Below are 226,822 nucleotides of genomic sequence, written 5' to 3'. Positions count from 1 at the left end.
GGTAAGTTCGGGGAACCGGATGTCGTAACAGATGACGGCTGCGGCCGGAATCCCATCCAGATCGAAACTGCCTCTTTGATTGCCGGCGGCAAGGCTCAAATGCTCGTCCATCAGTTGGAACAGATGAATCTTGGAATATTCGAGGATTTCCTCCCCGTTCCGGTTAAAACCGTAGACGGTGTTTTTAACTTCCTCGCCCTTCTTCTCCGCTACGGAGCCTCCGATAATATGTACTCCATGCTCTTTGGCAAAAGAGCCGAGCATCTTCCGGGTTATACGGCCCTCCGGATCGGCAAGTTCATGAATCCGGTCCAGGGCGTAACCCGTGTTCCACATTTCGGGAAGCACGATAATATCCGGTTTTTGCGCTCCGCCGACCGCTTCCAGGAGAAGCTTCTCTACTTTTCGCCGGTTTACTTCCGGCTCCCCGATAGTAATATCCATCTGAATAAGCGCGAGACGGACTCTGTTCGGAAACGATTGCTGGTTATCCATTCGGGCACCTCCTAGTTTATTCTGCCGGGTACGTCAGTCTGCTTTTATGATAGAGGATCGCCCCCTATAGATCAATTCTTTTCTTCCTGCCCTGCTTAGGGCAAAAAGGGAACCGGACTCTCTTTCGTCAAACCAGCGGAAGGAAAATACTGGACCCGCGGCGAAGTTCATGTTCAACCATCCAATCAAGTTAGCGATAAGGAGAGATACCTATGAATTCGTCCCGACCTCTCAGCAGAAGAAAGCTGCTCGCCGCACTCGGCGCGGCTGGAGCCGTTATGGCTGCCGGTTCGCTTCCTTCCGCGGTCAAAGCGCGTGGAGCGGAAACGCTTATCCATAACGTAAAAGAATACGGCGCCCTGGGGCAGGGCTCCTATGGGGACACGGACTCCACCGGGATTCAGAGCGCCGTTCACGCGGCCGCCCAGACCGGCGGCATCGTCTACATACCCGTAGGCCGGTATATCCTGACCAAGCCCGTTCAACTGAAAAGCGGCATCCGGATTATGGGCGCGGGGATCAGTCAGACGACTCTGACAGCTGCCGCCGGCTGCGCCTTCACCTCCCTGCCGCCCGCATCGGATATTGAAATCGGCAGCCTCTCCTTCCACGGCGGCAGTGCGCCCGGAGCTGTCGCTTCACCTGTCGAAGACAGCATCATTTCTCTGCTGCAAGCGAGCCATGTCAGCATCACGGACTGCCGCTTTTTCACCTTGTCCAGTCCGATCTTGCTCCGAAACTGCCACGCGTGCCGGGTCGATCACTGCGACTTCGAGCTTATTCTGGGCAATATACCGGGTAAACCGCATTACGGCACCGGCATTTACTGCAGCGGAGGCGAAGGCCACACCTTTTTTCGCAATACCTTCAAGAGCGTAACGAACACAGCCGTGTATCTGGACGGAGGTTGTTCCCGGTCGGTGATCCAGTCCAATGACGTCACCTACATCGATCAGTACGCCTTCCTCGTCCAATCCGATCAGGCAGCCGAACCTGCCGCCCGGAATGATATTATTAACAACCGGATCACCAATCTGGATGCCGCCAAATCGGGGATAACCGCCATTCTGCTGAAACGCAATGTCTCCGGCTGTGCCGTTTCCCACAATGAGATCACCGGTCTCGACGGGGACGGCATCAGGTTAGAAGGCGATCAGGAGTCCGGCAAGCTCCAGCCCGCGGACCATACCCTCCAGGGCAATGTGCTCAAAGGAATCAAAGGAAACGGAGTCGTGATCAGCAACGCGGTTCGTACATCGGTTCACGGCGGAACGTTCCGCAACCTTGGCGCAAGCGGGATCCACATCGAATCGAGGGGAGAAACCGGTTCTCGCGAAACTGCGGCCGGCGGCAATCTGTTCAGCGGCTGCAAAACAGCCGGCATCCGGATTTCCGGCAAGAAAAGCACGGGCAGCCTGCTTTTCGGCAACGGAGGAACCGGCAACGGGCAGAACGTTCTCGACGAAGGAACGGGAACCGTTAAAGACAGCTTTTAAACGGACAATTCCGAGTGGTATACATCCTTTTGAAATCATGATAAAGTAGGGGTAAATTTAGGATCATACCGGGTCTATCCCTAACGGATCAGCATGATGGAGGCAGTAAAATCATGAACGAAAACCTACAAACCGGCCGTTCCCCGCAGCCGGATCATAGCCAGTCCCCTTTAACGAACGCGTCTGTAAGGCCTTTGCAGATCGAAGCGGCGAGCCGCATGGCAAGCCTGCCTTCGCAATTTTTTGCGGGACTTGTCAAAAAAGCGAATGCCCAAATCGCTCAGGGGCACGATGTTATCAATCTCGGTCAAGGGAATCCCGATCGCCCCACCCCTTCCCATATCGTAAAATCTCTTCAGGAATCCGCGGAGAACCCGCTGTACCACAAGTACCCGCCCTTCAGCGGATACGGCTTCCTGAAAGAAGCGATTGCCGCACGCTACCGGGAGGATTACGGCGTCACTCTGGACCCGGAGACCGAAGTCGCCATCCTCTTCGGCGGCAAAACCGGACTCGTCGAAATCAGCCAATGTCTGTTGAATCCGGGAGACGTCTGCCTCGTGCCGGACCCGGGATATCCCGATTACTGGTCGGGTGTAGCGCTTGCCGGCGCCGAAATGGCCTTCATGCCTTTGCGTGAAGACAACGCCTTCCTGCCGGATTACGGCTCGTTGTCCGAGAACGACGTACGCCGGGCCAAGCTTATGTTCATCAACTATCCGAACAATCCGACCGCTTCTACGGCTTCCGAAGCCTTCTACGACGAAACGATCGCTTTCGCCTCGAAGAACGGGATTGTCGTGGCCAGCGATTTCGCTTACGGCGCGATCGGATTCGACGGCAGCAGGCCCGTCAGTTTCCTCGAACGGCCGGGCGCCAAGGAAGTCGGCGTAGAGTTCTATACGCTTTCCAAAACCTACAACATGGCCGGGTGGAGAGTCGGGTTCGCGCTGGGCAACCCGGACATTATCCGCATCATCAATCTGATGCAGGATCATATGTATGTCTCCCTGTTTGGCGGGATACAAGCCGCTGCCGCCACTGCTTTAACCGCTCCCCAGGACTGCGTGCACGAGCTGAGAGCCGTCTACGAAAGCCGCCGCAATGCACTATTCGGCGCTCTGGACGAAATCGGCTGGGAAGCCAAGCCTTCACAGGGGTCCTTCTTCGCCTGGCTTCCCGTGCCCCGCAAATACAGTTCGGCTGAATTTGCCGATCTGCTGCTGAACGAAGCCAAAGTCGTCGTGGCGCCCGGCATCGGGTTCGGCACCCACGGAGAAGGGTACGTGCGTCTCGGACTGCTTACAGGCGAGGAACGCCTGCGAGAAGCCGTTCGGCGCATCGGCAACCTGCATCTGTTCGACAAGTAATCCGCCGAAGCGGATCGGGCTCTCCTTCCGGAGAGCCCTTCTTTACAACCGGCGGCACGCGTGCTATCCTAGTAAGAAAACATCGAACGTTGTGATGGGAATAGTAAGGATAACCCGCTTTGCTTCAGAGAAAAGCTCCCCGGCTGAAAGAGCTTTGCAGCAGTTTTCCCGAACCCGCCCCGGAACGGTCAGCGACGAGCTGAACAGACCCCTGCTGTTATCAGGGACAGAGATGGATGTGCATCTCGATTGGACCTTGTTTAGGTATGGCCCCTGTTCTCATACGGTGCCGGCAGGTCCGCTCAGACGGCGCATCAACCGAAGGTGGTACCGCGGAAGCCCAGGCTTTCGTCCTTACGAGGACGAGAGCCTTTTTTGCATTCTTCCGTCCAGCTGCTCCCTGCCATCCGGCCCGCGTTCTTTGAAGAAATTTAGGCAAGGCCAGAACCAATCGTATACTACACGGTCGTAAAGACCGTTTTCTTAAGGAAGTGAACATATGCAGCAGCGAATCGTTGTGAAAATAGGAAGCAGCTCGCTTACCTCAGATGCCGGAGGATTAAACCCGGCTCCTATCGCCTATTTTGCCGCCGAACTCGCCCGGCTTCAACAAAACGGCTTCGAAGTCGTCCTCGTGACATCGGGGGCCGTAGCGGCAGGCTTCTCTTTCCTCGGCTACAAATCGAGGCCGAAGCTGCTTCACGAGAAGCAGGCGGCCGCTTCCGTCGGTCAGGCGCTGCTCATGCGCGCTTATCAGGAAGCTTTTCACCAATACGGTATCGGCGCTGCCCAGATCCTGCTCACACGGGACGATTTCACCAGCCGCAAACGGGTTTCCAACGCGACCGCAACGATGGAAGAGCTGCTCCGCCGCGGCTTTATTCCGATTATCAACGAGAACGACACCGTGTCGGTCGATGAGATCAAATTCGGAGATAACGATACGTTGTCGGCTCTCGTAGCCAATCTGCTCAAAGCGGGTCAACTGATCATCATTACCGATACAGACGGCTTGTACACGGACGATCCCCGCAAAAACAAAGACGCGCGCCGGATCGAGCGTGTCGATGAAATCAGCGATGAGCTTTACCGGATCGCCGGCGGGTCCGGCAGCTCCGTAGGCACCGGCGGCATGCGCTCCAAAATCGAAGCGGCCCGCATCGCCATGCGCGGGGGTATTCCCGTCTTCGTCGGACGCGCCACGGAACCGCATGATCTGAGGCTGGCCGCGGAAGGGAACGGACGGGGAACGTATTTCTCCGCCGCCGACCATACGCTGTCCATCAAAAAGCAGTGGGTCGGGTTTCACTCCGTTCCCCAGGGAAAAGTAACCGTCGACCAAGGCGCGGAGAACGCTCTCCTGTCCGGCGGCAAAAGCCTTCTGCCTGCCGGCGTAACCGCCGTCGAAGGCGACTTTCACCCGGGCGACGTGATCGAGGTGTGCGGCGAAGACGGTTCCGTGATCGGACGCGGCGTTGCCAATTACGTGGCCTGGCAGCTCCAGGCCGTAATGGGACTCGGCACCGGGGAAATCCAGCGCAGAGTCGAGGTTCCCCGTATCGAGGTCATTCACAGGGACGAGTGGGTCACTCTTCAAGCTTACCGCGCTTCGCAAAATACGTGACACCTGCGGCGGCCCCGCATCTTTATCGAAGCGGCTTGGCTGCCGTAAGGCGGAAAAAATCCCGGAACGCCGGATTTCAGAATTCGGCTCCGTTATTTTTATTGAAAAATGAAATCCAATCCGATTAGCCAAGGAGTGAGCCCCATGAGTGAAGTCAGACAAAAAGCAACCATCGCGAAAGAAGCTTCTTCCCGTCTCGGCAACTTAACCACCGGTCAGAAGAATACCGCCCTCTTAAGAATGGCTGAGGCCCTGGTCGCCGAACAAGACTCCATTATCGCAGCCAACGCCGAGGATCTGAAGCGGGGCGCCGATACCGGCCTCGGCACTTCCCTGCTGGACCGGCTGGCCCTTACGCCCGAGCGGATCGAAAGCATGGCCGAAGGGCTCCGTCAGATCATCGAGCTTCCCGATCCTATCGGCGATCAGCTCGAATCGTTTGCCCGGCCCAACGGCCTGCGCGTCGAGAAAATCCGCGTGCCGCTCGGTGTAATCGGCATTATTTACGAAGCCCGTCCGAATGTGACAGTCGACGCCGCAGGGCTTTGCCTGAAAACGGGAAATGCGGTCGTTTTGCGCGGTGGCTCTTCAGCGCTGCGCTCCAATGAACGGATTGTTGAAGTGCTGCAAGCCGCACTCGCAGGCACGGACGTTCCTCCGGGCGCCCTGCAGCTTATTTCCGATCCCGACCGGGCCTCGGTTGATGAAATGCTGAAGCTGAACGGACTGCTTGACGTGCTGATTCCCCGCGGCGGAGCTTCCCTCATTCAAAACGTGGTCAAAAACGCGACGGTGCCCGTTATCGAAACCGGAGCCGGGATCTGCCACACGTTCGTCGACGAATCGGCAAAACCCGAAATGGCCGAGAAAATTGCCATCAACGCGAAAGTGCAGCGCCCCTCCGTCTGCAATTCGATGGAAACGCTGCTCGTACACCGCAGCCACGCCGAGAAACATCTGTCCGCCTTGGCCGGAAAGCTGTCCGCTCTGGGTGTCGAGCTGTACGGCTGCCCGCGGTCCCGCGAGCTTGCCCCGCAAATCAAAACGGCGGCCGACGAGGCCTGGGATACCGAATACAACGACTATGTCCTGAATGTCAAAGTCGTGGATTCCCTGGACGAGGCTCTCGCTCATATCCGTCGACACGGAACCATGCACTCCGAGTGTATCGTGACGGAGAATGAAGCTCACGCTTCCCGCTTCTTGCAGGAAGTCGATGCCGCGGCCGTTTATCACAACGCATCCACACGCTTCACGGACGGTTTCGAATTCGGCTTCGGCGCGGAAATCGGCATCAGCACACAAAAACTTCATGCGAGAGGCCCGATGGGACTTCCCGCGTTGACTTCCACCAAATACAGAATTTATGGCGACGGCCAAATCCGGGAATAATTCCTTGAATAAAGAGATCCGTTCCGTGAAGGAACGGGTCTTCCATAAACAGGAGAGTGAGACTTGTGAACAGCATAATTCATACTAAACGCATCGCATTTGTCGGCGCAGGTTCCATGGCTGAGGCTGTTCTACGCGGCCTCATCGAACGGGGAATCACGGCGCCCGGGCAAGTTTTTGCATCCAACCGGCAAAATGAAGAACGGCTGCAAGAGCTTAGAGAGCGGTACGGCGTCGAAGCCAGCTGTGACCCGGCGATCAAAAGAGAACGTATCTCGTCCGCGGACATCGTCGTGCTCTGCATGAAACCCAAAGACGTGGAAGCTTCGTTCGACGAGCTTAAACCGATGCTTAACGGCAGCCAGCTGCTCGTGTCCGTCATCGCCGGGCTGACGATACGCAAAATCGAAATTTTGCTGGATACCCAAATGCCGATCGTACGGACCATGCCTAACACTTCGTCGACCATCGGCCTTGGCGCAACCGGCATGAGCTTCTCCGAAAGTGTGTCCGAGGAGCAGCAGGCGCTCGCGACAAAAATGTTCGAAGCCGTCGGAATGGTGACGGTCGTTCCCGAAGATTACCTAGAAATCGTAACCGGACTTTCCGGAAGCGGTCCCGCTTATGTATACTATTTTATGGAGGCCTTAATTCAGGCGGGCATCGCGGGCGGACTCGAAGAGAACGAAGCGCGCCGGCTCACCATGCAGACACTGCTCGGAGCCGTTCACATGGTGGAACGTACGGGAGAAGAGCCAGCGGAGCTCAGACGCAAAGTGACTTCCCCGAACGGTTCGACCTTGGCCGCTCTGCAGACGCTGGACCGCTACAAGTTCCCGGAAGCCGTAGCCGCCGCTGTTTTCAGCTCCGCAAAACGCGCAAAGGAAATGGGCGCCGAGATTGCTCCCCATATCCGTTAAGGCGTTCTGCCTCCTATTCTTTTCTTAAGCAGGTGATATGTTGTGAGTTCCTACTGTTTGGCGACTTACCGCTGTTATGACGATACAGCCGATTTTAACAAAAAAGCGCAGGGGATCGCGGTCGGTCTGACCGTCGGAAGCTGGACCGATCTGCCGGAAGCGCGCAAAGCCCAGATGCAGCAGCATCTGGGTCATGTGGTCTCCGTCGACGTCCGCGAAGCGGGGGAAGCTTCCCCCGAATCCAGGCGTTACGCGGATATCCGGATCGCATATCCGGATGTAAATTTCAGCCGGGATCTTCCGGCTCTGCTTGTCACCGTTTTCGGCAAGCTGTCCATGGACGGGAAAATCAAATTGACCGATCTGTCCTTTTCGGAGTCTTTTCTTTCGGCTTTTGCCGGCCCCAAGTTCGGTCTTCAAGGCGTAAGGGATCTGCTTGGCGTACATGACCGGCCGCTTCTGATGAGCATTTTTAAATCCGTCATCGGCCAGGATCTGGAGGGGCTCGGGGAACAGTTCTACGCGCAGGCGGCAGGCGGTGTCGATCTCATTAAAGACGACGAGATCTTGTTCGAGAACCCGCTTACCCCTATCGAGAAAAGGGTAGCCGTCTGCATGGAAGCGTCGCGCCGCGCATACGACGTGACGGGACAGAAGCTGCTCTACGCGACGAATCTGACCGGCCCGACGTCCAAGCTGGCCAATCAGGCGAAGAAAGCGATCGATGCCGGAGCGAACGCGCTTCTGTTCAATGTGCTCGCTTACGGATTCGATACGCTGTGCGAGCTCAGCGCCGACCCGGACATCTCCGTGCCGATTATGGCGCATCCCGCTATGGCCGGTGCGTTCTATCCTTCTGCGGAGTACGGCATTTCCGCCTCCCTGCTGCTCGGCAAGCTGATGCGGGTAGCCGGGGCCGATCTCGTCCTGTTCCCTTCCCCGTACGGCTCCGTCGTGATGCCGCGTGAAGAGAACCTGGCGATCAAACAGGTTCTGCTAACGGAAAACTTGGAGCAGGACTATCTTTATCGGCATTCCGCGGCGGAAGGCACTGAACATCAGTCGTCCGCTTCCGCAAACGTAAGCCCAGCGCTTAAAACAAGCTTCCCTGTTCCTTCGGCCGGAATCCATCCCGGACTTGTCCCGCTCATCCTGCGTGATTTCGGCACGGATGTCGTGGTTAACGCCGGCGGCGGGATTCATGGCCATCCCATGGGCGCCATTGCCGGCGGACAAGCTTTCAGGCAGGCGATCCAGGCAACGCTGGAACAGAAACCGCTTCAAGAAGCCGCTCAGCAGCATCCGGAATTGAAAGCCGCAATCGAAGCCTGGGGGGTTAAATCTTGAGTACCCGACAAAAGATCGTGTTCTGTGATTTCGACGGCACGATTACCGTTAGCGACAACATCGTAGCGATTATGAAACATTTCGATCCGCCCGGCTGGGAAGCGATCGTAAAGCGTCTCGTGGAAGAAAGGGCGATCTCCGTCAGACACGCGGTCGGTGAAATGTTCCGGCTGCTCCCTTCTTCCCGTCAGCATGAAGTGATCGAATTTGCCATCTCGAATGCGGTTATCCGCGAAGGATTCGCCGATTTCGTTGCCTATTGCAGACAAAACGGGATCAAACTGCTCGTGACAAGCGGCGGAATCGACTTTTTCGTCTATCCGCTCCTGGAATCTTTCGATATTCCCCGTGAGCATATTTACTGCAACGGAAGTTCATTCGAAGGCGAGACCATCGAAATCCTGTGGCCGCACGCCTGTGACGAGCACTGCGGAGCGGACTGCGGAATGTGCAAAACGTCGATTATCCGTTCCTATCCCGCAGACGACTATGAACGCATCCTGATCGGAGACAGCGTAACGGACTTTCAGGGAGCGAAGCTGGTAGAGAACGTTTATGCCCGCTCTCACCTGATCGAGCTTTGCGAGGAACTGAAGCTCCCTTATGTCCCTTTCGAAACATTCCACGATATTATCCGTGACCTGGAGGCGAAGATACAAGCATGACCGAATTGACCTTGGAGCAAAAACAGCACGCGTACGACGAGCTTCGCGAGATCAAAGCAAACCTTGCGGCCCGGGGCTGGTTTCCGGCTACCAGCGGAAATCTATCCGTGCGCGTCGGCGAATTCACCCCGGAGAACTTCACGTTTGCCGTGACATCCAGCGGGAAGGACAAGTCTCTGCAATCGCCGGAAGACTTCCTTCTCGTCAATGAAAAGGGAACACCCGTCGAAGCGACCCGTTTGAAACCTTCCGCCGAAACCCTGATCCACTGTGAAATTTACAAGTATACGGGAGCAGGCGCCATTTTACATGTGCATACCATGTTTAACAACCTGGCCTCCGAGCTGTACGGCGAGGAAGGTTTTATCCCGGTAGAGGGCATTGAAATCATCAAAGCGCTGAACATTTGGGAAGAGGATGCCGCAATCCGCATTCCCGTCCTGCCGAATTACGCCGACATTCCGAAAATCGCCGAGCTGGTGCAGGGCGCCATTGTTCCGCGCATTCCGGGAATCGTGCTGCGCAAGCACGGGATTTACGCCTGGGGCGCAAACGTGGCCGAAGCCAAGCGGCATCTGGAAGCATTCGAATTTATGTTCGAATATGTATACCGCTGGCACCTTCTAAAGAAATAAGACGTGATTTCCGGCGGACAGGCGCTTTCTCCTGATTGGCCGAACGCGTCTGCTGTTTCTTCTACAAGCGGGATGATATACTTCCCTAACAACACGCAAAAACCCCCGAAGGAATCTCTTGAGAGAATCCCATCGGGGGTTTCTTGTTAGCGGACTGCTTCAAGTGAAGCGGCTCGGACTAGCGGTTGCCTCTGAATTTTTGTGTAAATTCTTTCGCCTGCTCCACTGTCGTAATCCGGTTCCGGCTCCATTCCAGCAAAATGCGGTCCACATAGCGGAAATGGACTTTGCCCGCGAAAACGGCTTCTTTGAGAGCGGCCAGCACAAGCTCTTCCTTGTAGCCGTCACGGTCCAGCCAGCTCGTTATCGTTTCAAGCTCCATCGGAGTCAGCGGCCGGGCAAATTCCGCTTCGAAGATCGAATAGACGTCCTTTTCCCGTCCAGGCTGGGCTTCGGACCTCTGGGCCTCCGCCTGTCTGGCCGCTTTTTGAAGGAGATCCTCCGCATAGCAGCTCGCGATTTTTTCGTACATCGGCCTCAAATTGTACCGCTCGTACTGGATATCCGACACGCTGTCGATTTCCTGCTCAATCCGGAGCACACCGCTGTTCACAAGCTTTTGAATCGCTTCAATCACTTGATCCTGCGGGGTTGTCATCCGGTCTTGAATCTCATCGTGCGTCGGGAAATCTTTCTTCTCATTCTCCTGGAAAGCCAGGATATGAATAAGCAGCATGACTTCAAGTTCGGACAGCTTCATCCGGTGATAATACCTCAAAAGCAGATGCGGAACGGCCACGGTTCCTGCTGTCATTCCTGCAAGGAGAGCCCGCTCTACCCGCTTGCGATCGTTATCGTTCGGTTTCAAATCCATCCTCCTCTTTCTAGCTCGGCCGATGTGACCGGCCGCCCCGTGCGTAAAGGCTGCATGCCTTCCGTATTACGGGTACAGACGGTAAAGCAGACGCGGGAACGGAATCGTCTCACGCACATGCTCCAGACCGCAGATCCAGGCGACCGTGCGCTCCAGTCCGAGTCCGAATCCGGAATGCGGCACCGTGCCGTATTTGCGCAGATCCATATACCACTGGTACGCTTCGGAAGACAGCTCGTGTTCCTTGAAGCGCTCTTCCATCAGCTCGGGATCGTCGATCCGCTGGCTTCCCCCGATAATCTCGCCGTACCCTTCAGGCGCGATCATATCGGCGCAGAGCACGACTTCCGGACGGTTCGGGTCCGGTTTCATGTAGAAGGCTTTAATGCCTGTCGGATAGTGCGTAATGAAGACCGGCTTCTCGTACTTCTCAGCGATAGCCGTTTCATGAGGAGCGCCGAAGTCTTCTCCCCAAGGGAATTCATGGCCCGTGTCCTGCAGGAACTGAACCGCTTCATCGTACGTGATGCGAGGGAACGGAGCCTGGATTTTCTCCAGCTTGGAGATATCGCGGCCCAGCGTTTCAAGCTCGCTGCGGCAGTTTTTCAGAACGGTTTGGACCACATGGGAAACGAACTGCTCCTGCACGCGAAGGCTCTCTTCGTGATCGACAAACGCCATTTCAGGCTCGATCATCCAGAATTCGATCAGGTGACGGCGCGTTTTGGACTTCTCCGCACGGAAGGTCGGTCCGAAGGAATACACTTTCCCCAGCGCCATGGCGGCGGCTTCCATATAAAGCTGACCACTTTGGGTCAAATAAGCGTCTTCATCGAAATATTTCGTATGAAATAAATTCGTCGTCCCCTCGCAGGAGGATGGCGTCAAAATCGGCGGGTCGACAAGCTGAAAGCCCTTGTCATCGAAAAACTGCTGAATCGCACGGATAATCTCCGCGCGGATAACGAGAATGGCGCGCTGACGCGGAGCACGCAGCCACAGGTGGCGGTGATCCATCAGGAAATCGACGCCGTGTTCCTTCGGCGTAATCGGGTAATCCTGGGTAATCTGAATAATTTCCACGCCTTCAACCGTCAGTTCATACCCGCTCTTGCTGCGCGGTTCTTCGCGAACCGAGCCCGTCACATAAAGCGAGCTTTCCTGGGTTAATTTCGAAGCGGCTTCCCAGACGTCTTCGCTCACTTCGCTTTTTACGACAACCGCTTGAATAAAGCCGGTTCCGTCACGCAGCTGCAAAAATTGAATTTTGCCGCTCTTGCGCTTGTTGTGCAGCCAGCATCCGATTCTTACGGATTCGCCGACATGGTCCTTGACTTCATGAATCGTACTCACACTGCTCATCTAACGTCTTCCTCCTTGGGTTGACATGGAAAGACGGCTCTATGGCCGTCTTCTCCCATCCACCTATTGTACTATAAACCAGTGGTAAAAAAAATCATTTTACCGCTTCGCTTCATGCAGTTGGTTCACCAGTTCAAACGTATCCCGCGCGATCATCCACTCTTCGTTCGTCGGAATGACCAGCACCTCTACCTTCGAATCGTCCGTCGAGATACGCTTCTCGATTCCCCATCCGTTAATGTTGCGCTGGGAGTCGAGTTCAAGACCGAGATACGACAATCCCTCGCATACCGCTTTGCGCAAAATAACGGAGTTTTCGCCTACACCGGCGGTAAAAATCAATACATCGATGCCGTTCATCGCCGCCGCATAAGAGCCGATAAATTTACGCAGCCTGTACGTATACATATCGAAGGCCAGCTTCGCGTTTTTATCTCCGCTGTCCATCGCTTCCGTAATTTCACGCATATCGCTGCTCAGCCCGGATATGGCCTGCAGCCCGCTGTGTTTGTTCAGCATGGAGTTCACTTCATTGAGGGACAAGTCTTCTTTGCCCATCGCAAATGTGACGACTGCCGGGTCGAGATCCCCGCTCCGCGTTCCCATCATCAGGCCTTCAAGCGGGGTAAGTCCCATGCTCGTATCCACGGATTTGCCGCCTTGAATAGCCGTGCAGCTTGCGCCGTTCCCGATATGGGCCGACACGATTTTAAGTTCTTCCAGCGGACGGTCCAGGAACCGGGCGGCACGCTCGCTCACATACTGGTGAGAGGTGCCGTGGAAGCCGTAGCGCCGGACTTTATGCTTGCTATACCAGATTTTCGGGATCGCGTACATGTAGGCGTGAGACGGCATCGTCTGGTGGAAAGCCGTGTCGAAAACGACGACCTGAGGCACATCGCCCATATTCGCCTCCACCGCGTTAATTCCCAACATGTGAGCAGGGTTATGGAGGGGCGCCAAGTCGAACAAGCGCTTGATCTCCTTCTTCACTTCTTCCGTGACGACAACCGAGGAAGAAAACGCTTCCCCTCCATGTACGATGCGGTGACCCACCGCATCGATTTCATGCACCGATTGTAAAACCCCGTGCTCTTTATGAACGAGCTTATCCAGTACTTTTTTGATCGCCGTCGTATGCTCGAGAATTTCGCTGACCTCACGTACCTCGGTCTTTCCTTCCGGCTCGTGGGTAAGAATGGCCGAATCCAGCCCGATCCGCTCTACGCGGCCTTTTGCCAGTACGGTCTCATCCTTCATGTTGTATAGCTGATATTTGACCGATGAGCTTCCTGCATTAATGACGAGAATATTCACATTCTGTCACCTTCCTTATCGTACCGGAAAAATCCTTCCCCGGTTTTAACGCCCAAATGTCCGGCATGCACCATCTGCTTCAGCAGGAAGGAAGGCCGGTATTTCAATTCGCCGAATTCGCGGAACATCCGGTCCAGTGCGGCCAGCACCGAATCCAGTCCGAAGCGGTCCGCCATTTCGAGCGGCCCGTGCCGGAACTCGTAGCCTTTGCGCATCGCCAGATCGATATCTTCCGCAGAAGCCACACGCTCCGCGAGCGTATGAACCGCTTCGTTAATGAGCAGGCAGATAAGCCGGGACGTGACAAAGCCGGGCGACTCATATACCTTGATCGCCGTTTTCTGAATCACATCTTCCACGAAGCGGCGTGTCAACATGTACGTGTCTTCCGAGGTTTTCAGACCGCGGATGATTTCGACAAGGTCAATTTTAGCAACCGGATGTATAAAATGAAGACCGATCACCCGTTCCGGATGCTTAGTCGATGCGCCCAATTCCGTAAGACTGAGTGTGGAGGTATTGGAAGCCAGAATGAGATCCGGGCCGCAAATTTCGTCCAGCTTCCGGAACAAGCTCTTTTTAAGATCCAGATCCTCGGAAATCGTCTCAATCACCATATGGCAGGAAGGAAGCTCTTTCAGATCCGTCGTTTTATGAATGCGAGAAAGAATCAGCTTCTTTTCTGCGCCGGTAATAGCCCATTTCTCCAGCTGTTTATCCAAACTCAGCTCGATCATGGCCCAGGAATGTTCCATTCTTTCAATATCTTTCTCAACCAGGACAACCTCCAGGCCTTTAGCCGCCAACATCTCGGCTATCCCCTGCCCCATCGTTCCTCCACCGATAACACCTATCTTTTTATATTGCATCCCTATTCTCCTCTTCGTCCGTTAATCTAGGGGTGTCGATTTTTATATCTCTTTTCAAGTCCATCATACACCGTTTTCATGCCTTTTTCATTAGTATACACAAAACTTTCAAAAGCAACTGAGCGATTTCGACAACTTTCGCAAGTTGTGAAAAAGGACACAGACAATCACGCTCCATTATACGGTTTCTTACCCGTTTAGAAATAGTGGAAATCTGGAAACTTTCAAACATACTATAAAGGAAAGTTGCTAGTTCATGCGTACAAAGATAGTTTTAAGATAGACTATTGCCCGGGCAATGGCAGCTTCATCTTTATAAACAATCGGCATCGGACAGAGCACGCAATGCGGCACATTTCCTTTCAAATTTATTCCAGACTAAAAAACCAGCCTAGCTGTAAAAGCCTAGGCTGGTTCTCGTTTGTATGCGGTTATTCACTGGCTTAAGCCAACACCGGCTCCAAGTGTCTCTTGCTTCCTTCAAGCAGATCACGGAACTGCTGCCCGGAAATGACCTCTTCCTTAAGCAGAATATCGAGCGATTGCTCGAATACGATCCGGTGCTTCGTCAGAAGCTCTTTTGTACGGGCCATCAACTCATCAAGGATGGCATTGTTCACTTCCAGCAGCTTCTGCTGCGGAACCATTTTCAGATCGACGATGCCCAGAGACGTCAGGCCCGAAGAAATCATCGTGCGGACCATATCGATGGACTTCTCGAAGTCGTTGCTCGATCCCGTGCTCCGGCCGCCGTAAATAATCTCTTCCGCAGCCGCACCGGCCAGCGCGATCATAATCTGATCTTCGATCGCTTCCTTGGAATACAGGTACTGGTCCTGCGGCGGATTATGGCGCACATAACCGAGCGCTTTGCCGCGGGGCCGCAGAGAAACTTGAGCTACGGAATCCGGACGCACCAGCTCTGCGATAATGGCATGGCCGAGTTCGTGATAGGCAACCCGGATCTTCTCTTCCTGGGTCGCTTCACGGTCCGTCTGTTCGCCCATCATGACTTTATCAATGGCCGCAAGCAGATCTTTCTGCATAACGTTATCCTGCTGGCCGCGCAAGGCATAAATGGCCGCTTCGTTCAGCACGCTTTCAAGCTGCGCTCCGGAAAATCCGAAGGTCTGCTCCGCGATTTTCTCCAGATCCGCCGCTTCCTCCAGCGGTTTGTTCTGGGCATGAATTTTAAGAATGGACAGCCGTCCCTTCTTGTCCGGCAGCTCGACGTCGATATGACGGTCAAACCGTCCCGGACGGAGCAGAGCCGGGTCCAGCATTTCTTTGCGGTTGGTCGCCGCGATGATAAGAATGCGCGGCGTCGTATTTGTATGAATGCCGTCCATTTCGGTCAGGAGCTGGTTCAGCGTCTGGTCGTACTCGCGCTGCTGCCCGCCGTCGCGTTTGCCCCCGATCACGTCGATTTCATCGATAAAAATAACGGCGTTTTGTTTATTTTCCTTCTGGGCTTTCGTTCTGGCTTCCTGAAAAAGGGTACGGATCCGCGAAGCCCCTACACCGACATACATCTCCACGAATTCACTGCCGGAAGCGGCAATGTAGACGGAATTCGTATGGTGTGCGGCCGCTTTGGCCATCAGCGTTTTCCCCGTTCCGGGAGGACCGGTCAGCAGGATGCCTTTCAGAGGGCGGATACCGAGCTTCTTCGTTTCTTCCTGTTTCACGAGAAAATCAAGCGCTTCGACGAGTTCTTTCTTAGCGCGTTCCTGTCCTCCGATCTGATCGAAGCTAAGGTAGGAAGGCTGCCGGGATTTGCCGCGCGTACCGGCTCCCGCGCCGATTCCGATGCCGGAACCTCCGCGGCTTTTCATCATATAAAGAACGGCTGTAATGAGCGCGGCCGTAAACAGCAAAGGGATAATGTTGACTTTAATAAAGGCAAGAAAAATGAAAAGTACCGGAGCAGCGCCAATCGCTATCTCTTTTCCGTATTTGCTCATTTAAACACCCCAACTTTTTCGGCATTTCGCGGCAGCACCACGTATTTGTGCTGATCCCCTTTTTGCAGATGAACGTACACGTTCTGCTCGTCCATTTCGGTTTTCACGACCAAATTGCTGTCTTTGTCCGTTTTGTGCTTTTCCAGTGCCGTAGGTATATCGGCATAGTGACGGGTTTCCATCGCCTGGGCGACGTCGAACAAAGCTTGCGCCCACCATTTATCGAGATCCGGAGATTCTTTTGTATTGACCGACAGTTTCACGTCACGGGAGCCGATTGTCGAGGCTCCTTCTTTTGTAATGCGGCCGTACACTTCTCTTAAGCTGGTGTCAGGTTTGAGGGACAGACGGATCGAAACTTCTTTATCATTATATGTGACCTGGGATTGATCAACCCCCGGTGTTTCTTTCACGATATTGCCTAGCGGTTTTCCGATGGCGTAGGTCTGATAAGCGAACCAGCCGCCAAAAAGAAAAAAAGCGGTGATGACGACACTTAACAGGACGGGCAAGAGACGTATTTTACGCAACTTACGTCCCCCTTTCTATATCATTCGTATTTAGCAAATGCTATACGAATAGTATATCACAGTCCGTAACCGGTGGGCAAAAAAAACGATGGAGTCTTTGACAAATTAACGAAATAAGCGAAAAGCTCACCCTATTGAAGGCTGAGCTTAAACGTATCTTCCAGTGCACCCGTCTTTAAATTATAATAATCGTAGAACGCCCGGTCTTGTTCGTCTTTATAAAAGACTTCCCAGACATACTTCCCCTTGAATTCGCCGGCGTTTACACGCAGAATATCCAGCTTGGGGTTTTTCTTCGCCATAATTCCGCGTACGGCTTCTTCCGTGACGTTCTCGGCCGTCATTTCCGTATGAATCTCGTCGATGGCCAGACCCGTCCCGTCCTGCTTGAGCGGCACCCAGACGATCAGCCCGTTGCCGAGCTTGTCTTCCCCGTATACGACTTCATAGGAGCGGGCTCCATGAAAAGCTTCCACCCGGTTAGCCTTGGTCATCGTCGTTTTCTCGTAAGCCGCCTGAACGGCCTCGGAATTCGTTTCCCAGTGAGTCGCCTGCACGTTCACGTAAAAACGGTTAATGCCGAACCCAGAAGTCAGCACGACAAACAGTCCGATCCAAATGGCTTTTTTAAGCATACGTTCCCTCCTCCCTTCCGCTGAAGACTAACTGCTCGTCAAACGGGCGAAGCATGATTCAAATTCCCGTTTAATTTTCTCTTCGTCAAGCGTCAGGCATTCGCGGCCGCGTACGATCCAGCTGCCATCCACGCACACATCTACCACATCATGGGCGGATGCCGAATAGACGATGTGGGAAACATAATCCGTACGAGGCAGAAAATGAGGCTGGTCGATATCGAGCGCGATAAAATCGGCCTTCATGCCCGGCTGGAGCGTACCGATATCGTCAAGCCAGATGGAGCGCGCGCCCATCGATGTGCCCATGCTTAAAGCGGCGGCGGCCGGCACGGCGGTCGGATCGCCGGATACGCCTTTGTGGATCAGGGCGGCAAGCCGCATTTCTTCGAACATGTCGAGGTTGTTGTTGCTGGCCGCTCCGTCCGTGCCTAGAGACACGTTTATGCCGGCTTTGAGCAGCTCAGGCACGCGGGCAACACCGCTCGCAAGCTTTAGGTTGCTCCCCGGATTGTGCGAAACCCCGACGTTGTATTTGGCAAGGACGGCGATCTCTTCGTCCGTCAGATGAACGCCGTGCGCAACCAGTGTCGGCCGCGTGAAAACGCCCAGTTTTTCCAGATGCTCGACTGGCCGTGCGCCATACTGCTCCGCGTTGGCTTCCACTTCTTTTAACGTCTCGGACATATGGGTATGAATAGGCAGGTCCAAATCGTGAGCGGCCTGGACAAAACGTTCAATGTAATCCGGCGGGCACGTGTAAGGAGCGTGCGGGGCCATCATCGTCGTAATGCGGCCGTTCGCGGCACCGTTCCAGTCCTTGGCGAAAGCGATCGCTTCCCGGAGCTTGGCTTCCTGAATATCGGCCGGACACAGTCCGATGACACCGCGGGTCAGGCGTGCACGCATACCCGAGTCGGATACGGCCTGGGCCACTTCATTCATATGGTCGTACATGTCGACAAATGTCGTCGTGCCGCCCTTGATCATTTCCAGGATGGCCAGAAGCGTTCCGTAGCGCACGTCCTGCGCCGTGAATTTGCCTTCCATCGGCCACATTTTCTCCTCCAGCCATACCTGGAGGGCCAGATCGTCTCCGTAGCCGCGCAGCAAAGTCATCGCCGCATGGCCGTGCGTATTGACGAGTCCGGGCATGTAAAGCTTGCGGTCCCCGCGAATGACTTCGTCATAAGTTTCCAGCGGATGCGGCGCATCCTTTCCTATATATGTAAGCTGATTCCCTTCCATAACCATACAGCCTTCGATTACGGGTGCGGCTGCGTCCCCTGTTACGAACAAGCCGTTTATGATAATCGTTTTTTTCATCCGATAGCCCTCATTCCGTATAAAGTGCCGAAATCGGCAGTTATTCTTATCTTTTCAATGTACAACGTCACTTGTTTAAAATCAAGCCGAGCAAACAATTGAAAAAACGCTCAACCAGTGATTGCTTTCTGGGGAAATGTTATGATATTTTTAAGTTTGTGAGTTTAAGCTACAAAATTCTACATACATTAAACTTAACTTCACGGAATCTTTACAATCGAATCACTAGGAGGAACCGTAATGGCATCGCTTTTTAGCAGTAAAAGAGGAGACGTCGATTTTTTAAACCTGCTCATACGGGCGGCAGAAAACACACTCCATGCATCCCAGATGTTCAGAAACGCGATGATGGGAGATAAAATTCCGGAAAACTTTTTCCAGATGATCAAAGACATCGAGAGCAAAGGCGATCAGATCACCCACGAAATCTTTAAAGAGCTGAACAAAGTCTTTATCACTCCGCTCGACCGTGAAGATATTATGGAGCTGGCTTCCAAGCTCGACGACGTACTGGACGGCATTGAAGCGACAGCAGCACGTTTTGACTATCTCAACATCAGCCAGACGGACAAGGTTATGCAGGAATTCTCCGCCGTGATCGTGTCCAGCTGCCAACATATGCTCGATGCCTTCAAGCTTCTTTCCAAAAAGAAGTACATGCAGATTCCTCAACATACGGTTGAAATCAATGCGCTTGAAAACGAAGCCGACCGCCTGATGCGCGAAGGCATCCGTGAAATTTTTATCACCAAACGCGATCCTTACGAAGATTTCAAGCTCAAAGAACTTTATGAACGTCTCGAACAGACCACCGATGCATGTGAAGACGTTGCCAACATCTTGGAAAGCGTCGTGCTGCGCTACTCGTAGGCCCAGCAGTTTAGGAGGATTTCATGACGACAACAGTTCTTATTACCTTGATTGCGATCGTATTTCTCGCCCTTGCCTTTGACTTTATTAACGGTTTCCATGATACGGCGAACGCGGTAGCGACTTCGATCTCTACGCGTGCGATGAGTCCGAAAGTGGCCATTATATCCGCCGCCTGTCTGAATTTCGTCGGCGCCCTGTATTCTTCGGAGGTAGCCAAGACGATCGGCAGCGGGATCGCGGACCCGTCCAAGATCAACCACGGCGAATTTATCGTTATCGCGGCCCTTCTTTCCGCCATTATCTGGAATCTGGCAACCTGGTATTATGCCATTCCTTCCTCTTCCTCCCATACGCTCATCGGATCCATTGTCGGAGCCGTGCTGGCCGGGGCGGGAGCCGACTTCGTCAAATGGGGCGGTCTCGGCAAGATCGTGCTGATTCTGGTACTTTCGCCGATTGTCGCATTCGTGGCCGGTTACATCATCATGACGATCATCAAATACCTGGTCATCCTGACGGGCAACAAATCCCGTTCGAAGCTGAACCGCGTATTCAAGTTCTTCCAGATCCTGTCCGCCTGGCTGCTGTCCTTCTCCCATGGGGGAAATGACGCTCAGAAAGCGATGGGGATTATCGTATTCGGACTCGTCGCTGCCGGAGCCCAGACAACCATGGACGTGCCGTTGTGGGTGAAAATCGCGGCTGCGACCGCAATGGGCCTCGGTACTTCGATCGGGGGATGGAAAATCATTAAAACGATCTCCAAAAACTTGATCAAAATCGAGCCGATCAACGGGTTCGCCTCGGATTTGACATCTTCCATCGTCATTCAGACTTCTACGCATATGGGGATGCCACTTTCGACCACTCACGTGATTTCCTCCGCGATCATCGGTTCGGGTTCCGTACTCCGGTTTCATGAGGTGAAATGGGGTACCGTAACACGCATGATCATCACTTGGATCATTACGATTCCGATCAGCATCATTCTGTCTTATGTGCTGTACACCGTGTTGTTTAAGTTCTTCGTCTAACAGGTAAATTAAATAGCGAGTTCCATTAAAAAACCGCCATACGGCCTAAACGGCCCATATAGCGGTTTTTCTGGTTTTCAAGACCAAAACCCTCACTTGTTTATTCAGGAAGGTAATAGGCCAGGCTCTGGAGCTCTGCCGTAAAGTCCGCATGATGTACGCGGATTTCCTCGGGTACTTTCAGAATGGACGGGGCGAAGTTCAGAATCGCTTCGATACCCGCCTTTACGAATTGGTTGGCGACATTCTGCGCTTCCGGCGCCGGTACGGTTATGATGCCGATTCGAATGCTGGAATCCCGGATAACATCGGCCAGATGCTCCATGGGCAGAACGCTCATGTTATTGATGACCTGGCCGATCTTGTCCGGCGACGAATCGAAAATCGCCGTTATTTTCATCTGATCCCGCAAGTAGATGTTATAGTTGCACAGCGCCCGTCCCAGGTTACCGGCTCCCACGAGGGCAACCGGTATTTGGCGGTCAAGCTTCAGAATCTGCCGGATCTTCTCGATAAGATAGGTCACATCGTAGCCGATCCCCTTCTTTCCGAATTCACCGAAGTAAGCCAAATCTTTGCGGATTTGGGCCGGGTTAAGATTCAGCTTCTGCCCCAGATCCTGGGACGAAACCGTTAATACGTTTTTCTTCGACAGTTCATTAAGAAAACGCAGATAGATCGGCAGCCGTTTGACGACCGCCTCAGATATTTTAAGTGACTTCAAGCGAGTTCTCTCCCATCCATTCCTGAATTCTCGGTACGATGCGCTCTACAGGCATATGCTCAATCTTCGGTCCCGGCAGGGAGTAGAGGAAGTGCTTCCCGTACTGCGTCTCGATGACACGCGTATCGTAAATCAGCACAATCCCTTTGTCCGAAGCCCTGCGTACAAGCCGGCCGAAGCCCTGCTTGAATCGGATGACGGCCTGAGGCACCGACAGCTTCATGAACGGGTTCTGATTCCGTTTTTTCAGGTTTTCGCTCTTCGCTTCGACCAGCGGATGATTTGGCGGCTGGAAAGGCAGCCGTACGATGGCCAGACAGGTCAAGGCTTCTCCGGGAATGTCCACCCCTTCCCAGAATGAACTCGTGCCGAGCAGCACGCACGCTTTATGCTCTTGGAAGAGCCGGGTCAGCTTGCTGCGGTTGCCGGTGTCCACCCCTTGACCGAGCACATGGATGCCGTGCGGGCGGAGATTTTCCTTCAGAACCGCGTGGGCAAGCTTCAGCATCCGGTTCGAAGTGAACAGCACGAGCATCCTCCCTCGCGTAGCCACGGCCACTTCGGAGAGTGATTCCGTGAGCGCTTTGAGGAATTCCTCTTCGCCGCTGCGGCCCCGGATCATCGGAAAGTCCCGCGGTATGCAGACAAGAGCCTGCTGCCGGTACTGGAACGGTGACGGAAGCTGGACGGTTTTCAGCTTCGGATTCTCCTCTTCTTCGGCCGGCAGTTTCAACCCCAGCTGATCCGCCGAATACTGGAACGATTTATTGACCGACAGGGTGGCCGAAGTGAGAATGACGCTCTCTTTGTTGTCAAAGAAATGTTCGCGGATAAGCGGACTTACGTCCATCGGCACGGAGATCAGGTTGATCGAACGGCTTTTGTTGTACGTCCCCGCTTCTACCCAGTAAACGAAGTTATCGTCCGCCATCTTCATAAAGAAGCGGAGCGTCTCCTTCGCTGCCTGCAGTTCCTTCGCCACGCCGCCGAGATCGGTTACGAAGCTCTGGACATCGTATTCTTCCTGGACTTCTTTCAAATCCTGCACGAGCGAATCCACGGATTTATACACTTCCTGAATATGCTGTTCCAAAATTTCCTCGAGATCCGTGAAATCGCTCCAGTTCGGGGGCAGCGAATCTTTCTTCAGACGCATCACCAGGGAACCGGGGTCGACTTGGCCGGGTTCGGAATTCGTCTGGAGCAGCTCGTAAAACTTTTCACAGAGTAAATCCCAAGCTTCCTTGATGAGCAAGGTTTTCGGGAACAGGTTGTCGATTCCGTTCATCCATGTAGCCGCCCGGTAATCGTCGTCATACCGTTGAAGCTTCATGCGGAGCGCCGGCAGCTGCCCGTTCCGGCTGTCCTTGAACAGCCAGAGAAGCTGATTCGTCAGCCCCAAGTAGTGAAGCTCCTTGCCCAGATGCTTGCTTGCCACTTCTTCGAAATGGTGGGCCTCGTCCAGAACGAGATGCTTATAAGCCGGCAGCACCCGGTTCTCGGCCTTCATATCGGTAAACAGCAGCGAGTGGTTCGTAATGACAACGTCCGAATTGTTGGCGTCATGGCGCGCACGGTGATAAAAGCATTTTTTGAACCACGGGCAGTGCCGGTTCTGACACGACTCCGCATCGCTGGAAACGGTATGCCAGAAAGCGGCCCCCTTGTTCCCGAAATGCAGCTCCTCCTCGTCGCCGGTCTGCGTCTGGCTCAGCCAGACGACCATCTGGGCGGCCGTAATGGCGTCCTCCTTGCCCGTATCGAACTCCTGCATAGAAATGCGATTCTCGAACTTGCGGAGGCACAAGTAGTGGCTGCGGCCTTTGAGAACCGACGCTTTGAAATTCACCGGAAAAATGTCGTGAAGAAGCGGAATATCCCGTTCACGCAGCTGCTCCTGCAGATTGATCGTATGCGTGCTCACGACCACCTTCTCGTCATGCTTAATCCCGTAATAGAGGGACGGGATCAAATAGCCGAGCGATTTGCCCGTGCCCGTGCCGGCTTCGATCATGAGGTGCCGGTCGTTCTGGAAGGCTTCCTCAATTTCATGAATCATGATTTCCTGGGCTTCGCGGCTTTCGAAATGCTCGAACTTCGCTTTCAGCGCTTCTTTGACCTGATCGTAAACGTCTTCAAAAGAATCGCTCAGTTCCAGCACATCGTTCTCGTCGCGTACGGGGTCTTCTTCCCCCCAATCTTGCACGTTCAGCGCGAACTGGCGGTAATACTGGTGAATCGATTGGTCCAAGGGGGTTTGCTGTTCCTTGAACCGGGCGATTTCCGACATAAACCAGCCGAGGTCGCTCGTCTCGGCCGGCAGGATTTGAGCCAGCCGCTGAACCGTCAATAAAGGCAGGGACAGAAGCCTGTCCAGGCTCATCGTCCAGATCTCCGCCGTAACGTCCGCGTCGCTGTCGGCCTGATGGGGCCGCTCATGTTCGATGCCGAAGGCTGAAGCCACCATGCCGAGCTGGTAAGTCGGAAGAGAAGGAAACACAATTCTCAGCATGTCTATCGTGTCCAGGACGCGCCCGGTAAAATCGGGGTAGCCCGTTTTGCGCAGGGCCCGCTGTAAAAAACCGAGATCGAACGAAGCATGATGGGCCACGAGAACACAGTCAAAAAGCAGCGGATACATCTCCGCCATAATATCGTCGACCTTAGGGGCATGCTCCACCATCTCGTCTGTGATGCCCGTAAGCTCCGTAATCGAAGAAGGTATACTGATCCCCGGATTTACCAGGGAAGTATACCTGTCGGTTACTTCCATATCATCTATAATAACGAGACCGACTTGGATAATATCGTCCGCCGGGCCCGTTCCAGTCGTTTCAAAATCCAACACCGCAAATTTCATAAGTTCAAGCCTTCTTCCTTTCTCCAGCTTCTATCCTAAGCATACCACATTTAGAGGCCCAGAGGGGAAGTTAGTTTGTCAATTCCGCAAATAAGGAGATCATCCGTTCTTATTTCTTTTCATTCGTTCGATGCGGAAAAAAGCTCCAGGCAGTCCGGATCGGCATGGTAGGCTTTTTTAAAATATTCAAGCGCCTGTTCCAGATTCCGGTTCTGAAATTGAATACAGCCCATCGCGTTGTAAGAGATGGCTTTCATCTGTTTATTTTCGGTAAGTGCCAGAAGAAGGGTGAAGTGCCGGGCGGCTTCCTCGTTGTCTCCCTGGCGCAGATAACCCATGGCGAGATAAGCCCTCGCAAGTAAAAAGTCCGGCTCGCGCATGAGAAGAGCCTCGAATTCCCGGGTCGCCTGCTCGTACATAAGCAGCATATAAAACCCCTGTCCGCGGATAAACTCCACCGCTTCCTTCCCCTCGGCCGGATGAGGCTGAGCCTCTTCGGCAGACTGCGGCAAGTCCGGCTGCTGATTCGAATCGGAGGCTGAGGCTGAAGAGGACGGGACGGACGCGTTTCCGACGGACAGGGTTTTTCCAAGCTTCTCCTCAAAGAGGAGCCAGTGCTCGATACAATCGTCACTAATGGCCTTCAGGGCCCCAAGCTCGTCTTCAAGCTCCGCTTTTAAAGCACCTTTTGCATTCGGCAACTGAAGCAAAATTTCATCCAACACTTCATTCATCGTGGCGAACAAATGTTTGAACACTGTGCATCCCCCACCTTCGGCTTTGCTGTCGTACACTCATTCTGCGTTGCCGAAGGGCTTTTCATACAAGTTCTTTAAGGGTGCCAGACGTTACAGTACAGTTGCATGCATTTCCTCTTTTAGCAGTTGGGCCACTTTATTGTTTTCTCCCATGATGGCAACAGTCGGCTTATGGCGCCGCGCCTCTTCTTCCGTCATCATCGCGTAAGAAATGATGATCACGGTGTCGCCTGTCTGCACGAGCCGCGCCGCGGCACCGTTAAGGCAGATGACTCCCGTTCCGCGCGGACCCGGTATAATGTACGTTTCCAGGCGGGCCCCATTGTTGTTGTTCACGATCTGAACCTTCTCGTTCGGCAGCATATCGACCTGATCCAGCAGATCCTCGTCGATCGTAATGCTTCCGATATAATTAAGATTCGCCTCGGTCACCGTCGCACGGTGAATTTTGGCCTTCATCATTGTTCTGAACATGCGATCACTTCCCCAGGGTTAAAATAGTATTGTCGATAAGCCGTGTGGCGCCGAATTTGACCGCCAGCGCGACGATGAGCTGTACGGGTACACCGGCTTCCACCGCTTCCGGCCGCTCCAGCTTCGGGTACGTCAAAACCTCTACGTAATCGATATCGGCGAGAGGAGCTTCTTCGATGACGGCCTTTACGGCCCCGCGGAGGTCTTCCGCCCGGAAAGCAACATGCTCCCGCACCCAGGCTTCCGCAGCTTTCAGGGAACGGCTCAGAACAAGCGCCTGTCGACGTTCTTCCTCACTCAGGAATACGTTCCGTGAACTCATGGCAAGTCCGTCTTCCTCGCGTAAAATCGGGCAGGCCACAATGTCCACGTTCATATTCAGGTCCTGCACCATCTGAGAAACGACGGCAACCTGCTGCGCATCCTTAAGTCCGAAGAAAGCTTTATCGGGCTGAACGATATTGAGCAGCTTGGCAACGACCGTAGTCACCCCGTCGAAATGCACGGGACGTGAAGCGCCGCAGAGTACCGAAGTGATGCCCGATACGGAAACGGTCGTTTTGACCGGCCCCGGATACATTTCTTCGACCTGGGGCAGAAAAACGATGTCCACGCCGGCTTCTTCCGCCAGCTTCAGGTCCCGCTCCGTATCCCGCGGGTAACGGTCCAGATCTTCGGTAGGACCGAACTGAAGCGGGTTTACGAAAATACTGAGCACGACGATTTCGCTAGCTTCGCGGGCCGCTTTGATCAGACTCAAATGCCCTTCGTGAAGATACCCCATCGTAGGGACAAAACCGACCGGGGCTTTAAGGGCCGCCCCGAGCCCGGATTTTTTCTGTTCCAGTGTACTGCGCAGCAAGGCTATGCTTTGAATAACTTCCAACGTCTCTCTCTCCTTCAGGACTAAAGGTAGGATAACCGTTTATTTCACGGCTGTTCCGTACAAATACTGGAGAACTTCGTTGTCTCCTTTAAAGCTGTGCTGCTCGGCCGGGAATTTGCGGCCCTTCACTTCCGCCACATACTGCCCGATTCCATCGCGGATGGCAAGGCCGACCTGCGCGTAAGCTTTAACGAATTTTTTGGCCGGAGCGTCCGGCTCGTAGCCTAACATATCGTGAAAAACGAGAACCTGGCCGTCGCAGGAAGCTCCTGCGCCGATACCGATCGTCGGGATGGACAGTTTGCTTGTGATCCATTCCGCCAGTTCTTCCGTTACCAATTCCAGTACAATCGCGATTGCGCCCGCTTCTTCCAGCGCTTTGGCGTCCTCCATCAGTTTACGGGCCTGCTCGGAATTTTTGCCCTGTACGCGGTAACCGCCCAGCACGTGAACCGACTGGGGCGTCAATCCGAGGTGGCCTACGACGGGAACCCCCGCCTGGGTCAACGCTTTAACCGCATGGGCGATTTCCGCGCCGCCTTCCATCTTTACCCCTTTGGAAAGCCCCTCACGCATAATCCGTCCCGCGTTCTGAAGCGTCGTATCCAGGCTTCCGTGATACGTCATAAACGGCAGATCCGTTACGACAAAGGCTGATTTTACGGCACGCGTTACCGTTTTGGCGTGATAAATCATTTCGTCCAGCGTGACAGGCAGAGTGGATTCATGACCCTGAATAACATTTCCCAGGGAATCTCCCACCAGAATCATGTCCACTCCCGCTTCGTCAGCCAATTTGGCCGTCAAGTAATCGTAGGCCGTCACCATCGAAATCGGTTCCTTGCTCGCTTTCATTTTTTGCAGCTTGACAGTCGTCATCGGTTTGCGCTCTTGCGCCATGTCAATCCCACGCTTTCTTTTTTAATGTGGAAAAAATAAAACCGTGCTTCCGTCTAAGCCTTGACCGGGTTCTAAGCATCAAAAAAACCCTTCAGCAAACAGACTGAAAGGGCGCATAGTCAAAGAATCGTATGATCCTTCTGTCTCGGTCCTTCAGGCTCAGAGCAGAATCAGAAAACACACAAACGTACTTTATGCAATTGTCTAAAGCGTTAACCGTATAAGTGCGGTTCCGAAGATACCGCCTTACGGTGACAGTATATCAAAAACTCGGTCTTTTGAACAGACGGTTTAGCGTAATTCGACATCGCCGCTGTAAATTTTAACTTTGCGGCCGTCGTCCGCGATCACGGTCAGCGCCCCGCTGTCATCGAGCGAATCCGCCCGGCCTTCCACCGTTCCCTGGCTCGTTTTGACCCGGATGGGACAATTTAGCGAGACGCTCATCGCTTCCCACATGATCCGGATCGGAGCGAATCCGTTTTCCAGATACAGGTCGTATAGCTGCTCCAGCTCATTCAGAAAAGCCGCAATCATCGCTTCCCGCTTAACGGGTGAACCGGATTCAAGTGCAAGGGAAGTGGCCACCGGTTTCAGCTCTTCCGGGAAGTCGGCTCCGGTCAGGTTCGCCGTGATGCCGACACCGATTATGACGTATTTCAACCGCTCGTCTTCCCCGCTCATCTCAAGCAGAATCCCGCTTACTTTGCGGCCCTTCACAAGAAGATCGTTGGGCCATTTGATGCCGACTTCGACGCCGCATTCCTTACGGATGGCCCGGCAAAGAGCTACCGCGGTAAGCAGCGTAAGCTGGGGAACGAAGTAAACCGGCACACGCGGCTTCAAGATCAGGCTCATCCAGATGCCCTTCCCTTTCGGCGAATGCCAGTGCCTGCCCATCCGGCCGCGGCCGGAGATCTGCTCTTCGGCAAAGACCAGCGTCCCTTCCTCGGCCCCTTCCGCGACGAGCCTATGCGCTTCGTTCATAGTGGAGTCTACCGCTTCGCGGACTTCGATTTGCCTGCCCATAAAGCGCGTCCGCAAGGCTTCTTCTATATGAGCCTTCCGGAGCTTGTCAGGCTCTTCCATCAGACGGTAGCCTTTACGGGTGACGGCTTCGAACTGAAACCCGTCCTGCCGGAGGCTTTCGATGTGCTTCCAGACGGCTGTCCGGCTGCAGCCCAGCTCCCGGCTGATTTGCTCGCCGGACAAATATACGCCCGGATTGCTCCGGAACAAGTCTACAATTCGCTCGCGTACCGCCATGAGTCACTCATCTCGCATTTCTGTAGGACGGAAAGCTTCCGTCATTAAAATTTCTTTGGTGTTTTCCAGCTGCCCCAAGGCAACCCGCTCCAGAAGTAGGTTCAGCGTCTCGCCTATCCAGGGTCCCGCTTTTTGCCCGCTTTGCGCCATCAGGTCGCTCCCGCCGACGGCGAGATCTTTGACGCCATAGACCGGCATCACGTGTATCCATGGTTCACCGTTTTCCAGGTAAACGGCAGCTTCCTCCGTCATGAAGCGGAAAAGTTCTTCCAGACATGCTTCACCGGCAGCCGTATGTATTTCCTCGTCCATGGTGAGTTCCCCGGAAGCTTCGTACGGATCGTATGTACGGTGTGGCACCGCCTGACCAGGCTGCGCGGGATTCGCGGACGGCGGAGCGTCCTGCTCCGGGAGCCCGGCTCCCGCGCCGGCCTGCCGCCGCCACGCTGCGCGCAGCAGACCAGCCGCGCGCAGCCAGCCGCGCGCAGCCTCCTTGCCGTGAGCAAGCACGGCAAGCTTGAACCGCGCGGCTGCGCGCTCCTCCGCGGACGGCTGCGCCTCCGGCCGCGGACGCACCGCCGCAGCTTCAGCGTCACCGCGCTGAAGCTGCGCATGCACGGCGAGGATGCGCGTCAGACGCGCGATGTCCTCGCCGGGGAACGTCAGCGCGCGCAGCTCCGCTCTGACGGCTTCCGGCTGCTGCGAACCGATCAGCAGCAGCAGAACCGCCCATCTGTCCTCCTCCGCAGGGATAGAGGACAAATGGGCGATAACCGTCTGCGCATGGGGATGCCCCCATGCGGCGAAGGGCAGTGCGAGCGGAGTCTTGGCGTGCCGCCAAAGACCGCTCGCGAGGAGCAGAGCCGCGGCGCGGGCCGGATCCGCGCCGCCCACCATGCGCTGGAGCTCCGCGCGTACGCGCTCCATCGCGATGTGCCGCAGCAGAGGGGCCTGCCGCAGCAGAGCCAGCCACGTGGCCTCTTCGATGTCGAGGCCGTATTCGGCTGCGAAACGGATGCAGCGCAGCATCCGCAAGGCATCCTCCCCGAAACGTTCGGCCGCCTCTCCCACGCATCTCAGAACGCCTCTATCCATATCGCTTTGGCCGCCGAACGGATCAATCAGGTTTCCTTCGGCATCCATGGCCATCGCGTTCATGGTAAAGTCGCGTCGTTTCAAATCTTCTTCCAAATCCGTAATATATTCGACTTCCGCCGGCCTGCGGAACCCCTCGTATTCCGTTTCCTTCCGGAAGGTCGTGACTTCGAAACTGTAATCCCCCGTCAGAACGGTTACCGTACCGTGCTGGAGTCCCGTAGGCACCGTCTTGGAGAAGGCTTCCATCACCTCTTCGGGTTTGGCCGAAGTCGCGATGTCCACGTCCTTTACGGGCCTCTCCAGGACAAAATCCCTGACAAACCCGCCGACAAAATAAGCTTCATGCTGACGGGAGCGCAGCCTTTCGAGCACTCTGCGCCCTTCTTCAATCATGGTCCGGTTCTTCTCTTCCATCGTATGTACTCTTCCTTCCGTTACCGGATCGCGCTTACCTTTCCGCGCAAACTTGTTTATCCACCCGGTGCGACGGAGGCAGTTCTCTTCCCAGAACCCGGTAATAGATTTCCTCGTACTGCATCGTGATCCAGTCGTTGCAGAATGTCGTGCGGGCACGGTTCAGACATGCGGCCGACATTTTTTCGTATTCCTGCGGATCGCTAAGCAGCTCCACCGCGTAGTCCGCCATCTTCTCCGTGTCGCCGATTTCCGCAAGAAAGCCGGTCTCGCCGTGCGTCACCAGCTCGGGAATTCCGCCCGCTATCGAACCGACAGTCGGCACTCCGCAAGCCATCGCTTCCAGGGCGACAAGTCCGAAGCTTTCTTTTTCCGAAGGCAGAAGCATAACGTCCCCCAGAGAAATAAGCTGCGCGACATCATCCTGTTTGCCGCAAAAGTTAACCCGGTCGCTAAGACCCAGCTCTTTCACGTACGAAATCACTTTGGACAGCTCCGGACCTTCCCCCACAAAAAGAAGACGGCTCGGGATTTTTTCACTGACGCGCTTGAAAATATCGACCACGTCCGTAACCCTTTTGACCGGCCGGAAATTCGAAATATGCAGCAAAATTTTCTCGTCGTCCCGGGCGAATTCTTTGCGAAGCGACTTCACGTCCCGCGGGTAATACACCCGTTTGTCCACGAAGTTGTAGGTCAGATCAATATCACGGGAAATATCGAGCGTTTCTCTCGTTTCCGCGATCAGATCGTTGGAAACGGCCGTAACCGCATCGCTTTCGTTAATGGCGTACCGGATCAGGTCGCTGATGGACTGATCTTGGGCGAGTACCGTAATATCCGTCCCGTGAAGGGTCGTCACGACCTTCAGATCCGGCCCCACCATCTGCTTGGCCAGCAGCGCGCAAACGGCGTGGGGGATCGCATAATGCACATGCAGGAGATCCAGCTTCTGCATCTGCGCGACCTGCGCAAGCTTGCTTGCGAGGGACAAATCGTAAGGAGGGTAACGGAATACGTAATAATCGCTGACCTCTACCTCGTGATAGTAAATGTTCCGGTGAAATTTGCCCAGCCTGAACGGCATGCTGTGGGTAATAAAGTGGACCTCGTGGCCTTTTTCCGCGAGCAGCTTGCCAAGCTCCGTCGCAACCACTCCGGAACCTCCCAGGGTAGGGTAGCACGTGATTCCGATTTTGAGCTTATCCTTCATGCTCAGGTTCCTTTCTTGGACAGAAAATATTGAAGTGCAACGGGCAGCTTGGACATAAATCCTTCCGCATAAGCCATCATCCGCTTCTGTCCGAGCAGCGCGTCTCTTGCTTCCACGCGTTCCACGTAATTCTGGTTCAGGGGGGTCAGCACAATGTCCTCTCCGACCTGAGGAGGCGAGAATTGGGAACGGTAAGCTTGCAACACTTCTTTCTTGCCGGGATAGGCGTCCGAGACATCCACTACGATGTCCGGATCAATGGTATCGTTAATAAAATAAAAGAATAGGCTCTCGACTTGAAAAGCTTCCGTTTCAGGCAAATATCGTCTAAGTTTGGCATTGAAAACCGCTTCCTGCACCAGATGCGAGCATGCGATATGATCGGGATGGCGGTCTTCCCAATAAGGGGCAAAGACGATTCTCGGCTTTCTCAGCCGGATTTCCTTCGTAATCGCGTCAATCTGATCCTTGGAGCCGGCCGATAAGCCTCGGTCGGGAAGTCCGAGATTGGAGCGGAGCACAATTCCCATCGCTTCCGCCGCTTTGTTCGCTTCCTCCAGCCGGTTTTCGGGCGTTCCGTTCGATGACATTTCGGACCGGGTCAGATCGCACAAGCCCACCGTATAACCCGCTCTTGTGTGCTTCAGGATCGTACCGGCCATTCCGATCTCCGCATCATCCGCATGCGCTCCGAATACGAGAATATCTACCGTCTGCATTACGCTTCACCCGGCTTGTACTTGTGGACAAGCTCCCGCCAAGCGAAATCCCCTCTGTCCAGAGCGCGGACAAGAAGCTCCGCGGTAGCGATATTCGTTGCGACGGGGATCCCCATTACGTCGGACAAACGGAGCAGAGCAATGATATCGGGTTCATGAGGCTGAGCCATCAAAGGATCCCGCAGGAAAATAATCAGGTCCATCTCGTTTTTAGCTACCATAGCACCGATCTGCTGATCCCCGCCAAGGGGGCCTGACATAAACCGGTGGATCGTCAGACTTGTATTTTCCATAATTCTTTGTCCCGTGGTTCCGGTTGCGAAAAGCTGGTTCCCGTCGAACACCTTTTCATAGGCGGTCACGAAATTGACCATCTCGTCTTTTTTGCGGTCGTGGGCGATTAAGGCAATATTTAAGCTCACTTGTAAACTCTCCCTTCCCTGCCTTCAGGGGGTCTGCTGATATGTATGGTTCGTAGAAAAGCATGAAAAATAAATAAGAGGTAATTAGGAAGTCCGATTGAAGGAATGAAGAACAATCAGTCGATAAAATGTTCGAACCCGTAGATCATGCCTTCATAGGTCATGACTTTATGCACGGCCTTATTTACGCCTGGCATATAAGCCGCGCGCTCATAGGAATCATGCCGGATTTTGAGCGACTCTCCGTACGCCCCCATAATCACTTCCTGCTGGGCAAAAACACCCGGAAGCCGGACGCTGTGGATACGGAAGCCGTTATAATAAGCTCCGCGCGCTCCTTCAAGCTGTTCCTCTTCTTTGGGGTTTCCTTGCCGAAACTCTTCCCGGTTCTGGGAGATAAGTTCCGCTGTTTTCACGGAAGTACCCGATGGAGCATCAAGCTTCTGGTCCCCGTGGTATTCGATGATTTCCAGGTGCGGGAAATATTTGGCCGCCTGTGAAGCGAATTTCATCATCAGAATAGCGCCGATGGAGAAGTTGGGGGCGATCAGTCCGCCGATTTTTTTATCCTTGCATTGTTTGTCCAACTCTTCGATATCCTGGGTCGTAAACCCCGTCGTTCCGATTACCGGTCTAACGCCATGACGAATAGCAAGCGCCGTATTGGCGACAGCGCTCTGAGGTCCGGTGAAGTCTACCAGAACGTCCGCTTTACCTTCAACCAAAGCCAGTTCCAGATCGTTGGACATTTTAACTCCGCAATCCGGAAGACCCACCAAAGATGCGGCGTCTACCGGACCGGAGGACCGGTCAACGGCAGCCACCAGCTTCAAGGAGGAATCTCCGAGTACCATTTTTACCACTTCACGGCCCATCCGTCCGCTTGCTCCGGCAACCGCCACTTTAATTACTTCCTGAGTCATCACATATACCGCCTTTCTTATCTTGTGCAGTGTTTAAGGTTTCAAATACTGGCGCAGTTTCCTGCGGTATTCAACCAGCAGTGCCGCCGCTGCCTTATTCAGCGGTTCAAGGCGAATGGCCTCTTCGGCCGCGTGTACGGCCAGGTCAAAGTCGCTTACGCCCGCATACGCAGCGGCAAGCTTCAAGCAGGCCTCGGCACTCAGCGGATCCAGGGCAGCCGCCTGCTTCAGCAGAACGATCGCGTTTTTTAGCTGCTCCCTATCCCGGCTTTGGTCCAGACACTTGTCCGCTTCCGCAATCAGTGCTTTGGCTTTCAGCGTAGTCAGATGATACTGATAAGCTTCGCTTTCCGGTTCCAGATCATAAGCGTCGACCGCATGATCGATCGCTTTCGCGAGCTTTCCGCTCCTGGCATACGTAATCGAAAGCTTATAATGGTAAGAAGCGTTACCCGGTTCCGATAAAACCGCTTTTTCGAACCATGCGATCGCTTCTTCGAAATCATTGTTCAGAATAGCCTCGTAGGCCTTCTGAATTTCCTGTTCCCCATCCATCCGTCCATCCTCCTTCCGCCCGCAGAAGAGCCGGGGATGGTACAGCATATGAGGATTAGTCGGAATCGGTGTTTACTTTGGTCCACCTGTCCGCATCCCGGGTGTTGAATTTCTTCATCACTTTATCGTGCGCTTCCGTTAAGTCAATGCCCAGAGAATTGGCGAAGCAGATGGTGATAAATAAAATGTCGCCGAGCTCCAGCTCAATCGAGTTTTCTTCTTCGGATGCTTTTTTAGGCTTTTCCCCGAACTGGTGATTGACTTCCCTGGCCAATTCCCCGACTTCCTCGGACATTCTGGCCAGCATGGCAAGAGGACTGAAATAGCCTTCTTTAAACTGCGATATGTATGTATCCACTTCCTGCTGCAGATCCTTCATTGAACGTTCCGCCATAAAAGGGCCTCTCTTTCTTTCCAGCCTAACTTAAATCTTACCAACATCTTATTATAGACTCGTTTTTATTGCAATTTTCGATTTGCGGACAACACTTTCCTTGTATGACATTTAGGGTAGAGGGAAAACCAAAGATAAGCAGCAAACGAAGTCAACCAGGAAGGCGGGAATCAGATGAAACGACTGTACAGTTTTTCACTCTGCGTGATGATGTTTTTGGCCGTTTGCGGTACCTGCATCGCGCAATCCGCTGACCGGGGCATACATGGAGAACCCGGGACGCTCGGTTATCCCGATAATAAGCCCTCATCCTACGGTACTCAGCGGATCAAGTCCGGCATCAGCGGATCCACCGGAACGGCCGATCCGGCAGAGTATTCAAACGGCGGCGTAGGCACTAGCCTGCCCCAGCCTCCCCGAGACCCGATTCCTAAGCCGGGCGATTACCCTCCGTCCAAAAAGTACAACGTCAATCTGATGCCGTTCGATTCCAAAGTATCCGAATCCGCAAGGAGAGACGATCCGGACTGGGACTGGCTGGGCTTCATCGGCATGCTCGGTTTAGCCGGATTTATCGGCAAATACCGCAAAAAAGACTTTTATTAACGCTTTTCTTCCCAAGCAAAAAAACAGGCCAAGGAATGGAATCCGGCCTGTTTTTCCATATGATCCGGCAGGAACAATCAAGTCGCCTGTGGCGCCCGGATGACAACGGACTCGAATTTCATTACAATAGGATTGGTGATTAGTGGTAAGTCAGGGAAGGAGGAGAAACCAATGGCAATGGCTTTAAAAGAAAAGACAATGCCGTATTTGAAGCAGTTCTTGCCTATCGCATTCGGGACCGCCATCTTTTCGTTCGGGGTTCATTATTTTGTCATTCCCAATGAGCTGATGGAAGGCGGGCTCACGGGCATTTCACTGCTTCTGCACTACATTTTCCTGCTTCCGCCTTCCGCGACTACGCTCGTTCTGAATGTGCCGCTTTTTTACTTGGGATGGAGGCATTTCGGCTCTAAAGCTATGGTCTATACGATTTTCGGCTCTCTTTCGTCTTCGTTTTTCTTATGGGTGATGGAAATCATGATCGGAAAAGGATGGATAATCCCCTTTGCCACCAAGCAGGATTATTTGCTTGCCGCGTTATATGCGGGCTTTACGATAGGCTTGGGACTCGGGATCGTATTCCGTTTTGGAGGAACGACCGGAGGATCGGATATTCTTGCCCAACTGGGCAACAAGTGGAAAGGATGGAGTGTCGGGCAGGTCATCCTGTTGATCGACCTCATCGTTATCGGCACGTCTTTACTCTACATACCGAAGGAAAAAGTACTCTACTCACTGGTCAGCGTATTTATCGGCTCCAAAATGATCGATTACATCACGGAAGGCTCGCATTCCGCCAAAGCTTTTACGATCATTACCAATGAAGCGGAAAAAGTGTCTCAGGCGATTCAAAAAGAATTGGACCGGGGCGTCACTCTTTTTCCGGCCAAGGGGGCTTTCTCCCGTCAAGAGAAAGAAGTGGTCTACTGCGTGGTCTACCGTCAGGAGATGCGGCGGCTCAAGGAACTGGTCAAATCCATCGACCCCACCGCATTCATTATTATCAATGAAGTGCACGAAGTATTGGGAGAAGGCTTCAAGGTTGACTAGAAGCCTTCTCTCTTTTTATTCCGGACGGTATCGTAACCGGGCTTTAAGCGGAACATCCGCCAGCCGGCAAACAGCAGGACGCCGATAATGAACGCGCCGACACCAAGCGACCAGAATATGGGCTCCTGTGTGTCGGGCAGCGGCAGGAATGCTTCACGATCGGAGCGGCCGAATATCCCGTCGATTGTCTTGCCGAACTCTTCCGAAGCTTGAAGCAAATTCGGTTTGTCGAGAGTCGGAGCGCCCAATCCCTTTCTCATGAACACGAGCAAGGAATCCAGCTTCGCCACTTCCGCAGGAGCACGGCTGATAAGCAGCGCCGGACGAATGGTCGACATATGCCGGTACAGCTTATTGTAGTCCAGCAGAGCTTCAAGCTTTTTCCGTGCCGCTACATTCGTCTCGATCCGTTTCAAGTCATCCTTGATCAGCTTGTAGTACTGAAGCCACATGGGCTGTCCACGGTGGGTCAGCGCGTCGGCGGCCAGTCTGATTTTGGCGGCGGCAAAGCGCCCTTCATCCTGGGAAAAGGAAACAGAGGCATAGGTTTTCTTCGCCTCCGTAATCGTTTCCGTCAGTGCATGCAAACCTTCTATCGTAATCGAACCGTCATACGTCAGCTTAGTCGCAAGTTCTCCGAGCTGTTCGAGTTCGATTCTGGCTTCCGTCGTTTTCCCCTGTTCCGACAGCTTGTACAGCTGCTCCGCGGCTTCATTCAAGGATTCAGCCGTCTTCATTTGAACCGGAGTCATCGATGCCGCGGGAACTGCTTCTTTCGGGGCCGGTGCACAACCAACCGCCGCCGAAGTGAAGATTGCCCATGCTCCGAGCAATCCGATGATCCGCCTGCAAGAACTAAACAACATGTGGACATCCCTCCTACCACATCATATGGAGGGATGTCCACATTTAGACCTTGCGGTGCCGGTGTTTTTGATAAGGCAGATAGGCAAGTGCCGCAAGAATGCCCGCTGCGCTTAATCCGATGGTAAACCACTGGATCGTATCCAGATGAGGCATCAGCACCTCGGAGAGTCTGGGGAAGATTCCCTTCGTATAGTCCATCCAATCGTTCGCAAACACCCAGACAGTCACCAGGAACACGGCGGGAACCGAGTAAGTCATCACCGATGCGAATAAAAGCACCTCAATCGCCATACCCAAATGAGAAAGAGTAAGCATCCAATCCTGCCAGGCTACGGGATCTCCCAGCGCATAGCCGGACCAGATCATGGCTACGGCCCAGATGCCGTATTTAAAAGAGGTCACCAGCCCGAACGTTTCAATAAATCCGCGAAGCAGCGAACGTTTACCCAAACCGACTCCGTTCGTCCGCTCATCTCTTAACAGATACAGAAGAGTTAGCGTAAAAAACAGGCTTGCCGTCGGGCTGTCCGGAACAAAGGGCAGGTACCAGACAGGCTCGAAATCATACGTATCCATTAACTGATATTTATACCAGTAGTAGCCGTATACGGTTCCTAAAGCATTAATCCAAAACAGCAGCCATAGCATAGGCCGGCTTCTCAAGAGAGTAAGCGCCTGATGCAGGGTGGCGTTATTTCTCATCGTTCTGCTCCCCTCGGAAATCCGGCTAACGGATCTCTTGCACCCATTTGGTTTTACAAAAAAACCTGACCGTCTGCGTACGGTCAGGTTCTTAGACATGCTTATTGGGCTTTCTTTTGTTTAGCAAGCCAGTCAGCCAGTTTGTCCAAATCGGCATCGGTTAACCCTTTGGCGATGTTGTCTTTATATTGAGGCTGCATAGCCCCCTGGCCGTTCTTGATGATGTTCATAATCTGTTCCTTATCATGCTTGTCGCCCACACCGCGAAGTGCCGGGATTCCGTTGTTCGGCATCCCTTTCAGGTCGGCGACATGACAAGATACGCAAGTCGCTTTCTTGTAAATCTCAGCAGCCGGGTCGTCCGCTGCGACGACGCCTGCCGCTTTCTGCTGCTGTCCGCCACCGCCGGAAGCGGCGCCGCCAGCTGCTTTCTTCTCTTTCATTTCTTCTTCACGCTTGATGTGCTCCGGAATCGTGTTAGTCGCTTTCAATTCCAGCTGGTAATGATGCCAGGAGGTATACGTCAAGTATGCGGAAGCAATTAACGTCAGAAGCGCCAGAGAAGAAGCGATCGGGCGTCTGTAGAACCGGCGCTCTTTCCCTGTATCCAGGAACGGTGCCAGAAGAAGTCCGCCGAACATCAGTCCGGGTACGATCAGCGTACCGATAACGACGTACTGATCCGATGTATACGGATATTTCAGCAGTTGGTACATAAACAGGAAGTACCAGTCCGGAATCGGAATAAAGGATGTGTTCTTAGGATCAGCCGGGTAGCCGAGCGGCGCCGGTTCTGAAATAACCAGACACAATACACCGACCAGAAATACAACGGCAACCATCCATTCTTTCAATAGAAAGTTCGGAATGAACGCTTCGGATTTCCCCGGATAAGACGAATAGTCCGGAGGTACGGTGTTTTTTACTGTTTTCTTAACACGAGAGTCGCCTACATAGACGACTTTCTCGCCATCTTTTTGTCCGTGAGCCACTTAAGTACCCTCCTTTCATTTTATAGCGGTCCGGAAATCCCCTGCCTGCGAATCATCAAGAAGTGTCCGGCCAGTAATGCGAGGAGAGCTGCAGGTAGGAAGAACACGTGAAGTGCGAAGAATCTCGTCAGCGTCTGCGCACCTACAATATCTCCACCCTGCAGGAACGTTTGAACATATTGACCCAGGAATGGGATCGATGCCGCGATCTTGATCCCTACTTGCGTAGCATAGTAGGCTTTGTTATCCCAAGGAAGCAGGTAGCCGGTGAAACCAAGACCAAGCATAACAAAGAAGATCAGCATGCCGACGACCCAGTTCATTTCACGAGGCGCTTTGTACGAACCCGTGAAGAAAACGCGGAGCGTATGTAACAGCATCATGACAATAACAAGGGATGCTCCCCAGTGGTGCATACCGCGCACGATAACGCCGAATGCTACCTGGTGCTGCAAATAGTCAACGCTTGCATAAGCGTTGATAATGTCCGGTGTATAATACATCGTCAGGAACATACCGGACAAGATTTGAATTACAGTGACAAAGAACGTCAGACCGCCGAAACAATAAACGAAAGCGGAAAAATGGTGAGCCGGGTTGACGTGTTCGGGAACCTCGTGATCGGCTACGTCCCTCCAGATCGGCGTGATATCTAGACGTTCGTCGATCCAGTTGTACATATTTTTAAACATCTGATCGTTACGCCCTCCTTATTTCGCCCTTGTGTTAGCGTGCAGCTGTCCCAGGTAGACGAATCCTTTATCGATTTTTACGTCGTATTCGTCCAGCGGAGCTGGAGCTACCGCAAGGTTTTTGCCGTCAGCGGTGTAATGCGCGCCGTGGCATGGGCAAAAATACTGGTTTTTGTACTCCGGATTGTTGTTCCAGTTAACCGTACAACCCAAGTGCTTGCATGTCGGGTTCAAAGCGAAGATTTTGCCGTCTTGACCCTTGGTGATCCATGCTGTCAGTTCCACATCGCTCTCGTACCAGCCGTCCACCTGATGGACCTGGAACGTGAATGATGTGGGCTCATTCGTAATTTTGGCTTCCTCAACTACTTTGATCCAATCCGAAGCCTTCTTCGGCTGAAGCACCGGATCCACCGCGAATCTCAGCATTGGAGCTACCATACCGGCCGCCATGAAAGCAGTGGTACCGCCGAGCGTGTACGAAAGAAACTGGCGGCGGGACATTTGACGCCGTACTACTGGCTTCTTGCCATGGTGCTCATTCGAATTGTTGCGTTCACTCATTTCGCGTGCTACCCCCCTAAGCCATTCAATTTGTCGCATGACAAATCGAACCTATATCACGTGTCGTTCGACATTATCTTACACTTCATAGACTAGGACATTACTAATAATATCCTACGACCTTTGGGGCGTCAAGGATGTAGCCGCAAGGTCAAGGGAGTGCCTTCTCGGGTTGCGTTGTGATTTTAACAAAATTGTCACAATTTCCTCCGGGAAACACGCCATCCTTTTTATCTTTACCAAATTTTCGAATTTTAACGAATCTCTTCTGATTTTTTTGAAAACCAGAGCTGTTCGATCCGTTCCCCTATCGCTTTCTTCGCTTCCTGTCCGGGATATTGCAGCGCCTCGGGGGTAGTGTATACGATCAGATCCGCATTCTGCAGCTGCCAGGCCCCGATCTCCGGATGAGCGGTCACCACGACGATATAAGCGAAACCGACCTTCCTTAACTGCCCGCAGGTCGTTTCCACGTATTCCCGATCCGTATCTTCCGAGGTGCAGTAATGGAGGGCCGGATACGTGACGACTCTTCCTTTGTAGGGTATCTCCAGCACGTCCAGTACGTCCCTGAGGCTCTCCAAGGCGTCTCCCGCTTCCCAGGGCTGCTCCGCGCCGCCCAGCCCCGTAACGGGAAGCAGACAGGTGTCCAGATACGGCTGCAGATCCGTCCAGTCTTTTTCCGTAATTTCGCTAAACTTCATCCTTCTCTCCCTTTCCGGTCAATAGAGCTACTTTACCATATCGGGCCAAACGGTGGGTACCTTTTTATCCCATGAAAATCAAAAAACCCCCTCTTTCCGCAGCAAGGCATCCGCTTGGATGGTCCGCAAGAAAGAGAGGATAATGACGGGACATGCTCGTTTGCGGCAGTCCTGTTTTTTAATGAGTTTTGTGACGACACCGGCAGCCTAGCCGGGGGATTGGATGGATTTGAGTTCGGCGGTAAGCGCTAGAAATGTAGCTTCATCACCCTCGGCTAGAGCGCTGTCAATCTGTTGATAGAGATGATTTTCTTTATATTTCCGCATGGCGTCGTCCATTACCAATTCAGCGATCAGACCCAGCAGCGCCTCATTTGAAACATTCATTCTTCCCATAGGGATCTACCTCCAGGTATCGTCCGCACAATGCAGAGCAGCGATAGGATTGTATTACTTCCCTGGTTCCATCCGGTACTCTCTTCCCTTGCTTACATAGTTATCCGTCGTGCGTTTCATCCGTTCGAGATCCTGAGGTGTTAATTCCCGCACAACTTTTGCCGGAGTTCCCAGCGACAGCGTATAAGCCGGAAGAATCGTACCTTCAGTAACGAGAGAACCTGCCCCTACTAAAGCATATTCACCGATCTCGGCGCCGTTTAGTACGATCGCCCCCATTCCGATTAATGTGCCCCTGCCTATACGGCAGCCGTGTATGAGGGCACCATGACCGACGGAAACGTCGTCTTCTAAGATCAGCGGCTGGTCCATGTTGACATGACCGATGCATCCGTCTTGAATATTGCACCGGTTCCCGATCCGGATCGGAGCCAAATCTCCTCTCAGGACGGCATTGAACCAGATGGTGGAATCTTCACCGACAGAAACATCTCCGATAATCTGTACGCCCGGGGCGATGTAGACCGAAGACGCGATAGCGGGAAATAAGCCTTTAAAAGGATGCAGCATAGCGCCAACTCACTCCTCTGGATTTTTTTCTCATCATAGATGCCGGGAGGAGATGCCGTCAACGTGGCGGCCGATTAAGGGCAGCCGCCTATCAACAGGCGCTATTCTTTTAAATCGATTTTGTCTTCCTCGGCAATCTGGTTGCCGGCAATCGTTTTGCCGCCCAGAGAGGTGATGCGGACCACGGCTCCGGCATGCTCTTCTTCCCCGACGGCAAGCAGTCCCAGATGCATCATCATGGCGATAATCCGCTGTTCGAAAATCGATTCCGGCGAATCGTAGTAAAACGGCCGGATCAATGGACACAGCACTTCCGCCAGCGACGCGGTCGTCACCCAGTTGCCGGCCAGCCGGGCCGTCCATTGTACGATCGACTGGAGGTTGTAGACAGGGCCTTTGTAGAGCCGGAGCCAGAAGCGATACAGGTCGTCCTGGCCCGGCCTTATCCCGGCGTCCGTCATTTCCGCGCCTTTCTCCGTCAGGAGCAGCAGCCCGCCCCGTTCCTGGAGAAGCCCCTGGAAGAAGCAGTAGTCGTAGATCAGCGAGAACCGGTTCGGATATTCCTTGAATTTGCGCCCGTAACCGAATCTCCATGCCGTCTTGCCTACAAGCTCTTCCTTAACCGCCATGCCGCCCAGGATCTGGGACAGCTGCCGCTTGTACATGACGTCTTCATGGGTCAGCAGCACTTCATGGTCCCTGATATACCGCATTAGCTGAAGCACATCGTCAGCCATCAGGGTATGTTCCTCACGATAGACGGCAGGATCGTTCGTATAGGTAAGGCGGCTTTTGTAATTGCGGGTCAGCACATCGCCGAAACGCCGCTTCAAATCATGGGGCACTTGAAAAAGATACTTGGTCTGCTGGGAATAACCGTGAAACAGCCAGCCGTGCTTTTTGAATTTCGAGATCGTGTCGCGCGGGTTGGAATTTTCCTTCTCTTCCTTCAAAAACTTGGCCTGCTGCACGCGGGCAACGAGCTCTTCCAGACTGAACAGCCCCCGCTCTTCAAACAACAGAGTGTTTAAAAACCGGATATCTTCCATCGTCAGCGCGTCTACCCGCTCTTCGAAAATGTCCCTACGGCCGACCGTAGTCAATATAGACTGGATCAGCTCGTTCTTGGAATGCATGTTGCATTCGCAGGCATAAGTATCCGCAATCCGGTTTAAATCGTGGATATCCGCGTAACTGAGCATATCGGCCAGATTCAAGTCCGCCACCTCCTTTCACGATTCCTGTCCGTCTTTCATGACCGCAATCCTTCTAGTTAGCCGTATACTTGTTGGTACTACTCAGTATGGGAATAATTCCCTGAATTAAACCTTTCACGCAAAAAAAAGCACATCCGCCTTCCGGCAGACATGCTTTTCCTGTTTCCGTCGCTCACACGATTAAATGCTCCGTACAATTATACAGCGTGCATTCCCACACCGCGGTGCCCTGGCGGACAATCGTTAAGGACGCGTTCGTGAGAGGGTCGCCCGGACGCTCCAATTTCATCGTCTCTAACGCCCGTCCGATAAATGCTCCATGGCTGACGATAAGCATCCGGCCGCGGGGGTAGTTCACGCACAAATCCGCATAGAACGAAAGCCAGCGGCTGCGGACCTGCTCGTCCGTCTCCCCGCCAAGCTCCAGCCGCAGCCAGTCGGGTCCCCAGCGGTCGAGCCGTTCCTGGAGCGTCGTGCCCTCTACCAGGCCGAAGCCTTTCTCCCTGAGCCTGCTGTCCGTTCCGGCTATCGGGATGCCCGATCGTTCGCTGATCAGCTGCGCGCTTTCCTTCGCCCGTTTCAAATCACTGCTGATGATGCCGTCCCACGCTTCTCCGCGCAGCCGTGTACCCAGCCGCCTTGCCTGTTCTCTTCCCTCTTCGGTAAGTTCCGTGTCGAGTGCTCCCTGTATTTTGCCCAAAAGGTTCCATTCGGTGCTGCCATGACGGATTAACCCGATTGTGGTCAATATAATCTCCTCCATAAACAAACCAGCTCAGTAAGAGCTGGCGGGTACTTTCCTAACTTCTCTTTTATCGTTTGCCGCGTCCGATCCAGGCATGGAACAGGAAGCTCACAAACAAGCCGAGCAGCGATAACGCGATGAGATGATGAACGTAAGGCGGTAAAACAAACGTGCTCCTACTGGGCATAACCGCCGAAACATTCAGGCCCGCTACGGCATGCTTCATCGTGCGGCCGTTCATCGCCGAGGCCGAGGCCGCGTCCATTCCCGGCGATCCGGCATAGGCATGCTCATACCCCGAGCTTACCCCCTTCCCCAGGAAAGAGGGAGACGAGTTCAGTGAGAGGCACAGCAGCACGCCTACGAAAAGCAGCAGGCAGAAGGAAGCCGCCAAACGGCCCGCGCTGCGAAATTTGCGCGCGTGTCCGGAGCTTGCCGCGGCCCCCGCCTCTGCGGGATAACGCCACGGCTCGTAAGCGCCGATCCGCTGCATGACCGAATCCGCGATAGATACTCGCGGGACAGGCGTATCGGTACGCAGCGATAAGCGGATCAGGTCCCGGCACTCCTGCCACGAGTTGAACTGGTCCGAGCAGCGCTTGCAGCTGTCCGAATGTACCCGGACAGCCTGGCGCCTCAGCTCGCTAGCCGTGCCCTCTATGTATTCAAGCAGCCATTCCTGAACATCCTCACATTTCATCTCCGCGTCATCCCCTCGCATTCTTCCAGCCAATTATCGGTGTTGTAGTAGGGTTCCATCTGCAGCTTTACACTGGCTCTGGCCCGAAACAACAGAGATTTGACCGAACTGACGGTTTGTCCCAAAATGGATGCGATCTCCTGGTAATCCAGCTGATCGTATTCCCGCAGGATCAGAGCCGATCTCTGCTTCTCCGGCAGACTATTGATCGCAATCCGGACCATGGAGACTTTCTCCTTCCGTATGACGGTCTGTTCGGGAAGCGATTCAAACGAAGTTTGAGGGGTATGTCCGCAATTGTCCAACGATATTTTAACGATTTTGTGTTTGCGCATTTCACTCAGCACGGTGTTTCGTGCGATCGTATACAACCAGGTAGAGAAGGAAGCTTCCGCTTCACGGAACGAACTCAGGCTCCGGTAAGCTTTGTAAAAAGTTTCGTTGCACAAATCCTCAGCCATCAGCTCCAGCTGGGCGCTTTTGAGCATATGATAAATAAAAACGAAAATTTTGCGCTCATAGCGGTGCATCAGCTCGTTGTATTTCCCTACATTTCCATCCTTAACCTCACGAATCAACTGGGTATCCGTCATTACGTGCACCCCTCCTGCACAGTACGTTCGGGTTCCCCGCTTCCGTTTACATGCTTATACCGGGCGGGAACCAAAAAGTTGCGCGGTCTGCGGGCTAACTTCCATCAATCGAAGCACAACATGATATCACTATAACAAATATTGCATAGAGCTGTAAAATTTTCTCCGTGTCCGCCGCGATACCGAAAAAAGGCAAAAAAAAAACCACCTCTACGAGGCGGCTGCACAATGTGCGATTATCGGATAGGAGTGGAGAGAAACCATACTGTACTTTTATTATATGAATCCGTTTACAAAAAGTCAATGCTTTTTTGAAAACGTTTACGAAAAAGTTTTCGAAGGCTGTTAGTTACCATAAAAAAAAGCCTCTCCCCCGCACACGTCCGCATAAAGGCAACTATGCATATCGGGAAAGAGACTTCATTAGTTTCGCACAAGAAAACGACCTAAACGTGGATGGAAAATTGCTCGCTGAGCAGGGCCGATGCTCTGTCCGCAGTTTCCTGGTCCCGGAAAGACAGACGGAGTACGCCCGGCACGTCGAGACGGCTCTCGATGATCTGCAGGTTGCTCAGGTTGAGCCGATGCTTGCCGAGCAGCGTTGCGATCTGTCCGATCATTCCCGGATGGTCCGGAATATCCGCGTAAATATCGTACAGCGGCGTAAGCATTCCTTTCCGGCGGTCCGGTACCTGCTTGCGGAATGTCCCGGCTACCTCAAACTGCTTCTGGATGCCCTCGCCGTCTTCCTTCTCGAGAAGCTCGCGGAACACCGAGATCTGCTGATCCCAGTCGTCCAGAAGCTTGAGCAGAACGGTGCGGTTGTTGATGAGGATATCCCGCCATATAAAAGGATCGCTGGAAGCGATACGCGTAATATCGCGGAAACCTCCGGCCGCCAGGTTTTTGTAGAGCTCATTGGATTCGTTGTACGTCCGGATCTGGTTAACGAGCGCGACTGCAATCATGTGCGGCAGGTGTGAGATGGCTCCCACGATATCGTCGTGTTCGCGTGCGTCCACTCGGATAATCTGGGCTTGCGTATACGCAAGGAGTTTGGCCAAACGCTCGACTTCAGCAACCGGCGTGTCTGTACCCGGTGTCAGAACGTAGAATGCATTCTCGAACAAATGCGAAGAGGCGGCTTCCATGCCGGAACGTTCCGAACCGGCCATAGGATGACCGCCGATGAAATAAGCGTCCTTAAAGCGCAGTTTCTCCGCACACTGTACGACGGACAACTTGGTGCTGCCCACATCCGTTATAAGGCAGCCCTTTTTTAAGGAGAACTGCTTTAACCGTTCGAGATACGATTCCAGCGCCCCAACGGGCACACACAGAAAAATGATATCGGCGGCTTCGGCCGCCGCCTGCATCGAGGTCGTTCCTTCGTCCACGATGCGTCTTTTCACCATATTTTCCACCGACGTCGGGTTATTGGAGTGGCCAATGACCGTAATGTCCGGTTTGCCTTTGAAGCATAAAGCGAGCGAGCCGCCAATGAGCCCGACGCCGAAAATTGAGATTGTCGTCATGTTTGATAACCTTTTCCTATACGTATTATGATTCTTGGACAGCCCCGTGAAGCACAAGCTCAAGAGCATGAACGAACGCTTCGTTCTGCTCTCTGCTGCCCACCGTTACTCTCAGCATGGTCGGGAAATCGAGCTTTTCCCCGCTGCGGACGATGATGCCGTGACGAAGAAGCTCGTCAAATACAGGACCCGAAGGACGGCCGATATCCACCAGGATAAAATTGCCGTGGGCCGGATACGAGTAAAGGCCGAGTCTTTGGAACTCCCCGAGGAGATACGCGACCCCTTCCCGGTTGAGCCTGCGGCACTGTTCCACAAAATCCTGGTCCCGGATAGCCGCAGCCGCAGCCGCTTGAGCCAAACGGGTCGTATTAAACGGCTCCCGCACCTGATTGATTGTGCGAATCACATCCGGATGTCCGATTCCGTAACCGATCCGCAGGGAAGCAAGCCCGTAAATTTTCGAGAACGTGCGGAGGATCACGATATTGGGATATCTGTTCAGCAGATCCAGACTGTCCGGATACGCCTCATCGGTCGTATATTCGTAGTAAGCCTCGTCGAGAGCCACCATGACATCAGAAGGAACCTTGTTCATAAAAGCTTCCAGCTCCTGTCCGGTCACTATCGTTCCGGTCGGGTTGTTCGGGTTGCAGATCCAGACGATTTTCGTCCGTTCATTGACGCGGCGGAGCATTTCGTCCAGATCGTGTTTTCCTTCTTTTAAAGGAACCTCAACCGAAACCGCGCCTTCGATCTCCGCGTTATGTTTGTACTGGGGAAACGTATGGGTCGCCATGATCGTTTCATCTCCGGGTACGAGATAAGCCCTGGCGATCATCAGGATCACATCATCCGATCCCGCCCCGAAAATAAGCTGGTCCGCGTTAACGCCGTAGTGACCGGCAACGGCCCGCGTCACCTCTGCTCCCGCCCCGTCCGGATACAAGGTCAAGTTGTCCAGGTCAGCCAGAATCGCTTCTTTGGCTTTAGGCGAAAATCCGAACGGATTTTCGTTGGAAGCCAGCTTGATCACGTGAGTCAAGCCAAGCTCCCTTTTCACTTCGTCAATCGGTTTGCCCGGCTGGTAAACCGGCAGTTTCGTTACCTGTTGTTTGGGTCGCATGTCTGTCACCTCAGCCTGTCTCTCTATCTGCATTCGTCGTGCTTTACTCGTTAACTTTGCGTTTGAAAAGACGCGCCTTTCAAGTCTCTGACAAATTCACCGATTTGCTTCAGCGCATCTTGTTTCGTACTTTCGTCCTGGAGGCGGTGTTCCTGTTCGCCGATCCGGCGGACGATGGCACTGCCCACAACGACCGCGTCGCACGTTTTCTCGAAGCGCTCGACCTGCTCGCGGTTCGAAATGCCGAAGCCGATTGCGATCGGCAAATCCGTGGCCGCTTTTACCGAAGCCAGGAAATCGTCTACACCCGCATGAAACTCGGAGCGTACACCGGTCACTCCCATGGAGGACACGCAGTAGACAAAGCCCGAAGCCCGGCCGACGATTTTCTGCACACGCTCGTTGGAAGTCGGCGCAATCAGCGGAATCAGATGAATGCCGTGCCGCTCCGCGAGCTGCTTGGCTTCCGCGTCTTCCTCCATCGGCAGGTCCGGAATAATAACGCCGCTGATATCACTTTCCTTCATGAGTTCAAAAACGCGCTCCAGCCCGATGCGAAGGAGCGGATTGTAGTAAGTAAACAAGATCATGGGCAGCTCGGAGCCCTCGCTGCGCGCCTGCTTGGCGATTTCGATTACCTTCAGCACGGTAATCCCGCTTTTCAGGGCACGTCCGGAAGACTCCTGAATAACGGGGCCGTCCGCGAGCGGATCGGAGTACGGGACGCCGAGTTCCAAGAGGTCCGCGCCGGATTTCTCCAGTTCACGGATAATATCCAGGGTAACGTCCGCCGTAGGATCCCCTACCGTAATAAAAGGTATGAGTGCGTTCTTACCGGCGGATTTCAGCTCCGCAAATTTACGATCAATGCGATTCATGATCTGCACCTCCGAGATAGCCCATGATAGCTTCCACGTCTTTATCTCCGCGGCCCGACAAACAAATGACAAGAAGCTCGTCCGGGGACATAGTCGGAGCCGTTTTTATCGCCTGCGCAACCGCGTGCGCGCTTTCCAGCGCCGGAATAATACCTTCCGTCTTACAGAGCAATTGCAGAGCGTCGAGCGCCTCGGCGTCGGTGATCGGCACGTATTCTGCCCGCTTCAAGTCTTTCAGGTAAGCGTGCTCGGGTCCTACGCCGGGATAATCAAGACCGGCCGAAATGGAATGGGCAGGAATCACTTGGCCGAATTCGTCCTGGAGCACGTAACTGAGCGAACCCTGGAACACGCCGGGGCTTCCCTTCGCCATCGTCGCCGCATGCTCTTCGGTGTCCACGCCGCGTCCGGCTGCTTCCGTCGCGATCAGGCGCACGCTTTCATCGCCGACAAACGGATAAAACATCCCCATCGCGTTGCTGCCTCCGCCGACACAGGCGATAACCGTATCGGGCAGTCTTCCTTCGAGTTCCAGAATCTGCGAGCGCGTCTCGTCTCCGATTACACGCTGGAAATCGCGGACAATCATCGGATATGGATGCGGACCGGTTACGGATCCGAGGATATAATACGTATCGTGCACATTGCTGACCCAGTAGCGGAGCGTCTCGTTGCACGCGTCCTTGAGCGTACGGGTGCCGGACAACACAGGAACGACTTCCGTTCCGAGCAGACGCATCCGGAATACGTTCAACTGCTGGCGTTTCATATCTTCTTCGCCCATGAATACCTTGCATTCCAGGCCAAGCAGTGCCGCAACGGTAGCCGTAGCGACGCCATGCTGTCCCGCGCCGGTTTCGGCGATGACTTTTTTCTTGCCCATCCGCTTGGCCAGAAGCGCCTGTCCGATCGTATTGTTGATTTTGTGCGCGCCCGTGTGGTTAAGATCTTCACGCTTCAAATAGATTTTGGCTCCGCCAAGCTTCTCGGTCAGCCTTTGCGCGTGATAAAGCCGTGTCGGTCTGCCGGAATAATCATGCAGCAGCGTTTCAACCTCTTTTATAAATTCGGGATCCTGTGAATATTTACGGTAAGCTTCTTCCAGTTCGATCAGTGCGTTCATTAACGTTTCTGGTACATATTTCCCCCCGAAACGTCCGAATCTTCCATGCTCATCTGGTACTGCTGCTGCCATTATCCTGTCACCCTTTCCACAAAAGCTGCAATCTTGGCGATATCTTTAACACCGTCCGTCTCGACTCCGCTCGAAACGTCGACTCCGTCGATTTCATATTGTTCAATGAGGTCGCCGACATTGTCGGGATTTAACCCTCCCGCTACAATCAGGGGCATGCCCGCGGACAATGCCCATTTACGGGCTGCGGGTATACAATTCCAAGAGAATGTGCGCCCCGACCCTCCGCCGTAAACCGGATCGAACGTATCGATCAATACGGCATCCACTGCGTCGCGATAAGGATCAAGCCGCTGTATCCAGCCGTTCACCCCGTCCTTTATATCCGAAAAAGAGCTCTCGTTGACAGGAGGCTCTTCGTTTTTAATCGAGGATACTTTCCAAAGCTCCACACCAAATTGTTCTTTGATGCTTCTGCACGTTTCGGGCGCCTCTTCCCCGTGAAACTGGATAATATCCAGTTTGGCGACGGACAAAACATCCGCGAGCTCCTCCCGGGTGGGATTGACAAACACCCCGACCGTCTTGGGAACACGGTGGCCCTGCCGAGAACGTTCATGCAGAAACGAAATCATCTCGGAAGCTCGCTCCGGCGTGATTCGTCTTCTGCTGGGTGCAAAAACAAACCCGATCTGGCTAATCGGGAAATGTACGATTGATTTTAACACTTCAACGCTTTGAAGTCCACAAATTTTTACGTCCGGTCTTTTTGAAACCGATCCCATTTTCTTCACTCCCCGGCAGCCAAAAAGCCTATTTAGCCGCCATTACTCCACTCGCTTACGAAGGAAACTTCTTCTGCAGCCCGTTCTTTAGCATTTAAAAATTCCGGGTAATACTGCGTTCGCCCATCAAGTCATGGACGGCTTGGCCGACATCCGGCTGTCTCATAAAATGCTCCCCGATCAGCACGGCCCGTGCGCCGGCTTTACGGACGAAATCCAGATCGTCCCGGGAAGAAATTCCGCTTTCGCTGACTAGAATCCGGTCGTCCGGCACGATCGCCGCCAGTTCTTCCGTCGTCTTGATATCGGTTACGAATGTTTTCAGATTCCGGTTGTTAATGCCGACTAGAGTCGCGTCCTGCTCCAGGACCGTCTCCAGCTCCCGGCGGTCGTGAACTTCCACGAGAACGTCGAGCCCGACATCCTGCGCGAGCTGCTTGAGTTCCTTTAGCTCGGAAGGCTTGAGGATGGCCGCAATCAGCAGAACGGCATCCGCGCCGATGACTCTCGCTTCCAGAACCTGCAGCGGGTCGATGGTAAAATCTTTGCGGAGCAGCGGCACGTTTACCGCTTCGCGGACGGCGCTTAAGTAGTCGTTGGCGCCTTGGAAGTAATCTTTGTCCGTCAGCACCGAAATGCAGTCCGTCCCGGCTTCGGCATAGGCCGAAGCCAACTGGACGGGATCGAAATCGGCACGGATAAGGCCTTTGGAAGGGGAAGCCTTCTTCACTTCCGTAATGAGTCCCGTCGGCCGATTTCTTCCGTCCCGCAGGGCACGTTCGAACCCTCTGCACGCCTGCAGGCCGGAAATACGTCGCTCCAGCTCGGAAGAGCTTACCTGTCCGCGAAGTTCCTCAACTTCTCTGCGCTTGGTTGTTACGATTTTATCAAGAAACATAGCTCAGATCTCCTGTATAGTGGGCTAATTGCTGTAATTTTTCCATAGCTTTGCCGCTGTCAATGACATCGGCCGCTACCTTGACGCCTTCTTGAAGCGTGCCGGCAATTCCGGTCACGTAGAAGCAGGCGCCCGCATTGGCAAGCACGATTTCGCGGTGTGCGCCTGTGGCGCCGGTGAAAATCGTGCGGATGATTTCCGCATTCTCCGCCGCGTTCCCTCCCTGGATGTCTTGCAGGGAGTAAGTTTGAAGGCCGAGATCATCCGGTGTAACGGTGTAGGTGTTCACCGTTCCGTTTTTCAATTCCGTCACCTGCGTAGGTGCGGAAATGCTGATTTCGTCCAAACCGTCGTAGCTGGAAACCACGACCGCCCGTTTAAGGCCGAGCGCTCCCAACACTTCGGCGACCAGCTCCGTCTTGCCGCGCTCGAACACTCCGAGCACCTGGCGGTCGGCGCCGGCCGGGTTGGTCAGCGGGCCCAGCAGGTTAAACACCGTCCGGACTCCCAGCTCACGGCGCGGACCCGCAGCGTGCTTCATCGATTGGTGATACCGCTGGGCGTACATGAAGCAGATGCCGATCTGATCGAGGCACTCCGCCGCCTGACCGCCGTCGAGCTCGATGTTCACTCCGAGCGCCTCCAGCACATCCGCGCTGCCGCTGCTGCTGGACATCGCACGATTACCGTGCTTGGCGACCCGGATACCCCCGGCTGCCGCCACGATAGCGGAGGCGGTCGAGATGTTGAACGTTCCCGCTCCGTCGCCTCCGGTTCCGCAAGTATCCAGCAGATTATCCTGGATGGTCTGCACCGAGGTCGCTTTAAGCCTCATCGCTTCGGCAAAGCCCGTCACCTCTTCGATTGTTTCTCCCTTAATCCTCATCGCGGTCATCACACTGCCGATTTGGGCGGGGGTTGCTTCCCCGTCCATAACCGACAGCATGACCTCCCTCGCTTCATCACGGGATAAGTTCCCGCCTCCAATGAGTGTCGAAATCGCCCGCTGAATGGTACCATTCGCCGCCATCTGACCGTCCTCCTTCTTCGAAATGGATTTTAACCTGCCGTTCATGTACCGTTCATCTGCCGTTCGTTCCGTCGTCTAGTTCCGATCCTTTCCGGCCGATCCTTCCTGCCTAAAGGGCCGGGACGTGGACATAGTAGTCGAGGTTCGGATTATCCGCCGCCCGCTTGAACATCGCTTCCGCGGTACGGATCGCTGTCATCATCCCCCGCGCCTTGTTCACCGTCTCCTCGTACTCTTTCACCGGATCGGAATCGAAAACAACACCCGCTCCGGCCTGGATATACGCTTTGCCGTTCTTGAAAACGATAGTCCGGATCGTAATGGCCGAATCCATATTCCCCGAGAAACCAAGGTAGCCGATAGCACCGGCGTAGGTGCCTCTTCTTTCATTTTCAAATTCGGCGATTATCTCCATCGCTCTCAGCTTCGGCGCCCCGGACACCGTGCCTGCCGGCAGACAGGACAGGAAGGCATCGAAGAAGTCCTTCTCTTTGTTCATCGTCCCCGACACGTTCGACACGATGTGCATCACGTGCGAGTAGCGCTCGATCTGCATAAAGCTGTCGCAGGACACCGTACCGTATTCGGCAACCCGGCCTACATCGTTACGCACGAGATCCACCAGCATCAGATGCTCCGCACGTTCCTTCTGGTCCGCGAGCAGATCCTGCTCAAGCTCAAGATCGTGTTCGGGCGTTTTGCCTCTCGGTCGTGTGCCCGCAATGGCTCTTGTATCCACTCTCTCGTCCTCCACGCGCACCAGCATTTCGGGAGAGGTTCCCACGATGACTTCATCGTCCATTTTCAAATAGTACATGTAAGGGGAAGGATTCAATGTACGGAGTACCCGATAAACCTGCAGCGGAGAGACGTCCGTATCCGTTTCGAAACGCTGGGACAGCACCACCTGAAAGATGTCGCCGGCCTTAATATATTCCTGGGCCGCTTTCACATTGGATACATACTGTTCTTTACTCAGATTGGAACGGAAGCCGCTCAGATCCGTAGTCGTTTCCACTTCGCTATGGGTCATCATGGTCGAAGGGAGAGGCTTTTTGAGCTTTTGTATCGTCGCGTCCAGCTTCTGACAGGTTTGACGGTAAGCTTCCGCTATCGTTTCCTCGCTGGCTCCTTCAGGAATGTGCACGTTCGCGATCACATTCATCTGCTGTTTGAAGTGATCGAAGGCAATAACCTGGTCGCAAAACATGAACTGGATATCATCCATCTGAATATCGTCGACGCGGTGTTTGGGAAGGTTCTCATAATACTGGAGAAGATCGTACCCGAAAAATCCGACCGCTCCGCCTGTGAATCTAGGCAGTCCCTCAATCGAAGGGCTCCGGAATAACGCAAGCTGGCTTTTCAAAGCTTCAAGCGGCTTTTCTTCCGTCGTGATCGTTCTTCCCTGCGTCTCCAGATGAGTCTTTCCGTCGCGTGCCCTTATAATGAGAAACGGGTCTGTACCGATGAACGAATACCGGGCCCACTTAATGCCGCCCTCTACGCTTTCAAGCAGGAACGCGCGTTTCTCGTCGGCAACATGCTGAAATACTCGGATCGGTGTCTCCGTATCCGCCAGCAGGCAGCGTACAATCGGTATCAGATTGTATTCTTTTCCCAGGCGGATCACTTCTTGAAGCTCGGTATTCATTCTTGTTTTCCCCTTTCTACGGGCAGCATTTAAAAAAATAAAAAAACCTCTACGCATCCGTAGAGGTTTGGTTGAGTTCATTTGATTGGTAAGAGTGCAGGAATTCAAGGCGCACCGTCTAGAGCCGTAAAGGTTCGTTAAAAGAACCGGCTGTAAGACTACAGTTCTCCGCTCTGCAGAAAAAACTACAGAACCCCCCTTGCTATCAAAGGGACGGAACGGTTATTATCGTCCTTTCGCAACTCATGCGAAATGCTAACGATAGTTATGCGCTGTCTATGCTCAACTCTACTCTTCTCAACTGATCTCATCTAAGCTCTACTCATCTATAATGACTATACTACCCGGATTAGGGATTTGTCAATTTTACAATATCCGGACGCAGAACCTGCGCGCCTTTTAAATAAACGTGCCGCATTTCATCCTGCCGTTTCGTCGTATTGGCCAGCACCATAAGCCGGATACATTTCGGAAGACTGTTGTCTACATCGATTTCGATGGAGCACATAAGCGGTACGAGATCCCAGCCCGGCATCTGGCGGATGGCTCTCGCCGGGAACGTCGCGGTCAGTTCTTTGGTGACCGTAATAAAGACCGAGGAAATTTCATCGGGTTTCACGTCGTTCTCGCGGACAATCTTTTCCAAAAGCTCCAGCGTAGCCGCCAGAATCTGTCCTTCTTCGTTGCTTTCCACGGTTGTTGCGCCGCGGATTCCTCTAACGAACATGGTTATGCCTCCCGCTTAAGTTGTTCCACGACTTCTTCCACCCATTCGCGGCGGACATCGCTTCGGATTTCCACCTGCCCGACAGCCGTAGGTATAATGAACGTCATGGTGCCTTCCTTGAACTTCTTGTCGTGCATCAATGCGCTCATAATCCGGGCCGTGTCGTACTGCTCCGGCAGACGGACCGGCAGCCCGAAACTTTGCAGGATGCGCTTGGTCACCGTGTAGATGTCCTCGGAGTATCCGAGCTTCACGGCAAGCCGCGCCGAACCGACCATCCCGATGGAGATGGCTTCGCCGTGCAAGAGCTCGTTGTAGCCGGCGACCGCCTCTAAAGCATGGCCGATCGTGTGGCCGAGGTTCAAAATCGCCCGGAGGCCGTTCTCGCGCTCATCCTGCGATACAACCAGAGATTTAACCTTGCAGCCCTGGTAAAGCCCGTACTGCAGAGCTTCCGGGTCCAGGGAAAGCAGCTTCTCCCGGTTGTTTTCCAGCCACGTCACAAAATCGGCGTCCCAGATCAGACCGTGCTTGATCATTTCCGACAATCCCGCGGAAATGTCCCGCTTTGGCAGGGTTTGTAACGTGGTTACGTCGTACAGCACCATCTCCGGCTGGTGAAAAGCGCCGATGATGTTTTTCGCCAAAGGATGATTGACCGCAACCTTACCCCCGACACTGCTGTCATGAGCCAGAATGGTGGTAGGCATTTGTACAAAGGCGATGCCGCGCATAAAGCTTGCCGCAGCGAAACCGGCGAGGTCTCCGACGACGCCTCCGCCCAGTGCGACGATGGTGGACTTGCGGTCCAGCCCGGCTTCAAGAGCGGCTGTAACGATTTGCTCCAGCATCTGTAATGATTTCGAGCCCTCGCCCGGCGGCACGATAAAAGAAGACGCCTTGTATCCGCCGGCTGTCAGGCTGTCCATGACGGGCTGAAGATGATGGCGCGCAACCGACTCATCCGTAACGATCAGAAGCGGGGCGCGTTTGCTGATGGCATGTTTGTCGAAATACGCGGCACAGTCCTTGAGCAGCCCTTCTCCCAAGTAGATTGGATACGAGCGCTCGCCGAGATCAACTTTCAGCTCCATCATCTTAGTAGCTCTCCACTTGCTTCAAGTAATTCTCATAATTGCGGCGAATCTCTTCGAGAGAATCTCCGCCGAATTTTTCCATGAACGCCTGCGCGACTTCCCAGGCCACCACGTTCTCCATGATGACGCCGGCAGCCGGCACGGCGCAGGTATCGGAGCGTTCCACTTGAGCCGTGAATGCTTCTTTCGAATCGATATCCACGCTCTGAAGCGGTTTGTATAGAGTCGAGATCGGCTTCATGACGCCTCTTACGACAATCGGTTCGCCTGTCGTCATTCCGCCTTCGAAACCGCCTGCGCGGTTGCTCGCCCGGCGGAAGCCCTTCTCGGGATCATATTGAATCTCGTCGTGCACGCTGGAGCCGCGCAGTTTGGCCGCTTCGAATCCGATTCCGATTTCGCAGCCTTTAAACGCTTGGATGGACAGAACCGCCTGAGCGATGCGCCCGTCAAGCTTGCGGTCCCACTGCACGTGACTGCCCAGACCGACCGGCGCGCCTTCCACGATAACTTCTACGATGCCGCCAAGCGTATCTCCGTCGGCCTTCGCCGCGTCAATAGCCGCGATCATCGCCGCTTCCGCTTCGGGATCCGTCACTCTTACGGGAGACTCTTCCGTAATCGCGATGAGCTCGTCGATCGGCAGCTGCGGAGATTTCGCCTCCACTTCGCCGATGCGGACGACGTGGCTCGCCAGCTTGATGCCGAACGCTTCAAGCAGCTGTCTCGCGACGGCGCCGCAAGCTACGCGCATCGTCGTTTCCCTGGCGCTGGAGCGTTCCAGAATGTTGCGGAGGTCGCGCTGGTTGTATTTCAAACCGCCGTTGAGATCCGCGTGACCCGGACGCGGCCGGTTAACCCGCCGTTTTCCTTCGTCCGTATCCGGCTGCTCTTCTATGTTCATAATGGAAGTCCAGTGCTTCCAGTCGTTATTCTCGACGACCAGGGCAATCGGCGCACCTGTCGTTCTGCCGTGGCGCACACCGCCGACAATGCTTGCGGTATCTTTCTCGATCTGCATCCGGCGTCCGCGTCCGTGGCCTTTCTGCCTTCTATGTAATTGGAAGTTCATGGCTTCAAAATCAATCGTTACATTACTCGGAAATCCTTCAATGATCGCAGTCAGCTGCGGACCATGTGTTTCCCCCGCCGTTAAGTATCTCACTACTCTTGCTCCCTTCTAATCCGTACAACTACGGTACCGACAAACACTTTAGCGCTTTCAAGTGCCTAAGTTTTTCTATCATTATAGTATACCCCTATGCGTTTGACAACCGCACGCACAAAAAACACGCCCTGCGTGCCAGGCGGCATCAAAGCGTGTTTTATCCGGTTTCCATTAGACCTGAGCTTCCGATCGTCAGCCGCCGGCCGATTGCTTCTGCCAGGGACCGGACGGACCGGCCATCTTCGGATCGTTCATCATCCCGAGAATCTGCACGGAATCTATGCCTAGAATCTGCGCACACTCCTGCATGGTGATAAACCCCCGGTGATAGGCGGCAATAACCTTTCGTTTATCCATTTGAGTCCTCCTTGAAAGACAGTACTCCAAGTATCGGTTTCAAAAGGAAAAGTTATACATTCCTACCCCTTTTTCCGGTAAAAAAAGGTATCCGCGGGTTCGAGGTCATACTGGGCCGGAGAAAAAATCTGCTCGGTGGAACCCACGAACAGAATGCCTCCCGGTTTCAACGCTTTTGAAAATTTCTGATACAGCCGGTGCTTCGCTTCTTCCGTAAAATAAATGATGACATTGCGGCAAACAATCAGGTCGAAGCCGCTGTCGAAACGATCCTCCAGCAGGTTCTGCTTCTGGAATTTCACCGCTTTCTTGAGCTCGTCGGTGACATGGAAACCGAGCTGCTCCTGTTTGAAATACGTTTTCACGTAGTGGGTCGGAACGTCTTTGAGCGATCTTTCCACATAAATGCCGCGGCGCGCCTTTTCCAGCGCTCCTTCGTCAATGTCCGTCGCAAGGATGGAGGCGTCACGCAAAGCGCCCATGTGGGACAAGATCATAGCCAGCGTATACGGCTCCTCGCCGGTCGAGCAGGCTGCGCTCCATACTTTGAGATTCCGGCTCGCGTTTCTCAGTTCCGGCAAAAATTTCTGTTCCATCACTTCCCAGCGGTTCGGGTTGCGCCAAAATTCGGAAACATTGATGGTCATCCGGTCCAGAAATTCGTAAAAGAGTTCTTTATCTTTCGACATGGCATCGAAATAGGCCGAGAAGGTATTGTAGCCTTTTTTGATCCGCAGCGTCGTCAGACGCCTTTTCATCTGAGCTTCTTTGTATAATGCGAGATCTATCGATGTGAAGTCCTTGATTTTGCGGATAAATAACGGAAAATCGTCGTTTTCCAAGTTGTATCCCACCTCTGATGTATTTGTCCAGGTGTTGATATTCCCTATCCCGGGCGAATTCTCCTGCAAAAAAGAAAAAGATATAGGCAAAAATGCCCATATCTTTTTCCCTAGTCTGATTACAACCAGCGGGATACGTCGCGCTTGTAATCCAAAATTTCTTCCGGCTTGAAGAAATGGTTGATCTCACGCTCTGCGCTCTCGGGTGAATCCGAGCCGTGAATCAGGTTTAATCTCGTATGTAAGGCGAAGTCGCCGCGGATCGTTCCGGGAGCCGCTTCCAGTACGTTCGTTTTACCGTTCAGAATGCGGGAAAGCGCAATAACTTGCTCGCCCTGCCACACCATGGCAAATACGGGACCGGAAGTAATAAACTCTACAAGCGGCTCGAAGAAGTCTTTGCCTTTATGCTCGGCATAATGCTCTTCCGCCTGCTCTCTTGTCATCAGCATCAGTTTAGCGGCTACCAGCTGGAAGCCTTTCTGCTCCAGTCTCTTGACGATCTCTCCGATCAGTCCGCGCTGGACGCCGTCCGGTTTTACCATTAGAAAAGTTTTTTCCATGTAATCTGCCTCCAATTGGTAGAAAAGTAATCTCTCTTACTGTACCACCGTTTCAGCAGCACGTACAATGAACAATTGCACACATCCGTGAAACCGGAGCCCGCCGGGCCGATAAAATATAGGATTAGTGCGTGCGGTTGCCGATAAAATGGGCGACCTGGATGAGATCCTGCTTGGCCCGGATGTTCGGAAGCGTATCCAGAGCCGCAATGGCTTTTGCGATATAGCGGTCGGCAAGCGCACTGGATTTCTCGATCCCTCCGCTCCCGCGGATCATGTCCAGAACGCGGCTGACGTCCGTCTGCCCGTCCGCTTGCTGGATGCGTTCGATCTCACTCAGAATCGGGCCTCTGAGCTTCTCCTCCTGCAGGGCGAAAATAACGGGCAGAGTAATGTTGCCCTGTTTGATATCGCTTCCCGGAGGTTTGCCGATCTCCTTCTCGGTACCGCACAGATCAAGGATGTCGTCCCGGATCTGGAATGCGAGCCCGACGTTGTAGCCGAAAGAATACAGCCGGTTGGATACGTATTCGTCGGCTCCCGCCACCATAGCTCCGAGCTGGCAGGAAATCGCGATAAGAAGAGCCGTCTTCCGCTTGATGCGGAGAAGATAATCCCGAAGCGTCTGCTCCGTATGGAAGAAGAAACGGATCTGTTCCATTTCACCGATGGACATCTCCACCAGTGCCTTTGACAGGATCAAATGGACACGCGGATCTTCCAGTCTGGCGGCAATCTCAAGCCCCTTGGCAAAAATAAAATCCCCGGTATACATCGCAATCCGGTTGTCCCACCTGGACTTTACGGTATCCTGGCCGCGCCGGGTGTCCGCATCGTCTATCACATCGTCGTGAACGAGCGAGGCCGAATGGAAAAGCTCCAGCGGCACCGCTATCATTTTCAACCGTTCAATATCATAGGTTCCGAATTCGCCGCCCAACAGGACAAGAACAGGCCGGATTCTTTTGCCCCCGGCCTTTAGCAGATGCATGGACGTTTCCGTCAATAATGCGTGGTCGGTCTGCAGGCTCACTTCCAATTCCCGCTCGATAGCGCCCACGTCTTTTTTCTTGCGCACGTATATGTTAAGAATTTTCATTCCGTCACCCGCACCCTCGTATTATCGGACCAGATCTGGATGGAGACCTCTTCCGGTAAAAAACCAAGCTCCCAAGCATAGCGGTAATACAGCTCCAGACCGCTCCACTGCTCGGGACCGAATTCGTAGCAAAGATTTCTGAAATAATGTTCCCAGTAAGATTCCGAACCGCCGATTTTGAGGACGGCTTCATTCACAACGCCCGTAAGGTCGTCCAGCGACTTGCGTTTGCTTTCCACAAAACCGTCAAAGATTCTTTTAACCAGCTCCGGCGACCGTTCGATAGTATCTTTACGGACGGCCCACACGGCAAACGACATCCAATGCCCGGTCCATTCCTTCCATTCTTGCCCCAGGTCGGTTACCATATACCCGCTGCCCTGCCAGCTGGCTTTGATGGCATGGTCGCCGATCAGGAGCGCCGCGTCGTTGTCTTTCATCATGTCTTCCAGCACAGGCGGAGCATAACTGTAAGTCGGATTGCCGCCGTATTTTTTGTTCATGATGATTTTCAGCAGGTTTGTCGTCGTTGCGGAGGTAGTCGGAAGCGCAAATCTTCCGTTTTTCAATTGGTCCAGCGGTTTTTTATGAAAAAGCAGCAGTGAATTCACATATCCGTAAGCACTAACCGACAAATCGGGAAACAGGACGTAATCCCGGAAATTTTCTCCGTACGAAAACGAGGAGATAGCGCTCATATCGATCTCTCCCGCCGCCAGAGCCCGGTTTAAACCCGTCGGAACCTGACTTACGAACTCTACTGAATTTGCCAGCTTCTGCACCGGAAAATGGTAAAACACAGGCCAAGCATTCGTAAATTCAATTCTCCCGATGCGCAGTTTCTTCTCTGTTGTCGTCATTGCTTTCTCCCCATCTTCTGAACAATTCATGATCCAAATCCATGTTGTCTAGTACCTTCCCCACGAGAAAGGCAACGATGTCTTCCAATGTCTCAGGTCGCTGATAGAAGGCCGGCATGGCCGGAATCAGCTTCACGCCCATTTTGGCAAGGACAAGCATGTTCTCCAGATGAATGGCGTGCAGCGGCGTTTCCCGGGGAACCAGAATGAGCCTGCGCCCTTCTTTCAGCATCACGTCGGCTGCCCGCTCCAGAAGGTTGTCCGAGGCGCCTCGGGAAATTCCCGCTAAGGTGCCCATCGAACATGGCATAACCACCATGCCTTCGGTGCGGAACGAGCCGCTTGCTATGCCGGCCCCGATGTCCTGGAGCGGATAATACGTGTACGGGCCCGGAAAACCGCCGAAATGAGCTTCCAGCGTTTCTTTCCGCTTGGCGGCCACCCAATCCAGCTCTTCGTGAAGCACCCGCCAGCCGGCATCCGTAATGACCAGATGGACGGGAACACCCCTTTTCAGAAGTTCCTTGACGAGCGTCACTCCGTAAATCGCGCCGCTTGCCCCCGTAATGCCGACGACCCAGCCGCGTTTCTTCATCGGAATGTCTCCACGAGAATATCCACCAGCGTGAAGACGAAAACGACCGTGCTGAGTATCCCGTTCATGGTGAAAAACGCCGTATTCAGCTTAGATAAATCCGTCGGCGAAACCAGGCGGTGCTCGTAAAACAAAATGATGTACGCGATGATAATGCCGACGAGGTACCACCAACTGAGATTCGTCATAAAGAAAAGCGAGATCAGACCTACGGCGGTCAGCGTATGGAGAACGCGCGCCGTAATCAGCGCCGTCGGAATACCGAAGCGGCTCGGGTAGGAATGCAGGCCTTCCTCGCGGTCAAACTCCACATCCTGGCAGGCGTAGAGCAAGTCGAAGCCGGCACTCCACATCGCTACGGTAATAAATAGGACAAGTGCGGCCGGCGTGATTCCTCCGGTAATCGCCACCCATCCGCCGAGCGGGGCAAGACCCAAGGTGATGCCGAGAACAAAATGGCACGCCCACGTAAACCGTTTGGTGTACGAATAGAAGACAAGAAAAAAGGCCGCAACCGGTAGCAGGTAAACGGACAGCATGTTCAGGTGGTAGGCTGACCAGAAAAGCAGCAGGAATGAAAGGATAATAAATATCGTCACTTCCGCGACTGAAATCAGGCCCGCCGGGATCGCCCGGTTCGCCGTCCGCGGATTTTTCTTGTCGTACTTCTTGTCGATGACCCGGTTCAGGGACATCGCGGCCGTGCGGGCGCCGATCATCGCAAGCGTGATCCACATGATCTGCGTCCACGTTGGCAAGTGCCCCGTTTCCACAACGGCTCCGAGAATAGAACCCATATAGGCAAAAGGAAGGGCGAAAAGGGAATGCTCAAATTTGATCATTTCCAGGAAAATTTTTGTTTTATGAATGAGTTGTCGCATCTGTCTTACTCTCCTGACTCGAATTCCCTTTGACGCCTATATGAAGCGCCGCAATTCCGAAGGTCAGCGGGTAAGCTTCGACTTTCTGAAGCCCCGTTTGGCGAAAAATTTCGGCAAGCTCTTTATAGTCTGGGAAACTGATTAGCGATTCCGGAAGCCATCTGTACTGCTCGTAAGACTTGGCAATCAATTTGCCGAGCACCGGAAGCACTTTCTGAAAATAAAAATAATACAAAGCTTTAAAAGGCCGCCAAGTAGGCTTGGACAACTCCAGAGAAACGACAAGCCCTCCCGGTTTCACAACGCGCTGCATTTCACGCAGCACCTGCTCCACATCCGGCACGTTCCGAAGCGCGAACCCGATAGTGGCATAATCGAAAGTATTATCGTCGAAAGGAAGGCTCATGGCATTGCCGTGCACGAGACGGATCTGGTTGTCCAGCCTCTCCTCACGAATCTTGCCCGCGCCGTAATCGAGCATGTTCTGGCTGAAATCCAGCCCGACCATTTGTCCCGTGCCGCTTGCCTTCGCCATGGAGATCGTCCAGTCGCAAGTTCCGCAGCAAATATCGATCGCGGTCGATCCTGGCTTGACGTTCATTTTGGCCATCGTAAATTTCCGCCAGGCCTTGTGCCTGCGGAAGCTTAGGATACTGTTCATTTTATCGTATTTGGGCGCGATACTTTCAAACACGGAATGAACAAATTGTTCTTTCGTTTTGCCTTGCACGGCTTTCCCCACCTTTATCTCTCTTCCAGTATTCTGGTTTTGGAAATGAAACGAAAAAATGGCTCGCCAATGTGAAACAGTTCACTTGCGAGCTTGTCCGAATCAAGCTGCTTTACTTTCGCTTCCAGCTGTTGAAGCTGGGCCGCAAGCAGGTTGTACAATTGGGACGGCACGTTGTATTTGTGAATCAGCGCTTTGAGTTTAGCCGGATCCTGCTCCTCAGCTTCAAGCAGCTTCCGCTCTTCTTTGGAGCCGTTCTGGATAATGTGCCAGTAGCCCCAGCTCTCGTGGAAATCCTGAAGAGATTCCGAACGGAAAATCTCCTTGAAAATCACTTCGCAGCGGGTGAACGCTTCGAGAATTTCCGGCCAGGCGCGGCGGTTTACTTCTTCCATCAGTCCGCCGAACGACTTAAACAGATGGGACTTGATATCCACGGACTGCCGCACGTAGTCCTCTGCCGTGACTTTAAGATGCTTCATCGTCACATACAGGTTCGTTTTGAGCCGGTTCAGCTCGCAGATGGCCGTGGACAACCGTTTGATAAGTTCGATTTGACCCGCTTGCGATAGCAGGTGGTAAAATCGGGAACTGAAATAATCGCCGGCCAGCACTTTCAGCTGACGGGACCTGGCGGCTTTCTTCTCTTTCACCTCATTAGAAACCGTTACCTCGTCATGCGTATCGAGTCCCATCTGGACAAGCGAAGTGACGAGCGCAAACAATTCGGATGAAGGGTTAAGCCGGGAATCCCTGCTCAAAAAAGCATACAGAAGCTGCGCCCGGAAGTTCGGGAAATCAGGCAGATCCGTATGCTGGCGGATCATGTCATAATCCGTATATTGTTTAGCGATCTCAGGGATCCGATATGGGTTCATACAAAAGCCTCCGTACGTGTGCCAGTTTCATAGATCGTATCTAAGTAATTATAGCATAACCTTTTGAGTGACGCACAAGCAATTATTCGGGAAAGTGCCGCTGCCATTTCTTTGTAAAGGTCAGAAGAAATCTGCGCTGAAGTTCGGCAGCGACCTTATCTTCGCCGTCGGTTCCCTTCAAGGAGGACAGTGCCTTCGCCTCCGTGCGGGCCGCTTCCATCGCCATGACGAGCTCCGGACCGTTCTCGCCCGGTTTTGCGCCGTATTCCACGATCCTGACGAGCACCCGGCTAATGTTGGAGGTCCGGAGCAGGGACGATTGCGCGATCCGCAGCAGATCGCCGTAAACAACCTTCTTTTCGGCCGTACCCGGCAGCAGCAGATCGAGCGAGAGAATGGAATGTGTAAGTTCCACCTTGCGCACGCGCAGCTGAAGCGGGAGTCCGTTTACGTAATCGGGCAGATTAGCCTCCGTCAATTCCGGGCCGGAAATACTTCTCCAGGCTTCCGATCCTTGACCGCTGTTCTTTCTGTCCAGAAACGGGACGAACGCCATAGTCAGCACAACGGCCGCCGACAGGCCGCCTATCGTCAGCAGACGGGCAATTTTGTTCATCGTACAAGGGCACCTCCTGTCTATATCCCATTGTACAATGAAAAAAAGCAGGCTATGCCTGCCGACGCAAATTATTGTTCGGTTTCGATATTGCCGAACTTCGTCATGATCAGCGCCTTGCCGCGGACCTTCACCGCCGAAGTGTGCTCCGTGAACTGGGCGATCATAACCTCGCCTTTGTCCAACTTTTCGGTATGATGAAAGCGCGTGTCGTGTCCTCTTGTCAGGCCGATCACATGTACGCCGTTTTCTTTCGCCTTAATAATAAAATAATCTCCCTGTGTCTGATCCATAAATCGGTACCCCCTTCTATCCGTACTGCTTATCCGTATGTGGCTTACAATTTATCATGCTTTAAAAAGAAGCCGCCTGTCAACCCTTATTCCGCGCCGGACCGCTTCGGCTTCAGGCGGATGATTTTGTCGTCGTCTCCCGCCGGTTTACCCCGCCCGTCCCGGTTGTTCGTCAGCAGGTACAGAGAGCCGTCAGGGCCTTCCGTTACCGAGCGCAGCCGTCCGAAGATGCCTGCGAACGCGGCTTCCGCCTTGGTCAGCTTGTAAACGGGTACGGAAGCCGCTGCTCCCGGAGCTGACGTGCGGTCAGGTTCAAGCGAGAACAGCAGCAGCTTCGTCCCTCTCAGCCCGGCGACGGCTAGACGTCCCTGCCACGGCCCCTGGCGGATGAACGTCATTCCCGAAGGGGCCCATGTGTCTTTGCCGCTGTGCAGAAGCGGAGGGATAAGCGGTCCGGCCGCCTTGGGCGATCCCGTTTCGTCCCCTTCGATCAGAGGCCAGCCGTAGTTTCCCCCCGGGACGATGACGTTCAGCTCGTCGTGTGCCGACTGTCCGTGTTCGGAGCTTAGCAGCGCGCCGCTTCGCGGGTCCCACGCCAGGCCCTGTGCGTTGCGGTGACCCCAGGAGTACACGGGCGAACCTTGAAACGGATTGTCTTCCGGAATCGAACCGTCCGGCTTTATCCGCAAAATTTTGCCGCCGAGGCTGTTCTTGTCCTGAGCCAGGGGCGGATCGTATTTCTCGCCCGTTGTGACATAAAGCATGTTGTCGGGGCCGAATTTGATCCGTCCGCCGTTATGATTCTCCGCCCCCGGTATGCCATCGAGCAGCACGCGGTCTATTAGAGCCTCGTCACCTTGCAGCTTCAGCCGGAGTACCCGGTTCTTCGTCTCTCCTTCTCCGGCGTACGTATGGTAAACATACAGGTAGGAATTGGCGGCGAAGTCAGGATCGAGCGCCAAGCCGAGCAGCCCGCCCTCCCCGCTGCTGATAAAAGGGTCCTGCAGCTTCAAAAGCGGCTTCTCCTGCAGGTTGCCGTCCCGGATCATCCTCAGCTGCCCCGGCCGCTCGGTGAAAAATATGCGGCCATCCGGCGCAAAAACCAGTTCCCACGGCACATTAAGGCCGGAAGCCACGATCTCCCGCGTGTAGTCCGCCGCCTTCTGCTCTATGAGTTCGGGCACGACGGGAGCATTCCCGAAGCCGCTCCCCCGTGCCTGGCCGGCGTCGGTTGGCCCGGGCGCTTCCGTGCCTGCAGGGCCGGATCCCGTGCCGCCTGTGGAAGCAGGCTTCCCTTCACACCCCGACGTCATGACGGCTATCGCCGCCGCTGCCGTAAACAGGGCGAATTTAACACGTGTTTGACCGTTCTGCCGCATTTCCGTTCCCCTCCAGCGGATTTGTTGATTCTATCGTAACACAAACGGGCGCCGCTTCCAAAAGAGACCGCCGCCAGGCCGAAGGGAGGAAGGAGCTCTCCCGGCCGCATTAAAAAATGCTTCCGTCAGGATTTGATCCTGAGCGAAAGCATTTGGTGTATGTATGGGTTTCATGGTCGGAGTAGCGGGATTTGAACCCACGGCCTCACCCACCCCAAGGGTGCGCGCTACCAGACTGCGCCATACCCCGACGCCGTATCCCTATTATACCGGATAATCGCAAGTTGTCAATGCGAAAAAAAGGGCTGATAAAAACTAAACCGCGCGCCCGAAGGCACACGGTCTACACAAAATCCATATGTAAGAGAAGCGATTATTGAATGCCGTCTCTCAGCGCTTTGCCAGGTTTGAAAGCAGGAATTTTGCTTGCAGGGATTTCGATTTCATCGCCTGTTTGCGGGTTGCGTCCTTTACGTGCGGAGCGCTCGCGAACTTCGAAGTTGCCGAAACCAACAAGCTGAACTTTGTCGCCCTGCTGAAGAGCTTCGGAAATTGCATCGAATACAGCGTCAACCGCTTTCGTCGCATCCTTCTTGGAAAGCTCGGAGGTCTCAGATACTTTAGCAATCAGTTCGGATTTATTCATGCCTTTCACCTCCCTCCCAAAATATCTACTGTTTTACTTTCTGTTTTCACCGTTTCGTTAAAAAATATACATGAACCGGGCAAAAGCCCAAGCCCATCAACGAAAAACGAGTACCGAAGAAAACGAAACAAACTTATAGTAATATACGCTAGAGCTTATTTCAAGTCAAAGTCGCTGATTTTGTGGAAAATGCACAAAAAAACAGGGAAATTCTTGGAGAACGTGAAGTTCTCTGAAGAATTTCCCCACCGGAAACGGTAGAAAACGAAATGTCAAGCTCGTTATAAAATAATGGCGATGAGCCCCCCGGAACCTTCGTTGATAATACGTCCGAGTGTCTCCTGGAGCTTGTAGCGGGCATTGTCCGGCATCATGGCAAGCTTCCCCTGAATACCTTCCCGGACGATGGAGTGCAGAGAGCGGCCGAAAATATCGGACTCCCAAATTTTGAGCGGGTTGTCCTCGAAATCCTGCATGAGGTAACGGACCAGCTCCTCGCTCTGCTTCTCCGTTCCGATAATCGGGGAGAACTCTGACTCCACATCGACACGGATCATATGTATCGAAGGAGCCGTCGCCTTCAGCCTTACACCGAAGCGGGAGCCCTGACGGATAAGCTCCGGCTCATCCAGAGCCATTTCCGCAAGCGTAGGCGGCGCGATGCCGTAGCCGGTCGTTTTGACCATTTCCAGCGCTTCGGCGAACTGGTCGTATTCCCTTTTCGCATGGGTGAACTCCTGCATCAGTTGAAGCAGGTGATCCTTACCGCGAATCTCGACGCCGACCACTTCGACCAAAATTTTATCGTACAGTTCATCCGGTGCGTACAGGTCGATCTCGGCCACACCCTGCCCCATATTCATTCCGGCAAGAGCCGCCCGGTCGATGAACTCATATTCGGAGAATTGTCCGACAACCCGCTCCACGTCGCGCAGACGCCGGATGTCCTGAACGGTATCGCGGACGGAATTTTCAAAATGCGTACGCAGCCAGTGCTTCTCGGGCAGCACCATTACCCAGCTCGGCAGGTTTACGTTCACTTCATGCACCGGGAATTCGTACAGAACTTCACGGAGCACGCCGATCATCTCGTCTTCGCCTGCCGTCGCTACGCTCATCGTGACGACCGGAATGTCGTACTTGCTTTGCAGTTCGCTGCGCAGTTCCTGGGCCGGCTCGCTGTTCGGTTTTTGCGAGTTGATGACTACGATGAACGGCTTGCCGACTTCCTTCAGCTCCGCTATGACTCTTTCTTCCGCCAGCACATAAGACGAACGCGGAATATCTGAAATCGTTCCGTCGGTCGTCACGACGACCCCCAGCGTTGAGTGTTCCTGAATGACTTTGCGTGTGCCGATTTCGGCCGCTTCCTGGAACGGGATCGGTTCGTCGAACCACGGCGTCGAAATCATCCGGGGGCCGTTCTCGTCCTCGTAGCCTTTGGCGCCTTCCACCGCATAGCCGACGCAATCGACCAGCCGGACGTTGACGTTCAGACCTTCCGCTACGGAAATCTGCACGGCATTATTCGGCACGAACTTCGGTTCGGTCGTCATAATCGTGCGCCCTGCCGCACTCTGCGGGAGCTCATCCGTGGCTCTGATGCGATCGGTTTCACTCTGGATGTTAGGCAGTACAACTGATTCCACGAAGCGTTTGATGAAGGTCGATTTTCCCGTACGGACCGCTCCAACGACCCCCAGGTAAATATCTCCTCCCGTTCGCTCAGCAATGTCCTTAAAGATATCCACTTTCTCCAAGAGAATCCCTCCTACAGGTTGTTAAATGAAGCGAGAGCCACGATACGTTCTTCAGCCGGCCTTCCCTTTGCCATCCGTATGCGACATAACTCGTACATCATTTGGACTTGTAACAAATATATGTGCCGGTCGTCGAAATATGCCTGGCAATAATCTCTGAAAAAATATATGATTCCCGGAACCCGAATATGCGCCGAACGCGAAAAACCCCTTTTCTCCATGAGGAAGAAAAGGGGTTCGAAAGCCCGTATACGGCGGATAAAACCGCCTTGCAGACGTATATGACCGGCTATTTCATGACGGGAACAGGTTTGCTCGACGCGCTGTCCCATTTGTACTCAAACGACATGATAGGCACGAAATAGGAGTCCTCCACCAGAAGGGGAAGAAGGTTCTGACCGTCCTTCAGTGCAGCCTGAAGCTGCTTGTCCCTGATCTTTTGAGCCAGATCGGGTGCATAATCAATCGCAACTTTGCCGGAGTCATGAACAAGGAAATTAATCAGGCTCTGACGGTTGTAAACACTTTTGATTTCAGGCGTTTTCATGCCGATTTTGCCGAAATCCACATACCTGAAGCCGGGAGAATAGGTTTCTCCGCCCGGAACGGCGCCGTTGTTTTTGCTGATATAGTCGTTTATTTTCTTCTGGATGTCAGCCGTGGTCCGGTAGGCTACCAGATCGAAAAGCTTCACTTTCGCCTTCGTGTCGGGGTCGACGAGCACATAAATAAAATCTCCGCCGCTTTCGTAGGCATTGCCCGGAAGGTTGGACAAATAACCGCTGTTTTTCAGCTTTTGAAAATCAATGACGTATTTTTCATAAATCGGTGTTTCCATATCGCTGTTTTTAATGGGAAAGACGCTTTTCTTGGTATGATATTCGTCGATACTCTGCTGGACTACGGCAATAAACTCGCCCGGGTTAGTCTGGTTTTCTTTGCGCATTTCTTTGGGATACATGCAGCCGCCAAGCAAAGCCAGCGAAAATAAAGCGGCCATCAGTACCGTCAGGCGCCCGGCTAGAGCGCCCTTTACGATTGTCATCATCGGTTCTCCTTTGGTTTCGTTTCTCCGGATCGCTGAGAGGTTCTAAGGCCAGTCATCCTCTTCCCGCTGCTTGGCCAATTGGGCGCGTACAGCGGCTTTCAGCGGGTCTTCGGGGACGGTAACCGTCACATCGCCCGTAATCCGGGCCTGACAGGACAGGCGCAGCCCCTCCTGCAGCTGGCTGCCGAGCTTGAGCCGCTCGTTCTTGCCGGGCTCGGCCAGGCCGCTCTGGTCCCCGGCGTGCACTTTGCACATCAGGCAGGCGGCCTGCCCGCTGCACCGGGTGCGGATGTGCACATTGGCCCGCCGTGCCGCATCCAGCAGGGTGGTATTCAAGCGGACGGAAGCGCTGAGGTTGTCCGGCATAAAGGTCACTTTCGGGTTGGTCTGGCTCATTCTCGTCCCTCCCTCCGTCTAAGGCATTTGCTTATTTCCAGGGTGCGGCTCGTTCCCGTTGTGCTCCGGCATCCGGTCATGGAGACGGAAGCCTCCGCTGCCGCAAACCGCGGATGCTTCTATAATCCGGGAATAAGCCGTTTGACGACGGACAATGCGGGCTCTCCCCAGCTGTTTCTGGAGAGCAGGTCTGTCAGGGCGGCTTCATGCCGGGACGGACAGCCGTTTATCGTCCTTGCGATAGCCTCGTACCGGTCGGGACGTTCGCGCAGGATGTTAAAGAGCAATTCGTGCGCAAGCGGCATTAACGCCAGACTCTCGCCTTCCAATTGCCGCACTTCCGCGTGCTTCTCCCTCAAGTAGGCCGCCTCGACTATGTACTGCGATCCCGCCGCACAAACTTTAAACCCGCCTACGAGCTCCACCTGAATGCCGCCGATGGCATAATGGCTGAGCAGCGATTCGTAGATGCCCGTACGGTCCAGTTTCTGCTCATCGATGGCATATGGTTGCAGGATACGCGCCGCCGCTGACGCCTGATCCGTATCCACGTACAGATCCAGATCACGTGGCTGGGCTCCGATCTCCACGCCCTGCAGCGCCAAACCGCAGCTCCCGCCGATCAGCCAGCCGGTTCCGGTGCCGTTGAGAAGACGGGCCGCCTGACGCATGACCTCGACTAACGACTCCTCCAGTGGAAAGTCCCGACGCATTTCGAGCGCAATCCGCCGCTCCTTTGAACGTTCGCTTTTCATGCCGGTCCTCCTAGAAGTAAGGCTTGTGAGTAACGGAAACATCGCCGGTTTCCTGAATCACGGCCTGACATCCCAGACGGTAGCCCAGATCAATTTCTTCGGGTTCCAAACGGTCAAGTTCCGCTTCCGTAGGCGGTGCGAGCCGTTCCCGGCCTTCTTTGACGAAACAGCGGCAGCGCGCGCACGTACCGCGCTTGCAGGAATGTCCCCATTCGAGTTTATGTTTGAGGGCCAGTTCAAGTACGGTAAGTCCCGTCTCGCTTTCAACCGTCTTGTCCCCTTTTCTCGTGCGCAGTGTAATCATCTATGCTTCCCCCTTCGTGTAAACGATGCTGCTTCATTCCTAGGTTGATTATAGCATTTCGGCCGAAACTTTGTGAATCACGAGTAAAAGGACCGCGGGCTGCCTTTCGGCCTCCTACGGTCCCCCTGCGCTTCCGCTGGCGTTTATCGCTATTTTTTCATAATGAGATTCATCATTTGCTGCATGTTGTTGCCGTCCAGCTTGCTGCTTTTAACCGCATGAACGATATCCTTGACAGTTTCTTCCGGCACGTTAATCCCGACAAGCTGGGAAACCTGCTTAATCAGCTGCCGCAGCTGTGCTTCATCCTGAACGGTTGACGGTTTCACGCCGCTAGCCAGCTTCTGGATATCCTTCTCGGTTACGCTTTTACCCGTTTTTTTCTTAACGGCATTAAGAATGTCTTTCGGATTTTTAGGCACGCTGCCGCCTCCCAACCATATTGTCCGCTATAAGGAACTGGACTTGAATCTATGGTAGTGTATGAAGGCTCGGCAGGAATGGTGTAGGCTACAGAATCCATTTATCCGTCTGATTGGCGACCTCTTCGATCTCATGCGTTCGGCCGCGGCCCATCAGATCTTCAACCGCCGCGCGCGGCGCTTTCCCTTCGAACAGAACGTGGTGCAGCTCGTTCGTGATAGGCATTGTGACGCCGTACTCCTGTGCAAGCGCATAAGCGGACTTCGTCGTTTTGACGCCCTCGACGACCATGCCCATCTTATTGAGAACCTGGTCGAGAGGCTCTCCCTGGCCCAGCAGATAGCCCGCCTTCCAGTTGCGGCTGTGCGTACTGGTACAGGTGACCACAAGGTCGCCGATTCCCGCCAGGCCTGCGAAGGTCATCGGGTTGGCGCCCATCTCCGCCCCGAGGCGTGCGATTTCGGCGAGCCCCCGGGTTAAGAGGGCCGCCTTGGCGTTGTCGCCGAACCGGAGACCGTCGGAGAGACCCGCGCCGAGGGCGATGATATTTTTGAGCGCGCCGCCCACTTCGACTCCCGTTACGTCCGGGTTCGTGTAGACGCGGAAATACGAATTAATGAACAGATCCTGCGCCGCTTCGGCCGCTTCGACCGTCGGAGATGCCACAACGACAGTCGTCGGGCATTCCCGGATCACTTCTTCCGCATGGCTCGGTCCCGACAGAACGACGATACGTCCCGGGTCGCACTGCGGAAGCTCCTCGGCCAGCACGGTGGTCATCCTTTTCAGCGTGAGCGATTCGAAGCCTTTGGTCGCGTGAATCACGAGCGTATCCGGGCTTAAGAATTCTCTCACTTGGGACGCCACCTCGCGCATTCCTGCCGAAGGTACCACGAATACGACGGCGTCCTTGTTTTCAACCGCTTCGCGAATCGATGTAGTGGCACGGATGCGCGGGGACAGCGCGATGTCCTGCAAATAACGGCTGTTGGTATGTAAGGTATTGATCTCTTCCGCCTGTCCGGCGTTTCTCGTCCAAATCGTTACGTCCAGGTCGTTAGCGGCCAGTACGGAGGCAAGAGCCGTTCCCCAGCTTCCCGCTACCAGTACGGATACGTGTTTAGTCATGGCTGTCTCCCTTCTAAGCCGATTCATCGAGCAGGCTACGCCTTTTTGGAGCCGATCTTATTTTCTCGGCCTTGAACCAGTTTACTGATATTTGTACGGTGCCGCCAAAAAGTAAATACCCCGATTACGATAACGCCCCACAAGATTTCGACCGGTCTTCCCATGCCCCATACGAAAAAAGGTAAAAATGCGGTAAACAGCAGGGAGCCGAGTGAGACGTAACGGGTCAGAAAAATGGATGCAATGGCGATAATACCCGCGAAGAGCGCGGGAAGAAAGCATAGGGTAGCCGTTACACCGATGGCAGTAGCTACGCCTTTGCCGCCCCGGAAACCGAAAAATACCGGCCAGTTATGACCGATAATTACGGCGAGCCCGCAAGCGACATGGACCCAGATCAGATCCGGAGCCATCCACTTGCCGATCCAGACAGCCAGAATCGCTTTCACGACATCCAGCGCAAGTACCAAGACAGCCGGTCCTTTGCCAAGCACGCGCAGCGTGTTGGTGGCTCCGGCATTTCCGCTTCCGTGCGCCCGGATATCAATCCCCTTGACCATTTTCCCAATGATAAAGCTGAAGCTGAGCGAACCCAGCAAATAAGCTGCTACTGCGGGAATGATGTAGATCAAACGAACTCTCCCCTATTCGTCGTCGGATTTTCTTCGCGTGAACAAACGGATCGGGGTTCCCTCAAAACCGAAAGCTCCGCGAATTTTGTTTTCAAGATAGCGCTCATATGAGAAGTGCATCATATCCGGCTCATTCACAAAGAAAACAAAGGTCGGCGGCTTAACGGAAACTTGCGTGGCATAGTTAATACGCAGACGCTTGCCCTTGTCGGTCGGAGGAGGATTAAACATGACCGCATCGGAGACCACATCGTTGAGAACGTGAGTCTGAACGCGCATCGTATGCTGCTCCGCCACCTGGTTGACCATGGGCAGGAGTTTCTGGACACGCTGGGTCGTGCGGGCGGACACATACAGAACCGGCGCGTATGTCATAAACAGGAAGTGATCGCGGATTTTCTGCGTGAACTGGTGCATGGTCTTGTCGTCCTTCTCCACCACGTCCCATTTGTTGACGACGAATATAGCCGCTTTGCCCGCTTCGTGCGCATAGCCGGCGATATGTTTGTCCTGCTCGATAATCCCTTCTTCGCCGTTGATGACCACAAGCACGACATCTGCGCGCTCAATGGCTTTCATCGCGCGCATTACGCTGTATTTTTCCGTATTCTCGTACACTTTGCCGCGTTTGCGCATGCCGGCCGTATCGATAATGACGTATTTCTGATCGTCAAGCTCGAAAGGCGTATCAATCGCATCCCGGGTCGTGCCGGCCTGGTCGCTGACAATGACCCGGTCTTCTCCGAGGATGGCGTTTACAAGCGATGACTTGCCGACGTTCGGACGCCCGATCAGCGCGACCTTGATGACTTCCTCGCCGTATTCTTCATCCGGATGATCCGGGAAATGGGCTGCCGCGGCTTCCAGCATATCGCCGATTCCGATGCCGTGCGCGCCGGAAATCCCGATCGGGTCACCGAAACCGAGGCTGTAAAATTCATAAATTTCATCCTGCCGCTGAATGTTGTCCACCTTGTTAACGGCCAGGACAACCGGCTTGCGGGACCGGAAAAGAAGCTGGGCAACCTCCTGGTCCGCCGAGGTAACGCCCGCTTTCGCGTCTACCATGAAAATAATAACGTCCGCTTCTTCAATCGCGAGCTCGGCCTGGACGCGTACGGACTTCATGATCTGGTCTTCGCCTTCGACTTCGATACCGCCGGTGTCGATGACGCTGAACTCACGGTCCAGCCATTCGCCGATCCCGTACAATCTGTCTCGGGTCACGCCCGGTTTATCTTCAACGATGGCCAGCCGATCGCCGATTATCCGGTTAAATATCGTCGATTTACCGACGTTCGGACGCCCCACAATCGCTAGAATGGGTCTTGCCATTCGGTTCACTCCTTACTGATGGTCACTCAAGTTCTCATTATTGGAAATTTCACATTCTTCATCATAGCAAAAAAGCGCTGGATTGGCTAATGTTTTCAGTGAACGCTATCCCTTGTGATCGACAAGGATGAAGGTTCCCGGTTTTAAGACGTGAGCATTGACATCAAGAATTTTCTCCAAATTAAAAGCGAGTTGCTGGAGCTCCGCTTCATCTTTTGCATAAAAAATGGGAGCCCCGCCATCGACTTTAACGCCTTCCACAACCGCAACCGCTTTGATCGTTGCCACTCTTCACGCCTCCTTGTGAGGTCCGGCCGCCGACTCCGTCGGCATGCGGATGGCGCTTTCCAGTACCGGCACCCGTTTGAGCGCGGCAGCCGCCTTTTGTGGGTCCTTCACTTGGGGAAGGACAAAAACACCGAGCGTCCCCGAGTCCAGATGAAGCTTCGCCATCGGCATCAGAGCGGGTTCTCCGCTGTCCCTGTACACGCCGAGGACCGTGGAAATATCATGCAGAATGGCCTGCCGCTGGCCCAGATTCGCCAGTGTGACTCGGGCGTCGGGATTTTTCGGTACGGCCAGCAGGCCTACCCCCTGCCTCGCGATCAGCTCCCGGTCGCTCTCCAGCCCGACGTTCATGATGTAAATATCGCCTACATACAGATTAGGCCCGTCCAGCCGCACTTCGCTGATCCCAATATCCGCGATGTGGGTCATATTTTTTCCCGTCTTAAAATAAATCGATACCCCGACAGCAGCCAGTCCGGCAGCCGCCCCCCAATACCAGGCGAAAACCAGAGTGAACAGCGAAGCCATCATCGAGGTAAAAATCACCAGATAGTTTCGGCCTTCGAAAACCATCGCAATGCCTTCAATGTACGAAACGCCCCGCGGGACAAGCTCCATCTGATCCACCTGCATCAGGCTTTGACGCTCCATATTCCGCACATCGCGGAACTGCTGGGCCGCAACGGTCAAAAACGTGACAGCCGTGTAGTTTTTGTCGAGCAATGCAGGTACCGCCACCGCACCCAGACCGGCTGCAATCACTCCCAGCGAAACATGAATGATTTTGCCGTGGGGATAAGTCGGATATTGACGATAATCCGTTCTTAATAAGTACAGACGCGACGCGATCCCGAAAAACAATCCGACAAAAACAGCGACCGTTTCTTTTTGCGACAGCATATGCGCAATCATTTCCTCCAACCTCGCTTTCGCTGGATCCATTGCCGGGCGGTTGTCCTGCATCCCGAATAAACCGATTCAAGGAAGACGGTCAGCAACCGCGCCGTTAAAAAGGAGAGCCACCATTTGTCTAGAAACGAGGGTGTCCCGAGATGAACCGGCATCGTGCCGCCGTGCATACAGGCAAAAGAAAGGTCTCCCGCAATCATGGCTACCGTCAGCGAAACATACTGCTCGGCCGCTCCCCGGTGCATTCCCATTACCAATACCGCAAGGACAACGGCGATATCCCATTCGGGTTTCAGCACAATCATGACGGGATCCACGCTGTACAGCTCCAGCATCAGCAAATGAACGGCCCCGAGAAGCAGACCGGTCGCGAACAGATGCCCGCCTTCCCAGAGGCTCTTTTTACGGATACCGATCAGAAGAGCCGCACAGAAAGCAACCGGCACGGTGCCGTTGATTAGAGCGCCTCCCACGGAGAAGGTCAGCCAAGCGGCAGGCAGCGCGAACATAAAAAAAAGAAGTATGTCACGTCCGGATATACTTCTCATAAAAATTTCCCGCCATCCGCTGAGCAGAAATATGACAGAGATGGCGAGGAGTACGGAAGCAAGATAACCTGGATTCATAGTTTGTCACCCTAGCTCGTTTCGTTACTCCTAGTATGACAAAACATCCCGTTTTTACTCCGCTTCCGTTCTGCAGGCATATTCAGTTAAATCGATCCGGCGGGCGTTGCACCATTCCGCGGTCGATCCCGTGATAATCACGGGACGTGTCCACAGCTGTTCGATGCGCACCGTTCCTAGAGCGGTCATCATCAGAACGATCCCGTGATGCAGCTCGTCGATGTGATCGATTAAAGCTTGCGTACCTTCGCCTTGCAAAATTTTAAGCAGGGCTCCGGCCATTCCGGCCGCCGAAGCGCCGAGGGCAAGCACCTTGACGATGTCTTCGCTGGTGCGGATGCCTCCCGTGGCCATGACCCTGCCTCGTTCGTAGACTTGCAGCGCTTCGATCAGAGTCACGCTCGTTTTCATGCCCCAGTCGTTCAGCCAATCGAGGGGCAATTTTCGCCGCGCATTCTCTATCGCGGCGAAATTGGTGCCGCCGGAACCGCCGACATCCAAAATTTGTACGCCTGCCGATTTGAGCAGTCTCGCGTTTTCACGCGGGATGCCGAAACCGACTTCTTTGACGATCAGAGGCACTCCTGTGCCCGCCGCAATGCGGCTTACGCGCTCCAGCATGCCGTGGAAGCTGCGGTCGCCTTCAGGCATGATCAGCTCCTGCATGACGTTCAAATGGATTTGAAGCGCATCCGCGCGAAGCATGTCCACGGCGCGTGCCGCCTGCTCCACTGTCGCTTCGCTTCCCAAATTGGCAAAGACGAGCCCGTCCGGATTCATTTGACGGACGATGCGGTAGCTTGATTCCTGCAAAGGATCCCGCAAAGCGGACATCTGAGAGCCCACGGCCATTGCCAGTCCCCGTTCCCTGGCCGCCACTGCAAGCTCGCGGTTTATTTCTTCGGTTTCGCGTGCTCCGCCGGTCATCGCATTTACGACAATCGGCGAACTCAAATTGAGTTCGCCGATTGTCGTAAAGAGAGCGACAGACTCGGTGGAAGCGTCTGGCAGGCAGTTAGGCACCAGCTTGACATCCGTCAACCCCTGGTTGCCGGACTGACCCGTCTGGAGCGCAAACTGCACGTGATCCATTTTGCGCGATGAGCGCATTCCGCTTCCTCCTGTTCAAGTCGTCTATTATTTTTTGAATTTGGAGAGCTTGTCGCCGAAGCGCTCGCCGAGCGTCATGGACAGGCCTTGATTGCTCAGGGAAACATTCTCGTTGCCGGCCAGTTCTTTCTGGTGGTTGGAGGATCTTTCCGGTCTGGAAGAGTAGTTGGAAGGCGCGGAAGATGCGGTTTGAGCCGGAGCTTCTTCCGTTTCCTTGATGCTGAGGCTTACGCGCTTCTCAGCCGCGTTAACGTCAAGGACTTTCACCTTAACTTCTTGGCCTTCTTTCAGAACTTCCTGCGGAGTCGCGATGTGACGGTGAGCGATTTGGGAAATATGAACCAGACCTTCAACGCCCGGAGCGATTTCAACAAACGCGCCGAAACCCGCAAGACGTTTTACCGTACCGGTAATGATTTCGCCGGTTGTGAAAGTTTTCTCGGCCTTTTCCCAAGGACCTTCTTGAGTCGCTTTCAGGCTCAGGCTCACTTTATCTTTCTCCGGATCTACTTTCAGGACCTGCACGCTTACTTTGTCCCCTTCTTTGACGATTTCGGAAGGGTGCTCAACATGGTGCCAAGCCATCTCGGAGATGTGCACCAGGCCGTCGATGCCGCCGATATCCACGAACGCGCCGAATTGAGTCAGGCGCTGTACGGTACCTTCGTATACTTTGCCCACTTCGATTTTGCTGATGATGTCTTTCTTCTGAGCTTCGTATTCTTCATCCAGCACATCTTTCTGGGAAAGGATCACTTTGTTCTTCTCGCGGTCGATTTCTTTCACTCTCAAGCGCAGAGTGCGGCCCTTGTAGTCGGAGAAATCTTCGACAAAGCTGCGTTCTACCATGGATGCCGGTACGAAGCCGCGCACGCCAACGTCAACAACGAGACCGCCTTTAACCACTTCGGCCACGACAGCTTCGATGATGACTTTCTCGTCCAGTTTCTGCTGCAGGGTTTCCCATGCTTTTTCACTGTCGACAGAGCGCTTGGAAAGAACCAGCTTTTCTTTGTTGTCGTCAATCGTTACGATTTTAAGCTCAATCTCCTGGCCCTCTTGAACCGCTTGATCCGCGTTCTCGATTTGGACGGAAGACAGCTCGCGAAGCGGAATCGTGCCGTCGTATTTGTAACCGATATCTACGATTGCTTGATCCTGCTCGACTTTAATGATTTTGCCTTTGACGATGTCGCCTTTCTTTACGGCTGCGACTTGGCTCATCGCTTCTTGAGCTTCTTGGCTTTCGTTCGTTTGATTTTCGTTTTTGATTTCTTCTGACATGGGATACCCTCCTCGAAAATAAACACACCGACGGTTAATTTTGTATAGGCATCTGCACGGCGCGGATTGCGCGGCAGCATTTCCTTACAACCGGGTTCGTTTTTAGTTAAGCGACTTCTTTCCGGTGTTCCCGGATCAAAGTCTTAATTTCTTGCATGATATACTCGGTCACCTGCTCGAGATCGGCCGATCCGGCTTCGCTGAACGGGGTCAAATCAAGCGGTTTCCCGTATATGACCGTCATTCTGCCGAACACCTTGTAATCCCCGATGATTGCGGTCGGCACAACGGCCGCGCCGGATTTCAGGGCAAACATCGCTGCACCCTTCTTTCCCACACCGGGATTTTTACGGCTTCCCTCCGGAAAGATGCCAAGTACGTTTCCATCCCGAAGCAAGTTCAGCGTTCCCTTGATCGTTTCTTTGCTGACGCCTCCTCGTTTAACCGGAAAAGCGCCAATTTTACTAATTATTAGACCTAAAACCGGAATTTGAAACAGCTCCGCCTTCGCCATAAAATGAACTTTGCGTTTGAGGCGGATGCCGACAAGCGGAGGATCAAAGTTGCTGATGTGATTGGAACAGAGCAGTACACCGCCGTGCTCGGGGATGTTATCCTTGCCGATCACGCGAATCCGGAACAGCAGGGAATACACGACATTGCAGACTCCCCGCGCGAAATGGTAAAAGCTCATGCTCTTTCACCGCCTGCTCTCAACCGGCACATCTCCAGGATGCTCTCCACCACTTCGGGAATGGTCAGATCTGTACTGTCCAGCATTACAGCGTCGGCCGCTTGTACAAGGGGAGATACTTCCCTGCCTTCATCCAGCATATCGCGGCGGGCAATGTCCTTTTCCATCTCTTCGAGAGTGGTCGCCATTGCCGTACCCTGAACTTCTTGAAATCTTCTTTCGGCGCGCTTACGCACGCTCGCGGTCAGGAACACCTTCACTTCCGCATCAGGAAGCACATGCGTGCCGATATCCCGGCCGTCCATCACGATGCCTTTGGAAGCGGCCATCTGCTTCTGCTTGTCTACGAGAAGCTTCCTCACTTCCGCAATGGCGGCGATTTGTGAAACCTGGTCCGTGACGAGTTTGGTACGGATATCGGAAGATACATCCCGGCCGTCTACAAACACCAGCTGTCCGTCCGGTCCCGGTACGAGTTCGATCTTCATGCCGGCAGCGGTTCTTGCGACAGTCTCCGTGTCCAGAGGGTCAACCCCGTCCTGCAGCACCTTCCAGGTGACCGCCCGATACATCGCTCCCGTGTCCACATAGACAAAACCAAGCTCGCCTGCGACCTTGCGGGCTATGGTGCTTTTGCCTGCACCGGCTGGCCCATCTATCGCGATATTAAATTTAGTCAAAACAAAGGCTCCTCCTAACAAAACCTTACGAACAAAAAAGCAGGCGCAGCCTGCTAACGCTGTAAATTATACCATAGCCGGAAGACAGATGCAAAAGTCTGCGGCCTGCCTGAATTTTCCGGAAAGCGACTATTCCTTCCCATGCCGGACGTACGGCACTCCCTCCAAAGGATCGACCCGGGTGATTTCTTTTCGCACAGCCGGAAATTGGAGAAGGAGCTGGCTGATCAGCAAACCGGCCAACAGTACATATAAACATCTTAAGAGCAACTTCTCGACCCGCTCGGAAAATTCAACAAACAGCCGTTCGTAACGTTCGTAAGTTAATGGGCGTTGCTGCTGCCCGGACCTCCGGATTTTCACTGGCATCCTCCCGCAAACGAGCTTGGTTTGGAATGCAGTGTTTCCCGAACGGGCCGGTTTTATGTAAGTTACTTTTTGCGGAAATCGAATTGTTTCTCGAAGCAGTACTGAATCAGCTTCTGACGGTCGCGATCCGTAATTTCGCTGAACTGCAGCATGACGATTTTGCGTCCCGTTTCCAGCGTTTTAACCCGTACGACCTCCGCTTTGAAAGGCAGATGCTCCAAGGTTCCGTTCTTGTAAGTCACAAGCAGCCAGCAGTTCACCTGAGTAACGTTGTCCGGAAATTCACTGCCCTTGCAGGTGAAGGAAACCCCGCCCCCTCCGACATCCTCCGTCAACGCTACGATAGGAACGGTGTCGCCAGCCTGTACGGAAATTTCCAGCTCCGCGGGAATCCGCAAAAAGCTCCTGCGCTGGACTTTCGTAATCGAGGCTGGATCGGGCATGGCTAGCGCGACCAGCCGGATTCCTTCTTCCTTGAAGCCGATGACCGAGGTCTGGAAATAATTTTTCACGCCTCCGTCCGTCACAAAAAAGGCGCTTACTTCGTCCCCCGTGTACAGCCGTTTCAAACGGCCCGTCCGCTCGTTCATAGGGGTTTCGATCCACAGACGGTCCGGGAGCACGTCCGAAATTCTCGCTTTGTATTCTTGTTTCGCTTCTTCCTCGTCAATCGTATTGACATGAAGATGCAGCAGCTGGTTGATTTTCATAAGCTGAGCCACGGTAACCTCATCCTTTTTTCGGTTAAATCCTGCCTGTTTCTACTTGATTATAGCACGCCTCCACCATTTAGGAAGACACAAAAAAGCGGCCCCGGGATTCCCGAAGCCGCTTCTCTGAACGGATCCCGTCAAGTCCCCTGCGTGACAGGCTGCTGCTTGGCCTGCTCGGCGTCTTCCTTGCGGATCGTTTCCACTTTTTCCTCCGTACCGTCTTCGCCGTTGACATAAATCCGGTACGTTTGACCGTTCAGACTGCCGATAAATTCATGGCAGAGCACTTCCTGATTCAGATCGTTGACGATAAGCGCCTTGGTGTGCCGGGTCACTTTCAACTGAGGGCTCAGGTGGCTTCTCGCCTCTTCCTTCGAAAGCTTCGGCTCTTGGTCGATATTTTTGTGATTCCGGTTGGCGAACACGAAATCCGTGCCCTGGAGCCCAAGAATCTGACCGTCGTCCAGAGCGACGTTTACGACCAGCTTCTCCGGATAAATAACGGTATCCTTTTCCTGCTTGGCGAACGTCATATTGCAGATGTTCTGGTGACGGTCGAAGCTGACCGCAGTCATATTTTTATACCCGTGCCGCTCCAGAAACTGGGCCGCCGCTTCACGCGTGTGCTCAACCTGAAGTTTGGTCGACTTCACATCGCGGGGATTCATGAAGTAGATCAGCTGCCCGCCTTTTTTCGTAAAGTCCATCGTGATATCGGCACCATTCTTACCGGGTAGGGAGCACGTATATGATTCGTACTCGACCGCGCCGTTGCCGTTTTTGACCACATTAAAGATAGCCGGGTTGTTTACCCCAAGGAATGCCGCCGCTTTCTTACGGACCTCCTGTTCGTCGATCTCGGGACCGTCGAGCATTTGAGCCGTGTATTTCGACTGCGTTGACATGGTGAAGGGGCCTTCTTTCAAATCGTTGTAGGACCCGACTTTTTTGTCCACCGTTTTGAAACCGTCGATAATCGTATTGTCGTTCGGTTCCTTATTGGAACCGAGCGCCAAGTCCACGTCCATCCAGCGCAGGTTATTGGCGATAACCTTCTCCTGGACTCCACGCAAATCCCCCGTAATCTCCTTGGAATGCTCATACAGGGTGCTCAGCGTTTTTAATTCGCCGTCCGTCAGAGGCTTTTTCGTCAAATCCCGCGTCGAGGTCTGGTAACTGAATTTCGAGACGTTGGACAGGAACTCTTCCGTTTTGTTAAAAGGAAGCAGGCCCAGCGGCAGCTGGTTCACTTCGTTTTGCGCCTGGCTCGTCAGCCTCCAGACATTCACCAGACCTTTACGGTAGGTGTCATTCGAGGTGGAATTGATCGCCAACGTATTGCCCAGTTCCGTATGTAGCTTCTCGATATGATAGGACAAATCGTGAAAAGCACGCTGATACTGGTTTTCCGCCTTAATGGAGACTTGATTTTTCTGCTTTTGCTGAGAATACCCCCAAACCCCCGTACCGACCAATGCCGCAGCGCAGACTGGAAATAAAACCATACTCATTTTTCTGTACATGCTTGTAAGCTCCTTTCTTAGGCGATATTGCCGTTATTGTCTGCCTTCGAAACGAAGTTTATACAGCAAAAAAAGCCTGCACGCCATGCGCAGACTTTCTTGCTCTTCTTACTTGCATTCGATTGGATTAATCTTCAATCTTCGGTTTCAACCTCTAAATCATGCTCGTTGTCACAGATGCAGCGTTTAAAGCCGGTTTCGATTCTGCCTTTGTCGCGGCGTCCCTTCAGGATAAATCGTTCTCCGCACTGTCTGCAACGGATCGTAACTTTCACCCGGTTCACGGTCATGTGTTCACCTTCCGCGCCTTCGCTTGCGCACCAAATAAGTGTTTTCACAACCAGTATGGTCACCGTTATCCGATTTTAAACTCCTCTTCCCCGCGGACGATGCGGAGCGGAGACCGGTCGTTGGCACGGTCCACTTTCCAGAGCGTGCGGATCCAGAGAAGCGTCATAAAGGGCAGCATAAACCAGATCCAGTTATTCGCCGCCACCAGCAAAATGTAGTCGAACGCCCCGTGCCACAAAATAGGCAGGAACAAAGAGGCGAGCAAATACTTGCGTTCGTGGGAACGCATAAACTTGGCTTTGCCGAGATAATAGCCCATCATAACGCCGAAAAGCGCATGTCCCGAAACGGGAAGAAGGGCGCGCATGAGCAGCGAAGACATGCTGATCCCATTGGCGAACGCATAGAGGATATTTTCCAGTGTAGCGAATCCAAGGCTGACGGCCACGGCGTAAACGATCCCGTCGTAAGGCTCGTCGAACGAATCGTGACGGTATATCAAATGGTACACAACGAACCATTTCAAAAACTCTTCCAACCCGCCGGAGATAAAGAAAGCAAAGGTAAAATGATTATCCCCGCCGATCTCCTGCATAAACGAATTCTGAAGCACCATAGCCGGAATAACGAGTAAGACTCCGCACAAAAACAGCTTGCCGACCAGGTGGATCGGCTCCGTTTCATAACGGTCCTTCAAATAAAAATAAGCAAGAAGGGAGATTCCGGGAGCAACCGCCGCCATTAGAACGGAAAACACGTTCATCCCATTTCCCCCTTTCTGTTCCGGTGAACGATTCCGTCCTTCTTATACCCAACCACGGAAACGGGCGGCTTCCGCCATTTTGCGTACGCCGGTCATATAGGCCGCTAGACGCATATCGATTCCGCGTGTTTTATGAATAGTATAGACATTTTCGAAGCCTTTTTCCATCACTTCTTGAAGTTTGGAATGAACTTCTTCTTCCGTCCAGTAATATCCTTGGTTATTTTGTACCCACTCGAAATAGGACACAACAACACCGCCGGCACTAGCCAGGACGTCCGGAACGAGCAGCACGCCGCGCTCCGTCAAAATTTTGGTCGCTTCCAGCGTAGTCGGTCCGTTCGCCGCTTCGACCACGATACCTGCTTTAATGCGATGGGCATTCTCTTGCGTGATCTGGTTCTCGATTGCGGCCGGCACCAGAATGTCGCAATCCTGCTCCAGAATTTCGGTGCTCGGCATTACATTCGGGAACAAGTTCGTCACGGTACCGAAGGAATCGCGGCGGTCGAGCAAATATTCGATGTCGAGTCCGTCCGGATTGTACAAGGCCCCGTTCACATCGGCAATCCCGACCACCTTGGCCCCGGCTTCGTGCATAAACTTGGACAAGTAGCTTCCCGCGTTGCCGAATCCCTGAACGATGACACGGGCGCCTTGAAGCGGAATGCCGCGCTTCTCCAGCGCTTTGTTGATCATGATCGTGACGCCTTTGGCAGTCGCCGTCTCGCGTCCGTGGGAACCCCCCAGCACAATCGGCTTGCCCGTGATGAATCCCGGGGAATCGAACTCGCGGATGCGGCTGTACTCGTCCAACATCCAGGCCATGATCTGGGAGTTCGTCATGACGTCCGGCGCCGGAATGTCCTTGTTCGGACCTACCAGTTGGCTGATCGCCCTTACGTACCCGCGGCTGAGCACTTCCAGCTCACGGAAAGACATGCTCCGCGGGTCGCAGATGATGCCGCCCTTGCCGCCGCCGTAAGGAAGATCCACGATGCCGCACTTCAAGCTCATCCAGATGGAGAGAGCTTTCACTTCGTCTTCGGTCACGCCGGGATGAAACCGGACTCCGCCCTTCGTAGGACCGACCGCATCGTTATGCTGGGCGCGGTAGCCTGTGAATACCTTGACTTTGCCGTCGTCCATCCGGATCGGAATCCGGACCGTCAGCACGCGGAGCGGCTCCTTGAGAAGCTCGTACATTTCGTCGGAATATCCGAGTTTCTTCAGAGCATCTTCAATAATCGTTTGAGTAGATTCCAGTACGTTCAAGTTTTCGGTGTTAGCCATGTTGACCACCTCGTTTATGTATTATAACGCAATGAAAATAAAGCATCCTGCAAAAACACTTGTTTTTGGAGAATGCTTTATGAAGCAGGTGCCGCCTATATCTTGTCCGGCATGCAGCCACCCGGAGCCGTGCACATTCGGGCAAGGTCGGGAATGGTCCACGCCGGTAGTTGGAGTGTAAGGCATAATCATGCGAAATGCCGGCATAATTCCTGGACCGCATTAGCTTCAATTACAGCTTTTCCATACTCTTCGAGTACGGCCTTCGTCACGTTGGTCGCATCTCCGTACTCGGATAGAACGGCGATGAGCGTCTGGAACTTGCCTTCCGGCAGTTCGGTCGGTTCGAGCTGAAGGATCCATTTGTTTTTATACGTATAAAGCGCTCCACCATCCGTTAGCATCGGATTGACGACTTTTGAAGCACGAAGCAAATCTTCGAAATCGCGGAAGGCGTATGAAACGATGTCGCTTTGTTCAAGCGTCACTTCCATTTCGTACACTTCTTCGTCATCATGGTCATCCAGCAAATCGGCTTGCAAGGATAAGTCCATGCTGCCCCTGGTCACAATGACGACCATTCCTTGGGCAGGGAGCGCAAAAACTTCTACAGCTAAAGGTCCTGCAGGTTCGAAACCCAATTCGGAATAGGCCTGATCCATCATGTCGCTGAAAAGATCGTGAACTTTGGGGATTTCCCTCCACATGTCGTCTTTCTGGATGCCCCGTTCCGTCAAATCATCGAATGTAAGGAAAATCCGTATTTTATCCGGGCTTAAACGTTCGATTTTCATGACAGGATCCTCCTTTCCATGACACCTCTGTTTGAATGGTTATAAACAAAATATGCCGGTTTGAAAACCATGGTGTGTGCGCTTGCGGAAACAAGCACGCTTATGGGTGCCACCTAGTATTAGTATACCATGTTAAAGCCAAAATGTTAGCTATGCGGCAAAAATTTAAAGGCACCTTCTCTGCGGAATGCAGAAGAGGTGCCTTTCGGTCTTTCACGCTCCCCGCGGAGCGGTCAGCGCAGCTTTACACTCAGTGAGTCGCCTGGGATGACGCGGCGTTTTTCACCAGTATCTCGTCTACAGCCGCTTTTACCTGCGAATCTTTGGCGATCAGGTTTTCCAGCGCTTCCTTGCCGTCCGAAGAATGAGATCCGCCGGAACCGTGAGAAGAGCTGGAGCTCTGATTCGACTGCTGCTTGGAGCTTTCCTTGCGGCCGGAACCGGAAACGAAATTTTTCGTCTGGCCGATTACATCGTTTAATGAGCTGCCGATCCCGCTGCTTTCCGAACTGAACATCGCGGACCGCATGCTTTTTATCCGCTTGCCGGCATACATAGCAAGTGCAGCGCCCGCGACGCTTCCGATAAGGAAACTGCCTAATTTCATCCCGTATCCCTCCAAGTTTTTAGAATGTATGAGTCTTGATTAGGTTGCGTCTGATAGGCGGGGGCCATTCGCCCGTAAAGTGGGAATGGGAGGGATTCGGGCCCCAGGAAATAAGCCCCTGGCAGCACAACAAAAAACCCGACGAACCTTGTGACCAAACGGCTTGTATGCGCCGCGCGTCTTCCGGGTTTGTCAGGCATCTGGTTGCGGCCGGACTTGACTTGTCAAGTTCCGGATGTATATCGGATTCCCCACCAGCCGAGCCCCATGACGAGAAGAATGAACAAAAACAGAAGCAGACGGTAAAACCAGCGGGTAACTTTGGCCCGTTCGGACGGATGTACCGAGCTTCTCGGAGGGAGGTAATGGCTTTCTTCTTCATTATCATTGACTAAATCGCTTTCTGCGAGTATCGGCTGTTCGTACTCTATCCCCTGTGTCTTGTTGCCTTCCATGCCGGATTACTCCTCCTTGCCGTAACGTAAGATGCAGCCCGAAATAAAATCAATCATAAAATGGGCGAAAATAGCGGTCCACAAGGACCCGGTATGGATAAAAATCCAGCCGATCCCGTAGGATATGCAAAAAACAAGACCCGTCATCAGCCAATGCTGGAGATAACGGATATGAATGGCCGCAAAAACGATGCTTGTCCAATATGGACCCAGGTAATGCTGAAGGCCCGCGCGGAACAGGAGTTCTTCGCATATCGAAACCAGCACGCAGATGAGCGCGATATGCCACAGCGGACGCCTGCCGAAGATACGCTTGTTCACTCCCCCGTCGTCCGTAACTTCCTCGGGGACATATTTGGACACGATCAGGTCCGCGGCCAGCACGGCCAGTGCGATACCGCCTCCCCAGAGGACGATGGACCAGCCGGGCGCAAAGCTGAAAAGACTCCGCCAATCCGCCCCTTGAACGAACAGCATAATAACGCCGATCACCAGCAGAATCGCCTGGGTTCCATATAAGTTAATAAGCAGCATCCGGTCATTGAGGTCATCGACCCGGATGTCCGTCTTAATGCGGATATTTTTCAGATCTTTCCATTTCCAGTTCCATTTTCTCATGATGGTCCTTCCCAGGGACTTTCCCCTATTACGCGGTATTAGTTGTCTATGATGCCGAGTCTCGATACCATCATCTTCATCCTTATTAACATACCATGAATCTCACATAGAGGAAATCTTGTCCTTCTTAATAGAACGGATAAGTCCCGAAAAAGTTCCGCTCCGAACATAAAAAAAAGCGCCTCTCCACAGTGGATGGCGCTTAACATGGAGCCGGGTGAGGCGCTTCCGCTTCCTCCAAGACATGACTAGTCTGACGTCTCTTAATCGTAGGCAAAACCGCGCAGCATCGCCAAAGCCGCCATGCCGCCTTCGACATTGACCAGCTTGTCCGGATCGAAGCCGTTTCTCTCCAGATAACCGCACACCATCTCGCTGCGCACACCATGCGCGCACAAGACATACAGGTCGGCGTCACCGCCCAGTTCGTCCAATCGCTCCGGAATGGTATTCATGGGGATGAGCTCCGGCTCATTCAGATGGTAATGGTCCCATTCGTACGGTTCGCGGACATCGACAATTCGAATCCCCTTTAGCATCTCCGGTTTGTCCAGGAGCTCAAGAAATTTTTCGGGCGCAATATGTTTCATGCAGGCTTCTCCTTTTTTTACATGCGCTTACATGTGGAAAATTTTCGTAATAACTGAAGAATAGCGAATATTATATCCGAATACAAGAGTAATAGTACGGATTTATCACCCTATTTGGCGTTTCGTTTGTTAAAACGGCGTGAATATTCGGGTAACCCTATTGACACGTTGCCGGGGCCATGTTACATTAAGTGAAACTTAACGACATATATCACGTTAAAGCGTTGACGGAGACACGTACGCATGGACAGCCTTTCAGAGAGCCGATGGTTGGTGGAAATCGGCAGGACGCATGCATACCAAGCACTCCGGAGCATTGAACCGAAGCGAAAGCCGCAGGCTCAATCGGCAGAACCCGTTATCGTTCAGGTCCCGACACGGACCAATAAGGCCTTGCGTGAGAACGCCGGGTGAAGTAGGGTGGCACCGCGAAGATAACTTTCGTCCCTTCATACGGGTTACGTATGAGGTTCGGGAGTTTTTTTATTTCCCAAGAGGAGGCTATATACATGTTTAAAGTACTTGTATCGGATCCGATCAGCGATATGGGGATCCAAATGCTCTACGACGCAAGCGATGTTGAGGTAGACAAGAAACCGGGATTAAGCGAAGACGAGCTTGTTACGATCATCGGTGAATACGACGCCCTGCTCGTACGCAGCCAGACCAAGGTTACACCGCGCATCATGGAAGCCGCGCCTAAACTGAAAGTAATCGGCCGCGCGGGTGTCGGCGTCGACAACATCGACCTCCAAGCGGCAACCAAACACGGCATCGTGGTGATCAACGCGCCGGACGGCAACACGATCGCAACCTGCGAGCATACTTTCGCGATGATGATGTCGGTAGCCCGCTCCATCCCGCAAGCCTACAAAAAGACCGTCAGCGGTGAATGGGACCGCAAATCGTTCGTCGGCGTCGAGCTTCGAAACAAAACACTCGGCATCATCGGAATGGGACGCATCGGAAGCGAAGTCGCCAAACGCGCCAAAGTGTTCGGCATGAATGTCATCGGCTACGATCCGTTCCTGACGGAAGACAGAGCCGAGAAAATCGGCGTCAAGCTCGGAACGGTCAACGATATTGCGGCCGCAGCCGACTTCATTACCGTCCATACGCCGCTGACGAATGAAACGCGCCATATCGTAGGCCCGGCTCAATTCGCCATCATGAAAAAAGGCGTCCGGATCATCAACTGCGCACGCGGCGGAATCGTTGACGAGAACGCCCTCGTGGCCGCAATCGAAAACGGCACTGTAGCCGGAGCCGCGTTTGACGTATTCGAGCAGGAACCTCCTCAGGCGAGCCACCCGTTCCTGAACAATCCGAGCATCATCGTCACGCCGCATTTGGGCGCATCGACTATTGAAGCTCAGGAAAACGTAGCCATTGACGTCTCGGAAGAGCTTCTGCATATTCTGCGCAACGAACCGTTCAAAAATGCCGTGAATATGCCGCCTGTACCGGCTACCGTGATGAGCAAACTGCAGCCTTACTTCAACCTCGGGGAAAAGCTCGGTCTTATCGCAGGTCAGCTGACCGAAGGACCCGTCAATGAAATCGTCGTTAGTTACTCCGGCGATCTCGCCGACGTGGACACGAATCCGTTGACTCGTTATATCGTTAAAGGCGTTTTCACGCAGCATCTCGAAGGCATCAATCTCGTGAACGCCATGCATATGGCCAAATCCCGTGATATCAATATCACGACGCAGCAATCGTCCACAACCGGAACGTTCACCAATCTCGTGACGATTACCGTTAAATCCAAACAAGGCGACCGCACACTGGCGGGTACGCTGCTGGCCGGTTACGGCGAGCGCATCGTGCGCATCGATCAATACCCGGTGGACTTTGCACCGGAAGGCTCGCTTCTTCTCATCTCGCATAACGACAAACCCGGCATTATCGGCCGCGTAGGTACGCTGCTCGGAAGCAATGACGTGAACATTGCGACCATGCAGGTAGGCCGTACGGTCATCGGCGGATCGGCGATCATGGTTCTGACCATCGATAAGACCGCTCCGAAAGAAGTTATTGCCGAGCTTGAGAAACAGCCGGAAATCGTCAACGTTCGTCAACTGGGCATTTAAGCACTTCTCGGCCGATTTATACCGGACCGGCGCTTGTAACATACGTTACGGCTACGGCCTCTTCTTAACCGGCCTGCGAAATGTTTCACGAACAACAAGATTTAATTCGTTTTTTCAACAAAAAAGGCGGAAAGCGGCTGAATGACTCAGCAGGCTTTCCGCCTTTTGCATGTATTCTTGCAGAGCTCGGGCCGAAGCCGTCCGGAGCCTTTTACGGTTTGTTGGCTCCGCTCCCGATGTCGGCTCTAATATCCCCTCTTCGTCGTTAGAAACGTTACGGGGACTAAAGGGGCCGTGCGAGCCTTAGCACTCTTTGCACGGCAGGACGATGGTAAACGTCGTCCCCTGCCCCAGCTTGCTGCGCATCGTGATCGTTCCCTGATGGGCGTCCACGATGTTCTTGACGATGGCCAGTCCGAGGCCCGTGCCGCCGGTCGCTCCCCGTGTCCGGGCTTTGTCCGCTTTATAGAAGCGCTCGAACACGTAAGGGACATCTTCGGCCGGAATCCCCTGGCCTTCGTCCGTCACTTCCAGCTTGCAGCCGGGAGAAGACTTGTACGCGTAAGGCTCCGCCTTAATCGTAATCGTCTTCCCGCCCGGCGTATGCCGGAAGGCGTTGTCGAGCAGGTTGGTGAGCACCTGCTCCAGCCGGTCCTCATCCGCCGTACAAACCAGCTCCCCTTGCGGGAGCTCGAAATTCAGGCGGATGTCCTTCTCCCTCGCCAGGACCGTAAATTTGCGGTGCATCCGTTTCACGAGCCCGCCGATATCGGTCCTGTTGAAGTTCATCTCGAGATGCCCCGCTTCCATGCGGGCCAGATCGAGAAGATCCCGGACGAGGCGGCCCATCCGCAGCGCTTCGTCATAGATGACCTGAGCGAGCTCCTTGCGCTCCTCGGGGGACCCGGCGATGTCGTCCAGCAGCGCCTCGCTGTAGCCCTGCACCATCGACAACGGCGTGCGCAGTTCGTGCGAAACGTTCGCGACGAAGTCCTTGCGCAGCTTGTCGAGCCGGAACTCCTCCGTCACGTCGCGGAGCACGGCGACGGCGCCGCGTACCCCGTCGCGCGAATGCAGCGGCGTCATCGCGACGGACCAGACCTCGTTCTCGACGTGAAGCTTGTCGGTCTGCTCCCGCGCCTCCGTCACCACTTGATGGAACATGGGCTGCAGCGGAGCGGGAATATGTCGGTCAAGCGGCAGAGGAAGCGCTGCCGGAACGCCGCCGTTGACGGGCGGCCCGTCCGGGTTCCAGGAGAGTTCTTCCCACTCCTGGATGATCTTGTCCCCCTGCGGGTTCGTCACAATGACTTTGCCGCCGGCATCGAACGTCATGACCGCGTCGGTCATGCTCCGGAGAACGCTGGAGAGGTTCTCTTTTTCGTGCCGCAGGGCTTTCACGTTCTCTTGAAGCTCTTCTCCCATCACGTTGAACGATTTGGCGAGCTCCCCGATCTCGTCGGAAGAAAGAATCGGAACCTTTGTGCCGTATTCTCCCCGGGAGATTCTGCCAGCCGCATCTTTGAGCTGAAGCAGCGGCCGCGTAATCCGGTAGAACAGGAAGAACGCGAACACGGTCGTCATCAGGAAGCCGATAATCGAAACGATTACGAACAGCCGGAATACGTCCCACTGGGTAGCTTCCAGGGATTTCAGGGATTGATACAGGACAATAGCGCCCTGCGTATCTTTAACCCCTCCGTCCGGCGTGTGATAGAGCGGCACGGCCACGGCGATATAATCGTTGCGCTGGTTGATTTTACCCTGCTTGTTGTAGGGGATTCGCTTCTCCAGCATCTGACCGTTCAAGACGGATTTCAGCTCCGCCTCCGAAAAAAAGTCGGCCGCTTTGAACCGGAGAAGCTCCTGGTTTTTGCCCTCGACCGACGGATTCAATTCTTTCAGATCTTTATCCAGCGCAATCATGCGCGCATCCTGAAGTTCCAGGAGCTGATTGGCCATCCTGTAAAACTCTTCGTCCTGCAGATGAAGGGCGGCTCCGTTCGAATAATCGCCCGCAAGCTGTTTCAGATTGTGAACCTGATCCTCGGACTGGGAAAAATATTGTTCCAGCGACTGCACGAGAAACACGCCGAGCGTGATCAGAATAACCGCCACAAGACCGATAATTGTCAGCCACAGCTTGCCGACTACGCTGCGCAGGCTAAACACGTTACTTCGGCACCTCTAGCTTGTAGCCTACGCCCCAGACCGTCGTAATCATCGCAGCCGCTTCTGGCGATACTTTGTTGAGTTTTTCGCGCAATCTTTTCACATGAGTATCGACCGTACGCAAATCCCCGAAAAATTCGTAATTCCAGACATCTTTGAGCAGCTCTTCCCGCGAAAATACCTTATCCGGCGATACGGCCAGATAATGGAGCAGCTCGTACTCTTTGGGCGTCAGAGCGACTTCCTGGCCGCCTGCCGTTACGCGGTGAGCGTCGTGCTCGATAACCAGGTGCGGAAATACGATGTTGTTGCTCGAATTCGCATCCTTGGACAGAAAAGCCGTAGCGGACGAACGCCGCAGGATCGCCTTGACCCGGTAAATCACCTCGCGCGGACTGAACGGTTTCACGACGTAATCGTCGGCACCGACTTCGAACCCGTGAACGCGATTCGTTTCTTCGCCTTTCGCGGTCAGCATAATCACCGGCGTGGACTTCACTTGGCGCAGACGGGCGCAAACTTCCGTCCCGTCAATCCCCGGCAGCATCAGATCGAGCAGAATCAGATCGAAATCGCGCTCGGTCGCCAGCGTCAGGGCCGTTTCGCCGTCTTCGGCTTCCTCGATACCGTAGCCCTCTTTCTCCAGGTACATCCGAAGCAGACGTCTGATCCGTTCTTCATCGTCTACAACCAGAATATTCAATCTCTGTTCCATGACGTTCACAATCCCTTCCGTCCATAAACGATTGTAGTAAATGATTTGCTAAAATTATACACCCGAATAGGAATGCAGGCCAGCGATGACCAAGTTTACCCCGACTAGCGTAAACATAACCACGATAAAGCCGATTACGGCCAGCCATGCGGAACGTTTGCCCTGCCAGCCGCGGGAAAGACGGAGATGCAGGAATACCGCATAGAAGAGCCAGACGATCAATGCCCATACTTCCTTCGGATCCCAGCCCCAGAATCGGCCCCATGCTTTATGAGCCCAGATCATCGCGAAGATGAGGGCGCCGAGCGTAAAAATCGGGTAGCCGATAGCGATGGAACGGTATCCGATCTCGTCAAGGTCCTCCGGGTCCATGCCTTTCATAATAGGTGAAATCGCCTGCCCGATCGGCTTGCGCAGAATCAGTCTGAGCAGCGTATACAGAAGGACGCCGATCAGAACCGTCCAGATCACGGTATTGAACTTCCGGCCGGCATTTTCACCGCTCATCCAGGAAGGCGCCGTGAAGAGCGGCTTGTCCATGCCGAGGAATGTGTCCATTGATTCGAGCGTCGTCTGGTACGGAGCCACGATAGGCGGCAGCACATAAGTGACGGTCTGGCTTACTTTTTGCTGGGTGCCGTCTTCTTTGGCCACGATTTGTTCTTTGACGAACTTGGCTTCATAGCCTGCGGCATTGAATGTGAAGACGGAAGCGATAAAAGCGATCAGCATAAAAATAATGAGCAGGGTGAATTCCACCCCTCTTTGTTCCTTGCGGTCGGAGGCCGTTTTCCCCTGAAAATTCACCGTCCGAATCAAATACATTAAACCCGCGGCAAAGCCTACGGCGAAGAATGCTTCACCCGCAGCCGCGGTCGTTACGTGGATTTTAAGCCAGTAGCTCTGCAGCGCCGGAATCAGCGGCTGGACTTCGTTCGGGAAGACGGCCGCGTACGCAATGATGAGCACGACGACCGGCAGAGCAAATACCCCGAGAACCGGGGTACGATAGATGGCGTATACGATAATAAAGGCAATCATGATCATCATACCGAGCATCGTCATAAACTCGAACATGTTGCTGGTCGGAATGTGTCCGCCCCCGTACCAGCGGGTGAAGAAATAAAGAAGCTGGGACACAAGGCCCAAAACGGACAGGCCGTAAGCGGCTCTGCCCCATTTGCGCGCATGAACTTCGGGATCCCGGTTGCTCCATGTTTTACCGGCGATTGAAAGTACAAACACCAGAAAAGCCACACAGTAGATAACAAATGAAACCAGCAGCGCGTTCCCGCTGAAATTTAACCAATTCATGTAGCTTTCCCTCCTTTTTCAAGCGTTTTCTGATCCACCGTAATGCCTGTTTTGTTCAGTGAGGCAGCTACTTCCTTGCGGACGCCGAACCAGTTCTTGTTCGTGTGCGCGCCGAGTACGAGCCGTCCGTCGTCGATCCGGAGCCATACTCGGCGGTGCTGCCAGTAGAAGCCCATGATGAGACCGATCATTCCGATCGCGGCCCCGATCCAGATATAGGGAAGCGCACGGTCCGTCCGGATATTCAGGTAAGAGGTATAGGAGGAAAACGTGACGTTTTCCATCGATCCGACAGATAAGTCGAATTTAGCGCCTATTGATCCGTTAATTTCGTCCTGGCGGAACTCCTGCTTGTCTATTTGTCTCGGGAAATAGATGTAAGGCTCCCCGTTTGGAGAAAGCCCCGGCCCCGTGATCTGAAAAATAAATGCAGGCGCTTTCGCTTCATTCGATTTCGTAATAGGCTCCCCTTTGTCGTCCAGGCCGAATTCCGGGAAATATCCCTTCAGCGACAGCTTGTAAGGGCCTGCCTGGTACGTATCCTGAGGATCCTTCATCGGAAGCTCGAAGCTTCCGTAAGATTCGCCCGTCTGTTTGTTCGTCAGCGTAGGCTTGACCGAAATGAGCAGCGGCGCTTCCTTATAATCGTATTGAAAAGCGAGAAGGCCTTTGTAATCGAGCGGTTCGTTCACGATAATTTTTTGCCGGTGCACTTCCTGCAGCTCCGGTTTTTTGCCGGGAGTGTCGCAGTCCGCTTTACAGGTGTAGATCACGGCTTCGGTTTCATAAATTTTCGGGACGGCCCGTTCCCTTTTTTTAAACTCTTCGGTCATTTCTTCCGGCTTGTAAAAATCGATGGTGAATTTCTCATTCTTGATATAGAGCGACGTATCGGGAATTTTCTTGATCTCCCCTTCGCGAAGCCCCATATATTCATCCATCTGCCAGCCCGGGAAACTGCGCATCAGCACGGCCAGCAGAAAAATAATGAGGCCGATATGAAGCACGTAAGGTCCCCAGCGGCTGAACCGGTACTTCTCGGCAAGAAGCGCGGCTCCGTCCGTATGTACGCGGTAATGTTTTTTGCGGAGCTGGCGGGCCATTTGATCTGTCCACTCTTCTTCGCTGATTCCTTCCGGAATGCGTCCGTCGTAAGAGACCTTCTGGCGGAGCAGGAAGCTGTGGTGCTTCTGGATCTTCTGCTTGGAGAGAGCCCGGTACAGCGGAAGAACGCGGTCCAGGCTGCAGATGACCAGCGAGGCCCCGATCATCAGAATAAGCAGCTTAAACCACCACGATTCGTACGTATGGGATAAGCCCAGCAAATAATACACATGGCCCAGTGTTCCGTATGTATTCTTATAGTAAGTGGCAGGGTCTACCTGAATAAAATTGCTTTCCTGCGGATAAATGGTGCCAAGCGAAGAACCGATCAAGGTCAGGACGATAATCGTCACGGCCACCTTCACCGATGAAAAGAAATTCCAGACCCGGTCGAGCCAGGACGGATTTTCCCGCTGGGATCGACGCGCGACCCCATCATATTTCATTTCCAGCGGTTCGTTGGAAAACGCTTCTTCGGTCAGCGGCTTGCCGCACGATTCGCAGAGCAGAGTCCCTACATGGTTCTGGTGCCCGCAATCGCACTTCGTGTTCTGAAACACGCCGCATTCCCCCTCTATGCTGTTGAATGGATACCTTATTGGCCGCCGCCGGTACCGGCTGTCAGCTTTTTCAGCGTGTCAGCGATAAAAGCCTCGTCCATCTCGCCTTTATGGATCTTCATGACCGTCCCGTCGGGTTTGACGAAGAACGTCGTCGGATATTCCACGACCCCGTACTGTTTCCGTACGTTCTCCTCGTTGTCGAGCAGGATCGGCAGATTCAAATTGTACTGGTCCACGAAGTTCTGAACCGTAACGCGGCTCGTGTCCAAGTTGACCTCCAAGAACTCCACGTTCTTGTCTTTCCAAATGTCGTACTGCTTCTGCAGAGCCGGCATTTCTTTCTTGCAGGGAGGACAGAAGGTTCCCCAGAAATTGATCAGGACGCCTTTGCCTTTGTAGTCGGAAAGCTTGTAGGACTTGTTATCGAGTCCAGTGAGTGTAAAGTCCGGCGCTTTGGAGCCCTCGACCGGATATTTTTTATCGTCGGCGGATGTTAGGTTGTTGACGATCGTAAATACACCGATGATAAGAACAAGGCCTAAAATGAAAATCTGAACCCATTTTTTGTTCTTTTTCATAGCGAGCACCCTCAAAAATAAGACATAACTATCCTAATTATAACGAAAAAAAAGGCCAAGCTTAGCGGCCTTTTTGAATTTTATGTGACTGCAAGGCCGCATCGCGCAGGCTGTTAATTTCGTCATTGCGCAGGACTCTGTACTTTGCTCTCGGAAGACCGGCAAGCAATAAGGGTCCGTATTGTACCCGTCTTAATTTGACTACCGGAAAAGATACGGCATCAAACATTCTTCTCACCTGACGGTTCCGGCCTTCGTAAATCGTAATGGAAATAACGCTCTCATTCTGCTCCGGGCGCACATCGACGTATTCGACCTCGGCGGGAGCGGTCATGCCGTCCTCCAGCTCGATGCCCGCTCTCAATCGGTCGAGAACGGAACCGTGCACAACGCCTTTGACGGTCGCATGGTACGTCTTGGCCACGTGATGCCTCGGATGCATCATCAGGTTGGCGAATTCCCCGTCGTTCGTCAGAATCAGCAGCCCTTCCGTATCGTAATCAAGACGGCCGACCGGATAGACGCGCTCCTTGATCCCCGGCAGGTAATCGGTTACGACTTTGCGGCCCTTCGGGTCCGCGGCGCTCGTAATAACGCCTTTAGGTTTGTTCAGCATCACGTACACTTTCGTCTGCTGCTTAATGGCCCGTCCGTCTACCATTATCATATCCTCAGCGGGATTCACTTTCACGCCAAGCTGCGTGACGACTTCTTCGTTCACGCTCACACGGCCGGCCAGGATCAGCTCCTCGCTTTTCCTGCGGGAAGCTATGCCCGCCTCGGCCAGCACTTTCTGCAATCTCTCCATCCTCAACGTTCACCTCAAAGCTAATGATAACCATCCTTGCGTGAAATCACAAGTTCTCTCCCGGCGAATCCGCAAATGTTTTTCGGGGGATACGGGGCTGGAGCCTCCCTTCCCGTCTTTCATGGACGGGCGTTGACGGATGAGACGGCAACATCAGGGGCTGTATCGGCGGCGTGAGTTTGGAAGGTTCTTCTGCTAATCGTTCCCTTAAGCGGAGGAAAATAATCATTTTTTGCCAAAATACAGGCCGGACTGAACGGTTTCCCCGGAAAACGAAGAAGCCGCCCGGTCCGGGCGGTCTTCAGGTAGCGAACACGAGCAGACATATGATGATGGAAGCGATGAATCCGACGACATCGGAGATCAGGCCGACTTTGAGCGCGTAGCCGGCTTTGCGGATGCCGATAGCCCCGAAGTACACCGTTATGACGTACAGCGTCGTATCCGTGCTGCCCTGGACCGTAGAAGCGATCCGGCCGACGAGCGAATCCGGACCGAACTGGGCGATCAGATCGGTCGTAAAGGCAAGGGATCCCGCGCCCGTAATGGGGCGCAGGACAGCCAGCGGGAGCACCTCCGACGGGACGCCGAGAGCCTGAAACAGCGGCTTCAACCACCCGAGGGTCAGTTCCAGCGCCCCCGATGCCCGGAACACGCTGATCGCGACCATCATGCCGACGAGATGGGGAATGATTTTGACCGCCGTATCGAAGCCTTCCTTGGCACCGTCGGTGAAAGATTCGTACACGGGCACTTTCCGGTAGGCGGCATACAGCGGAATGAAGACGATAAGGACCGGGATCGCCCACGCCGAGAGCACGTTAACCCATTCGTACATCAGCGGCTCATCCTTTCACTGCGGGGTTCGCCGGCAGCCTGCGCCTGTACCAGCGGTCGACGATGATCGCGGCGGCCGTGGATACGATCGTAGCCAGCAGTGTCGTCCCGACGATTTCCGACGGATTCATGGAATTGTAATTCATCCGGATGGCGATCAAGGTCGTCGGAATGAGCGTGATGCTGGCCGTATTCAGAGCCAGGAGCGTACACATGGCGGGGCTGGCCGTATCCTTATGGGGATTCAGCTTCTGCAGCTCCTGCATCGCCTTAATTCCCATCGGAGTAGCGGCATTGCCGAGCCCCAGGATGTTCGCGCTCATGTTGGACATGATGTATCCCAGCGCAGGATGATCCTTCGGAATGCTGGGAAACAGGAAGCGGACGACCGGACGAAGCAGGACCGCCAGCTTGGACAACAGGCCGGCATCCTCGGCGATCCTCATCATGCCGAGCCAGAAGACCAGCACGCTGATCAGGCCGAAGCAGACCGTCACGCCGCTTTTGGCGCCGTCGAAGGCCGCCTGCGTTACGGCTTCCACGTTGCCCTGGACTGCGGCAACCGCAAAGCCGGTTACGATGAAAAACAACCAGATCCAATTCACCATCGTGCCTTCCTCCTTTCCTGTACTTACTTACACGCCGGTTGAAAACATCGCCCGGATGGCTTTGCGCAAGGTTACACTCCATGCGTTCCAGACGCTCATGTCCGCATCGGTAGCCTGAAAGCCGAATGCCGCCTTGTCGGCCGCTTTCAGCCTCGGGCTTGCCGGATCCACCAGCGGTACGGTCCCGATCAGGCGGTCACCCAGCTTAAGCCGGAGAGCCCCTTTTTCGCCGAGACGCGAGTCCAGCGAGTCCGGCGGGAACGGCTCCGGTTCGGCGGTAACGCGCTCTTTTTCCACGGAGAGCAGCGGGTACGAGAAATCCCTCTCGGCCACATAAGGCGTTCCGTCAACCGCCTGGCCCTTTTGCAACAGAGGAACCAGCGGATAATGCTCAAATCCCCACCCCAGCAGTCTGGTATGGTCCGCCCAATCATCGCCGTCGTTAAGCGTCACGACGACAAGCTGCTGGCCGTTCCGAGTTGCCGATGACACCAGGCACCGCTTGGCCAGCTTCGTATAGCCGGTTTTAACCCCGTCGGCCCCATCGAAAAGACCCAGCATCTTGTTTTTGTTAAACCAGGTGTATTCCCACGATTCGTTCGGGTTCGGCACTTTGATCATTTTCGTCTGGACAATTTCCTGGAAAGTCGGATTTTTCAGACTGTAAGCCGCCAGCTTCGCCAAATCGTCGGCGCTGGAATAATGATCGGCACTTTCGTCCAATCCCGACGGGTTGGTAAAGTTCGAGTGATCGAGACCGATCTGCTCGGCTTTCCGGTTCATCATTACGGCAAAACCTTCCACGCTGCCGCCTACATGCTCGGCTATGGCTGTCGCCGCATCGTTGCCGGAACGGAGCATAAGCCCGTAGAGCATATGCTTCAGGCTCATTTCCTGCCCCGCCTTCAGGTACAAGGATGAGCCTTCCTTTCCGGCGGCGCGGGTGCTCACTTTGACAATGTCCGTCAGCTTGCTCTCCTCGATGGCCACGATCGCCGTCATGATTTTAGTCAGGCTCGCTATCCTCATCGGCCTGTCTCCCCGCTTCGAGTAAAGAACTCTGCCCGATTTCACGTCGACGAGGGCCGCGGCCTCCGCATTCGTTCCTATCGCCGGGGGTTCCGCCGCCAAGGCCGCTGTGCCTAACAGGTTCAGCATGCACAAAAACGCCAGCATACCGGATACCCACATCCGCTTGCTCATATGCCCTTCCTCCCATTGCCCCTCGCATCCGGGTCAAGACTTGTCTTCCCAACAGGGAACTTTGTACAAGTATATGCTTGACCCGTCCGCTTATGACCCGCTTGTCTGAGTGCGGGCGGTTCTTTACAAATTCCCGGAACTCCGGTATACTTCTTTAGGATTGTTTAAGAAACGGCCGAGAACACTAAGCAAGTGAATAGGGAGATCACCGGAGGAGCCTGTCATCGCAGGCTCCTTTTTGCGTTTTTTTCCTCCGCATCCGTTCCGCCGGACACCCGCGCAGCAGTCTAAATCCGCCCGAATACGGATGCGGGATCGCTTGTAAACCGCTAACAAGAAGGAGAGATCACCCTATGACTCAAGTCTGGATCGCACTTATCGTTTTTCTGGCGACGTATGCCGTCATTATATCGGAGAAGAAAAACCGCGCCGTCGTCGCCCTACTCGGGGCCGCCATTATGGTCATCTGCGGTATTGTGGACGTCCACAAGGTGTACACCGAATATATCGAATGGGGAACCATCGCTCTATTGGTGGGCATGATGATTCTTGTCGGCATCACCAACAAGACCGGCGTGTTCCAATACGTAGCCGTACGCGCGGCAAAAATGGCCAAGGGAGACCCGATGCGCATTCTCATCTTCCTATCCCTTCTGACCGCAGCCGGTTCGGCCATGCTCGATAACGTGACGACCGTGCTTCTGGTCGTACCGGTCACCTTGTCGATCACCCGGATGCTGAACATTAACCCGGTGCCTTTTCTCATTTCCGAAATCATCGCTTCCAATATCGGAGGGACCGCTACTCTGATCGGAGATCCGCCCAATATTATGATCGGGTCGGCTAATCCCCATCTCACGTTTAACGCTTTTCTGAGCAATCTCGCGCCGGTGACCGTTCTCATCCTCATCGCAACGCTGGCGATGCTGCGCGTCATCTATAGAAAGCAGCTTAAAACCAGCCCCGAACACAAAGAAAAACTGATGAAGCTGGACGAAAAAGCCTATATACAAGATCCCGTCCTCATGAAAAAATCGCTGATAATTCTCGGGCTGACCATTATCGGATTCGTGCTTCATTCCGTCATTCATGTGGAAGCGGCTGTCGTAGCCATCACGGGCGCCGTGCTTTTAATGCTTTTCGGATTAAAAGAACAAGAAGTTGAAGAGGCGTTCGATTCCGTCGAATGGGTCACCATTTTCTTCTTCGCCGGTTTGTTCGCCTTGGTCGGAGCCTTGCAGGAAGTCGGCATCATTAAAAGTCTGGCTCTGCAGGTGCTGAACGTTACGGGAGGAGACGTGAGGCTCGCCGCTCCGCTTATTTTATGGGGATCGGGGATAGCATCAGCCACCATCGACAACATCCCCTTCGTCGCTACCATGATCCCTCTTATTAAAGATATGGCCGTGAACATGCAGCTTCCTGCCGATTCCATGGAGATCAACACGCTCTGGTGGTCTCTGGCCCTTGGAGCGTGCCTTGGAGGCAACGGGACTCTGATCGGCGCTTCCGCCAATGTCATTGTAGCCGGCATTGCCGCTAAAGAAGGCAAAGGATTCAGCTATTTGGAGTTTCTTAAAATCGGAGCGCCCATTACCCTCGTTTCGCTTCTTATTTCGCAGCTGTATCTCTATTTCCGCTACATGATTTTTCTGCCCTGACCACGGAAATCCGTTACCCTGCCAAGACGGTAAAAAAGCCCGAAATCGGGTTGATCCGATTCCGGGCTTTTCGCATGGGGGGAGAAGAAGTTACATTTTGATGGTGTCCGCTTCGATATTAATGTTCGAAGTACCCGCACCGCCAAGACCCGAAGCGCTTCCGCCCTGCTTGATCATGGACTGCACACGGTCCACGATTTGCGGAGCGGAGTCGATCAGACGCTCAATCAGATGAGTCTGATTGTCGAGCGGCACAATCTTGACGCCATGCTTGCCTACGACAAGAAACGCGATCGGGGTAATGGAGACACCGCCGCCGCTTCCGCCGCCGAACGGCATTTCCACGGCCGCTTTCTCAAGCCCGCCCCGGCTCCCCACGTCCGGAAGAGTTTCCGTCGTGAATTCGCTGCCGCCTGCCGCGAAACCGAACCCGACTTTACTGATCGGCATAATGACGCTGCCGTCCGGTGTTTCTACCGGATCGCCGACAATGGTGTTCACATCCACCATTTGCTTGATGTTTTCCATGGCTGTTTTCATCAGCCCTTGAATCGGATGATCGGTCAATGAAGTCTCCTCCTTTGGTTCCTTCAAAGCGGAAGTTCCATGCTTGAAGGAGTGTTAGGTCTGCATCCGATAGGTTGCCCCGGGAATGATCTTCGTATGTAAACCGCCCTAAGCCCGTGCCGGTTTTACGTCGCGGCCGGCTCCGGCCTTTTGGCGCGCGTTCTGTCTCCGGGAATGACTTGACGCAGGAGCCGGAACCAGGCGCGCAATCCTCCGGGCGTTCTGATAATCCTGTAGATCAGTCTGCATCCGGAAAGACCGATTGCCGCCGCTTTAGCCTGAATGACACACACAAACTCGATTTGAAAAGCGGTGCGGTTATACTGCGGATTTACAGCCAGTTTCGGAACGGTGGACAGCGGCACATATTTCGTCAGCAGCCCGACAGCCGCCGATTTCAAAGTCCATACGGTTCCGGACAGAATAGCGGTCTGTACCGCGTCGCCGGCCCCGATTCCCGTGCTCCATTTCAGCTCCGTGCAGCGAAAGGCGCTCATGGTCCGTTTAAACCAGGCGTTTAGCCCTTGCGTGTGCCGCAGCAAGTCTTTTCCTTCGCGGTAAAAAGCCTGAATATATTCTTTATCGATTTTGCTTTTGCTTTTTTTAGTGATATCCATCTTATTTTGATCGGCTTGGTTGATTTTCAGCGTCAGTCCGTCAACCAGATTGTTGAACTGAATGGCCGGCACATTAAACCGGTATTTAATCCAGCCGTGCAGCGCGCGGACCTGAACGTACATTTCGTCATTTTCCCCGACCCGGTTCCAGTAAAACGTAAATTGAACGGAGCTGAGCATGGCCAAGACGGCCGCCAGGACCAAAACAAGCACAATGGCGATTATGATTCCCCCGATTAACACAGGTACCCTCCTCCCGCAAACCGACCTTCCTAGTATCACCCGCTCCATCCAGATCATTCAAACATTTTGTGAGACCCGGGCTTCGGTCCCGACCCAAAAAAAGCGCCCCGCTTGCATACCGCAAGCCAAGACGCTTCTCTTTTTGCTTATTCTTTGTCAGGTACGTCCGGATCTTTGGCAAGCCCTTCAGGCAGTTCCGGCAGTTCAGGCACTTCTGGAAATGCCCAATCGTTCGGTGACGATGACGTAAATTCGTACCGTTCCGGAATAGAGGCGGGCTTCTCACCGTCATTTTCCAAGAGCGTCAAGTCCTCCCCGTTGTCCACGGACAAACCGGCGTTTTTGGCATCCAGCCCGTCCAGCAGATCCCGTCCCAAATCTTCGAAAGTCAGCTGGTCGGTTTCGTCCCCGTTCAATTTGTCAAAAAGAAGCTTCGTCTCTTCCTCCAGATCGAAATCGCCGACAAAAGCCGGCGACTCCGGCAGATCGTCGATCGAACTGAGGCCGAAGTATTCCAGGAAAGGCTTCGACGTCCCGTATAAAATCGGCCGTCCGATCGCTTCCGCGCGCCCCGTTTCCACAATGAGCTCCTTCGCCATAAGCGTATGAAGGGCCCGTTCGGATTTGACCCCGCGGATTTCCTCGATCTCCACCCGTGTGATCGGCTGTTTGTAAGCGATGATGGACAACGTTTCAAGCGCGGCCTGCGACAAAGAGGAACGGGAAGGAGAATAGGCCAGCCGTTCGAAATAAGGCGCATGCTCCGGAACCGTCGTCATCTGATAGGCACCGGCAACCCTCGTGATCTGGATCCCCCTGCCTCCGCTGCGCAGGTCTTCCTGAAGCTCTTCGACCAGCTCGGTGACGATGTGCGCGTCCGTCTCCAGAATATCGGCGAGCTGTTTCTTGTCCAGGCCCTCGTCTCCCGCCACGAAAAGCAGCCCTTCAATAATCGATTTCATCTGTTGAAAGTCCATCCGTCATCTCTCCCTCTTTGGCCTGAATGACGATGTCTTCAAACAGCCGGTGCTGAAAGCATTGAATCTTTTTCATCTTCATCAGTTCCAATAATGCCAAAAACGTGACCACGATTTCCTCGCGGCTGCATTCCTTTTCAAAAAGCTTCGAGAACAGGAGCCGCCCGCCTTTATTGCGCAGAAGCTCCACCAGATCCACAATCCGGTCCTTCACGGATATTTCGTCCCGCCGGATTTTGGTGACCTGGTTGCGGTGCACCATCTTCCGAAGCGTCCGCTGGAAGGCCAGCATCAGGTCATTGACGTCCAGCCCTTTAACGGGATTCTCCTGCACCTGGGGAACGTAGGGCGTCAAGTCCTCGGGCTCGCGCGTAAACACAAGACTCCGCTCCACTTCCTTGTCGCGCAGCAGATCGGCAACCGCTTTGTACTTGCGGTATTCGATCAGCTTCTGCACGAGTTCGGCCCGCGGATCGAAGTCGTCCTCTTCGTAATAATCGAAGTCCAGATCGAGTACCGGAGGTTTCGGCAGCAGCATTTTGCTCTTGATCGCCAGCAGTGTGGCGGCCATGACCAGAAATTCGCTCGTCACTTCCAGCTCCAGCTCGTGCATAGCCTGGACATATTCCATGTACTGCTCCGTAATGTCCTTGATCGGGATATTGTAGATATCGACCTCGGACTTATCGATCAAGTGAAGCAGCAGGTCGAGCGGCCCTTCGAACGCTTCAAGTTTATACAGCATTTTCATGAATCTGCTCTCCCAAAAAAAGATCCCCGTCCTAAGTGGCCGGGGCTCCGAATCGCTTGCCAAGCGCTGTAGGGAGGCGCGAGTTCAAAAACCGCGGTCAGCCCTGCAGCTGCTTCGTAAGATTAGCCATTTCTATCGCGGTAACGGCGGCATCCCAGCCTTTGTTGCCCGCTTTCGTGCCGGCCCGTTCAACCGCCTGTTCGATGGAGTCGGTCGTCAGGACTCCGAAAATAACCGGAACACCCGTTTTTAATGAAATGGCGGAAACGCCTTTGGCCACTTCGTTGCAAACATAATCAAAGTGAGGCGTGGAGCCGCGAATAACGGTACCCAGCGTAATGACGGCGTCATATTTGCCGGTTTCCGCCAGTTTTTGTGCAATCAGAGGAATTTCGAATGCGCCCGGTACCCAGGCGACTTCGACTTCGGTATCTTCCACTCCGTGGCGCTTTAGCGCGTCGAGCGCTCCGCCCAGCAGCTTGGACGTAATAAATTCATTGAAACGGCCCACAACGATGCCGTATCTCTGTCCTTGGGAAATCAGATGACCTTCATAATTTTTTACCACAATAACCGACTCCTTCTAGTATACAAATTGATGACGCAGATAAAAAGAGATTTTTAGAAAAAACCATCAGTTTGGATCAAATTGGAGCAAATGACCGAGCTTTTCCTGCTTGGTATGCAGATATCTGGCATTATCTTCATTATGCGGCATCTGGATCGCGACTCTTTCGACGACCTCCAGTCCATAGCCTTCCAAACCCTTGATCTTGCGAGGATTGTTCGTAAGCAGGCGAATCTGCCGGATTCCGAGATCTTTCAGAATCTGGGCCCCTACTCCGTAGTCGCGCAGATCGGGAGCGAATCCCAGCTTGACGTTCGCTTCGACCGTATCGAGGCCTTCTTCCTGCAGCACGTAGGCCTTAAGCTTGTTGATCAGTCCGATGCCGCGCCCTTCCTGGCGCATATAGAGCAGCACGCCCGCTCCTTCATCGTTTATCTGCTGCAGAGCGGCAGCGAGCTGGGGACCGCAGTCGCAGCGGTGGGAGTGGAACACATCTCCCGTCAGACACTCGGAATGCACCCGCACCAGCGTCGGGACCGAGCCGTCGATATTCCCTTTGACAAGCGCGACATGCTCCTTCTGATCCAGCTGGTTTGTATACGCGATGGCCTGGAACGTGCCGAAATCCGTCGGCAGCTTCGCCTCCACTTCGCGTTTGACCAGGTTTTCCTTTTCACTCCGGTAATGGATGAGGTCTTTGATCGTAATGATCTTCAGCCCGTGAATGCGGGCAACCTCCATCAGATCGGGGACCCTGGCCATCGTTCCGTCTTCCTTGATCACCTCGCAAATAACCGCCGCGGGATACGAGCCGCTCATGCGGGCCAGGTCGACGGCCGCTTCCGTATGACCCGCGCGGCGCAGGACTCCGCCTTTTTTCGCAATCAGGGGAAATATGTGCCCCGGCCTGCGGAAATGAAGCGGCTTCGCTTCCGGATCAATGAGGGCCCGGATCGTCCGGGAGCGCTCGTGGGCCGATATCCCTGTCGTCGTTTCCGCATGATCGACGGACACCGTGAAAGCCGTCCCGTGATAATCCGTATTGCGGGATACCATGGGAGGCAGGTCCAGTTCCTGCGCCCGTTCTTCCGTGATCGGTGCGCAGACGAGTCCGCGGCCTTCCTTGATCATGAAATTGATAACCTCGGGCGTCGTTTTATCCGCCAGAGCGATGAAATCGCCTTCGTTCTCGCGGTCCTCGTCGTCCACGACGATAATGACCTTCCCTGCGGCCAGGTCGCTGACCGCTTCTTCGATCGAATGAAACGAATAGGTTTCTCTCTCCGTCATTTTGTTCCCTCCTTCAAAAAAATACCGTTCGGCTTACCGTCAGAAAAATCCGTTCTCCGCCAAAAACTTCTCGGTCAGCCCGCCCTGTCCGCCGCGGGAATGTGTCTTCCCGCCCGGACCCGTGCGGAGCAGCTTTTCAATATATTTCCCAAGCACGTCGCATTCGATGTTCACGCTGTCCCCGGGCTGTTTGTCCTGCAGAATCGTTTGGGCCAGGGTATGCGGAATGATCGAAACGGCAAACGTGCTGTCGGTCACGTCTATAAGCGTAAGCGAGATCCCGTCGATCGTGATGGAGCCGCCCGCAATCATGTAGCGGAGGACAGCATCGTCGTCCGGCTCCAGCCGGTAGACGACCGCATTCTCCTCCGGCGTTCTCGCCCGGATCCGGGCGGTGCCGTCCACGTGGCCCTGCACGAGATGGCCGCCAAAACGGCCGTTCGCCGGCATGGCCCGTTCCAGGTTGACGCGTGCTCCCGTCTGAAGCGAGGCCAGGTTCGTTTTGCGGTACGTCTCCGGCATGACATCGACGGAAAAGGTCTCCTTGTCATAAGCGACGACGGTCAGACAGACGCCGTTGACGGCTATACTGTCGCCGAGCTTTACATCGTCCAGCACCAGGCGTGCGCCGAGGGTCAGGACCATCGCCTGGCCCTGCTTGTGTATGCGGCGCATAACGCCGATTTCTTCGATTAATCCGGTAAACATGATGAACCCTCCTTCTCGGCGTACTGCGGGTAACCCGTGAGACAGACGTCTTCGCCGACGGTCTCGACGGTCATCCGCGCCAGCCGGATCGCCTCGCTCATGCGGCCGAATCCGGCGAACGCCGCGTTGTCTGGCGCCTCCGGCCCGCCGCCGATCCATTTCGGGGCGAAAAACAGCACCGCCTTGTCCACCAGGCGGTTCTCCAGCATCGCCCCGCTGAGCCGTCCTCCGCCTTCCAGGAGGACAGAGGGCACCTCCCGCTCGCCCAGCAGCCGCATCGCGAGCGGAAGATCGACGTGCGGGCCGCTGCCGCACGCCAACACTTCGGCGCCGAGGGCTTCAAGCGCTTCGCGCTTGGCGGGATCGGCGTCGGCGGTTGTCAGGATGAGCGTCGGCCGCTCATCCTGCTGCCGCAGCACCCGCGCGGACAACGGCGTCCGGAGCTGCGAATCGACGACGATTCGCAGCGGATGGAGCGCCGGCACGGACAGCCGGGTGGTCAGCTCGGGATCATCGGCAAGCACCGTGCCGATGCCGACCATGATCGCGGCGTGACGGTGCCGCATCGCGTGGACGAGCTCGCGGGCGGGCGCGCCGGTGATCCACTTGCTGTCGCCGGTTTTGGCGGCGATCTTGCCGTCGAGCGTGCTCGCGGATTTCATCGTGACGAAGGGCAGGCGTGTCACGATGAACTTGCCAAACGCCTCGTTCAAGGCGTTCGCCTCGTCCGCGAGCAGACCGGCCTCCACGTCGATGCCCCGGCTCCGCAGTCTCGCGATCCCCGATCCCGCCACGAGCGGGTTCGGGTCTACGGCCGCGACGACGACCCGGCGGATGCCGCTCTCGATGAGCCGGTCGCTGCATGGCGGCGTCTTGCCGTAATGGCTGCACGGCTCCAGCGTGACGTAAGCCGTGGCACCTTCCGCTTCGCGGCCGGCCATCTTCAGCGCGTGCACTTCCGCGTGGCCCTCTCCCCGCTTCAGATGGGCGCCCATGCCGACGATGCGGCCGTCTTTGACGACGACGCAGCCGACGACGGGATTGATGCCCGTCTGTCCGAGCGCCGCCTGGGCCATTTGCAGCGCCAGGCGCATGTAACTTTCGTCCTGCAAAGGTTGAAGCATGAGCGGTCTCCTTTCCGGGAAGGGAATTGGCTCTTCCCTCTTTTCTGCCTCGGCAGCTTTCCGGCTTGGTTCGTTCTGGGTTTAGTCTCTCCAGCATCGGCCAAAATGTTGAACCTGAAAAAGCCCCTGTCCGTTTCGGACAAGGGCGGTTTTATGGAATAGCAAGAACGCGCGTGAAGCCAGTCTGCGGGTACGGGAAAGTACCTCCGATCCCCTTAATAAGGGAACGGATACGGGATTCTCCGGCAGGTATGCCAAAGAAGCGTGCTGCTACCACACATTTCGCATCTTGCTTGCAGAAAGGACGAGATTGGAAATAACGGCAGTGAAAAGATAGCACAAGCTAAGGCCTCGATGGCCCGCCGTCCGGTCTCGCCGCTGTTTATGAACTTTAGAGCACAAATAAGCCGGCCAACCCAGGCCGCGTATGTACCTAAAAAAGCCCTTTCCGCGCGAATGCAGGTAAAGCTGCGTATGCAGACTGAATCGTTTCGTTCTCCTTCTCCCATCCAGACTTTAACTGTCGGTCTCGGACTCTCACCAAGTCAGCCGGAATGTCCTGCGTTCGAACGCGTAAAAAACAGACAAGCCGGGTCACGGACTGAGCAGCAGACCGGATAACCGGTACTGCGGCAACACCGCCGGTAGGGACTTTCACCCCGCCCCGAAGGATTGATTCAATCTTATTCGATTGTTGACTGAATAGTACCATTGTCATTTCCAAATTGCAAGTGTCAAGTTGACTAGTCCGGTCGGAAAACGGTATAAGCAGGGCCGAATCGGGGAAAGGCTGGATAAGTCTGTCCTATGGATGTCATGCGGAACAAAAGCGAAACGGGTCTCACATTAAAGAAGGATGCTTATGTGCCGCACATAAACAGAAATTGCGTCGGAAGGACAGAGGGGTATTCAAACATTCCGGATCTTCAAGCAAGTACCCGGAAAACCCGGGCGGTCATCTTATACGAAAGGGAAGCCGAATAAATGAAAAGGAACACAGACTTTTCCCGAAAGGGCCTGAAGGCGTCCAAAAACACGGCGGCCGTCGACTTCGCAAACCTATATCATGGCCATTCTGACGGGATCCCCGTTATTGTGCGCGGCCGTGTACACCATGAGGGATTGGCAGCCTGCGGATGGGATAAAGCGCGGCTCTGGGACGAACTCGGTAAAGCCGGCGTGGATTCTCTGCTGGATGTTGCGTACGCGGAAATACGCCGCGATGCCCTGATCCTGAAAAGCCCCTGACCAGCCGCTTTCTTACAGCGGTTGTCCAGGGGCTTTTGGATACATTCATTACACTTCGACGATTTCAACTTTCTCCATCGTGTCGCGACCTTTGAACGCGTCCACATATTCCATGCCTTTGGTTACTTTGCCGAAAACCGTGTGCTGGCCGTCAAGATGAGGCTGCGGCTGGTAGCAGATGTAGAACTGGCTGCCGCCTGTGTTGCGTCCGGCGTGAGCCATTGCAAGCGTTCCGCGCTCATGTTTGTTCGGGTTGATTTCGCAGTCGATCGTGTATCCGGGACCGCCGGTGCCGGTGCCTTGAGGACAGCCGCCTTGGGCTACGAAGCCCGGAATAACGCGGTGGAAATTGAGTCCATTGTAGAAACCGGAATTAGCCAGTTTCTCGAAGTTTGCCACTGTGTTCGGGGCATCCTTTTCAAAGAGGTCGATCAGCACTTCGCCGCCGCCTGCCATTGTGATTTTCGCTTGTTTTGCCATGTGGGACACTCTCCTTTTATGTATCGGTTCCTGCTTGGATTGCGGGGTACATGATTGTGAAAGCAATCTTTTTCATTGTACTCCATATTGGAGGGATGTACAAATAAGCGTCACTTTTACGAGTCAGGTTCGTCCGTCTGTTAACGGGAACCGTTCACTATCTTTCGCCGCGCTGCAGGCAGGACTTGCCAAGCGTATAGAGTAAAAAAACAAACCGGAGGGTGTCCTCCGGCTTGTTTGGCCGTTATCGGGACTCATGCCCGTCTATGGATGAAAATCAGCGGACCGGCTGAATTTGTTTCATCCGTTCCGGCACGACATCGTTGCGGACCAGATCTTCGTACGTTTCCCGTTTGACCGCCATGTCGGCCATTCCGTCTTTTACGAAAACGACGGCGGGTCTGCGAATCCGGTTGTAGTTGCTGGCCATGGAGTAATTGTACGCTCCCGTACTGGCAACGGCCAGTATATCACCCGTCTCGACGAGAGGAAGCTCCACGTCCCAGATCAGCATATCGCCGCTTTCGCAGCACTTGCCCGCGATGGAGACCGTCTCCTGAGACGGTTCCGAAGCCCGGTTCGCCAGCATCGCTTCGTACTGGGACTGGTACAGGGCCGGACGGGGATTATCCGTCATGCCCCCGTCTACGGAAACATATTTGCGAACGCCGGGAATATCCTTGTTCGTTCCTACGGTGTACAAAGTCGTTCCGGCATCGCCGACGATACTCCGGCCCGGTTCGATCCAGATCTCCGGCATCGGATAAGAAACGGCCTCGAAGCGGGTTTTGACCGCTTCCGCGATCGCTTCGACATAGGTCGACATCGGCAGAGGCGTGTCACCGTCCACATAGCGGATTCCGAAGCCGCCGCCCAGGTTGATGACCGAGAAAACCACGTTCAGCTCATCCCTTACCTGCGAGGCGAACTGGGCCACCTTCTCGGCTGCCACCCGGAAACCTTCGACCTCGAAAATTTGCGATCCGATATGGGAATGAACGCCGAGCAGGAGCAGATGATTCGCCGCGGCGGATTCTTTGACCGCTTCGAAAGCGGCCCCGTTCCCGAGGTCAAATCCGAACTTCGAATCGATCTGGCCGGTGGAAATATATTCGTGCGTATGGGCTTCGACGCCCGGTGTTATTCTCAGCAGAATCGGTACGCGCTTGCCTTTCGAACCCGCAATCGCATCCAGCATGCGGAGCTCCGTGAAGTTATCGACGACGAAACAGCCGATTCCGGCGTCAAGCGCCATTTCGATCTCGGCCGGCGTCTTGTTGTTGCCGTGGAAGTGAATGCGCTCGGGAGGAAAACCCGCCTGAAGCGCCGTAAACAGCTCCCCGTCGGATACGACGTCCAAGGATAGTCCTTCTTCGGCTACGATGCGGCACATCGCCATGACACAGAATGCTTTGCTTGCGTAAGCAACCTGAAATTTTAACCCGGACGCCTGAAAAGCATCGACAAACTCGCGGCAGCGCCTGCGCACGAGCGCCTCATCCACAACATATAACGGTGTTCCATAGCGGGCGGCCAGTTCCGTGGTATCCACACCGCCGACTTCCAAATGGCCTAGAGCGTTAACTCGGCTTGTTCCATGAAGATGCATCGTCCGTTTCCCCTCTTCGTTATCCGTATCCATGACTGCTTCCGTCTTGTTTCTCCATTACATTATTAACTAAAGTAACACAATGTCACTTAGCTGACAATACAACTTTCACGGAAGTGGGCAAGCCGGATAGGACGCGCCGTCATTCGGGTCCAGGCTGACGGGTTCCGTCTTTGGAACGCGTGATGCTGAGCCTTGTTTTGTGCGTTAGAACCGGCAGACGGAACAAGATGTTCAGCAGACCCATCGCATTGAACGGAAGGAAAGGCCACATGTATGGAGCCGTGTGCGAACGCTGGAGGGACAGGAATATCAGCCATACCGTAGTTGCGATGACGAAACCCGGAACTTTGAAGAGCGCCACCGAAAAAAGAAGGATAAGCCGGACGATCCGGTTGGCTAAACTCAGCTCATAGCTGGGGGTGGCGAACATGCCGATCGTCGCGATTGAAATGTAGAATATAATTTCATTCGTGAACAGCCCCGTTTTAACGGCAATGTCTCCGATGAGAATAGCCGCGACCAGCCCCATGGCAACGGATAAAGGCGTCGGCGTATGGACGGACGCCATCCGCATCAGATCGATCCCGAGTTCGGCCAGAAGAAACTGGATGAGAACCGGGATTTTGCCCGGATTTTGCGGTCCGATAAACTCCAGGCCGGTCGGTTTGAGACCGGGTTCTAATACCATCAGGTACCAAAGCGGCAGAAGAAACAGCGAAGCCAATATTCCCAGAAAACGGACCCAGCGCAGATAGGAACCGATAATCGGAAGCTGCCGATACTCTTCCGCATGCTGGAGATGATGGAAGAACGTCGACGGCATGATCATGACACTCGGCGAAGTGTCGGACATCAAGATAACGTGCCCCTCCAGCAGATGGGCGGACGCCACATCGGGCCTCTCCGTGTACCGGACCAGCGGATAGGGGTTCCAGCCTTTCGCTACGATCGCTTCCTCCAGCTGCTTCTCGGCCAGCGGAATTCCGTCAAGATCCACGTTCTTGACTTTGTCACGGATGGCCTCAACCAGCTTCGGATTCGCGATATCGTCGATATAGCCGATGCAGATATCGGTGCTGGTCCGCTTTCCCACCTGCATAATTTCGACCCGCAGCTTCGGGTCGCGGACCCTTCTTCTCACAAGCGCCACGTTCGTCATCAGCGTTTCCACGAATCCGTCCCTTGAGCCGCGCACGACTCTTTCGAGGTCAGGCTCTTCTGTCGAACGGACGGGGAAGTTTTTGGCGTCGACGACGAGCGCCGTCTTTTCGCCTTCGATAAAAACGCCGGTCGCCCCGGTCATGACTTGGCCGATGACTTCTTTCATCGTCTGATACGGCGACACTTGGATGTGCGGAATGAGATACTCTTTGAGACTCTCGGCCGGATTATTCTCCATCGCGGCGTGGTCCGCGTAACTTAGCCGGTCCAGGACCATCGTGAGCACCTGGTCTTTGGCCAGCCCGTTTACGTAGTAAAAGCCGACCCGGATCGAACCGAACACCATCTCGCGCAGCACAAGGTCAAACGATGTCCCCAGGCCCGAACGCTCTTCCAGCATATCCTTGACTTCCTGCATCGAGAGCGGGATCGGGTCGTCCACCGGTTTGGAAGCATCGCCATTCGACGGCCCTTTGCCCTTCTGGCCTTGTTTATCCCCCCTGGCGCCGGAAGCCTGCTTCTGCTGCCCGGTGCCCTCGCTGCGTCTGACGTCTGCCGCGGTGCCATGGCCTTCGGCGTTCGCCGGCTGCTCTTCGCCGCCTTGATCCGCAGCCGAGCGCTTTCGGGAGAAAGAAGCTTGAATAGGACCCTTGTTCCCATCCCGCAACAGCTTCTTGATCCCGAAAGCTTCTTCTTCCGGCATGCCCCCGGAACGGTCCTGCTCCTTGCTTCTGCTTTCACGGCCCGGGGATTCTTCCCGGGACCGCGGTCCGGCCCGGAAGCCTTTTCTCGCTTCGGACCCTTTACCGGATCGGACAGCGCCGCCTGATTGGTCTTCGCGGGTTCCGGCTCGTAATCCGGCGGCGGTTCCGCCGTCCCCTGATTCACGACGGGATTCGTCCGATTTTCCGGTTCCTTGCGCCGGTTCCTGCCTTTCCCGTCCGGGCGCTTCTTTTTCCGGAGTCTCTTCCGGGGCATTCGCCGGGCTTTTCAACTGATCCTCATGCCCGGTATCCCCGGCGCCTTCGTTCAGCTCCGTGCCCGATGGGGTATTCTCCTCCATCTCCGGAGCGGCAAAAACGTTGCCTTCCTCATCGATCTGGAGGGCGGGAGCTTTAGATCTGTCATCGGCGTCGGCACCGGAACCGGAAATTCCCCCCGTCCCCCCATGCCTGCGTTCTTTATCTTTCACCATCATCTTACCGATCAACTTTTTCATGCGTACTCCTCCTCAGCCTCAATAAATAAACCATTCGAACAAGGAGCCCAGAACCTTGCCTGCGATCATGGCCGTGAGCAGCCACACCATATAGGACGTCATGCCCACCCGTTTGGCGAGAACCGGCAGGACATTGATGATTTCCGTCAGGGCCGCGGACAGCATACCTATAAACGCTCCCGCAAACAACCCGAAAACACCGGTCCACCAGACAGGAGCGGACAGCTTCCAGTTAAAGAAATCCATCAAGGTAAAAACCAGCGAACCGGCAATGACCGCGATCTCGCAACTGCGGATGCGGTGTTGAGCCCGGCTTACCTGAAGCAGCCGCGGTATGATATCCAGCACTAGCAGGAAAGCCACCATCCCGCTGCCGACCGCGATCCCCCCGGCAAGTCCTATCACGACCGCAGCAGACCAGCCCAGCAGCGTGATCATGGGGAAGACTCTCGCTTCTCGCGGTTTAAAGACTGATATTCTTCGGCTATCGTATAGCGGTCGATATTTTCCTGATAAGTAAACATCTCGACTTCGAGCGGGCTCGGCTCTTCGTTGAATTTTTTCTTAAAAAAGTGATTAAAAAAAACCGCCATGCCGATTCCGATACCAAGCGAATACGGAATTTGCAGAAACAGCGGATGCTCGGTCTTTTTGCCGGTTACAAGCTCATACACCCGCTGATGCACCTCCAGCATGCTCACGTCCGCATGAAAATTCATAATCGTAAGGCCCGACCCGATAAAAAGCAGAACCCAAACCGCCGTGAGAAACAATAGATTAGGTTTACGAGTATCGGAATCGATCTCCACGAGCGTATGCGGCTCGCCGAAATGTTCAATTTGCAGATTAGGGTGCACGTTTTTGACAGCCGCCACGATGCTGAGCATATCGATCAGAATACGATTGCCGTCCTTGACTTTCGGTTGGACCAGCACAAGCCCCCGAAGCGTGCTTTCATACGCGGGCTCGACAATCATCTGGGCGACCCTCCCCAAGGTGACCGGTTCCCGTGCGGGTACTCGTATTCTGCGGCGCAAGCGGATATAGAGACAGGCGTCTGCGGTTTGATTCAACCCTCATCCCCCCAAAACATCCTTTTGCCAGTAGTATGCGGCGCATTCGGCAGAATCATCCAAGGAAAGGTTCCCAAACTTTGCACGCGGCGCATCCTCCGCTTAAATCCCGCCATGCATAAAAAATTCCCGCCGAGGAACATTAGGAACGAACAAGCTTTTCCAACTTTCAAACAGGTGGTGAACGCCCATGTCTCGAATTGCTCTTACCCTGATTATCGTAGGCGCGCTGAATTGGCTCCTCGTAGGTATCTTCGAGTGGGATCTGGTATCCGCGATTTTCGGCGGTGAAGTGCACCGCACCTCTTCCGCCTTCAGCCGGATCATTTATACACTGGTCGGATTGGCGGGCATCTACAGCCTTTCGTTCTTCTTCCGGGACGATGCGACCGTACGTTAACCAGGCATTTCCTCCGGCCCTGCTCCTGAGGGAAATCGGGGACGGGTCCACGAAACGTTTCAGCTCCCGGCGGGCGGACGAATCGTGGATTTTTTTCTCGTCCGCTCGGCAAAAAGAGAAAAGACCAGAACGCTATTGAGCGATCTGGTCTTTTATGGATTGCAAGATTTTTTTCTCCAGCCTGGATACCTGGACCTGTGAAATGCCGAGCCTGCTGGCGACCTCCGACTGCGTCTGATCCCGGAAATACCGGAGATACACGATCAGCCGCTCCCGTTCGTTAAGAGCGCCGATGGCTTCGTTAAGAGCCAGCTTCTCGAACCATTTATCCTGGGTTTCGTCGGCGATCTGGTCCATCAGCGTGATGGGATCCCCATCGTTCTCAAAAACCGTTTCATGGATCGAGGAGAGCGGCTTGCTCGCCTCCTGGGCGAAGACAACTTCCTCCGGCGTAATCCCCAGCGCATCCGCGACCTCCTTGATCGTCGGAAGGCGGTTCATGCCTTTGGAGAGCTCGTCCTTGGTCTTGCGGATTTTGCTGGCCAGTTCTTTAAGCGATCGGCTGACTTTCAGCGTTCCGTCATCACGGAGAAACCGCTGGATCTCCCCGATAATCATCGGAACCGCATAGGTCGAAAACTTCACATCGTAGGACAAGTCGAACTTGTCCACCGATTTGAGCAGTCCGATGCAGCCGATTTGAAACAAATCCTCGGCTTCGTAGCCGCGGTTCAGAAAACGCTGAACGACGGACCAGACGAGCCGGATGTTGGAGTTAACCAGCCGTTCCCGGGCGAGCGAATCTCCCGATTGGCTGAGTGCGATCAAACGCTTGACTTCACTGTCATCCAGGAAACTGTGCGAGGAACCTTTCAAATCGACATCCATCGTATCAAACCCCTAGTTTACCAAAGCTTTTTTGGATTCAATTCTTTTCTTCATCCGGATGCGGGTGCCGGTACCGACTTCGGTAACCACGTCGACCTCATCCATAAAGTTTTCCATAATGGTAAATCCCATTCCGGACCTTTCCAGCTCCGGCTTGGACGTATACAGCGGCTGCTTGGCTTCTTCCAGATCTTCGATTCCCGCTCCGTTGTCTTCCACCGTGATATAGACCTCATCGTCCACAATTTCCGTCACGATCGTTACGACTCCGTCGGGTTTATTGTCATAGCCGTGGATAATGCAGTTCGTTACCGCCTCCGAAATGACGGTCTTGATATCCGTCAATTCGTTCATGGTCGGATCGAGCTGGGAGATGAACGAAGCGACGGCGACACGCGCGAAAGCCTCGTTCTCGGACTTGCTGGCAAATTGGAGCTTCATGAAATTCGATTCGCTCATAACGCGACCTCCAGACTGGAGATCGCGGATCTCTCGTTGTCTTCAATCGTTACGATCTTGAACATGCCCGACAATTCGAACAAGCGGTAAACTTCCGGAGAGATATCGCAAACCACCATACGGCCGCCCTTGCCCGTAATCTGCTTGTAGCGCCCGAGAATGACACCCAGACCCGAGCTGTCCATGAAGGAAAGATCCTTCAGACTCAAAATGAGGTGCTTGGTATCCTGCCGGAAAATGGCATCTTCCATGCGGGTTTTGACCACATCGGCCGTATGGTGATCCAGTTCCCCTTTCAGACGAACGACCAGTGCTTTACTTCTGTGCTCAAATTCGATTTGCAAACTCATGTGCCATGTCACTCCTTCCCACATGACTCACAAGTTCTACAATCCCTTTGGCATTTCCTGCCTGCTGACAAAACTAGAAGAAAAGCGCCAAAAGCTCTTCGGAAGCGGGAAAATGCGACTTTATTCTCCGCCGAACAGGCTGCGGGCCGAACGCTTCATAAGCGTCCACCAGCCGGCTTTTTTGACATCGGCGGGAGACTCGATCGGGTACTCGGTCAGCACTTCGTTGTTCTTATACACCACGATTTTGCCGATAGGCTGCCCTTTGGCGATCGGCGGCTTCAGATCTTGACTGAGCTGGAGCTCGTGGCGGATTCCCTCTTTGCCTTCGCCCTTTTTCATCAGAATGCTGTAAGAACGCGTTGCGGTCAGAGGTACCGAAGCGACATCGCCCTTGCTGATCTTAAGCTCCCCCAGGGCGTCTCCCGCTTTGAAGATCGGGAAATTGCTGTACTGGGCAAACGCGTAGTCGAACAGCTTCGTCACTTCGGCATTGCGGGTTTTCGTGTTCGGTTCTCCGAGCACGACGGCAATCACGCGAAACCCGTCACGGACGGCGGTTGCCGACAAGCAGAACTTCGCTTCGCTCGTATAGCCGGTCTTCAAGCCGTCGGCTCCCGAATAGAAACGGACGAGCTTGTTTGTATTGACGAGCCAGAACGGTTTCGCGGAATCTTTCCGCAGATGGTCCTGGTAGTTGCCGGTAAACTTCGTGATACCGGTATGTTTGAGAAGTTCCCGCGACATAATCGCGATATCGTGCGCGGAAGTATAATGATTTTCCGTCGGCAGTCCGTTGCAGTTGGAGAAATGGGTGTTGTTCATTCCGAGCTGCTTGGCGCGCTCATTCATCATCGCGACGAAGTTTTCCTCCGAGCCCGCCAGCTTCTCGGCCATCGCTACGGACGCATCGTTCCCCGAAGCCATCGCGATACCCTTGAGCATTTCTTCAACGCTCATCTCTTCGCCGGGCTCCAGGAAAATCTGCGAGCCGCCCATCGACGCCGCATATTCACTGGTGCTTACCTTATCCGTCATCTTGATTTTTCCGCTGTCTACGGCTTCCATGATGAGAAGCATGGTCATAATTTTCGTGATACTGGCCGGCGGAAGCTTGGTATCCATGTTTTTGTTCACAATAATTTCGCCCGAGTCCGCATCCATTAGAACTGCCGATTGCGCATTGGGAGCGAGATCCACCTGCTGAGGCTTCTCCTCCTTGGCCCATACGGCCGGTCCGGCTGCGGACAGCAGCAGACTCAGCGCCAGAACCGCACAGCTCATTTTCTTCCACATCGTCTTCTACCCCTCCTGCTCAACAATTAGACATACGATTCACAAACTGGGTGGCTAGCATGTAAACCGGAAATTTCATTAAGCAGTCTTGACGGAACCGGGCAAAAATATTCCAGGGATTCCCTATCCGAACAAAAGACTTCAACAAAAAAAGAGCGGGCTCCTCAGCCGCGCTCTTCATCCGTAACGAATTTTCAGTTTTCGTTCAACCATACATTCAGCAGAGAGATCAGCTGATTCAAATCTACCGGCTTGGAGATATAGTCGGAAGCACCGGCTTCGATACATTTATCGCGGTCGTTCTTCATCGCTTTGGCCGTGACGGCAATAAGCGGAAGATCCGCCCACTCCGCGCGTTCCCGAATGCGGGTCATCGCCTCATACCCGTCCATCCCCGGCATCATGATGTCCATCAGCACGACGTCGATATCCGGCGTATGGTCCATCAGCGCCAGGCATTCGATCCCGTCGCCTGCCGTCAGCACGCGCATCCCTCTGCTTTCCAGAGCTACACTGAGCGCCGTGACGTTGCGGGGATCGTCATCCACGATAAGCACGGTTTTGCCGGCGATAATCGTTCCGGTTCGGCCGGCTGCCTCGCGCTTCGGCTTCGGCTTCGCGGGCGCCGGCAGGGCAGACGCCTCCGCTTCGAGCGCGGATGCCGCCTCCATACCCGCCGTATCCGCCCGGTCCAGGCAGCAGATATACAGCGTGAAGGTGCTACCCGCTCCTTCCTCGCTCGCCAGATGGATGCAGCCGTTCAGCAGACCGGCCAGATCGCGGGAAATGGACAGCCCGAGTCCCGTGCCTCCATACTGCCGGCTTGTCGCTCCGTCCGCCTGTCTGAACGCCTCGAAGACATGCTCCTGCTTGTCCTTCGGGATGCCGATCCCCGTATCCCGGACGGATATCGCCAGTGCCGTCGTCCAGTCGAGGCCGGGCAGCAGGTGATTCTCCTCCTCCTCTTTCGCCCGCCGCAGCGACAGCGTTACCTCACCGTAATGTGTAAATTTAACCGCATTCGACAGCAGATTCTTGACGATTTGCTCCAGCCGCTGTCCGTCGGTCTGGATGATCTCCGGCAGTCCGGGCTCCATGGTACGTTTGAACGCAACGTCTTTGTCTTTCAACATTTTGCCGAAAAGATGTTCCATTTTGTCGGGCAGCTCCGTTAAATTGAACGGTTCGTAATTCACTTCCAGCTTGCCCGCTTCGACTTTGGACAGGTCGAGAACGTCGTTGATGAGCGCGAGCAAATCATTGCCCGCTTTATGAATCAGCTCCACGTAATCGAGTTCCTCTTCGCTCAGCGTATTGTTCTGATTTTCGGAGAGGAACTGCGACAGCAGCAGCATACTGTTCAGCGGAGTCCGCAGCTCGTGGGACATATTTGCCAGAAATTCCGATTTGTACTGGGAAGCCAACTGGACCTGCTCCGCTTTGGCTTGAAGTTCCAGCGACGCCTGCTCAAGCTCCAGCGTTTTTTGTTCCGATACCCGGTACTGGGCTTCGAGTTCTTCGTTCGTGACCTGCATTTCTTCCGTCTGGGTGCGCAGCTCTTCGGACTGGACTTGAAGTTCCTCCGCCATGACTCTGGATTCCTGAAGAAGGCGCTCCACTTCCATGCGGCTTCCCACACTGTTGAGTATGATGCCGAACGAAGTGAGAAGCTCTCTCAATACTTGGCGCTGTGAAGCCGTAAACGGTTCGAAGGAGGCAAATTCCACCACAGCCGTAACCGAACCTTTGAAAGAAGCCGGGGCAATCAGAATATGCCGCGGCGCCGCTTCTCCGAGGCCGGAACGCACCGTCACGTAGTTTTCCGGCAGGTGATCGACAGCCAGCATCCGGTTTTCCTCCGCGCACTGTCCGACGAGACCTTCGCCCGGTTTAAACATGCGGGAGCGCTCCTCGTTTTCGCCATCGGACGCGTATGCCGCCATCCGGTGAAGGCCGTACTCCCCATCTACGGTTTGAAGCATGTAAACCACGCCGTACGGGGCGTTGAACAGTTCCGCCGCTTTGCGTACGAACATGTCGGACAAAGCCCCCGTGTCCGTAAAGCCTTGCAGGGCGGTCGTCAACTCGGCCACCTGCGTTTTCTCCTCGGTTTCCCGCTGCACATTGTCGAGCAGACGGTTCGTCGCATCCCCGAGGTCGCGTATTTCATCCCGTGACTTGACCTCGATCCGTTCGGATAGATCCCCGTCCGACGAAGCCAGATGGTTGATGGCGCGAATGACCTTGCTGATCGTCCCCTGAATCGACCGGGAGATCAGGATCGCAGTCGCGACGGCTACAATGGCCACCCCGAGCATCATGAGGTACAGGGCGCTGCGCATATCCTTGTTCCGCTCGTCCAGATTAGCCACCCGGTCTAGGGTCAATTTGGTTTCCGTACTGCGGAAGGTGTCAATCATGACCCGGATCCGGTCCATATATTTTTTACCGGGGTCCTCTTGAAAATATTGCTGGATTTGCGGAGTATTCCCGGCTTTTTTCCACGCAATGACAGGCTGTCCCGCTTCCGCGATCCATTTCTCGATAACGGACCGCAGTTCCTCCAGCCGTTTCTGCTGGGAAGGATTGTCGGCAACAAGACCGTGAAGCGTATCGTAATCCGTCAACCAGTTTGCCTGTGCTTTCTCGTAAGGTTCCAGATAACGGTCATCCCCGGTAATGACGTACCCCCGCTGCCCCGTCTCCATGTCGAGAAGCTGCTTCTCAACCTCCGACGTCAAATCATGTACCTGAATATCGTGTTCCGTGACAAAGTCGATCTCTTTCTGCAAAGATACAATCCGTCCGTTTACGGCAAAAATCGAGGCCGCCAGGCAGACCAAGATAAGCAGATAACCGGACATAATTTTCCACCGGATACTGAAACGCCGTGCTCGCAACACTCTTACTCCCCCTAGTTACGGATACTTACCTTTAATGAACCAAAAAGGGCGCGGCTGAAAAAGGCCGCATGCTTCCTGACGGGCACGCGACTTCGTAGAGGCCTGAATAACCTGACCTTTTGCAGTTCGTAACAAACAGCTTAATTTAACTATTATACTATTGATCTCTGTTATTTGCTAACCGGGTTTACTAGATTTTTGCAAAACTTTCCTCCGCTTGGACAAATAAAAAGGAGCCCTCCAGGGCCCCCTTTTTAAAACCGAACTACCGCTTATTCGACCACCAGAACCGACTTCATATCGTTGTGGCCTTCGCCGCAAGGCAGGATACACTTAATTTCGTATTTGCCCGGCTTCTCGAAGTTCACTTCCTGGGACTTGTTCGTTCCGTCCAGTTTGACGTCAACGCCTTCACCCGTAATGTCGATGGCGTGCACGCCTTCTTTCAGGATGAGAGAAACCTTGGTCTGGCCTTTCGGAATTTTGTACTCCGCTTGATCGAATTTCCAGTTGGATGCTGCAATTTTGAGAGAAGCGCCGGCTGTTTCTTCCGCGGCTCTTTCCGCTTGTCGGGCATTGATATCTTGAAAGAGGAAACCCACTCCCATAGCACTCGCGCCGATAAATAGTACAAACATGATCCACTTGTACATGAAGATCCCCCCATCGCGTAATTACCTAATTATTGTACCTAAAATAACGGAAATTGCCTAATCCTTTCCTGAGGCAAACTTCGAATAATTTGTGACAATTCCGTGATATTTTGATCCGCAGGCCGTTTCGGACCGTCAGCGGCCCGAGGCAACGCCGGTTGCGTAAAGCCTACAATTCCTCGATAATACCGAGAACCAGCTGAAGAAACTTCGGCTTGACCCGCTCCGTCGTCTCCATCACTTCCTGGTGGGATAGCGGCTGGTCCAGGATGCCCGCGGCCATGTTCGAGATGCAGGAGAAACCGAGCACCTCGATGCCGGCATGACGGGCAACGATCACTTCCGGCACGGTCGACATGCCGACGGCGTCCGCCCCGAGTGTACGGATCATGCGGATTTCGGCCGGCGTTTCGTAAGTGGGGCCGAGAAGCCCGAGGTAAACCCCTTCGCGCAGCGAGAAACTCTGTTTCTCGGCAACGCTGTGCGCAAGCTTGCCAAGCCTTCTGCTGTAAGCTTCCGACATATCCGGGAAGCGAACTCCGAGCTCGTCGTCGTTAGGACCGATGAGCGGATTGCGGAACATGAAGTTGATATGATCCTGGATCACCATCAGATCGCCGACTTCGTAAGACGTGTTCACGCCGCCCGCCGCGTTGGTTACGATGAGCGTCTGAACGCCCAGGTCTTTCATGACGCGTACCGGAAATGCGACCGTTTCCGCGCCGTAGCCTTCATATTGATGGAAGCGGCCTTTCATCATGACGACTTGTCTGCCTTTTATGGTACCGGCCACAAGCTCGCTCGCATGACCTTCCACGGTCGAAACCGGGAAGTGCGGGATATCGCTGTAGTCGATAACGACCGCTTCTTCGATAAGATCGGCCAGGACGCCGAGTCCGGAGCCGAGGATGAGACCGATGGTCGGACGGAAGCCGAGCTTCTGCTCGATATAGGCCGCCGCTTCATTGACGCGTTGTTTTTCTGTGCTCATGTAAGAACACTTCCTCTCTTATTGTGTCCGATTATTTGAATTCCTTGAATAAGGTTGTTCATTTGGACAACCCCCTCCGGTTGTCAAATGCGGGTTAAAGCCTGGTAATTTTTTATGTAAGGCAAAAACAGCATGGACATTATCTCATTATTGCCTCCGGGATGCAAAAATACCCAATGCCGCATTGACGCATTAAAGGATTTTTATATTCCGCCCAAAAGGAAAAGCCCCTTAAGGGGCCGGGTCACCGTTCACGTCATTTTCGCCCTCGGATGCGTCCGGTCATAAACTTCCTTCATCTTCGACTTCGTCACATGCGTATACACCTGGGTAGTGGAAAGGTCGGCATGGCCCAACATTTCCTGCACCGAGCGCAGATCCGCCCCGTTCTCCAGGAGATGCGTGGCGAAGGAGTGCCTCAAGGTGTGCGGCGTAATGTCCTTGTCCACTTCGGCGTCCGCGGCGTAACGCTTAAGCATTTTCCAGAAGCCCTGGCGTGTCATGCGCGTACCGAGGTGATTCACGAACAAGGCCGTTTCCGGCTTGTGCGCCTTCATCAGCTGCGGCCGTGAGGCCGACACATACTCGTCGACCACTTTGGCGGCCATGCTTCCGAGCGGAATAATCCGCTCTTTGGCCCCGCTTCCGACGCAGCGGACAAATCCGAGGCTCGTGTTGACGTCGCCGACATCCAGGCTGATCAGCTCCGATACGCGGATGCCGGTCGCATACAGCACCTCCAGCATGGCCTTGTCCCGGATGCCGTTGCTCGTGTCCGACTGCGGCGCCGCGAGCAGGCGTTCCATTTCGTCCATGGTCAGCACCTGGGGCAGTTTCTTCTCCTGCTTCGGATTCTCGATATCGCGCGTAGGGTCGAAATCCATCCTGCCGCAGCGGATCATATAACCGTACAAGGAACGGATCGAAACAAGCGTCCGGGACTGGGTCGCCGTAGCCCTCCCGAGCTGCTTGAGACGGGAGATGTAGCTGACCACATGCACCTTGCTCGTCTCGCCCAGCGACCGGATGTTCTGCTGCTCCAGAAATTCTATATACTGCTGCAGATCCCGAGCATACGATTCGAGCGTATTCCGGGACAAGCCTTTCTCATGTTCCAGATAGTCCATGAATACTTCCAGATCTTCTCTCAAGTTTCCTTGCTCCTTCATGGCATTTCTAAGCTAGCCGGTTTAAGTCTATATACCATTCGTCACAAAACCGATAATTCCTCTTTATTCCCCGTACCAATAAAACAAACGGAGCCTCGCGGCCATACTCTCGCTGCCTTCCGTCTGAATCGCGTGCTGCTGGAACACTTTTACCGACGTGCCGCTGGGATGGCGGTACTTATCAACCGGTTCGACCCAGACCGAAAACAGGGCAAACGCCCGGTACAGGACATAAGTCAGCGTAACGAACAAAACGAGGAATTTGGTCCTCTCCAGCCATTTATGTACGGATACGATCATACAACCCGTCCCCCTTTATAACAAGCGTATGATAGGGGAACGCAGGATATGCGGCTCCGCCGCGCCTGTGTAATGTTTCGGCTATAAAAAGAGGGAGCGCCCCTCAGAGGGCCCTCCCTGACCGTTAAAGAAGCGATTCCGCGCCGTCGATGTAAACTTCCGTCCCCGTAACGTGGCTGGAAAGGTCGGAACTCAGGAAGACCAGCAGGTCCGCCACCTGATCCGCCGTTCCGGGACGGTCCGCCAGCGGCATGCTCGTTTCCGGATATTCCACCGGTATCCGGATTTCCTCCAGCTCCGGCGTACGTTCCGTACTGTCCTCAATGTTCGTGTCGACCGAACCCGGACAGATGACGTTGACGCGGATTTTATAGCGGGCCAGCTCAAGCGCAGCCATTTTGGCGAAGGCTGCCTGCCCCGCTTTGGAAGAGCTGTAGGCCGTAAACCCGAAGTTTTTAAAAATCCTGGTTCCGTTGATGGAACTGGTGATCACGATGCTGCCCCCGTTTTCTTTGAGCAGCGGCACCGCGTATTTTACGGTCAGGAACGTCCCTTTCAGGTTGGTCTGCAGGGTAGCATCCCATTCCTCCGGTTCCAGGTCTTCGATCGGCGCTATTTTACCGTTAATGCCCGCATTGGCCAGCACGATATCAAGCCGTCCCCATGTTTCCTGCAGCTTCACGTATGCCTCTTTGACCTGTTCCGGGTCGGAAATATCCGCTTCGGCGACAATCGCTTCTCCGCCCTTGCGCATAATAATTTCCTGGACATCCTCGGCATACTCTTTGCGGATATCCACCAGGCAGACCTTGACTCCCAGCTTGGCGAGTCTCAGCGCCGCCGCTTTGCCTATCCCCGAGCTTGCTCCCGTGATAAGCGCCGTTTTCCCGGCCAGGCCGTATTCCCCTGTATGTACGGTATTGGTCTGCTCCATGGACCGTCCTCCTCTGAAAGCCGACACCTGCTAGGCGGCGGCATGTTGGTGTTGGGTATGTTCCACTGCCTCCTTACCCGGTGAACCGCCCGAAGAAACGACAGAACGCGCCCGATTTTCATCTTCGTGCGAAGGGCTGCGAGCGGCTGCAGACGCGCCAAAAAGCCCGCTGAACCGGCAGCGGGCTTCCAGGGGCTTGCGGACGCATCAAGCAGACAAAAACCTTCCGCGTCTGTTTAAACGAGCGTAGAAGGTTTTGCGCTTGCATGGTGATGGTGATGCTTCGGGTTAGCGTCTTTATTTTTCGGCTGATCGGCGCCCTTCTCCAGACATCTGTGGCAGATACCTTGAAAATCGAGGCGGTGATCCAGCACTTTAAAATTATATTCACGGGCGAGCCGTTCTTCCAGCGGTCCCAGCCAATCTTCCATAATTTCGTCCACTGCGCCGCACTGCACGCAGATCAAATGATGATGATGGTGATGAGTGCTGTCGCTGCGAAGATCGTAACGGGCTACGCCATCTCCAAAATTCATTTTCTCAAGCACATGCATATCGCTAAGCAATTCGAGCGTCCGGTACACGGTAGCAAGTCCGATTTCAGGAGCTTTATCCTTGACGAGCATAAATACGTCCTCGGCGCTAAGGTGATCTTCTTCATTCTCGAGCAGCACTCGAACTGTCGCTTCCCGCTGGGGAGTCAGCTTGTAACCTTGGGATTGCAGCTGCTGCTTGATCTTCTCAATACGTGCTTCCATACTCCTCCCCCTCTTACAACGCGTCTAAACGGCGCGATAGTTTCCCTTTTTTCATTATAGAGGGAGGGAGTCACGAAAGTCAAACGACTATTTAGAATGATTCTAGTTAGTAAGAGCCGCCAGCATCGGCGTAACCCATTTCATCATCGTCGGAGACACGAATGCTTCCAAAAGCGCCGCCCCAAGCATGCAGACGCCCATCGCGAGCGTAACGCCGGAGTAACGCATGAACGGGTGATAGATCGTTCCGCTCCGACGGACGAGCCTGTTTTTGATAATGAACAGAGAGAAGCTGATGGAAACGACGCTGCAGATCAGAATGGCGGGAACGACAATCAGATTCGGGGGCGCGATGGAAACAAGAGCGAAAGCGATGCCTTTCCAGGAAAGCTGCCCGACCATAAAGCCTACGCTGAAGCCGATCAGGACGCCTTTTAGAAAATCCAGCACGAGAATAAGCGGCAATCCGATAACGGACAGCCCGAGCGTCCAGATGAGCAGAATCCATTTCATATGAAGCGAGAACGCCGCCAGCATCGACTGCTTCCCGTCCACCTGGGCCCCGTCCTCTATCGTCCGGTAGAACGAACTGAGATAGCGCCCCAGCTCCTGCTTCTGTTCGAGAGACAGCGCATTGACCATGACTGCGCCGAACACGACACCCACGACGAAGAGGACCGAGACGAATAGAAAGAGCGTAAACTGTTCTTTGAAATACTGCTTCAAGGTCTGCATAGCCGGCATGATAAGTCCTCCTTGTCCGCTTGTTCACTATAGGCAGTATATGCGGCGGATAACCGGGATAGACCAAGCCGTACGGCAATGCAAAAAAAGCAAAAAAGCCCTCTTGGCTTGAGGGCTTTTGCTTCGGCGATTCGCAACCGGCGGTCATCCGGCAGAAGCGGCTTTCAGGCGTCGGGATGCTGCCTATCCTACGCCTCCGGCAGAGGCGTATCGGTCGGCTTGCCCGCGGTGCCTTTATAGGTCTCGTCGATCTGCTTGCGGATTTCCAGCGGCGTTTTGCCGTCCTTCTTAAGCGAGACGGCCTTTACCGCGATCTCCATGCAGATGCCGCAGCGCGTCCCGTGATCGTCCCAGACGACGGAACCGTCCGCATTCGTTTCGTGGATGAAGCAGTTCTGGTTGCTCTTGTGGCCGGCGCTTTCGCCGCAGCCGCAGTAGCACGGCATGGACTGCAGCAAGTCCGCGTTTTTGCCGGCCAGCTCGTAAACAAGGCGGATTTCTTCGCGCTGCTTGTTCAGAAATTTCGGCAGGACGGCGGACGAAGCCGTCTTCTCCTGCAAGTCCCCGTTGGCGGCTTGATGCGCCGCGCCGTCTCCGTGCGCATCCTGCTTGGCTCCGCCGCTTCCGCATGCGGCGGCCAGCATGCTGGCGCACAAAAGGGTGGCCGTAAGCAGGCCCCACTTTTTCTTCATGTTCAGATTCCCCTCTCCCTTTGCGGGAATTAGATCGTTTCTGTTACGGGCCCGTGTTTGTGTTCATCCGTTTGCGCGGGTCCCGTTCGTTCCCTTGTCAGCCGGCTTCGCTTTCGCCGGCGCTTTGACTTTACCGTAAGTGCCTCCGCCGCCCACCTGGAGATCGAGTACGCCCGTACGGGCGTCCAGGATCATCCCGGCAATGTCGTCTCCCACCGTCTCGGCCAGCTCGCTTCGCGTTGCCCGGTGCAGGATGTTCATTTCGGTGCCGAATCTGGCGAGCAGCTGGTCCAGCTTTCTTTTGCCCAGTCCCGGAATGAATTCCAGCGGTACCTGGTAGTAATAGGGCGGCCGGTAATCCGGCACATGCGGCTCCTCGCGGTCTGCAAGCTCCATGATGCGGTCCATAACGCCGCGGACTACTTTGGGACTGCCGCAGTACAGGCACCTTCCAACGGCCGCCTCGCTCTCGTCCAGGATGCTTTCGCAGCTCAGACAGTAGGTGCGGTGATATTTGCCGAGCCGCGGATTCAGACCGTAGTTCGCGGTAACCGCGCGGCCTCCTTCTCTGCGGAGAGCGAGCACCAGCTCCGCGAACGTAGGCTCCGCCAGCCGCAGCTCGTTGTACTCGCGGCCGATTTTCCCGAGCGAATGGGCATCCGAATTCGTGACGTACGTGTAGCGGTCCAGCTCCGGCAAATAGCCCGCCATTTCGGAATCGGAGCTGAGCCCGAGCTCGACGCCCGCCAGCCCGTCCAGATCCAGCATATGCTCCATGCGGGTCGACCCGCTGCCGTAGATGCTTTTGTGCGGCGTAAAAATGTGCGCGGGAATGAGTATGCCTCCCCGCCGGAGCACTTCGGCCTGAAGCTCCCTGGCCGTGACATACATGCGCTGGGAGCTCAGCTCCACATTTTTCATCCGCGGGCGCATCCACTCCGTGAACTCTTTCATCTGAGCCAGCTTCGGGAGAAAAACAAGCAGATGCACGGGTCCCATACCCGGATCGCGCACCTCGATTTCGCTCCCCAGCAGAACCGTGGTCTGGTGATACCGGATGCCCCCGCCGGCCAGCTCTTTCATTTCGCCGGCAGCGAGATAGTGCTCGATCTCTTCCTGCACCGCCGGCGAATGGCAGTCGATGATGCCGACGATCTCGATTCCTTTGCGGTCGGACGCCTCACGGGCAATGTTGTAGAACGTCAAGTTCCGGGCGCCGCTGATCTTGACTGCGGCTCCCTTCTCCGTCCGGCCGATATGAATGTGAAGATCCGCGTAGTACGTCCGCAGCATCAGAACGAGCCCGTCAGCTTGTACGCTTGCCAGGCGTATACGGCCGTGATGGTTTTGGCATCGCTGATGCTCCCGCGCGCAATCAGCTCTTTCGCCTCCTGGAGGGTGATCGCTTCGCACTCCAGAAATTCGTCCTCGTCCGGCCGCGCTTCCCCGCGGACCAGGTTCTCGGCTACGAACAGATGAAGGATTTCATCGGCAAAGCCCGGAGACGTATAAAAGGAGCAGACCGGACGGACCGACTCCGAACTGTAGCCGGTTTCTTCCTCCAGTTCGCGGATCGCCGCCCGGATCGGCTCTTCGCCGGGATCGAGCTTGCCGGCCGGAATTTCCACCTGGCTTTTTTCCAGCGCCTTGCGGTACTGCTCCACCACGATCATCCGGTCGTCGTCCGTTAATGCCAGAACGGCCACCGCACCGGGATGCTTCACGATCTCGCGCGTGGCCGTTTCCCCGTTCGGCAGGCGGACATGATCCACCTGCAACGTAATGATTTTCCCCTTGAAGATGGGTTCGGTTTTTATCGTAACTTCCTCAAATTTCCGATTGTTTTGATCAGCTGACATGTCCCGCTCCTCCCCCGGGTAAATCCCGGAAACGCTTATTTTCTCCCCTATTATATCAAATGGCTGAAAAAAAACGGCTTTACCCTGTGTTGAATTATGGCAAAACGGGGAAAGAATGAATACAGGGTTTTGTGCCTTATTTTAACAGCTGACATAACTCGTCCCTTACTCGCATAGGTTTTAACCTAAACTAAGTGCGGAAATGAGGAATGAATCATGAAAAATTATACAGCTTCCGAAAGCCTGTGTCTCGTCGGAAAGGCATGGGAAATTAAACAATATCTTCAGCTCGCCGTTCAGAAAGGCGGACGCGATTTGCCTCTCGTCGTTTTCTTGGAACAAAAATCAGGATGAACCGGCGCTGACCTCTCCCTGCAAGCCTAAAACGGTTAAGGCCTTCCGAACCGGCTTCCGACCCCAGGCTCAATCGAATCGTGAATCCCGTACGATTGTAAAGGCCCCGCGGTAGGTTCCGGCTGTTTACGGATGAGCCTCTGTAATTCGGCCGCAACCCGGCTGCGCTCGCTTTCCGTTATATTCATATACGATACTCCCCCGATCATCGCCGTAGCAGCGTCAAGCGGCATCGTGACCACATCGTTTCCGGTAAGAGCGGAAAATGTGCTCGCAAACTGGAAAACGGTTCGGGCCGGTATGTCCATGCGGACATTGCCTCCCATAATTTTAAGAAGGTTATTGATCTTAGCCACGTTGCGGTATTGAACCGTCTGGGTAAGCAGCTCGCGCACAACCTGCTGCTGGCGGCGCATTCGGCCGAAATCTCCGTCCGCATCTCCCCGGTACCGGGCATAATTAAGCGTCTGCTGACCGTTCAGCGTCTGCCTGCCTTTCTTAAGATACACATGACGATGGGTAATCCGGTCGTCGAAGTCCATATTTTTTTCCACGTCAATCGACAATCCTCCGAGCGTATCCACGAATTCTTTGACGCCGTTAAAATTAAAAGCCACATAGTAATCTACCGGGATGCCGAAAAACGCTTCAACGGTTTTCACCGCCAGATCCGCTCCTCCGTAAGCGTAAGCGTGGGCCAGCTTCTCTTTGCCGTGTCCCTGAATGCGGATCCGGGTATCCCGCGGGATCGAAAGCAGCGTTATTTTCTGGCTTGAAGAATCGGCGACGGCCAGCATGTTCGTGTCCGAACGCCCCTGTTCCACGTTCCCGGAGTCTATTCCCAGCATAAGAAACACATACGTCTGTTTGGCAAGGGTTTCACGGACCGGTGCGGGATTCACCGGATTCGTTTGCGGAACTCCCGTTTCGGTCCGTTCTTTGTACACCAGATTCCAGCTGTGATAAGCGTTCCACGCGTAATAACCGCCGACCGCGAGCAGCAGGGCAAGCGGCAGCGCAGCCCAGAGCCAGAACCGTTTTCTTCTGCGTTCTCGTTTCATCCGTCCCGTTTCACCCCCGATTCTGCAAGATGTGCAATATCCGTAGTATGGGGAAACCGCCGGCAAAAAAAAGATCCCCGCCCCTAACATCTTCTGTAGAAAGCGGGAAACTTTGTGAAACCGAAACAAAGACGTACTTCTCCTCCGAAGCCGTACGTCTTTGATGATACAACTGGAAGAACGGAAACCCAAAAACAAAACCTCCATCCGGATGGCCGTTAGGCCTTTCGGGATGGAGGTTTTTTGGTTCGGACTGTTTATTTCGCTTGTTCCGTTACTTCGCGGACGATAGCTACGACCGCTTCGGCTGTTTTCACGAGATCGGATACGGCGATATGTTCGTTGGTGGTGTGAATTTCCTTGTAACCTACCGCCAGGTTCACCGTAGGAATTCCCATGCCGTTGAAAATATTCGCGTCGCTTCCTCCGCCGGAGTGGAACGTGCTGGTTTTGCAGCCCATGCCTTCCAGGGCTTTCATGGCCAGCTTCACAACCGGCGATGTTTCGTCGTGCATGAAAGCGGGATACACGATATCCGCTTCGAAATCGCACGTCGTGCCGAAATCGGCCGCCGTGTCTTTGCACGCCTGCTCCATCGCGGCGAGCTGGGCCTCCAGCTTGCTTTGGACGATGCTGCGCGCTTCCGCTTCGAGAAGCACGCGGTCGCAGACCACATTAAGGGGACCGAGGCCGGAGAAACTGCCGATGTTAGCCGTCGTCTCCGAATCCAAACGGCCCAGCTTCATGCGGGATACCGCTTTGCTTGCCACCTGAATGGCCGAAATGCCGTCTTCCGGGTTCACACCCGCGTGAGCGGATTTGCCGTACATGACGATCTTGATTTCGGCGCGGGCCGGAGCCGCAACGGCGATCTCGCCGATTTCGCCGTTAGAGTCCAGCGCATAGCCGAACTCGGCCTTCATGACGGACGGGTCCATCGCGCGTGCGCCTTTCAGCCCGGATTCTTCTCCTACCGTGATCACGAACTGGATCGGACCGTGAGCGATATTCTGCTCCTTCAGCACCCGGATAGCTTCGAACATCGCCGCGATACCGGCTTTGTCGTCGCTTCCCAGAATCGTGGTTCCGTCGCTGCGGATAATTCCGTCTTCACCGATTTGCGGCTTGATTCCGTTGCCCGGAGCCACCGTATCCATATGGCTGGTAAAGAAAATGCACGGAGTGGATTCCGGCGCGCCGCTCGCTTCCAGCATACAAATCAGGTTGCCGGCGCCGTGGCCGGTTTTCTCGGCCGCGTCATCCGTTTGGATGGAAAGACCGAGTTCCTTGAATTTCGTCTGCAGGACGACACTGATCTCCTGCTCGTATTGCGTCACGCTGTCGACCTGTACAAGCTCGATAAATTCTTTTATTAACCGTTCCTGCTGGATCATGGGTTCCCTCCGTTGTTGCGATGGTTTACAATAGAGTCAGCGAAAAGTTTGTCCGAATAGGAGTGATTGGTATGAAACGCAACCGTCTGTTCAAAATCGTCGTGTACATCATGCTCTTCAGCATGGTCGCATCGACCTTGATGGTCTCCCTCAGCTTCCTGACAACCTCATAATACGCCTCAATACAGCTTGGTTTCAAGATTGTAGGCTTCCATATTTTCCTTCACGCGCTGTAAAAAGCGTCCGCAGATAACCCCGTCCAGAATCCGGTGGTCCAGCGACAGGCAGATATTCACCATCGAACGGACCGCGATCATATCCTGGATCACGACCGGCCTTTTCACGATGGATTCGAAGGTCAGGATGGCCGCCTGCGGATAGTTGATAATCGGCTGCGAAAGGATGGAACCGAAGGAACCCGTGTTGTTCACGGTAAAAGTGCCCCCCTGCAGGTCGTTTAACGACAGCTTGCCGGTGCGGGCCTTTTTCGTTAGGGTGTCCGCTTCAAGGGCAAGTCCCGCGATATTCATCTGATCCGCTTTCTTGATCACGGGCGTCAGAACGGATTCTTCCGTACCGACCGCAAGCGCGAGGTTGATATCCCGCTTGATGATGATTTTATCGACCGCCCAGACCGAGTTCATGATCGGGTAGTCTTTGATGGCGTTGACCACAGCTTTCAGAAGAAACGGAAGATAGGTAAGATTGATCCCTTCGCGGCGCATGAATTCTTCTTTGACCTTGCTCCGCAGGGTCACGAGATTCGTTACGTCCACTTCGATCATCGTCCAGGCGTGCGGAATTTCCGATACGCTCTGGCGCATGCGGCTCGCGATCGTGTTGCGGATCGGCGTCACATCGATGAACGTTTCCCCGCGCGAATCGGAATTCTTGTCGAATTCGAGCGGCGTCGGCGGATTCTGCGATAGGTGAATGCCGCTGCTGCGCACCGGAATTTGCGGTTCGGGTCTGTAAGGATTAACAACCGGCGCTTCCGCAGACGGTTGATGCGCCGGCGCGGATGGCGCTTGCTGCGCCGCGGGAGCCGCATGCGTCTGCCGTGCAGCCTGGCTGCCGCCGCTGGGAGCCGCCTGTGCCCCGCCCTGCGCTATGTAGGTTTCGACGTCCTTGCGCGTGATGCGCCCGCCGAAACCCGTGCCCTTGACGCGGCCGAGATCCACGGCGTTCTCCGCGGCAAGACGCTGCACGGCGGGCGAGTACCTGCCGCGCATGCTCTGGTCGGCGCTGTCTTCCGCGATTGCCGCCGCGGAGTCTCCCTGCGATGCAGGGCCGCCGCTTGCGCCCGCGGAAGCCGTTTCCGCCGTCTCCGGCACTTCCAGGAGGCAGATCGGGTCTCCTACGGCCGCGGTCTCGCCGCTGCCGACGAGGATTTTGACCAGCCTGCCTTCGATCGGGCTGGGCATTTCGACGTTGACTTTGTCCGTGTACAGCTCGCAAAGCACGTCGTACTGCTGGATATAGTCACCGGGCTGCTTCAGCCAGGTACCGACCGTAGCGGAAACGAGACTTTCCGCCAGATGAGGCACCGGCACTTCGGCCAGCCGGAATTTTGATTCGCTCATATCGCGTTCCCCCATTAAAACTGCGCGAGTTCTCTCATCGCGTCCGCTAATTTGTCCGTGTTAAGCAGGAAAAACTTCTCCATCGGCGGGTTCATTCCGACGGCCGGAACATCCGGGCCGCATAACCGGCGGATCGGCGCATCGAGGTCGTACAGCAGCTCTTCGGCCACGATAGCCGCAACTTCGGCTCCGATCCCGCCTGTTTTGTTATCCTCATGGGCAATCAGAACCTTGCCCGTTTTGGCCGCCGCTTCCAGAATCGCCTCGACGTCAAGCGGCTGGATCGTGCGCAGATCGAGCACGTGGGCGCTGATGCCTTCCTTCGCCAGCTCTTCCGCCGCCTGAAGGGCGTAGTGCACCGCAATTCCGTACGCGATCACGGTCAAATCCGTGCCTTCGCGCTTCACTTCGGCTTTGCCGATCGGTACGATATAATCGCCCTCCGGCACTTCCGCCGAAAGCGAGAGGTAGCATTTCTTATGCTCAAAATAAAGTACCGGGTCCGGGTCCCGGATAGCCGCCAGAAGCAGCCCTTTGGCGTCGTAAGGATTCGACGGCGCGACCATTTTGAGGCCGGGCGTTCCGAAGAATACCGATTCCGGGCACTGCGAGTGATAAATCGCTCCGCCTCCCGCCGCTCCGTAAGGGGCGCGGATGACGATCGGACAGCTCCAGTCGTTATTGGAACGGTAGCGGATTTTGGCCGCTTCACTGATAATCTGATTCGTCGCCGGAAAAATAAAGTCCGCGAACTGGATTTCCGCGATCGGTTTCATCCCGTACATCGCGGCTCCGATCGCCGTTCCGACGATAGCCGATTCGGCCAGCGGCGTATCAAGAACGCGGCTTTCGCCGTACAGGTCACGCAGACCTTTCGTCGCGTTGAGCACGCCGCCTTTGCCGACGTCTTCTCCCAAAACAAATACATTTTCGTCACGCTGCATTTCGTCCTGCATCGCCGAACGGATTGCTTCCAAATAGGTGATTACTGCCACGTTGCTGCCTCCCTCTGCTCTTGCACTTACGCCTGGGCGTATACGTGCTTCAGCGTATCTTCGCCTGTCGGATAAGGAGCCGTGTCCGCGTAGGCTGTCGCTTCATTGATTTCCTTCTGAATCTCAGCCTGCAGCTCCTGGTCCTTCTCTTCGCTCCAAATGCCGCAGTCGATCAGATATTGACGGAATTTCGGCAGTCCGTCTTTGGCGCGGTTCTCTTCCACTTCTTCCTTCGTGCGGTACAAGAGATCGTTATCCGACGTGGAGTGCGGAGGAACCCGGTACAAATCCGCCTCGATCAGCGTCGGGCCTTCGCCCCGCAGAGCACGCTCGCGGGCTTCCTTTACCACGCGGTACACTTCCAGCGGATCGTTGCCGTCCACCTTCACACCGGGGAAGCCGTAGCCGATCGCCCGGTCGGCGATATTGCCCGCAACCTGCTTGTGGTACGGAACCGAAATCGCATACCGGTTATTCTCGCACATGAGAATGACCGGCAGCTTGTGCACGCCGGCGAAGTTGCAGCCTTCGTGGAAGTCTCCCTGGTTGCTGGAACCTTCTCCGAAGGTCACGAAGGAGACAAGCTCGTCGCCCTTCATCTTGGCGGCCAGGGCTATCCCGACCGCATGCGGCACCTGCGTCGTAACCGGGCTGGAGCCCGTCACGATCCGGTGCTTGCGGTGTCCGAAGTGGCCCGGCATCTGGCGGCCGCCGCTGTTGGGATCTTCCGCTTTCGCAAATACCGAAAGCATCAGTTCCTTCATGGTCATGCCCACCGAAAGAACAAACGCGTAATCGCGGTAGTACGGCAGGAAATAATCTTTCTCGGCGTCAAGAGCGTATGCCGCTCCGGCCTGAGCCGCTTCCTGTCCTACGCCCGATACGTGAAAGGCAATTTTGCCGGAACGCTGCAGAAGCAGGGACCGCTCGTCGAATTTGCGCGCGAGCAGCATGGATGTATACATTTGAATGACTCTTTCATCGGAAAGTCCTAATTGCTGATGCTTAACGTATTGACCGATGGACATTGGGGCTGCGCCTCCTTTTTGTTACCTGGTCTTAATACTAGACACTATATGCTTATTATAAACGGTATTCTTGTCCAATTCAACGGACATTTGGCACAGACAGCCGGTTTCGACCCTTGGTTAAATGTGGATGGCCCGGCCTTCGGCGGCGAGAACCGCTTCCGCGAACGCCTCCGAAAGCGTCGGATGCGGATGAATCGTGCTGCCGATTTCCCACGGGGAAGCTTCCAGAAGCTGCGCCAGTGCGGCTTCGGCGATATAATCCGTGACGTGAGGTCCGATCATGTGAACGCCGAGCAGATCGTTCTTGTCCGCGTCGATCACGACTTTGACAAAGCCGTCGTTCTCCCCGTACACGATGGCTTTGCCGAGCGGCTTGAAGCCGAACTTGCCGGTCTTGATCTTGAAGCCTTTCTCCTTGGCTTCCGCTTCCGTCCAGCCCACGGACGCGATTTCCGGCCGCGTGTAGACGCATCTCGGGATGCGGTGCGCCTCGTGTGTGTGCGGCTTCAAGCCGCAGATATGCTCGACCGCGACGACGCCTTCGTGGCTGGCCGCGTGGGCCAATTGCAGACCGCCGATCACATCGCCGATGGCATAGATGTGGGGGATATTCGTCTGCATGTGCCCGTTCACGCGGATGAAGCCGCGCTCTAGCTTCACATCGGTGTTCTCCAGCCCGAACTGTTCCACGTTCGGAGCTCTTCCCACCGATACGAGGATCTTGGCGGCGGCGAGCTCCACGCGCTCGCCCTTCTGCTCGGCGGCGACCGTGACGCCGGAAGCGTCCTTGCGGAGCGTGTCCGCGAGCACGCTTGCGTTCGCGAGCACCTTCACGCCGCGCTTGCGGAGCAGCCGGTCCAGCTCGCGGGAGATTTCCTCGTCCTCTGTCGGCACGAGGCGCGGGCCCGCTTCCACAACGGTTACGTCCACGCCGAAATCGTTCATCATCGACGCCCACTCCACGCCGATTACACCTCCGCCGACAATGATCAGGGAATCCGGCAGCGCTTCAAGCGCCAGAGCCTCGTCGCTCGTCAGGATGTGTTCGCCGTCCGGCTCCAGACCGGGCAGGACGCGCGGACGCGATCCCGTGGCGAGGATGAGGTGTTCCGGAACCAGCGTCTCGAAACTGCCATCCGGCATTTCGACGGAAAGTGTTCCGCTTCTCGAAGAGAAAATCGACGGAGCCATAATGCGGCCGATTCCGTTAAAGACGTCGATTTTATTTTTTTTCATGAGATACTGCACGCCCTTGTGAATCTGAGCCACGATGCCGTCTTTACGTGACTGCACACGGGTGAAGTCCAGGGAAACGTCAGGCGCAATGACGCCGAACTCTTCCGCTTGCCTGGTTGTCGCCAGAACCTCCGCACTTCTCAAAAGCGCTTTGCTCGGGATACAGCCGCGGTGCAGACAGGTTCCCCCCAGTTTGTCTTTCTCCACCAACGCCACTTTCTTGCCGAGCTGGGCCGCACGGATAGCGGCGACGTAACCGCCCGTTCCGCCTCCCAAAATTACGATATCGTACGCTTGTCCACTCATTTTTATGTTCCTCCTGTTCTTTAACGAACCTTGGGTCTTTTATGATTTTATGTGTATGAACCTGTTATGTATGGCAGGGTTGATTCGTCCTCATTGTACAACGTACAAGGACCTTCCGTAAAAGTCGGCTGCCGGGCAAGCGCGTGCCCCCGTACGGCCGATCCCCGTCCCGTTCATTGTAACCCCTGTACGCCCTTAAAATATAGTAGGCGTCCAAAATAGACAGAACCATCCGGACACGGTATCATGGGAATAAAGGCGCTAAGCCCTCACTTATTCTCTTCTCTGATTTGAAAAGGAGCCGCATTATGAAAGATAAATTAAGCCGTTTTGTCGCGATCATGCTTCTCGTTATTCCCGGCGTTATGGCGACCTACGGTTTTCTGTCCATGAAAGACGCGTTTTTCCATCAATTCGAGGCGGAAGGCTATATGCATTGGGGCAAATTCGTCCTCGGTTTCATTCTATTCGGTCTCGGCGTCGCCTTTATCGGCGGCTGGACCTTTTTCCGGGACCGCAAGCGCAATTACGTCGCACCGCGGTTTAAAGCGAAGCGCAGACGGTAATTTCAGTTCGTCCAGGCCGGTAAAAAGAATTCCCGAGCTTCCGTCGCTCGGTTTGGACATTGTATGACGCATGACGGAGGTTATCCACCCGATTTGGCATCGCATGATACAGAGGTTATCCGCCTGGCAGTGATTCATCCGCTCCGGCCGTGAGGTCAAGCACCTGTGCAACCTACGAACAGACAAACAGCCCCGCCGCCCGAAAGGTCATCCTTTCAGCAGGGAGCTGTTTTTTTATGCCGCGGAAAAAATCATCCATCGTTAATGAACGACACCTTGAAGAGCCTGCTCCACCCGTGTGACTCCCTGGGACATGGCATGTCCTCCGCCGATTGCGGCCGCGACCGCTACCGTTTCTCTGATTTCCTCGGCGTTCGCCCCTTTGCTCAGCGCTTCCTGGACATGGTAGAACGTGCAGACCTCATTGTTGGCAAAAAGCCCCATGCCCAGTGCGATCAGCTGCTTGGTTTTCGCGGGAAGCGCACCGTCTTTGAAGCATTCGCCCGTAAACTGATGATAAGCGTCCGCTACCGACGGAAGCTGTTCCTGCAGCTGTGAAATTCCGGTTTTATAGGCGTCGATCTTGGCGTCCATCGCCCCGCCGCCCGCATGTGTTGCAGAACTCATTGTAGTCACCCCACTGGCAGATTTCCGTTTGGTCTTCTGTAGAGTGCCCCAAGCGCCTTGCGCCAATACGAAAAGCAAATAAGGCGGCGTCGGCACCGTTCCGCACTCCCGCAACCTGACAGCCTCAAAATCGGCCGTTGCGCTTTAGCCTTCTTCTTCGTCTTCGGGCCGCACGGGAAACTCCACGATTTCCCAGGAGATTCCGATTTCCCGGTCCGCCCAGCTGCGGATATTGATCTCAACGGCTTGCAACAGTTCCTCCTCCGTTAAATGATCCACTTTACGATCCTCTATCTGAAGAAAAGCTTCTTTTATGTACTCGCCGCCTACGGAAAGGTCTATTCTGATTTTCACGCTTCCCGGCACCTCCTTCAATGTTCGCGGTCTTTGCAGGACAGTAAGCATCCCGTTAACTTCAGGCCCGGCCGTCCCGCCTTGCTCGCTTGGTGCGGGTTGTTAGGGCTCACATCTTCGCTGCCCGTACTATTCATTGTCAATCCGGCGCCTTAAGGAGTATACTAGATAGAGTATTCAAAATCTGTGAAGACTTAAAAGGAGGCCCATCCGACATGGCGATCAGCCGAGCACGCAAGCTGCGGGACAAACAAATCCGCGAAGGAAAACTCGATCCCGCAATCAAACGGAAATCGTGGGACGGCGTTCAGCCCGCCACCAAATCCACACCGACACTGCAGGAGAAAAAAAGAAGAGTCGCGCACAAACATAAACGGAACTCGTTCCCGCATACGGAGGACGGTTCCGTTTATTATTTTACACCGGCTTCTTCATCCGGGATCACCCAGGGCAGAGCAAGCGGGTTATGAGCGTTTAAGTAACGGACAAGCTGCTCCTTCTCGTCCGGCTTGAAGGTATATTTGCACGAAAAACCGTTAAACAGCAGCTCCAGGCTGCGGATGCATCCTTCCGGCGAAGCCAGAATATCCACGACGTAGTAAGAATCCGGTTCGTCTTCGAAATGGACGCCGACGGCAAGATTCAGTTCGTTTTCCGTCGAAATCACTTCCGCATAATCGATCTCCATAGGGCCTCCAACCTTTCTATTGAATACAACGTGCTGAATTTATTATAATATAAAAATCCACTGCCTGTCTTTGTCCGAAGACGCAGGAGTGACTAAGGAGGAAGAAACATGGCATATGATCCGCAGGTTGTTGAAGCAACCAAAGTAAGCGATAACCCGAAAAACGGCTTGTTTGAAGTCGTTGTCGTTCTGAAAGACCGTACACACGGCCGTATTTTCTTCGAACGCAATCTGCAATCCGGAGAAATCAAAGCATCCCGTATTTCCCGGCTGCTGAAGGAGCCTTGCCCGATCTGCCGCAAAGATTTCCTTTGCAACTGCCTGGATCGGTACCTGGACAACATCTCCGGCCAAGCCCTTCAAAAAATCGAATCCTAACCCTTCTCCGGAAGGAAGCATAAAAAGCCTGTGGAACGTTCAACCGTTCTGCAGGCTTTTTATATACCGGACGTTTTGAGACGGCTCACGGAAACTGCGTCCGCCGGAATTTGCGGGAAGGCCGGTTCGTTTATCCGAGTATGTCGGCCAGGACGGCCAGGCAGAGAAATACGAGTAGAAAAACACCCATCGCGGCATAATCGCGAGCCTGCATCCGTAGTGTCCGGCTTCGGGTCCTTCTGCCTCCCGTCCGGCTGTAGCCTCTGATCTCCAAAGCCGTCGAGAACTCGTCGGCCATACGGATCAGAGAGAACATGAACGGCAGCGCCATAATCCGGAACTCGGCTAGCCCTAGCCCGCTTTTGCCGCTGCGCCCCTGTCCCCTCGCTTTTGCGATACGGCCGAACCGGTTCCACTGCCCGCCGATAAGCGGAATAAACCGGAACATAAGCGAAGCCGTCAGCGCAACGGCCTCCACCGGGAACTTCAGCCCTGCGAGAACGGCCAGCCCCTGCTCCACACCCTGCTTCATCCGCAAATAGCCCACCGTAAGCGGAAAAAGAACGCCCAGGACAAGCACCAGCATCAGGTTCGATAACGCCCGGACCGCCGCAAGCGCCGCCTGGGGGTCGAAGCCTATCGGACTTTCTCCTTGACCGGCCCCAATCGTCAGTCCGGCGATTACGGCCGACAGACCCGTAAAAATCAGAAAAGCGCGCAGAGGCTTCCAGACCGCTCTGAAGGGGACCTGCGACAGCAGAACGGCCGCCGCGGTTATTGCCGCGGACACAGCCAGGCCGATCAGCGACTTTTGCAGCAGGATTCCCGCCGACAAAAGCACATACCCGATCCAGAAGGTTCGGGGATCGAAACGGCGGCCGATCGGCAGAGCGGGCGGAGAAGGTTCCATTGCCGGGAATGGGCCGCTGCCGGAAGACGGAAACGGATCATCGGCCGTTGTGCCTGCCTGTACGGTCTCCGCGGCAGATGAATCACCCTCGATAGCAGGCGAGCCGGCCGGTATGCCGCATTCAAACGGGCCGGCTGAAACTGCGCCGGCCGGGGCGGTCGCGCTGTCGGAAGCGAAGGTTGGCGGGCTGCCGCACAGCACGGCCTCGCGGGACGCGCTGCCGGGGCTCGCGGGCGCATCCGCGGAGGCCGCGGCGCTTAGCCGCTCCTCCGGCGCGGAAAGACCCGCCGCCGCGTCCGCGCCTTGCCCGCGCCGTGCCCGCGCCGCCAGCACGGCGGCAATCGCCTGCGCCGTCTCTTCCGGCGCGGGAAGTCCTGCCGGCACGTCCACGCCGTGCCGGCGAAGCAGGCTGCCGAGCGCCAGCGCTTCCGGCAGCAGAAGCCCCGCGTCCCCCAGCATAGCGGGACGCGCAGCCAGCTCCGCAGAGGTACAGTCGTGCACGACTGTACCCTGCGAGAGCATCACGATGCGGTCCGCCACAGGCAGGAACGCATCGAGATCGTGCGTCGCGACGAGCGCGCCGCCGCCCGTCCGCCGCGTCCAGCTGCGCAGCGTGCCGGTGAGCCTCGCGGCCGCCTCGTGGTCGAGGCCCGCCGTCGGCTCGTCGAGCAGCAGCCAGCGGGGCCGGGACGCGAAGACGGACGCGAGGGCCGCCCTGCGCTGCGTGCCGCCGCTGAGCTCGTGAGGGCGTTCGTCCAGCAGCTCAGGGCCGAGGCCGAACAGCTCCAGCGCTTCGGCTATGCGGGCTTCCCGCTCCTCCCCGCTCAGCTTGAACGGTCTCAGCGTATAGTCAAACTCCCCCCGGACCGTTGCCGCGAAAAGCTGCTCGTGCGGGTGTTGGAAAACAAGCGCCAGCTTCCGCCTCGCTTCCCTTGCGCTTTGTTTGCTGCCCGGCCACAGCTCGGTATCTCCATACCGGATGCCGCCCCCGTCCGGAACGGACAGCCCTCCCAGCATATCCAGCAGCGTCGATTTCCCCGCTCCGCTTCGACCGATGAGCAGCGTGATCTCACCGGCAACGGCTGTGAAGGATACGTCCCGGACGGCAAAAGAAGTGTCCGGCCCGCCGACGGTTTTCGAAAGGTTTTTAACGTGCAGGTAGTCCATAGCGGTTCAAAACCTCCATCAATTCGCCTGGCGTTACCGGCCGCTCTTCAAGGCCCAAAGCTTCTAGCTTGTGAAGCTCCCTTGCGACCTCTACCGTGTAGGGGAGCTCGTATCCCAGCTCCAGACAAGGGGAAGAAGCTGGCCTGTTTTCCCCGATTTTGACCCAAGAGCCGTCTTCAGACGATGTTCCGTAGAAAAAATCCCGCACATCGCCCGAATAGGCGATCTTCCCTTCGTCCACAACGATAACCTTATCCGCGAGAGCGAGTTCATCCAGCCTCTGGGTGATCCAGACGATGGTCACGCCCTGCCCGTGAAGCCGCGAAAGCGCGCCGAGCACCATGCTGCGCGAAAAAGAATCCAGCATCGAGGTCACTTCATCCATCAGCAGAACGGAAGCGCCGACAGCCAGCGCTCCCGCCACAGCCGTCAGCTGCTTCTGGCCGCCCGATAAAGCTTCGCAGCTATCATCGCGTTTATCCGCCAAACCGACGAGTCCCAATACATGACGGGCTGTTTCCGGCATCCGTTCGGGATCTATTCCGGCGTTTTCCATTCCAAAGCATAAATCTTCGTACACGGTTTCCCCGATAAGCTGGGTATCCGGATTTTGCAGCACCATGCGCATCCGCTCCCCTGCTGTCCAGCCGGGTTCGATAGATCCGCCCGCCGCCGGAATGAGCCCGGCCATCACTTTCGCCAGGGTGCTTTTGCCGCTGCCGTTGCGGCCGACGACGGCGAGCCATTCGCCTTTATGCAGCTCTATATTTATTTCGTTCAGAAGTGTTTGATCCGCGGCTGAGACGCCCTCCGCCGGCTCTCCTCTTTTTATGACGGACACTTCGTGCATTCTATAGGGAGATTGCGTATGTTTCTCGTGATCGTTTTCCATTTCCGTGCAAATACCTCCAGCCTGTTCACAAACCTATTCACAAAACCGCCCCCGCTGTGCTACAATGCGGATTGTCAACCGAAATACATAATACAAAGTTAACAAATGATTGGAGAAGATGCAATTGAAACGTTCGTCATTCACCGTCCGCGGGATTACGTTCAGCGCCATGTTTGCTGCACTGCTTGTCGCGCTAAGCTTCGTCAATATTCAATTCGGTTTTTCGCAGGTGCCTTTTACGCTGGCGAATTTCGCCATCATGCTCGCAGGGGCTCTGCTGGGCGCCCGCTACGGCTTTTTCAGCATCGCTCTTGTAGTAGGCTTAACGGCTCTCGGGCTTCCGCTGTTGCACGGAAGAGGAGGGCTGGATCTGGTTCTCGGTCCGACAGGCGGGTTTATCTGGGCTTATCCTTTCGCCGCTCTGTTCATCGGCCTCCTTGTTCCGCGTATCAAAGGAAGCGGAGTCACCGCTTTCGTGCTTACTTTCGTGACTCTCTTCGTATTCGGTTCGCTGCTGCTTTACGTTACCGGTGTGCCCTGGATGGCCCACGTCGTTTCCAACATGACCCTGACAAAGGCTTTGTCCGTCGGCTGCATCCCTTATCTCCCCGGCGATGCGGTAAAAGCGTTTATCGGGGCTCTGATCGTCCTTCCCGTCCGGAGAATGTATCCCGTTTCCCGTCTGGTCGGTGCGGAGAGCGCATGGGCTTCCAGATAACGGTGCTTAGGCCCCTCGTTTCACAGCAAAAGCCGTGTCTGCTTCCGCAGATCCGGCTTTTTTACGTGCGCTGCTATTTCTTCTTCGTGTTCTCTTCAAACGTCTTGATCTCTTCATCGGACACGTTGCCGGCAATAATTCTCTGCTTGGGCATGATGTGCTGATTGCGAGCGATTACATGAGTCCGGACAAAATAAATCCCGTCCTCTTTAAACGTGTTTTTTACGCTATAGACCCCCTTGTCCTCGTAGGTTGCAACCACATTTACGGCGGTGTCGACGTTCTTGATATTCCAGATTTCGAACTGGATATCTCCCGCATCTTTGACGGGCTCCTGGCCCTGCTTGACCTCTACCTTCAGAACGGTTTCCTGGTTCAGTGGCACTTTTTCCGGCGCCATAATGGTCACGGTTAGCTTCTCTGCGGACTCCTGCTTGGTCCCGCCCGAAGTGTTTGCCGTCTGCGAACAGGCCGATAGCGCCAGTGAAGCGGCTAGTAACGTTAATGCGAGTATTTTTTTCATAGTAGACGCCTCCGGTTATCCGTTTAGCTTGACGGGCCGCGGTAACCTTCTATTCGTATCCACGCGTTCTCACTCTTTTAGAATAGGAGATTTAAGCACGTTAAACAAGCTTTTTTTACAAAATGTTACACGTAACGACTTTTATTACAGCAAACACAAAAAAACTTTAAACCTAGATGAAAAGGTGCTATTTCCTCCCGTTTCCGTAAATCCGGACGGATTCATTTGACACCCGCGCGAAATTGGCTTTAACTGATTTTAAAGGCTGGCGTCTCTCGCGTAAACAGCCGACCTCAAGAGAACGGAGACTATCGACCATGTACGCCCATTTAGAAGACTGCATTGCTGATTTGGAGAAAAACGGACACCTGATCCGCATCAAAGAAGAAGTCGATCCTTACCTGGAAATGGCGGCCATTCATTTAAAAGTCTATGAAGCCGGAGGTCCCGCCCTGCTGTTCGAAAAGGTCAAAGGCTCGAAATTCCAGGCGGTTTCCAACCTGTTCGGCACGCTGGAACGAAGCAAATTTATTTTCAGACATACATGGCAGGACGCCGAAAACATCATCGCCCTCCGCAACGATCCCGTCAAGGCGCTTAAGCAGCCTTTCAAAACCGCGGGCAACGGCCTGGCCGCTTTTAAAGCCCTTCCGTTAAAAAAATCCGGCCTTCCCGCGGACTTCAGGGAAATCTCGATTTCCGATCTTCCCCTGATCCAGCACTGGCCTATGGACGGCGGAGCTTTTATCACCCTGCCGCAGGTTTATTCGGAGGACCCGGAGAAGCCGGGCATCATGAACTCCAATCTGGGCATGTACCGCGTCCAGCTCACCGGCAACGACTACGAAACGGACAAGGAGATCGGCCTGCACTACCAGATACACCGGGGCATCGGCATTCATCAGGACAAGGCCAACAAGCAGTGCGCTCCTTTAAAAGTAAGCATCTTTGTCGGCGGGCCTCCCGCGCATACCCTGTCGGCGGTTATGCCTCTGCCGGAGGGTCTGAGCGAAATGACGTTTGCCGGCCTTCTTGCCGGACGCCGCTTCCGCTACAGCTATGCGGACGGCTACTGCATCAGCCACGATGCGGATTTCGTCATTACCGGGGAAATTCATCCCGGCGAAACGAAACCGGAGGGCCCTTTCGGCGACCATCTCGGCTACTACAGCCTGACGCATCCGTTCCCGGTTCTGCGCGTGCACAAAGTGTACGCCCGGGAAAACGCCATCTGGCCGTTTACCGTCGTCGGACGTCCTCCCCAGGAGGACACCTCGTTCGGCGAACTCATCCACGAGTTGACGGGGGATGCGATCAAGCAGGAGATTCCCGGCGTTAAGGAAGTTCATGCCGTCGATGCGGCGGGTGTGCATCCGCTTCTGTTTGCGATCGGCAGCGAACGGTACACGCCTTATCAGCAGGTCAAGCAGCCTGCGGAAATTCTTACGCTGGCCAATCGGGTGCTCGGCACAGGTCAGCTGAGTCTCGCCAAGTATTTGTTTATGACGGCGGAAGACAAGCAGCCGCTCGATACCCATAAGGAAAAAGAATTTCTCGCCTATATCCTCGAACGGATCGATCTGCGGCGCGACATTCACTTTTACACGAACACCACGATCGATACGCTCGATTATTCGGGTACGGGCCTGAATACCGGAAGCAAGGTGCTTTTTGCCGCTTACGGGGATAAGAAAAGGGACTTGTGCACGGAAATTCCCGATGCTCTGACAGAACTTTCCCCGTTCGGGGAGGCGCGGCTCGTCATGCCGGGTGTTGTCGCGATGCGGGGACCTGCCTTCGAGACGTACGAGAAGGCTTCGTTGGAGCTGGAGCATCTGTGCGGCGCCATTGCGGGCAAAGGGCCGCTTCCAGGCTGCCCGATGATCGTTTTGTGCGACGACAGCGAGTTCCTGAGCGCGGACTTCGCCAATTTTCTGTGGGCCACGTTTACGCGCAGCAACCCGTCGCACGATATATACGGTGTGAACAGCGCCTACGCGTATAAACACTGGGCCTGCGACAACGTCATCATCGACGCCCGTGTTAAGCCGCATCAGGCCCCGCCTCTCGTTCCCGATCCGGAGGTCGAGAGGAATATCCGGCGGCTGTTTGCTCCGGGAGCAAGCTTGGGCGGAGTCGTTAAGAGCTGATCGGCAGCGGCAAGCTCAACTGTTCATGCGACCGCACCTGAAAGCCGTTTCGGTTTTCACATTGGTTTGCTGCATATAAGCAGCAAACCGTGTGGTCAACCGACCACAGCGAAACACCGTTTATGTGCAGCACCACAGGCTTGGGCCTGTGGTGTTTTTTTATGTTCAGAAGGGAACATATCGGCGGGAATAACAGCTCAACCGTATTCGGCCGAGACAATCGCGGAAAAACAGCGGTCCGTTTCGGAACTTTTCGGTAGACGCTTCAATTTTTTTGCTTCCTTTTGTGGTGCAGTTTTTCCTTCGGCCGGCTTTATTCTTCGGTTTATTTCGATGCGTACGCCATCGCCTTAACCGTTCATGGGACTTTCATTCCACGCCGCGTCATTTGTCATCCGTTTTCAACATCCGCACTGTCCACGCATCGAGCAAGTGCAGCATATCCCCGATTCCGCGGCTGTTTTCGAGAGGAAAATAAACGGCTGCCGAACCTGCCAGCGCCCCGATAATCGGACGGAACTTCTTACCGCCGAGCACTTCAACCCGGCTGTAGGTGTGAAGGTCTTTCTCTTCCCACTGCCGGGCCAGTTCATCCGCAGAGATAATGCCGGCATTCGTGGTTCCAAAAGCCGTGTCATAATTGCCGGGCACCGTATCTGCAGGCAGCAGGAAGCCGTGTTTGGCAGATAAAATGACCCAATCGCAGCCGCTGGCTTCCGCGTAGGCTCGTGCTTTCCGGTTCAGGGTCCCGGTGTAAGCGTCTCTCGCCGATGCCGGTCCGCGGGTCGCATCCCGGTCCCATATTTTTCTTTTGCCGGGAGGGATAATGCACAAGGTGTCGGATTGCATAGTCTGGCTTCTCCATTCAAGTGAGTTTGCCTTAAGTGTATCAGAGATCATCTGCCGGCGCTCCCGAAACCGGATCGGATCGGGCGAATTGACCGTACAGAGACAACAGCACAGAGTCAGATGGAATTTACGTTTCGCCATATTGTACAGAATCGCACAGCGGTCTTCTCGACGCGTGTAGACGCCGTGCATGATGCAGCGTCAGAGGACTAGGGGGCGGGGGCCTCTATCGCTCGAATGTAAACCTACGGCTGCGCCAAGTTACTAGCCTATTCCCTCTCCCTCACTCATACGTTAGTAATAAACGAGCGGGAAAGGAGGCGGTTCTATGGCGATCAAGCCAGGCGCACTGCTGCCCGGCGATACAGTCGGAATCGTCACCCTGGGCAGTCCGCTGAGCGCCGAAACCATTCAGGCACGGATTGCCTATTTGCAAAGCTTGGGGCTAAACGTTCTTCTGGGCCGTTACGTGTACTCCGCAAACGGGTATCTCGCCGGAACGGACCGGGAACGCGCCGAAGATTTTATGTCGGTCTACGCCGATCCCCGCGTGAAAATGATCCTGCCGACAAGAGGCGGCGTAGGCGTCGCGGACATCCTGCCGTACCTGGATTATGCTTTTATCCGGCAAAATCCCAAAATCGTGACGGGCTACAGCGACATTACCGTCCTGCTCAACGCCCTCTATAAGCTGGCGGACCTGATTACGTTTCACAGCCTGCTGCTCATCGACTTCAGGCCGGACACGCCGCCGTACAACTTCGAGCAATTTTTCACGGCGACCTCATCTGTGGTGGCCCCCCGCCCCATCGCGAACCCTCCGGGCATCCCTTTAATTGGGCGAGTTCCCGGTAACGTCTCCGGCCCGATCATCGGCGGGAACCTCACCTCCCTCGTGGGGTCGCTGGGAACGCCGTTTGAAGTCGACACCACGGGAAAAATATTGCTCCTGGAAGAAACGCACGAGCCGGTCAATACCGTGTACCGCTACGTCGAACAGCTTCGGCTGGCCGGCAAACTCCAGGCTTGCGTCGGTATCGTCATGGGCGAATGCACCAACTGCCAGACCGCCTACGGCAAGACGTACGAGGACCTGATCAGCGAAGTGATCGTCCCCTTGGGGAAACCGCTGCTGACCAACCTTGCTTCCGCGCACGGCTTTTACAAAGCCGCCATCCCGATCGGCGCCAATGTGAATTTGAACGCGTCGGCCGCAGCACTCACGCTGCTGGAGGCGGCTGTAAGGTACTGAACGTAAAAGGCTCACTCTGCCGCAAGGGCGGGAGTGAGCTTTTTGCGTTTTGTTCCACAGTATCTACTGCTTTTCGTTAAATTTCATCGTTTCCATTAATTGCTCAAAATTCTCCAGCGAACTTTTGTAAGTTTCCGTATAGGATGAGTTCCTGATCGTATGAAATTGGGAGTCCGATTTGAATACGATAAGCGTATCCATTCTGCTGTTCCAATCTAGATGATTCTTGTAAGTCAGTTGCACAGCGTCAAATCCGAACACGCTCACTTGTTTTTCATCCAGAATATCATCATTGGAAATGGCCGCCTTCTTTTTGACAAAATCAACATATTGTTTGAGCGTAAAGTTTCTGGTCTGCTGGTTTTCGGGTTCATCGGCTATAAATAACATCGTATAATTAAAATATTTTAACGCCAAGCGGATATGTTCCTCATCTTCTATGCTGATATAATCTTGAGCCACTTCATCCACTTCAGGTTGTATGGAATCAATTCCAGTCATATTTCTCCAGAGCCCGTATGCTGTAAAACGGAACTTGTTATCCGTACAGTATATCAGAATATTTATGGTGTTTCACCTCAAATGTATTCGGCTTTACTTGCGACAAATGCAGTTGGTCTAATTCTTGGTTCCCAGGTTGTTAGACGGCTCAATCATTTGATGGCAGAACGCAGTTTTCTTATTCTTGCATTAATTCTTTCTTGTATTAGTAGTGTTTTAGCAATGTCCGTTATTCTTTTACACGGGCCGTTAATGCCTCTAATCGCGTCATTATTTGTATTTATGGCTTCTATGGGCATGACAGCGACATCCACTTTCTTACCGGCTTTATCACATTAGTGATCGTTGTTGGAATAAAGGATTGTTCATTATATTGACAAATTGCAATATGTTAGTATAATATGTCTCTATGGAGCAAATTGAAATATTTAAAGCATTATCAAATGAGGCTCGTTTGCAAATCTTAGAATGGTTAAAGAATCCGGCATTATATTTCTCTCCCCAAGAAGGGATTGATCTTGAAGAAATTGGGGTCTGTGTAAGTCAAATCACGGAGAAATTAGGTATGAATCAGTCGACAGCCTCTCAGTACCTTGCAATATTACAACGAGCTGGTCTAATTACAGCTACTCGCATTGGTAAATGGACTTATTACAGAAGAAACGAAGATGCAATTAATCAAGTAGGGTTATTTTTGAAAAAAGAAATAAAAAAAGACTGAATCCAGGTTTCAAATCTGTTTTCAGTATTTTTTTCGGAGAAAACATTCACAATTTGCAATATAACAATATAATTCTATCATTAGAAGGGAGTATAAATAATGAGTAATGAAAAAACAAAATTTGGTGCTGTAATTGGGGGTCCTTGGTTGGAATCATATAGTGACGTCCTCTTTTATTTACACTTAATATATTGATATATCACAATATATTAATGTGGTAGAGTGCATATTGTTATTTCGTTTCATATCATCAATTCGTAATGGAGGATAAGAAAAATGGATAAATTTGCTTCACATACAGGCTATTCAAACATGTTTAAAGAGAAGGAACTTACTCTCGGGTTGCATTTCCCTTTAGAGTCTTATACGGGAAGTATCCCGGAGATGGATTTGGAACATCAAATGAACTTGGCAAAAAAGGCAGAAGAAGCACGCTTTGCTTCATTATTCGTTAGAGATGTGCCGTTAAATGTCCCAAGTTTTGGAGATGCAGGACAGCTATACGATCCATGGGTTTTTCTTGGTTACTTGGCTGCCCATACAAAACAGATTTCATTGGGTACCGCAAGTATTGTCACAACGCTACGCCATCCACTGCACGTGGCAAAAGCAGCAGCTTCTGTTGATCGAATTTCTGGGAAACGACTTGTTCTTGGAATTGCTACGGGTGATCGCCCTAGCGAGTTTTCAGCGTTTTCAGTAGACCGGGAACAACGGAGTAATTTATTTCGAGAATCTTTGCATGTCATGAGAAAAGTGTGGAATGAAGAATTTCCGGAAATTTATTCACCACGTCTGAACCTTCAGGGTGGAGATTTGTTACCCAAACCGGAATTAAAAGATATTCCAATTTTGGTAACGGGTCATTCGACGCAGACGCCAAAATGGATAGCAGAAAACAGTGACGGCTGGTTTTATTACCCACGAAATATAAATAATCAAGCTGCGCTTATTAAAGAATGGCGTACATTAACAAATATATTTAAGCCTTTTAGTCAGTCTTTATATATAGATTTATCAGAGAACCCCAATGAAGATCCCTCTCCTATACACTTAGGATTCAGAACTGGACATCAATTTTTAATTGACTACCTCAATGCATTAAAAGAAATCGGTGTAAATCATCTTGGGTTCAACTTGAAATATGGTCAGCGGCCGGTTGAAGAGGTAATCCAAGAATTAGGGGAGGAAGTGGTTCCATTCTTCCCGGCATTATCCAATAAAGAAGTATAAAGTTTTTCGGCACGATAAAAAGGCTACAGGCTCAACTGGACATTATATGTGTATATAACAGAAAACACATATAATGTTCAGTTTCAATTTAATGTTAAAAGGAGTGTTTTTCTTGGTGAAAAAGATGTTCTTAAATGGCACTTTGATTTATTTAAGTAGTTATCAGGAAGAAAAAACAAATGGATTGTATAAAGTTTCAGTTGATTTTAACGTAACAAGTGAAGATTATCATGACATTTCTACTTTGCTCTATAGCGAAACATTTGACGTGGAGATTCCCGAGAGAGACTTAACATTTAGGGGAACCATTCATGAGTATTCTACTTCCATTACTAATTTGTACGTAAAGGACCAAGTCGGACAATATAAATTGACTTTGATGGAAGTAGGTCATGGAGCAAAGGGCTGAGTTGTAATGAGATTAAGTATATTAGATCAATCCCCCATATCTTCAAATCAAACAGCTAATGATGCATTGATTGAATCAATGAAGTTAGCGCAAGCTGGAGAAGCACTAGGATATACAAGATATTGGATTGCCGAACACCATGATTTACCTGGACTTGCCTGCTCTGCACCTGAAGTGATGTTAAGTTATATCGGGGCTAACACGAATCGAATTCGAATTGGCTCTGGGGCTGTTTTGTTACCTTATTATCGACCCTATAAAGTTGCAGAAGTATTTAATATGTTAGCTACTCTATTTCCGCATCGGATTGACCTGGGGATAGGACGAGCGCCAGGTGGATCAGCTGAAGCGACGAACGCTTTATCTGACAACTTTTTGCAAAAAGTTTGGGAGTTACCTGCTTTAGTGAAAGAATTACTCCATTTTTTAGAGGATGATTTTTCAGCAGATCACGAGTATTCGAAGATTTCCGCTTCTCCCATACCTGAAAATTCGCCTGTGCCTTGGCTTCTTGGCACAAGTGAAAAAAGTGCGCTACTTGCAGCAAGAAATGGCATGTCGTATACTTTTGGTCATTTTATGAGCGACAATGATGGGATAGCTATCATCCAGGCATATAGGGATGCTTTTAGACCAAGAAAGGAAGCACAGACTCCACAAGTCATCGTAACTGTTTCAGCCATTTGTGGAGAAACTACGGAACAAGCAGAAGAAATTGCAGAAAGCTTTCTCATCTGGTCTTTGCAAACAGATAAAGGGGAGGGACATCAACGTGTTCCCTCGGTTAAAGAAGCTAAGCAATACAAGATAACTGAAAAAGAAAAGGATTCGTTAAACAAAATGAAACAGAACATGATCATCGGCAATCCTCATGAGCTGAAACGGAAGTTAATGGAGTTACAAACTAAGTATCAGGCAGATGAAATCATGATCAACACAATTACGTACTCTCCGAAAGATCGGATTCATTCATATAAACTAATTGCAAAAGAGATATTTTCGAAAGAAAACCTTTGAATAGGAAGTGCAAAAGGAAAATGATAACTCAAAACTCTTGAGCTTGGGGGAGCTTGCCGTATACGGAAATTTTATAAATGGAGAATAAAAACAACTATTACGAGGAAACTTGTGATTACAATTTCCATAAAATAGATACACGAAAAGGTATTGGGAAATATTAAAATGACTAGTCGATTCTCAAAACGTGAGAATCGACTTTTTTTGTCTTAAAAGAAGCTTATAGACTATAAAGTTTCGTGTGGTGTAATAAGTAAATTGGGTAAGAGCATTTACTTGTTTATTTAAAAATATATAAATAAATTCTACCCGCTTACGGAACTCAAAATTCGGGACTATCAATAGGCATCAGCATAGTCAATAGTTATTCACCTACATATCTTGAACTATGATTTTTTAATGAATACCTGATTAAAGGAGTGGAACCAAGTGTCATTTTTACAACCCCCGCCGCCTCCTTATCCTCCTACATTCGTACAACCAAATCCCTGTTTATATAAACTAACTTATGTCCAACTCTGGACTGGAGAGAAATTCTGGTTCTATCCAATTAGTGTAGCGTACAACGAAGCTTCAGGTTATATATGGACTGGGGCATTCTGGGTCCGTTATCGGTTTGATCCAAGATTAGCTTATATCTTCGATTGTTCTCCCGTTCCAACTCTTTACTGAGCCGGCTATGTATCCTATTCAACTTTTCCTTATTCATCGGACTTGCTCTTGAGGCAACTTCGCGATATTCGTACAACCTTGTTTACCCATAAAAAACTTACGGTAGACAACATAAAGATCATCTTAGCAGAGGTCTTCATTTCGTTGTCTACCGTAAGGGGATATTACCCTCGTAAGAATCTACGTGAGAGGCTTTTATTTCTTTTTTCAATATAAAATGCTCTTTTGAGTCTGAACTACTTCCTCAAGGATAATAAATTCAGAAGAATGACAACCGCTTCCGCACGAGTTGCCGGTGCTAGAGGAGCGAATGTCTGGTTATCCCGCCCTGTAACGAGGCCTTTGCTTACTGCAGCTGCTACCCACCCCCGTGCCCAGACGGGAATATCGGCTTGGTCAACGAAAGATATTAAATCTGGAGATTCTTCCGCCAAATTCAATGATTTCGCAGCCATCACCGTAAGCTCTGTTCTCGTTATATCCTGTTCAGCACGGAATGTGTTGTCTTCATAACCGGAGATAATTCCCTTTTTAACCGCCTTCGCGATGTCCGATTTTGCCCAATGATCTTTTAGATCGTGATCACTGAACGTAAGCTTCGTCTCTTCATTCAGCTTTAATCCTCTGACGAGCAAGGAAGTAAATTCGGCGCGCGTGATCTTCTTGTCCGGCTGGAATGATCCATCCGGATATCCTAAAATCAACCCTTTTTTAGCAGCTTCTTGTATTTTTTCTTCTGCCCAATGACCGTTCAAATCATTTAAAACAACAGCTTCTGTGTTGTCCGTTGGAATTTCGGGCTGTACAGGGCCTCCATTATCCGTTCCGGTACCGTTATCGGTTCCGTTACCGCTTCCGTTCCCACTACCGTTACCATTGCCGTTGCCATTACCGTTATCAGTTCCGTTTCCGTTTCCATTGCCGTTATCTCCAGGGTTAGGTTTAACCGGACCAGGCCCTTCTGTTGAAGCTTGGACGCTAAAATGAAGAGAACTCGGTGTCACCGCCATTTCGCTTCCCCGTTTATCGGCAAGGATCGCTTGGGCCACCTCAATCTTGCCGCTTACAGCGTCCGTTGCTTTTTTCACTTTAAATGTAAGCTTCAATAAGTCGGCGTTCCCTTGGATTTCTTGTCCCTCGCCAGCAATCACGAAACTCAAACGTCCGGTGTCTTCCGCCTTCGACTTGAGTATGGATACGCCTCTTTGCATAGACTCGGCGGAGACAAACTCCAGCACATGAGCATCATAATCGAGTGTCAGGTCATGAGCATACATATCGCTCACAGCTTTTTTGATTCGGTAGGTAACAATCAGCGGCTCACCCTTAACTACGGATTGATTTCCGCTCAATTCAGTATCCGCATTGGCTAGGACGACGGTCAATTTTTGTGCTTCTTCCATATTGCTGGCCTTGTCTATCGAGCGATATTCGATGTTTTGCACACCTTTTTCTCGAATAACGACCTGACCTGCTTTGACTGCCATCCATTTCCCGCCATTGATTCGATACTCGCTCCTCAAAACACCCCAACCGTTCGGATCGTCCACCGCGGTAAAGTGTAGGGTCACATCCTTATAATTTTCTTGATCGGCTCCGCTATTTCCATCGACACGCACGGAGGTTGTAGGCGCTTTCGTGTCTTTAAGCAGCACTTCCAAATAAGCTTGGTATTTTCCATCCTCACTTTTGCGGCTTCGAATCGTTGAAGCGAGGTTACTTCCGACCTGCTGCAAAGCAAAGCTTGCCACTTTGTCCCCTTGCTGTTGTGCCATCACGAACGGAGTCACATCGAATTTACGCCATTGCTCCGGTGTTGTGAACGTAGCCACATCAATTTGTTTACCCGGGGCCGGTTTATTCGCAAAAGTTAAGGTTTTTTCTGACCAGCTATCATCAGGCACCTCATAAACGCCAATATCCGAGATATTTCCGCTTCCGTCTTTCGTCTCCCCATATACATTCAGGCTCACAGAATGAATGTCCTGCATAGAGGAAGGCAGCGCGAATTTCAGAAAAACTTTGCGGTCTGTGTTGCCGCTTCCGTTTCGAATATTTAAAAATCCTCTTGTTCCAAAATTGTTGTTCGCATCCGTCCCGCCATTGACAAATGTATCTTCCGTGACCGGAATTCGAACCTTAGCGGCCGGATCAGGTTCATAATCGGTTTCCGCAGGAAGCTCCACTTCCTGATCCGGGTTAATTTTCAATTGAATCGTATGACTTTTTCCCAAAGAACCTCTAGTATCCACTTCCAGCTGCAGGGTTGGCAGCGTTCTCAATACTTTAACGCTAGGATCGTTTGCAAGCACCTGCGAGGCGGCGGCCGCCAGCTCCACTTTCACTTTGGACTGGGATTGCGTCGGGTCTGACACCGAAATCGTAAGCTCATCGCCTTTTTCCTTCATCATGAGCGAAACAGGCTGGTAAGCGCGTATGCGATCCAGCGTCCCCGGTACCCAAAAGTGAATGCCGGTCAAGCCCAATTTGGTTTCTTGAACCGCTTGAATTTTCGCCGTGTTGCTCAAGATATGCACATCCGGATTTTCACTATAAGATTGGGTAGCCGCCGCATTTAAAGTAGGCAGCAGCACGTAGGAATAAGATTGATCGGTCGGCTTGGTTCCATGATCAATCGCTAAGCTTGCATAATTACGCGTGATGGTGTCCGTCGGGCCCGTTGGATTAATATCTCTCCACGAACCGCTTCTCGCCTCCCGTAAAGCGCTGACATTTGCCGTTTCGGGAAAATAATAGCCGATATCGGCTCCGGCTGCCGTACCTTGCAAGTTGGCCCATTTTACTCCTGTAAGGTTCTTGGACCAGCCCAGATTACTCGGCATCGTCTCGCCGTTCACAATCAGCTTGTTGTCTCCCGCCGAATTAATCATCCGGTTCTCAACAATTGTTTCAACTTTCCGGCTATCAGAGGTTGTGATCCCCGCTCCCAACGCAACAATCTCGTTGTCGAACATAAACCACGATTTTTTTCCCGTTAATTTACTTCCTGGCGGAGCCAAGTCCATTCCTGCCGCACCATACAACTGGTCCATCGATGCTCCGCCAACCCAGCTTTTAGAGGTTACTTTACTGCCTGTCCTTGGCAAGCCGTCAGAGGTTGTTCCCGGCATCCGATAGGAATCCACCGTCGGCCAGAAGGCGTCTCTGAACTGAGCGGCATCGTTATTGTACAAATACGTCATGCCGTCGCCCGTGTACCAGCCCTTCGTATGCTCGCCGTTGATTCCTCCCTCATAGTTGGAAATCCGCGAGGACGACATGCTGATCGCATAGGCATATCCCTTCCGCGCATGAACAACACGGTCCATCGCCGAAAATTGATGATGGACAATCAAATCCCCGCGAGGCACGACAGACGTGTCCTTCATTAAGGCTTTAAAAAGAACAAGATCCCGAATCGGCATGCCCTCATATTTGTTGGACATACTCGTATCCGATAAAACCCATTCTTTGACCATGCTCTTGTAACGGGCCGCAAGCTCAGGAGGAGCAAATTGTGCCATGCGATTAATGGTCCACGCAGTTCCGCGGGTATTGTTGTTATACCGCGATACCGCCCGCCCGCTAACCATTTCCATCATATGTCCGCTGTAAATGAGCGGCTCGAACGAATTGGTGATCCAATCGTACGTATTCGCCAAGTTTGGATCTTGAATCGGCCAAGGCGAATCATTCAATATTGTCAAAAGCTTAGCCATATCGCCAAGCAGGACGCTTCCGTAACTTCCGGTATACGCAATATTGTTATGCTGAATAAAAGAACCGTCGGCATAAAAACCGTCGCCGCTTGTTACCGGCGGGAACACCGAGCTAATGGAGCCGCGCGCCTGAACGATTTTCGTTTCACTTTTGCCAATAACTCCTCGAATCAGTACCGCCAATGCTTTATCCAAAAGGTTTGCGCCTGTTTCTTTCAATGTGCTGCCCAGCCGTAGGGTGGGATCGGGTATAAACTTGTCAATTGTTCGGGTATAACGGGCAACTTGCTCAGGAGAAAGGTGATCATACATTAAAGTCATGATATCGCCGAGAGACAGCGGTGATCCGATTTCCCAGTCCCACCAGTTATTGTATTTCGCTTTATTCTCATTAAAGCGATTCGTATACATCCAATCCAAACCCGCCATAATATCTTGTTTTAGCTGCTCATTTCGGTACAAGTTCGAGCCTTGAGTCGAGTAAGCAATCGCCATGTCTTTCAAACGGTTATAAGAAAGGGTAATATGGCTTGAATCCGTCGTACTTGCATAATCCGCCCACAACGATTTGCGGGCCGGGTCTTTCAGGAGCAGGTCCCAAAAGCCGGTTTTTTGGTCGTTGGTTACCTTTTTGGCGTTGGTCTCCACCGCTTGGCGGATATCTTCATCGTTCAAATCGATTTGCTGGCCGCCCGTCAAAAACGCAAGCCACTTGTCCCTCATGGAATCAATCGGGTCCGGTTGCTGAGCCTGAACGGAAACGGGATAAGAGGTAAAAATGAGCGCGACTATCGTTAAAGCAATGACTGCATATCGCCAAATAAACTTTTTCATGAAAATAAACACTCCTTTCGTTCATGTAACTGACTTATGGAAAAATCCGCTCCGTGAACCACATCAGGTCACTACGATCGATTTTATGGTCTCCATTCACATCAGCAGCCTTTACCGTTTCCCAATCCGGGCTGTTTGTATCTTTACCGAAATGTGCGGCTGCCATGGCTAAATCACCGACGGTTATTTTTCCATCGTTCGTAAGATCACCTGGGATGCTTGCTTCTTTTACTGTAATTTCACTTGTCGCCGCAAAAGTACCGTCATCTGTCATCACTGTTACGATTGCCTTCCCAGGCTTCAAACCTGTCAGAACAGCAAGAGGACCTTGAGCTTCCACCTGCACAACATCTTTGTTGTCTACTCGCCACTGGAGAGATAAACCGCTTACATTTTCAGGCGTCACCTTGGCCGTTAAGACTGCGGTTTGCAACTTTTCCAGCGTTACGTTCGTTTGGTCCAGCGCCAGGCCCGTCACACTGTTCCATTTGACTAATGAAATATCATCAAACCACACCGTGCCTGTCCCTGTTTCGAAAAAGGGCTCCAGCCGGATATATTTCGCTTCCTCCGGAGCGGATAGGATGACTTCCCGCTTCATCCAGTCCTGGGTTCCCGTTAATTCTTCCGTCGAGGGCCCGGACCCTATCTTGTCATCCTGTGTTTTCCCGTCAAGACCTTTGATGCTTTTAAAAAACTGAGTTCTTACAAATACGCCGATGCCCGAATTGACATCCTTCGTTTTTACCCAAACGCTCAATTTATACGTTTGTCCACCCGTAATCGGTACATCTTGAGAAAGACCCGTTCTGCTCAGTGCCAAATGCTCAAGCTGGACCGCTTGAGTCCCTGTATGGTAAACATCCTTGGTCACAGAAGCCTTTCCTGTCCCGCTTGCTAACCATAACCCCCAACCAACGGGTTCAACTCCAGCTTCCCACTTTCCTGCCCCAGACTTTGCACTTTCAAATCCCCCATTTGAAACCAAATCCGGCTGCAGCTCGCTTGCATGGACTGCCGTCCCAAATGAAAGCGCCTGCATCATGAAGCAAAAAAACAGAAATACAGAGATTCTTTTGCTCATCGAAGTCATTCCACTTTGCTCCTCTCTCATTTTGAATCTACAAGAAAAAAATTCCTCTCAACAATCATAGAGAACTATTTAGCAGCGTCATAGTTCATTTTTTTGCTCTATCGTGAACGATTTTGACTTTATTAGGTCAATTTTTTACCTTAGGCTGGCATCTTTGCAATAAACACTACCCTTTCGTTTTAGCGGGCGAGGCAAATGGCTTGGGGATTCAAGAGAACCGTGGAATTTCCCTATTTTTTGTCATAATAAAAAAAATACCGCCCTTCATTGGATTTTTGCAAACCCAATAAATAACGGTATTGTTATGATTGTAAATTTCCATCCAAAACCCAAATCCCTTACCACACAAGGCTTCTAACCCTCTCAGCTCACCTTATGCTCAATCCGCAGCTTATCCGCCACCATCGCGATGAACTCGCTGTTCGTAGGCTTCGATTTGCTAATATTCACGGTGTAGCCGAAAATAAACGAGATGCTGTCGATGTTGCCGCGCGTCCAGGCGACTTCAATCGCGTGACGGATGGCGCGTTCGACGCGGCTCGGGGTAGTCTTGTATTTTTCCGCAATGGCGGGATACAGCGTTTTGGTGATGGCGCCGAGAATTTCGATGTTGTTGTACACCATCGTGATCGCTTCGCGCAGATATTGATATCCTTTAATATGCGCAGGTACGCCGATTTCATGTATGATTGTCGTAATGTTGGCGTCCAGATTTTTGCTTTTCGGCATCTGAACGACATTCGCTTTGATGGAACTGGTCGACGTGACAGCCGGCTGGTTGCCCACCAGTTGACGGATGCGGTTCGTCAGAACTTCCATGTCAAACGGCTTCAAAATATAGTAGGAGGCGCCAAGCTGCACGGCTTTCTGCGTGATATTCTCCTGGCCGAAGGCCGTGAGCATAATGATCCGCGGAGCCGGATTTAAGTTCATTTCGCGAAGCTTCTCGAGTACACCCAGGCCGTCCAGATGAGGCATGATAATATCCAGAATGAGAATATCAGGCACATCCTTCTGCGTTTCCATAAAACGGAGCACTTCGTTTCCGTTATAGGCAATGCCTGCAATCTCCATATCTTCCTGTTCACTGATAAATTCGGAAAGTAAATGTGTAAACTCTCGGTTGTCGTCCGCTAACAAAACTTGAATCTTTTGCAACTTGAAAGCCTCCTTTATTTGTAAAAAAATCGAGGGTTTTCTAATTCCTTGTTTTATCATTTCGACACGCCCAATCAAATTCCTTCTGTCGAAAAATTATTTTCTTTATTTTTGTGTGCGGTTATTTTATAATAGAGTTTTATTTTGGTATTTCAACATTTTTCGACAAATCGTTCGCAAAAAAAGAAAGAACCAAAGGCTAGCTCGCCTTCAGTCCTTTCGCATCTGATTCGGGCCGGAGCAGTATGCCTGCATCCTGGAGCATCCATTCGATAAAGCAGCCGTACCCGCTGGACGGATCGTTCACGAATACGTGGGTGACCGCGCCGATCATTTTGCCGTTCTGGATAATCGGGCTTCCGCTCATCCCCTGCACGATACCGCCGGTCTTCTCAAGCAGCCGCTTGTCGGTTACTTTGATGACCATCCCCTTGGTAGCGGGGCTTCCCTGCTTGGCCACATGCACAACCTCGATATCGAATTTCTCCACTTTCTGTCCGTTCACGACCGTGTAAATTTGAGCCGGCCCTTCTTTTACCTCTTCCGCGAATGCGACCGGAATCGGCGTCCGGGATAAACTATACTCAGGAGCTTCTTCCATTTTGCCGAAAATGCCGAACGGAGTATTTTTCTCAATCGTACCGATCACTTTGCTGTCCCGGAAAATCTGCGCATGCTTCTCGCCGGGCTCGCCGTTCTGGCTTTTGGCAATGGACGTCACGTTGGAGTGAACGACTTCGCCGCTGCCGACCACAATCGGGGTCTGAGTGTCCATATCGGTAATCACATGACCCAAGGCGCCGTAAACGTTCTGCTCGGGCGCGTAGAAGGTCAGGGTGCCCACTCCGGCCGCGGAATCGCGAATGTACAGGCCGAGCCGGTACGACTTGTCCACGACGTCATACGCGGGCTTCAGTTTCAGCTCGAAGCGCTGATGGCCTCTTTGAACCGTCAGTTCCAGCGGCTTCTTGCTTTGACCGGCTTTATTGACGAGACCGAATACCTTGGACACGTCCGCAGAGGGGCTACCGTTGATCGCAACAATCAAATCACCGACCTGCACCTTCGCTTCTTCACCCGGCGAGATCTTCTGTTTCTCGTTCACGGCGACCAGATGATGGCCTACAACCAGAATGCCGGCTGACTTGATTTTGACGCCAATGGTTTGCCCGCCGGGAAGGACTTTCAGGTCCGGCACGACATTGACCTTAACGGTCTTGAGAGGAATGGCTCCGAACAGCTTCAGTTTCATCTCGGTGTAGCCCTGCTGGTTGGACTGGAGGGAAATCGGATCTTTCAAATTAACTTGAAATGAGTGCCGGGAGTTCCCGTTAACCTTGACTATTTCGGGGTCTTCCACCGTAAGCATGGCGTTGACCGGCATGGAAAGCCTGAGTTCTTTGGCTTGCCCGCTAAAAAGCCGGAGCTCATCGGGGAAGGAGGCGAAGCTTTGGAAAGGGGCGGATACACTTAGGATACAAACGAAGAAAACGAGCAGGAGACCAATGAATCTTCTACGACGATTCGATTTCACAAGACACCCTCCTTCTGCTTTCTTGCCCTGACGAACCCTCGTCAAATGCGTACCCTTAAGGTATCCTCCCTCCATTCGTTTTATAACTGCAAATGCTTCTAGAGGCCTCAGTTAGTTCCTTGACTTTTTTTCGTCTGCCAAAGCAAGCATTTCTTGAGCATGATGCAGGGTCGTTTCCGTCACTTCGACGCCTCCGAGCATCCGAGCAAGCTCTTCGATACGTCCGCGGCGGTCAAGATCGGTCACGCGGGTAAACGTGCGTTCCCCCTGTACTTCTTTATGAATGTAAAAATGTACGTCGGCCATGCATGCCACCTGCGGTAAATGCGTAATGCTAAAGACCTGACAGCTGCGCGAAAGCAGCGAAAGCTTCTCCGCAATCGCCTGAGCCGCGCGTCCGCTGACACCCGTATCCACCTCGTCGAAGACGAGTACGGGGATCTGATCCAGCCGGGCGAAAATGCTCTTCATGGCGAGCATGATCCGGGACAGCTCACCGCCCGAAGCGATTTTGCTGAGTCCGCGGAGCGGCTCTCCGGGGTTCGGCGCCATCAGGAACTCGACAAGATCGATTCCGTCCCGGGTGAATTTAACGGGCTCGTCGCCGATCTCCAGCCCTCCGCCGCCCGCGGGAACCGGCGTATGCGACACCTGGACTCGGAACTGCGTGCGCTCCATATGCAGGTCGCGGAGTTCCGTTTCGATTTCACCGGCCAGACGGTCCGCGATTTTTTTGCGGGAATCGGACAGTTTCCGGGCCGCTTTCGTGAGCTGGACGACTTCACGGTCGAGCTTTTCCTGCAGCTTCTGGATAATCTCGTCCTTGTTCTCGATCGTGGCGAGTTCTCCGCTGACTTTCTCGCTGTACGCCAGAATCTCCGCAATCGTATCGCCGTATTTACGGCGCAGCGTAGCGATCAAATCGAGGCGGAGCTCGATTTCGTCCAGCCGCTCCGGATTGAATTCGATATCGTCGCGGTAATCCCTGAGCTGGTAAGCGGCATCTTCAAGCTGGTAAAACGCGCTTTGCATCTGCTCCAGCAAAGGAGCGATTCCCGCGCTGTCGATGGCCGCCACGTCCTGGATGCGGGCGATGGACTTGCCTATGGCGTCCAGCCCGCTGCTCGCGCCGTACAACGTATCGTAGGAGCCTGCCACGCTCGAATACAGCTTCTCGGCGTTCGCCAGCTTGCTTTTCTCCTCCGCCAGCGTGACGTCTTCGCCCTCCTTCAAGGAAGCCGCGGCGATTTCGTCCACCTGGAAGCGGTACAGGTCGATCATCTGCAGGGACTGCTTGCTCGTTTCCTGAAGCGCCTTCAGCTCTTTGCGCAGCTTCGTGTAGCGGTCGTACGATTCGCGGTATGCCGCCAGGTTGGGACCCACCTCTTTATCTCCGTAAGCATCCAGCCAGTGGATGTGTTCGTCCGATTTGAGAAGAGACTGATGCTCATGCTGGCCGTGAATATTCACGAGCCAGCCGCCGACTTCGCGCAGCATCGTCAAATTGACGAGCTGGCCGTTGATCCGGCTGGAGCTTTTGCCGCTTGCCGTGACTTCGCGGCGGATAAGCAGCTGCTCCTCCCCCGCGGCCTCGATACCGAGCTGGGCGAGCGTCGTCCATACGGGGTGTTCTTCGCCGATTTCGAAAACAGCCTCGATCTCGGCCTTCTCGCTCCCGTAGCGGACCAATTCGGAGGAACCCCGGCCGCCGACAATCAAGCTCAGCGCGTCGATAATGATGGATTTACCGGCACCGGTCTCACCCGTCAGAACATGAAAGCCGGATTTAAATCCGATGTGAACGTATTCGATAACCGCCAAATTGCGGATAGACAGTTCTGTGAGCATAGGTCCTCCCCTGAATTCGCTGCATGACCGAGTCAGATCAGCGACATAATCTGATTCACGACTTTTTGGCTGACGTCCTTCGTCCGGCAGATGATCAGAATCGTGTCATCCCCGCAAATCGTCCCCATGATTTCATTCCATTCCAAATTATCGATCAAGGCGCAGATCGTATTTGCCGTTCCGGGCATACACTTCATGACAACCAGATTTTCGGTAAAATCGATGTTGATAAAATGATCGCTTAGCGCCCGTTTGAGCCGCTGCATCGGATTGTAGCGCTGATCAGCCGGCATCGAATATTTGTATCTTCCGTCATCAAGCGGGACCTTGATCAGATGTAGTTCTTTGATGTCCCTGGAAACCGTTGCCTGAGTCACGTTGAAACCCGCGGTGCGCAGCGATTCCACCAGCTCGTCCTGAGTTTCGATCTCATGGCCCGTAATGATTTCCCGGATTTTAACGTGGCGTTGCCCTTTCATTCGAACACCTCAATGTGAAACGTAATTTGTTTGATCTTGCGTCCGTTCATGTCCACGTACAGCACTCCGGCCGCTTCCGGCACGAGGAGCGAGTACACCAGCAGCATGTCGCGGATAGCGCTTCCTGTCATCTCGAGCGGCTTGCGTTCGCGCGCCACCTTGACGAGATACAGATTGTCCTCTTTTTCAGCAAAATAGTCGATAAACAGGCGGCTGTACAGCTCTTCCTTCTGATTCAGGGTCATCGAAATCGGGATTTTGGTTTTCCCGCCTACCACGTCAAACCCGGCACCGATCAGAAGTTCGACGACATCATCGTCTTCCGGAACTTCGTTATAGTCCGTCATGCGGACGGGTTGGAAGGAATCAGCGTAAGGCTCATACAGCCACTTTCGGAAACTTATGCCGGCCCATGCTGCGAGAAGTCCTAAGAGCAAAATTAGGATAAGCGTATCCCCGTGCTGCATACCGGATCACCTCGACGTACCTATTCGCTAAGCGAGGCGGGGATTCCTTTTGGCTGTGACGTCTTTTTCCAAGTGTTTTCCTGTGTTTGCCTGCGGAAAACCCTGCTTTCGTTAAAACCGCACTACCATCAATACCGGGTTTCCGGTTTGGCGAACATGGCCTTGGCCTCCGGAACGACACGGTCGATCAGGGATTGAAGAGGTTCCTCCAGCTTTTCCGGATCTTCGGGATTGCAGGTCCAATACGCAAGAAATTCAATGTTTCCTTCGCCGCCGGTAATCGGGGAAAACGTAAGTCCTTTTAAGTAAAAACCGATCTCCTTCGCGAATCCGAGGACACTTTCCAAGACGTCCTTATGCACTTCGGAATCACGGATTACCCCGGATTTGCCGACCTTCTCGCGTCCCGCTTCGAATTGAGGCTTAATGAGGGCGACCGTCTCCCCTTTTACACCCAACATCGTTTTCAGCGGAGGCAGAATGATTTTCAGGGAAATGAAAGAAACATCGATCGTGGCAAAAGACGGGGACGGACCGGTCAGTTCCTCCGGCGTCAAGTAACGGAAATTCGTGCGTTCCATAACCTGGACACGCTCATCCTGACGAAGCGACCAGTCGAGCTGGTTATAGCCTACATCGATCGCGTATACATAGGAGGCTCCGTTCTGAAGCGCGCAGTCGGTAAAACCGCCGGTAGAAGCCCCGATATCGAGCATTACCGCGTTTTTTACGTCGATGTTAAATTGTTTCAGCGCTTTTTCCAGTTTCAAACCTCCGCGGCTTACGTAAGGATGCACCGCACCCTTTACTTTTAAAGCGGCCGCACGGCTAATTTTCATTCCCGCCTTATCGACAGGCTCCTCATCAGCAAAAACAAGGCCAGCCATAATGGCGGCCTTGGCTTTTTCCCTGCTTTCAAAATAGCCTTGTTCGACGAGCAGTACATCTATTCGTTCTTTATCTGTCGCCATTCCATAAGCTCCTGTTATCGTTCGTCTTGTGTGCCGGCTGCCGCCGGCACGTGCAGTTGGTTCCCGTGGTTGGCCTCGTCATGTGACGTCAAGCCCTGGCCGCCGGGTTCCTCGCGCGGTGTTAGGCATTGAGCCCGGCGGAACGCTGGCGTTTGCGCGGCAGCAGCGTGTGCACCTGCGTAATCAGGTGTTCGGCGGTTAAGCCGACTTCTTGGCGCTGTTCTTTGATGGAACCGTGTTCCACAAAGTAATCCGGCACGCCCATCGTACGGACACGCACGCCTTCGATGCCCTGTTTCGCGTAAAATTCGAGCACCGCGCTGCCGAAGCCGCCTTGTTCCGATCCTTCTTCCATCGTGATGATCGGCATATGCTCTTTGGCAAGCTGGAGAAGCATGGCCTCATCCAGCGGTTTGATAAACCGGGCGTTGATAACGCGCAGATTAATGCCTTCTTTTCTCAGCATATCCGCGGCTTCCAGAGCGACCTGGTTCATCGGGCCGACGGCCAGAACCGCCATCGTATCTCCTTCGGTCAGCGTCTCCCAAGTGCCGATCGGAATCGGCTGCGGATTCTCATCCATCGGAACGCCGAGCCCGTTGATGCGGGCATAACGGACGGCGATCGGCCCCTCGTTATAGTCAATCCCCGTCCGCATCATGCGGCGGAGCTCATTCTCATCTTTTGGCATCATAAGCACCATATTCGGCAGGTTGCGCAGGAAGGCGATATCGTATACGCCCTGGTGCGTTTCCCCGTCGGGTCCTACAAAGCCCGCGCGGTCAATGGCAAACATGACATTCAACTTGGGACGGCAAATATCATGCACGACCTGGTCGTAGGCACGCTGGAGGAAAGTCGAGTAAACCGCAAATACCGGTTTCATCCCCTCCGCCGCCATGCCTGCACATAATGTAGCGGCATGCTGTTCGGCGATGCCTACATCAATCATGCGCTTAGGGAAACGGGCGGCGAAATTCATCAGCCCCGATCCTCCCGGCATGGCAGGCGTGACAGCCACTACGCGCTCGTCTTTCTCGGCAAGCTCGATAAGGGTATTGCCGAATACTTCGGTATACATGGGATTGCCCACGGCTTTAAGAAACTGGCCGGACTCGATCTTGTATGGGCTGGCTCCGTGCCATTTGTGGGAATCCATCTCGGCGGGGGAGTACCCTTTGCCCTTGGTCGTAATGACGTGGATGAGCACGGGGCCCTCCACTTTCTCGGACTGCTTCAACGTTTCAAGCAGCAGAGGCAGATTATGGCCGTCAACCGGACCGATGTAATTGAATCCGAGTTCCTCGAACCAGACACCGGAAACAAGCAAATATTTCAGGCTATCCTTGACTTTCTCCGCCGTCTTGGCCAGAGTCCCTCCGATAGCCGGGATTTTCTTAAGGAGACTTTCGACTTCTTCTTTCGCTTTGCGGTAGTGCTTGTCGGACCGGATCTTGCTCAAATAATTGTGGATCGCGCCCACGTTCGGAGCAATGGACATTTCATTGTCGTTCAGAATAACGGTCAGATTCTTCTTCTCGTGGCCGATATGGTTCATCGCTTCAAGCGCCATACCGCCCGTCATGGCTCCGTCGCCGATCACGGCAAAAACACGGAAGTCTTCGCCTTTCAGATCCCGGGCCATGGCCATCCCCATCGCCGCCGATAGCGAGGTGCTGCTGTGTCCCGCTTCCCATACATCGTGGTCGCTTTCCGCCCGCTTGATGAAGCCGCACATCCCCTTATACTTGCGCAGGGTATCGAAACGGTCTTTACGCCCGGTTAAAATTTTGTGCACGTACGCCTGATGCCCCACGTCGAAAATAAATTTGTCACGGGGGCTGTCGTACAGCGTATGCAGCGCGATGGTCAGCTCCACTATGCCCAGATTGGAGGAGAGATGCCCGCCGGAAGCAGACAGCTTTTCAACGAGAAATTGCCGGATTTCCCCTGCCAGCTGTTCAAGTTCCGCCGTAGACAACCTCTTTAAATCCTCTGGCTGGTTAATATGATCGAGCAGCACATTAATTTCCTCGCTTTCCAAAGGTGAAAATTAGCAAAATTTATGAAATACGTTCATGTGTTCGTGTATTTGATTTCACCATTATACCATAATTTCAGCGGTCACGCTTCATCAGGTAATCGGCCAGCTCCAGCAGCCTTTGCGGTTTCGGCAGAACCCCGCCTGCGATGGCCGTTTTGGCTTCGTCCGTCAGCAGCGCGACCCGCCGCTCCGATTCCTCCATCCCGATGAAAAAGGGATAAGTCACCTTCTGCTGCTTCTCGTCGCTGCCGACGGCTTTGCCCAGCTTCTCCTGCGTGCCGGTCACATCCAGAATATCGTCCTGGATCTGGAACGCCAGCCCGATCGAGCGGCCGAAGGCCGTAAGCGCTTCAAGCTGCTTGTCGTCCGCGCCCGCAATTCGTCCGCCCGCGCGGAGAGAGAAAATGATGAGATCGCTCGTTTTGTGCTGATGGATATATTCCAGGCCGCTAAGCTCCGTAATGCCCTGCTCGCCCTTCATATCGGCCACTTGCCCGCCTACCATTCCCCTGGCTCCGGAATATTCGGCGAGTTCCTCGACGATGTTCAGAACCTGTTCGGCCGGAACACCGTGCCTGCGCGCCTGTGAAGCGCTGTAAAACGCCTGCGTCAACAGAGCGTCTCCCGCAAGGATGGCCATGGCTTCCCCGTAAACTTTATGGTTGGTTAGTTTGCCCCTCCGGTAGTCATCATTATCCATGGCTGGCAAATCATCGTGGATCAGGGAGTACGTATGCACCATTTCAATGGCGCAGGCTACCGGCATAGCGGCTTCCTTGCGTCCTCCCAGCGCTTCCGCCGCCGCAAGTACGAGAATCGGCCTAAGCCGCTTGCCTCCCGCGTCGATCGAATACTGGGCGGACTGCCGCAGCACATCCGGAATGTCCCAAAGCCGGGGGAACAGCTCCCGAAGCTCTCCCTCGACTTCTTTCGCATAGGAAGCGATGTATTCTTGGATGTTCATGTCTGTGTTCAACGGGATTCCCCTTTATCCTCGATCATATTGGCTCCGAACGGCTTCTTCGAGAGGCCGGCTTCGCTTTCCACGAGCATTTCGATCTTCTTCTCCACCGTTTCAAGCTTTTGGCCGCACAGGTGAGACAGTTTCATGCCTTCCTGGTACAGCTCGATTGCCTGCTCGAGAGGGACATCCCCGCTCTCCAGCTTCGCAACGATCCCTTCCAGCTTGTCCATCGCTTCCTCGAAGCTGATGGCGGTTTCTTCCTGCAGCTTACTTTCGTTCCCCATTTGTTTTCTCCTCCATCGCCCAGACGTGGCAATCGAGCCGTCCGTCGGTCAACTGAACTCGGACCATGTCGCCGATCTGAACCTGCTCGATCGAATTTAATACGCGTTTTTCTTTCTCGTCGTAAACTAGGCTGTACCCGCGCTGCATCACTTTAAGCGGGCTCAGCGCATCCAGGTGGCGCAGCGTGGATACGAGCTGCTGCCTGCGTCCCCTGGCGACGCCCTGCATCGCCAGCGTAAGCGCCCGCTCCGCGCCTTCGACGCGTTTGCGGGCGTAGCGTACCTGCTCCTGCGGGTTGAAGCCCGACAGGGTGCGCTCCAGACGCATGCGGCGGTCGCCTGCCCGGCCGACAAGCTGACGCATGCGGAAAGAAAGCTGCTCGCCCAGCCGGTCCAGCCGCTGGGCCGGATGCTGCAGAAGCTGCCGGTGCGGATTCGTCAGGTAAGGCGAGCGGCGGAGCCGCTCCAGCCGATCCTGACGGCGCTGCAGTTGCTGCAGCAGGCCGCGGTGCAGGCGCTGGCCGAGATGAGCCATCTGCTGCTTCAGCTCCAGATGGTGAGGCACCGCCAGCTCCGCCGCGGCCGTAGGCGTCGCCGCCCTGAGATCGGCGACGAAGTCCGCGATGGTGAAGTCGGTCTCGTGGCCGACGGCCGAGATGACGGGGATCGCGGAGGCGAAGATGCTGCGGGCAACGATTTCTTCGTTGAACGCCCACAGCTCCTCCAGCGATCCCCCTCCACGGCCGACGATCAGCACGTCGACTTCACCGAGGCTGTTCATCGTCTCGATGGCTCGGACGATGGACGGGGCCGCCTGAGCGCCCTGCACCAGCACCGGATACAGCAGAATCGGCACATTCGGGAACCGGCGCTGCAGGGTGATGATGATGTCCCGGACGGCGGCCCCCGTCGGGGAAGTGATGACGCCGACGGCTTTTGGCATCCGGGGAATCGGCTTCTTCCGCTCGGTGCGGAACAAGCCCTCGCTATCGAGCTTCTGCTTGAGCTGCTCGAACGCGAGGTACAAGCCGCCGATTCCGTCGGGCTGCATCTGCGTCACGTAGAACTGGTACTGCCCGTCCCGTTCGTAGACGGAAACGTTCCCCCGGGCGATCACCATCGTACCTTCCTTCGGACGGAAAGGAAGCCGCTGATTGTACGACGCGAACATAATGCTTTTGAGGCGGCTGTCTTTATCTTTAAGCGTAAAATACATATGACCGCTGGAATGATGCGTAAAGTTGGAAATCTCCCCGCGCACCCAAACGTCCTGGAGGCGGTTGTCGCCTTCCAGCTTCATTTTGATATAGCGGTTGAGATCCTTAATAGATAATACGGCGCGCTCGCTCATGCGTTACACGCCCGCTTCTGTACCCGTATTGGACGCGCGGCGGGCCGAGCTGAGCGTATTCTTGAGCAGCATCGTAATGGTCATCGGACCTACACATCCCGGAACCGGTGTGATGTAACCCGCGATTTCTTTGACGGCATCGAAGTCGACATCTCCGCACAGCTTGCCTTCGGCGTTGCGGTTCATTCCGACGTCGATCACGACCGCACCCGGTTTCACGTGCCGGTCCTCAATCACGCCGGCTTTGCCTACCGCGGCAACCAGAATGTCGGCCTGGCGTGTAATATCCTGAAGATTCGGCGTGCGCGAGTGGCAGATCGTAACCGTAGCGTGCTCGCGGAGCAGCAGCATCGCCATCGGTTTGCCGACGATGTTGCTTCTTCCGACGACGACGGCGTGTTTGCCTGCCGGGGATACGCCGATTTTTTTCAAAACTTCCATAACGCCGGCCGGCGTACAAGGAAGCATGCCTTCTTTGCCGATCATCAGGTTGCCCACGTTAACCGGGTGGAAACAATCCACGTCTTTCTCCGGAGTTATCTCGTCCACAACCTGCTCCTCGTTGATGTGGCCGGGAAGCGGAGACTGTACAAGAATACCGTGGAACTCCGGATTCCGGTTATACTCATGGATCAGCTTGACAAGCTCCTCCTGGGAAGTATCTGCCGGAAGACGGTGCACATGAGACTGGATGCCAACCTGGGCGCAAGCTTTTTCCTTGTTATTGACATAGACATGGGAAGCCTGGTCATCGCCTACGATAATTACCACGAGTCCGGGTGTCGTACCCCGGGTGGAGAGTTCCTCGACTTCCTGCTTGATTTCTTCCCGGATGGAACGGACGATTTCTTTGCCGTTAATCACTTCTGCTGCCATGACGGTTCTCCTCCCTAGTTATCCGTTAATGGTTTTCTTTGTTTTCCTGTTATGCGTGTTGTTTCCCTATTGTAGCCCGCTATAAGCAGATAGCGCAAAGCTGCCCGGACGACTCCTCAGAAGTCCCGGCAACCGTGCGCCCGTTTCGTTACTCTTTGCCGCTGCGGATATTTTCCCTCAGCGCATCTACGTCTTTGATCATTTTGCCGAGTACGCCGTTCACGAATTTACCGGAATCGTCCGTACCGAAATGCTTCGCCAGATCGATGGCCTCGTTAACGACGACCTTTGGCGGGACATCTTCCTGAAACAGCATTTCGAATGCGGCCAGACGCAGCACTTCACGGTCTACGCGGGAAAGCCTGTCCATTTTCCAGCCTTTCAGGTAACCGGCCAGAAGCTGGTCGATCCGTTCCCGGTTGCTTAACGTGCCGTCCACGAGTTCGCGGATATACTCCGGCATAATTTTTTCCTTATGATCTACCTGAGCCTCGTTATCGTTCTCCGCCTCATGTACGGCAACGTTCACCGCTTCCGCCGCCGAAACCCCGTTCATATCGATCTGATACAAGCTCTGCAAAGCTATTTCTCTGGCTACTCTACGCCTCATTGTATGCCTCCCACATCTTAAACCGCTAGTTCGTTCGTCTACGTCTAGTATACGTCATTTTAAATCCAACCCAAACAAAAAAATCCAAGGATGAACCCAGGATTTCAGCGAAACATTCTCCATTTTTGCGTAAGAAATTGCCAAAGGCTCTGGAACGGGAGCCAAAGATCCTCTCCCCGGTCTACTTTTTTGCCGATATAATACCCCAGGAACACGATAAATGCAAAGATCAGCATATCCCAGAAGCCGAAAAACAGATAGACCAGGCCCAGAACAAGTCCGACTCCTCCGCCGGTTATCGTTCCGGGGTGCTCCTGCCACAATTTTCTCCACATGAGAGGACCCACCTCTATTCTACCCGGCTTTTAAACGTTGGGGTATTCTGCACGATATTCGCCACATAGACGGATACGCCGGAGACCGGGATTCCCGTAATCTCTTCCACGTGATTCTTGATCGCGGACTGTATTTCCTCCGTAAGTTCCGGAATGGAAGTTTCCCCGTCCACTACGGTACGGATGCCGATCTCAAGTCCGGCCTCGCTCACCTTCACACGGGCACGCAGATCGCGAACGCCGCGGCTTCTTCCGGCCGCTTTCAACGACAGATTCTCCACCGTTTCCACCGAAATCCGGATATCCCCGTATTCACTGCGCTGGTCGATAGACGGCGCTTGCGTACGGCTTCTGCGGACGGATATGTAAAAAAAGCGGATGCTGATCAGAAAAATGACGATTCCGGCACCGATCACCCATGCCTTGGATAAGGTAAAACCGCTGTCAAATACATCCTGGAGAAAATAATCGGTCGATCTCATCGGAATGAGCTGAAAAGCTGCGAGTACGGCGATGGCGGATAGGAACATGATCGCGAGGCTGAATAGAAATAACAGGAGTCTGTCCAATAGTTTGACCACAGCAAATGGCTCCTTCCGAAATAAGTGAGGAACCCCCGTCCTTAGCGGTTGGGGGTCAATGTGTAGCCGCTGCTATTTATTATTTTACGCGCAGTGCGGCTGAATCCTCTTCAACCGGCTTCTCGGCCGTCTTGAATTGGACGTCGTGAATGTGAACGTTTACTTCCACGACACTCAGCCCTGTCATCGATTCGATTGCCAATTTCACGTTCTGTTGGATCTTGCCGGCCACTTCGGGAATCCGGTGTCCGAATTCCATCACGATCGACACATCGATCGCCGCCTCGCGTTGACCGACGTTCACCTTGATGCCTTTGGCAAAGTTTTTGCGTCCGAGAAGCTCGGTAATGCCGTTGACAAAACCTCCGCTCATGCCGGCCACGCCTTCAACTTCGACGGTAGCGAGTCCCGCAATCACTTCTATGACTTCCGGAGCGATCTGAATGGTGCCCATATCTGTCTTCTCATAATCCGCTGCAATCATCGTCATCCTATGCACACCTCCTGCACGTTTGGGATAAGCCCACTAATTTAATACTATACCATTCCGGAATTTTTATGACAACGAATCCCGCTTAGGATTCCGGGTCGTTCACGTCGTGCTCTTCCAGGAATTTAATATCGAAATCTCCGCTCAGGAATTTGCGATGATTCAAAAGCTTCAAATGAAAAGGAATCGTCGTATGGACGCCATCGACTTCAAACTCGGCCAAAGCCCGCTTCATCCGGTTCACGGCTTCCTCGCGGGTCGCTCCCCATACGATCAGCTTGGCGATCATGGAATCGTAATGCGGAGGAATCACATAACCCGGGTAAGCCGCACTGTCCACGCGGACGCCTATACCGCCCGGAGGCAGGTAGAAGTTGATGCGTCCCGGCGACGGCATAAAGTTGCGCTCGGGGTCTTCCGCGTTAATCCGGCATTCGATCGACCAGCCGTTGATCTGAATATCTTCCTGCGTAAACGGAAGCGGGTTGCCTTCGGCGGCGCGGATCATTTCCTTGATCAGGTCGACGCCCGTTACGTATTCGGTGACCGGATGCTCAACCTGGATACGGGTATTCATTTCCATGAAATAGAAGTTCCCGTCCGGTCCGAGCAAAAATTCGAGCGTACCCGCGCCGGAATAGTTGACGGCCTTCGCTGCGCGAACGGCCGCTTCCCCCATCGCTTGACGAATTTCCGGCGTCAAGGTCGGGCAAGGCGCCTCTTCGACGAGCTTCTGACGGCGGCGCTGCACCGAGCAGTCGCGTTCGCCCAGATGGACCGCGTTGCCATGCTTGTCCGCAATGATCTGAATTTCGACGTGCTTCATACCCGTGAGGTACTTCTCCAGGTAAACGCCGGAGTTGCCGAAGTTCAGCTGAGCCTCCTGCTGGGCCGTCATGATATGCTGGATCAGCATATCCTCGCTCTCGGCGATCCGGATGCCTTTGCCTCCGCCGCCGGCGGTCGCTTTGATAATCAGCGGATAGCCGATGTCACGGCCGAGAGAAATGGCTTCGTCGAGGTCTTCGATCAGTCCGTCGGAGCCGGGAATAACGGGAACGCCCGCTTCCTTCATCGTCTGCTTCGCGACTGCCTTGTCCCCCATTTTGGTAATGGCTTCCGGGGAAGGGCCGATAAACGTGATGTTGCAGCTTTCGCAGATTTCCGCGAAATCCGCATTCTCCGCCAGAAACCCGTAACCCGGGTGAATGGCGTCCGTATCCGTGAGCGTGGCCACGCTCATGATATTTGTAAAATTCAAATAGCTGTCTTTGGAAGGCGTAGGTCCGATGCAGTACGCTTCGTCGGCAAGACGGACGTGAAGAGCGTCCCGGTCCGCTTCCGAATAGACGGCAATCGTCTGAATGCCAAGTTCACGGCAGGCGCGAATAATCCGCACGGCAATTTCACCGCGGTTTGCAATTAAGACTTTCTGAAAACCCATTTTGTTCCCTCCGTTCAATTACTCCGGCTTCACCAAGAACAGAGGCTGGCCGTACTCGACAAGTTGGCCGTTCTCGACCAGGATTTCAACGATTTCGCCTTTTACTTCCGCTTCGATCTCATTCATCAGCTTCATGGCTTCCACAATGCAGACGACCGATTTCTCGTTCACGTTAGAACCTTTCGAAACAAACGGGGCAGATCCCGGAGAGGAAGCCTGGTAGAATGTGCCTACCATAGGCGATACGATTTTATGTAAGGTAGAATCCGATTCCTTCTGTTCATCCGCTTTCGGAGCTTCTGAGGCCACTTGTGCGTGAGCGCTTCCGGGTACCGCTTGAGCAATGACCGGCGCGTACGCTTGCTGCACGGGAGCCGCCGTAACGACTACGGACTCGGTTTTGTTAGGTTTGCGTATCGACAGACGCGCACCTTCGTTTTCAATTTCGAGTTCCTGCAGGGACGTCTGGTCCATTAGTTTCATTAATTCTTTAATTTCGCTCAGCTTGAACATCCATGTCACTCCTTCAAAAATGGTGAACCGATGCCGTAATACGACGTATGTATTATATCACAACCGCAAGAAATGGAAAGAGTCCAGTTTGTCCGGACTCTTTCCACTCGTGATTAATATGCGGTTTATGCGGCCGGGAGGGCTTTTCTTAAGGCCGTTTATTTCACGTACTGGACCGAAATTTCGGGTCCGACCTTCAGTTCTTTCATCACCGTTTCCACGATGGAAACCGCCTGGCTTTTCTCCAGTTTATCCGACTGTACGGTCACTTTCCACTTGCTTCCGTCCTGGGTCAGAACCGCATTCGGATAGTCTTTGGAGAGAACGTCCTCCACATTCGTCACGCGCGTGTTCGTGTCTTCGATCTGCTGAAGCTCCTGCTGTGCTTTGCTCACCGCATCAGAGGACTGATTTTTATCGGTGATGAGCGTCAGCAGCTCTTCGGTCTTCTTGGAGAGGGCGTCCTGGCGGTCGAGCTGAAGCTTCGTCAGGTAGTCACGGCCGGATTTGCTGCTGGCCTGCGTCTGCTGGCTGACTTTGGCTTCCGCCGAAGCCGGAGCGGCCGCCGCATCTTTGTCGTCTTTCGAGGCGGTTGCGCCCGTCTTGGAGTCCTGTGCCTTGCCATCGCCTGCCTTGGCCTCCGCTTTCGCATCGGTTTTCGTGTCGGTTTTGGCATCGGTTTTGGCATCCGCTGTCGTCTTCGTATCGCCCGCCTTCGCACCGGCCGCTTTGTCTGCGGAAGCTTTACCCGCTTCGGCGACGGCCTGCTCCGGAGACACCTGGCTGAGATCGATCTTGACTTCGTCCGCTTTAGGGGCCGTAGAAGCGACATCCACCTTGCTGACATCCTCGGTAAACAGGTAATAAGCGGACAGTACGACCATCAGGCTAAGCATGGAAACGAGCCATATTGTTTGTCTTTTGGCATTCATGGAATAATTCCTCCTAACGGATTAATAAGTTATGGGGTGGCTGTAAAGCCGCTTTACATTTATGCCGGAATGCAGGGTCCTCCTTGCAAGCCCCCCGCTATTCGGCCGTTTTCCTCGGGAGAATGGAAATCCGGTGAACCGGAACGTCGATGCCCCGGGCGACGGCTTCGATCATCATTTTCTTGACGGTCAGATCTTCGGCCCCTTTGGCGACTACAAGGACGCCGCTCACTTTGGGTTTGATCGTCTTGACGACAAGGGGCTGCTGATCGCCCGACACCTGATAGAGCACGACTTTGCCTTCCTTCGTAACCTGGGAAATATTCCGGTTGGCGCCATTGGTATCTTTTTCCGTCGTCAGCTGCTGATTTTCCTTCGAATCCTTCTCCACGACGATTTCTTCCGTAGATTCGATCGTAATCAGTACTTCCACGTCTCCTACGCCGACTACTTTACGGAGAATATCGCGGAGCCGGGATTCGTAGGCTTCCTCGTATTCCCGGAAAGGCGTCTTGTCTTTGGCCGCTCCGCCCATAAACGTCTCTTTGCCCGGCTGGGTCGAAGGAGACGCCCGGCTGTCGCCGGCAGGCTCCACTTCTTTGAAATTGAGAAACGAGCTTAAAATCATCAAGGCGGCACCGACCAGACCGAGCAGTACAATCCAAAGAAAGGAATTGGAACGTTTGCCGTCCTCGCCTGTCCCGAACCATTTACTCCTCCACTGCTTCCAAAAGCCCATCCGCTCACCTCACCATCGCTCCCTGCCGCTTCTTCTGGTTTTCCTAAAGCTTCGACTGTTCCTTCGTCCATTGCACTGAAATGTGAGACGGGTCAACCTTCCAGCCAAGCTCCGCCGCCTTGGCGAGCTTCCGCTCCGCTTCCCGCTGCGCCGGGCTCGGCTGCTCTCCGGTCTGGGCGGAAACGGCTCTTCCGCCCGGGCCGCTCGCGCCGCCGATGCGGACGTCCACGGGCGCAATGGGCGCGACCGGCTTGACCGGCGTCATGCCGGAGCCTCCGGCTTCACCCGCGGGGGCGCTGCCGTACTCATCCGGCTCCGCAGCCGGAGATGCCGCGCCGTCCAGCGTCAGCTCGACGCTTGCCACCGATGCGGCACCCTGCCCGTCCACCGCCGTCTTCACCCGGATATCCCGGATGGGATAAGGCGTTTCGTTCTGCAGCGTCTGCCTCATCTCGGCGGCAAGCTTCTCTTCCAGCAGGCGGACCGCTTGTTCCCGGCTGCCCGCCTGGAGCCGGTCCGCCTGCTCCATGACTGCCTGCAGCGATGCCGGCTGGCCGGAAGGACCGGCCCCTGCGGGTGTCTGACGTCCGCCTGCCGCGCCGCCCCCGAGCTGCTGTCCCAGCTGAGCCTCGGCGAGAAGCCTTGCCGGGTCCCAGTTTTTGCGGGTCAACTGCAGCACGGGCGAAAGAAGCGTCAGCAGGATGAACAGGCTCATGGCCGTCCGGACATACCGCTGCATCTTGTTCGTCGGGAGCATCAGCTCGATAAACGTGGCGAGCAGAATCAGGGCGACGACCGTCTTAAGCCAACCGCCTAGCCAATCCACGGGGCAAGCCTCCTTCTTAGGCGAGCAAGCCCCCATCCGGCCGCTCCAGGTTGTTTGAGCTTGTTCGCCTATGCTTGTATATATTCGTCCGCATCTCGGGATATACCAATTTTTTTGACGGAAACTTGCGGGTCATACCAATCTAGCGCACCATCACGGCGATATTCCCGGCCGTTATCATAATCGTCAGGGCCAGGAAGAACATGAGGCCTACGGCCGATAAGGCGGCGAACACATACACCATGCTTTTGCCGATCGTGGACAAGCAGGCGATAATGGGGCTGTCGCCCAGAGGCTGCATGACCGCCGCACAAATGTGATAGATCAGAGCCAGCACCAAAATTTTGATCGCCGGGAACGCGCACAGCAGAATCACGATGACGACCCCGGTCAGGCCGACCGCATTCTTCACAAGCAGCGAGGCTCCCAGCACGGTCTCCGTCGCGTCCGAGAACAGCCTGCCCACGATCGGGATAAAATTGCCCGCAATATATTTGGCGGTCCGCAGCGTCACGCCGTCGGTTACGGCTCCCATGCTCCCCTGCACGGAAATGACGCCCAGAAACACGGTCACGAATACCCCAAGTGTGCCGATGGCGATTTTTTGGAGAAGCTTCGCCAGTTGGGTTACTTTATACTTGTCCGTCATGGAACTGACGATATGAAGAACGGCCGAGAAGAACAGCAGCGGAAACACGAATACGTAGATCACCGTACCGATGGTATGGATCATGAACACGATCAGGGGATGCAAAATCGCCACCGACGTGATCCCCCCCGATGAAGCGAGCAGGGACAGCAGAAGAGGCATAAGGGCGATCATAAACTGGATCATGGACGAGATCGCGCCGTTAGCGTATTCGATAGCCACCTGGAAACTGTTCACGGCTATGATCAGCAGCACGAGATAAGACACGACGAAGGCCACCTTGCTGACATTGTTGCGTTCAAACGAGGTCTGCAGCGTCTCCAGCAGCATGCTGAACACGGTCAGGATCACAATCGACACGAGAAGCTTCCCGTTGACCACAATCTCGTGAAACAGGTATTTCAGCGCCCCTTTCCACAGGTTGGAGAAATCGAACGTTTTGGCCCCGGTGATCAGATCGGAAAAGCTCGGGGGCCGGTTATCGGGAAAATAGCCCCCGTATTCTTTCATCAGCTTGTCCCAGAATTTCTCGACGGACTCCGTGTCAAGCTGGTTCGTCTGCTCTTTTACAAGTGTATCGATCGGGTTTGCGGGGTTAAGATTTTGCGCTCCCGTGTGGCTGAGGAAGCTTAAGAATAGTGCGACGAATAAGACGAGGGTTGTCCACGTCCGGTGCGACAGCTGCTGCGCCAATGCTCTCCACTCCCTATCCGGTCCGCCTCCGGCACACGCTTGTCCGGTTGATCAGGTGGACGGAAACAGTTTAATCACGGTTTCGATAATGACGGTGATGATCGGAATGGCCATGACCATAATGAGAATTTTGCCGGAAAGCTCGATTTTCGAAGCGATTGATTCCTGTCCGGCATCCCTAACGATCTGCGCCCCGAATTCCGCTATGTACGCGATGCCGATGATTTTGAGGATCGTTTTCAAAAACACCATATTGACGCCGGACTGCTGCGCCAGATTATGGAGCACTTCAATGACCGAAGCGATTTTGCCGATCAGAAAAAGAAAAATCAGGATGCCCGTAAACGCCGCCAGCAGGAAAGCGAACATCGGCTTCTGTTCTTTGATAATGAGGATGAGGACGGTGGCGACCAGGCCGAGTCCGACGATTTGAATAATCTCCACGTCATCCCCCCTACTGGAACAAAAAGATGGTTTTGATTTCCTGGAACAAATTATCGAGCAGCCTCACCACCATAAACAGCACGACGACGAAACCGATGACCGTTACCCAATGGGCCATGTCTTCTTTCCCCATCTGCTTCAACACCGTGTGGATCATGGCGATAATAATCCCGATCCCGGCGATCTGGAAAATGGCGTTTACATCTACGTTCATGTTCGGCACCCCACTTTAATACATCAAAATAACGATCAGTGCTCCCACCAGGACGCCCAGGCTCTTCCACATCGCTTCGTATCGCTTCTGCTCTTCCGCAGCCGTCGTCTCTTCGGCCTGGAGCTGGAGAACCGACAGGCGCAAATGCTTGGCCTGATCGGTACGGTCGCTGGCCCCGAGCGTCTGCCCGAGCCGGAGGACGACCTGCAGCTCGGCCGGTTTCATCGCGGAGTTCCGCCAGCCGTGCTGCACAGCGTCGCGCCAGATGGCGCTCAGCGTGTCGTCTTGCGGCTCCGACAGGCGGTCCGCCACCTCGCGGAACACACCCGCCAAAGGCGCCCGCGTCTGCTCGCTCAGCGTGGCGATCGCGTCGGGCAGCGGCGTCGAGCCGTAGACGATTTCCGTCTCCAGCCGCTGGAGCGCCTGGATCATTTCCCGGATCTGCTGCGGCCGTCTCCGGTACCTTCTCGCTTTGGCGAATCCGAAGCCCGCTCCGGCTCCGAGCACGAGCGCGGCTCCCGCAAGTTTGACCCACATCGCTTCATCCCCTTCCGCCGGTTGAAAATAAAGTCTCCCAGCCGCTTGGCTTCCCTTCGGCCGGAGCATTGTAAGCGCCGAAGACGGCAAGCTGGCGGCCGTCCCCGTCCAGCACTTGCACGAGGCGCCCGCCCGCGGCCGAACGGCCGAGAATCACGTAGCGGCCGAAAACGCCGCTTTCGAGCAGTTCCCGCAGGACCGGTCTGCGCTTCACATCGCCCAGATCCCGTCCGTGAGCCGTGGCGATGATCCGGATGCCCGCATGAAGGGCCTCGCGGATAGCCTCGGCGTCTTCATGACGCCCGATCTCATCCACGATCAGCACCTCGGGGGACATCGAGCGGATCATCATCATCATGCCCTCCGCTTTCGGGCAGGCGTCCAGCACATCGGTGCGCGGCCCGAGGTCGAAGCGCGGCACCCCCCGCTCGGAAGCGGCGATTTCGGAGCGCTCGTCGACGATGCCGACTTTCCAGCCGGCGCGCCTCTGCGGACGGTCCGGCGCGGACGGCCTGCGGGCGGGCTCCCGGCTCCCGGCTTCGAGACCGGAACCGGTCGACGAGGTCCGAGTGCTGCCCGGTCCGCCCGGCAAGCCAGGCCCGCCGCCCGGGTTGCCGCAAGGCCCCGCGCCGGGACCGCCGGCTGCCGGAAGCGGGGTTTCGCCGCTGCTGATCATCCGCGCCAGATCGCGGATCAGCGTCGTTTTTCCCAGCTGGGGAGGCGAAATCAGGAGCGTATGGTGAACCGTGTCCGCCTCCCGGTCAAGGAGATGAGGCAGAACCGGTTTGCCGGCTCCGGGGAGTTCCCTCGCGATCCGGATGTTAAACGAGCTGACATCGCGGATATGTTTGACGTTTCCCCCTTCGAGGACGACCCGCCCCGCCAGCCCTACCCGGTGACCTCCCGGAATCGTGATAAAGCCGCGCTTTAGTTCCTCCTCGAAAGAATAGAAGGAGTGGCGGGTCAACAGTTCGAGCAGACTTTTGCACTCTTCACGAGACGGCCTGTACGCCCGCGAGGCGTCGGCGTCCGTCAGCCCTTCACGCGTAACGAACGCGCAGCGCCGGTCAAACACGATCTCAAGGGGACGGTCCTGACGGATCCGGATTTCTTCCAGCCCCGAACGCAGGTGCGCCGGCAGCGATTCCAGTATCCCGCGTATGGAAGCTGGCAGATGGGCGAATACGGACGCAAGCACAGCCTCACCTCCGGAATTGTCTTGTCCTTTGTCTTTATATGTATGTCCCGGTGCAGTGAATATGTCGGTTTACTTTTTGAGAATGCCGATAAAAATGCAGCTGACGCCGGCCACGACCCAGAGCATTTTGCCGAAGGAAAGTTTCTCCGCAATGCCGACCAGTCCGATAGTAGTCGTCGCCAGAAGAATCAGCGGTCCCGCCATGGCTAGACCCGTATTAACGAGGAGCGCTTTTTCAATCTGGTTAAAACGGATCATCAGCAGCGCCGCAATAATTTCCAGCGATCCCGACAGCAGACGCAAAGACGCCATGCTAAGCACGATTTTGTTAATCACAGCCGTCACCTCTCCTTTTTTTGCAGCTATTCGATTCACCATATGCGGGCCTGTCTGATTTTAGGCATACGCGGCACCTACCCAGAAGCGCCCGCATAAGATGACTACGAAATTTACTCCACCGGAAAGTACTGAGGTGAGGACGTTATGGAAGAGTCTTCTTGCAAAAAGTGGCATCCGACTCTCGCCGATCCGACAGGGTGCCGTCAGAGCAAACCCCGGGCACTCGGGAAAACGATGGTGATGGATAAAGGCCTCGGCCTGAACGCTTACGACGATTTGCTGCAGGCCGCAGGAGAACATGTGGACTATATCAAGCTGGGCTTCGGCACTTCCCCGCTTTATCCGCGAGAGCTGCTCCGGCACAAGATCGAACGGGCGAAGGTCTTGGGGATCGACGTCTATCCCGGAGGCACCTTTTTGGAGGTGGCGGTTCAAGAAGGACTTATTTCGTCTTATTTCGACACCGTGGCGGCTTTGGGCTTCACCTGCGTCGAAATATCGGACGGAACGATTGAGCTGGACCGCAGTCTCCGCAGCGAGCTGATCGTCCGGGGAATCGAGGCCGGGCTTAAGGTGATCACGGAGTACGGCAAAAAATGCTGGGGGTCTTCGGTAGAAGCGGAGGCGCTGGTCGCTACGGTAACCGGGGATGTGGAAATGGGCGCGGAGCTCGTTACGATCGAAGCCCGGGAATCGGGGATCGGAGTCGGTATCTTCGACGAGAACGGCGCCTGTAAAGACGAAGAGCTGAACGGTGTGCTCCGCTCGGTCCCCAGCCCCGATATTCTTCTCTGGGAGGCTCCGCTCAAAAACCAGCAGATTCACCTGCTGGAGCTGCTGGGTCCGGACGTTCACCTGGGCAACGTCGCTCCGGCCGATGTGATCGCCCTGGAGGCGCTGCGCCGCGGCCTGCGTTCCGATACGCTTCACTTCGGAGAACGACTCAGAAAAAGCGCCCGGGAAGAAGGCGCCAGAGTCCATGCGGATTGACGTCATCCCTTCCCTGAGCGAAGTGCGAAGCGAGCTGCTGGCCGGACGGACCGCTATCGTCATCGACGTGCTCCGGGCGACGACCACGATCGTTGCCGCGCTGGAGAGCGGCAGCGCCGGGGTTCTTGCCGCCGAGTCCGTCCAGCAGGCGGTCATGCTGCGCGGGAAGCGGGATGTGCTCGGCGGGGAACGCCGCTGCCGGCGCATTCCCGGCTTCGACCTCGGCAACTCGCCGCTGGAGTACACGCCCGAAGCCGTTGGCGGCCGCAGGGTCGTGCTGACCACGACCAACGGCACACGGGCGCTGCAGAAGGCCGCTCCGGCGGACAAAATCGTGGCCGCCGCCCTGCTGAACGGCGAGGCGTGCGCCAGGGCCGCCGCCGGGTGGAAGCGCGACATCGCGCTTCTGTGCGCGGGAACGGCAGGCGCGTTCTGCTTCGAGGACGGCCTCTGCGCCGGACTCATCGTCTCCGCGCTGCAGAGGCTCTGCGGGAGCGCCGCCGACGTCAGCGATCTCGGCCGCAGCCTTGCGGCCTGCTACGAGCGGCATGCGGACGATCCCGCCGCGCCGCTGGCAGCCTGCGACAGCGGGCGCAGGCTGGCTTCCATCGGCTGCGAAGCGGACATCGCCTTCGCCGCCCGCGTGAATGTCTCGGACATCGTCCCCCTGCTGAGAGACGACGTCCTCGTCCCCTGGGCGCCCGCCAGGGAGCATCTCTCCCGCTGAACGGGGGCGTTTTTCCGCACGCCTGCAAGAGCCGCTTCGTTCTAAAACTTGTCCCCGCTCATACAATAAAGGGAGACTGGTACAAGGGGTTTTCTCATGAACGGAGATCTGCTTCTCGTTATACTGATCATTGTGGGCCTGATCGGACGCTCCCCCATCATTACAACGGCGGCTTGTGTCCTGCTCGTCGTCAAATTGATCAGCCTGGACCGCTATCTGCCCGCCATCGAACGAAGAGGGCTGGAGCTCGGGCTGCTGTTTCTGACGATGGGCGTGCTCGTCCCTTTCGCGAGCGAACGGATTTCGTATAAAGATATCTTGACGGTATTTACGACTTGGCCCGGCATTCTCGCTCTGTCCGGCGGCGCCATCGCCACTTACATGAACGGCAAAGGGCTCGATTTATTGAAAATCGATCCGCAACTGATCGTCGGGCTCGTGATCGGCTCTATTTTCGGCATCATTTTTATGCGCGGGATTCCCGTCGGGCCCTTGATGGCGGCAGGCATTACAGCCGTTTTGCTGAAAATATTCACGTTCGTCGCGGATCGAATCTCCTGAGTTCTGAACGTCCGGATTTTTACAGCCTGTAAATAAAAAAGAGCCGAACTGTCTTCAGACAGTTCGGCGCCTTGCCGGCCTCCCGAGGCCGGTTTTATTTTGGTTATTTTCATGCTTCAGCTTAGAAGGCTGCGGTTGCGGGACGACTAACCCGACCGGAACGACGAATTAACGTCTGTCCTGCGGGCCGCCTACGAATACCTGCTCCTGGGCGTCGAGTCCGTAAGCCGTGTGGAGAACTTGAACGGCTTCCGCCAGCAGCTTGCCTTCGATCACGCAGGAAATTTTGATTTCCGACGTGGACACCATGTTGATGCTGACGCCGATTTTCGAGAGCTCGTCGAACATTTTGGCCGCCACTCCAGGTGTGCTGACCATACCTGCGCCGACGATCGAGATTTTAACGAGATCGCCTTCGGAAGTCACTTCGCGGAAACCGATCTCACCACGGATGCCTTCGATGGTCTGAAGCGCCTTGTCGCGGTCGGAAAGCGAGACGGAGAAGGAGAAATCGGCCAGGCCGTTTAACACGCCGCTTTGTACGATAATATCCACGTCAATCTGCTGCGCCGCCAGGGATGTAAATACTTTGGCCAGCTGGCCCGGTTTGTCCGGTACGCCCAGAATGCTGATTCTTGCGATATTTTTATCGTAGGCGATGCCTCTTACGACAATTCCTTGTTCCATCTCCGCTTCCTCCTTGACATACGTGCCTTCGTTTTGAGTGAAACTCGAACGAACGACAAGCGCCACATTGTAATTTTTGGCATATTCCACTGCACGGGGGTGCAGGACCGCAGCTCCCAGATTGGCAAGCTCCAGCATCTCGTCATACGAGATTTCTTTCAATTTTCGCGCATTTTTGACAACACGGGGGTCGGTTGTGTAGATCCCGTCTACGTCTGTGTAAATTTCGCATAGATCGGCATGAATCGCCGCGGCCAATGCTACAGCGGTCGTATCGGATCCGCCGCGTCCGAGCGTCGTGATCTCGCCGTCTTCGGTCATGCCCTGGAAGCCTGCCACGATCACGACGTTGTCTTTCTCAAGCGCCGTATGAATCCTGTGCGGCTGAATGTCGGTGATACGGGCTTTGCCGTGCAGGTCTTCCGTGATCATGCCGCTCTGCCAGCCGGTGTAGGAAACGGCGGGTTCACCCAGATTTTGAATCGCCATCGATAAAAGCGCGACCGAAACCTGCTCTCCCGTGGTCAGCAGCATATCCATTTCTCTTGCCGGCGGTGCGCCGTCATACAACTGTCTGGACAAATCGATGAGATCGTCCGTCGTGTCGCCCATCGCGGAAACGACCACGACACAGCGGTGTCCTTCTCTTTTGCGGTCCACGATCCGCTTGGCCACGCGTTTCATCCGTTCGGCATCGCCAACGGAGCTGCCGCCGAATTTCATCACAATTAAAGACAACCCTGTTCACTCCCTATGCTTGCAAATGAATAATTGTAGATCATTATAGCATAAACGTTCGGAATTGTGGGAGCGGAAAACTCCACTTTCCGACATTTCCCCTTATCCCTAGAAGAAATAGAGGAAATCCCGTTCTATTTGTCCGTAAAAAAAGAAAGCTTGCCCGCTCCGTTGTCCGGAAGCAGACACGCTTTCCTTGACGTTCAGCCCAGTACCACCCGATCGTCGACGAACTTCTCGCCGCGGATTTTTTCGAATTCCCGGAGCAGTTTCTCCACGGTCAGATCCTGTTTGGAAGCCGCCGGGATGTCGAGTATGATCCGGCCTTTGTCCATCATGATCAGCCGGTTGCCGAGCCGGATAGCCTGCTCCATGTTGTGCGTCACCATCAGCGTCGTGAGCTTGGACTCCTCCACGATCTGCTTCGTCAGCCGGGTAATGAGCTCCGCACGCGACGGATCGAGAGCCGCCGTGTGCTCATCCAGCAGAAGAATATTCGGCTGTGTGAAGGTAGCCATCAGCAGGCTGAGCGCCTGGCGCTCGCCTCCGGAGAGAAGGCCGACCTTGGCGTTCAGCCGGTTTTCCAGGCCGATGCCGAGCCGCTCCAGATGTTCCTTGAACGCAAGTTTCCTCTGCTTGGTCACACCGAGACCGAAGCCTCTTTTGCCGGCACGAGTATGCGCCATGGCAAGGTTTTCCTGGATGGACATGGTCGGTGCCGTGCCCGCCATCGGGTCCTGGAAAACGCGGCCGATCCAGCGGCTCCGCTTGTGCTCGGAGAGCGACGTGATGTCTTTGCCCTCGATCCGGACGACGCCGTAATCGGGCTGCATGACGCCGGAAATGACATTCATGAGGGTGGACTTTCCCGCTCCGTTGCTGCCGATGACCGTGACGAAATCGCCCTGAGCGAGATGAAGCTGAATGTCCGAAAGAGCGACCTTCTCATCCGGAGTGGCCGGATTGAATATTTTCGATGCGCGATCAATGTGAAGCATGTTCCACACCTCCGCTCTTCTCCGCCAGCTCTGCTTTCCGTTTGCGGATAACCGCTCTCTGCTTCAGTGACCCCTGAATTTTCGGCAGCGTTAACGCGATGACGACGATCAGTGCCGTCATCAGCTTCATGTCCGTCGATTCCAGACCGACTTGCAGCGCAATCGCCACGACGAATCGGTAGATGATGGCGCCGAGAACCACGGCAAACGTGGCGCGGATGATCGTTTTGGCCCCGAACAGCGCTTCCCCGATAATGACGGAAGCCAGACCGATAACGATCATGCCTACGCCCATCTGCATGTCCGAAAATTCTAAATACTGGGCAAACAACGCACCGGACAATGCTACAAGCCCGTTCGAGAGGGAAACCCCGAGGATAATCGTGTTATCGGTGTTGACGCCGAAGCTGCGGATCATCCGTTTGTTGTCTCCCGTAGCCCGAAGCGCAAGACCAAGCTCCGTATGAAGAAACCAATCCAGCGCCAGCTTGATGGCGACCACGACAATCGGCAAGATATACAATATTAATTCCTTGTCAAGCAGAACTTCGCTTCCGAACAGCGAAATCGTAGCCTTGCCCATAATTCTCAGATTGATCGAATACAGCGCGATCATCATAAGAATCCCCGAAAGAAGGGCATTAATTTTGCCTTTTGTATGCAGCAGTCCGGTAACAAGACCCGCAACCGCTCCCCCCGCGAATGCGGCGAGTGTGGCGAGCAAAGGAGACACCCCGTGCGTAATCATTACCGCCGCGATGGAAGCCCCCGTCGTAAAGCTTCCGTCTACGGTCAAGTCCGGAAAATCCAAGATGCGGAAGGTAATGTAAACGCCGAGTGCCATTATCGCGTAAAACAGCCCTTGCTCCAGCGATCCCTGTGCGACCGTTCCCCAATCGATGGTCATCATGTTCACTCCGTTTCGTGTTCAATCATAAGGCGGCTTCGAAATCCGAAGCCGCCCCCATTTCTTCTTATTCAAACAGGTTGGCCTTTTCTTTCACTTCCGCTTTCATTGCGTCCGTGACTTCAATGCCCATATTTTTAGCTGCTTTCATGTTGATGGCCAGATCGAGCTTTTTCGGATACCCGACCGGAATGTCCGAAGGCTTTTTGCCGTTTTTCAAAATTTCCACGGCTTGAAGACCTGTCGTATATCCCAAATCGTAGTAGTTGGAGCCGTAGCCCGCAAAACCGCCGGCTTTAACGGAATCGTTCTCGCCTACGAACAGGGGTTTCTTGCCCTGCTCCGCCACCTGGATCACCGCGTTCAAGGCGGAAACGACCGTGTTGTCGAGCGGCACGTAGAGCGCGTCGGCTTTGCCGATCAGCGACTCGGCCGCCTGCTTCACTTCGGAGCTGTTGGAGGGCGATGCCTTGACGACCTTGATGTTGTGTTTGGCGAACGCTTCCGTCGCCTGCTTTATCTGCACCTGGGAGTTCCGCTCTCCTTCGTTCGCCACGATCCCGATCGTCTTGACGTTAGGGAAATGCTTGCCCACAAACTCCGTCAGCTGATCGACGGCCTTGGGATCCAAGTCCGAGGTGCCCGTTACGTTGCCGCCCGGCTTCTCGATGCTTTTCACGAGCTTCGCGTCGACGGGGTCTGTCACAGCCGTAAACAGGACGGGTGCGTCTTTGACAGTCTGCGCCGCGGCAAGCGCGGACGGAGTGGCGATGCCAAGTACGAGGTCTTTTTTGTCGGCCGCGAATTTCTGGGCAATCGAAGTGTTGTTGTTCATATCGTTCTGCGCATTCTGGTAGTCGATCTCGGCCGTTTTCTTGTCTTCATAGCCGTTGTCCTTGAGAGCGGCGATAAACCCTTGGCGGGCGGCGTCCAGAGACGGATGCTCGACGATCTGCATAATGCCGATTTTCACTTTTTTGCCTTCGGGAGCCGTGGAGGCCCCGCCGCCGGTTGATTCCGGTGCCGCCTGTTTGCCGCAGCCCGCGGCGGTGACCAAAGAAGCCGCCAATAAAAGCGTAACGAACGGTTTCATTTTCATTTTTGTTTTCCCCCTAAAATTAACCATCGGTTGAATTAATGTTTTACTGCATGAAAGCATAAAACCTGTAAAGCGTTATTGTTATAATAACCCGCTGGCCTAAAGTCGTCAATGAAAACGTTTCATTCCCGAAACGATATTTTTGCGTCCTTTTCCATGTGTTCACAAAAGCGCAAAAAGCCCCCGATTCCTTGGCGGGAATCAGGGGCATATCGAGCCTGTAAACTAAGCGCGGGAGATATATTTGCCTTCGCGTGTATCGATCAGAAGGACATCGTTTTCGTTGATGAAAAGCGGCACTTGAACGTTCAGGCCGGTTTCCACCTTCGCGCTCTTCGTTGCGCCTTGAGCGGTGTTGCCTTTAACGCCCGGCTCCGTTTCAACCACTTTGAGCTCAACGCTGTTAGGCAGGTTGATCCCGAGGATTTCTCCCTGGTAGCTCATGATGTTGATGTTCATGTTTTCTTTGAGGAAGTTCAGTTCCCATTTCAGCTGCGCTTCTTCCAGGCTGATCTGGTCGTAAGTTTCCGTATCCATGAACGTGTATTCGGAACCGCTCGCATAAAGGTACTGCATTTCGCGGTTTTCGATATGAGCGCGGCCCACGTTCTCGCCTGCGCGGAATGTTTTCTCCACAACGTTGCCGTTGCGCAGGTTCTTCAGCTTGGAGCGTACGAACGCGGCGCCTTTACCCGGTTTTACGTGCTGGAAATCGATAACGGTGAATAAATCATTATCTACTACAATCGTCAAACCTGTTTTGAAATCGTTAACTGAAATCACGTCTCAAGTTCCCTCCTGGAATTAAATCAAATGGTGATAAGCTCTTTCGTGGAATGCGTCAGCAGCCGGATGCCGCTTTGCTCGATGACGACGTCATCCTCGATGCGGACTCCGCCGAAGCCCGGAATATAAATTCCCGGTTCCACCGTCACGACCATGCCGGGTTCGAGAACGCCGGCAAAGCCTTTGGCAAGCCGCGGCTGCTCGTGGACTTCCATCCCGAGGCCGTGTCCCGTGCTATGGCCGAAGTTGTCCCCGTACCCGTAGCGGGCAATAATATCGCGGCACAGCGCGTCGCCGTCGCTTCCCGTCATGCCGGGCTTCAAGCTGCCGACACAGTTCAGCTGGGCTTCGAGTACAATGCCGTAAATCTCTTTGTGCCTGTCCGAAGGCTGACCCAGCACGACGGTGCGGGTAATGTCGGAGCAGTAGCCCTTATACAAGGCGCCGAAATCCAGTTTGACGAATTCGTTCGGCTGAAGCACCCGGTCACTCGCCACACCGTGCGGAAGAGCCGATCTTTCGCCGGAAGCGACGATCGTATCGAACGACGAGGAAGTGCCTCCGTTCTCCCGGATGAAAATTTCCATCTCCAGCGCGATCTGCTTCTCGGTCACGCCCGTTCTCAATCTCGTTAATATGTAAGAAAAAGTCCGGTCCGCCAGATCTGCGGCTTCCTGCATGATTTGGAGCTCGGACTCGTCTTTGACGATCCTGAGCTTCTCCACGATACCGCCGGTCGGGATCAATTCAACCCCTTGCAAATCGCCAGTATAGCCGGAATAAGCGGAATAAGTCAAGTCATTTTCTTCAAAGCCGAGCTGCTTGATCGACTCCTTGCCGAGAATATCCAGAATGGTCCGGCCGATTTTACCTCTATGGTCGATGATTTCGTAACCCGCGGCTTCTTTGGGAGCCTGCTCCATATACCGGAAATCCGTAATAAGGACGGCTCTTCCGCCGGTTACCAGTACGATGCCCGCGCTGCCCGTAAAGCCCGTCAGGTATCTGCGGTTGATGGCGTTCGTAACGAGTACCGCAGGGATTCCCTGCTGCGTCAGCTGCCGGCGTAGACGTTCCAGACGCTTGTCCTGCATAATATCACCTAGCTTCCACAAAATGTTGATGAAGCGCTCTTAATCCGAGCTCGTAGCCGAAAGCCCCGAAGCCCGCAATCTGCCCCACCATCACGGCGGCCAGAACGGAACGGTGCCGGAACTCTTCACGCTTGTGAATGTTCGACAAATGCACCTCCACGGCGGGCAGTCCGACCGATGAAATCGCGTCGCGAATGGCGTAGCTGTAATGGGTAAAAGCCCCGGGATTGATCAGAATCCCGTCCATCGTCCCGTGGGCTTCGTGAATCCAGTCGATCAACTGGCCCTCGTGATTGGACTGGTGAAAGGTCAGCTGGAGATCCAGCGTTCCCGCTATTTCCGTCATTGCCGTTTCGATGTCTTTCAAAGACATCCTTCCGTAAACGGCCGGCTCCCGTATACCGAGCATATTCAAGTTCGGCCCGTTAAGGACCAGCACTTTATTCACGCTTAGGCGCCTCCTTCATAGCCGGCCGAACGTGCTCCGGCTTCTCGCTTTACCGTAGCCATTTTACCATAAGTTGCTTGGAAAAGGTAGCTTGCTAGGCGGGTTTGCGGCTGTGCTCCTCCGTAAATTCGAAGGCAGTCGAATAGCCGATGAACATCCCCCAGAGCAGAAACAGGCAAAAATCCGTCAGGATCGTGTTCCAGTCGCTGTAATACAGCCAGCCCATCATGCCCGTCCAGGGGCCGATCGCCAGATAGAGCAGGCACCACCACCCGATTCCGTACCCGACCCCCATCCAGGGCCCTTTTACTTTCCCGAACAGGAACATATAGATGAAAGACGCGAGAATCGAGAAAACGATAAAAAACAGCCAACCCACCAGGATCCCCTGCCAGGTGAGGAGAAAATCGTGCCGGTAGAACGGTTCGGCCAGAAAGGCGGGAATGATCCTCGTAAATTTGAATATGTACTCGATGATTTTAACGGCTCCCCAGATCACCCCCGCGAAAAGCCCCAGATACAGGGCGAAAAAAGCCCGGTTCGTTTTCTTCTCGTCTCCGGCCGCCCCTCCGTTTTGCGAAAACGACTTTCTTTGGCCGCCTGCGGATTTGCCATTCCCCGCCGCTGCTGTTCCCTGTGTATGTAAAACCATGTTCCTTTTCCTCCCGGCTAGTCCATTATCCGTAACTTTACGTCCAACCTAGTATGTACCAATTCCCGCTTCTTAACCGAAATAGAAAGCGGTGGCATTCTGCTGGAAAATTCGCTAAAATAGAGAAGAAACCAGCTATTTAGAGAAGGTGGATAGAACGTGTCACAATCCAATACAAGCATTTACGGCGGACAAGCCGTTATTGAAGGCGTCATGTTTGCCGGCCGGAATGTTCATGTTACCGCGGTCCGCAAGAAAGACCGCACCATCGATTTTCTTGAAGTTCCCAAGACCGAAATCGGCTGGGTCAACAAACTGAAGAAAATCCCTCTGCTCCGCGGTATCGTCGGAATTATCGAATCCAGCGCCAAAGGCGCGCAGCACCTCAATTTCTCGGCCGAAAGCTTCGCGGAAGAAGAGGAAGGCGAAGGCAAGGCTCCCGCCAAGGAAGAGAAGTCGGGGTTCAGCCTGTCGATGATTCTCGGGGTAGCCGTAGTCGGCGTCCTGTCCTTCCTGATGGGGAAAGTGATCTTCACGCTCGTTCCGGTTATTCTGGAACAAACGCTGTTCGGGCGCTTTTTCCAGGAGCACCAGATCTGGCACAACATCATCGAAGGACTGATCAAGATCGTTTTGCTCGTGTCCTATATTTACTTCATTTCGCTCACGCCGGTCATCAAACGGCTGTTCCAGTATCACGGCGCCGAGCACAAAGTCATTTCGGCATATGAAGCCGGCGTCGAGCTGAACGTCCGCAACGTCCAGCAGTTCAGTACGCTTCATTACCGCTGCGGCAGCAGCTTTATCGTCTTTACCGTCATCATCGGGGTCATCATCTACTCGTTCTTCACCTACGACAATATGATCGACCGTATCATTCAGCGCCTGGTTCTTCTGCCGGTCATCATCGGCGTCTCTTACGAAGTTCTTCGTTTTACGAACTCGCTTCGTGAAGTGCCGGTTCTCCGTTTCCTCGGTTATCCGGGGCTCTGGCTGCAAAAGCTGACGACCAAAGAGCCTACGGACGATCAGGTGGAAGTCTCGATCGCCTCATTCAACCGGATGCGTGAAGCCGAAAGCCGGCTCACCCAGTCCAAGGCAAGCGCATGAATCGCCGCTGGTCGGCCGCTACCGTCGTCATCGCGGCGCTCGCTCTGATCGGACTTGCCTACAGCTTAAATCAGTTTCTCATTCCCCTTCTGGTGCTCGGATTGATTTTCGTCCTGTACAAGATGGCCCCCCGGAAGGGGCAGGGCACCTCCTACAAAACACGCTCCGCGAGCCGCAAGCCGGACCGGCTCTCGGCGTCGGAGCGGAAGCGCAAAGCCAAGTTCCGGGTCATTGAAGGCAGCAAGCCTTCTGACCCTCCGGAAGACCCGCCAAGATACCACTAAGAAGGCGGAACCAAAAAAGCGAACCTTTTCAGGTTCGCTTTTTTGGTTGGCCGGATGCTCGGCCGCTCCCCGCGGCTTTAATCTTGTAACGCGATAGGCGCGCTTGCCGTCTTTCACCCCTTGGGCTTTACGGATACCTGCAAACGCCGGGCTAACCCGCCGTAGCCGCCATATATCCGCTTATACCGGCTTGCGCAGGACGTATTTTTCATAAGCGGACTCATACAGATGCATGGACCACTTGCGGAAATAGTCGTCGGAAGCCCGGTACCCGGCCTCGTACAAGTTTTCGCTGTCCTCCAGGGTCAGATTGAACTGGGTCGAGTTTACGTTGAGCGCAGGTATTTTGATCGTCCGGAAGTAGTTGTTCTCTTCGATGTACCGGGTGTCGTGTGCATCCATCATCGTCGTGAACAAAGCCTGGAACATGGAGATAACCCCGTTGATTTTATGAATATGTTTCGGTATTTTGCCGACCAGAGAGAAGCCCAAGGTTGGAATGCGGCCCGGCTGCTGTTCCGGCTCGTCGAAAAGCCACAACGGGAAGTTGCTCAGAATGGCCCCGTCCACAATGTACACAAACTGGTTGCGGAACGGTTCATCGTGCCGGGTCTGCCGCGCGGGTTTCCGGATTTTCACGGGATCGAAAAAATACGGAATCGAAGAGCTCATTCGGACGGCCCGGGCAATGGAAAAACGGCCGGGATCGATTCCGTACTGAGCGACGTCGTCCGGAAAAACGAGCAGCTTTCCCTGGGAAATATCCGAAGCCACGATTCGCAGCTGGTTTTTACGGAGATCGCCGAACTTCCGGATTCCTTTGACCTCCAGCTTCTCGCGCACCCAATCTTCCAGGGCGTCTCCGGAATAGAGCCCTTTTTTCCAAATAAGCCTGGCGGCCGACCCCACAATTCCCGTATCGAAAATGGGAGAGCGCTTTAAAAATTTGTGAAACGGGGTTTCGATAATGAGCCGCTTGATTTCTTCCCCCGTGTATCCCGCCGCGAGAAAAGCCGCCACGATTGAACCGGATGAGGTTCCCGCCACGTCGTGAAACTCGAATCCGTTATCCAGCGCCGAGCTGACCGCCCCTGCAAGCGCGATTCCTTTGACACCGCCGCCTTCGAATACCGCGTTGATTTTCATTCCGTCACCTCCGCACACCTTCCCTAGGTATGTATGCGGCAATGGACGTTCCTAGACGCAATTTTCACAGTAAAAAACGAAAAAACGTCCGCCATCTTAGATCGGCAAACGTTTCGGTCTTATTCGGAGTCCGAGCTGTTGTCCAGCTCTGCCCTTATGCTGCGGAGATCTTCCAGCCTGGCTGGGTCCCGGTTCAAATATTCAATCAGCGTTTCGATGCAGGTAATGGAATCCCAGCTCAGATGATGCTCGATTCCTTCCACATCGCGGTAAATATTTTCTTCCTGAACACCGATAACGGTTAAAAATTGTTCCAGCAAGGCATGTCTGTCCACCAGCCGTTTGCCCATTTTTTTGCCTTTTGAAGTCAGAACGAGTCCGCGGTATTTCTCATAAATCAGATATTTATCTTTATCCAGTTTCTGGATCATTTTCGTCACGGAAGAAGGATGCACTTCAAGGCCTTCGGCAATGTCGGACACACGGGCGTAGCCTTTCTCGTCGATCAGTTTGTAGATCCGTTCCAAATAATCTTCCATACTGGGCGTCGCCATCCCGAGTTCCCCCTGCTTTTGCTAAAATTAGTTGCTTATTTGCTTTAGTATAATACCGTTTATTAACTAATAAAGCAAGTTAACGGACTACGCCGCAGCCATTACCGCGAACTTTTCCCACGGTTACGAGCGTTGTCCAGGGTGCAGACTATAGCCGAACGGAAGGACTGTTCCGTTACTTCCCGTCTTAAAGGAGCACGCCATGGCTACTGAACAGATGACCCGCACTAGAAGCACCGCATTGTTCGTGCCGGAGCTCGTTTATTTCGAACCGGACGCCCTCCTTTATCCCAAGGGCAAACGCATTCTGGAGTGGGCCCAAAGCAAAGGGCTGCCCATCCACATGACGACTTCCCACAACCGGATTACAAATCTGCCGGGCGAAACCGAGCTGGAGAAGTACCGGATCGCGAAGCGGACGCTTGTGGTGGGAATCCGGAAAACGCTGAAGTTCGATACGTCCAAGCCGTCCGCCGAATATGCCATGCCGATTGCGACAGGCTGTATGGGACATTGTCATTACTGCTATCTTCAAACGACCTTGGGCAACAAACCTTATGTACGGGTATACGTCAATACCGACGATATTCTCAAAGCCGCCAAGCAGTATATCGAAGAAAGAGCCCCCGAAATTACGCGGTTCGAAGCGGCCTGCACCTCCGATCCCGTCGGTTTGGAGCATATTACCGGCTCTCTCAAAGAATATATCGAATTTATGGCCAACGAGCCGCTCGGCCGTCTTCGTTTCGTTACGAAATACCACCATGTCGAACCTTTGCTTGATGCGAAGCATAACAAGCATACCCGGTTCCGGTTCAGCGTAAACGCCGACTATGTCATTAAAAACTTCGAGCCGGCCACCTCGGCGTTTCATGAACGCATTGAGGCGGCCGGCAAAGTGGCCCGCGCGGGTTATCCGCTCGGCTTCATCATCGCCCCGATTATTTGGCACGACGGCTGGGAAAAAGGCTATGAAGAGCTGATCGTCAAGCTCCATAACGCACTGCCCCCGGAAGCGCTCGACGACTTGACATTCGAGCTAATCCAGCACCGTTTCACGAAGACGGCGAAGAACGTGATCGAACGCCGCTATCCCAAATCCAAATTGGAGATGGACGAGGCGAAGCGCAAGTATAAATGGGGCCGCTACGGCCGCGGCAAGTATGTATATCCCGATGAGCAGGCGACGGCTCTGCGCGAATTTATTACGGACCAGATTTTCGATAAGTTTCCGAACGCCAAAATCGAATATTTTACCTGATTCCCGGTCTGCCGAAGCTTATGTCAAAATTGCAGCCATTGGGGCGTTATGTTGTTCAGCCAAATTGTGATTTTGTACATCTGATTGGTGTACAGCAAAATGGCGAATACAATCATGACGCCTCCCCCTATTTTCATAATCGTGGCGGAGTAGCGCAAAATCCATTTGGTAGATCCGATGAAAAAGGACAGGACGAAAAAAGGGATCGCAAATCCGAGCGAATAAGCGCTGATCAGCGGAAGCCACGAGTCCGGCTCGGCGGCAGCCATCACAAGCATGGACGATAAAATCGGTCCGATGCAAGGCGACCAGCCCGCGGCGAAGCCGATTCCGATCAGGACCGATCCGAGATAGCCCGCAGGTTTCCATTTAAACTGGAGCTTGCGCTCTCTCATCATCCACTTCGGCTGAAAAATTCCGAGCAGGAACAATCCCATCACAAGGATGAGCAGAGCCGCAATTTGTCTGAGCAGATCCCGGTTCGTTACAAAAAACTCCGAAACGGAGCTGGCCGCGAGTCCGAGGCTGTAAAAAATGATTGAAAATCCGAGAATGAATGCAAGCGTATGGGCCATCGTCTGCAGTCTGGCCGCGCCTTTCGTCTGCCCCGACTTAAGCTCACTGACCGAAATTCCGGTGATGTAAGACAAATACGAAGGATACAGCGGCAGACAGCACGGCGAGATAAACGAAGCGAACCCGGCCCAGAAAGCGAGCCAAACATTAACATGCTGCATGTGTAAGCATTCCTCCTGCTTCCGGCCGCCGTTTTTTTAAGCGCGGCGGACCGTTTTCCAAACCAACTGAACGATGAGGACGACGATCAGGGAAAGAACGATGGTCGCTCCCGGCGCAAAATCGTACCACGCCGCCAAGGCCAGTCCCGCGACAACACCGATCTCCGAAATAATGACGGACAGCACGACCGAGTGCCGGAAGCTCTTCGCCGCGAGAAGGCTGCAGGCGACCGGAATCGTAAGAAGCGCGGATACGAGCAGCGCGCCCACAATCTTGATAGATACGGAGATGACCAGCGCCGTGAGCATCGTGATCATGATGTTGTACACTTTCAACGGCAGCCCGCTTACGCCAGCCGCCTCCTCGTCGAAGAACATGAGGAACAATTCCTTGAAATGCAGGGCAACCACGGCAAGCACAAGGATGCACACGCCGAAAACGACCCACAGGTCGCTGGAATCGAGTGTGTAAATGCTGCCGAAGAAATAGCTCATCACATTAATATTATACCCTTTGCCCAGCGTAAACAACAGCGTAGCCAGCGCCACCCCGCCGGACATGATAATCGCGATGGACAGCTCCGCATACGTTTTGTACGCTTTGCGCAGCTTCTCGATCGCAAACGATGCCAGAAGCGCAAAAAGAAGCCCCATGCCGATCGGATACACGCCGAGAAGAAACCCCAGCGCCACCCCCGCGATCGAAACATGCGCGAGAGTATCCCCGATCATCGAAAGCCTCCGCAGCACCAGAAAGACACCCATCAACGGAGCGGTCAGCCCGATCAAGATGCCTCCGATAAGTGCTCTTACAAAAAACGGTTCCGTAAAAATGTCCAAGCTGCTCGCCCCTTACTTCCTCTTAATCGGCTGTCAACAGGCGGCATGCCTTTATTGACTTGTTTGAAGCTCTCTGACGGTAGAATGCGTCAGGTCGGTCTCTTCGCAATTCTCGGGTTCGTGCGTGTGCTTCACGAAAAACTTCAGTCCTCCGCTCTGCGTCTGCGGCTCCGAACCGAGATAGGACCTCATCATTTCCCGGTCGTGAGACACCATGATGAAGGTCATGTGATGATGCTGGTGCATATGGCGGATCATGTTAAAGAATACCGCCTGACTTTCCGCATCGATCCCCACCGTCGGCTCATCCAGAATGAGCAGTTCGGGATTGTTGGCGATAGCACGCGCAAGAAACACCCTTTGCTGCTGTCCGCCCGACAATTCCCCGATTCTGCGTTTCGCCAGATCTTCGATGCGCATCGCTTCCATCGCATCGTCACACCGGCGCATATCCTCTTTGGTCAGGCGCTTGTACAGCTTCTTTTTCGTGTAAAGCCCCGACATAACCACCTCGCGGACGGTTGCCGGGAACAGCGGATTCAGCGAATTCTTCTGGGGTACGTACCCGATGCGCTCCCAGTCCCGGAACTGCCGGATCGGCTGTCCAAACAAGCGGATATCGCCTTCCGTAGGCTTATGCAGGCCGACCAGCATCCGCAAAAGCGTCGTTTTCCCCGCTCCGTTGGAACCGATCAATCCTACGAAATCTCTTTCTAGAACGTCAAAATTTAAATCCGTTATAACCGGCTTGCTTCCGTATGAGAAGGAGATGCCGCTGAATTCCACGATTTTGTTATGGCAACCGTCCGGTTTCCATGTTTCCATTCCGTTCTTCTGCTCCCTTCGCCGCCGGGCGGCTTTCGCTTCTGTCGCTTCGATGATGAATCTCTTCTATTGTAAAGCTTTCGTCAAATTTTTCAAATTATCTTCCATCACGGAAATATAGTCTTTGCCTTGCTTTACCTGTTCTTCGGTCAACCCTTCCAGCGGATTCAGTACGAGCGTTTCGACCTTCGCGTCTTTGGCCAGCGTTTTCGCCAGTTTGTCCGATACCAGTTCTTCGAAGAAGATATATTTGATCCCGTGCTCCGCGATGTACTCTCTCATTTTCTTCATATCCTGAGCGGTCGGCTCGGCATCCGGGGAAAGGCCCATAATGGCCATCTGAGTCAGCCCGTAGTCATGGCACAAATAGGCGAATGCCTGGTGGGACACGGCAATTTCTTTCTTCGGCAGCCCGGAAAGGCTGTCCTTGTACTGCTTATCCAGAGCGTCCAGTTTGGCCGCGTAAGCCGAATAGTTCGCTTCATAGTCGCTCTTGTGCGCCGGATCGGCTTCAACGAGTGCGTTTTTGATGTTCTCGGACATTTTTTTGGCGTTTTTGGGACTCAGCCACGCGTGAGGGTCTGTATCTTTGCCGGCCTCTTCGGTATGGCTGTGTTCGTCCTTGCCGTGATCGTGCCCGTGCGCCTCTTCCCCGGCTTTAAGAAGTTCGACTCCCGCGCTCGCTACGACCGGTTTTACCTTGCTGTCCTTCAAGCTTTTGAGGAAGTCGTCCACCCAGCCTTCAAAACCCGCTCCTTGGTAGAGGAACAACTGGGAATCGCCGATATTTTTGATGTCCCGGCCTTTCGGTGTCCAATCATGAGGCTCCACACCCGCCGGTACCAGGTTGATAACATTCACATGGGAGCCCCCGACCTTGACCGCAAAATCGTAAAGCGGGTAAAAGCTCGTCGTGATATTAATTTTATCTTCCGCGACCGCCGACTTCTGACCGCCTCCGCAGCCTGCCAGCAGCAGAGATATCGCCAGTGTCAACCCTGTAAGTATACGCCGTCTTTTCATAGAAAATAACTCCTCTCGGCAGCCTGTCACAATAATCAAGCTGTGTAAATCGTAATTATTTTTATTTACTTGCTGATTATACGGACCCGGCCCGCCTCCTGTCAATACTAATCATAAACATTACGATTAATTGACAAAAATTCGCCCCTCCCCATGTCAAAACCCGGAAAAAACGCGAAAGATGTCCGCATTTTTTCCGGGTCGGGAAAGGGTGTTATTTCACGATGGCGCCGTTCGGCATCGAATCCGGCACGGTCGCCAGCGTCAGCCCGTCGCCTTCGGAAGCCGCCAGGATCATCCCCTGCGACTGCACGCCCCGAAGCTTCACCGGCTTCAGGTTCGTCACGCAGATGACCTTGCGTCCGACAAGCTCCTCCGGCTTGTAGTACTTCGCGATGCCGGAAACGACCTGCCGCTGCTCGTAGCCGAGGTCCAGCTGGAGCTGAAGCAGCTTGTCGGCGCCCTTGACGGGCTCCGCCGCCGTTACCTGAGCCACGCGCAGCTCCACCTTCGCGAAATCGTCGATGCCGATTTCGGGCTTCGCTTCCGGCGCGGGCTTGGCATCCTCCGCCGGAGTCTTCCCGGCCGGAGCGGACCCTTCTGCCGCCGATGCAGGCTCGGCTGCGGCTTCACCGGCCGGCGCCTGGCCGCCTGTCATTGCGGCCGCGATGAAGGCGACCTCTTCCGCCATATCCAGGCGCGGGAAGAGCGGGTCGCCTTTGGCCGTTTTGGTGCCGGCAGGCAGCAGGCCGAACGTGTGGGCGCTGTCCCATGCGGTAAGCGTGCCGTCCTGGATGCCGAGCTGCTCCCAGATCTTCGCAGGCGTGCGGGTCAGGAACGGCTGCAGAAGCACGCTGACGATGCGCTGCGTCTCGAACAGGGCGTACATGACGGAGCCTAGCGTGCCGTGGTTTACGTCGTCTTTGGCCAGAGCCCATGGCTGCGTCTCGTCGATGTATTTGTTGGCGCGTCTGACAAGCGCCCAGATAGCCGCCAGGGCGGTCGAAAACTCCATTTTCTCCATCTGCGCTTCTACGGTTTCAACCGTTTCCTTCGCCGTTGCGATCAGTTCCTTGTCAAAAGCCGTAACTCCCGGGTGGAAGTCCGGAACGACGCCGTCGAAATATTTGCCGAGCATCGCCAGAGTCCGGTTAAGCAGATTCCCCAGATCGTTGGCGAGATCGTAGTTGATCCGCTCGACAAACGCCTCGGGCGTAAAGGTGCCGTCCGATCCGAAAGGCACTTCGCGCAGCAAGTAATAGCGCAGCGCATCGAGGCCGTAATGGTCGATCAGCGTGACCGGATCTACGACGTTGCCTTTGGATTTCGACATTTTGCCGTCCTTCATGAGAAGCCAGCCGTGCGCGAACACTTTTTTCGGCAGTGGCAGATCCAGGGCCATCAGCATAATCGGCCAGTAGATGGTGTGGAAGCGGACAATCTCCTTGCCCACGAGATGGACGTCGGCCGGCCAGTAGCGCTCATACTTCGACGGATCTTCGCTGCCGTAGCCGAGGGCCGTAATATAATTCGTCAGCGCGTCGATCCAGACGTAGATGACATGCTTGGGATTGCCGGGCACTTTAATGCCCCAATCGAACGTTGTCCGCGAAACGGCGAGATCTTCCAGCCCCGGCTTGATGAAGTTGTTGATCATTTCGTTCTTGCGGGATTCCGGTTGAATGAACTCCGGGTTTTCCTCGTAATATTTAAGCAGTCTGTCGGCATATTTACTCATCCGGAAGAAATAGCTTTCCTCTTTCACCCATTCGACCGGACGTCCGCAGTCGGGACATTTGCCGTCGACCAGCTTATTTTCCAGGAAAAAGGATTCGCAAGGCGTACAGTACCAGCCTTCGTAAGTATCCAGGTAAATGTCTCCCTGCTGAGTCAGGCGGTCGAAAATTTTCTGGACGGTGTCCTTATGCCGCTGGTCCGTCGTGCGGATAAAATCATCGTAGGAAATATCAAGCCGGCTCCACAAGGATTTGATGCCGTCGACGATTTCATCCACGAACGCCTGGGGGGTCAGCCCCTTTTCTTTCGCTTTGCGTTCGATTTTCTGGCCGTGCTCGTCCGTGCCCGTCAAATACATGACATCATAGCCGCGAAGCCGCTTGTAGCGCGCCATGGCGTCTCCCGCCACCGTCGTATAGGCATGCCCGATATGAAGTTTGTCGCTGGGGTAATAAATCGGTGTCGTTAAATAAAAGGTTTTCCGGTTGTTGTCCATGTTACCCATCCTCTTTCTTCGTAATGTTCTATGAAAACGAGACGCGGAAGCGGAAAATCACAAAAAGCCCCCGTCCAACAAAGGGACGAGAGCTGCGCTCACGCGGTACCACCCAGATTCCTCCGCCTCTTGCGAGGGCGAAGCTCGGCAGCCGCCGGCTGCCCGGCGGCTCCGTCCGTTAACGCCGGACAAGCGATGCCCCCTTACGCCCTGACGCGGGAAGGGTAATCCTTCCTCATCCGGGCCGCTCGAAGGCATGTTCTCCCGGACCATACTCCGGGGTTCCGACTGCACCGGCTTTCACCTGACCCGGCTCTCTGAAGCAGCTTCCTCCCGTACTCATCCGTTCATCGAACATGTCTATTCATAAAGTGATGATCGTTCTAGCTTCATTGTTCCCGCGAAAAGGCAGGTTTAACCAACAATATAGCGAATCCCGCAAATTGTGTCAACCGGTATTTCGCCCCTGTTTCCGCGGCGGCGGAACCGGATCGACCCCGCCCGGGTGAAAAGGGTGGCAGCGGCAGATCCGCTTGGCCGCCAGCCACGATCCGTATAACGGCCCGTGCCGCTCTATCGCCTCCAGCGCATACTGGGAACAGGTCGGATAGAAGCGGCAGGTAGGCGGTTTAAGAGGGGATACATATTTGCGGTAGGCGTGAATGGGTGCCTGGAGCACCTTTTTCATTTCTGGCAATCCTTGCAGTATCCGTAGATCTCGAATTTATGTTTGACCGCCTTGAAGTCTTCCGGCAATCCCTTCACCTCGTCCATAGGACAAAAGACGAACGGGATCGTTTTCTCGCACTGCAGGCAGATCAGATGATGATGGTGATCCATCTCCGAACAACGGGCACGGAACTTGATACCGTCTTCGAAGACAAACTGTTCCAGCACGCCCATGTCGTGCATGATTCTCAAATTGCGGTAGACCGTATCAAAACTGAGGCCGCCGTATGTTTTCCCCATGCTTTCATACACGGCTTTCGGTGTCACATACCCTTCGGACTTGGCGAACAATTCCGCCAGCGTGCGTCTTTGATCGGTTATCCGCATCCCTTGTTCGGACATGGCCTGTATAATTTCTTCGGCTTTCACTGCGGTCCCTCCAAGCTGCATCTTATCTCTTAATAATGCCTTATAAGGACAGCAGCGTCAACAAGGGAGCAGGCCGAAGGTCCCGCTTTTAGACCGTCGATGCGGATACGCCCGCTCCGGTCACTTATACCGGACTTGCGGCGGCGCTTGCCCGCACACTTCCCTTCGAAAGGTTTGCGGCGGACAAGACGCTCCGTTCAAGCCGTTAAGCCGGTAGGGTCCGGGAACCCCTACAGGGAAGTTTAATCCCCGCTCTCCCCGCCGCTTTCTTTCATTTCATCATCGGCATAATATATCAGCCTCTCTCCGGGGGCAAACAGCTTAAACTTCTGGTGAGGGTACGTATGATGGACATAGTCGACAAAATAAGCCGGATTCTCCGTATTGAACGCGAACAGGTCATAGTGCATGGGCACGATCAAATCCGCTCCGATTCCGACCCCGAGATCCGCGGCTTCACGGAAATTCATATTGCCCATGAGATTAGCTTCGTACCGTTTGATATCCCGGCCGTTAATCGGCAGGCAGGCAATATCGATCCGGTGCGGACGAAGCGTCTCCAGCAGACCCGCGTATCCGACCGTATCTCCGGCATGATACAGCGTAACTCCGTTGAGCTCTATGACATAGCCGAGATACCGGTGATTCCCGTTCTCATCCGTTTCGAAGTCTTCGTGCTTGCCGGCCACCGGCGTAATCCGCATATCCCGGAAGTCGATCATCTGCCCCGCCCGGGCTCCGATTACCGCGTCCGGAGCAATCCCGAGCTCTGTCAGCTGCGGAACCACCGGTGCCGGACAGATCCACGACGCTTGCGGGGAAGCGATCGCTATCGCGCGTACGGAGACCGGATCGAGATGGTCGGGGTGATCGTGCGTGATCAGGACGAGATCCGCATGCCCGATGAGCTCCGGAGAAAGAGGCGTTTCGAAGTTGCGCGGCGAATGGCCGAATTCGTCATCTATGTAATTGCTTAAATACGGATCCACATACCCGATGATTCCCGCCGCTTTAAAAGCTATGCCTTCCTGACCCAGATGCCAGAGAGCAAGGGCCTTATCCGGAACGAGCGTCCGGTCGATTTGTCCGATTACCGGTTCGCCCCGTTTGGTTTTGTCTTTGTTTTTGTCTTTTTTATCTGCCACCTTAAGATCGCTCCTCTTCGCTAGTTTGAGAACTCCATCAGGTTTTTTAGCCGTTTTCTTCGGGTCTCAAACAATCTTCCGGGTTTTGGCAGGTCGGAGCGTTTCGGTTTCCGGCAGGAAGTATACTATAATGAGTATGCTTTATTTCGATACACGCATGGAAAGATTCTAGGACGGAAGGAGCTGACTCTATTGATTATCGATGTTTTTCAGGATACCGTCTGTCCCTGGTGCCGGATCGGTAAGTCCTATCTGACGGAGGCCCTCGGTTTATGGAAAGGCGAACACGTTTCTGTCCGCTTCAGGGCCTTCCGCCTCGACCCGTCTATCCCGCCTAAGGGCGTACCTTTTACGGAAGCGATGAACCGGAAGCTGCAGGACCCCGGCGGGGAAAAGCTGCAGGCCGTACTGGACGGCGTCACACGGGCCGGGCGGCAGGCGGGCGTCCCCTTCCGTTTTGACCGGATTTTGTCGATGCCGGATACCCGCCTCTCTCATCAACTGATCGCCGCCGTGCCGGAGAGTTCGAAATCGCTCGTCCTTGACCGCATTTACCGGGCCTATTTTGAAGAGGGCCTCGACATCGGCACGGAATCCGTACTGCTGCGGATTGCCGGGGAATGCGGATTAAATCCAGCCGAAACCGCAAAGCGCCTTCATCACGAAGACGTCGAAAACAGCGTACGAGCCGATTATGCCCTCGCTAAGCGGCTGAATATAAACGGTGTGCCTTTTTTTATCCTCAATAAAAAAGTTGGCTTCTCCGGAGCCAGACCTCCCGAGGCTCTGCTGGACATTATGAAGCGCGTCAGCGAGAACCAGGAATAACGGGATAGGCCGATCACGGACAGGATTACGACGACGATGACGATTTTGCCCTGTCCGGTCGGCCGGTGGGCCGCCTGCACTCTTTTGCATATCTTCACAAAAATGCAGCGGGTCCAGACGGCTTTTCGTAAAAATTTGGACTCCCCGGGCATCCGTCCATGACAAACGCCCCCGCCCTTCATAAGATAATTCTGTAAACAAAGCACAACACAAACTCGGGGAGGCGTTAACATGTCGGGTTACGGAGCAGGCGTTGGGTTCACGAGCACAGCGGTCATTCTGGTTCTTTATATCTTGCTGGTCATTATTCTCGCAACATTCTAAGCAACTATAAGGGATTCCATTTCCAGTACAATCCCAGCTATAGAAAAAACACAAGAAAAACGCCGCGTCTCCGCGGCGTTTTTCTTGTGTTTGAGTTAATTAAGACACGACCTGCTGAAGCAGCACTTGCTCTTCAGGAGGTTCCTTGCGTACGATCAGCCGTACGATCCGCATATGCTCTACTTCATCAATGATAAACTGAAGCGGACCCAGATGGATGCGCTGGTTTTTCATAGGCGGAATTTCCACCTGGGAATAAATCCAGCCGCCGATCGTATCGTAATGCTCGGTTTCGATTTCCGTACCGAAGTGATTGTTCACTTCCTCGATAAGCATCATGCCGTCGATCGAGTACGTAAATTCGTCTTTCTTCTCCATAACGGGACGTTCATGGTCAAATTCGTCCTGCAGCTCGCCGACGATTTCTTCCAGAATGTCTTCAACCGTTACAAGACCCGACGTGCCGCCGTATTCGTCGATCAGCAGCGCCACTTCCGTTTTGCGTTTCTGCATCAGCTTGAGCAGCGTACTGATCGGCATCGATTCGGGCACCGTCATGAGCGGTCTTATAATCTTGCGTATATCGTCAAGCTGGTCGCTTGCTTTTAACAAATCCTTGATGTGGACAAAGCCGATAATGTTATCTTTGTCCGGGTCGCAAACCGGATAACGCGTGTAGAGCTCCTGGATGGCCATTTCCTTGTTTTCTTCGAAGGAATGGGCGGCATGCAGGCACACCATTTCCGTACGCGGAATCATAATTTCGCGTGCGTTCGTTTCCGTGAATTCAAAAATATTATCCACCAGGGTGAGTTCCGTATTGTCGATCAGCCCGTTCCGGTGGCTCTCTTTCATCAGCAGCCGGATTTCGTCTTCCGTATGAACCGTATCGTGGTCGCCTTCGGGTTCAATGCCGGATTTGCGGAGCAGCCAGTTGGAGGTTCCATTCAGCATCCAGATGAAAGGATACATGATTTTGTAAAAAATCAGGACCGGACCGGCAACCCAAAGAGTCACTTCTTCCGATTTGCGGATCGCATACGTTTTGGGAAACTGCTCCCCGATAATAATGTGAAACGCCGTAATAACCGAGAATGCGATGATAAAAGAAATGGTGTGAATAATAACAGGTGGTACACCAATGTTCACCAATAGCGGTTCGAGTACATACGCCACCGTAGGCTCGCCGATCCAACCAAGCGCCAAAGACGTCAGGGTTATGCCGAGCTGGCAGGCGGACAAATACGCATTCATGTTCTGAACGATTTTGCCGGCGAAGCGCGCCTTCACATTCCCTTCCAGGACAAGCGCATCGATACGGCTTGCGCGCACTTTCACCATCGCAAATTCCGCCGCCACAAAAAATCCGTTCAGTAGAACGAGAACCACAATCAGTACAAAATTCAGTAACACTGGTAAAGGGTCACTATCCAATTAATCCCTATCCGCCTCTTGGAAGCAGACAGGTACACCTCCTTTTAAGTTGAAAAATGAAAGATCAAAAAAGGTTTGAGTCCTTCCTACTTTACAGTATAGCGTCTCGCGGTTTTTGAAGTCAAAGCCAGGGATAGCCAGCATAAAGGCGCGAACCGGAGCATCGTCCGGATTGTGACACCCCTTTCGCAATTTTTGAGGATTTACTCCATGCTATTCGCCGCGGCTTGGAATTTATACCATTTTCGGCACCGTTGCAGCCTCCTTTTTCTGCTCCCCGCATAACTTTCGTCAGGCATTCCCATATTAAAAAAAGAACGGCATCAAAAAAATTACCGCCGGGAGGAATGCGATTATGCCTGGTATCCGGTTCCGGTCCCGCCGTCTGCTCGTTTTGACTCTATTGCTTGCAGGCTTGTCCATATGTACAGGACTCGAAGGCGCTGCGTCGGCACACGTGGACGAACCCCCAGCAGTCAGAAAGGCCGCCATCATCATCGACGACCTCGGCAACAACATGAAAGGCACCGAAGCGATTCTGGATTTGCCTTTTCCGATTACGGCCGCCGTTATGCCGTTTCTCCCTTCCTCGCACAGCGATGCCGAGAAAGCGTTCGGCAAAGGACACGACGTAATCGTCCATCTTCCGATGGAGCCCCTCAGCGGCCGTAAAAGCTGGCTAGGTCCCGGTGTCATTACCACGGATCTGAGCGATGCCGAGGTGCGCAAACGGGTCAACGCCGCCATTGACGATATCCCGCACGCGATCGGAGTGAACAATCATATGGGCTCCAAGGCGACCGGCGATGAACGCGTGATGCGGCTTGTGATGGAGGTGCTGCGAGAAAGAGGGCTCTTCTTTCTGGACAGCCATACGAATTACCGGAGCATCGCCTGCCGGGAGGCCAAAAAAGCCGGCGTGCCTTGTTTGGAAAACCATCTTTTTCTGGATGATATCCATACGAAAAGCAAAGTAACCCAGCAGATTCAGCTGATCGGCTCCCATTCCAAAGCGCATCAGCCGTGCATCGCCATCGGCCACGTCGGGGCCAAGGGAGAAATAACGGCCTCGGCCCTGAGGGATACGCTGCCGAAATTGAAGGACACCCTGTCCTTCGTTAAACTCAGCGAGTTATACAAGAAGCCTCCCGCTCCTGAAACGGCTCCGTGAACAAGCTGGAGCGTCTCCGACCTTATTTCCGGATAAGGAATGGATGACCCGAGCCGTTATGAGACGCTGGCATGGAAGGCAGTAAGCAGCGCACGATAGTAAACAAGAGGCCCTTGATCGTCTTTACCTGATCAAGGGCCTCTTGCCGTGAAAGCTTATCTTTTTCCGCTGAAGTTCCGATTAAAGCTCGCTAGGGTCTTCTGGATTAACCGGAGGCGTGGTTCCGCCGTTTTCGCCTTTGCCGTTATCATAGGCGTTCACTTCGAACGTAATGATTTTGTCGTACAGGATGTAATCCTTACGGTTTTTGAAAGGTCCCTTGTTGTTCTCGTGCTTGTCGATCGCGAACATAACCGGGCCTTTGCCGGCCGCGCGGCCTTCGTACCACGCGATAAACGCGTTAACTTCGTTCATGGAAAGATCGTACTCTTTCTCGGTTCCGTTGTTAAGCGTAATGACGAGAATGGCGCTGTCACCGGATTCTTCCTCCGGCGGAACGACTACATCTCCCGCTTTAGGAGTGGCGGACGCTTCGTTGGACGGTGCGCTCTCTCCCGCTGGGGCTACCGCCGTTACTACATAGTAGTAAGTCGTGCCGTTGACGACATTTGTATCGGTGTACGTATACGTCGCACCCGTAACTGAGCCGACGGTTACGTACGGACCGCCTGCGGTTGTGCTGCGTTTAACATTGTAGCTCGTCGCATTGTTCACGCTGTTCCAGGCAAGCGTAACTTTCTTGTCCCCGCCCGCGGCTGTCAGGTTAAGCGGAGCGGCAACCGGCGGCTCGACGGCTTTGCCGAAGACGTTCCATTCACGGAAGTTACCTTCCGTATGTTTAAGCACTACCGAGGTCACCTTTTCCATGGGAGACGGTAAATTTTCTATTTTATTGTTCAAAGTCGGTACAAATGCATCGCCGATTTGGTTGTTATTCGCGTCATAAAATTCTATTTTTGAGCCCGGAGCGCCATAGACAATGATCGACTCAATATTCACTGGAGTCTTAAAAGAATACCAGGCCATTCCGCGGACAAGCTGCATGCTGTATTGATCGTTATCAGTCATAATTCGGGTAGTTCCCGTAGATTTGCCGTAGGTTGTACCCAAATCCAGCACTTTACGATCCAATAATCCCCCGGTGTAGATTGTCGCTTCCGGTTTTATCGATCTTTCTAAAGAGGGAGCACTTTCTCCGGCCGCATTTACGGAAGTTACTACGTAATAATATGTTGTTCCATTCACTACAGACTCATCGGCATAGGCAGTTCCCTTAACATTCGCGAGCAGAGCATACGGCCCGCCAGGTGAAGCGGATCTTCTCACATTATAGGATTCGGCCCCGGTCGCTTTCCAATCCAAATCTACTGATTTGTCTCCCGCCTGTATCCAAGTAATCATTGTGGGCTCTGCTTTGTAAATTGCCTTTTTAAAAACGTTCCACTCGAATACATTGTAGCCTGGATGTTTCAAGGCGATAATCGATACGTGTTCCACAGGTTTAGGAAGAGATTCAACAGCGTCGTTCAAAACGGGAGTATAAGTATCCAGCCACTCTCCATTAGAATTGTAAAATTCAACTTTGGCCCCTTTAGCATTTACAATTACCGCACCAATAGTCTGTTCTTCCTCAAATTTGTGCCAGACCAACGGGTCTTTCATGTAATATTTGGTTGAAGGATCGCCATCCGTTATTTCTTTTACATCGGCGCCTGTCGGTTGCAGAAATGTAGGACCCGTCTTTAAAGGAACATTATCCAATAAGCCGCCTGAATAAGTTCCTGCCGCAGCGGCTTCATTTTGACTAACAACACAAATAAAAAAAGCCAAAAGAAACGAAAATAAACTCAGTTTTTTAATCATTTTTAATTTTTCCTCCACTAATACTATGTTTTTATTTATTTATTTATTATAATAATACTATATACCCATAAAATAAACTATATATTTTTTAAATATAGTCTTAATAACCTATAAATTTATTTGTAAGTAATATTATTGAAATAGAATGATATAACAAAAAGCACTCCAACTAAATTTTATAGTTAGAGTGCTTCTCCGTTTTTTAACTGATTCTATACCGCCGATTTAGTTATTCTGCATCCGCGGTAATATCCAGAATCACTTTGCCTTTGTTCCGGTTCGCTTCCATCCACTCGTGGGCTTCACGCACACGGCTCCACGGGAAAATCCGGTCTACGACCGGATGGAGAGCACCGTCCGCGAAGCCCGGACCGGCCTGCTGCCAGAACTGCTGGGTCAGCCGGATTTTGTCCTCGCGGCTGCGGCTGCGCAGCGTGGACCCGATGATGGAAATCCTTTTCATGAGCAGAGGATTCAAATCAAAGCTCTCCATCGGGACTTCGGAACCGCCCGTCATGCCCACGAGGACGATACGTCCGCCTACGGCGGCGCCGGCCAGATGGTCCGTAAAATACGGGGCGCCCACGAGATCAAGGACAATATCGCTGCCGTGTCCGCCTGTCGCCTCGTTAAGCCAAGGGACGAACGATCCTTCGCGGTAATTCCAGCCGCCTTCCGCGCCAAGCTCCCGGCAAAATTCAAGCTTTTCGCTTGAGCCCGCCGTCACCAGAGCATGAGCCCCGAATTCCCGGGCCAGCTGAATCGCAGCCGAACCGACCCCGCTTGCGCCTGCATGAATGAGCACGTAGTCTCCTTCCGTCATCCCCCCCAGTTTAACGAGGTTCAGATAAGCCGTCAGAAATGCCTCCGGAATAGCCGCTCCTTCCGCATAACTCAGATTAGCCGGCAGCCGCATCGCCATGCCGGCAGGAACGGCTACCCGCTCGGAATAACCACCCCCGGGAAGGAGCGCACAGACCCGCTCGCCTTCTCTCCAGCCGGTAACGCCGCTTCCTACCCCTATAACAACGCCTGCCATTTCCAGGCCGAGTATGTCCGATTCCCCCGGAACCGCCGGGTACTTGCCTTCACGCTGCATTAGATCCGCACGGTTGAGACCCGCCGCCTTCACTTGGATAAGCAATTCGCCTTCGCCCGCAACGGGGTCCGGCCTTTCCCCGATATACAGCTCTTCCGGTCCGCCATATTGTTTGATCTGTACCGCCTTCATCGGGATCACTCCTCTGGTTGATAAACATCTGCAATAGGTATTAGTATACCACGCGCAGATGGCAATTGCTTGCCCGCCGCCCGGCAGCAAAATTGTTCCAACCGAGGTATACTTATAACATCCGCTTGAATTATAGACGCCGGGCCGGGATAAACGCATAGCCCTATTTTTTTCTTAAAAAGATCCCCCCTGCAGCCAATCAGCAGTCAACCGTGCCCGCAAAAAAACAGATCAGAAAGCGAGGCTCCCGATCATGAATCCTTCCAACCGCTCCAACCGGATTTGCACGCTTTTTCAAATCCGCTATCCCCTCATCCAGGCCGGAATGGCCGGCGGAAGCACGACGCCGGCCCTCGTAGCCGCCGTATCCGAAGCCGGCGGCCTCGGGACGCTCGGCGCCGGCTACATGACGCCGGAGCAGATTTCCGCCGCCGTCCGGGAAATCCGCAGCCGGACGGGCCGCCCTTTTGCCGTGAACCTGTTCATTCTGCCCGAGCCCGGGCAAGGCCCTCATGAACAGGAACAGCGGCAAAAAGCCGACGAAGCGTGGCGGCTGCTTGCTCCCCTGCGCGAGAAAACGGGCACCCGCGAGGAGCGGCCTCCCGCCGTGTGGAGCGAATCGTACCGGGAACAGCTCGCCGTCCTCCTGGAGGAGAGGGTCCCGGTATTCAGCTCCACGTTCGACGTGCCGGATGCGGCTACTCTCGCGGAATGCGCGCGTCTCGGCATCCGGACGATCGGCACCGCGACGACCGTGCGGGAAGCCGCCGCGCTGGAAGAAGCCGGTGTCGACGCGATCGTCGCCCAGGGCAGCGAAGCCGGCGGCCACCGCGGCACGTTTCCGCGCGAGAACGACGGCGAGCCGCCGCTCATCGGCACGATGGCTCTCGTGCCGCAGATCGCGGACCGCGTCCGTGTGCCGGTCATCGCCGCCGGCGGCATCATGGACGGCCGCGGCATAGCCGCCGCGCTGGCCCTCGGGGCGGACGCCGTGCAGCTCGGCACGGCGTTCCTCGCCTGCGTGGAGAGCGGGGCCCACGCCGTCCACAAGGAAGCCGTGCTCTCCGCAAGCGACGAGTCCACCGTGCTCACGCGAGCGGTGTCCGGCAAGCATGCCCGCGGCATCCGGACGGCGCTGCTGGATGAGCTTCAGCCTTTGGAAAGCCGGCTCCCCTCCTATCCCGCGCAGAACACCCTCACTCAGGGGATCAGACGAAGCGCCGCCAAAGCGGGCAATCCGGCCTATATGGCCATGTGGGCGGGTCAGGCCGCATCTCTCGCCCAACATAACGGAGCCGCTCAGATCATCGAAGAGCTGGTACGGGAAACCGGCGAGGTGCTGAACCGGATAAGCGGACGGAAGCTTTGATCGCAAGCCGCCTATTCACGCAAAAAGCCTGCACGGAAGAGGAAATTTCCTTCCGTGCAGGCTTTTATAGTTTACGGCACAGCGCCTTACTTCGTTTTCTTCACCCAATCAGCAATATCCTTGATAACGGAAGCCGGTGTATTGGCCGGTTCATTATACTCGGCGCCGGTCGATTTTTCGTCAACTTCCGCAAATACGTGGTTCAGCTTCGGATACAGCTTATACTCCACGTTCGTGCGGTCCTTAAGGGCTTCTTTCCATTTGTCCAAATGATAAGCGAGCACCTGGGCATCGTTATCCCCTTGCAGGATCAGCATCGGCTTGTCCTGTTTTTTAGCGATTTCGGAGGCGGAGTAGTTGCGGAAATCCATCCACCAGTAGGCGTTGCTCAGCGCAAGATCTTTGGGGAGGTTGTCCACGGAGTATTGCGGATCTTTGATGAGCTTAAGCTGCTGCTCCCAGAAGGCGACCTGCTGCTCCAGTATGCTCGTATCGAGTCCGCGTTCCCGGCTTACTTCGAGCTGGTACTTGGACTGCTCCAGCACGACGTCTTCGATGGAGTTGGTCGGTCCGGCCAGTACGACGGCACCGGCCAGCTTCACGTCCTTGACTCCGTCGATAACGCGCGGAACGACCATCCCGCCCTGGCTGTGACCCGCTACGAAAATGCGCTGGGGATCGATCCCCTCCGTCTTCGCCAGCTGATTAACGGCGTACACGGCATCCGCTACAGTCTCGTCCTGTACCGTAAAAGCCGGCGTAGCCGATTTGAACGGGTGCTCGCGCGTCACTTTCTCGTAACGGAGGGTGGCGATTCCCTGGGCGGCCAGGCCGACCGCCATATCGCGGAACAGCTTGGAGCCGCCGATGGACTCGTCACGGTCGTTGGCGCCGGAGCCGTGAACGAGGACGACAACCGGATGCGGACCCGGTTTACTCGGCAGTGTGAGCGTGCCCGGAAGAGCGAGTCTGCCTTCGCCGAGCGTCACCTCTTTTTCAACATAAGCGCCGGAATCGTCGTAAGACGGTTTCCGATAAGTATCCGGAGAATAGTAGGGCGGTATGTATAAATCGTCGATACGGTCCTGCTTGTCGAACCGGACTGTCATCTGGAACGGCAGGGTACTCTGCGTTTCGTAGGTCAAATACACATTTTCATGCACGGAATTGCTTGTCGTTCCGGCCCCAAGCTGCCCGGTTATCGGACCGTACATGTTGGTGTAGTACTGCGATATGTAGGTAAGCTGATTGGCATTGAGGGATTTTTTGAGATCTGAGTTAAAATAAGAAACCGCGCTCTCGTTTTCTCCCTGCAGCCAGTGACTGGCAAAGGCGCTTGCCGCGGCTTTCAAGTCCCCTTTCGGGATGATCAGCTTACCGTTTTGCGGGTCCCAGGAAACAGCCGTGTGCAAAGCCTCCGTCAAAAAATTCAGAGGAACGAACGTTTTATCGTCCTTGATTTGGACCGCAGCCCCTAGTTCCACTTCTTTATCGTTGATAAGGGCCGTAGATTTTCCGATCGCAAGCGTGATCGTATCGCTCCCAAGCGATAAGGTTACGGTACGCTCTTCGTTATTCCAGGCCACCTTGGCTCCGGCCGTTTCGCTTACAAGACGCAGAGGAGCGAGAACGGTCGCCGCGTTCGTATCGGAGGCGGAGACGGGTCCGGCAGCCGCTGTTTCGGCGTTAACTGTACCTGCGGAAGCCGCAGCCGCGGGTACCGCACCGGCGAGCAGCATGGAAGCAATCACGGCGGATTGCCAGATTGGCAGATGTTTTTTCATGAGGTCACCTCAATTTTGAAATAGTTGGAGAATCCAGCAGCCTCTTTCTAGCAGCCGCCATCTATCAGTATAGCACAATCTTCCAAACGGTCGACGGGACTTAAGTAGGAAGTACGCCAAAAAGGCAGGTCCCGCGGAACCTGCCTTTACTAAGAAAAATTTAGGCGCGGCCAAGGAAGGCGCCCAGCATCCAAACGTGTTTCTGAAGCGATGCCTGCAGTTCGGTCAGCATATCCGCCGTCGGCTCGTCGCCTTCTTCTTCAGCCGCCGTAATGCTTTCCTGAAGGAACCCGACAAGCAGTTCAAAGTCGCCGCGCACGGCTTCTACCATCTGCTCCGCGGTTTCGGAGCCCGCAGCTTCCTGCAGACGGGCCAGCTTTAAAGTCTCGGCGAGTGTCGCCACGGGTTTGCCTTTCAACGCCAGCACCCGCTCCGCGATTTCATCGATATGCTGAGCCGCTTCGTTGTAAAACTCTTCGAATTTTTCATGAAGCGTAAAGAAATGAGGCCCGTTAACGAACCAGTGGAAGTTGCGCAGTTTCATGGAAAGGACCGTCCAGTCGGCGGCCAGATGATTTAATTGGGTAACAGTTTTCACTCGGGTCAAAGTTGTCATCGTTCGTTTCCTCCTTGATAACGCTCATTTGAGTTTATTTATTCTTCTTTTGTTGCCGTACATGTAGTGTACCACCAGCCTTATTTAAAATCAATACTTAATTAGAATTATTCTAAATAAATGATATTAAAAAAGGCAGGAGATCACTCCCGCCCTTTTGACATATGAAGGTTAATCGTCTTTTTTGGCTAAGGCCGCCTTAAGAGCATCCCCCAGACTCGACCCCAAATCTTCTTGCTTGCTGTACTGCTTGACGAGCTTTTGCTGCTGATGCTTGGCGACTTTCCCCGTACTTTCGCCCAGCACTTCGACGACATTGCACGGGAGGCACTGGACGTATTTGCCCGCTTTGCCGGTTTTCAGCTCCATCTTCTTATGACACTGCGGGCAGCGCCGGTTGACGAGCTGCTTCTCCGCGGAGCGGCGGTATTCGCACTCACGGTTTGCGCACACGAGCATTTTGCCGCGTTTGCTTTTCCGCTCCATTAACCGTTCTCCGCATTCGGGACACCGGCTGTTCGTCAGGTTGTGCGGCTTGTATTCCGTCTGGCTCGTTCTTACGCCGGTTACAAGCTGCTTGGTCATATCGCGGATTCCGCTGAGGAACGTTTCGGTGCGGCCCCGTCCCCGGGCGATATCTTCAAGCTCCTGCTCCCACTTGGCCGTCAGCTCGGGAGAACGCAGCTCCTCGGCAACCAGCTCGATCAATTGCGTGCCTTTGCCCGTCGGGTGAAGGCACCCGCCTTCGCGCTCGATCGTATCGGAGCTGACGAGCTTCTCGATAATTTCCGCCCGCGTTGCCGGCGTACCGAGGTGGTGCTTCTCCATCTGCGTCAGGAGCGTCGCCTCCGTATGCCGCTTCGGCGGCTGGGTCCGGTGCGTGCCGACACGGCAGCGGACTGTCCCGGCGCTATCCCCGGCGGACAGCGCGGGAAGCTCTTGCAGATCCGCGCGGTCGGCGCCTTCTCCGCCGTCCTCTTCGTCGCCGTCACCGGAATCCGCGGCGGTTCCCGGTCCGTACACGCTCCGCCAGCCCGCATCCTTCACGACGCGGCCGGCCACGTGGAACGGCTCGCCGTCCACTTCGACGACCATCGCAGTCGTCTCGTAACGGGCAGCCGGATAGAACAGGGCGAGAAACCGCCGGACGATGAGGTCGTACAGCTTCCTCTCGTCCGTTGAGAGAGCGGACAGATTCACGTATTCATCCGTCGGAATGATCGCATGGTGGTCCGACACTTTCGAATCGTCCACAATCCGCTTCGACACGGGCAGTTGGCCCTTCATGAGCGGCTTCGCGAGCGGCGCGTACGGGCCGACGGCGACGGACTGGAGCCGCTCCTTAAGCGTGCCCGTCATATCGCTGGTGAGGTACCGCGAATCCGTCCGCGGGTACGTCACGAGCTTATGCTGCTCGTAGAGCCGCTGGAGCGTCGAGAGCGTGTGCTTCGCCGAGAAGCCGAACCGGCGGTTCGCATCGCGCTGGAGCTCCGTCAAGTCGTACGCGAGCGGCTGGGGCTCCGTCTTCTCGGTCTTCTTGACGGAGACGACTTTGCCGCTCTTGCCCGAGACGCGCTGCACGAGCTCGTCGACACGCTCGCGCTCGAAGAGGCGGCTCTCGCCGGAGCGCTGGCGCCACGTCCCGCGGAACGCGCCGAAATCCGCCTGCACGGTCCAGTACTCCACAGACCGGAAGTTCCGGATTTCCTTCTCGCGGTCCATGATCATCCCGAGCGTCGGGGTCTGGACGCGTCCGGCCGAAAGCTGCGCGTCGTACTTGCTCGTGAGCGCGCGGGTGATGTTCAGGCCGATCAGCCAATCGGCCTCGGCCCGGCAGACCGCCGACTGGAACAGGCGGTCGTATTGTTTGCCGGGCTTCAGGTTTGCGAAGCCCTCGCGGATCGCCTTGTCGGTCTGGGAGGAGATCCACAGCCGCTGAAACGGCTTGTTCCACCGGACCATTTCCATGATCCAGCGCGCGACAAGCTCGCCTTCGCGGGCGGAGTCCGTCGCGATGATCAGCTCCGCCAAATCTTTGCGTTTCGCCAGATCCGCAATGGCGCGAAACTGGTGCGACGTTTCCTTGAGCACTTTAAGCTTCATGCGGCCCGGAATAATCGGCAGATCTTCCAGATTCCATTTCTGATAACGGGTATCGTACTCTTCGGGCTCCGCAAGGCCGACAAGATGACCGAGCGCCCAGGTCACCACATGTCCGGGACCTTCGTAATACGATTTATGCTTTTGACCGCATCCGAGCACACGGGCGATTTCTTTTGCCACGCTCGGTTTTTCGGCCAGTACAAGTGATTTGCTCATCGAATTCTCCTTTAATAAACCGGTAACGGTCCGGTATGCCCGATTGCGGGGTTTCCCGGTACCGTTCCTCTCGTTTCCTTCTTCTATTGTAAAAACGTTTCCGGCGCCCCGTCAACCAAGGACGCCTTCCGGAGCTTTTTTCCGGGTCCGTGTAAACGGAAAAAACCCGCCGGGCAGAGGCGGGTCTTTCATCATGGGCGGATAGAACGGCAGGACTAAACGGTCTCCGGCAGTTCCTCTCCCGATTCGCGGTCCAGTTGGCTGAAACGCAGCAGCAGCAGGCCGGCCAGCACCGAAACGACGGCTCCGGCCGCGAAAGGAAGGCCGTGCTGGATGCCGAAGAGCGAAGTGCCCGTGATCGGTCCGGCGATCCGGCCCAGACTGTCCATGGACGAGCTGAGGCCCGTCGTGACCCCTTGACCGTGCCGGGTGCGCTGGGTTAACAGCGAGTTGACGCACGGCCGGATCATGGCGTTGCCGGCGCTGAACACGGTCAGGGCCAGCGTAGCCGACCAGAAACCGGCGGAGCCGAGCACGAGCAGGAAGCCTACGGCCGAAGCGAGCAGTCCGCCAAGAATGGCGACCTTTTCCTTCTTTTTCTTGGCAATGACGCGGACGAGTCCGCCCTGTACCAGCGCATCGGCAAATCCGCTGAACATAAACATCAAACCGATCTGCAGCGGCGTGACGCCGAACCGGGTGATCTGGAAATATTGGAAAGTCGCTTCCAGACCCGCGAGCGAGAAGGTGACGAAGAAAGTCATCATATACAGATAACCGAGCTTTCCGCGGAGAAGAGACCAGCGGGACGGCTTGTTCCCCTGATGCTGTCCCCTGTTTTCCGGCAGCGATTCTTTAAGTTTCAGGAATCCCGCGCAGAAGATTCCCGCGGACAGAAGCGCGGCTCCCCAGAACGGGAGCGACAAACTGAACACGCTTAAGGTTCCCCCGATCGCCGGACCGAAAATAAAGCCCAGTCCGATCGACATTCCGACGAAGCCCATAGATTTCGTCCGTTCCTCATGGGTCGTAATATCCGCGACATAAGCCAGCGCGACTCCGCTCAGCGCCCCCGAGCAGATGCCGCCCAAAATGCGGGATAGATAGAGGAGCGGCAGATTCGTTCCCGCCAGCGCAAGCAGGATGAAGGAAATCATAAAGCCGAAAATTCCGGTCAGCAGAACGGGCCTGCGGCCGATTTTATCCGATAGGCCTCCCCATAAAGGAGAAACGAGGAAGGACATGATGGAGTATATGGAGAGAACCCATCCCAGATGCGTCTCTCCTTTCGGTATTCCGTGCAGCAGCTCGGGCAGGACGGGGATAATCAATCCGAATCCGAGGTAGACGGTAAACATCAGCAGCATGATGAACACGACACGCTTGTTCATACGATCGGCCCCTTTGGAATTTCTTGTACCTGTGTAAAGATTATGCTTTCTTAACCTGCGCCTTTTTCATCTGCTGGTGTTTCTTCGTGTTCGTCAGCTTATGGAAAATAAGAATCTGCCACGCGTTGCAGGCGAGCAGGACGAGCGAGACGTACAGCAGCGAAGTCAAATCGTTGATGCTGAAAGCCGGGAGCATTTCCAGGCAGGTGACCACGATCATAAAGAACAGCGTCGGAATTCTGGCCGAAGCATTGGTCAGCTTCACCTTCACTTGCGAAACGATCAAACCCGCCACAGCGATCAGGACCGGAGTACCGACATACATCGCCAGGCTTTCCTTGCCTTCCGCAAAGCTTTGATAACGCAGGAAAAACAAGTTCGCGATAGCCATGACGATAAAGAACAGCTGAAGACCCGACCAGGCGCCTTTGCGGTTCCGGAGAATTCCGATCATGTAGTAATTCGTCATCAGGTAGGCGAAATATCCGACTACGCTGATCATACACATGGTAAGTGTCGCCATAATAATCATGGAAAATTCACTTGCTCCGCTCACCGCGACATCCATCGACACAAAGTCGGGGAAAATGGCCTTGCCGATTCCCCAGACGGCAATACCGAGAACAAGCCCGCCCAACATCGTAGACCAGAACAGAAACAGCATCGGTTTTAACATGATTTCTCTCCTTAACCGGATACACGGACAAAACCGTCCCCCATTTAGGCAGGGACGGTTCTACCGCTTTTTCGTTTACTTAAAATATTCCGTAGCCGAGAAGCACGACGATCAGGATCAGAACCGCCCAGACGACAAAAAGAATCTTGGTCGAAGATTCCTTGCCTTGTCCTCTTTTCATGCGTCCGAGAATCATTTCCATAAGACCGATCACAACGATAGCGATAATTCCCTTCACCACGTACTTGACCGGGAAGCCGTAGCCGATCAGCATGCCGATTCCGGAAACCAGCATGATCAGGTAGAACAATCTGAGGATCATAGGAGTAATTTTCTGCCGGTAAAAAATGGCGCTTACCACAAACAGGATGACGATAAACGCCCACGATCCCGCATGCGATTGATGAAAAATGTTTAACAACTTGTCTGACATGTCGATTCCTCCATGTTCGTATATGTATTCCTTGTAGACGCAGCAACGCCCTTATCATATCAAGCCGTCCGAGGGTTTACAAGGTCTTGCAGACAATAACCCATCCAATAAGACACTAGTGTCGGAAAGTGTTCACAAAACTTTGACCGGAAAAAAGACCCGAAAAAACCCGGGCGAAACCGGCAGGTCGCCTGCTCTGCGCAAGGAACCCGCCGGAACGCGCGGGTCCGGGGTTTTTATAAAAATGAACTCAGCACGACCGGCTTGCCCGCCTGCGCCGACTCGTACGCGGCCAGGCCGACGGCCGCCGCTTTGAGCCCGTCTTCGCCCGTAACCGGCACCGGCTTCCCGCCGAGAAGGGCGTCGACGAATCCTCTGATCATGTACTCGTCCATGTTGTCTCCCCAGTAGCTCCACTGGGCCTTGCCGGTGACATCGCTGAAAACCTCGTTCTTCTGCGCGAAGGAATCGATCGAAATGACCCCTTTCGTGCCGGTGATTTCCAGCGTTACGTCGCCCCAGGTCGGGAACGTTTTGCTGCGGGACCAGCTCGGATCCAGCACGGCAAAAACGCCGTTCTCGAACCTCACGTGCACCATGCCGGCATCGTCGATATCAAGCTCGTGAAAGCGGGTATCCGCATAGGCGAACACTTCACGGACGTCGCTGCCGAGGAACCAGCGCATCAAATCCATCACATGGACAGTATGGTCGAACACGGCCCCGCCGCCGGAGAGCTTCTTGTCGACGAACCATCCGCCCGGCATGCTGCCGCGGTTGGTTCCTTTGATGGCGATAATCTCGCCGATTTCCCCGCGGTCGACGGCTTCCTTGGCCTGCACGACAGCCGGTATGTAGCGGCACGGAAACGCTGTCATCAGCTGCACGCCATGGTCCCGGCACACCGTGATCATCTCTTCCATCTCCGCCGTGGAGATGCCGAGCGGCTTCTCGCACAGGATATGCTTCCCGGCTTTGGCGGAAGCGATCGTAAGTTCCGCATGGCGGGAATTCTCGGAACAGATGACGACGGCATCTAGATCGGTTCTCAGCAGCTCTTCCGCCGTGCTGTAGTAGGAGATCCCGTAAGTTTCCGTAATTTTGGCGACACGGTCCTTCTGTTCGTCGGCAATCCCGGCAACCTCGACCTCCGGCATGGCGTTTAACGCGTCAAAATACGAAAACGCGTGACCGTGAGCGAAGCTGATCATACCGATTTTGAGCTTACGCATGGGCGGCACCTCCTTTTAGCGGCAGCCGGACAGGCTGTCCCGTACGTGCGGATTCGAGGGCGGCCAGCACGATTTCCAGGGCCCGCAGCGCATCTTCCGCCGAAACGAGAGGTTCCTTGTCCTCCCGGATACAGGCCAGGAAATGCTTCAGCTCGTAGTAGTACGGGTCTTGGTAAGACGGGCTTTTCGGTACTTGCACCCCGCGTGCGCCGACCGGCGCCGCACTGCTCCTCAGCAGCTTCAAGGAATCCGTCTCCCGGCTGTTCAGCCGGATAATGCCGGCTTTACCGGCGAATTCGGCAGCTGTCGCGAAAGCGCCCGGATAGCCCCAGTGGCCTTCGAGATTCGCGATGGCGCCGCCTGCAAACCGCAGGGTCACGAGAGCGTAATCCTGCTCTTCGCTGCGCCGGTTGAGAGCGAATACTTCTTGTACTTCTCCGTATGCCCACCGGGCAAAGTCGATATCGTGAATCATCATGTCCATGATGACGCCGTGACTTTTGTCAAAATCGTTGTACCAGTCCTTGACGGTTCCCGGATGCGAGCCTACCCGTTTCAAGTGAGCCACCCCGGGTTCCCCGGTTACGCCGGCCTCCAGTTTACGTTTGAGATCCGCATATTCCGGGAAGAAACGGACCACATGGCCGATGAATAGACGCACGCCTTTCTTGTGACAGTAGGCGATCATTTCTTCGGCATCTTCCAGTGTCAGCGCAATCGGTTTTTCGCAAATGACGTGCTTTCCCAGATCGGCCGCTTTCATGACATATTCCTTGTGCAGATTGGTCGGCAGTGCAATGCTGACAACGTCAATCTCCGCCTCCGCCATCATGTCCTCGAAAGAAAAGTACGCTTTCGTCTGCACTTGTCCGGCCAAGTCCCGGGCCGTTTCTCGGTCGAGATCGCAAACTCCGGTTAATTCGACTCCCGGCAGCCGATGATAGTCCGTTCCGTGAACGGTCCCCATTGTTCCGCAGCCAACTACGGCGACTTTCATGCTTGTTCTCCTCTCCCTGAAGCAAAAATCTGTGCGGTACACACAGCTCCCTTCATTATATAGGATAGGAAGTAGCCATAAAATGTCTGTATGTTAAGTAGGCATTAATTTTTCTTAGCCTACATGCTTGACCTCGGAAGCCGGCGGGGTATGACGGGGTCTGTCGAACCGGAACAGCCGCTCCCCCGGATGGGTCAGTCCTTGCAGCCGGTTCACAATCATTTCGGCTCCAAGTACGGAGTATACCGTTCCGTTCCCGCCGTATACGAGCGAGAACATGCTGTTCGGAAATCCGTCCTGCACGCCGATCAGCGGATACCCGTCATGCGTTTCACCGAAAACCGCCGCCCACGAAAATTCCGCGCGAAGGTCAAGCTCCGGAAACAAGGCTTTCGCTTTGTCCAGCAAAATATCCGTCTTGACCGCAAGGCGGTTTATCCGTTCTTCTTCGGGAAGCATATCTTCGTCTTCCCCTCCCACAATAATTCTTCCGTCCGCGGTCGTTCGCATATACAGATAAGGGCGGGCCGTCTCCCAAATCATGCACTCCTTGTACCATCCGGGAAATTCCCCCACCGGTTGAGTCGCGATCGCGTAGGAGGTTAGCAGCTTGGCGTTGCGGTTGCGTTTCATTTCCTGGGTTTCGTACCCCGTCGAATAAACCGCATACTTCGCCTGTATCCGCCTCCGTTCTTTCGTATAAAAGACCGTACCGTTCGCGGTCTCCAACCGTGAATCGATTTCGGTCCGGGCATAGACTCTCATTCCGCTTGCGGCCGACACTTCGATAAGGCCGTTAACGCAGGCGTACGGATTGATGGCCGCATCCCCGGACGCGAGGATAGCCCCGGGTTTTGTGAAAGAGAATTTATCCGCTATGTCGCTTGGCTGCAAGTACTCGACTTCAAATCCGTATTTGTTCAGCGTCCGGTATTCTTCCTCCAACATCGGCACATCCGCTTCCGTGGAAGCCATGTAAAGCGATTTCCGCCGCTGAAACTGGGCGTCGATCCCTTCTTCTTCGCAGATCCGCCCCAGAGTGCGGACCGCTTCCTCGCACAGCTTGTAGAAGGCTACGCCGTTTTCCTCCCCGTAGGTGTGGATGCAGCTCGTTAACGTTTTGTCATTGAAAAATTGAATGAGCCCGGTATTCGCCATCGTACTGCCGCCGGCTATTTCCCTTGAATCCACAAGGACGGTATCGAATCCCGCCTTCGTAAGCATGTAAGCGCTCATGGCCCCGGACATTCCGCTGCCGATGACCAGAACTTCGCATTCTATATCTTCCTCCAACCGGGGATATCGCTTTTTTACGTTACTTGTATGAGGCCAGAGAGGATTTCCTGTTATCAGATCCATTATTTCACGGCTCCTTAGTCGTCTGTATATTCTAACGTTCAGTACCCGATTCCGGAACCGTTATAACTGGGAACGCCTTCCTTGTACGAAAATCGCGAAAAACCCGCCCGTGTAAACTACACAAGGCGGGTTGTTATTTTGCTGTTTTACCAGGTTACAAAAGGGATCGAGCCCGGCGTATCTCCGCCCATCATCTGGGCGACCGGTATCGTATACGCAACAAGGATCAGAACGGCGGTGACGCCGAGCCAAAGCCCCCAGCGCTCGAACAGCTTCGGAGTCGGCTCCGATGCGTCACGCACTTCAGCGATCGGGTACTCCGTCTCGCCTTTAGGCGAACGCATAAGCGCGACGACATTATAGATCATCAGGAGCACGGCTACGAAAAGAATCATGCCGCCGATCGCCATCGCGACATGGTAAGGCATCCACAGCACCGTGTCGGGGTGATTCTCGTACGTCGTGTACGCGGTTCGGCGGGGCGAGCCGAGCAGGCCGACGGTGTGCATGGAGCCCGACATGAAGAACATGCCGACGCACCAGAGAATCGTCTGCCAAATTCCCAGCTTGTGCAGCCTTTGCGTCAGCTGCCGGCCCGTAATCGCCGGGATCAGCCAGTAGGTGATCCCGAAGAAAGTAAGGGCCACGCTGGTCGCGACGGTCAGATGAAAGTGTCCCGTTACCCAGAGGGTGTTGTGCACGACCTGATTCATCTGGTTACTGGCATTGATGATGCCGCCCGCTCCCGCCGGAATAAAAATCAGCATCCCCATAAACGGAGCGAAGAACCGGACGTCCTTCCAAGGGAGAAACTTAAACCAGCCAAACAGGCCTTTGGCCCCCTTCGCCCTGCCTGTCGTTTCGAAGGTGGCGAACAGCGAGAACGCCGTCATCAGGGAAGGCACGATGACCATGAAGGTTAGAATAACCTGAAGGAATTTCCAGAACGAGCTGATTCCGGGCTCTGTCAACTGATGGTGAAACCCTACCGGAATCGAGAACAGCAGGAACAGGATAAACGAAAGCCGGGCAAGCGCGTCGCTGAATATTTTGCCGCCGATAACTTTCGGAATAATCGTATACCAGCAAATATAGGCGGGCAGCAGCCAGAAGTAAACGAGCGGATGACCGAAGTACCAGAATAAGGTGCGGCTCAGAAGGACGTTGACGGTGTCGACCCAGCCGAACGACCAAGGAATCAGCTGGAGCAGAACCTCCGCCGCTACCCCGATGGTCGCGACCTGCCAGAGCAGCATCGTAATGACCGCCATGAAGGCAAACAGCGGCGACAACTGCCCCTTATGAGTCCGCTTCCAGTAGCGGTAATTGATGAAGATGCCGAAGCCGCTCATCCAACTGCCGACGACAACCATCGTCAATGCGATGTAGAAATACGGCGATGCCTTAAGAGGAGCATAGAACGTGTATAGCACGGACGCTTTGTTGAGCAGGATAAAAACCGTTCCCAGCGCGGTTCCGCCCGCCATTAGGCCGAATCCGAGCCAGGCGAGGCGCCGCGGCAGCGGCAGTAGCTCGCCTCCGAGCGTTTTGGAGATACCCGAATACAGGAATCCGATAATGAAAAAGGTCGTAAAAATGAGCGCCATCAGCACGCCGTGTGCTGTCAGCAGCTGATAATAGCCGATACCGGCGGGCAGTTTGATCATGCCTCCGCGGACTAGGCCCTGCAGCACTCCGGCAATACCTCCGAGAAGAAGAGCGCCGAAAGCGAATAAAATGTGAGCGAGGACGAGCTTGCAGTCTTTCGGATTAAAGGCAGCGGCGGCTTGCCGCGCCGGTTGCATGTCGGTTCCGTTCATACATAACGACTTCCTTTCTGCCGGTGGGTTTAGTTAACGACTATCGTCGTTTTCATCCATTCGTGGGCTCCGCCGCAGTATTCGTTGCAGAGCACGAGATAAGAACCCGGCTTGTCGAACTTATACGTAAGATGATTCACTTCCCCCGGAAGCACCATCATGTTTACATTTGTGCCCGGGATTTCAAACCCGTGGACGACGTCCTTGCTTGTGATCATAAAATGCACGGTCGCTCCCGCGGGAATTTCCATCTTATCCGGCTTGTAACCGAACGCGAAAGCGGTCATAACGGCTTCGTATTCGTTCTCCCCTACTTTCTTCAGGCCCGGCTGATCGAAAGGCGGCGTCAAATCGACCTTCGCCGGATCGATCGTGTGCGCATGGCCGGTCGGCGGGTTCATTCCCATCGCAAACGCGGATACGCCGATCACGGACAGGAAAACGATGAGCATGGAGATGCCGAAAACGATCCAGATTTTCTCCAAACGATGAATATGCATGTAATATCCCCTCTTTTTTTTCCGATTCGCGGAACTTTTGGCGCATTTGTCCCGTTAACTTCTTATAAGGTACAGAGCAAATACGCCGAACCAGGTAATCAGAATAAACGCGCCCAGAATCATAACCGATGCGAAAGCGCCTTTCAGCTCCGGTTCCTTCTCGTTCGCCCCGCTTTGCGGAGCGGGCTTAATGTCCTGCTTTTCCTTGGCAGGCGCGAGCTTTGCCATAGCGGCATCCCCCTTTGTCAATGAAGCTTTTCATGGTTTCATCTTACCTTCGGCATGAGCACCCACATGTGATAATAATCACAAATTCTTTATGAAATTGTAACGATTTTGTTACAAGGTTTTAGGTATCGAGACCTGGTTCTACATGGTATAATGACAGAGCAAATCATATGTAAAATGTTTGTAAATTGAATGAACAGGAGATCTGTGATGCAGAAAGGTATTCATTTTATAGCGCGTCGGCTGCACTTATTCGTTTGGCCCCTGCTGCTCGTTGTCTTCATTGAGTTTTTAAATCGGGGAGGAGTGATGGCCGCCCTATCCTGGGTCAAGCACAGTCCGGGGGAAATGGTACTTAACTATTTGCTGACCTTCTGCCTGTTCCTAGTTTTTACCGCTTTGACCGGCCGGAGCCGCATCGCGTTCTGGATCGTAGCCGCTTTCATGCTGATCTGCGGTCTAATCAGCGGAATTAAATTCAAAATTCTCGGAGTGCCTCTTCTGCCCTGGGATTTGTTCCTCAGCAGCGAGACGACCGACATCGTCCAATACTTGAACGGTTTGTTCGATAAAACGATCGTAATCGGCATTATCGTCTTCCTTGCGGCCAGCGTCGCCCTGCTCTATTTCGTTCCATGGACCCATTCCCGCTTCCGCTGGAAAGAGAACATCGTTCTCGGTGTCCTTGGCGTCGCGCTCGCATGCGCCGTCTATTTCGACAAACCGGTTCCGATCAAATCCGCCCTTCATATCTCCACCATTCCCTGGAACCAGGCCGATAACTATCATGTCAACGGGTTTATGCTGTCCACCGTCATGAATATCGAGCAGATCATCATCGATGCTCCTCAGGGCTACAGCCAGGGGAATATGGACAATTTCGTGAAGCGGGTCGAACGCCGTACCAACGTAGATCCGAATGTAAAACCGAACATTATCGTCATTCTCGGCGAAGCTTTCTGGGATCCTACCCGGATGAAGAACGTAACGTTCAGCGAAGATCCGGTTCCGTTCATCCACCATCTCCAGCAGAACTATTCCAGCGGTTATATGCTGTCGCCCCAGTTCGGCGGCGGAACCGCCAATGTCGAATTCGAGGTGCTCTCGGGCAATTCGATCCGGTTCCTGCCGGAAGGCGCCATCGCCTATAACCAATACATGAACCGACGCGTCGATTCACTGGCCAGCATTTTAGCGAGACAAGGGTATCAGACGACGGCCATTAACCCGTTCCATAACTGGTTTTTCAACAGCCGCAACGTGTACCAGAACTTCGGATTCTCCAAATTCATTTCTCAGGAGTACTTCGAGCCGGAATACAACGGTCCTTATCTGGCCGACAAAGCGGTGATGAACAAAATCATCGAGCAGGTCGACAGCACGTCCGGTCCTGACTTTGTATTCGCGAACACAATGGAGAATCACGCGCCGTTTACACCGGATAAATTCAAACAGAACACCATCAAAGCGAGCGGCAATTTCCCGGAGGAAACGAAGGGCATGATCGAAACACTCGCCCAGGGCGTTCATAATACGGATGCCGCGCTCAAAATGCTCGTGGAACATTACGAGAAGAAAGGCGAGCCGACGATCATCATGCTGTTCGGCGACCATCTTCCGGCCATGGGCAATAACTTCCAGGCCTACAAAGATACCGGATACTTGAAGGACGATGACGATTCCGCAGCCGTACTGGATAAAATGTACACCCTGCCGGTCGTCGTCTGGGATAACTATTTGCCGAAGCACCAGGATAAGCTCGACATGAGCGCTTCCTTCCTCGGGCCTTATCTTTTGAATCTGGCGCAGCGCGAAGGAACGCCGTACACGGACTACCTGTTCTCCTTGTCCAAAAAGTTCCCGATGATCCCGCCCCGGAATCATTACGACCGCATGAAGCTGACCGAGCAGGATGTGACGGAGTACCGGATGCTCCAGTATGACGTGCTGTTCGGGGAGCAGTACAGCT

The 226,822-nt window shown here is 54.1% G+C and carries 235 protein-coding genes, 1 tRNA gene, 1 pseudogene, 1 riboswitch and 1 other annotated feature (2 of these 239 cut by a window edge); of the genes and pseudogenes, 39 read left to right on the top strand and 198 right to left on the bottom strand.

The window, feature by feature from the left end; genetic code table 11:
• Window positions 1-495: the 5' portion of a carbon-nitrogen family hydrolase gene (locus HMPREF1207_RS22720; protein WP_009675614.1), read on the bottom strand. It extends 321 nt beyond the left edge of the window; 495 of the gene's 816 nt are visible here — the first part of the coding sequence; its start codon is at window positions 493-495; its stop codon lies off the left edge, out of view.
• A gap of 212 nt (window positions 496-707) precedes the next feature.
• On the opposite strand from HMPREF1207_RS22720, the gene HMPREF1207_RS22715 reads away from it, so the two are divergent.
• The 8 genes from HMPREF1207_RS22715 (at window position 708) to mtnB (ending at window position 9,944) form a co-directional block, all read left to right on the top strand.
• Window positions 708-1,991, top strand: coding sequence for a glycosyl hydrolase family 28-related protein (locus tag HMPREF1207_RS22715; RefSeq protein WP_009675497.1), 1,284 nt, complete (start codon window positions 708-710; stop codon window positions 1,989-1,991).
• Window positions 1,992-2,104: 113 nt separating this feature from the next.
• The gene (locus HMPREF1207_RS22710; protein WP_009675540.1) at window positions 2,105-3,361 is read left to right on the top strand and encodes a pyridoxal phosphate-dependent aminotransferase; all 1,257 of its coding nucleotides are present in this window, start codon (window positions 2,105-2,107) and stop codon (window positions 3,359-3,361) included.
• A gap of 499 nt (window positions 3,362-3,860) precedes the next feature.
• Window positions 3,861-4,985, top strand: a complete 1,125-nt coding sequence (gene proB / locus HMPREF1207_RS22705; protein ID WP_009675506.1) for a glutamate 5-kinase — start codon at window positions 3,861-3,863, stop codon at window positions 4,983-4,985.
• A gap of 144 nt (window positions 4,986-5,129) precedes the next feature.
• The gene (locus tag HMPREF1207_RS22700) at window positions 5,130-6,377 is read left to right on the top strand and encodes a glutamate-5-semialdehyde dehydrogenase (protein ID WP_009675486.1); all 1,248 of its coding nucleotides are present in this window, start codon (window positions 5,130-5,132) and stop codon (window positions 6,375-6,377) included.
• Window positions 6,378-6,442: 65 nt separating this feature from the next.
• On the top strand, window positions 6,443-7,297 hold the full coding sequence (proC, locus tag HMPREF1207_RS22695) for a pyrroline-5-carboxylate reductase (protein ID WP_009675508.1): 855 nt from the start codon (window positions 6,443-6,445) through the stop codon (window positions 7,295-7,297).
• A 42-nt stretch (window positions 7,298-7,339) separates the two neighbouring features.
• Window positions 7,340-8,644 (top strand): 2,3-diketo-5-methylthiopentyl-1-phosphate enolase, encoded by a 1,305-nt coding sequence (locus HMPREF1207_RS22690; protein ID WP_009675539.1) that lies wholly within the window; start codon window positions 7,340-7,342, stop codon window positions 8,642-8,644.
• Window positions 8,641-9,309, top strand: coding sequence for a 2-hydroxy-3-keto-5-methylthiopentenyl-1-phosphate phosphatase (locus HMPREF1207_RS22685; protein WP_009675596.1), 669 nt, complete (start codon window positions 8,641-8,643; stop codon window positions 9,307-9,309). Before HMPREF1207_RS22690 ends, HMPREF1207_RS22685 begins: the two co-directional genes overlap by 4 nt.
• Window positions 9,306-9,944: a methylthioribulose 1-phosphate dehydratase gene (gene mtnB, locus HMPREF1207_RS22680; protein WP_009675527.1), complete on the top strand. Its 639-nt coding sequence runs from the start codon at window positions 9,306-9,308 to the stop codon at window positions 9,942-9,944. The genes HMPREF1207_RS22685 and mtnB overlap by 4 nt, the downstream gene beginning before the upstream one ends.
• Window positions 9,945-10,122: 178 nt before the next feature.
• Here mtnB and HMPREF1207_RS22675 read toward each other — a convergent pair whose 3' ends face one another.
• From HMPREF1207_RS22675 to HMPREF1207_RS22640, 8 genes are all read right to left on the bottom strand, one after another.
• Complete coding sequence (locus HMPREF1207_RS22675) at window positions 10,123-10,812, bottom strand: DnaD domain-containing protein (RefSeq protein WP_009675487.1); 690 nt, start codon at window positions 10,810-10,812, stop codon at window positions 10,123-10,125.
• A 72-nt stretch (window positions 10,813-10,884) separates the two neighbouring features.
• A complete protein-coding gene (gene asnS, locus HMPREF1207_RS22670) occupies window positions 10,885-12,180 on the bottom strand; it encodes an asparagine--tRNA ligase (protein WP_009675554.1) in 1,296 nt (431 codons plus the stop codon).
• A gap of 99 nt (window positions 12,181-12,279) precedes the next feature.
• On the bottom strand, window positions 12,280-13,497 hold the full coding sequence (locus tag HMPREF1207_RS22665) for an acetate/propionate family kinase (RefSeq protein ID WP_009675621.1): 1,218 nt from the start codon (window positions 13,495-13,497) through the stop codon (window positions 12,280-12,282).
• Window positions 13,494-14,366: a 3-hydroxyacyl-CoA dehydrogenase family protein gene (locus HMPREF1207_RS22660; protein ID WP_009675546.1), complete on the bottom strand. Its 873-nt coding sequence runs from the start codon at window positions 14,364-14,366 to the stop codon at window positions 13,494-13,496. Before HMPREF1207_RS22660 ends, HMPREF1207_RS22665 begins: the two co-directional genes overlap by 4 nt.
• A gap of 443 nt (window positions 14,367-14,809) precedes the next feature.
• Window positions 14,810-16,330 carry an AAA family ATPase gene (locus tag HMPREF1207_RS22655; protein ID WP_009675570.1) on the bottom strand — a complete coding sequence of 507 codons (1,521 nt, stop codon included), beginning with the start codon at window positions 16,328-16,330 and terminating at the stop codon, window positions 14,810-14,812.
• A complete protein-coding gene (locus HMPREF1207_RS22650; RefSeq protein ID WP_009675627.1) occupies window positions 16,327-16,860 on the bottom strand; it encodes a hypothetical protein in 534 nt (177 codons plus the stop codon). Before HMPREF1207_RS22650 ends, HMPREF1207_RS22655 begins: the two co-directional genes overlap by 4 nt.
• Window positions 16,861-16,991: 131 nt before the next feature.
• Window positions 16,992-17,495, bottom strand: coding sequence for a cell wall elongation regulator TseB-like domain-containing protein (locus tag HMPREF1207_RS22645; RefSeq protein WP_009675501.1), 504 nt, complete (start codon window positions 17,493-17,495; stop codon window positions 16,992-16,994).
• Between the two features lie 27 nt (window positions 17,496-17,522).
• Window positions 17,523-18,821 (bottom strand): amidohydrolase, encoded by a 1,299-nt coding sequence (locus HMPREF1207_RS22640; protein ID WP_009675555.1) that lies wholly within the window; start codon window positions 18,819-18,821, stop codon window positions 17,523-17,525.
• 240 nt (window positions 18,822-19,061) lie between these two features.
• On the opposite strand from HMPREF1207_RS22640, the gene HMPREF1207_RS22635 reads away from it, so the two are divergent.
• Together HMPREF1207_RS22635 and HMPREF1207_RS22630 are read left to right on the top strand one after the other, a co-directional pair.
• Window positions 19,062-19,691, top strand: a complete 630-nt coding sequence (locus HMPREF1207_RS22635) for a DUF47 domain-containing protein (protein ID WP_009675522.1) — start codon at window positions 19,062-19,064, stop codon at window positions 19,689-19,691.
• A gap of 23 nt (window positions 19,692-19,714) precedes the next feature.
• Complete coding sequence (locus tag HMPREF1207_RS22630) at window positions 19,715-20,728, top strand: inorganic phosphate transporter (protein WP_009675606.1); 1,014 nt, start codon at window positions 19,715-19,717, stop codon at window positions 20,726-20,728.
• Window positions 20,729-20,828: 100 nt separating this feature from the next.
• Here HMPREF1207_RS22630 and HMPREF1207_RS22625 read toward each other — a convergent pair whose 3' ends face one another.
• The 14 genes from HMPREF1207_RS22625 to HMPREF1207_RS22560 form a co-directional block, all read right to left on the bottom strand.
• Window positions 20,829-21,452 carry a redox-sensing transcriptional repressor Rex gene (locus tag HMPREF1207_RS22625; RefSeq protein ID WP_009675483.1) on the bottom strand — a complete coding sequence of 208 codons (624 nt, stop codon included), beginning with the start codon at window positions 21,450-21,452 and terminating at the stop codon, window positions 20,829-20,831.
• A complete protein-coding gene (gene dinG, locus HMPREF1207_RS22620; protein ID WP_269212181.1) occupies window positions 21,439-24,339 on the bottom strand; it encodes an ATP-dependent DNA helicase DinG in 2,901 nt (966 codons plus the stop codon). The genes HMPREF1207_RS22625 and dinG overlap by 14 nt, the downstream gene beginning before the upstream one ends.
• A 92-nt stretch (window positions 24,340-24,431) precedes the next feature.
• Window positions 24,432-25,070, bottom strand: a complete 639-nt coding sequence (locus tag HMPREF1207_RS22615; protein WP_009675577.1) for a tetratricopeptide repeat protein — start codon at window positions 25,068-25,070, stop codon at window positions 24,432-24,434.
• Between the two features lie 90 nt (window positions 25,071-25,160).
• Window positions 25,161-25,544, bottom strand: a complete 384-nt coding sequence (gene panD, locus HMPREF1207_RS22610; protein WP_009675514.1) for an aspartate 1-decarboxylase — start codon at window positions 25,542-25,544, stop codon at window positions 25,161-25,163.
• A gap of 4 nt (window positions 25,545-25,548) precedes the next feature.
• A complete protein-coding gene (gene panC / locus HMPREF1207_RS22605; protein ID WP_009675498.1) occupies window positions 25,549-26,430 on the bottom strand; it encodes a pantoate--beta-alanine ligase in 882 nt (293 codons plus the stop codon).
• A gap of 39 nt (window positions 26,431-26,469) precedes the next feature.
• A complete protein-coding gene (gene panB, locus HMPREF1207_RS22600) occupies window positions 26,470-27,330 on the bottom strand; it encodes a 3-methyl-2-oxobutanoate hydroxymethyltransferase (RefSeq protein WP_009675630.1) in 861 nt (286 codons plus the stop codon).
• A 291-nt stretch (window positions 27,331-27,621) separates the two neighbouring features.
• On the bottom strand, window positions 27,622-28,596 hold the full coding sequence (locus tag HMPREF1207_RS22595) for a biotin--[acetyl-CoA-carboxylase] ligase (protein WP_009675601.1): 975 nt from the start codon (window positions 28,594-28,596) through the stop codon (window positions 27,622-27,624).
• Between the two features lie 3 nt (window positions 28,597-28,599).
• Window positions 28,600-30,108, bottom strand: coding sequence for a CCA tRNA nucleotidyltransferase (locus HMPREF1207_RS22590; RefSeq protein WP_009675612.1), 1,509 nt, complete (start codon window positions 30,106-30,108; stop codon window positions 28,600-28,602).
• A gap of 34 nt (window positions 30,109-30,142) precedes the next feature.
• Window positions 30,143-31,321, bottom strand: coding sequence for an N-acetyl-alpha-D-glucosaminyl L-malate synthase BshA (gene bshA, locus HMPREF1207_RS22585; protein WP_009675583.1), 1,179 nt, complete (start codon window positions 31,319-31,321; stop codon window positions 30,143-30,145).
• Between the two features lie 2 nt (window positions 31,322-31,323).
• Window positions 31,324-32,040 carry a bacillithiol biosynthesis deacetylase BshB1 gene (gene bshB1, locus HMPREF1207_RS22580; protein ID WP_009675469.1) on the bottom strand — a complete coding sequence of 239 codons (717 nt, stop codon included), beginning with the start codon at window positions 32,038-32,040 and terminating at the stop codon, window positions 31,324-31,326.
• Window positions 32,040-32,462 carry a methylglyoxal synthase gene (locus HMPREF1207_RS22575; protein ID WP_009675587.1) on the bottom strand — a complete coding sequence of 141 codons (423 nt, stop codon included), beginning with the start codon at window positions 32,460-32,462 and terminating at the stop codon, window positions 32,040-32,042. Before HMPREF1207_RS22575 ends, bshB1 begins: the two co-directional genes overlap by 1 nt.
• 116 nt (window positions 32,463-32,578) lie before the next feature.
• The gene (dapB, locus tag HMPREF1207_RS22570) at window positions 32,579-33,385 is read right to left on the bottom strand and encodes a 4-hydroxy-tetrahydrodipicolinate reductase (RefSeq protein WP_009675481.1); all 807 of its coding nucleotides are present in this window, start codon (window positions 33,383-33,385) and stop codon (window positions 32,579-32,581) included.
• Window positions 33,386-33,418: 33 nt separating this feature from the next.
• A complete protein-coding gene (locus tag HMPREF1207_RS22565) occupies window positions 33,419-33,940 on the bottom strand; it encodes a tetratricopeptide repeat protein (RefSeq protein WP_009675563.1) in 522 nt (173 codons plus the stop codon).
• 55 nt (window positions 33,941-33,995) lie between these two features.
• Window positions 33,996-34,334 carry a nucleotide pyrophosphohydrolase gene (locus tag HMPREF1207_RS22560; protein WP_009675531.1) on the bottom strand — a complete coding sequence of 113 codons (339 nt, stop codon included), beginning with the start codon at window positions 34,332-34,334 and terminating at the stop codon, window positions 33,996-33,998.
• A gap of 174 nt (window positions 34,335-34,508) precedes the next feature.
• On the opposite strand from HMPREF1207_RS22560, the gene HMPREF1207_RS22555 reads away from it, so the two are divergent.
• Both HMPREF1207_RS22555 and HMPREF1207_RS22550 read left to right on the top strand, forming a co-directional pair.
• Entirely contained in the window at window positions 34,509-34,940 is a 432-nt protein-coding gene (locus HMPREF1207_RS22555) for a WGxxGxxG-CTERM domain-containing protein (protein WP_009675580.1), read from the top strand.
• 171 nt (window positions 34,941-35,111) lie between these two features.
• On the top strand, window positions 35,112-35,990 hold the full coding sequence (locus HMPREF1207_RS22550) for a YitT family protein (protein WP_009675519.1): 879 nt from the start codon (window positions 35,112-35,114) through the stop codon (window positions 35,988-35,990).
• Here the strand turns inward: HMPREF1207_RS22550 and HMPREF1207_RS22545 are convergent.
• The 63 genes from HMPREF1207_RS22545 to HMPREF1207_RS22240 all read right to left on the bottom strand — a co-directional run bounded on the left by HMPREF1207_RS22545 (window position 35,987) and on the right by HMPREF1207_RS22240 (window position 87,892).
• A complete protein-coding gene (locus HMPREF1207_RS22545) occupies window positions 35,987-36,856 on the bottom strand; it encodes a sporulation protein YpjB (RefSeq protein WP_009675536.1) in 870 nt (289 codons plus the stop codon). The two genes, HMPREF1207_RS22550 and HMPREF1207_RS22545, sit on opposite strands and share 4 nt — an antisense overlap.
• Window positions 36,857-36,899: 43 nt before the next feature.
• A complete protein-coding gene (locus HMPREF1207_RS22540; protein ID WP_009675482.1) occupies window positions 36,900-37,559 on the bottom strand; it encodes a DUF1405 domain-containing protein in 660 nt (219 codons plus the stop codon).
• Window positions 37,560-37,660: 101 nt separating this feature from the next.
• Window positions 37,661-38,551, bottom strand: coding sequence for a menaquinol-cytochrome c reductase cytochrome b/c subunit (locus HMPREF1207_RS22535; RefSeq protein WP_009675590.1), 891 nt, complete (start codon window positions 38,549-38,551; stop codon window positions 37,661-37,663).
• Window positions 38,552-38,571: 20 nt separating this feature from the next.
• Window positions 38,572-39,243 (bottom strand): menaquinol-cytochrome c reductase cytochrome b subunit, encoded by a 672-nt coding sequence (gene qcrB / locus HMPREF1207_RS22530; protein WP_009675629.1) that lies wholly within the window; start codon window positions 39,241-39,243, stop codon window positions 38,572-38,574.
• Between the two features lie 18 nt (window positions 39,244-39,261).
• Window positions 39,262-39,807, bottom strand: coding sequence for a QcrA and Rieske domain-containing protein (locus HMPREF1207_RS22525; RefSeq protein WP_016423998.1), 546 nt, complete (start codon window positions 39,805-39,807; stop codon window positions 39,262-39,264).
• A 254-nt stretch (window positions 39,808-40,061) separates the two neighbouring features.
• The gene (locus HMPREF1207_RS22520; protein WP_009675586.1) at window positions 40,062-40,511 is read right to left on the bottom strand and encodes a DUF2487 family protein; all 450 of its coding nucleotides are present in this window, start codon (window positions 40,509-40,511) and stop codon (window positions 40,062-40,064) included.
• Between the two features lie 207 nt (window positions 40,512-40,718).
• Window positions 40,719-40,907: an IDEAL domain-containing protein gene (locus HMPREF1207_RS22515; RefSeq protein ID WP_009675494.1), complete on the bottom strand. Its 189-nt coding sequence runs from the start codon at window positions 40,905-40,907 to the stop codon at window positions 40,719-40,721.
• 54 nt (window positions 40,908-40,961) lie between these two features.
• Window positions 40,962-41,477 (bottom strand): gamma carbonic anhydrase family protein, encoded by a 516-nt coding sequence (locus HMPREF1207_RS22510; RefSeq protein WP_009675518.1) that lies wholly within the window; start codon window positions 41,475-41,477, stop codon window positions 40,962-40,964.
• A 101-nt stretch (window positions 41,478-41,578) separates the two neighbouring features.
• Window positions 41,579-42,694: a hypothetical protein gene (locus HMPREF1207_RS22505; protein ID WP_009675645.1), complete on the bottom strand. Its 1,116-nt coding sequence runs from the start codon at window positions 42,692-42,694 to the stop codon at window positions 41,579-41,581.
• A 172-nt stretch (window positions 42,695-42,866) separates the two neighbouring features.
• A complete protein-coding gene (locus tag HMPREF1207_RS22500; protein WP_009675592.1) occupies window positions 42,867-43,457 on the bottom strand; it encodes a histidine phosphatase family protein in 591 nt (196 codons plus the stop codon).
• 49 nt (window positions 43,458-43,506) lie between these two features.
• Window positions 43,507-44,139, bottom strand: a complete 633-nt coding sequence (locus HMPREF1207_RS22495) for an anti-sigma factor family protein (protein WP_009675640.1) — start codon at window positions 44,137-44,139, stop codon at window positions 43,507-43,509.
• On the bottom strand, window positions 44,136-44,732 hold the full coding sequence (locus tag HMPREF1207_RS22490; RefSeq protein WP_009675572.1) for an RNA polymerase sigma factor: 597 nt from the start codon (window positions 44,730-44,732) through the stop codon (window positions 44,136-44,138). Before HMPREF1207_RS22490 ends, HMPREF1207_RS22495 begins: the two co-directional genes overlap by 4 nt.
• Window positions 44,733-45,178: 446 nt before the next feature.
• The gene (locus HMPREF1207_RS22485) at window positions 45,179-46,267 is read right to left on the bottom strand and encodes a prephenate dehydrogenase (RefSeq protein ID WP_009675623.1); all 1,089 of its coding nucleotides are present in this window, start codon (window positions 46,265-46,267) and stop codon (window positions 45,179-45,181) included.
• 25 nt (window positions 46,268-46,292) lie between these two features.
• Window positions 46,293-47,393, bottom strand: a complete 1,101-nt coding sequence (gene hisC / locus HMPREF1207_RS22480) for a histidinol-phosphate transaminase (protein ID WP_009675513.1) — start codon at window positions 47,391-47,393, stop codon at window positions 46,293-46,295.
• Window positions 47,394-47,443: 50 nt separating this feature from the next.
• Window positions 47,444-48,271: a tryptophan synthase subunit alpha gene (trpA, locus tag HMPREF1207_RS22475; RefSeq protein ID WP_016423996.1), complete on the bottom strand. Its 828-nt coding sequence runs from the start codon at window positions 48,269-48,271 to the stop codon at window positions 47,444-47,446.
• Window positions 48,258-49,466 (bottom strand): tryptophan synthase subunit beta, encoded by a 1,209-nt coding sequence (gene trpB / locus HMPREF1207_RS22470; protein ID WP_009671999.1) that lies wholly within the window; start codon window positions 49,464-49,466, stop codon window positions 48,258-48,260. Before trpB ends, trpA begins: the two co-directional genes overlap by 14 nt.
• Window positions 49,466-50,191, bottom strand: a complete 726-nt coding sequence (locus tag HMPREF1207_RS22465; RefSeq protein WP_009671989.1) for a phosphoribosylanthranilate isomerase — start codon at window positions 50,189-50,191, stop codon at window positions 49,466-49,468. Before HMPREF1207_RS22465 ends, trpB begins: the two co-directional genes overlap by 1 nt.
• A 94-nt stretch (window positions 50,192-50,285) precedes the next feature.
• Window positions 50,286-51,089 carry an indole-3-glycerol phosphate synthase TrpC gene (gene trpC, locus HMPREF1207_RS22460; protein WP_009671992.1) on the bottom strand — a complete coding sequence of 268 codons (804 nt, stop codon included), beginning with the start codon at window positions 51,087-51,089 and terminating at the stop codon, window positions 50,286-50,288.
• On the bottom strand, window positions 51,079-52,119 hold the full coding sequence (trpD, locus tag HMPREF1207_RS22455; protein WP_009671977.1) for an anthranilate phosphoribosyltransferase: 1,041 nt from the start codon (window positions 52,117-52,119) through the stop codon (window positions 51,079-51,081). Before trpD ends, trpC begins: the two co-directional genes overlap by 11 nt.
• Before the next feature lie 109 nt (window positions 52,120-52,228).
• The gene (gene trpE, locus HMPREF1207_RS22450) at window positions 52,229-53,773 is read right to left on the bottom strand and encodes an anthranilate synthase component I (RefSeq protein ID WP_009671978.1); all 1,545 of its coding nucleotides are present in this window, start codon (window positions 53,771-53,773) and stop codon (window positions 52,229-52,231) included.
• Between the two features lie 349 nt (window positions 53,774-54,122).
• Window positions 54,123-54,500 carry a chorismate mutase gene (gene aroH / locus HMPREF1207_RS22445; RefSeq protein WP_009672004.1) on the bottom strand — a complete coding sequence of 126 codons (378 nt, stop codon included), beginning with the start codon at window positions 54,498-54,500 and terminating at the stop codon, window positions 54,123-54,125.
• A gap of 2 nt (window positions 54,501-54,502) precedes the next feature.
• On the bottom strand, window positions 54,503-55,597 hold the full coding sequence (gene aroB / locus HMPREF1207_RS22440) for a 3-dehydroquinate synthase (protein WP_009671976.1): 1,095 nt from the start codon (window positions 55,595-55,597) through the stop codon (window positions 54,503-54,505).
• A 1-nt stretch (window position 55,598) separates the two neighbouring features.
• The gene (gene aroC, locus HMPREF1207_RS22435; protein ID WP_009671979.1) at window positions 55,599-56,762 is read right to left on the bottom strand and encodes a chorismate synthase; all 1,164 of its coding nucleotides are present in this window, start codon (window positions 56,760-56,762) and stop codon (window positions 55,599-55,601) included.
• Window positions 56,763-56,957: 195 nt separating this feature from the next.
• Complete coding sequence (locus HMPREF1207_RS29955; protein ID WP_009671987.1) at window positions 56,958-57,122, bottom strand: hypothetical protein; 165 nt, start codon at window positions 57,120-57,122, stop codon at window positions 56,958-56,960.
• A gap of 62 nt (window positions 57,123-57,184) precedes the next feature.
• Window positions 57,185-57,964, bottom strand: a complete 780-nt coding sequence (locus tag HMPREF1207_RS22430; RefSeq protein ID WP_009671996.1) for a CheR family methyltransferase — start codon at window positions 57,962-57,964, stop codon at window positions 57,185-57,187.
• A 119-nt stretch (window positions 57,965-58,083) separates the two neighbouring features.
• Window positions 58,084-58,527, bottom strand: coding sequence for a nucleoside-diphosphate kinase (gene ndk / locus HMPREF1207_RS22425; protein ID WP_009671982.1), 444 nt, complete (start codon window positions 58,525-58,527; stop codon window positions 58,084-58,086).
• A gap of 124 nt (window positions 58,528-58,651) precedes the next feature.
• The gene (locus HMPREF1207_RS22420) at window positions 58,652-59,626 is read right to left on the bottom strand and encodes a polyprenyl synthetase family protein (RefSeq protein WP_009671975.1); all 975 of its coding nucleotides are present in this window, start codon (window positions 59,624-59,626) and stop codon (window positions 58,652-58,654) included.
• Complete coding sequence (locus HMPREF1207_RS22415) at window positions 59,623-60,486, bottom strand: menaquinone biosynthesis protein (protein ID WP_009671981.1); 864 nt, start codon at window positions 60,484-60,486, stop codon at window positions 59,623-59,625. Before HMPREF1207_RS22415 ends, HMPREF1207_RS22420 begins: the two co-directional genes overlap by 4 nt.
• Window positions 60,446-61,081 (bottom strand): UbiX family flavin prenyltransferase, encoded by a 636-nt coding sequence (locus HMPREF1207_RS22410; protein ID WP_009671983.1) that lies wholly within the window; start codon window positions 61,079-61,081, stop codon window positions 60,446-60,448. The genes HMPREF1207_RS22415 and HMPREF1207_RS22410 overlap by 41 nt, the downstream gene beginning before the upstream one ends.
• Window positions 61,078-61,962 (bottom strand): UbiA-like polyprenyltransferase, encoded by an 885-nt coding sequence (locus HMPREF1207_RS22405; protein ID WP_009671995.1) that lies wholly within the window; start codon window positions 61,960-61,962, stop codon window positions 61,078-61,080. The genes HMPREF1207_RS22410 and HMPREF1207_RS22405 overlap by 4 nt, the downstream gene beginning before the upstream one ends.
• Complete coding sequence (locus HMPREF1207_RS22400) at window positions 61,943-62,692, bottom strand: demethylmenaquinone methyltransferase (RefSeq protein WP_009671984.1); 750 nt, start codon at window positions 62,690-62,692, stop codon at window positions 61,943-61,945. Before HMPREF1207_RS22400 ends, HMPREF1207_RS22405 begins: the two co-directional genes overlap by 20 nt.
• A 14-nt stretch (window positions 62,693-62,706) precedes the next feature.
• Window positions 62,707-63,570, bottom strand: a complete 864-nt coding sequence (locus HMPREF1207_RS22395; RefSeq protein ID WP_009672006.1) for a heptaprenyl diphosphate synthase component 1 — start codon at window positions 63,568-63,570, stop codon at window positions 62,707-62,709.
• A gap of 82 nt (window positions 63,571-63,652) precedes the next feature.
• Entirely contained in the window at window positions 63,653-64,186 is a 534-nt protein-coding gene (locus tag HMPREF1207_RS22390) for a hypothetical protein (protein ID WP_009671991.1), read from the bottom strand.
• 71 nt (window positions 64,187-64,257) lie between these two features.
• Complete coding sequence (mtrB, locus tag HMPREF1207_RS22385; protein ID WP_009672001.1) at window positions 64,258-64,479, bottom strand: trp RNA-binding attenuation protein MtrB; 222 nt, start codon at window positions 64,477-64,479, stop codon at window positions 64,258-64,260.
• Window positions 64,480-64,565: 86 nt separating this feature from the next.
• Window positions 64,566-65,858, bottom strand: a complete 1,293-nt coding sequence (locus tag HMPREF1207_RS22380) for a PQQ-dependent sugar dehydrogenase (protein WP_009671974.1) — start codon at window positions 65,856-65,858, stop codon at window positions 64,566-64,568.
• Window positions 65,859-66,031: 173 nt separating this feature from the next.
• Window positions 66,032-66,108 (bottom strand) — tRNA-Pro (locus HMPREF1207_RS22375).
• Between the two features lie 123 nt (window positions 66,109-66,231).
• Window positions 66,232-66,504, bottom strand: coding sequence for an HU family DNA-binding protein (locus HMPREF1207_RS22370; RefSeq protein ID WP_009671985.1), 273 nt, complete (start codon window positions 66,502-66,504; stop codon window positions 66,232-66,234).
• Between the two features lie 281 nt (window positions 66,505-66,785).
• Window positions 66,786-68,264, bottom strand: coding sequence for a stage IV sporulation protein A (spoIVA, locus tag HMPREF1207_RS22365; RefSeq protein WP_009672005.1), 1,479 nt, complete (start codon window positions 68,262-68,264; stop codon window positions 66,786-66,788).
• Between the two features lie 289 nt (window positions 68,265-68,553).
• The gene (locus HMPREF1207_RS22360) at window positions 68,554-69,309 is read right to left on the bottom strand and encodes a hypothetical protein (RefSeq protein WP_231392126.1); all 756 of its coding nucleotides are present in this window, start codon (window positions 69,307-69,309) and stop codon (window positions 68,554-68,556) included.
• A gap of 45 nt (window positions 69,310-69,354) precedes the next feature.
• A complete protein-coding gene (locus HMPREF1207_RS22355; protein ID WP_009671998.1) occupies window positions 69,355-69,708 on the bottom strand; it encodes a 2Fe-2S iron-sulfur cluster-binding protein in 354 nt (117 codons plus the stop codon).
• Between the two features lie 119 nt (window positions 69,709-69,827).
• Window positions 69,828-70,463 (bottom strand): nucleotidyltransferase domain-containing protein, encoded by a 636-nt coding sequence (locus tag HMPREF1207_RS22350; protein WP_009672007.1) that lies wholly within the window; start codon window positions 70,461-70,463, stop codon window positions 69,828-69,830.
• A 10-nt stretch (window positions 70,464-70,473) separates the two neighbouring features.
• Window positions 70,474-70,767 carry a 2Fe-2S iron-sulfur cluster-binding protein gene (locus tag HMPREF1207_RS22345; RefSeq protein ID WP_009672002.1) on the bottom strand — a complete coding sequence of 98 codons (294 nt, stop codon included), beginning with the start codon at window positions 70,765-70,767 and terminating at the stop codon, window positions 70,474-70,476.
• A gap of 149 nt (window positions 70,768-70,916) precedes the next feature.
• Entirely contained in the window at window positions 70,917-71,189 is a 273-nt protein-coding gene (locus HMPREF1207_RS22340) for a stage VI sporulation protein F (protein WP_009671993.1), read from the bottom strand.
• An 88-nt stretch (window positions 71,190-71,277) separates the two neighbouring features.
• On the bottom strand, window positions 71,278-72,318 hold the full coding sequence (locus HMPREF1207_RS22335; RefSeq protein WP_009671986.1) for an NAD(P)H-dependent glycerol-3-phosphate dehydrogenase: 1,041 nt from the start codon (window positions 72,316-72,318) through the stop codon (window positions 71,278-71,280).
• Between the two features lie 35 nt (window positions 72,319-72,353).
• Entirely contained in the window at window positions 72,354-72,950 is a 597-nt protein-coding gene (gene plsY / locus HMPREF1207_RS22330; protein WP_009671988.1) for a glycerol-3-phosphate 1-O-acyltransferase PlsY, read from the bottom strand.
• Window positions 72,951-72,962: 12 nt separating this feature from the next.
• Window positions 72,963-74,285, bottom strand: a complete 1,323-nt coding sequence (der, locus tag HMPREF1207_RS22325) for a ribosome biogenesis GTPase Der (RefSeq protein WP_009671990.1) — start codon at window positions 74,283-74,285, stop codon at window positions 72,963-72,965.
• A 105-nt stretch (window positions 74,286-74,390) separates the two neighbouring features.
• Window positions 74,391-74,573 (bottom strand): capping complex subunit for YIEGIA, encoded by a 183-nt coding sequence (locus HMPREF1207_RS22320; RefSeq protein WP_009671973.1) that lies wholly within the window; start codon window positions 74,571-74,573, stop codon window positions 74,391-74,393.
• A gap of 3 nt (window positions 74,574-74,576) precedes the next feature.
• Entirely contained in the window at window positions 74,577-75,485 is a 909-nt protein-coding gene (locus tag HMPREF1207_RS22315) for a YIEGIA family protein (protein WP_016423994.1), read from the bottom strand.
• Window positions 75,482-76,108 carry a YphA family membrane protein gene (locus tag HMPREF1207_RS22310; protein WP_009674440.1) on the bottom strand — a complete coding sequence of 209 codons (627 nt, stop codon included), beginning with the start codon at window positions 76,106-76,108 and terminating at the stop codon, window positions 75,482-75,484. Before HMPREF1207_RS22310 ends, HMPREF1207_RS22315 begins: the two co-directional genes overlap by 4 nt.
• Window positions 76,109-76,162: 54 nt before the next feature.
• Window positions 76,163-77,218, bottom strand: a complete 1,056-nt coding sequence (gene fni, locus HMPREF1207_RS22305) for a type 2 isopentenyl-diphosphate Delta-isomerase (protein WP_009674447.1) — start codon at window positions 77,216-77,218, stop codon at window positions 76,163-76,165.
• 27 nt (window positions 77,219-77,245) lie between these two features.
• A complete protein-coding gene (rpsA, locus tag HMPREF1207_RS22300; protein WP_009674424.1) occupies window positions 77,246-78,502 on the bottom strand; it encodes a 30S ribosomal protein S1 in 1,257 nt (418 codons plus the stop codon).
• Between the two features lie 106 nt (window positions 78,503-78,608).
• Complete coding sequence (locus HMPREF1207_RS22295; protein WP_009674404.1) at window positions 78,609-79,196, bottom strand: lysophospholipid acyltransferase family protein; 588 nt, start codon at window positions 79,194-79,196, stop codon at window positions 78,609-78,611.
• Complete coding sequence (cmk, locus tag HMPREF1207_RS22290) at window positions 79,193-79,876, bottom strand: (d)CMP kinase (protein WP_009674432.1); 684 nt, start codon at window positions 79,874-79,876, stop codon at window positions 79,193-79,195. Before cmk ends, HMPREF1207_RS22295 begins: the two co-directional genes overlap by 4 nt.
• A gap of 431 nt (window positions 79,877-80,307) precedes the next feature.
• Window positions 80,308-80,967 (bottom strand): flagellar brake protein, encoded by a 660-nt coding sequence (locus tag HMPREF1207_RS22280; protein WP_009674400.1) that lies wholly within the window; start codon window positions 80,965-80,967, stop codon window positions 80,308-80,310.
• Between the two features lie 128 nt (window positions 80,968-81,095).
• On the bottom strand, window positions 81,096-82,481 hold the full coding sequence (ypeB, locus tag HMPREF1207_RS22275) for a germination protein YpeB (protein ID WP_009674396.1): 1,386 nt from the start codon (window positions 82,479-82,481) through the stop codon (window positions 81,096-81,098).
• A gap of 134 nt (window positions 82,482-82,615) precedes the next feature.
• Window positions 82,616-82,819 (bottom strand): hypothetical protein, encoded by a 204-nt coding sequence (locus HMPREF1207_RS29400; RefSeq protein WP_148498308.1) that lies wholly within the window; start codon window positions 82,817-82,819, stop codon window positions 82,616-82,618.
• A gap of 17 nt (window positions 82,820-82,836) precedes the next feature.
• Window positions 82,837-83,535 carry a glutamic-type intramembrane protease PrsW gene (gene prsW / locus HMPREF1207_RS22270; RefSeq protein WP_009674403.1) on the bottom strand — a complete coding sequence of 233 codons (699 nt, stop codon included), beginning with the start codon at window positions 83,533-83,535 and terminating at the stop codon, window positions 82,837-82,839.
• 42 nt (window positions 83,536-83,577) lie between these two features.
• Entirely contained in the window at window positions 83,578-84,828 is a 1,251-nt protein-coding gene (locus HMPREF1207_RS22265; RefSeq protein ID WP_009674390.1) for a Glu/Leu/Phe/Val family dehydrogenase, read from the bottom strand.
• A gap of 188 nt (window positions 84,829-85,016) precedes the next feature.
• Window positions 85,017-85,622 carry a genetic competence negative regulator gene (locus HMPREF1207_RS22260; RefSeq protein ID WP_009674407.1) on the bottom strand — a complete coding sequence of 202 codons (606 nt, stop codon included), beginning with the start codon at window positions 85,620-85,622 and terminating at the stop codon, window positions 85,017-85,019.
• A gap of 250 nt (window positions 85,623-85,872) precedes the next feature.
• Window positions 85,873-86,229, bottom strand: a complete 357-nt coding sequence (locus tag HMPREF1207_RS22255; protein ID WP_009674391.1) for a hypothetical protein — start codon at window positions 86,227-86,229, stop codon at window positions 85,873-85,875.
• A 224-nt stretch (window positions 86,230-86,453) separates the two neighbouring features.
• On the bottom strand, window positions 86,454-86,684 hold the full coding sequence (locus tag HMPREF1207_RS22250; protein WP_009674397.1) for a hypothetical protein: 231 nt from the start codon (window positions 86,682-86,684) through the stop codon (window positions 86,454-86,456).
• A gap of 6 nt (window positions 86,685-86,690) precedes the next feature.
• Complete coding sequence (locus HMPREF1207_RS22245; protein ID WP_009674414.1) at window positions 86,691-87,302, bottom strand: CPBP family intramembrane glutamic endopeptidase; 612 nt, start codon at window positions 87,300-87,302, stop codon at window positions 86,691-86,693.
• Between the two features lie 263 nt (window positions 87,303-87,565).
• On the bottom strand, window positions 87,566-87,892 hold the full coding sequence (locus tag HMPREF1207_RS22240; RefSeq protein ID WP_009674419.1) for a rhodanese-like domain-containing protein: 327 nt from the start codon (window positions 87,890-87,892) through the stop codon (window positions 87,566-87,568).
• Window positions 87,893-88,107: 215 nt separating this feature from the next.
• Window positions 88,108-88,344, top strand: a binding site (T-box leader).
• Between the two features lie 57 nt (window positions 88,345-88,401).
• Between HMPREF1207_RS22240 and serA the strand changes: the two genes are divergently transcribed.
• A complete protein-coding gene (gene serA, locus HMPREF1207_RS22235; protein WP_009674382.1) occupies window positions 88,402-89,985 on the top strand; it encodes a phosphoglycerate dehydrogenase in 1,584 nt (527 codons plus the stop codon).
• 303 nt (window positions 89,986-90,288) lie between these two features.
• On the opposite strand, the gene HMPREF1207_RS22230 is transcribed toward serA, so the two are convergent.
• From HMPREF1207_RS22230 to HMPREF1207_RS22190, 9 genes are all read right to left on the bottom strand, one after another.
• On the bottom strand, window positions 90,289-92,157 hold the full coding sequence (locus HMPREF1207_RS22230) for a sensor histidine kinase (RefSeq protein WP_009674433.1): 1,869 nt from the start codon (window positions 92,155-92,157) through the stop codon (window positions 90,289-90,291).
• Between the two features lies 1 nt (window position 92,158).
• On the bottom strand, window positions 92,159-92,872 hold the full coding sequence (locus HMPREF1207_RS22225) for a response regulator transcription factor (RefSeq protein ID WP_016423993.1): 714 nt from the start codon (window positions 92,870-92,872) through the stop codon (window positions 92,159-92,161).
• A 54-nt stretch (window positions 92,873-92,926) separates the two neighbouring features.
• Window positions 92,927-94,186, bottom strand: coding sequence for a c-type cytochrome biogenesis protein CcsB (gene ccsB, locus HMPREF1207_RS22220; RefSeq protein ID WP_009674408.1), 1,260 nt, complete (start codon window positions 94,184-94,186; stop codon window positions 92,927-92,929).
• The gene (gene resB, locus HMPREF1207_RS22215) at window positions 94,183-95,850 is read right to left on the bottom strand and encodes a cytochrome c biogenesis protein ResB (RefSeq protein WP_009674425.1); all 1,668 of its coding nucleotides are present in this window, start codon (window positions 95,848-95,850) and stop codon (window positions 94,183-94,185) included. The genes ccsB and resB overlap by 4 nt, the downstream gene beginning before the upstream one ends.
• A 35-nt stretch (window positions 95,851-95,885) precedes the next feature.
• Window positions 95,886-96,431, bottom strand: coding sequence for a thiol-disulfide oxidoreductase ResA (gene resA / locus HMPREF1207_RS22210; RefSeq protein WP_009674448.1), 546 nt, complete (start codon window positions 96,429-96,431; stop codon window positions 95,886-95,888).
• 61 nt (window positions 96,432-96,492) lie between these two features.
• Window positions 96,493-97,239 carry a pseudouridine synthase gene (locus HMPREF1207_RS22205; protein ID WP_009674383.1) on the bottom strand — a complete coding sequence of 249 codons (747 nt, stop codon included), beginning with the start codon at window positions 97,237-97,239 and terminating at the stop codon, window positions 96,493-96,495.
• Between the two features lie 301 nt (window positions 97,240-97,540).
• Window positions 97,541-98,077, bottom strand: coding sequence for a spore maturation protein (locus HMPREF1207_RS22200; protein WP_009674402.1), 537 nt, complete (start codon window positions 98,075-98,077; stop codon window positions 97,541-97,543).
• A gap of 7 nt (window positions 98,078-98,084) precedes the next feature.
• Window positions 98,085-98,684: a nucleoside recognition domain-containing protein gene (locus HMPREF1207_RS22195; RefSeq protein ID WP_009674409.1), complete on the bottom strand. Its 600-nt coding sequence runs from the start codon at window positions 98,682-98,684 to the stop codon at window positions 98,085-98,087.
• 27 nt (window positions 98,685-98,711) lie between these two features.
• Entirely contained in the window at window positions 98,712-99,887 is a 1,176-nt protein-coding gene (locus HMPREF1207_RS22190; protein WP_009674436.1) for a D-alanyl-D-alanine carboxypeptidase family protein, read from the bottom strand.
• A 353-nt stretch (window positions 99,888-100,240) separates the two neighbouring features.
• Here HMPREF1207_RS22190 and HMPREF1207_RS22185 point away from each other — a divergent pair, with 353 nt between their 5' ends.
• Window positions 100,241-101,548, top strand: coding sequence for an ArsB/NhaD family transporter (locus tag HMPREF1207_RS22185; RefSeq protein ID WP_009674437.1), 1,308 nt, complete (start codon window positions 100,241-100,243; stop codon window positions 101,546-101,548).
• A gap of 90 nt (window positions 101,549-101,638) precedes the next feature.
• On the opposite strand, the gene ytfJ is transcribed toward HMPREF1207_RS22185, so the two are convergent.
• From ytfJ to ribD, 8 genes and pseudogenes are all read right to left on the bottom strand, one after another.
• Window positions 101,639-102,115 carry a GerW family sporulation protein gene (gene ytfJ, locus HMPREF1207_RS22180; RefSeq protein WP_009674430.1) on the bottom strand — a complete coding sequence of 159 codons (477 nt, stop codon included), beginning with the start codon at window positions 102,113-102,115 and terminating at the stop codon, window positions 101,639-101,641.
• Between the two features lie 125 nt (window positions 102,116-102,240).
• Window positions 102,241-102,975 carry a DUF2953 domain-containing protein gene (locus HMPREF1207_RS22175; protein WP_009674392.1) on the bottom strand — a complete coding sequence of 245 codons (735 nt, stop codon included), beginning with the start codon at window positions 102,973-102,975 and terminating at the stop codon, window positions 102,241-102,243.
• 374 nt (window positions 102,976-103,349) lie between these two features.
• Window positions 103,350-103,952, bottom strand: a pseudogene (gene scpB, locus HMPREF1207_RS22170) (SMC-Scp complex subunit ScpB); the annotation flags it as partial.
• Window positions 103,921-104,703, bottom strand: a complete 783-nt coding sequence (locus HMPREF1207_RS22165) for a segregation and condensation protein A (RefSeq protein WP_009674406.1) — start codon at window positions 104,701-104,703, stop codon at window positions 103,921-103,923. The pseudogene scpB and the gene HMPREF1207_RS22165, both read right to left, overlap by 32 nt.
• A gap of 97 nt (window positions 104,704-104,800) precedes the next feature.
• Complete coding sequence (ribH, locus tag HMPREF1207_RS22160; protein WP_009674421.1) at window positions 104,801-105,271, bottom strand: 6,7-dimethyl-8-ribityllumazine synthase; 471 nt, start codon at window positions 105,269-105,271, stop codon at window positions 104,801-104,803.
• Between the two features lie 66 nt (window positions 105,272-105,337).
• Complete coding sequence (locus HMPREF1207_RS22155; protein WP_009674405.1) at window positions 105,338-106,561, bottom strand: bifunctional 3,4-dihydroxy-2-butanone-4-phosphate synthase/GTP cyclohydrolase II; 1,224 nt, start codon at window positions 106,559-106,561, stop codon at window positions 105,338-105,340.
• A 39-nt stretch (window positions 106,562-106,600) separates the two neighbouring features.
• Window positions 106,601-107,269 (bottom strand): riboflavin synthase, encoded by a 669-nt coding sequence (ribE, locus tag HMPREF1207_RS22150; RefSeq protein WP_009674389.1) that lies wholly within the window; start codon window positions 107,267-107,269, stop codon window positions 106,601-106,603.
• A complete protein-coding gene (gene ribD / locus HMPREF1207_RS22145) occupies window positions 107,254-108,393 on the bottom strand; it encodes a bifunctional diaminohydroxyphosphoribosylaminopyrimidine deaminase/5-amino-6-(5-phosphoribosylamino)uracil reductase RibD (protein ID WP_009674410.1) in 1,140 nt (379 codons plus the stop codon). The genes ribE and ribD overlap by 16 nt, the downstream gene beginning before the upstream one ends.
• Window positions 108,394-108,886: 493 nt before the next feature.
• A riboswitch (FMN riboswitch) is annotated at window positions 108,887-109,069 on the bottom strand.
• 308 nt (window positions 109,070-109,377) lie between these two features.
• Between ribD and HMPREF1207_RS22135 the strand changes: the two genes are divergently transcribed.
• Window positions 109,378-109,641, top strand: coding sequence for a hypothetical protein (locus HMPREF1207_RS22135; protein WP_016423991.1), 264 nt, complete (start codon window positions 109,378-109,380; stop codon window positions 109,639-109,641).
• A 48-nt stretch (window positions 109,642-109,689) separates the two neighbouring features.
• On the opposite strand, the gene HMPREF1207_RS22130 is transcribed toward HMPREF1207_RS22135, so the two are convergent.
• The 5 genes from HMPREF1207_RS22130 to HMPREF1207_RS22110 all read right to left on the bottom strand — a co-directional run bounded on the left by HMPREF1207_RS22130 (window position 109,690) and on the right by HMPREF1207_RS22110 (window position 115,186).
• Window positions 109,690-110,121, bottom strand: coding sequence for a peptidylprolyl isomerase (locus tag HMPREF1207_RS22130; RefSeq protein WP_009674443.1), 432 nt, complete (start codon window positions 110,119-110,121; stop codon window positions 109,690-109,692).
• Window positions 110,122-110,398: 277 nt separating this feature from the next.
• Window positions 110,399-111,730, bottom strand: coding sequence for a diaminopimelate decarboxylase (gene lysA, locus HMPREF1207_RS22125; protein WP_170318674.1), 1,332 nt, complete (start codon window positions 111,728-111,730; stop codon window positions 110,399-110,401).
• A 142-nt stretch (window positions 111,731-111,872) separates the two neighbouring features.
• Window positions 111,873-114,113 carry a spore germination protein gene (locus HMPREF1207_RS22120; RefSeq protein WP_009674427.1) on the bottom strand — a complete coding sequence of 747 codons (2,241 nt, stop codon included), beginning with the start codon at window positions 114,111-114,113 and terminating at the stop codon, window positions 111,873-111,875.
• An 18-nt stretch (window positions 114,114-114,131) separates the two neighbouring features.
• Entirely contained in the window at window positions 114,132-114,551 is a 420-nt protein-coding gene (locus HMPREF1207_RS22115; protein ID WP_009674416.1) for a stage V sporulation protein AB, read from the bottom strand.
• A complete protein-coding gene (locus tag HMPREF1207_RS22110) occupies window positions 114,548-115,186 on the bottom strand; it encodes a stage V sporulation protein AA (protein WP_170318673.1) in 639 nt (212 codons plus the stop codon). Before HMPREF1207_RS22110 ends, HMPREF1207_RS22115 begins: the two co-directional genes overlap by 4 nt.
• A 190-nt stretch (window positions 115,187-115,376) precedes the next feature.
• Here HMPREF1207_RS22110 and HMPREF1207_RS22105 point away from each other — a divergent pair, with 190 nt between their 5' ends.
• Window positions 115,377-115,586 carry a DUF378 domain-containing protein gene (locus tag HMPREF1207_RS22105; RefSeq protein ID WP_009674431.1) on the top strand — a complete coding sequence of 70 codons (210 nt, stop codon included), beginning with the start codon at window positions 115,377-115,379 and terminating at the stop codon, window positions 115,584-115,586.
• 132 nt (window positions 115,587-115,718) lie between these two features.
• Here the strand turns inward: HMPREF1207_RS22105 and sigF are convergent, their stop codons facing one another.
• The 15 genes from sigF to HMPREF1207_RS22030 form a co-directional block, all read right to left on the bottom strand.
• On the bottom strand, window positions 115,719-116,474 hold the full coding sequence (gene sigF / locus HMPREF1207_RS22100; RefSeq protein ID WP_009674438.1) for an RNA polymerase sporulation sigma factor SigF: 756 nt from the start codon (window positions 116,472-116,474) through the stop codon (window positions 115,719-115,721).
• 12 nt (window positions 116,475-116,486) lie between these two features.
• On the bottom strand, window positions 116,487-116,933 hold the full coding sequence (gene spoIIAB / locus HMPREF1207_RS22095) for an anti-sigma F factor (RefSeq protein ID WP_009674418.1): 447 nt from the start codon (window positions 116,931-116,933) through the stop codon (window positions 116,487-116,489).
• Window positions 116,930-117,283: an anti-sigma F factor antagonist gene (gene spoIIAA / locus HMPREF1207_RS22090; protein ID WP_009674398.1), complete on the bottom strand. Its 354-nt coding sequence runs from the start codon at window positions 117,281-117,283 to the stop codon at window positions 116,930-116,932. Before spoIIAA ends, spoIIAB begins: the two co-directional genes overlap by 4 nt.
• A gap of 120 nt (window positions 117,284-117,403) precedes the next feature.
• Window positions 117,404-118,579: a D-alanyl-D-alanine carboxypeptidase family protein gene (locus tag HMPREF1207_RS22085; RefSeq protein WP_009674420.1), complete on the bottom strand. Its 1,176-nt coding sequence runs from the start codon at window positions 118,577-118,579 to the stop codon at window positions 117,404-117,406.
• A 194-nt stretch (window positions 118,580-118,773) separates the two neighbouring features.
• Window positions 118,774-121,482 (bottom strand): CHASE3 domain-containing protein, encoded by a 2,709-nt coding sequence (locus HMPREF1207_RS22080; protein ID WP_231392125.1) that lies wholly within the window; start codon window positions 121,480-121,482, stop codon window positions 118,774-118,776.
• A gap of 272 nt (window positions 121,483-121,754) precedes the next feature.
• Window positions 121,755-122,135 carry a hypothetical protein gene (locus HMPREF1207_RS22075; protein WP_009674411.1) on the bottom strand — a complete coding sequence of 127 codons (381 nt, stop codon included), beginning with the start codon at window positions 122,133-122,135 and terminating at the stop codon, window positions 121,755-121,757.
• Window positions 122,136-122,304: 169 nt separating this feature from the next.
• Complete coding sequence (locus tag HMPREF1207_RS22070; RefSeq protein WP_009674446.1) at window positions 122,305-123,126, bottom strand: purine-nucleoside phosphorylase; 822 nt, start codon at window positions 123,124-123,126, stop codon at window positions 122,305-122,307.
• A 251-nt stretch (window positions 123,127-123,377) separates the two neighbouring features.
• Window positions 123,378-124,277, bottom strand: a complete 900-nt coding sequence (gene xerD / locus HMPREF1207_RS22065) for a site-specific tyrosine recombinase XerD (RefSeq protein ID WP_009674434.1) — start codon at window positions 124,275-124,277, stop codon at window positions 123,378-123,380.
• Between the two features lie 81 nt (window positions 124,278-124,358).
• Complete coding sequence (locus HMPREF1207_RS22060) at window positions 124,359-124,595, bottom strand: DUF4227 family protein (protein WP_009674445.1); 237 nt, start codon at window positions 124,593-124,595, stop codon at window positions 124,359-124,361.
• A gap of 124 nt (window positions 124,596-124,719) precedes the next feature.
• The gene (locus tag HMPREF1207_RS22055; RefSeq protein WP_009674385.1) at window positions 124,720-125,529 is read right to left on the bottom strand and encodes an SDR family oxidoreductase; all 810 of its coding nucleotides are present in this window, start codon (window positions 125,527-125,529) and stop codon (window positions 124,720-124,722) included.
• 236 nt (window positions 125,530-125,765) lie between these two features.
• Complete coding sequence (gene fur, locus HMPREF1207_RS22050; protein ID WP_009674384.1) at window positions 125,766-126,287, bottom strand: ferric iron uptake transcriptional regulator; 522 nt, start codon at window positions 126,285-126,287, stop codon at window positions 125,766-125,768.
• Window positions 126,288-126,389: 102 nt separating this feature from the next.
• Complete coding sequence (gene spoIIM, locus HMPREF1207_RS22045) at window positions 126,390-127,031, bottom strand: stage II sporulation protein M (RefSeq protein ID WP_009674435.1); 642 nt, start codon at window positions 127,029-127,031, stop codon at window positions 126,390-126,392.
• Between the two features lie 188 nt (window positions 127,032-127,219).
• Window positions 127,220-127,723, bottom strand: a complete 504-nt coding sequence (locus HMPREF1207_RS22040) for a PCYCGC motif-containing (lipo)protein (RefSeq protein WP_009674442.1) — start codon at window positions 127,721-127,723, stop codon at window positions 127,220-127,222.
• Window positions 127,724-127,786: 63 nt separating this feature from the next.
• Complete coding sequence (locus HMPREF1207_RS22035; protein ID WP_009674429.1) at window positions 127,787-129,016, bottom strand: endonuclease Q family protein; 1,230 nt, start codon at window positions 129,014-129,016, stop codon at window positions 127,787-127,789.
• A complete protein-coding gene (locus tag HMPREF1207_RS22030; protein WP_009674422.1) occupies window positions 129,016-129,582 on the bottom strand; it encodes an NUDIX hydrolase in 567 nt (188 codons plus the stop codon). The genes HMPREF1207_RS22035 and HMPREF1207_RS22030 overlap by 1 nt, the downstream gene beginning before the upstream one ends.
• Window positions 129,583-129,798: 216 nt before the next feature.
• Here HMPREF1207_RS22030 and mciZ point away from each other — a divergent pair, with 216 nt between their 5' ends.
• Window positions 129,799-129,936 (top strand): Z-ring formation inhibitor MciZ, encoded by a 138-nt coding sequence (gene mciZ, locus HMPREF1207_RS28915; RefSeq protein WP_009674388.1) that lies wholly within the window; start codon window positions 129,799-129,801, stop codon window positions 129,934-129,936.
• Between the two features lie 35 nt (window positions 129,937-129,971).
• On the opposite strand, the gene HMPREF1207_RS22025 is transcribed toward mciZ, so the two are convergent.
• Together HMPREF1207_RS22025 and HMPREF1207_RS22020 are read right to left on the bottom strand one after the other, a co-directional pair.
• A complete protein-coding gene (locus HMPREF1207_RS22025) occupies window positions 129,972-130,997 on the bottom strand; it encodes an LCP family protein (RefSeq protein WP_009674393.1) in 1,026 nt (341 codons plus the stop codon).
• Between the two features lie 257 nt (window positions 130,998-131,254).
• Complete coding sequence (locus HMPREF1207_RS22020; RefSeq protein WP_009674394.1) at window positions 131,255-132,391, bottom strand: M20/M25/M40 family metallo-hydrolase; 1,137 nt, start codon at window positions 132,389-132,391, stop codon at window positions 131,255-131,257.
• 71 nt (window positions 132,392-132,462) lie between these two features.
• Between HMPREF1207_RS22020 and prli42 the strand changes: the two genes are divergently transcribed.
• The gene (gene prli42, locus HMPREF1207_RS29395; protein ID WP_016423989.1) at window positions 132,463-132,564 is read left to right on the top strand and encodes a stressosome-associated protein Prli42; all 102 of its coding nucleotides are present in this window, start codon (window positions 132,463-132,465) and stop codon (window positions 132,562-132,564) included.
• 6 nt (window positions 132,565-132,570) lie between these two features.
• Here the strand turns inward: prli42 and HMPREF1207_RS22015 are convergent, their stop codons facing one another.
• From HMPREF1207_RS22015 to lpdA, 4 genes are all read right to left on the bottom strand, one after another.
• Window positions 132,571-133,974: a dihydrolipoamide acetyltransferase family protein gene (locus HMPREF1207_RS22015; protein ID WP_016423988.1), complete on the bottom strand. Its 1,404-nt coding sequence runs from the start codon at window positions 133,972-133,974 to the stop codon at window positions 132,571-132,573.
• 14 nt (window positions 133,975-133,988) lie between these two features.
• Window positions 133,989-134,969: an alpha-ketoacid dehydrogenase subunit beta gene (locus HMPREF1207_RS22010; RefSeq protein WP_016423987.1), complete on the bottom strand. Its 981-nt coding sequence runs from the start codon at window positions 134,967-134,969 to the stop codon at window positions 133,989-133,991.
• Between the two features lie 26 nt (window positions 134,970-134,995).
• Window positions 134,996-135,997, bottom strand: coding sequence for a thiamine pyrophosphate-dependent dehydrogenase E1 component subunit alpha (locus HMPREF1207_RS22005; protein ID WP_009674907.1), 1,002 nt, complete (start codon window positions 135,995-135,997; stop codon window positions 134,996-134,998).
• A 120-nt stretch (window positions 135,998-136,117) separates the two neighbouring features.
• Window positions 136,118-137,542, bottom strand: coding sequence for a dihydrolipoyl dehydrogenase (lpdA, locus tag HMPREF1207_RS22000; RefSeq protein WP_009674903.1), 1,425 nt, complete (start codon window positions 137,540-137,542; stop codon window positions 136,118-136,120).
• Between the two features lie 308 nt (window positions 137,543-137,850).
• Here lpdA and HMPREF1207_RS21995 point away from each other — a divergent pair, with 308 nt between their 5' ends.
• Complete coding sequence (locus HMPREF1207_RS21995) at window positions 137,851-138,108, top strand: DUF2627 domain-containing protein (protein ID WP_009674884.1); 258 nt, start codon at window positions 137,851-137,853, stop codon at window positions 138,106-138,108.
• A gap of 261 nt (window positions 138,109-138,369) precedes the next feature.
• Here HMPREF1207_RS21995 and HMPREF1207_RS21990 read toward each other — a convergent pair whose 3' ends face one another.
• Together HMPREF1207_RS21990 and HMPREF1207_RS21985 are read right to left on the bottom strand one after the other, a co-directional pair.
• Complete coding sequence (locus HMPREF1207_RS21990) at window positions 138,370-138,735, bottom strand: carboxymuconolactone decarboxylase family protein (protein ID WP_009674883.1); 366 nt, start codon at window positions 138,733-138,735, stop codon at window positions 138,370-138,372.
• Between the two features lie 144 nt (window positions 138,736-138,879).
• Entirely contained in the window at window positions 138,880-139,089 is a 210-nt protein-coding gene (locus HMPREF1207_RS21985; protein WP_009674872.1) for a hypothetical protein, read from the bottom strand.
• Between the two features lie 215 nt (window positions 139,090-139,304).
• Between HMPREF1207_RS21985 and HMPREF1207_RS21980 the strand changes: the two genes are divergently transcribed.
• On the top strand, window positions 139,305-139,559 hold the full coding sequence (locus HMPREF1207_RS21980) for a hypothetical protein (protein WP_016423985.1): 255 nt from the start codon (window positions 139,305-139,307) through the stop codon (window positions 139,557-139,559).
• On the opposite strand, the gene HMPREF1207_RS21975 is transcribed toward HMPREF1207_RS21980, so the two are convergent.
• On the bottom strand, window positions 139,502-139,777 hold the full coding sequence (locus HMPREF1207_RS21975; protein WP_009674893.1) for a hypothetical protein: 276 nt from the start codon (window positions 139,775-139,777) through the stop codon (window positions 139,502-139,504). The two genes, HMPREF1207_RS21980 and HMPREF1207_RS21975, sit on opposite strands and share 58 nt — an antisense overlap.
• 108 nt (window positions 139,778-139,885) lie before the next feature.
• On the opposite strand from HMPREF1207_RS21975, the gene HMPREF1207_RS21970 reads away from it, so the two are divergent.
• Window positions 139,886-140,155, top strand: a complete 270-nt coding sequence (locus HMPREF1207_RS21970; protein WP_009674880.1) for a hypothetical protein — start codon at window positions 139,886-139,888, stop codon at window positions 140,153-140,155.
• 130 nt (window positions 140,156-140,285) lie between these two features.
• Here HMPREF1207_RS21970 and HMPREF1207_RS21965 read toward each other — a convergent pair whose 3' ends face one another.
• Window positions 140,286-142,232, bottom strand: a complete 1,947-nt coding sequence (locus tag HMPREF1207_RS21965) for an ATP-binding cassette domain-containing protein (protein WP_009674925.1) — start codon at window positions 142,230-142,232, stop codon at window positions 140,286-140,288.
• Window positions 142,213-143,124, bottom strand: a complete 912-nt coding sequence (locus HMPREF1207_RS21960; RefSeq protein ID WP_009674870.1) for an energy-coupling factor ABC transporter ATP-binding protein — start codon at window positions 143,122-143,124, stop codon at window positions 142,213-142,215. The genes HMPREF1207_RS21965 and HMPREF1207_RS21960 overlap by 20 nt, the downstream gene beginning before the upstream one ends.
• A gap of 118 nt (window positions 143,125-143,242) precedes the next feature.
• On the opposite strand from HMPREF1207_RS21960, the gene HMPREF1207_RS21955 reads away from it, so the two are divergent.
• A complete protein-coding gene (locus HMPREF1207_RS21955; RefSeq protein ID WP_009674900.1) occupies window positions 143,243-143,842 on the top strand; it encodes a biotin transporter BioY in 600 nt (199 codons plus the stop codon).
• A gap of 73 nt (window positions 143,843-143,915) precedes the next feature.
• Here HMPREF1207_RS21955 and HMPREF1207_RS21950 read toward each other — a convergent pair whose 3' ends face one another.
• On the bottom strand, window positions 143,916-144,365 hold the full coding sequence (locus HMPREF1207_RS21950) for a FixH family protein (protein ID WP_009674918.1): 450 nt from the start codon (window positions 144,363-144,365) through the stop codon (window positions 143,916-143,918).
• A 317-nt stretch (window positions 144,366-144,682) separates the two neighbouring features.
• On the opposite strand from HMPREF1207_RS21950, the gene HMPREF1207_RS21945 reads away from it, so the two are divergent.
• A complete protein-coding gene (locus tag HMPREF1207_RS21945) occupies window positions 144,683-146,515 on the top strand; it encodes a UbiD family decarboxylase (protein WP_009674878.1) in 1,833 nt (610 codons plus the stop codon).
• Between the two features lie 384 nt (window positions 146,516-146,899).
• Here HMPREF1207_RS21945 and HMPREF1207_RS21940 read toward each other — a convergent pair whose 3' ends face one another.
• The gene (locus HMPREF1207_RS21940) at window positions 146,900-147,364 is read right to left on the bottom strand and encodes a DUF6884 domain-containing protein (protein WP_009674915.1); all 465 of its coding nucleotides are present in this window, start codon (window positions 147,362-147,364) and stop codon (window positions 146,900-146,902) included.
• Between the two features lie 328 nt (window positions 147,365-147,692).
• Here HMPREF1207_RS21940 and HMPREF1207_RS21935 point away from each other — a divergent pair, with 328 nt between their 5' ends.
• Window positions 147,693-148,616, top strand: a complete 924-nt coding sequence (locus HMPREF1207_RS21935) for a S66 peptidase family protein (RefSeq protein ID WP_009674886.1) — start codon at window positions 147,693-147,695, stop codon at window positions 148,614-148,616.
• 63 nt (window positions 148,617-148,679) lie between these two features.
• On the opposite strand, the gene HMPREF1207_RS21930 is transcribed toward HMPREF1207_RS21935, so the two are convergent.
• On the bottom strand, window positions 148,680-149,117 hold the full coding sequence (locus HMPREF1207_RS21930; RefSeq protein ID WP_009674875.1) for a hypothetical protein: 438 nt from the start codon (window positions 149,115-149,117) through the stop codon (window positions 148,680-148,682).
• 409 nt (window positions 149,118-149,526) lie between these two features.
• Between HMPREF1207_RS21930 and HMPREF1207_RS21925 the strand changes: the two genes are divergently transcribed.
• The 4 genes from HMPREF1207_RS21925 (at window position 149,527) to HMPREF1207_RS21910 (ending at window position 152,497) form a co-directional block, all read left to right on the top strand.
• A complete protein-coding gene (locus HMPREF1207_RS21925) occupies window positions 149,527-149,838 on the top strand; it encodes an ArsR/SmtB family transcription factor (RefSeq protein WP_036740270.1) in 312 nt (103 codons plus the stop codon).
• 276 nt (window positions 149,839-150,114) lie between these two features.
• Window positions 150,115-151,071 carry an LLM class oxidoreductase gene (locus HMPREF1207_RS21920; RefSeq protein ID WP_009674871.1) on the top strand — a complete coding sequence of 319 codons (957 nt, stop codon included), beginning with the start codon at window positions 150,115-150,117 and terminating at the stop codon, window positions 151,069-151,071.
• Between the two features lie 112 nt (window positions 151,072-151,183).
• Window positions 151,184-151,480, top strand: coding sequence for a DUF3219 family protein (locus tag HMPREF1207_RS21915; protein WP_016423983.1), 297 nt, complete (start codon window positions 151,184-151,186; stop codon window positions 151,478-151,480).
• Window positions 151,481-151,486: 6 nt separating this feature from the next.
• Entirely contained in the window at window positions 151,487-152,497 is a 1,011-nt protein-coding gene (locus tag HMPREF1207_RS21910) for an LLM class flavin-dependent oxidoreductase (protein ID WP_009674920.1), read from the top strand.
• Between the two features lie 908 nt (window positions 152,498-153,405).
• Here HMPREF1207_RS21910 and HMPREF1207_RS21905 read toward each other — a convergent pair.
• From HMPREF1207_RS21905 to HMPREF1207_RS21770, 28 genes are all read right to left on the bottom strand, one after another.
• On the bottom strand, window positions 153,406-157,722 hold the full coding sequence (locus tag HMPREF1207_RS21905; protein WP_009674891.1) for a polysaccharide lyase family 8 super-sandwich domain-containing protein: 4,317 nt from the start codon (window positions 157,720-157,722) through the stop codon (window positions 153,406-153,408).
• Window positions 157,723-157,756: 34 nt separating this feature from the next.
• Complete coding sequence (locus tag HMPREF1207_RS21900) at window positions 157,757-158,815, bottom strand: Ig-like domain-containing protein (protein WP_016423982.1); 1,059 nt, start codon at window positions 158,813-158,815, stop codon at window positions 157,757-157,759.
• A 363-nt stretch (window positions 158,816-159,178) separates the two neighbouring features.
• Entirely contained in the window at window positions 159,179-159,973 is a 795-nt protein-coding gene (gene spo0A / locus HMPREF1207_RS21895; protein WP_009674877.1) for a sporulation transcription factor Spo0A, read from the bottom strand.
• Window positions 159,974-160,172: 199 nt separating this feature from the next.
• Window positions 160,173-161,507 carry a SpoIVB peptidase gene (gene spoIVB / locus HMPREF1207_RS21890; RefSeq protein ID WP_009674885.1) on the bottom strand — a complete coding sequence of 445 codons (1,335 nt, stop codon included), beginning with the start codon at window positions 161,505-161,507 and terminating at the stop codon, window positions 160,173-160,175.
• Window positions 161,508-161,618: 111 nt separating this feature from the next.
• Window positions 161,619-163,355, bottom strand: coding sequence for a DNA repair protein RecN (gene recN / locus HMPREF1207_RS21885; RefSeq protein ID WP_009674899.1), 1,737 nt, complete (start codon window positions 163,353-163,355; stop codon window positions 161,619-161,621).
• Window positions 163,356-163,387: 32 nt separating this feature from the next.
• The gene (gene ahrC, locus HMPREF1207_RS21880; RefSeq protein WP_009674923.1) at window positions 163,388-163,834 is read right to left on the bottom strand and encodes a transcriptional regulator AhrC/ArgR; all 447 of its coding nucleotides are present in this window, start codon (window positions 163,832-163,834) and stop codon (window positions 163,388-163,390) included.
• The gene (locus tag HMPREF1207_RS21875; protein WP_009674914.1) at window positions 163,831-164,301 is read right to left on the bottom strand and encodes a hypothetical protein; all 471 of its coding nucleotides are present in this window, start codon (window positions 164,299-164,301) and stop codon (window positions 163,831-163,833) included. Before HMPREF1207_RS21875 ends, ahrC begins: the two co-directional genes overlap by 4 nt.
• A 128-nt stretch (window positions 164,302-164,429) precedes the next feature.
• On the bottom strand, window positions 164,430-165,272 hold the full coding sequence (locus tag HMPREF1207_RS21870; protein ID WP_009674873.1) for a TlyA family RNA methyltransferase: 843 nt from the start codon (window positions 165,270-165,272) through the stop codon (window positions 164,430-164,432).
• Between the two features lie 121 nt (window positions 165,273-165,393).
• Window positions 165,394-167,295 (bottom strand): 1-deoxy-D-xylulose-5-phosphate synthase, encoded by a 1,902-nt coding sequence (gene dxs / locus HMPREF1207_RS21865; protein ID WP_009674892.1) that lies wholly within the window; start codon window positions 167,293-167,295, stop codon window positions 165,394-165,396.
• 94 nt (window positions 167,296-167,389) lie between these two features.
• Window positions 167,390-168,280, bottom strand: coding sequence for a polyprenyl synthetase family protein (locus HMPREF1207_RS21860; RefSeq protein ID WP_231392166.1), 891 nt, complete (start codon window positions 168,278-168,280; stop codon window positions 167,390-167,392).
• Window positions 168,281-168,288: 8 nt separating this feature from the next.
• Window positions 168,289-168,564, bottom strand: a complete 276-nt coding sequence (xseB, locus tag HMPREF1207_RS21855; protein WP_009674928.1) for an exodeoxyribonuclease VII small subunit — start codon at window positions 168,562-168,564, stop codon at window positions 168,289-168,291.
• Window positions 168,548-169,915, bottom strand: a complete 1,368-nt coding sequence (gene xseA / locus HMPREF1207_RS21850; RefSeq protein WP_009674932.1) for an exodeoxyribonuclease VII large subunit — start codon at window positions 169,913-169,915, stop codon at window positions 168,548-168,550. The genes xseB and xseA overlap by 17 nt, the downstream gene beginning before the upstream one ends.
• Window positions 169,916-169,918: 3 nt before the next feature.
• The gene (folD, locus tag HMPREF1207_RS21845) at window positions 169,919-170,791 is read right to left on the bottom strand and encodes a bifunctional methylenetetrahydrofolate dehydrogenase/methenyltetrahydrofolate cyclohydrolase FolD (RefSeq protein WP_009674917.1); all 873 of its coding nucleotides are present in this window, start codon (window positions 170,789-170,791) and stop codon (window positions 169,919-169,921) included.
• A gap of 148 nt (window positions 170,792-170,939) precedes the next feature.
• Window positions 170,940-171,401, bottom strand: coding sequence for a transcription antitermination factor NusB (gene nusB, locus HMPREF1207_RS21840; RefSeq protein WP_009674912.1), 462 nt, complete (start codon window positions 171,399-171,401; stop codon window positions 170,940-170,942).
• Window positions 171,402-171,505: 104 nt separating this feature from the next.
• On the bottom strand, window positions 171,506-171,736 hold the full coding sequence (locus HMPREF1207_RS21835) for a DUF2273 domain-containing protein (RefSeq protein ID WP_009674922.1): 231 nt from the start codon (window positions 171,734-171,736) through the stop codon (window positions 171,506-171,508).
• 14 nt (window positions 171,737-171,750) lie between these two features.
• The gene (gene amaP, locus HMPREF1207_RS21830) at window positions 171,751-172,317 is read right to left on the bottom strand and encodes an alkaline shock response membrane anchor protein AmaP (protein ID WP_009674929.1); all 567 of its coding nucleotides are present in this window, start codon (window positions 172,315-172,317) and stop codon (window positions 171,751-171,753) included.
• Window positions 172,318-172,396: 79 nt separating this feature from the next.
• A complete protein-coding gene (locus tag HMPREF1207_RS21825) occupies window positions 172,397-172,807 on the bottom strand; it encodes an Asp23/Gls24 family envelope stress response protein (RefSeq protein WP_009674927.1) in 411 nt (136 codons plus the stop codon).
• An 85-nt stretch (window positions 172,808-172,892) separates the two neighbouring features.
• A complete protein-coding gene (gene accC / locus HMPREF1207_RS21820; RefSeq protein WP_009674890.1) occupies window positions 172,893-174,251 on the bottom strand; it encodes an acetyl-CoA carboxylase biotin carboxylase subunit in 1,359 nt (452 codons plus the stop codon).
• 18 nt (window positions 174,252-174,269) lie between these two features.
• The gene (gene accB / locus HMPREF1207_RS21815; RefSeq protein WP_009674911.1) at window positions 174,270-174,764 is read right to left on the bottom strand and encodes an acetyl-CoA carboxylase biotin carboxyl carrier protein; all 495 of its coding nucleotides are present in this window, start codon (window positions 174,762-174,764) and stop codon (window positions 174,270-174,272) included.
• A 158-nt stretch (window positions 174,765-174,922) separates the two neighbouring features.
• Window positions 174,923-175,696: a SpoIIIAH-like family protein gene (locus tag HMPREF1207_RS21810; RefSeq protein WP_009674921.1), complete on the bottom strand. Its 774-nt coding sequence runs from the start codon at window positions 175,694-175,696 to the stop codon at window positions 174,923-174,925.
• Between the two features lie 97 nt (window positions 175,697-175,793).
• Window positions 175,794-176,435 (bottom strand): stage III sporulation protein AG, encoded by a 642-nt coding sequence (spoIIIAG, locus tag HMPREF1207_RS21805; RefSeq protein WP_009674879.1) that lies wholly within the window; start codon window positions 176,433-176,435, stop codon window positions 175,794-175,796.
• Window positions 176,436-176,478: 43 nt separating this feature from the next.
• A complete protein-coding gene (spoIIIAF, locus tag HMPREF1207_RS21800; RefSeq protein ID WP_009674908.1) occupies window positions 176,479-177,261 on the bottom strand; it encodes a stage III sporulation protein AF in 783 nt (260 codons plus the stop codon).
• Window positions 177,262-177,403: 142 nt separating this feature from the next.
• On the bottom strand, window positions 177,404-178,603 hold the full coding sequence (spoIIIAE, locus tag HMPREF1207_RS21795; protein ID WP_009674904.1) for a stage III sporulation protein AE: 1,200 nt from the start codon (window positions 178,601-178,603) through the stop codon (window positions 177,404-177,406).
• 51 nt (window positions 178,604-178,654) lie between these two features.
• Entirely contained in the window at window positions 178,655-179,047 is a 393-nt protein-coding gene (spoIIIAD, locus tag HMPREF1207_RS21790; RefSeq protein ID WP_016423980.1) for a stage III sporulation protein AD, read from the bottom strand.
• Between the two features lie 10 nt (window positions 179,048-179,057).
• Window positions 179,058-179,261, bottom strand: a complete 204-nt coding sequence (gene spoIIIAC / locus HMPREF1207_RS21785) for a stage III sporulation protein AC (protein WP_009674926.1) — start codon at window positions 179,259-179,261, stop codon at window positions 179,058-179,060.
• Window positions 179,262-179,276: 15 nt separating this feature from the next.
• Window positions 179,277-179,798, bottom strand: a complete 522-nt coding sequence (gene spoIIIAB / locus HMPREF1207_RS21780; RefSeq protein ID WP_009674933.1) for a stage III sporulation protein SpoIIIAB — start codon at window positions 179,796-179,798, stop codon at window positions 179,277-179,279.
• A 4-nt stretch (window positions 179,799-179,802) separates the two neighbouring features.
• The gene (locus HMPREF1207_RS21775) at window positions 179,803-180,996 is read right to left on the bottom strand and encodes a stage III sporulation protein AA (protein ID WP_009674931.1); all 1,194 of its coding nucleotides are present in this window, start codon (window positions 180,994-180,996) and stop codon (window positions 179,803-179,805) included.
• A gap of 69 nt (window positions 180,997-181,065) precedes the next feature.
• Window positions 181,066-181,332: a YqhV family protein gene (locus HMPREF1207_RS21770; RefSeq protein WP_009674897.1), complete on the bottom strand. Its 267-nt coding sequence runs from the start codon at window positions 181,330-181,332 to the stop codon at window positions 181,066-181,068.
• Window positions 181,333-181,479: 147 nt separating this feature from the next.
• Between HMPREF1207_RS21770 and HMPREF1207_RS21765 the strand changes: the two genes are divergently transcribed.
• The 3 genes from HMPREF1207_RS21765 (at window position 181,480) to HMPREF1207_RS21755 (ending at window position 183,613) form a co-directional block, all read left to right on the top strand.
• A complete protein-coding gene (locus HMPREF1207_RS21765) occupies window positions 181,480-182,325 on the top strand; it encodes a phosphosulfolactate synthase (RefSeq protein ID WP_009674910.1) in 846 nt (281 codons plus the stop codon).
• Window positions 182,315-183,052, top strand: a complete 738-nt coding sequence (locus HMPREF1207_RS21760) for a 2-phosphosulfolactate phosphatase (protein ID WP_009674876.1) — start codon at window positions 182,315-182,317, stop codon at window positions 183,050-183,052. Before HMPREF1207_RS21765 ends, HMPREF1207_RS21760 begins: the two co-directional genes overlap by 11 nt.
• Window positions 183,053-183,148: 96 nt before the next feature.
• On the top strand, window positions 183,149-183,613 hold the full coding sequence (locus HMPREF1207_RS21755; protein WP_009674889.1) for a DUF441 domain-containing protein: 465 nt from the start codon (window positions 183,149-183,151) through the stop codon (window positions 183,611-183,613).
• Between the two features lie 168 nt (window positions 183,614-183,781).
• Here HMPREF1207_RS21755 and HMPREF1207_RS21750 read toward each other — a convergent pair whose 3' ends face one another.
• From HMPREF1207_RS21750 to HMPREF1207_RS21715, 8 genes are all read right to left on the bottom strand, one after another.
• Window positions 183,782-185,038 carry an aspartate kinase gene (locus HMPREF1207_RS21750; protein WP_009674895.1) on the bottom strand — a complete coding sequence of 419 codons (1,257 nt, stop codon included), beginning with the start codon at window positions 185,036-185,038 and terminating at the stop codon, window positions 183,782-183,784.
• 203 nt (window positions 185,039-185,241) lie between these two features.
• Window positions 185,242-186,036: an ABC transporter ATP-binding protein gene (locus tag HMPREF1207_RS21745; protein ID WP_009674887.1), complete on the bottom strand. Its 795-nt coding sequence runs from the start codon at window positions 186,034-186,036 to the stop codon at window positions 185,242-185,244.
• Complete coding sequence (locus HMPREF1207_RS21740; protein WP_009674901.1) at window positions 186,023-186,946, bottom strand: ABC transporter permease; 924 nt, start codon at window positions 186,944-186,946, stop codon at window positions 186,023-186,025. The genes HMPREF1207_RS21745 and HMPREF1207_RS21740 overlap by 14 nt, the downstream gene beginning before the upstream one ends.
• 64 nt (window positions 186,947-187,010) lie before the next feature.
• On the bottom strand, window positions 187,011-188,042 hold the full coding sequence (locus HMPREF1207_RS21735; RefSeq protein WP_009674898.1) for an ABC transporter substrate-binding protein: 1,032 nt from the start codon (window positions 188,040-188,042) through the stop codon (window positions 187,011-187,013).
• 225 nt (window positions 188,043-188,267) lie between these two features.
• Window positions 188,268-188,825, bottom strand: a complete 558-nt coding sequence (efp, locus tag HMPREF1207_RS21730) for an elongation factor P (RefSeq protein WP_009674902.1) — start codon at window positions 188,823-188,825, stop codon at window positions 188,268-188,270.
• A gap of 26 nt (window positions 188,826-188,851) precedes the next feature.
• Window positions 188,852-189,922, bottom strand: coding sequence for a M24 family metallopeptidase (locus HMPREF1207_RS21725; RefSeq protein ID WP_009674924.1), 1,071 nt, complete (start codon window positions 189,920-189,922; stop codon window positions 188,852-188,854).
• A 4-nt stretch (window positions 189,923-189,926) separates the two neighbouring features.
• Window positions 189,927-190,370 (bottom strand): type II 3-dehydroquinate dehydratase, encoded by a 444-nt coding sequence (aroQ, locus tag HMPREF1207_RS21720; RefSeq protein ID WP_009674867.1) that lies wholly within the window; start codon window positions 190,368-190,370, stop codon window positions 189,927-189,929.
• Between the two features lie 94 nt (window positions 190,371-190,464).
• Entirely contained in the window at window positions 190,465-191,022 is a 558-nt protein-coding gene (locus HMPREF1207_RS21715) for a YqhR family membrane protein (RefSeq protein WP_009674869.1), read from the bottom strand.
• Between the two features lie 159 nt (window positions 191,023-191,181).
• Here HMPREF1207_RS21715 and HMPREF1207_RS21710 point away from each other — a divergent pair, with 159 nt between their 5' ends.
• Together HMPREF1207_RS21710 and HMPREF1207_RS21705 are read left to right on the top strand one after the other, a co-directional pair.
• Window positions 191,182-192,132: a DUF1385 domain-containing protein gene (locus tag HMPREF1207_RS21710; protein WP_009674888.1), complete on the top strand. Its 951-nt coding sequence runs from the start codon at window positions 191,182-191,184 to the stop codon at window positions 192,130-192,132.
• Window positions 192,129-192,416, top strand: coding sequence for a hypothetical protein (locus HMPREF1207_RS21705; RefSeq protein WP_009674930.1), 288 nt, complete (start codon window positions 192,129-192,131; stop codon window positions 192,414-192,416). Before HMPREF1207_RS21710 ends, HMPREF1207_RS21705 begins: the two co-directional genes overlap by 4 nt.
• Window positions 192,417-192,596: 180 nt before the next feature.
• Here the strand turns inward: HMPREF1207_RS21705 and HMPREF1207_RS21700 are convergent, their stop codons facing one another.
• Both HMPREF1207_RS21700 and mntR read right to left on the bottom strand, forming a co-directional pair.
• Window positions 192,597-193,562, bottom strand: coding sequence for a patatin-like phospholipase family protein (locus tag HMPREF1207_RS21700; RefSeq protein ID WP_009674905.1), 966 nt, complete (start codon window positions 193,560-193,562; stop codon window positions 192,597-192,599).
• Window positions 193,563-193,681: 119 nt separating this feature from the next.
• Window positions 193,682-194,116: a transcriptional regulator MntR gene (gene mntR, locus HMPREF1207_RS21695; RefSeq protein ID WP_009674896.1), complete on the bottom strand. Its 435-nt coding sequence runs from the start codon at window positions 194,114-194,116 to the stop codon at window positions 193,682-193,684.
• A 202-nt stretch (window positions 194,117-194,318) separates the two neighbouring features.
• On the opposite strand from mntR, the gene splB reads away from it, so the two are divergent.
• Complete coding sequence (gene splB, locus HMPREF1207_RS21690; protein WP_009674881.1) at window positions 194,319-195,377, top strand: spore photoproduct lyase; 1,059 nt, start codon at window positions 194,319-194,321, stop codon at window positions 195,375-195,377.
• A 23-nt stretch (window positions 195,378-195,400) separates the two neighbouring features.
• Here splB and HMPREF1207_RS21685 read toward each other — a convergent pair whose 3' ends face one another.
• From HMPREF1207_RS21685 to HMPREF1207_RS21650, 8 genes are all read right to left on the bottom strand, one after another.
• Window positions 195,401-196,114 (bottom strand): cytochrome c biogenesis CcdA family protein, encoded by a 714-nt coding sequence (locus tag HMPREF1207_RS21685; RefSeq protein ID WP_009674913.1) that lies wholly within the window; start codon window positions 196,112-196,114, stop codon window positions 195,401-195,403.
• 36 nt (window positions 196,115-196,150) lie between these two features.
• Complete coding sequence (locus tag HMPREF1207_RS21680; protein ID WP_009674868.1) at window positions 196,151-196,954, bottom strand: metal ABC transporter permease; 804 nt, start codon at window positions 196,952-196,954, stop codon at window positions 196,151-196,153.
• Between the two features lie 51 nt (window positions 196,955-197,005).
• Entirely contained in the window at window positions 197,006-197,779 is a 774-nt protein-coding gene (locus HMPREF1207_RS21675) for a metal ABC transporter ATP-binding protein (RefSeq protein ID WP_009674866.1), read from the bottom strand.
• Between the two features lie 66 nt (window positions 197,780-197,845).
• On the bottom strand, window positions 197,846-198,802 hold the full coding sequence (locus HMPREF1207_RS21670; protein WP_016423979.1) for a metal ABC transporter substrate-binding protein: 957 nt from the start codon (window positions 198,800-198,802) through the stop codon (window positions 197,846-197,848).
• A 214-nt stretch (window positions 198,803-199,016) separates the two neighbouring features.
• Entirely contained in the window at window positions 199,017-201,035 is a 2,019-nt protein-coding gene (gene metG / locus HMPREF1207_RS21665) for a methionine--tRNA ligase (protein WP_009673236.1), read from the bottom strand.
• 448 nt (window positions 201,036-201,483) lie between these two features.
• Entirely contained in the window at window positions 201,484-201,723 is a 240-nt protein-coding gene (gene yidD / locus HMPREF1207_RS21660) for a membrane protein insertion efficiency factor YidD (RefSeq protein ID WP_009673243.1), read from the bottom strand.
• Window positions 201,720-202,133: a Fur family transcriptional regulator gene (locus HMPREF1207_RS21655; RefSeq protein WP_009673233.1), complete on the bottom strand. Its 414-nt coding sequence runs from the start codon at window positions 202,131-202,133 to the stop codon at window positions 201,720-201,722. The genes yidD and HMPREF1207_RS21655 overlap by 4 nt, the downstream gene beginning before the upstream one ends.
• Window positions 202,134-202,375: 242 nt before the next feature.
• Window positions 202,376-203,278, bottom strand: coding sequence for an MBL fold metallo-hydrolase (locus HMPREF1207_RS21650; RefSeq protein ID WP_009673248.1), 903 nt, complete (start codon window positions 203,276-203,278; stop codon window positions 202,376-202,378).
• 192 nt (window positions 203,279-203,470) lie between these two features.
• On the opposite strand from HMPREF1207_RS21650, the gene HMPREF1207_RS21645 reads away from it, so the two are divergent.
• Window positions 203,471-204,106 (top strand): DsbA family oxidoreductase, encoded by a 636-nt coding sequence (locus HMPREF1207_RS21645; protein ID WP_009673242.1) that lies wholly within the window; start codon window positions 203,471-203,473, stop codon window positions 204,104-204,106.
• A gap of 231 nt (window positions 204,107-204,337) precedes the next feature.
• Complete coding sequence (locus HMPREF1207_RS29950) at window positions 204,338-204,430, top strand: hypothetical protein (protein WP_016423978.1); 93 nt, start codon at window positions 204,338-204,340, stop codon at window positions 204,428-204,430.
• Window positions 204,431-204,529: 99 nt separating this feature from the next.
• Here HMPREF1207_RS29950 and HMPREF1207_RS21640 read toward each other — a convergent pair whose 3' ends face one another.
• Complete coding sequence (locus tag HMPREF1207_RS21640; protein ID WP_009673245.1) at window positions 204,530-205,843, bottom strand: hemolysin family protein; 1,314 nt, start codon at window positions 205,841-205,843, stop codon at window positions 204,530-204,532.
• Between the two features lie 376 nt (window positions 205,844-206,219).
• Between HMPREF1207_RS21640 and HMPREF1207_RS21635 the strand changes: the two genes are divergently transcribed.
• Window positions 206,220-207,035, top strand: coding sequence for a divergent polysaccharide deacetylase family protein (locus tag HMPREF1207_RS21635; protein ID WP_009673247.1), 816 nt, complete (start codon window positions 206,220-206,222; stop codon window positions 207,033-207,035).
• A 180-nt stretch (window positions 207,036-207,215) separates the two neighbouring features.
• Here HMPREF1207_RS21635 and HMPREF1207_RS21630 read toward each other — a convergent pair whose 3' ends face one another.
• The gene (locus HMPREF1207_RS21630; RefSeq protein WP_009673241.1) at window positions 207,216-208,898 is read right to left on the bottom strand and encodes a fibronectin type III domain-containing protein; all 1,683 of its coding nucleotides are present in this window, start codon (window positions 208,896-208,898) and stop codon (window positions 207,216-207,218) included.
• Between the two features lie 229 nt (window positions 208,899-209,127).
• Window positions 209,128-210,129: an NAD(P)H-quinone oxidoreductase gene (locus HMPREF1207_RS21625; protein ID WP_009673232.1), complete on the bottom strand. Its 1,002-nt coding sequence runs from the start codon at window positions 210,127-210,129 to the stop codon at window positions 209,128-209,130.
• 253 nt (window positions 210,130-210,382) lie between these two features.
• On the opposite strand from HMPREF1207_RS21625, the gene HMPREF1207_RS21620 reads away from it, so the two are divergent.
• Window positions 210,383-211,498: an NAD(P)H-dependent flavin oxidoreductase gene (locus HMPREF1207_RS21620; RefSeq protein WP_009673237.1), complete on the top strand. Its 1,116-nt coding sequence runs from the start codon at window positions 210,383-210,385 to the stop codon at window positions 211,496-211,498.
• 86 nt (window positions 211,499-211,584) lie between these two features.
• On the opposite strand, the gene HMPREF1207_RS21615 is transcribed toward HMPREF1207_RS21620, so the two are convergent.
• The 12 genes from HMPREF1207_RS21615 to HMPREF1207_RS21560 all read right to left on the bottom strand — a co-directional run bounded on the left by HMPREF1207_RS21615 (window position 211,585) and on the right by HMPREF1207_RS21560 (window position 224,853).
• Window positions 211,585-213,282, bottom strand: a complete 1,698-nt coding sequence (locus tag HMPREF1207_RS21615) for an alpha/beta hydrolase family protein (protein WP_009673244.1) — start codon at window positions 213,280-213,282, stop codon at window positions 211,585-211,587.
• Window positions 213,283-213,442: 160 nt separating this feature from the next.
• A complete protein-coding gene (locus HMPREF1207_RS21610) occupies window positions 213,443-213,898 on the bottom strand; it encodes a Dps family protein (protein WP_009673238.1) in 456 nt (151 codons plus the stop codon).
• A gap of 171 nt (window positions 213,899-214,069) precedes the next feature.
• A complete protein-coding gene (locus HMPREF1207_RS21605) occupies window positions 214,070-216,217 on the bottom strand; it encodes a DNA topoisomerase III (RefSeq protein WP_009673239.1) in 2,148 nt (715 codons plus the stop codon).
• Window positions 216,218-216,432: 215 nt separating this feature from the next.
• Window positions 216,433-217,608 (bottom strand): tetracycline resistance MFS efflux pump, encoded by a 1,176-nt coding sequence (locus HMPREF1207_RS21600; RefSeq protein WP_009673234.1) that lies wholly within the window; start codon window positions 217,606-217,608, stop codon window positions 216,433-216,435.
• 40 nt (window positions 217,609-217,648) lie between these two features.
• Entirely contained in the window at window positions 217,649-218,284 is a 636-nt protein-coding gene (locus tag HMPREF1207_RS21595; protein ID WP_009673246.1) for a KinB-signaling pathway activation protein, read from the bottom strand.
• A gap of 79 nt (window positions 218,285-218,363) precedes the next feature.
• Window positions 218,364-218,717 (bottom strand): DUF1516 family protein, encoded by a 354-nt coding sequence (locus HMPREF1207_RS21590; protein ID WP_016423976.1) that lies wholly within the window; start codon window positions 218,715-218,717, stop codon window positions 218,364-218,366.
• A 236-nt stretch (window positions 218,718-218,953) separates the two neighbouring features.
• Window positions 218,954-219,949 (bottom strand): Gfo/Idh/MocA family protein, encoded by a 996-nt coding sequence (locus HMPREF1207_RS21585; RefSeq protein WP_009677220.1) that lies wholly within the window; start codon window positions 219,947-219,949, stop codon window positions 218,954-218,956.
• Entirely contained in the window at window positions 219,942-220,946 is a 1,005-nt protein-coding gene (locus HMPREF1207_RS21580; protein ID WP_009677252.1) for a Gfo/Idh/MocA family protein, read from the bottom strand. Before HMPREF1207_RS21580 ends, HMPREF1207_RS21585 begins: the two co-directional genes overlap by 8 nt.
• A 114-nt stretch (window positions 220,947-221,060) precedes the next feature.
• Window positions 221,061-222,305: an NAD(P)/FAD-dependent oxidoreductase gene (locus HMPREF1207_RS21575; RefSeq protein WP_009677240.1), complete on the bottom strand. Its 1,245-nt coding sequence runs from the start codon at window positions 222,303-222,305 to the stop codon at window positions 221,061-221,063.
• A gap of 146 nt (window positions 222,306-222,451) precedes the next feature.
• On the bottom strand, window positions 222,452-224,125 hold the full coding sequence (locus tag HMPREF1207_RS21570) for a b(o/a)3-type cytochrome-c oxidase subunit 1 (RefSeq protein WP_009677217.1): 1,674 nt from the start codon (window positions 224,123-224,125) through the stop codon (window positions 222,452-222,454).
• Between the two features lie 29 nt (window positions 224,126-224,154).
• Window positions 224,155-224,625 (bottom strand): cytochrome c oxidase subunit II, encoded by a 471-nt coding sequence (locus HMPREF1207_RS21565; RefSeq protein ID WP_009677258.1) that lies wholly within the window; start codon window positions 224,623-224,625, stop codon window positions 224,155-224,157.
• A gap of 54 nt (window positions 224,626-224,679) precedes the next feature.
• Complete coding sequence (locus HMPREF1207_RS21560) at window positions 224,680-224,853, bottom strand: cytochrome c oxidase subunit 2A (RefSeq protein WP_009677255.1); 174 nt, start codon at window positions 224,851-224,853, stop codon at window positions 224,680-224,682.
• Between the two features lie 210 nt (window positions 224,854-225,063).
• Between HMPREF1207_RS21560 and HMPREF1207_RS21555 the strand changes: the two genes are divergently transcribed.
• A protein-coding gene (locus HMPREF1207_RS21555; RefSeq protein ID WP_009677247.1) for an LTA synthase family protein crosses the window boundary here: on the top strand, window positions 225,064-226,822 show its 5' portion. Its footprint extends 341 nt past the window's final position; the window shows 1,759 of its 2,100 coding nt (coding positions 1-1,759); it begins with the start codon at window positions 225,064-225,066; its stop codon lies off the right edge, out of view.

The organism is Paenibacillus sp. HGH0039 (assembly GCF_000411255.1).
Classification (GTDB): domain Bacteria; phylum Bacillota; class Bacilli; order Paenibacillales; family NBRC-103111; genus Paenibacillus_F.
Note: the sequence above shows the minus strand (reverse complement) of the source record. Positions and strands in the feature narration are given on the sequence as shown.

Coding starts and splice junctions, on each gene's coding strand:
- HMPREF1207_RS22715 (WP_009675497.1), top strand. CDS start 708: ATGAATTCGTCCCGACCTCTCAGCAGAAGAAAGCTGCTCGCCGCACTC.
- HMPREF1207_RS22710 (WP_009675540.1), top strand. CDS start 2,105: ATGAACGAAAACCTACAAACCGGCCGTTCCCCGCAGCCGGATCATAGC.
- proB (WP_009675506.1), top strand. CDS start 3,861: ATGCAGCAGCGAATCGTTGTGAAAATAGGAAGCAGCTCGCTTACCTCA.
- HMPREF1207_RS22700 (WP_009675486.1), top strand. CDS start 5,130: ATGAGTGAAGTCAGACAAAAAGCAACCATCGCGAAAGAAGCTTCTTCC.
- mtnB (WP_009675527.1), top strand. CDS start 9,306: ATGACCGAATTGACCTTGGAGCAAAAACAGCACGCGTACGACGAGCTT.
- asnS (WP_009675554.1), bottom strand. CDS start 12,180: ATGAGCAGTGTGAGTACGATTCATGAAGTCAAGGACCATGTCGGCGAA.
- HMPREF1207_RS22660 (WP_009675546.1), bottom strand. CDS start 14,366: ATGCAATATAAAAAGATAGGTGTTATCGGTGGAGGAACGATGGGGCAG.
- HMPREF1207_RS22655 (WP_009675570.1), bottom strand. CDS start 16,330: ATGAGCAAATACGGAAAAGAGATAGCGATTGGCGCTGCTCCGGTACTT.
- HMPREF1207_RS22645 (WP_009675501.1), bottom strand. CDS start 17,495: ATGCTTAAAAAAGCCATTTGGATCGGACTGTTTGTCGTGCTGACTTCT.
- HMPREF1207_RS22640 (WP_009675555.1), bottom strand. CDS start 18,821: ATGAAAAAAACGATTATCATAAACGGCTTGTTCGTAACAGGGGACGCA.
- HMPREF1207_RS22635 (WP_009675522.1), top strand. CDS start 19,062: ATGGCATCGCTTTTTAGCAGTAAAAGAGGAGACGTCGATTTTTTAAAC.
- HMPREF1207_RS22630 (WP_009675606.1), top strand. CDS start 19,715: ATGACGACAACAGTTCTTATTACCTTGATTGCGATCGTATTTCTCGCC.
- panD (WP_009675514.1), bottom strand. CDS start 25,544: ATGTTCAGAACAATGATGAAGGCCAAAATTCACCGTGCGACGGTGACC.
- panB (WP_009675630.1), bottom strand. CDS start 27,330: ATGGCGCAAGAGCGCAAACCGATGACGACTGTCAAGCTGCAAAAAATG.
- HMPREF1207_RS22595 (WP_009675601.1), bottom strand. CDS start 28,596: ATGGCGGTACGCGAGCGAATTGTAGACTTGTTCCGGAGCAATCCGGGC.
- HMPREF1207_RS22590 (WP_009675612.1), bottom strand. CDS start 30,108: ATGGAAGAGAAGAACCGGACCATGATTGAAGAAGGGCGCAGAGTGCTC.
- bshA (WP_009675583.1), bottom strand. CDS start 31,321: ATGAAGGATAAGCTCAAAATCGGAATCACGTGCTACCCTACCCTGGGA.
- bshB1 (WP_009675469.1), bottom strand. CDS start 32,040: ATGCAGACGGTAGATATTCTCGTATTCGGAGCGCATGCGGATGATGCG.
- dapB (WP_009675481.1), bottom strand. CDS start 33,385: ATGACTCAGGAAGTAATTAAAGTGGCGGTTGCCGGAGCAAGCGGACGG.
- HMPREF1207_RS22565 (WP_009675563.1), bottom strand. CDS start 33,940: ATGGATGGGGAACAGGAAATTCAGAAGGCCTACGAGGCTATTCTGAAC.
- HMPREF1207_RS22560 (WP_009675531.1), bottom strand. CDS start 34,334: ATGGCGGAACGTTCAATGAAGGATCTGCAGCAGGAAGTGGATACATAC.
- HMPREF1207_RS22555 (WP_009675580.1), top strand. CDS start 34,509: ATGAAACGACTGTACAGTTTTTCACTCTGCGTGATGATGTTTTTGGCC.
- HMPREF1207_RS22550 (WP_009675519.1), top strand. CDS start 35,112: ATGGCAATGGCTTTAAAAGAAAAGACAATGCCGTATTTGAAGCAGTTC.
- HMPREF1207_RS22545 (WP_009675536.1), bottom strand. CDS start 36,856: ATGTTGTTTAGTTCTTGCAGGCGGATCATCGGATTGCTCGGAGCATGG.
- HMPREF1207_RS22540 (WP_009675482.1), bottom strand. CDS start 37,559: ATGAGAAATAACGCCACCCTGCATCAGGCGCTTACTCTCTTGAGAAGC.
- qcrB (WP_009675629.1), bottom strand. CDS start 39,243: ATGTTTAAAAATATGTACAACTGGATCGACGAACGTCTAGATATCACG.
- HMPREF1207_RS22525 (WP_016423998.1), bottom strand. CDS start 39,807: ATGAGTGAACGCAACAATTCGAATGAGCACCATGGCAAGAAGCCAGTA.
- HMPREF1207_RS22520 (WP_009675586.1), bottom strand. CDS start 40,511: ATGAAGTTTAGCGAAATTACGGAAAAAGACTGGACGGATCTGCAGCCG.
- HMPREF1207_RS22515 (WP_009675494.1), bottom strand. CDS start 40,907: ATGGGAAGAATGAATGTTTCAAATGAGGCGCTGCTGGGTCTGATCGCT.
- HMPREF1207_RS22510 (WP_009675518.1), bottom strand. CDS start 41,477: ATGCTGCATCCTTTTAAAGGCTTATTTCCCGCTATCGCGTCTTCGGTC.
- HMPREF1207_RS22500 (WP_009675592.1), bottom strand. CDS start 43,457: ATGGAGGAGATTATATTGACCACAATCGGGTTAATCCGTCATGGCAGC.
- HMPREF1207_RS22495 (WP_009675640.1), bottom strand. CDS start 44,139: ATGAAATGTGAGGATGTTCAGGAATGGCTGCTTGAATACATAGAGGGC.
- HMPREF1207_RS22490 (WP_009675572.1), bottom strand. CDS start 44,732: ATGACGGATACCCAGTTGATTCGTGAGGTTAAGGATGGAAATGTAGGG.
- HMPREF1207_RS22485 (WP_009675623.1), bottom strand. CDS start 46,267: ATGACGACAATCTCAATTTTCGGCGTCGGGCTCATTGGCGGCTCGCTC.
- hisC (WP_009675513.1), bottom strand. CDS start 47,393: ATGCGACCCAAACAACAGGTAACGAAACTGCCGGTTTACCAGCCGGGC.
- trpA (WP_016423996.1), bottom strand. CDS start 48,271: ATGAATCGCATTGATCGTAAATTTGCGGAGCTGAAATCCGCCGGTAAG.
- trpB (WP_009671999.1), bottom strand. CDS start 49,466: ATGGCAGCAGCAGTACCAGATGAGCATGGAAGATTCGGACGTTTCGGG.
- HMPREF1207_RS22465 (WP_009671989.1), bottom strand. CDS start 50,191: ATGGGATCGGTTTCAAAAAGACCGGACGTAAAAATTTGTGGACTTCAA.
- trpC (WP_009671992.1), bottom strand. CDS start 51,089: ATGTTTCTTGATAAAATCGTAACAACCAAGCGCAGAGAAGTTGAGGAA.
- trpD (WP_009671977.1), bottom strand. CDS start 52,119: ATGGCGGCGAATGGTACCATTCAGCGGGCGATTTCGACACTCATTGGA.
- trpE (WP_009671978.1), bottom strand. CDS start 53,773: ATGAATACCGAGCTTCAAGAAGTGATCCGCCTGGGAAAAGAATACAAT.
- aroH (WP_009672004.1), bottom strand. CDS start 54,500: ATGTTCGTTAGAGGAATCCGCGGCGCAACAACCGTGGAAAGCAACGAA.
- aroB (WP_009671976.1), bottom strand. CDS start 55,597: ATGATGGAGCTGAAAGTTGATCTCGGCGAGCGCTCGTATCCAATCTAC.
- HMPREF1207_RS29955 (WP_009671987.1), bottom strand. CDS start 57,122: ATGGATAAACGAAAGGTTATTGCCGCCTATCACCGGGGGTTTATCACC.
- ndk (WP_009671982.1), bottom strand. CDS start 58,527: ATGGAAAAAACTTTTCTAATGGTAAAACCGGACGGCGTCCAGCGCGGA.
- HMPREF1207_RS22420 (WP_009671975.1), bottom strand. CDS start 59,626: ATGAAAATTCTTAACATATACGTGCGCAAGAAAAAAGACGTGGGCGCT.
- HMPREF1207_RS22415 (WP_009671981.1), bottom strand. CDS start 60,486: ATGACGACAACAGAGAAGAAACTGCGCATCGGGAGAATTGAATTTACG.
- HMPREF1207_RS22410 (WP_009671983.1), bottom strand. CDS start 61,081: ATGAAGAAACGCGGCTGGGTCGTCGGCATTACGGGGGCAAGCGGCGCG.
- HMPREF1207_RS22405 (WP_009671995.1), bottom strand. CDS start 61,962: ATGCGACAACTCATTCATAAAACAAAAATTTTCCTGGAAATGATCAAA.
- HMPREF1207_RS22395 (WP_009672006.1), bottom strand. CDS start 63,570: ATGAACCCATATCGGATCCCTGAGATCGCTAAACAATATACGGATTAT.
- HMPREF1207_RS22390 (WP_009671991.1), bottom strand. CDS start 64,186: ATGAACAAAATTGCCCGTCTGCTGACGATAGGCGGCCTGTCGGCGGCC.
- mtrB (WP_009672001.1), bottom strand. CDS start 64,479: ATGGATCAGACACAGGGAGATTATTTTATTATTAAGGCGAAAGAAAAC.
- HMPREF1207_RS22380 (WP_009671974.1), bottom strand. CDS start 65,858: ATGCGGCAGAACGGTCAAACACGTGTTAAATTCGCCCTGTTTACGGCA.
- HMPREF1207_RS22370 (WP_009671985.1), bottom strand. CDS start 66,504: ATGAATAAATCCGAACTGATTGCTAAAGTATCTGAGACCTCCGAGCTT.
- HMPREF1207_RS22360 (WP_231392126.1), bottom strand. CDS start 69,309: ATGACAATCGTAAAGGGCGCTCTAGCCGGGCGCCTGACGGTACTGATG.
- HMPREF1207_RS22355 (WP_009671998.1), bottom strand. CDS start 69,708: ATGAGCCAGACCAACCCGAAAGTGACCTTTATGCCGGACAACCTCAGC.
- HMPREF1207_RS22350 (WP_009672007.1), bottom strand. CDS start 70,463: ATGAAAAGCGAACGTTCAAAGGAGCGGCGGATTGCGCTCGAAATGCGT.
- HMPREF1207_RS22345 (WP_009672002.1), bottom strand. CDS start 70,767: ATGATTACACTGCGCACGAGAAAAGGGGACAAGACGGTTGAAAGCGAG.
- HMPREF1207_RS22335 (WP_009671986.1), bottom strand. CDS start 72,318: ATGACTAAACACGTATCCGTACTGGTAGCGGGAAGCTGGGGAACGGCT.
- der (WP_009671990.1), bottom strand. CDS start 74,285: ATGGCAAGACCCATTCTAGCGATTGTGGGGCGTCCGAACGTCGGTAAA.
- HMPREF1207_RS22315 (WP_016423994.1), bottom strand. CDS start 75,485: ATGATTGCGCATATGCTGTCGCAAAAAGAAACGGTCGCTGTTTTTGTC.
- HMPREF1207_RS22310 (WP_009674440.1), bottom strand. CDS start 76,108: ATGAATCCAGGTTATCTTGCTTCCGTACTCCTCGCCATCTCTGTCATA.
- fni (WP_009674447.1), bottom strand. CDS start 77,218: ATGCGCTCATCGCGCAAAATGGATCACGTGCAGTTTGCGCTCCAGACG.
- rpsA (WP_009674424.1), bottom strand. CDS start 78,502: ATGTCAGAAGAAATCAAAAACGAAAATCAAACGAACGAAAGCCAAGAA.
- HMPREF1207_RS22295 (WP_009674404.1), bottom strand. CDS start 79,196: ATGAGCTTTTACCATTTCGCGCGGGGAGTCTGCAATGTCGTGTATTCC.
- ypeB (WP_009674396.1), bottom strand. CDS start 82,481: ATGTACAGAAAAATGAGTATGGTTTTATTTCCAGTCTGCGCTGCGGCA.
- prsW (WP_009674403.1), bottom strand. CDS start 83,535: ATGAACGTGTTTTCCGTTCTAATGGCGGCGGTTGCTCCCGGAATCTCC.
- HMPREF1207_RS22265 (WP_009674390.1), bottom strand. CDS start 84,828: ATGGCTAACACCGAAAACTTGAACGTACTGGAATCTACTCAAACGATT.
- HMPREF1207_RS22260 (WP_009674407.1), bottom strand. CDS start 85,622: ATGAAAATCGAACGTTTAAGCCCGGATAAAATACGGATTTTCCTTACA.
- HMPREF1207_RS22255 (WP_009674391.1), bottom strand. CDS start 86,229: ATGAAATTAGGCAGTTTCCTTATCGGAAGCGTCGCGGGCGCTGCACTT.
- HMPREF1207_RS22250 (WP_009674397.1), bottom strand. CDS start 86,684: ATGGAAGGCAACAAGACACAGGGGATAGAGTACGAACAGCCGATACTC.
- HMPREF1207_RS22245 (WP_009674414.1), bottom strand. CDS start 87,302: ATGAGAAAATGGAACTGGAAATGGAAAGATCTGAAAAATATCCGCATT.
- HMPREF1207_RS22240 (WP_009674419.1), bottom strand. CDS start 87,892: ATGAAACATATTGCGCCCGAAAAATTTCTTGAGCTCCTGGACAAACCG.
- serA (WP_009674382.1), top strand. CDS start 88,402: ATGTTTAAAGTACTTGTATCGGATCCGATCAGCGATATGGGGATCCAA.
- HMPREF1207_RS22225 (WP_016423993.1), bottom strand. CDS start 92,872: ATGGAACAGAGATTGAATATTCTGGTTGTAGACGATGAAGAACGGATC.
- ccsB (WP_009674408.1), bottom strand. CDS start 94,186: ATGAATTGGTTAAATTTCAGCGGGAACGCGCTGCTGGTTTCATTTGTT.
- resA (WP_009674448.1), bottom strand. CDS start 96,431: ATGAAAAAGAACAAAAAATGGGTTCAGATTTTCATTTTAGGCCTTGTT.
- HMPREF1207_RS22205 (WP_009674383.1), bottom strand. CDS start 97,239: ATGGAGAGATTGCAGAAAGTGCTGGCCGAGGCGGGCATAGCTTCCCGC.
- HMPREF1207_RS22200 (WP_009674402.1), bottom strand. CDS start 98,077: ATGTACGAATGGGTTAACGTGCTCTCGGCGTGGGCGATCCCGGTCCTT.
- HMPREF1207_RS22195 (WP_009674409.1), bottom strand. CDS start 98,684: ATGGTGAATTGGATCTGGTTGTTTTTCATCGTAACCGGCTTTGCGGTT.
- HMPREF1207_RS22190 (WP_009674436.1), bottom strand. CDS start 99,887: ATGAGCAAGCGGATGTGGGTATCCGGTATGCTGGCGTTTTTGTGCATG.
- HMPREF1207_RS22185 (WP_009674437.1), top strand. CDS start 100,241: ATGACTCAAGTCTGGATCGCACTTATCGTTTTTCTGGCGACGTATGCC.
- HMPREF1207_RS22165 (WP_009674406.1), bottom strand. CDS start 104,703: ATGAAAATGCTGTATAAACTTGAAGCGTTCGAAGGGCCGCTCGACCTG.
- HMPREF1207_RS22155 (WP_009674405.1), bottom strand. CDS start 106,561: ATGACGGAGAGAGAAACCTATTCGTTTCATTCGATCGAAGAAGCGGTC.
- ribE (WP_009674389.1), bottom strand. CDS start 107,269: ATGTTTACCGGATTAATCGAAGAAATCGGCGTTATGCGCCGCATACAC.
- ribD (WP_009674410.1), bottom strand. CDS start 108,393: ATGCTTCAACCTTTGCAGGACGAAAGTTACATGCGCCTGGCGCTGCAA.
- HMPREF1207_RS22135 (WP_016423991.1), top strand. CDS start 109,378: ATGAAAAGGAACACAGACTTTTCCCGAAAGGGCCTGAAGGCGTCCAAA.
- HMPREF1207_RS22130 (WP_009674443.1), bottom strand. CDS start 110,121: ATGGCAAAACAAGCGAAAATCACAATGGCAGGCGGCGGCGAAGTGCTG.
- lysA (WP_170318674.1), bottom strand. CDS start 111,730: ATGCATCTTCATGGAACAAGCCGAGTTAACGCTCTAGGCCATTTGGAA.
- HMPREF1207_RS22120 (WP_009674427.1), bottom strand. CDS start 114,113: ATGAAAAAGTTGATCGGTAAGATGATGGTGAAAGATAAAGAACGCAGG.
- HMPREF1207_RS22115 (WP_009674416.1), bottom strand. CDS start 114,551: ATGATCACGCTGCTGGGCTGGTCTGCTGCGGTCGTGATAGGACTTGCC.
- HMPREF1207_RS22105 (WP_009674431.1), top strand. CDS start 115,377: ATGTCTCGAATTGCTCTTACCCTGATTATCGTAGGCGCGCTGAATTGG.
- sigF (WP_009674438.1), bottom strand. CDS start 116,474: ATGGATGTCGATTTGAAAGGTTCCTCGCACAGTTTCCTGGATGACAGT.
- spoIIAB (WP_009674418.1), bottom strand. CDS start 116,933: ATGAGCGAATCGAATTTCATGAAGCTCCAATTTGCCAGCAAGTCCGAG.
- spoIIAA (WP_009674398.1), bottom strand. CDS start 117,283: ATGAGTTTGCAAATCGAATTTGAGCACAGAAGTAAAGCACTGGTCGTT.
- HMPREF1207_RS22085 (WP_009674420.1), bottom strand. CDS start 118,579: ATGTGGAAGAAAATGAGCTGTGCGGTTCTGGCGCTGAGTCTGCTGCTG.
- HMPREF1207_RS22075 (WP_009674411.1), bottom strand. CDS start 122,135: ATGTACAAGTGGATCATGTTTGTACTATTTATCGGCGCGAGTGCTATG.
- HMPREF1207_RS22070 (WP_009674446.1), bottom strand. CDS start 123,126: ATGAGCACAGAAAAACAACGCGTCAATGAAGCGGCGGCCTATATCGAG.
- HMPREF1207_RS22060 (WP_009674445.1), bottom strand. CDS start 124,595: ATGATCGTATCCGTACATAAATGGCTGGAGAGGACCAAATTCCTCGTT.
- HMPREF1207_RS22055 (WP_009674385.1), bottom strand. CDS start 125,529: ATGGAGCAGACCAATACCGTACATACAGGGGAATACGGCCTGGCCGGG.
- fur (WP_009674384.1), bottom strand. CDS start 126,287: ATGGAAGCACGTATTGAGAAGATCAAGCAGCAGCTGCAATCCCAAGGT.
- spoIIM (WP_009674435.1), bottom strand. CDS start 127,031: ATGCCGGCTATGCAGACCTTGAAGCAGTATTTCAAAGAACAGTTTACG.
- HMPREF1207_RS22040 (WP_009674442.1), bottom strand. CDS start 127,723: ATGAAGAAAAAGTGGGGCCTGCTTACGGCCACCCTTTTGTGCGCCAGC.
- HMPREF1207_RS22035 (WP_009674429.1), bottom strand. CDS start 129,016: ATGCTGCGGACGTACTACGCGGATCTTCACATTCATATCGGCCGGACG.
- HMPREF1207_RS22030 (WP_009674422.1), bottom strand. CDS start 129,582: ATGTCAGCTGATCAAAACAATCGGAAATTTGAGGAAGTTACGATAAAA.
- mciZ (WP_009674388.1), top strand. CDS start 129,799: ATGAAAAATTATACAGCTTCCGAAAGCCTGTGTCTCGTCGGAAAGGCA.
- HMPREF1207_RS22025 (WP_009674393.1), bottom strand. CDS start 130,997: ATGAAACGAGAACGCAGAAGAAAACGGTTCTGGCTCTGGGCTGCGCTG.
- HMPREF1207_RS22020 (WP_009674394.1), bottom strand. CDS start 132,391: ATGATCCAGCAGGAACGGTTAATAAAAGAATTTATCGAGCTTGTACAG.
- prli42 (WP_016423989.1), top strand. CDS start 132,463: ATGAAACGCAACCGTCTGTTCAAAATCGTCGTGTACATCATGCTCTTC.
- HMPREF1207_RS22015 (WP_016423988.1), bottom strand. CDS start 133,974: ATGAGCGAATCAAAATTCCGGCTGGCCGAAGTGCCGGTGCCTCATCTG.
- HMPREF1207_RS22005 (WP_009674907.1), bottom strand. CDS start 135,997: ATGTCCATCGGTCAATACGTTAAGCATCAGCAATTAGGACTTTCCGAT.
- lpdA (WP_009674903.1), bottom strand. CDS start 137,542: ATGAGTGGACAAGCGTACGATATCGTAATTTTGGGAGGCGGAACGGGC.
- HMPREF1207_RS21995 (WP_009674884.1), top strand. CDS start 137,851: ATGAAAGATAAATTAAGCCGTTTTGTCGCGATCATGCTTCTCGTTATT.
- HMPREF1207_RS21990 (WP_009674883.1), bottom strand. CDS start 138,735: ATGAGTTCTGCAACACATGCGGGCGGCGGGGCGATGGACGCCAAGATC.
- HMPREF1207_RS21980 (WP_016423985.1), top strand. CDS start 139,305: ATGGCGATCAGCCGAGCACGCAAGCTGCGGGACAAACAAATCCGCGAA.
- HMPREF1207_RS21975 (WP_009674893.1), bottom strand. CDS start 139,777: ATGGAGATCGATTATGCGGAAGTGATTTCGACGGAAAACGAACTGAAT.
- HMPREF1207_RS21970 (WP_009674880.1), top strand. CDS start 139,886: ATGGCATATGATCCGCAGGTTGTTGAAGCAACCAAAGTAAGCGATAAC.
- HMPREF1207_RS21965 (WP_009674925.1), bottom strand. CDS start 142,232: ATGGACTACCTGCACGTTAAAAACCTTTCGAAAACCGTCGGCGGGCCG.
- HMPREF1207_RS21960 (WP_009674870.1), bottom strand. CDS start 143,124: ATGGAAAACGATCACGAGAAACATACGCAATCTCCCTATAGAATGCAC.
- HMPREF1207_RS21955 (WP_009674900.1), top strand. CDS start 143,243: ATGCAATTGAAACGTTCGTCATTCACCGTCCGCGGGATTACGTTCAGC.
- HMPREF1207_RS21950 (WP_009674918.1), bottom strand. CDS start 144,365: ATGAAAAAAATACTCGCATTAACGTTACTAGCCGCTTCACTGGCGCTA.
- HMPREF1207_RS21945 (WP_009674878.1), top strand. CDS start 144,683: ATGTACGCCCATTTAGAAGACTGCATTGCTGATTTGGAGAAAAACGGA.
- HMPREF1207_RS21940 (WP_009674915.1), bottom strand. CDS start 147,364: ATGCAATCCGACACCTTGTGCATTATCCCTCCCGGCAAAAGAAAAATA.
- HMPREF1207_RS21935 (WP_009674886.1), top strand. CDS start 147,693: ATGGCGATCAAGCCAGGCGCACTGCTGCCCGGCGATACAGTCGGAATC.
- HMPREF1207_RS21930 (WP_009674875.1), bottom strand. CDS start 149,117: ATGACTGGAATTGATTCCATACAACCTGAAGTGGATGAAGTGGCTCAA.
- HMPREF1207_RS21925 (WP_036740270.1), top strand. CDS start 149,527: ATGGAGCAAATTGAAATATTTAAAGCATTATCAAATGAGGCTCGTTTG.
- HMPREF1207_RS21920 (WP_009674871.1), top strand. CDS start 150,115: ATGGATAAATTTGCTTCACATACAGGCTATTCAAACATGTTTAAAGAG.
- HMPREF1207_RS21910 (WP_009674920.1), top strand. CDS start 151,487: ATGAGATTAAGTATATTAGATCAATCCCCCATATCTTCAAATCAAACA.
- HMPREF1207_RS21905 (WP_009674891.1), bottom strand. CDS start 157,722: ATGAAAAAGTTTATTTGGCGATATGCAGTCATTGCTTTAACGATAGTC.
- HMPREF1207_RS21900 (WP_016423982.1), bottom strand. CDS start 158,815: ATGACTTCGATGAGCAAAAGAATCTCTGTATTTCTGTTTTTTTGCTTC.
- recN (WP_009674899.1), bottom strand. CDS start 163,355: ATGCTCACAGAACTGTCTATCCGCAATTTGGCGGTTATCGAATACGTT.
- ahrC (WP_009674923.1), bottom strand. CDS start 163,834: ATGAAAGGGCAACGCCACGTTAAAATCCGGGAAATCATTACGGGCCAT.
- HMPREF1207_RS21875 (WP_009674914.1), bottom strand. CDS start 164,301: ATGCAGCACGGGGATACGCTTATCCTAATTTTGCTCTTAGGACTTCTC.
- HMPREF1207_RS21870 (WP_009674873.1), bottom strand. CDS start 165,272: ATGGCGACAGATAAAGAACGAATAGATGTACTGCTCGTCGAACAAGGC.
- HMPREF1207_RS21860 (WP_231392166.1), bottom strand. CDS start 168,280: ATGAACATCCAAGAATACATCGCTTCCTATGCGAAAGAAGTCGAGGGA.
- xseB (WP_009674928.1), bottom strand. CDS start 168,564: ATGGGGAACGAAAGTAAGCTGCAGGAAGAAACCGCCATCAGCTTCGAG.
- xseA (WP_009674932.1), bottom strand. CDS start 169,915: ATGAGCGAGCGCGCCGTATTATCTATTAAGGATCTCAACCGCTATATC.
- folD (WP_009674917.1), bottom strand. CDS start 170,791: ATGGCAGCAGAAGTGATTAACGGCAAAGAAATCGTCCGTTCCATCCGG.
- nusB (WP_009674912.1), bottom strand. CDS start 171,401: ATGAGGCGTAGAGTAGCCAGAGAAATAGCTTTGCAGAGCTTGTATCAG.
- HMPREF1207_RS21835 (WP_009674922.1), bottom strand. CDS start 171,736: ATGTGGAGAAAATTGTGGCAGGAGCACCCCGGAACGATAACCGGCGGA.
- HMPREF1207_RS21825 (WP_009674927.1), bottom strand. CDS start 172,807: ATGACGATGATTGCAGCGGATTATGAGAAGACAGATATGGGCACCATT.
- accC (WP_009674890.1), bottom strand. CDS start 174,251: ATGGGTTTTCAGAAAGTCTTAATTGCAAACCGCGGTGAAATTGCCGTG.
- accB (WP_009674911.1), bottom strand. CDS start 174,764: ATGTTCAAGCTGAGCGAAATTAAAGAATTAATGAAACTAATGGACCAG.
- HMPREF1207_RS21810 (WP_009674921.1), bottom strand. CDS start 175,696: ATGAATGCCAAAAGACAAACAATATGGCTCGTTTCCATGCTTAGCCTG.
- spoIIIAG (WP_009674879.1), bottom strand. CDS start 176,435: ATGGGCTTTTGGAAGCAGTGGAGGAGTAAATGGTTCGGGACAGGCGAG.
- spoIIIAC (WP_009674926.1), bottom strand. CDS start 179,261: ATGAACGTAGATGTAAACGCCATTTTCCAGATCGCCGGGATCGGGATT.
- spoIIIAB (WP_009674933.1), bottom strand. CDS start 179,798: ATGTGGGTCAAACTTGCGGGAGCCGCGCTCGTGCTCGGAGCCGGAGCG.
- HMPREF1207_RS21765 (WP_009674910.1), top strand. CDS start 181,480: ATGGAAGAGTCTTCTTGCAAAAAGTGGCATCCGACTCTCGCCGATCCG.
- HMPREF1207_RS21760 (WP_009674876.1), top strand. CDS start 182,315: ATGCGGATTGACGTCATCCCTTCCCTGAGCGAAGTGCGAAGCGAGCTG.
- HMPREF1207_RS21755 (WP_009674889.1), top strand. CDS start 183,149: ATGAACGGAGATCTGCTTCTCGTTATACTGATCATTGTGGGCCTGATC.
- HMPREF1207_RS21745 (WP_009674887.1), bottom strand. CDS start 186,036: ATGCTTCACATTGATCGCGCATCGAAAATATTCAATCCGGCCACTCCG.
- HMPREF1207_RS21740 (WP_009674901.1), bottom strand. CDS start 186,946: ATGATGACCATCGATTGGGGAACGGTCGCACAGGGATCGCTGGAGCAA.
- HMPREF1207_RS21735 (WP_009674898.1), bottom strand. CDS start 188,042: ATGAAAATGAAACCGTTCGTTACGCTTTTATTGGCGGCTTCTTTGGTC.
- HMPREF1207_RS21725 (WP_009674924.1), bottom strand. CDS start 189,922: ATGCAGGACAAGCGTCTGGAACGTCTACGCCGGCAGCTGACGCAGCAG.
- HMPREF1207_RS21715 (WP_009674869.1), bottom strand. CDS start 191,022: ATGGTTTTACATACACAGGGAACAGCAGCGGCGGGGAATGGCAAATCC.
- HMPREF1207_RS21705 (WP_009674930.1), top strand. CDS start 192,129: ATGAATCGCCGCTGGTCGGCCGCTACCGTCGTCATCGCGGCGCTCGCT.
- HMPREF1207_RS21700 (WP_009674905.1), bottom strand. CDS start 193,562: ATGAAAATCAACGCGGTATTCGAAGGCGGCGGTGTCAAAGGAATCGCG.
- mntR (WP_009674896.1), bottom strand. CDS start 194,116: ATGGCGACGCCCAGTATGGAAGATTATTTGGAACGGATCTACAAACTG.
- splB (WP_009674881.1), top strand. CDS start 194,319: ATGGCTACTGAACAGATGACCCGCACTAGAAGCACCGCATTGTTCGTG.
- HMPREF1207_RS21685 (WP_009674913.1), bottom strand. CDS start 196,114: ATGCAGCATGTTAATGTTTGGCTCGCTTTCTGGGCCGGGTTCGCTTCG.
- HMPREF1207_RS21675 (WP_009674866.1), bottom strand. CDS start 197,779: ATGGAAACATGGAAACCGGACGGTTGCCATAACAAAATCGTGGAATTC.
- HMPREF1207_RS21670 (WP_016423979.1), bottom strand. CDS start 198,802: ATGAAAAGACGGCGTATACTTACAGGGTTGACACTGGCGATATCTCTG.
- metG (WP_009673236.1), bottom strand. CDS start 201,035: ATGGACAACAACCGGAAAACCTTTTATTTAACGACACCGATTTATTAC.
- yidD (WP_009673243.1), bottom strand. CDS start 201,723: ATGAAAAAGGTGCTCCAGGCACCCATTCACGCCTACCGCAAATATGTA.
- HMPREF1207_RS29950 (WP_016423978.1), top strand. CDS start 204,338: ATGTCGGGTTACGGAGCAGGCGTTGGGTTCACGAGCACAGCGGTCATT.
- HMPREF1207_RS21635 (WP_009673247.1), top strand. CDS start 206,220: ATGCCTGGTATCCGGTTCCGGTCCCGCCGTCTGCTCGTTTTGACTCTA.
- HMPREF1207_RS21630 (WP_009673241.1), bottom strand. CDS start 208,898: ATGATTAAAAAACTGAGTTTATTTTCGTTTCTTTTGGCTTTTTTTATT.
- HMPREF1207_RS21625 (WP_009673232.1), bottom strand. CDS start 210,129: ATGAAGGCGGTACAGATCAAACAATATGGCGGACCGGAAGAGCTGTAT.
- HMPREF1207_RS21620 (WP_009673237.1), top strand. CDS start 210,383: ATGAATCCTTCCAACCGCTCCAACCGGATTTGCACGCTTTTTCAAATC.
- HMPREF1207_RS21615 (WP_009673244.1), bottom strand. CDS start 213,282: ATGAAAAAACATCTGCCAATCTGGCAATCCGCCGTGATTGCTTCCATG.
- HMPREF1207_RS21610 (WP_009673238.1), bottom strand. CDS start 213,898: ATGACAACTTTGACCCGAGTGAAAACTGTTACCCAATTAAATCATCTG.
- HMPREF1207_RS21605 (WP_009673239.1), bottom strand. CDS start 216,217: ATGAGCAAATCACTTGTACTGGCCGAAAAACCGAGCGTGGCAAAAGAA.
- HMPREF1207_RS21600 (WP_009673234.1), bottom strand. CDS start 217,608: ATGAACAAGCGTGTCGTGTTCATCATGCTGCTGATGTTTACCGTCTAC.
- HMPREF1207_RS21595 (WP_009673246.1), bottom strand. CDS start 218,284: ATGTTAAAACCGATGCTGTTTCTGTTCTGGTCTACGATGTTGGGCGGG.
- HMPREF1207_RS21590 (WP_016423976.1), bottom strand. CDS start 218,717: ATGTCAGACAAGTTGTTAAACATTTTTCATCAATCGCATGCGGGATCG.
- HMPREF1207_RS21585 (WP_009677220.1), bottom strand. CDS start 219,949: ATGCGTAAGCTCAAAATCGGTATGATCAGCTTCGCTCACGGTCACGCG.
- HMPREF1207_RS21580 (WP_009677252.1), bottom strand. CDS start 220,946: ATGAAAGTCGCCGTAGTTGGCTGCGGAACAATGGGGACCGTTCACGGA.
- HMPREF1207_RS21575 (WP_009677240.1), bottom strand. CDS start 222,305: ATGGATCTGATAACAGGAAATCCTCTCTGGCCTCATACAAGTAACGTA.
- HMPREF1207_RS21570 (WP_009677217.1), bottom strand. CDS start 224,125: ATGAACGGAACCGACATGCAACCGGCGCGGCAAGCCGCCGCTGCCTTT.
- HMPREF1207_RS21565 (WP_009677258.1), bottom strand. CDS start 224,625: ATGCATATTCATCGTTTGGAGAAAATCTGGATCGTTTTCGGCATCTCC.
- HMPREF1207_RS21560 (WP_009677255.1), bottom strand. CDS start 224,853: ATGGCAAAGCTCGCGCCTGCCAAGGAAAAGCAGGACATTAAGCCCGCT.